Below are 226,953 nucleotides of genomic sequence, written 5' to 3' on the forward strand. Positions count from 1 at the left end.
TCGCGCTCACGGCGGCGGTGTCGGCGTCCGGCATCGCGTACTGGCTCAACCGCGAGGCCGTGCTGACCCGCGCGCAGGACGCGGCGCTCGCCGACTTCGAACGGGAGATGCAGAACCACGCGAGCACGCTGCCGCTGCACCCCAGCGAGGAGCAACTGGCGCTGGCCGCCCGGCAGATGACCGACGACGGCCGCCTCTTCAGCGTGCTGCTGATCGCCGAGGACGCGGATGGCAAGGCCGTACGGGGCAGTTCCGGCACGTCGGCGCTGGACGGCTTCACGCTGCAGGACGTCCCGGCGTCGCTGCGGAAGGCGGTCGACAAGCAGCAGCCGATCACGTCGAACAACAAGGACGCGTACCACCTGTACTGGCAGCGGGTCATCGACGAGGACAAGCCGTACCTGGTCGGCGGCGCGAAGGTGATCGGCGGCGGTCCGACGGGCTACATGCTGAAGTCGCTGGAGCCGGAGGCGAAGGACCTCAACTCCCTGGCCTGGTCGCTGGGCATCGCCACCGGGCTCGCGCTCGTCGGCGCGGCGCTGCTGGCGCAGGCCGCCGCGACGACCGTACTGAAGCCCGTGCACCGGCTCGGCATCGCGGCCCGCCGGCTGGGCGAGGGCAAGCTCGACACCCGGCTACGGGTGTCCGGTACGGACGAGCTGGCCGACCTGTCCCGGACGTTCAACCGCGCCGCGGAGTCCCTGGAGAAGAAGGTCGACGACATGAGCGCCCGCGAGGAGGCGTCCCGGCGCTTCGTCGCCGACATGTCCCACGAGCTCCGTACGCCCCTGACGGCGATCACCGCCGTGACGGAGGTGCTGGAGGACGAGCTGGACGCCGAGGACGGCGGCCTCGAACCCATGATCGAGCAGGCCGTACGGCTCGTCGTGAGCGAGACCCGGCGCCTGAACGACCTGGTCGAGAACCTCATGGAGGTGACCCGCTTCGACGCGGGCACCGCGCGGCTGGTGCTGGACGACGTGGACATCGCCGACCAGATCACCGCGTGCATCGACGCGCGCGCGTGGCTGGACGCGGTGGAGCTGGACGCCGAGCGCGGCATCATGGCCCGCCTCGACCCGCGCCGCCTGGACGTGATCCTGGCCAACCTGATCGGCAACGCCCTCAAGCACGGCGGTTCGCCGGTGCGGGTGGTGGTGCGGGAGGAGGACTCCGCCCTGGTCATCGAGGTGCAGGACAACGGTCCCGGTATCCCCGAGGACGTCCTGCCGCACGTCTTCGACCGCTTCTACAAGGCGAGCGCCTCCCGCCCCCGGTCCGAGGGCAGCGGCCTCGGCCTGTCCATCGCCCTGGAGAACGCCCACATCCACGGCGGCGAGATCACCGCGGCCAACGCGCCGAAGGGCGGCGCGGTCTTCACCCTGCGGCTGCCGCGCGACGCGTCCGCGCTGATAGCCGAGGACACCGAGGGCACCGCGGCCTCCGAGAACACGGACGGGGCGCGGGGCAACGGCACGGAGGGGAACGGCGGATGACCGTACGACGAGGGGGGCGCGCGGCCGTACGGAGCGTACTCGCGGCCGGGGTGCTGGCGGCCGCGCTCGGGGGCTGCGGCATCCGGTCCACCCAGGTGCCCACGGACTTCGGCCCGGCCCCCTCGCGGGTACGGTGCACGCTGTCGTCCACGGACGTCGCCCAGCGGAGCTCGACCGGTGTTCCGGTCCGGGTCTTCCTGCTCTGTTCCAAGCAGCTCGTCTCCGTCGACCGTGCCGTACGCCTCCCCGAGGGCACGTCGGACGTGGAGCGGCGCGTCCTGGTCGCCCAGGGCCTCCTCGGCGAGCTCTCCGAGCCGCCCTCGGAGGCCGAGGACCAGGCCGGGTACGAGACGTCCGTGCCGGCCGGCCTGACGGTGAGCGGCCCCCGGCCGGGCGACCCGGAGGACGCCCTGCGGCTGTCCACGTCGCCCGAGCGGCTGACGCGGTACGCCCTCGCCCAGACCGTCTGCACCTTCGCCGACTCCACGGCGGCCGAGGGCGACGGCTCGGTGGTGCTCGGCGGCCCGGGCACGGACCCGCTCCGGCGGTACGAGTGCACGGCCGAGCTGCGCTCCGACCCGGGCACCCGGAAGCCGCCGTCCACGGAGGTCGAAACTCCCTGAGCCGGACGCGCCGGCTCCGGACGGCCGGGCCGCACCAGGGCCCGACCGGCGGGCGGGCCCCCGCCGTGGCGCATCCGGCATCCTCCCGGCCGTCGTGGCGCACGGGTGCGGAACCGATCGCGCCGGAGGCCGCGTCTAGGGGGGCGTGCAGCGTCAAGGTTGGACCGGCGGCAGCGCCGGTGCCCGCGTCCGTGCGGCAGGAGGTGTTCTCCTCGTCGCCCATCTCGCGCTCGTCGCCTGGATCACGCTGCGTCCGCTGGACGTGCCCTGGGTGAGCGCCGCCAACCTCCGTCCGTTCGCCGGTATCCGGGCCGACCTCGCGCTCGGCTGGCCGGAGGCGGCCCGCCGCATCGGCGAGGGCCTGGCCCTGCTCGCGCCCCTGGGTGTCCTGCTGCCGATGGCCCACGGCAGGCTCACCGTCTCGCCGCTCGCCTCGCTGGCCCGTGCGGTCGCGGCCGGAGCGCTGCTGTCCGTCGTCATCGAGCTGCTGCAGACCGGGGTGCCGGGACAGGTCGTCGACATCGACTCGATCCTGCTCAACACGGTCGGCGTGGCCGTCGCCCATCTCGCGGTCGTCCCCGCCGGCCGGGCCCTGGTGCGCCGCCGGGCCGAGACCCGGCGCCGGGCGGCCCTCCGCAGGGAGGACCCGGCTCAGGGTCGCACCCCGACGATTCCCAGGGTCGGGATAGCTCCGTAGAGTGACGCTTCGTCCGGTTCGTCACCGTAACGTCGGGGGTACCCGAGGACGACGGGCCGCCAACCGGGTGGCCCCGCCTCACGGTTGACGAAGGAGCCACGATGAGCCGCCTTGCCCGCCCCACCGACGGCCGGATGATAGGCGGAGTGTGCGCAGCGCTGGCACGGCGCTTCGGCACCTCCGCGACCACGATGCGCGTGATCTTCCTGCTGTCCTGTCTGCTTCCGGGTCCGCAGTTCCTCCTCTACATAGCCCTGTGGATCCTGCTGCCCGCGGAGGACAAGACCCGCACGGCGTGGTGACCCGCACCGCGACGAACCGGTGACTCCGGCCCACCGCACGACGATGGGGCGCACCCAGGAGGGTGCGCCCCATGCGCGCGTCTGCGTCAGTGGTGCGCGTACGGCGCGTCTGCGCGTACGGGCGGTGTGCGTGCGTACGGCGGGCCGGTTCAGCCGCCGAGCGGCAGGCCGTTGATGCCCAGGCCCTGGATGGGCAGCCCCTGCACCGGCAGGCCGCCGAGCAGCGCGGCAGCCGCCCCGGTGGGACCTTTCCGGAGCGTTTCGGCGACCACGGGCCGCGCGGCCCGCGCCCCCTTGCCGAGCACCTTCTGACCCGTGGCGACCGCGCCGGCGGCGGCACTCGGCAGCGCCTGCGACACGCTCTCCGCAGCACCCGGCAGCGCCTCCGTGACCTTGTCCGTGGTGCTCGGCAGCGCCTGCGAGACGTTGTCCGTCGGCAGCGCCTCCGTCACATCGCCCAGCGTCTGGGCGGTGTCCGGCAGGGCGGCCGGGGCGGCGGCTTCGGCGACACCCGCGCCCGTGGCGGCAATGGCGGCACCGAGGGCGGCGACACCCAGGGTCTTGGCAGCAGACTGCTTCATGGTGAATGCGTCCTTGAATGCGTTACGGGGATGAGCGGTCCAGAAACGTAAACATCAAATTCCCGCCTTCGCAAATTCCGAGAAGCGGCCGAATCCGCATGATCCGACCGCCTCCCGTCTCGCATTTCAGCCGTCACTGACCGCAGACCTGCTGGTAGATGCGGTCTGCCGGAACAGCCATTCGGATTTCAATTCCGCATATCCAGGCTTGATGACGTCATTGATCATCGCCAGACGTTCATCGAAAGGAATGAATGCTGATTTCATCGCATTTACCGAGAACCACTGCATGTCGTCAAGCGTGTAACCGAATGCGCCGACGAGATGCTCGAATTCACGGCTCATGCTGGTTCCGGACATCAGGCGGTTGTCCGTGTTCACCGTCGCGCGGAAGTGGAGCCGGCGCAGCAGCCCGATGGGATGCCCGGCGTACGAGTCCGCGGCCCCGGTCTGGAGGTTGGAGCTGGGGCACAGCTCCAACGGGATCCGCTTGTCGCGGACGTACGAGGCGAGCCGGCCCAGCTTCACGGAGCCGTCGGCGCCGACCTGGATGTCGTCGACGATCCGCACGCCGTGGCCGAGCCGGTCGGCGCCGCACCACTGGAGGGCCTGCCAGATGGACGGGAGCCCGAAGGCCTCACCGGCGTGGATGGTGAAGTGGTTGTTCTCCCGCTTCAGGAACTCGAAGGCGTCCAGGTGCCGGGTGGGCGGGTGGCCGGCCTCGGCGCCCGCGATGTCGAAGCCGACGACGCCCAGGTCGCGGTAGCGGTTGGCGAGTTCGGCGATCTCCAGGGCGCGGGCCGCGTGCCGCATGGCGGTGAGCAGGGCGCCGACCCGGATGCGCCGGCCGTCCTCCCGGGCGCGCCGCTCGCCCTCGCGGAAGCCCTCGTTGACGGCCTCGACGACCTCTTCGAGGCTCAGCCCGCCCTCGAGGTGCTGCTCGGGGGCGTACCGCACCTCGGCGTAGACGACGCCGTCCGCGGCGAGGTCCTCGGCGCACTCGGCGGCGACCCGGACGAGCGCGTCCCGCGTCTGCATCACGCCGACGGTGTGGGAGAAGGTCTCCAGGTACCGCTCCAGCGAGCCGGAGTCGGCGGCGGCCCGGAACCAGGCGCCGAGCCGGCCGGGGTCGGTCTCCGGGAGGGCGGCGTAGCCCGTCTCGCGGGCGAGGTCGACGACCGTGCCGGGGCGCAGCCCGCCGTCGAGGTGGTCGTGCAGCAGAACCTTGGGCGCCCGGCGGATCTGGTCCGAGTTCGGGGTGTTCATGGTCTGGCTCGTCATCTCCGCACTGTACTGCCTACGCGCGTAGACGGACTGTCGGACAAACGGCTCCGATACCCAACGGTGACCGCGCGGACAGGTGGCGTACACCGCCGCTTCTGACACTGTTCTGTCATGGCACAGCAAGCAACGCCGGTCCGCAGCCCACGACTTGGACGGGTAATCGGTCAGGAGCCGCCGACAGTGAGCGGAGTGGTGCTGCTCCTCCCGGCCGGCGACGAGATCTCCGGCCGCAGGCCCTCCCCGATGCTCGCGGCGGCCTCCGTCCGCGCCCTCGGGCGCCGGTTCTCCCGCGCGGGACGCGCCGAGGGCCTGGTCGCGCACGTGGTGCACTACCGCTACCGGGGCTGGAACGGCACCGCCGCGCATCTGGCCCAGGATGCCTCCTGGGCGGCCGACGAGGTCGTACGGCGCTACGGGGACGTCCCGGTGTGTCTGGCCGGCGTGGACATGGGCGGCCGGGCCGCGCTGCGCGCGGGCGGCCACGAGGCCGTCAACTCCGTGCTCGCACTGGCTCCCTGGCTGCCGGAGGACGATGTCGCCGTGCCACCCGAACCGGTGAAGCAGCTGGCCGGCCGGCAGGTCATGATCGTGCACGGCACCAACGACCAGCGCACCGACCCCGAACTGTCGTTCCGGCTCGCGCAGCGCGCGAAGAAGGCCAACCGCGACATCTGCCGCTTCGAGGTCCACTCCGACGGGCACGGGCTGCACCAGCACCGGGACGAGGTGCACGCGCTGGCCGAGGACTTCGTCATGGGAGCGCTGTTCGGGCGCGCCTTCTCCCGGCCGGTGGAGGACGCGCTCGCGGCGCCGCCCCCGCTGGGGCTGAGGATGCCGCTCGCGGCGGGGTTCGGGCGGTCGTTGCGGCACTGAGCGACGCACCCTCCCAGGCCGCGCGCCGGCCCGTACACCGTCACCCCCGCCCCCCGTCACTCCCTCAGCCCGGCAGCAGACGGCCCCTCCGGGACAGCAGGAACTTCTTGAACGCGGCCACCGGAGGGGTGTCCGGGTGGCCGTCCAGCCAGGCGACGCCGATCTCGCGCACCGCGCGCGGGGCGGTGACCGTCAGCTCGACGACACCGGGGCGCGGCACGGCGGGCGGGGGCAGCAGGGCCACGCCGAGACCGGCGGCGACGAGCCCGCGCAACGTCTCGGCCTCCTCGCCCTCGAAGGCGATCCGCGGCCGGAACCCGGCCTCCCGGCACAGGTCGTCGGTGATGCGGCGCATGCCGTAGCCGGGTTCCAGGGTCACGAACATCTCGTCGGCGGCCTCGGCGAGGCGGACCCGCCGGCGGGAGGCGAGACGGTGGTCGGCCGGCACGACGAGGCGCAGCTTCTGCTCGTCGAGGCGGCGGGCCACCAGGTCGGGCGCGTCCGGCACCGGTGAGGTCAGGCAGAGGTCCAGCTCCCCCGCCCGCAGCCGCTCCAGCATCGCCTCGCCGTAGTTCTGGACGAGGCTGAAGCGGACGCGGGGGTGGTCGGCGCGGAAGGCGCGGAGGAGGCCGGGGACCGTCTCGGAGCCCATGGTGTGCAGGAAGCCGAAGGCGACCTTGCCGGTGGCGGGGTCGGCGTCGGCGCGCACCTCGTCGGCGGCACGCCCGATCTCGGCGAGCGCGCGCTCGACCGAGGCCAGGAAGGTACGGCCGGCGGGGGTGAGCGCGACGGTCCGGCCCCGGCGCGCGAACAGGTCGACGCCCAGGTCCTGTTCGAGGCGGACCATGGCCCGTGAGAGCGTGGACTGCGGGACCAGCATCTCCTGCGCGGCCCGGGTGACGTGCTCGGTACGGGCGACCCCGGCGAAGTACGCCAACCGCGGGGCGAGCGTCGCCACAATGTCTTCTGTGTCACCGGACGGTGACAGTTGCGCCTCTGACCTCTGCTGATGCACCACGGGAACGATTATGAGGGTTCCGTGCATTGGACGCATGAGTGCAGGTGTTCCTACCGTCGGGGCATGCCTTCCGCCAGTACCGAGGCGCCCACCACCGTGGGCGCCGACGCAGCCGTTGCCACCACTACTCCTGTCGACACCGACTCGCGCATGGCCCCGGGCGGGCCCGGCTACCGCCGGATGAACGTCGCCCTCTTCCTCGCGGGTGTCGCGACCTTCGCCCTCCTGTACTGCACGCAGGCGCTGCTGCCGCTGGTCTCGGACGACCTCGGGGTGACCGCGAGCGCGGCGAGCTGGACGGTGTCGGCCGCGACGGGCGCGCTGGCGCTGTTCGTGCTGCCGATGAGCGCGCTGTCGGAGCGCTTCGGACGGCGCACGGTCATGACGGCCTCCCTGGCGGTGGCGGTGGGCGTGAGCCTGCTGGTGCCGTTCGCGCCGAACCTGGGCGTACTGGTGTTCCTGCGGGCGGTACAGGGCGCGGCGCTGGCCGGGCTGCCCGCGTCGGCGACCGCCTACCTCGCGGAGGAGGTCCGCCCGAAGGCGCTGATCACGTCGATCGGCCTGTTCGTCGCCGGCAACAGCATCGGCGGCATGAGCGGCCGCGTCATCACCGGCTGGGTCGCGCAGGAGTGGGGCTGGCGGGTCGCCCTCGGGGTGATGGGCGTGGTGGCGGTGGCGTGCGCGGTGGCCTTCCGGCTGCTGCTGCCGGCCCCGAAGCACTTCACTCCCGGCTCGCTGCGGCCACGCGTCCTGGCCCGTACGGTCCGCGGCCACCTCTCGAACCCGCTGCTGCGCCGGCTTTACGCGATCGGCGCGCTGTTCATGATGGTCTTCGGCGGCGTCTACACGGTGATCGGCTACCGCCTGACCGACGCGCCCTTCTCCCTCCCCCAGGGCATCATCGGCTCGATCTTCCTGGTGTACCTCGTGGGCACGTTCTCCGCGTCGGCGGCCGGGAAGCTGGTGGCCCGGCTGGGACGGCGGGGCGCGCTCTATCTGGCGGGCGGCACGACCATGGCCGGGCTGCTGCTGTCGCTGGCCGACGCGCTGGTGCCGGTCCTGCTCGGCCTGGTGCTGATCACGGCGGGCTTCTTCGCCGGGCACGCGGTCGCCTCGTCCTCGGTGAGCCACACGGCCACGGAGGGCCGTGCCCAGGCCTCCGCGCTGTACCAGTCGATGTACTACGTGGGCTCCAGCGCGGGCAGCACGGTCGGCGCGGTGGCGTATCACGCGGGCGGCTGGGCCGGAACGGTCGGGATGGGCCTGCTGGCGGTGGCCGGCGTCGTGACGATCACGGTGGCGGGCACGCGCGCGGCGCGGGCGGAGCGGCGGCTCGTCGCGGCCTGATCCGGCGTACGAGCTCAAGCGGCGGCCCGGCGAGGCGTACGTCTCGCCGGGCCGCCGCATCCCACGCACCACGCGCCCACCGGCTTCCCCGCACGCCTCTGCACGCCTTCACCACCTGGGCGTTCTCCCGCTTCGGGGGCCATTGTCAGTGGGCTGGGGTAGCTTCCGAAGGACCGGCGGGCGAAGGAGCCCGCGACGGCGAGCAGAGCTACCAGGGGTGGGGCGATGGGCAACGGTACGGCGACGGCGGATCTCGACGTGCAGCTGGAGAAGCACCGGGTCGAGCTGACCGGTTACTGCTACCGGATGCTCGGCTCGTCCTTCGAGGCCGAGGACGCGGTGCAGGACACGCTGGTGCGGGCCTGGCGCAGCTACGAGAAGTTCGAGGGCCGCTCCTCGCTCCGCTCGTGGCTGTACCGCATCGCGACGAACGTCTGCCTGGACATGCTGAACGCGGGCAACAAGCGGGCGCGCCCCGTGGACCTCACGGACGCGACGCCGCTCGCGCAGGCGGCCCTGTCCCCCCGCCCGGACCACACCTGGCTGGAGCCGGTGCCGGACGCGCGCGTGCTCCCCTCGGTCAGCGACCCCGCGGAGGCGGCCGTGGCGAAGGAATCGGTACGACTGGCGTTCATGGCGGCCCTGCAGAAGCTGCCGCCCAAGCAGCGGGCCGTGCTCATCCTGCGCGAGGTGCTGGCCTGGAAGGCGAGCGAGGTCGCCGAGCTCCTCGGCACCTCGGTCGCCTCGGTCAACAGCGCTCTCCAGCGGGCCCGGGCGACCCTGGCGGAGTCCCAGGGCCAGGAGGCGGACGGCGATGTCTCCGACGAGCTGGACGAGGAGCAGCGCAAGCTCCTCGACCGCTACGTGGCCGCCTTCGAGGGGTACGACATGCAGGCGCTGACCGCGCTGCTGCACGAGGACGCCATCATGACGATGCCGCCGTTCGACCTGTGGCTGCGCGGCACCGGCGACATCACGGGCTTCATGACGACGATCGGCGCGGCCTGCGCGGGCTCGCGCCTGATGCCGGTCGCGGTGAACGGGCTGCCGGGCTTCGCCCACTACAAGCCGGACCCGGAGCGGGGCGGCTTCACCCCGTGGGCGATCCAGGTGCTGGAGCTCTCAGGGGGGCGGCTCGTCGGCCTCCACTGCTTCCTCGACACCGCCCGGTGGTTCCCGCTCTTCGAGCTGCCCGCCCACCTCGATGTCGAAGGGAAGCCCGACGAGGGCGAGTAGCGCGCTCAGCGCCGGGCCGGGGTTGCGCAGCCGGATGCGGCCCCCGGCCCGGCGGGCGGCGAGCTGGAGCCGGGCGAGCACGTCGACGGCGGCCAGCCCGGGCGGGCCGATCCCGCCGACGTCGCACACGACGACGCCCGCTCCGGTGGCCTCCAGCCGCGTGCGGACGTCGGCGCTCAGCCGGGGCACCTCGTCTCTGGTGAGGGGGCCCGGCAGCACGAGTACGGCGGGGGTCGTCGCTTCCACGTGCGTAATGACCGGGCGGCTGCCGGAAACTCATCGGTAGCCGGTCGTGAGGGGGCACGACCGTCGTGGCCCGCAGCGTGAGATCACATTGACCCCGGCCGATCTTGGCCGGAGGGTTAGCTGTATGCCCCATGTACCAGCCTTGCAGGTGTTCTCTTCAACGGTTCTCGCCGCTGGCCTCCCGACCGTCCGAACCATCCGGGAGGTGCCGTGCAAGGGGTGCTGACGGGCTTCGCGGTCATCGCCGTCGTCATCGGCGTCGGCTACTGGCTCGGCCGGGGCGGCCATCTCGGCGAGCACGGACGCGAGGTGCTGACCCGGCTCGCCTTCCACGTGGCCTCACCGGCACTGCTGTTCACCACGCTCGCGCAGGCCGACCTGTCGGTGGTCTTCTCCAGCCGACTGCTGGTCACGGCGCTCAGCACGGCGGCGGTGATGGGCGCCTTCGTCGCAGTGGGCGTCGTACGCGGCTGGGGCGTGGGCCGGACCACGATCGGCGCGCTGTGCTCGGGTTACGTCAACTCCGGCAACCTCGGCATCCCGATCGCCGTGTACGTGCTGGGCGACGCCTCGCTGGTGGCGCCGGTGCTGCTGTTCCAGCTCGTCCTGCTCGCACCCGTGGCGCTGACGATCCTCGACCTGTCGGGCAACGGCGCGAAGGGCCCGCTGTGGCGGCGGCTGCTCACCCCGCTGCGCAACCCGATAGCCGTCGGCTCGCTGCTGGGGGTGGCGGTGGCGGCGACCGGCCTGCCCGTACCGGACCCGGTGATGGACCCGCTGACGCTGATCGGCAACATGTCCGTCCCGGCGGTGCTGCTGGCCTTCGGCATCTCCCTGGTCGGCAGCACCATGCCCGCGCAGGGAGCGGACCGGTACCCGGTGCTGCTGTCGGTGGCGCTGAAGTCGGTGGGTCAGCCGGTGGTGGCCTGGGCGCTGGCGGCGGGGGTCTTCGGGCTGCGCGGGGCGCAACTGCTCGACGTGGTGGTGACGTCCGCGCTGCCGGCCGCGCAGAACATGTACACGTACGCCAGTCAGTACCGGGTGGCGGAGCGGTTGGCGCGGGACGCGGTGCTGTTGTCGACGGTGGTTTCGGTGCCGGTGCTGGTGGGGGTGGCGGCGTTGTTGGGGTGAGCCGCGCCGCCGTGCTTCAGTCCTCGGGGAACTCGCCGGTGTCGATGTCGAGGTCGAAGGGGGCGGGGAGCCTGAGTTTCTCGCCGAACTTGACGGCGCTCAGGGTGCGGTAGACGTCGCCCCTCGGTTCGCCGTAGAGGGTCGCGGTGGGGCCTCCGGGGGCCCAGCGGTCCACGAGGAGGTAGAGCGGGATGCCCGCGGCGGCGTAGGCGGCGGGCTTGCTAACGCGGTCGTGGCGGACGCTGGACTTCGAGGTGACCTCCACCGCGAGCTCGGCGAGGGGGGCGGGAATGTGGGTGTCCGCCTCCGTGTGCTCGGGCATCGGGGTCACCAGGATGTCCGGGATCAGCATGCCGAGACGGGACGGCACCGAGATCGCCATGGTCTGGAAGACCTTCCAGTCCTGCGGGACCACTGAGTAGAGGCGACGATGGATATGTTCCGCGATGACGTTGTGGCTGACTCCGGGAGCAGGTGACACGGTGATGATCCCCTCGATGATCTCCACCTTGCTGCCCTCGGGCCATTCCATCTCCTCCCAGAACCGGACGAGGTCGTCCCAGCTCTGCTCGGGGTCGTGGCTCACGGTGAGTGCGCTCATGGCGGTCTCCTAACGGTCATCACCGATCCCAGCATGCCGAACGGGACCGGCGGCGGTCCACCGATCCCGTTCACCCGAACGAGGGTTCCCCTGGTCAGGCGCTGATCAGGCGATACGTTCCAGCACCACCGGCGACGCCGTGAAGTCGGTCCCCGGCGCCGCGATGTCGTACGAGCCCTCGACCGCCTGGAGCGCGTACTCGAAGCGCTCCGGGGTGTCCGTGTGGAGGGTCAGCAGGGGCTGGCCCTCGGTCACCGTGTCGCCCGGCTTGGCGTGGAGCTCGACGCCCGCCGCCGCCTGCACGGGGTCCTCCTTGCGGGCGCGGCCGGCGCCCAGGCGCCAGGCGGCGAGACCGATGTCGTAGGCGTCGAGGCGGGTGAGGACGCCGGAGGCGCCCGCCTTCACCACGTGCTGCTCCTTCGACGTGGGCAGCTCCGCGTCCGGGTCGCCGCCCTGGGCCGCGATCATCCGGCGCCAGACGTCCATCGCCGAGCCGTCCGCGAGGGCCTTGGCCGGGTCGGCGTCCTTGATGCCCGCAGCCTCCAGCATTTCGCGGGCCAGCGCGATCGTCAGCTCGACCACGTCCGCCGGACCGCCGCCCGCCAGGACCTCGACCGACTCGCGGACCTCGAGCGCGTTGCCCGCGGTCAGGCCGAGCGGGGTGGACATGTCCGTGAGGAGCGCGACCGTCTTCACGCCGTGGTCCGTGCCGAGGCCGACCATCGTGGAGGCCAGCTCGCGGGCGTCGTCCAGGGTCTTCATGAAGGCACCGGAGCCGACCTTCACGTCCAGGACCAGGGAGCCGGTGCCCTCGGCGATCTTCTTCGACATGATCGAGGAGGCGATCAGCGGGATGGCCTCGACCGTGGCGGTGACGTCGCGGAGTGCGTACAGCTTCTTGTCGGCGGGGGCCAGGCCGTCACCGGCGGCGCAGATCACCGCGCCGACGCCGTCCAGGACGGACAGCATCTCCTCGTTGGAGAGGAGCGCACGCCAGCCGGGGATCGACTCCAGCTTGTCGAGCGTGCCGCCCGTGTGGCCGAGGCCCCGGCCCGAGAGCTGGGGCACGGCGGCACCGCAGGCGGCGACCAGCGGGGCCAGCGGGAGCGTGATCTTGTCGCCGACGCCGCCCGTGGAGTGCTTGTCGGCGGTGGGACGGGAGAGGGACGAGAAGTCCATGCGCTCGCCGGAGGCGATCATCGCCGCCGTCCAGCGGGCGATCTCCTGGCGGTTCATGCCGTTGAGGAGGACGGCCATCGCGAGCGCGGACATCTGCTCGTCGGCGACCTCCCCGCGGGTGTACGCGTCGATGACCCAGTCGATCTGCGCGTCGCTGAGCTCGCCGCGGTCCCGCTTGGTGCGGATGACGGAGATGGCGTCCATGGCCATGTTGAGGGGTTCCTTCCGTGGGGTGCGAAGGGTGCGGCCCCTCCGGGCGGCGCTGAGACAGCTCGGAGGGGCCGCGAGGGAATTACATGGGTTACTGCTCGGGCTTACTGCTTCGTGAGGTGCCCCGGCCCGAAGGCCTGCGGCAGCATCTCCGACAGCGGCAGGATGCCCGCCGGGGTCTCCAGCAGGAGGTCCGGCCCGCCGAACTCGTACAGCAGCTGGCGGCAGCGGCCGCAGGGGACGAGGATCTGGCTCTCGCCGTCGACGCAGGTGAAGTGCGTCAGCCGGCCGCCACCCGTCCGCTGGAGCTCGGAGACCAGTCCGCACTCGGCGCACAGGCCGAGACCGTAGCTGGCGTTCTCCACGTTGCAGCCGGAGACGATCCGGCCGTCGTCGACCAGGGCGGCGACACCGACCGGGTAGCCGGAGTACGGGGCGTACGCCCGGGACATGGCCTCCCTGGCCACCCCACGCAGCTTCTCCCAGTCCACCTCGGCCGGTGCGTCCGTCACTTGCCCTGCCCCTTCCGGTACGGCATGCCGTCCGCCTTCGGCATCCGCAGCCGCTGCGCGGAGAACGCGAGGACGACCAGCGTGATGACGTACGGCGTGGCGGACACGACCTGGTTCGGGACCTCGTTGGTGCCCGCGTACCAGGCGAAGACCAGCACGCCGACGACGAAGGTGATCGCGGCCTGGACGTACTTCTTCCGGATCGCCACCCAGATGGCGCCGATGACCAGCAGGATCGCGCCGAGCAGCAGCAGCGCGTGGACGTTCTCGGAGCCGCCGCGCAGGTTGAGGCTGTCGGTGTAGCCGAACAGGCCGGCGCCGAGGGCGAGGCCGCCCGGCATCCAGTTGCCGAAGATCATCGCGGCGAGACCGATGTAGCCGCGGCCGCTGGTCTGGCCCTCCAGGTAGAAGGGGTTGGCCACGATGGAGAGGAAGACACCGCCGAGGCCGGCCAGACCGCCGGAGATGATCACGGCCAGGTACTTGTACTTGTAGACGTTCACGCCGAGGGACTCGGCCGCGACCGGGTTCTCACCGCAGGAGCGCAGGCGCAGACCGAAGGACGTGCGCCACAGGATCCACCAGGTGGCCGGGATCAGCGCGACGGCGATCAGGGTCAGCCAGGAGACGTCGGTGACCAGGCCGCCGAGCAGGCCCGCGAGGTCCGAGATCAGGAACCAGCCGTGGGCGTTGAGGTCGCTGAGCGCGGACGAGAGCCCGGGGATCGTGAAGTCGCCCAGGGACTCCACCGGCGGGGACTGCTTGGCCGTACCGCCCTCGACGCCCTCGAAGGCGAGCGGGGCGAGGTAGCGGGTGGCGCCGAGGGCGAGGATGTTGATCGCCACACCGGAGACGATGTGGTTCACGTTGAAGGTGACGGTGACGATCGCGTGCAGCAGGCCGCCGATCGCGCCGCCGACGATGCCCAGCAGGACGCCGGTCCACGGACCCCACTGGTAACCGGCCCAGGCGCCGAACCAGGTGCCGAGGATCAGCATGCCCTCGAGGCCGATGTTGACGACGCCCGCGCGCTCGGCCCACAGGCCGCCGAGACCGGCGAGCCCGATCGGGACGGCCAGCTCCAGCGCGGTGGACATCTGGCTGACGTTGGTGATGCCGTCGGCGCCGGTGATCAGGCGGACGAGCGAGACCAGGGCCAGTCCGCCCGCGATGATCAGCAGTGTGGCGGGCAGCGACAGCCGACGGCCGGCGGGCGCCGCGGACGACTCCCGCGTGGGCTGGTTGAGGTCGGTAACCGTGGTCATCGGCCCGCCACCTCCTGCTTCTCGGTCTTGTTGTCGGAGGAGGAGGCGGATGCGCCGAGGACGTGGCCCGCGGCGAGCTCCGCGCCGACCCGGCGCTGCTGGCGGCGCAGACCCCACTCGCGGACGGCCTCGTACGAGACGACGACCGCGAGGACGATCAGGCCCTGCATGATGACCGCGATCTCCTTGTCGTACCCGTGGAAGTCCAGCTCGGGCGAGGCCTTGTCGAGCCAGGCCCACAGCAGGGCCGCGAAGGCGATACCGGTCGGGTTGTTGCGGCCGAGCAGGGCGATGCCGATGCCCAGGAAGCCGATGCCGGTCGGGAAGTTCAGGCTGTACGTGTGGGTGTCGCCGAGCAGGATCGGCAGGCCCGCGAGGCCCGAGATGGCGCCGGAGAGCAGCATGGCGGTGAGCACCATGCGCTTGGGGTCGACACCGCTGGCCGCGGCGGCGGACTCCGAGGCGCCGGAGGCGCGCAGGTCGAAGCCGAAGCGGGTGCGGTTGAGGACGACCCAGTAGCCGATGCCGAGCAGTACGGCGATGATCACGAAGCCGTAGATCTCACCGGCCGCGCCCATGTCGATGCCGGGCAGCCAGCCGGACTCGTGCATCTCGCCGGTGGTGTTGTTGTTGCCGACCTTGACGCCGAAGACGGTGGGCAGCCAGAGGTAGCCGATGACGGCGGTCGCGATCGAGTTGAGCATGATCGTCGCCACGACCTCGCTGACGCCGCGGGTGACCTTCAGGACACCGGCGATGCCCGACCAGAAGGCGCCGGTGAGCAGCGCGGTCAGGAGCAGCAGCGGGATCTGGAGCGGTGCCGGGAGCGCCACGTGGGCGCCGACGATCGCGGCGGCCATGGCGGCGAGCTGGTACTGGCCGTCGACGCCGATGTTGAACAGGTTCATGCGGAAGCCGATGGCCACCGCGAGGGCCGCGATGTAGTACATCGAGGCCTGGTTGATGATCAGGACCTGGATGTCGGAGTACGTGGCCTGCTCGAACATCAGCGTGTACGGCTCGACCGGGTTCTTGCCCGACGCGATCAGCACGATCGAGGTCAGGGCGAAGGCCACGGCGAGCGCGATGACCGGCCCGGCCACCGCGAGGAGCACGCGCTCCTTGTCGAACTTCTTCATCAGCGGGCCTCGTCGTCTTCCGGGGCGTCTGCGTCGGCCTGCGTACCGGCCTCCGCCGGGGCGGCCGGGGTGGTCTTCTCGCCCTTGGCCGGGCTCTCCGGCGTCTTCGGCGTCTCCTCGTGCTCAAGGTGCCCGGTAGCCGCACCGGTCATCGCCGAGCCGAGCTCCTCCGGGGTGATCGTGGCCGGGTCGGCGTCCGCGACCAGCTTGCCGTTGTAGATCACGCGGAGGGTGTCGGAGAGGCCGATCAGCTCGTCCAGGTCGGCGGAGATCAGCAGCACGGCCAGGCCCTCGCGGCGGGCCTCGCGGATCTGGTCCCAGATCTGGGCCTGCGCGCCGACGTCCACACCACGGGTGGGGTGGGCGGCGATGAGGAACCGCGGGTTGTGGCTCATCTCGCGGCCGACGATCAGCTTCTGCTGGTTGCCGCCGGAGAGGGAGGCCGCGGTGACGTCGATGCCGGGGGTGCGGACGTCGTAGTCCTCGACGATGCGCCGCGTGTCCTCCTGGGCCGCCTTCGGATTCAGCCAGACGCCCTTGGCGTTGGGCTTCTCGGTGACGTGGCCGAGGATGCGGTTCTCCCAGAGGGGGGCCTCCAGGAGCAGGCCGTGGCGGTGGCGGTCCTCGGGGATGTAGCCGACGCCCTGCTCGCGGCGCTTGCGGGTGGGCCAGGCGGTGATCTCGTCGTCAGCCAGCGCGATGGTGCCGGAGTCGGCGTGCTTGAGGCCGATGAGCGCGTCGACCAGTTCGGTCTGGCCGTTGCCCTCGACGCCGGCGAGGCCCAGGACCTCGCCCGCGTGGATGGTGAAGCTGATGTCGTCGAGCAGCGCCTTGCCGCCGGTGGTCTCCAGGCGCAGGTCCTTGACGGTGAGGACCGGGCGGTCGGTGACCGTGGACTCGGCGGTCTCCGGGGTCGGCAGCTCGCTGCCCACCATCAGCTCGGCGAGCTGGCGCGGGGTGGTCTCGGAGGGGACGGCCGTGCCGACCGTCGTGCCGCGCCGGATGACCGTGATGTCGTCGGCGACCGACAGCACCTCGCCGAGCTTGTGGGAGATGAAGATGACGGACAGGCCCTCGGACTTCAGCTCGCGCAGGTTCTCGAAGAGGGCGTCGACCTCCTGGGGGACCAGTACGGCCGTGGGCTCGTCGAGGATCAGGGTTCTCGCGCCGCGGTAGAGGACCTTGAGGATCTCCACGCGCTGGCGGGCGGCGACGCCGAGGTCCTCGACCAGGAGGTCGGGGCGCACCCCGAGGCCGTACCGGTCGGAGATCTCCGCGATCTTGCGCCGGGCCTTGCCGCCGATGCCGTACAGCTTCTCGCTGCCGAGCACCACGTTCTCGAGGACCGTGAGGTTGTCGGCGAGCATGAAGTGCTGGTGGACCATGCCGATGCCGCGGGTGATGGCGTCGGCGGGGGACGAGAAGGAGACCTGCTCGCCGTCGATCGTGATGGTGCCCTCGTCCGGCTTCTGCATGCCGTAGAGGATCTTCATCAGCGTCGACTTGCCGGCGCCGTTCTCGCCGACGAGGGCGTGGACGGTGCCCTTGCGGACGGTGAGGTGGATGTCGTGGTTGGCCACGACGCCCGGGAAGCGCTTGGTGATCCCGGCGAGCTCGACGGCGGTCACCTGACCGTCGACCGCCGCGCCGGCCGGAGGGCTGGGAGGGCTGCTGGACGCGTTGATAACGCACTCTCCTGGGGAAAGGGGGTCGTCTACGCGCGTAGCGCCCCTACGGCAAACAAAGCGGGGCGACCCGCCTCCGAGAACGGGGTACAGGAAGCCGGCCTTCCCGTACCCCGTCTTCGTCGAGCGGTCGTAACCCCGTGGTTACTGGCTGCTCGTGCTCCTGCTGTGTCAGCTGCTCTTGACCTTGATCTCGCCGCTGATGATCTTCTCCTTGGCCGTCTCGATGGCCTTCTGGAGCTCGGCATTGCCCTTGAACTCGGGGTTCGAGTCCGCGAGGCCGACCTCACCGCTCTTCAGATCGCCCCTGACGATACCGCCCTCGGGCTTGCCGTCCTCGACCGCCTTCGCGAGGTTGTAGACCGCCTTGGCGACGTCCTTCGTGGCCGAGGTGAGGATGTGGTCCTTGTACGCGGCGAGGGCCTTCTGCTGGTACTGGTCGGAGTCGACGCCGATCGCCCAGACGTCGTTCGCGGCCGCGGCCTCGATCACGCCCTGGCCGGACAGACCGGCGGCGGCGTAGACCACGTCGGCCTTCTTCTCGATCTGGCCCTCGGCGGCGGCCTTGCCCTTGTCGGGGCTGGAGAAGCCGCCCTCCTCCGCGGTCTGGGTCAGGAACTGCGAGATGACCTTGACCTTGGAGTTCGTGTCCTTGACGCCCTGCTCGAAGCCGGCCTTGAACTTGTGGATCAGCGGGTTGTCCACACCGCCCACGAAGCCCACGGTGTTCGTCTTGGTGCTCTTCGCGGCCGCGACACCGGCGAGGTACGAGGCCTCGTGCTCGGCGAAGACCAGGTCCGCGACGTTGTCCGCCTCGACGGTGGCGTCGTCGACGATGCCGAACGTGGTGTCCGGGTACTTCTCCGCGGCCTCCTTGACGGCCGGCGCGTAGGCGTAGCCGACCCCGATGATGGGGTTGTAGCCCTGCTTGGCCAGCGAGACCAGGCGCTGCGTCTTGTCGGCGTCCGTCTCACCGTCGGTGGGCTCGACGTCGGCCGTCTCGTACTTGAACTCGTTCTTCGCCTGCTCCAGGCCCGCGTACGCGGCGTCGTTGAAGGACTGGTCGCCCTTGCCGCCGATGTCGTACGCGATGGCGAGGCCCTTGTTGTCGTCCTTGGACCCCGAGGAGGAGCTCTCGGTGGAGGTGCCGCCGCAGGCCGAGAGGGCGAGGGCGAGGGAAGCGGTCGCTGCGCCCGCGACCGAGAGGCGGGAAAGCCGGCGCATGGTATTGCTCCTGTCGTACAAGCGCCTGGCGGGGATCGGCTGCGGCGCTCTAGGTTCCGCGGCAGATTAACGCGCGTAGACCGACTAGAAAACCCCTTCTGTCCACCTTGTTATGGAGTCGGCGCACCTTGTTATGGAGTTGGTGCAGGCCGTGAGGGCGCCGTCGCCGAGGGCGGTCGTACGGCTCCGGAGGGTGGCGTGGGGCAGTGTGGCGGATGCCCGGTTCCTGACGTCCTGAACCCGTCGGGAACCGGGCGCGGTCACCCGGGGGCGTCGGCTACTCGGTCTTGACCTTGATCGAGCCGTCGATGATGCCCTCCTTGGCCTTCGCCACGGCGTCCGCGAGACCGGCGATCTTCGCGAACTCGGGGTTGCTCTCGGACAGGCCCACGCCGTCGACCTTGAGGTCGAAGGTCTGCGTGCCGGTCAGCGGCTTGCCGTCCTCGACGGACTGGGCGAGCGCGTACACCGAACCGCCGACGTCCTTGAGCGCCGAGGTCAGGATGTAGCCCTTGTACGCGGCCAGGGCCTCCTGCTGGTACTGGTCCGAGTCGACGCCGATGGCCCACTTCTTCTCGGTGGCGGCGGCCTCGATCACGCCCTGACCGGAGAGACCGGCGGCGTGGTAGAGGACGTCGGCCTTCTTCTCGAGCTGGCCCTCGGCGGCGGCCTTGCCCTTGTCGGGGCTGGAGAAGCCGCCCTCCTCTGCGGTCTGCGTCAGATACTGCGACAGGATTTTGACCTTGGGGTTCGTGTCCTCGACGCCCTGCTTGAACCCGGCCTCGAACTTGTTGATCAGCGGAATGTTCACCCCGCCCACGAAGCCCACGGTGTTCGACTTGGTGGCCTTGGCGGCGGCGACGCCGGCGAGGTACGAGGCCTCGTGCTCGGCGAAGACCAGGGAGGCCACGTTGTCGGCCTCGACGACGGAGTCCACGATGCCGAAGGTGGTCTTCGGGTACTTCTTGGCGACCTCCTCCATCGCGGGGCCGTACACGTAGCCGATCCCGACGATGGGGTTGTAGCCCTGCTTGGCCAGGGAGGTCAGGCGCTGCACCTTGTCGGCGTCGGTCTCGCCGTCGGTGGGCTCGATGTCGGCGGTCTCGTAACCGAACTCCTTCTTCGCCTTCTCCAGACCGGCGTACGCGGCGTCGTTGAAGGACTGGTCGCCCTTGCCGCCGATGTCGTACGCGATGGCGAGGCCCATGTCCTTCTTCTCGCCGCCCTCGTCGCTGTTCCCTGCCTCGCTGCTGGTGCCGCCGCAGGCCGTGGCCGCGAGCGCGAGCGACGCGACCCCCACCGCGACGCGAGTCAGTCTCGATATCCGACGCATCGTGAAGTTCCCCATTCTCCAAAGCCCCGCGGTGGGTGCTGAGTTCGGCCCCGCAGTGGGTGCTGAGTTCGGCGCACATTAACGCGCGTAGACATCGCGGGGAATGGGGTTCCGCGGTGCCGTTATCCATTCGTGCCGATGCCCGGTTACGTCCCCGTGAACCACCCTCGCGAAAGGGGCTGGTCCGGGCGGAACAGCCCGTGAGGGCAGTGCCCGCGCGCGTACCCGTACGGGCGGTCCCGTACGGGTACGCGCATCAGGAGGAGCTGCCCGGACCGCCTACGCCGGGCCGGCGTCCATGTCGGCCGCGTCGTCCGTGTCGCCGGTGCCGCCCGCGTCGTCCGTGTAGAGGAGCGCGGCCGCCGTGAAGAGCTCGACGCCGACCGTGATGGCGTACTCGTCCGCGTCGAAGTCGCCCTGGTGCAGGTCGCGGACGCGGCGGTCGCCGGGCCTGCGGACGCCCAGCCGGGCCATGGCGCCCGGGACGTGCTCCAGGTACCAGGAGAAGTCCTCGCCGCCCAGGGACTGCTCGGTGTCCTCGACGGAGTGCGCGCCGCGCCGCGCCGTCATGGCCTCGCGGAGCAGCTCGGTGACGGACGGTTCGTTGACGACCGGCGGGACGCCCCGGATGTAGTTGATCTCGGACTTGGCGCGGTGCAGATCGGCGATCTCGTCGATGGCCGCGTGCACCACGTCGGGCGCCTCGTGCCAGGCTTCGAGGTCGAGGCAGCGCACGGTGCCGGAGAGCTCGGCGTGCTGCGGGATGACGTTCGGGGCGTGCCCCGACTCGATGCGGCCCCAGGTCAGGGAGAGTCCGCTGCGGGCGTCGACACGCCGGGCGACCAGCGCGGGCACGTCGGCGGCGACCCGGGCGACGGCCGTGACGAGGTCGGTGGTCAGATGCGGGCGCGCGGTGTGTCCGCCGGGGCCGTCGAGGGCGACCTCCAGACGGTCGCAGGCCGAGGTGATCGGGCCGGTGCGCAGCCCGATGCGGCCGACCTCGACCCGGGGGTCGCAGTGCACGGCGACGATCCGCCCCACCCCGTCGAGCACCCCCGACTTCAGGGCCTCCGCGGCGCCGCCGGGCAGCACCTCCTCGGCGGGCTGGAAGAGCAGCCGCACGGGACGCGGCAGGCGGCCCTGCCGGTGCAGCTCGGCGAGGACGAGCCCGGCGCCGAGGACGACGGTGGTGTGCACGTCGTGCCCGCAGGCGTGCGCCCGGTCGGGCACCGTGGAACGGTAGGGGCAGTCGGCCTTGGTGTCGGGGATGGGCAGGGCGTCGATGTCGGCCCGCAGGGCCAGCATCGGGCGCAGGCCGTCCCGGTCGCCGATGTCGCAGACGAGACCGGTCCCGCTGTCGAGCACACGCGGTACGAGCCCGGCCTGCTCCAGGCGGGCCTTGATCGCGGCGGTCGTACGGAACTCCTGGTTGCCGAGCTCCGGGTGCATGTGCAGGTCGCGGCGGAAGGCCACAAGTTCCGCGTGGAGCGCTTCCGGCAGGGTGCCGGGGAGCACGGCATCCCCGGGGTGTTCGGCCTCGGACTCTGGGGACATCAGCTGTTTCACCCTCTGAAGAGTAGGGCGATCGGGCGGCCAACCGACCCACGATCAACAAAACTTCAGCCCTCTAGGGGGACGAAATCTGGCCGCGCTACGCATGGGTACCGATCGAGATGGGTACACTCGCCCGGCTCACCGGACGATTGATCTTGTCGACCTCTGGGGCGTGTGCCCACTGCGAGGTCTCTCACACGCGGCCCGCCGGGTTGACCGCGGAGTCCACTGTCGGTGACCGCCCGGGGGTACCCGGGCGAATTCCGTCTTACACGGATACCACGACGGCCGCGCGGGCCCGTCCGGGAACGGCCACTACCGGACGACGGTTCGGAAACAGGCACGTGGGCGCCTCGACGGGGCTCGGCGGATTGTCGCCCCGTGGCCCGCACCGGGCGCCTCGGTCCTCTCCCACCTGCAGCGACACCAGGTGCCGAGCTCCGTCACTCCCGGCCGTCAGGGTGCCGGGAGGTGCAGCCGGTGACACCGCCGGCGGCAAGGTCGTCCCGATTGGACCACCAGGTGGACCACCAGGGGGATCGCCGACGGGGGGCCTCGTCGGCGGCCGGAGTTCGCCCGTGAGCCACATCACTCGGCCGATCGCGGCGGGGGCGATGAGTTCCGTACACCCGTCCGGTCTCATCTCCCGACAGCCCCGACAGCCCGACAGGGCACCGTACGAGCGCACAGGAGAGCACCCGATGACGACGCCCGCCGTGAAGGGTCCCGCCAGCTACTTCCCCTCCATCGAGAAGAAGTACGGTCGCCCGGTCGCGGAGTGGCAGGAGCTGATCCGCTCCTCGCCGCTCGTGAAGCACATGGAGCTCGTGGCCTGGCTCAAGGCCGAGCACGGGCTGGGGCACGGGCACGCCAACGCCCTGGTCGCGCACACGCTGGCGGAGGACAGCGGCAAGTAGCCGCGCGCGGGCCGGGCGGGAGGCACACGACCGAGGCCGGGGCCGTCATGGGTGACGGCCCCGGCCTCTCGCTCCGGGTGCTTCAGCGACCGCCGGCGGTCACGGCAGCGGTGCCGTGCACGCCGGTACTAGCCGGCGTAGGTCTCGAGCTCGGCGACCTTCGGGGTGCCCTTCGCGCTGGTGATCTCGAAGGTGACCTTCTTCAGCGAGGTGCCGGTGAAGGAGATCGGGCCGGCCCCGCTGCCGGAGGCCAGGACGGCACCGGTGTCGCCGTTCAGCACCCGCCAGGACCCGATGGTGCCCTCCGAACCCGCGGCCTCACGGACGTTGATCGCGGACACCTTGGTGGCCGTGCCCCACTTGACCGAGACGGACCCGGTCGCGCCCTGCGGCGACCAGTAGGTGTTCGGCTTGCCGTCCCGCACGTTGCCGTAGCTCGTGCCGTCGGCCCTTCCGGAGCCGTCGGAGCCGGCGCCGATGCTGAGGTTGGTGCCGCCGGGCAGGGTCGGCTCCTGCTCGTCCTCGGTGGGCTCCGGGGCGGGGGTCGTGGACTCGTCCTCGGTGGGCTCCGGCTCCGGGTCGGCCGGGGTCGGGTCCGAGGGAGCCGGGGTCTGCGGCGAGCAGGAGCCGTCCGACACCTTCAGGCCCTTGTTGGCGCCCGCCGTCCGGCTCACGATGGCCGGCACGCAGTCGGCCCCGTCGAGCTCGAACGTGTAGGGGATGCTGACCGTGGTGTTGGACTTCGGGTCGGGCCCGGCGGGCTTGTTGTCCCCGCTCGCCTTCGACCAGGTCACGTTGTCGAAGACATTGCCGCTGACCTGCCAGTAGCCGGCCGTGTCGGTGTAGAAGGTGCCGAGGACGTCCTTGGAGTCCTCGAAGTAGTTGTTGTCCACCTTGGCCTTGGCACCGGCGCGGACGTTGATGCCGGAGCTGTTCAGGCTCACGTAGTGGTTGTTGTACATGTGGGCCGTGCCGCCGCGCAGCAGGGGCGCACGGGAGTCGATGTTCTCGTACAGGTTGTGGTGGAACGTGATGAAGCTGTTCGAGACATCCGTCTCGCTGGAGCCGATGAGGCCGCCGCGGCCGGAGTTGCGCAGGGTGCTGTAGGACAGCGTCACGTACTTGGTGTCGTTCTTCATGTCGAAGAGGCCGTCGTAGCCCTCCGACTCACCGCCCGACGCCTCCAGGGTGGCGTGGTCGACCCAGACGTTGCGGACACCGTCCTCCATGCTGATGGCGTCGCCGCCGTTGGAGAGGGGGGAGCCGGACTTCTTGACGTTCTTGACGGTGACGTTCTGGATGATGATGTTGCTGCTGTTGCGGATGTGAATGCCGAGCTGGTCGAAGGTGGCGCCCTTTCCGACACCGACGATCGAGACGTTGCTGATCTCCTTGAGCTCGATGACGCCGGCGGCGGTGCTGCAGCTGTCCCCGGACACCTTCGCGGTGTTGCCGTGGTTGATGGTGCCCTCGACCTCGATGGTGATCGGGGTGTCACTGGCGGCCCGGTCGCACAGGGCCTGGTGGATCGCGGTGCCCGTCGTGGCGCGCACCGTCTTCCCGCCCTCACCCCCGGTGGTCCCGCCGTTCTGGGTGGCGAAGCCGGTGGCGCTCCCGGTCACCGCTGCCGACGCCTCGCCGGGCATCGACATGTACACACCGGTTCCGGCCGCGACGGCCACCGTGGCCAGCGCCGCCTGGAGCCGCAGCTTGGACTTCCTGTGGGACCTGGGGCGCCGGGTGTTGCTGCTGTGCGTCGTGGTCAACGTGCTCTGCTCTCTCCTGCGTCGGTGACGGTCCCCGACCGCGCTGAAAAGCATCGGGAGGTGGGTGGGGAACTCAGGTGTCGTGGACCGTGATGTGACCTGAAGTCGTCACCGGCGGAGGAGAGGTTGCCGCCCTGGTAAGGATTTCTCCCGGCGGGTTCTCAGCAGGGGCGCAGCGGGCACCCAGCGCGTTCGGGCGACCTCTCAGGAGGTCGTCGCGTGAGGTCCGCCGCCGACAGGGTCAGGCCGTGGTCACCGCCGACAGGCGGTGCACGTCCCGCGCCGTCGTCGTGACGCCGGCCAGAAAGCCCTGGGCCCGAGGTGAAGCGTGCCGGGTGAGCCAGGCCGGGTCTATGTCGCAGACGGCGACCTTGACGTCCGTGCCCGCCAGGGCCAGGGGCAGGGTGTGCACGACCGTGGACGGGAAGCTGAGGATGGTGCGGCCGATGGGGCCGCGGCGGGCGATCAGTTCCAGGGGGAGGTCGGGGCGGACCACCTCCAGACCCGTCTCCTGGGCCAGACGGTGGAGCTTTTCCGAGCTCTCCCGGCGGTGGGCGAAGTACCGGGCGGCACCGTGCGCACGGGCGAGCGCCCGTACCGCCTCCAGGTAGCGGTCACCGTCCACGACCCCGGTCTCGACCAGGGAGGTGCCCACGAGGTCGGCGCCCTTGGTGATGCGCGGGGGGCCGAAGCGGGCGCGGGTCCAGGCGAAGTCGTTCGCGCTGATCGTGACGCCCTCGGGGGTCTCGTCGATCGGCATGGAGGAGAAGACCTCCACGTGCCGGTCCGCGCCGGGGGTGAGGCGGTTGCGGGCGGCGGACGCGACCGGGGCGAAGAGCAGGTCGCGGGGGCCGGGGCGGCCGCCCTTGCGGTGCCAGCGCACGAGGCGTTCACCGCGGGCGAGCTGGGAGACGAACTCCATGGTCGCCGTGCCGTCGTCCACGACCACGAGGTCGGAGGCGCGGGTGATGGTCAGCAGGAGCTGTACGTAGCGGGAGAACGGGTCGCCCATCACCACCCGGTCCGCGGCGCGCAGCAGGGGAGTGAGGCCGGCGACCGTCTGGAACGGGGCCGTCGCGCCGCCCCGTGCCTCCTCCCACCGCACCTCGTATCCCTCGTTCCGCGCCAGCTCCGACATCCGCCGCAGCTGGCCGCGTGTCATGGGGTCGGTGGGCGCCAGGACGACCAGGGTGATGTCGGCGCCGGGGTTTCCGGGGAGACCCTGGTTCCCGGGGAGGCCAGGGCTCCCGGGGAGGCCAGGGTTCCCGGCAGATTCAGGCTTCCCCGGCAGCTCGGCGCCCCCGGCCCCGGCCCCGGAGAGCTCCGCGCCGTCGGTTTCCGACGCGGACCCCGCGCCGTGTCCCGCCGGGTCCTTGGCACCGGAGGCCGCACCGCGACCCGTACCGGCGGCCCCGCCCGGCCCCCCGCCGGAATCCCGGCCAGGATCCGATCCGGGGCCCGCCGCGCCGTCCCCGGTCGCGCCGGAGACACCGGAGGCATGGGCGTAGGCCCACTCCAGGACGTTCAGGAGCTGGACCGGACTCTCGACGAAGGCGAGAGTGCGGGGACGGGGGCAGGGGCCGGAGGTGCCGGCGCGGGGTCTCATCTGCGTACGGCCGTCTCGTCCGTCGTGGCGGGGGGTCAGACCGTGACCGGCTCGCCCGCCGCCGCGGCGATCTCCGCCTCGGCGACGATGCCCTGGACGCGGCGCAGCTTCTTCATCGGGCCGAGCTCGGAGTCATACACCTTCTTGACGCCGTCGCCGAGGGAGGCCTCGATGGTGCGGATGTCACGGACCAGGCGGGCGAGGCCCTGCGGCTCGACGGAGGCGGCCTGGTCGGAGCCCCACATCGCGCGGTCGAGGGTGATGTGGCGCTCGACGAAGGTGGCGCCGAGGGCGACCGCGGCCAGCGTGGTCTGCAGGCCCGTCTCGTGGCCGGAGTAGCCGATCGGGACGTTCGGGTACTCGGCCTGGAGGGTGTTGATCACGCGGAGGTTGAGCTCCTCGGCCTGCGCCGGGTAGGTCGACGTGGCGTGGCACATCAGGATGTTGTCGCTGCCGAGGACCTCGACCGCGTGGCGGATCTGCTTCGGGGTCGACATGCCGGTGGAGAGGATGACCGTGCGGCCGGTGGCGCGCAGGGCGCGCAGCAGCTCGTCGTCCGTGAGGGAGGCGGAGGCCACCTTGTGGGCGGGGACGTCGAACTTCTCCAGGAAGGCGACGGCCTCGGTGTCCCACGGGGAGGCGAACCAGTCGATCCCCTTCTCCTTGCAGTACTCGTCGATCTGGCGGTACTCGTCCTCACCGAACTCCACCCGGTGGCGGTAGTCGATGTAGGTCATGCGGCCCCAGGGGGTGTCGCGCTCGATGTCCCACTGGTCGCGCGGGGTGCAGATCTCCGGGGTGCGCTTCTGGAACTTCACCGCGTCGCAGCCCGCCTCGGCGGCCACGTCGATCAGCTTGAAGGCGTTGTCGAGGTCGCCGTTGTGGTTGATGCCGATCTCGCCGGTGATGTAGACGGGGCGGCCGGGGCCGGCCTCGCGGGTACCGAACGTACGGATGCGGGAGTTGGAAGTCACAGCGCTCATGGCGGCAGATGTCCTTACTGGGGGAGGGAATCGAGAGAGGGGCCGAGGATCCAGCTGGCGATCTCTCGGATCGCGCCGTCGCCACCGGGGACGGTGGTGACCGCGCGTGCGGCGCCGCGCACGACGTCGTGGGCGCTCGCGACCGCCACGGGCCAGCCGACGAGGGCGAAGCACGGGAGGTCATTGACGTCGTTGCCGACGTAGAGCACGCGCTCCGGCGCGATGCCCTGCTCCTCGCACCACTGCTTCAGCGCGAGGTCCTTCCGGTCGATGCCGTGCAGCACGGGAATCTGCAGCTTCCGTGCGCGGGCGGCGACGACCGGGTTCTGCTCCGTGGACAGGATCAGCATCGTCAGGCCGCTCCGGCGGAGGGCCGCGATACCGAGGCCGTCCCCGCGGTGCACGGAGACGAGCTCCCGTCCATCGGAATCGACGAGCACCCGGTCGTCGGTCTGGGTGCCGTCGAAGTCCAGTACGACCGCGTCGATGTCGTCGGCGGTCGGGAGGGCGCCGGGCCTGTCCGCGTCGAACAGCGGCGCGAGGGCCCGGGCGCGGGCGAGGTCGTGCGGGTCGTCGATCTCCAGCACGCGCGCCGGGTCGGTGCGCACCAGTTCGGTGTGGCCGAAGAAGCGGTGCCGGTGCCGGCGGAAACCGGCCGCGTCCATCGCGTAGGCGGCGCCGGTCTCCAGCAGGTCCTGGGGGCGGTCCTGGCGGCGCGGGCGGAAGGACTTGTCGTGGTTGACGCCGTACCCGCCCTCCGTGACCGTCGCTCTGGTGACGGTCACCGCTCCCGCGGCGGCCGCCGTGGCCGCGGCGTCGGCGACCGCCGGATCGTCGGCCGCGTCCCGCCAGATGAAGCCGTGGAAGGGCGCCACGGTCACCGCCGTGTCGGCGCCGTTCTCCACGACGGCGGCCGCGACCCCGTCGATGTCCTCGCCGCGCAGGAACGGGCTGGTGCACTGGACCAGCAGTACGGCGTCGACCGACGCGCCGTGCAGCGCCTCGTGCGCGTCCATGGCGTGCAGCACGGCGGCCTCGGAGGTGGCGGTGTCACCGGCGATGGCGGCGGGCCGCAGCACCACCTCGGCGCCGGCCTGACGGGCGGCGGCCGCGATGGCCTGGTCGTCGGTGGACACGATCACGTCGGTCACCAGCCGGGACGCGCGGCACTCGCGCACGGCGCGCGCCACCAGCGGTACGCCTCCGACGGGCGCCAGGTTTTTCGCGGGCACGCCCTTGGAGCCGCCCCGCGCGGGGATCACCGCGAGCACCCGGGACACCGTGGCGCCCCCGCCCGCTTCCGGGTTGGTCATGGGATCGACTCCTAGCGGCGCAGGTACAGGTACAGGGACAGGGACAGGTGCGGCTGCGGGGGCAGACGCAGATGCTTGACGTGGGACACGGCCGCCGGCGCTCACAGCTCCCCCATGCGCCGGATGACGGGGGCGACCCGCTGCACCCCGTGCCGGTAGGCGCCGCGCGCCGCCCGGCGCACGATCTGCCGGACCGGGCCGGGCTCCTTGTCGGCGGCGGGCGCGCCGGGCAGCGGGCTGCCGTCCGGGCCGAGGTGGTGGCGGGCGAGGATGCCGGGCAGATAGCCGGGGGCGGTCGCGGGTGTGTAGTACGGGGTGAGCGGTGCCAGGCCGCCGGGCTGCGCGAGCAGCTTCGCGATGCGCTCGCGGGCGGCGTCGAAGGCGGTGTCGTACGAGCCGTCCGCGGCGACGCCCTGCCGGGCCACCCACTCCTCGTCGGGCACCGGGCGGTGTCCGGCGTCGAGCCGGTCCCAGGAGGCGAGGCATCCGGAGCCGACGAAGTGGTGGTTGCCGAGCGCCTCACGGATGCCGAGGTCGGTGAGCACCACGGTCGGGATGCGGCGGTGCAGCGACTCCAGGGCGGCCGTGGAGCTGACCGTCACCAGCAGGTCGGTGCGGTCCAGGACCTCGCCCATGTTCCCGTAGGCCAGGCGGAAGTTGGGCGGCAGGTCGTGCTTCTGTGCGAGCTTCTGGTACGGAAGCTCCTCGATGTGCGTGGTGTGCTCGCCGGGCTTGGAGCGCAGCTTCAGCACCACGTCCCGCTCGGGGTGCAGCCGGGCGTGCCGGATCAGCCGGTCCAGCAGGTACGTACGGTCCTTGCGGCTCTCCGGCACGGACGGCTGGGCGGCGAAGACCACCGTGTACGGGTCGTGCTCACCGGTGTAGGCCGCACCGCCCAGGAAGGGCAGCGCCACCTCCGTCACCGAGGAGGCGTCGGCGCCGACGCCCTCGTACACGGCCCGGAAGCGCTCCGCGTCCTGCCGGGAGTTCGCGAGGACGAGGTCCGCGCCGTGCCGCAGCAGCAGACCGTCGGCGAGCTTCTCGTAGACGACACCGACGTAGCCGGTGACGACGACGGGCCGCTTCTCGCGTCCCTCCCAGACCCGCTTCAGGCCGTGCAGCATCGCCTGGACCCCGCCGCCGACCAGGGAGAGCACGACGATGTCGTACGTCTCCTCGGCCATGGCGCGCAGGAACTCGACGGCCGTGACCTCCCGCAGGGAGTCGGCGCGCACCCCCACCTCCCGCAGCTGCCGGGCCGTGGGCGTGGCCCGGCCGCGCAACAGGAATCCGTCCAGGGCGGGGCCGACTTGCGCGCCCTCGCGCGGTCCGGCTTCCATGGACGGGCCCGGGGCGATACGGCCCGCGGTCAGCGCACCCCATTTCCAGCGGGTGTCGGAGTCCGCGAGGACGGCGATACGCGGGGGGTTCGATGTACTTGGTGGCACGGGAAAGACGCTAGGAAGCGATTCCTAGGTGTGGGCCAACCACGACTCAACGAAAAGTTAACAACACCCCACCGAGAGCCGAACTGGCTCGTCAGAGAGCGGGAAGTACACGGGATGCACCATTCCGACACATGGAGTTCACCCGCCGTACGCTCAACGGAAAGTTCCGCTGCCGGGCGGACTCCTAACCTTTCGCAGGTGCCAAAGCTCTCCGTCATCGTGCCGTTCTACAACGTGCAGCAATACGCCCCGGACGCCCTCAGAAGTCTTCGGACGAACGCCGGAAGCGACATCGAGTTCGTATTGGTCGACGACCATTCGAAAGACGAGACGGCCGCCATTGTCGAACGCGGTGCCGAGGAACTCTCCGGTGTCGCCCAGGTGCGATTCATCCGCCACGAGGCGAACGGCGGGCTCGCCACCGCCCGTAACACCGGCCTGGACGCGGCGCGGGGCGAGTATCTGACGTTCCTGGACGGCGACGACTGGCTGGCCCCCGGGTACCTCGCCGAACTGGTGTCGGCCATCGAGGAGCTGGGCTGCGACTTCGTGCGCACCGACCACGTCCGGGCCACCGCGCGCGCCCGGAGCGTGCACCGGGCACCGGTCGGACTGCGCGGTGAGGTCATGGATCCGCGCGAGGCGATCCTGCCCGCCGACCGCACGACCTCGGTGGACTACGCGTACGCCTGGGCCGGCGCCTACCACCGCCGGCTGCTGGACAAAGGCCTGCTGCACTTCACCGACGGGCTGCGGACCGCCGAGGACCGGCCCTGGATCTGGAAGCTGCACCGTGAGGCGGAGTCGTTCGCCGTGGTGAACCTGCTCGGCGTGTTCTACCGGCGCGGGGTCGCATCCTCCCTCACGCAGGTCGGCGACGCCCGTCAACTGCACTTCATCCGCGCCTTCGACCAGGTCGTCGAGGAGACCGCGGCCGACCGGGACGCCGCGACACTGCTGCCGAAGGCGGTGCGCACCTACTGCGCGATCATCGCGCACCACCTCTCGGACGAGAGCAAGTGGGAACCGGCCGTGGCCAAGCAGCTGCGGGTGATGGCTGCGGCGGCGATAAAGCGCATGCCGCAGGACATCCTCGCCGATGTGCTCGACACCATGGACGTGCGGCGCGCCGCCACGCTGCGGCGGCTGCGGCGCCGGATCACCACAGCGAAGGCGGCTGCCTGATGCCCCGTACCACCCAGATCTTCTGTGTCTCCACGCTGTACGGCGCCGCCACCGTGGCCGCCGCGCTCGACTCCGACTGCTTCGCCGAGGCGGACCGCCGGCTGCTGCTGGTGTGCAACAACGCCGCGACCCCGGAGACCACTCCGGCCGTCGACGAGATGCCGGGCTTCGCGCCGCTGCGCGACCACTTCGACGGCGTGCTCTCGTACAACGAGGCCATCAGCCCCTTCCACCCCGGTTCCTGGTCGCCGCGCGCCGACGATCTGCCGCTGTTCGAGCGGTATCTGCGGCGGCTGTGGGGCCTGGGCGACGACCGGGTGACGCTGGTCCTGGAGTCGATCCAGGTCAACCCGTCGCTGGCGCTGGCCCAGGTGTTCACCGGCGCCCCCGTCGACGTCTACGCCGACGGGCTGATGAGCTACGGCCCCACCCGCAGCAAGCTCGACCCGCTGGTCGGCACGCGCGTACGGCGGCTGCTCCACCTGGACCTGGTGCCGGGGCTGAAGCCGATGCTGCTCACCGAGTTCGGCGTACCGGCGCAGCTGGTGCCGGCACAGGCCTTCCTGAAGGTGCTCAGCGGCCTCACCGGCGCGTCCGGTGAGCTGCCGGCGGTGCCGCAGGACGCGGCGCTCCTGCTCGGGCAGTACCTGTCCGCGCTGAACATCCTCTCCCCGGCCGAGGAGGAGGAACTGCACGTCCGGATGGTGCGGGGCGCCGTCGCACGCGGCCATCGCTCCGTCGTGTTCAAGCCGCACCCCACCGCCCCGGCCCGGTACAGCCGCGCCCTGGAGACCGAGGCCGAGAAGCTCGGCGTCGACCTGACCGTCCTCGACTCGCCCCTGCTCGCCGAGGTGCTGTTCGAGAAGGCACCGCCCGCGCTGGTCGTCGGCTGCTTCTCGACCGCGCTGTTCACCGCGTCCGCGTTCTACGGCCTGCCGGTCGCCCGTATCGGCACCGAGGAGCTGCTGGAGCGGCTCACGCCGTACCAGAACAGCAACCGCGTCCCGGTCACCCTCGCCGATGTGCTGCTGCCCGCCCTGGAGGACGGACAGAGCGACGGGCAGAGCGGCGAGGCCCTCCCGGACGGGCTGCTGGGCGAGCTGGTCACGACGGTCGGCTTCACCATGCAGCCGCAGGTCTACCCGAAGCTGCGCCCGGTGGCGGAGCGGTTCCTCGCCGAGCACTTCGGACCCCGTACGCAGCGCTACTTCAAGCGCCGCCGCCTGACCTCCCTGGGTCTGCCCGGCGGTATCCCGCAGCGGCTGGCCTTCCTGCCCCACAACTCCACGGCCCGCCGGATGGTCCGCCGGGCGCGGGCGCTGAAGAAGGCGGTCAAACGCTGAGGGCGGCGGCCGAACACTGACCACGGCGGCCGAACACTGACGACGGTACGACGGTGACGGGTGGGCCACCCGGGAGGGGTTGCGGAACGTGGCCCGCCCCACCGGGCCGACCGGTACCCGAGCCGGAGTGTTCACCCAGCATGCACCGCGCGGCCACCTGCGATCACTCGCGTTGGGGCACATTCGTCCTTCGATCGGAGGACGGTGGACGGCATGACGAACCCCCTGGCGGGACTGTTCAAGGCACGGCAGAGAGAGGCCGCCAGGCAGGACCTGTTCGCCCGGAGCATGCGCCGGTGCGGGGAGTACCTCGCGGCGCACGGCGACCGGCCCACTCCCCGGCAGGCCCGGCTCACGCAGGCGATCGGCGTCCTGGCCACGTCCCTGGATGCGGCCGACGAGGACCCCTTCGACGCCCTGCTCCAGGTCGGTGAGCGCGCCCTGGAGGCCGGCGGGCAGAGCGAACTGGACCTCGCCCTGAGCCTCGCCGAGACGTCGACCGGGATCCGCCGGCAGTCCAAGGGCGCCTGGCGGCTGCGCGGCCTGGCCCTGGACGGGCTCGGCCGCGGCGACGAAGCCCTGGAGTGCTACGAGCGCTACCTGACGCTGTCGCAGGCCGGCGCCGCGGCGCCGAAGGTGGTCCGCAGGACGGACACCCTGCGACGCCGGCGGGCCTGCCTCGACGCGGCCGTCGCGCTCTTCCCCCAGGCCGCCTCCCCGCTGCGCGACCTGCTCGGCCGGCCCACCGAGAGCACGGCGCCGGAGTTCGCCTCCTATGTACGGGCACGGGTGGCCGAGCACGGCCCGGGTGATGCCAGGGTGCGGCGCCTGCTGGAGCTGTACGGCAGCTACCGGAGGCTCGTCGAGCGGGACGCGACGCCCGACGCGCTGATCGGCACGACCGCCCCGATCGGCGTCGGCGGTCTGCGCGGCCTCGTCGCGGGGCGGACGGTGTGCCTGGTGTCGGGTGCCGAGGAGGTCGCCGCGAGCGGGCTGGGCGCCGAGATCGACCGCTATGACCTGGTGGTGCGCTGCGACTCCTTCCGTATCCGCGCGGAGGGCACCGGCGAGCGCACCGACCTGCACGCCGTCTCGCTGCGGGGCGACACCCCGTGGGACGGTCCCGCCTGGACGCGGCCGGCCGGGACCCGGCTCGTGTTCGGCGACCCGGCGGCGGGGTGGCGCCGCGCCCTGCGGGAGCGGCTCGTGCCCGGAGCGCAGAAGCACGTCGGCGACGCCTCCCTCCGCCGGCCCCTGCACGACCCCGCGCTGCTGGGCGAGGGCGGCTGGGAGAAGGGGACCACCACCGCCTTCACCGCCCTCCGGCTGCTGGACTTCCTGGATGTCAGCCCCCGCCTGGACCTCATCGGCTTCGGCCTGCCCGGCCGGCTGAGACCGAGAGAGGCCGAGTGGGTCATGGACCGCGCGACGCACGTCGACGACAGCAAGATGAGGATCGCCCTGCGATGACCCGCTCCTCCGTCTCCTCCGCTCCCTCCGCCTCCTCCGCGGACGACCGCAGAACCGTCACCGGCAAGCGCCGGATCGCCTTCGCCGTCCACACCGACGAAGCCCGTCTGCCGGGTCTGCCCACGCTGCTGCGCAGCCTCGCGCTGACCAACCCCGGCGTGTGCGAGGACTTCGTGGTCCTGCACCCCGGACTGGCCGACTCCGCGTTCGACGCGCTGCGCCGGCTGCACCCGCGCATCGTCACGCGCCGCGCCGACAGCCGCATGGACGTCTTCCGGCTGGAGGGCTACGACACGGTCATCGCCCTCACCCCCGCCATGGTCGTGCTGGGGGACATCGGCGAACTGCTGCGGATGCGCCGCGGTGTGGGCGCGGTCCCCCAGCTGGTGTGCGGCAGCGGGGGTGCGGAGCGGCGCGCCGTCCTGCCGGAGGGTCTGCTCGTCATCCAGCGCGCCGACGCGGACGACGCCGTGACGAAACGGTTCGCCCGTCTCACCGGCGACGACGACCCGGCCCTGGCGCACGACGGCGACCCAGGCGCGGTGCTCGCCGGCGACCCGGGCACGACACCCGCCGACGGCCTGATCCCGGTCGACGCGCGGTACGACTTCCTCACCCGCCGGCTGCACGACGACACGCCGGTCCCCGCCAACGTCGCCGTCCTGCACTTCACCGGCCCCGCCGACGCGCCCGGATACGGCCCGGCGGCCGAGGCGCGGCGCCGCTTCGAGATGAGCGACGAGGACTTCTGGGCCGCCTACTGCGCCCTGCCCGGCGGCAAGCACGCCGACCTCCTGGCGCACTGCGCGCCGCCCCTGCTGGAGAGGCGCCCCTCCCTGGGTCTGGCCCGTACGGTCGCCGACGTGTACCGCAGGCAGGGCCGTTACGACGAGGCCGTCGACGTACTGGCCCCGGTCGTGGCCGACCGGCTGGACGCGCCGCGGTGCCAGGAGACGCTCGGCCTCTGCCTGATGGCACTGTCGCGCTACGACGAGGCCGAGGCGCATCTGCTGCTGGCGGGGGCGTCACCCGACGTCGCGCCCCGCGCCTTCGCCCAGCTCGCCCGTCTGGCCTGGCTGTGCGGACGCGAGGAGGACGCGCACGCGTACGCCCGCGAGGGCCTGGCCGCCGACCCCACCGACGCCGGGTGCCATGCCTGGTACGTCCGCACTCGTCCCAACGGCCCGGACAGCACGAACAGCCCGGCCGACCGGGACGGCCCGAACGGCCCGGACGGCCCGGATACGCGGAAGCCGGCCGCTCCCGCGGAGCAGCTGGCGCACGTGGCCCTGTTCGCGGAGGGCCAGGAGAACGCGGGCGACAAGGTGCTGCCCGAGGCCGTGCGCATGTGCTTCGGCACCGACACCGGTCCGCGCCGCTGGTATCAGCAGCCGGTGCACCGGCTGGTCGACGAGGCGGCGCTGGAGCGGCTGAACGCGCGGCGCGGGGTGATCGTGGGCGGGGGCGGGCTCTTCCTGCCGGACACCTCGCCCAACGGCAACAGCCACTGGCAGTGGAACATCCCGGACGACGTCCTGGCCCGGATCAGCGTGCCCCTGGCGGTGTTCGCCGTCGGCTACAACGTGTTCGACGGACAGCTCTACCGCCGTGAGCGGTTCGCCGGGAGCCTGCGGGCGCTCGTCGAACGGTCGGCGTTCTTCGGGCTCCGCAACCACGGCTCGATCGAGCGGGTCCGCGAGCTGCTCCCCCGTGAACTGCGCGACCGGGTGCGCTACCAGCCGTGCCCGACCACGGTGGCACGGCACCTCGTCCCCGGCTGGACCGACCCGGCCGAGCGGTCCGGCACCGTCCTGGTCAACTGCGCCTACGACCGGGAGGGGCTGCGCTTCGGCCACGACTACGGCCACTTCCTCGCCCAGATGGCCGTCGCGCTGCGGAGGCTGCGGGACCGGGCCGACGTACGGTACGCGGCCCACATGCCCGCCGACGAGAGGTTCGTGCACGACCTGCGCCGGGAGCACGGCCTCACGCTGCCCGTCGAGCAGCTCTACGACATGTCGAACGACGGCATCCGCGACCTGTACCGCCGTGCGCTGCTGGTGATGGGGATGCGCGGGCACGCGGGAATGATCCCCTTCGGCTGCGGGACCCCGATCCTCAGCCTCGTCTCCCATCCGAAGCTCGCCTATTTCCTGTCCGACATCGGCCACCGGGAATGGGGACTGTCCGTGCACGACCGGGACCTGGGCCACCGGCTCGCGGAACGGGCGGCCGCGGTTCTCGACGACCACGCGGCCGCCGTGGCGGACGTGTACGACGCCCAGGATTTCCTGTGGAGGACCACCCGGTCGAACCTCGACGAGCTCGGGATAATCCTCGGCCGGGCATGAGACGTCAGGAATTCACCTTTAGCGCGAACAGAGTTCACCGTTCCGCATCCCGGACGACACCGTTTCTCAAAGGAGACAGCTAGCCTGTTCTAATCTCAACCTCCGATACGTGAGAGGCCCGCGTGCCCAGACTGTCCGTTGTGGTTCCCATGCACAATGTGGGGGCCTTCGCCGAAACCACTCTGCGAAGTCTCGCCAACAACGCGGACCCCGAATTCGAGTTCGTGATCGTCGACGACTGTTCCACGGACTCGACGCCCTGGTCGATCGACCGCTGGGCGGAGAAACTCCCCCGCGCCAAGGTGATCCGGCACGAGCGGAACGTGGGCATCGCACACGCCCGCAACAGCGGTATCGACGCGGCCGAGGGCGACTTCATCACGTTCCTCGACGGCGACGACTGGTACGCCCCGGGGCATCTGGCCGAACTGGTGGCCACCGTGGAGGAGTTGGGCTGCGACTTCGCCCGCAATGACCACGTCCAGGCCACCGGTACCCAGCGGGTGATCCGGCGGCCCGCGGCCCCGGTGCGCAACGCCGTGATGGACCCCCGCGACGGCATAGCGCCCGCCGACATGGAGACGATGGTCGACTACCCCTTCGTCTGGGCCGGGATCTACCGCCGGCACCTGTTCGACGACGGCGGCATGCGCTTCGCGACCGAACTGCGCACGGCCGAGGACCGGTTGTGGATCTGGCGTCTGCATCTGAAGGCCAGGACGTACGCGTCCCTCGATCTGCACGGGGTGTTCTACCGGCGCGGAGTCGCGACCTCGCTCACCCAGATCAAGGACGACCGTCAGCTGGATTTCATTCCGGCGTACGACGCGCTGCTGGAGGACGTACGGAACGACCCGGAGAGTGAACGTTTCCTCATCAAGGCCGTGCGCACCTACTGCGCCATGATCGCCTTCCACATCGGCAAGGCGAACGAGTACGAGCCCGCAGCGGCCCAGCGGCTGCGGCATGAGGCGCGCGCCGCGCTCCACCGCATGCCCCAGCGAGAGCTCGAGACGACCCTCAAGACCATCGACGCGAAGAGGAGCAGGTTGCTCAGCCGCCTGCGCGACGGGCGGAAGGTTGCCTGAGTCCATGCCCCGCAGAACCCAGATATTCCAGGTCTCGACCCTGTACGGAGCGGCCACCGTCGCCGCGGCGCTCGAAGCCGGCCTGTTCGGGCCGCGCCCCGATGCCCGGCGCATCCTGCTGGTCTGCAACAACGCCGCCGTACCGGAGGCCGCGCTGCGCCTGGACGAGATGCACGGTTACGAGCGCATCGCCGGCCGGTTCGACTCGGTGATCAGCTGGAACGAGGAGATACGGCCGTTCCACCCGAGCGTCTGGGGCCCGAGGGGGAACGACACCGCGCTCTGGCAGAAGGCGTTCCGGCTCGCCTGGGGCATCGGCGAACGGGACCTGGTCGACCTGGCCGTCGAGTCGATCCAGGTCAACCCGGGCCGCGCGCTGGCGGCCATCTTCTCCGAGGCCGCCGTCCATGTGTACGCCGACGGACTGATGAGCTACGGCCCGACCCGGGACAGGCTGCCGCAGACCATGGCCAGCCGTATCGCGCGGCTGCTCCACCTCGACCTGATCCCCGGTCTGAAGCCGCTGCTCCTGTCCGAGTACGGCGTCCGGCCCGAGATCGTCCCGGACGAGGCGTTCCGCGAGGTGCTCGACGAGATCTCCCAGGACGCGGCGGACGACCCACGGCTAGCACCCGTCCTGGCGGAGAGGCCGACGGCCGTGCTGCTGGGCCAGTACCTGGCGGCCATCAACATCCTGAGCGAGCGGGAGGAGGAGGACCTCCACGTCCGTATGCTCACCGGGGCCGCGCGCGCCGGTCACCGGTCCGTGGTCTTCAAGCCCCACCCCACGGCCCCCGCCGGCTACTCGGCCGCGCTGAGCAAGGCGGCGGCGGAGGCGGGTGTCCGGCTCACCGTGCTGGACGCGCCCCTGCTGGCCGAGACGCTCTACCGGCACTGCGCCCCGGAACTCGTCGTCGGCTGTTTCTCCACGGCCATGGTGACCGCCTCCGCCTACTACGACGTGCCCGTCGCCCGGGTGGGGACCGGCCTGGTGATGCGGAACCTGAAGCCCTACCCGAACAGCAACCGCATACCGCTGGCGATCGTCGACCACCTGGTGCCCGACCTGGAGCGCGGCCAGCGCCCGGCCCTCGTCGGCGCGGCCCCGGAGTCGCTGTCATCGCTGGTCCGGGCGATCGGTTTCTGCATGCAGCCCACGTCGTACGCGAACCTGCGGGAGTCGACGGTGACCTGGCTGCGGAACCACCTGGCCGACAGCCCCGCCTACTACTTCCCCGAGCTGCGGCTGGCCGAGCTGGACCTGCCCGGCAGCCGCCCGCGGGCACGCGCGGAGTTCAAGGTGCGGCGTGCGCGGCAGGCGGGGCGCGCGGCGGTACGCGCGGCGATACGCCGCGGCACCGGGAAGTGACCCGTCCCGGCTTCTGACACGTGCTGTGGGCAGGGGCCCACTCTTCAACGCCTGCACAACGCCCGCACATCGAGAACCATGGGAGTCCCGCGGTGTCGAACGAAACCGCCGTACGTCTGCCACAGCAGAGAAGCGCCCCCTCCGGGCAGAGCGCCGAACCGCGGGAGCACCGCTTCGACGTCGACCTGATGCGGCTGATCTGTTCCGCCACCGTCATGCTGGGCCATGTGGGCGCCCAGTTCATCGTCTCGACCGGTAACGACCCGGCGAACGGCGCCGGGTCGTACTGGGCCGGGCATGTGGCCGAGGCGCTCAACCCGTTCGCCGTCCCCATGTACTTCGCCATCGCCGGGTGGGCGGTGCTGGTCGGCGCTCCCCCGCGGGACAGCGACCGCATGTGGAAGAGACTCGTCCGCAACACCGTCCCGATGTTCGCGTGGACGGCGATCTACCTGGTCTGGGCCTGGCTGCGGAACCGCAACGACGAGCCCATGACCGAGCTGGCGGTGGACTCCCTCTTCGCCTCGGTACAGCCCGCCTACCACCTGTGGTTCATGTACACCTACATCCCGATCATCGCGCTGCTCGCCTTCGCGATGCTGATCAGGGCGGGACAGCGGCCCTATCGCCTGGGAGCGGTCCTGCTCGGTATCGCGGTCCTGCCGAGTGTGCTGGACACGCTCGCCGAGCTCACGGGCCGGGAAATGCCGTCCGTCGCCTGGGGATTCGGCACCTACTCGCTGGTCTACGCGGTCGGCGGCGCGCTGCTGTTCGCCCTCCCGGCCAGGTCCGGACGGTGGCGCCTGCCGCTGCTCGTCGTGCTGCCGCTCACGATGGCCGGCAGCCTCTGGTACAACACGCAGGTCCACTACGTGATGCCCAACGCGCACCTGTTCGTCGCCCTCATGGCCATCTGCGTACTGCTCCTGATCAGCAGGATCCGCATCCCCGAGAAGCGGCGGCCGCTCCTGAAGAAGCTGGCCGGCGCCGCCCTCGGTGCCTACATGGTGCATGTGCTGTTCGTCGAGGAGATCGTGCGGCCCCTGGTGTCGCCTGACCTGAGCGGACCGGTGGCGGGGCTGCTGCTGGCCGGTCTCCTGGCCGTCGTCCTGACGCTGTCGTTCGCCACCAGCCTGCTGTGGGGGAAGCTGAACCTGCGGCGCCTGCTCGGCTGACCGACCGATCCGGGTGCCTGCGGCACGAGTCCCGCAAGCACCGGCCATATGGATGTCGCCACCTGGCCACTTCGCCCTCATCCCACGCCTCTTTCGTCACAGGAGACACCAGGAGACACCTCCACCCTGTCCGCGAGCCGCACCATTTCGCACCGAACTTCCCGACTTCCCGACTTCCCACGGATTGAGGTCTTCGGTTCCATGACAAGCCGCTCCCTGCTGACCAGTTCGGCCTCCCGGCGCCTGCTGCGCCCGGTCGCCGACCTCATCGACCGCCGCATCGAGCGCCGGATCCGCTCGGCCGCGGCCGAGCACGCCGCGCAGAACGAACGCGTCCGCACCGCGGCCGAGGTGGTGACACAGCAGCAGCTCACCATCGATCTGCTGCTCGGCTCCCGCGCCCGCGGTCTCTCGCGCCTCGTGCACCAGGGCCCCCTCGACCGCCTGCACGCCGAGGTGGCGGAGCTGGCCGGGGACCGTGACGCCGCCCTCCGCAATGTCGCCTCCGCCTACCGGCTGCTCATCGCGCTGGAGTCCCTCGGGGTGGGCCGGATCGCCGGCGGCACCATGAACATCTGCGGCAAGCTGGGGACCATACCGCTGCTCGACCCGCCGAACGACGAGATACTCGAGATCGGCACCCTGTACGGCATGTTCTCCACCGGGCTGATCCGGATGATGGAGCGCGACGGCCGCAGTCCGAGCGTGACGATCGTGGACCCCTTCGCCGGCATCCAGCTCCAGCCCGGGACCGACCGGCGCCCCGACCCCTCCGGCGCCCCCGTCGACGAGCACGCCGTCCGCACCAACCTCACCCTGGCCGGCCCGGCGGGCGCCGCCGCCCGGATCCAGCGGGGATTCTCCGCGGACCCCGACACCCGCGCGGCCGTGTCGGACCGCAGCTACGGCGTGATCGTCATCGACGGCGACCACTCGGCCGAGGGCGTCCTCGCCGACCTCGAGTGGGCCGAGCAGATCGCCGCCCCCGGCGCGGTGATCGTCCTCGACGACTACGGCGACCCCAAGTGGACGGGCGTCAAGGAGGCCGCGGACAAGTACCTGGCGGGCGAGACGCGGTTCACGTACCTCGGGAAGGCCGCGCTCTCGGCGTTCCTGCGGGCGTCCTGAGAAGGATCAGGAGGTCCCGGCACATCGAGGTGAACTCGTGGGGACGAACGCGCAAAGGACCGTTCCTCCGACCGGGAGTCCCCCGGGCCGCCCCATAAAATCGCCGGGGACGCACAGCCGAACCCGCAGCGCACTGCGAGGGGTACCAGCATGACCGAGACGGTCGTGAGCACGTCGACCTCACAGCCCGCCGCGGCTGTCCGCGCCCACGAGCGGAGCCGCACGGTCCCACCCGTGCCGGTGCCCGGGCGCCGGGAGAGCAGGCTCCGGGCGCTGGACGGACTGCGGCTGGTCGCCGCGCTGATGGTGGCGGTGTACCACTACGCCGGCCGCGGCGGTGACGTCGCCGCGGCCTGGGGCACCTCGCCGAAGACGCAGTTCCCCACCCTGCACTCGTTCGCCGCCTACGGCTGTCTCGGTGTCCAGATCTTCTTCGTGATCAGCGGCTTCGTGATCTGTATGAGCGGCTGGGGCCGGCCCCTGAAGTCGTTCTTCGCCTCCCGCGCCGCACGGCTGCTGCCCGCCTACTGGGCGGCGGTCGTCCTCGTGACGGCCGTGTTCGCGCTGCCGGTCGTGGCGTACGACGCGGTCTCCCCCAGCGACGCGCTGGTGAACCTGACGATGCTGCAGCAGCCGCTGGGCGTGGACCGGGTGCTCGGCGTGTGCTGGACGCTGTGGGCGGAGGTCCGCTTCTACGCGCTGTTCGCCCTGTGCGTCGTGCTGCCGGGCGCCACCAGGCGGCGGGTCGTGATGTTCTGCGCGGCCTGGACGCTCGCGGCGGTGATCGCCGAGGCGGCGAACGAGCCGCTGCTCGACCTGGTCCTGATGCCCGAGTACGCGCCCTTCTTCGTCGGCGGCATCGGGATCTACCTCGTCCATCGCGACCGGCGGGACGTGTACGGGTGGGGCATCGTGGCCGTGAGCTGGCTGATCGGGCAGCACTACGCGGTGCGCAACCTGTGGAACGCCGCGGACCCGAACGCCTTCGCCCACCGCACCTCGTTCGGCATCATCCTCGTCGTCACCGTCGGCTTCGCAGCCGTCACCGCGGTCGCGCTGGGCCTGCTGAAGTGGGCCGACTGGCGCTGGCTGACGGCCGCCGGAGCCCTGACGTACCCCTTCTACCTGGTCCACGAGCACCTCGGCTGGGTGGTGATCCACGCCCTGCACATCGGCCTGCGCCTGCCGTCCTCCGTGACCTTCGCCCTGACGCTCGCCTCGATGCTGCTGCTCGCCCGGCTGCTGAACCGCTTCGTGGAGAAGCCGCTGACGCCGCGGCTGCGGGCGGCACTGTCCCGGCCCGGTGGGCGCTGACGGGGAGGCGTCAGGCGACGCCGTACCGGGCCCCGATTCCGGCGATCAGCAGCTCCAGCCCCTCCTCGAACTGCCGGTCGTAGTCCTGGAACATCTCCTCGCCCGCCCGTGCCGCCAGCGGGAAGCCGGCCATCGCCCGGGCGCGTTCCGCCAGGTCGTACCCCTCGCGGCGCTCGCCGGGCAGCGGTTCGACACCCTGCTCCTCGGTGACGAATCCGAGGGTGTAGAGATACGTCGTCGACAGGGCACGGGCCGCCTGGGCGAGGGTGAAGCCGGAGGCCGTGAAGTGGCGCAGGTTCTCCTCCATCTGCTCCGCGTGCTCGATGCCGGTGAAGCGTGAACCGCTGAAGACCCGCGCTCCGTCGCGGTAGCCGAGCAGTGCCGTGCGCAGTCCGCGGCCGGCCGTCAGCAGCCGCTCCTGCCACGTACCGTCCGGGCCGGTCGGCGTCCCGGCGATCATGCGGCGGTACATCTCCGTCGCCATCTCGTCCAGCAGCGCCTGCTTGTCCTTGAAGTGCCAGTACAGGGCGGGTGCCTTCACGTCCAGTTCGCGGGCGATGGCGCGCAGGGTGAGGCCCTCCAGGCCCACCTCGTTCAGCAGCTTCAGAGCGGTGTCCGCGACCCGCTTGCGGTCGAGGGGGGCTCGGCGTTCCGTACTCACGCTTGACAGCTTAACGCCGTTAAGTGAATCCTCGGAAGGGACGGCACTTAACAGCGTTAAGGAAACGGACGGGTGGAGTGATGAGGGTGACGGACGACGTGGACGTCCTGATCGTCGGCGCGGGGCCGACCGGGCTGACGCTCGGCATCGACCTGGCCCGGCGGGGTGTGGACGCGCTGGTCGTGGAGCGGGCCGGCGGGCTGTTCCCCGGCTCGCGCGGCAAGGGGATCCAGCCGCGCACGATGGAGGTCTTCGACGACCTCGGCGTGCTCGGCGCGATCCGCGCGGCCGGCGGCGGCTACCCGGTCGGGATGGTCTGGCGGGACGGCAGGCGGGTGGGCGAGCACCGGATGTTCGACCCGGCCGAGCCGACGGACGACGCACCGTACGACGAGCCGTGGATGGTGCCGCAGTGGCGCACCCAGGAGATCCTCGCGGCCCGGCTGGAGGAACTGGGCGGCCGGGTGGCCTTCGGCCGGGAGGTCGTCGGACTGGAGCAGGACGTCGCGGCCGACGAGGGCGTGACCGTGCGGTTCGCCGACGGCGGCGTGCTGCGCGCCCGGTACGCCGTCGCCGCCGACGGCGGGCGCTCGGCCGTGCGCCGGGCGCTCGGCATCGGTATGACCGGGGAGACCGTCGACCCGTGCCCGACGCTGGTGGCGGACGTCCGCATCACCGGCCTGGACCGCGACAACTGGCACATCTTCCCGCCGCGCGAGCACGGCGGGGACGGTGAGAGCGGCGGGGAGGACCTCATGGCGATCTGCCCGCTCGCGGGCACGGAGGACTTCCAGCTGGTCGCCCGGTTCCCGGAGGGTACGACGCCCGACCTCACCCTCGACGGCGTGCGCAAGCTCGTCGCCGCCCGCTCCCACCTCGCCCCCGAGGACGTCACCGAGGTGCGCTGGGCCTCGGACTTCCGCCCGCGCGCGGCGCTGGCGGACCGCTTCCGGGCGGGCCGGGTGTTCCTCGCCGGGGACGCGGCGCACGTGCACTCGCCGGCGGGCGGGCAGGGCCTCAACACGAGCGTCCAGGACGCCTACAACCTGGGCTGGAAGCTGGGCGCGGTGCTGCGCGACGGGGCACCGGCCGCGCTTCTCGACACCTACGAGGAGGAGCGGCGCCCGATCGCCGCCGCCGTGCTCGGTCTGTCCACGGGCGTTCACCGCGGGGAGGTACGGCGCGGTGGGGCGACGCGCCAGCTGGGGCTCAACTACCGGGACGCGTCGCTCACGGAGGAGACGCGCACCCACCCGGGACCGGTCCGCGCGGGCGACCGCGCGCCCGACGCGACCGTGGACGGCGTCCGGCTCTTCGACGCCTTCCGGGGGCCGCACTGGACGCTGTTGGCGCTGGGCGCGGAGGTGCCGGAGGAGACGGGGGCGGCGGAAGCTGCGGGGGCGGTGCGGGTCGTGCGCGGGCCCGTCCCCGAGGCCTACGGAGCCGGGCTGTTCCTCGTCCGGCCGGACGGGTACGTCGGCTGGGCGGGCGGGTCAGCGGCGGCCGGGCTCGGGTCCGGGCCCGGGGAGTACCTCGCCCGGTTCGGTGCCCGGCAGGGCTAGGAACTCGCCAGCGACAGCTTCACCGCGAAGCCGAGGAAGAGCGCGCCCGCCGCCGAGGTCGCCCCCGCCGACAGCCGCTTCCGGCTGCGGAAGGCGGCGGCGAGCTTGGTGCCGCTGAATATCAGGGCGCTGAGGTAGAGGAAGCTGGCGGCCTGCGCGAAGGCGCCGAGGACGACGAAGGAGAGGGCGGGGTGGGCGTACTCCGGGTCGACGAACTGCACGAAGAAGGCGACGAAGAAGAGGATCGCCTTCGGGTTGAACAGGCTGACGACCAGGGCCCGGCGGTAGAACCGCTCATCGGCGACGGCCGCGCCCGCGCCGCCCGCGCCGTCCTCCACGGACTTCTCCCGCCGGGTCCGCCACATCCCCCACGCGGCCCGCAGCATCCCGACGGCCATCCAGGTCAGGTATCCGGCACCGGCGTACTTGACGATCGCGAACAGCACGGCGTTCGCCTGGAGCAGCGAGGCGACCCCGGCCGCCGACAGCGTCATCAGCACGGCGTCGCCGCAGAACACGCCCGCAGCGGCGGTGTACCCGGCCCGTACGCCGCGACGGGCGGCGACGGAGAGGACGTACAGGGAGTTGGGACCGGGCAGCAGGACGATCAGGGCGAGTCCTGCCAGGTAGGTGGGGAGATCGATGACACCGAACATGGAAGGGAGTGTCGCACGGGGGTACGACACTCCGGGACCGGGTTTCGGGGGGCGAGACGGGCGGGTCGGTCAGTCGTCGCCGTCGAGGAGGGTGTCGACGGGGAGGTGGAGGGGGACGCCGACGGAGTCGGGGACGGGGACGGTCTGGCCTCGCTTGAAACGGACGGGGGCGGGATACTTGCCGTCGACCGGATCCTGGCAGAGAAGCACCTCGTCGTGCCACCGGTCGGCGATGAGGTAGATGGGGACACCGGCCCGGGCGTAGACGTCGACCTTGGTTGCCGTGTCGTTCGTCCAGTTGGTGGAGGTCACCTCCAGGACCAGACGGAAGACATGCGGCGCATAGCAATTCTTCTCGACGAGGGCGTCCTTGAAATCGGCATCCACCAACGAGAAATCCGGTACCGCATAGTCATGCGGTCCGGTCGGCAGCCACAGGCCGATACCCTGCAAGTACTTGAGCCCTGCGCGCCTGGCCCCGGCCCTTGAGCACTCCTCGATGAGCCAGGTCAACGTGTCCTGGTGCGAACCATCCGGCGGCGGTGTCACGACAATGCTCCCGTTGAGGATCTCCACCCGGTGCCCGGGCAGCTCCTCCCAGAGCCGATCGGCAGCATCGGCGAGCGACGACTCGTGCAGCATCACAGCCACGGCACCCTCCTTTCGGGAACACTCTTCATGAGCGTAACCAGGAGAGGGCAGATTCCGCCCTCGATCACTCATTCGAGGTAAACCGCCCCATTCAGAACGCATCGCTGGGCACATAAGTCCCCCAAACCTCCCGCAGCGCGTTGCACACCTCGCCCACCGTCGCCCGTGCCCGCAGCGCGTCCTTCATCGGGTACAGGACGTTGTCCTCCCCCGTGGCGGCCTTCTTCAGCGCGGCCAGGGCCGTGTCGACCGCCTGCTGGTCCCGCTCGGCGCGCAGCTTGGCGAGCCGTTCGGCCTGCTGGGCCTCGATGGCCGGGTCGACGCGGAGCGGCTCGTAGGGCTCCTCCTCGTCGAGCTGGAAGCGGTTGACGCCGACGACCACGCGCTCGCCGGAGTCGGTCTCCTGCGCGATGCGGTACGCGCTGCGCTCGATCTCGCTCTTCTGGAAGCCGTGCTCGATGGCGTTGACCGCGCCGCCCAGGTCCTCGACCTTGCGCATCAGCTCCAGGGTGGCCGCCTCCACGTCGTCGGTCATCTTCTCGATGACGTACGAACCCGCGAAGGGGTCGACCGTGGCCGTCACGTCCGTCTCGTAGGCGAGGACCTGCTGGGTCCGCAGGGCGAGGCGCGCGCTCTTGTCGGTGGGCAGCGCGATGGCCTCGTCGAAGGAGTTGGTGTGCAGGGACTGGGTGCCGCCGAGGACGGCAGCCAGGCCCTGGACGGCGACCCGGACCAGGTTCACCTCGGGCTGCTGGGCCGTCAGCTGCACCCCCGCCGTCTGCGTGTGGAAACGCAGCATCAGCGACTTCGGGTTCTTCGCGCCGAACTCCTCCTTCATCACCCGCGCCCAGATCCGGCGCGCGGCCCGGAACTTGGCGACCTCCTCGAGGATGGTCGTGCGCGCGACGAAGAAGAAGGAGAGGCGCGGGGCGAAGTCGTCCACGTCCATGCCGGCCGCGACCGCCGTGCGCACGTACTCGATGCCGTCCGCGAGCGTGAAGGCGATCTCCTGCGCGGGCGAGGCGCCCGCCTCGGCCATGTGGTAACCGGAGATCGAGATGGTGTTCCACTTCGGGATCTCGGTCTTGCAGTACTTGAAGATGTCGGCGATCAGGCGGAGGGAGGGCTTGGGCGGGAAGATGTACGTCCCGCGCGCGATGTACTCCTTCAGCACGTCGTTCTGGATGGTGCCGGTGAGCTTGTCGGCACTGACGCCCTGTTCCTCGGCGACCAGTTGGTAGAGGAGCAGGAGGAGGGCGGCGGGGGCGTTGATCGTCATCGACGTGGAGACCTTGTCCAGCGGGATGCCGCCGAACAGCACCCGCATGTCGTCGACCGAGTCGATGGCGACGCCCACCTTGCCGACCTCGCCGTGGGCGATCGGCGCGTCGGAGTCGTGGCCCATCTGGGTGGGCAGGTCGAAGGCGACCGACAGGCCCATCGTGCCGTTGGCGATGAGCTGCTTGTAGCGGGCGTTGGACTCCACCGCCGTACCGAAGCCGGCGTACTGGCGCATGGTCCACGGGCGGCCCGTGTACATCGTCGGGTACACGCCCCGGGTGAACGGGTACGCGCCCGGCTCCCCCAGCTGCTGATCCGGGTCCCAGTCCTTGAGGGCGTCCGGTCCGTACACCGGCTCGATGGGCAGTCCGGACTCCGACTCGCGCGCCATGGTGTGTGCCTCCGCGTTGCTTCGTTGCTCACTGGTTACTGGCTGGTACAGACGACCCTCGCGACGGACTGTAGCGGCGGGCGTGCGCCTGGTGGAGGGGGACAGGCTGGGAGCTTGCTCACAGGTCACCCGGCGTTCCGCCGCTTCCCGCCATGTTGCCTGGTTCGCGGCCGGTCGCGCCCGGGGAACATCTCAGATGACACAGCCGGACGCGGGCGGGGCGGGAGGGCCTGGCGGCCGGGACGTGACGCAGGGGACGAGCGTGAGACGACGGGGGCCGGTATGCGTACCACGGGCATGCGGAGATCCGAGGCGGTGCCGGCGGTGGGCGCCCAGGGCAGGACGGCCGTGACGGCCACGGCCGTCCTGGCGGCCGCGACGGCGGTCGTGGCTGTCGGCGGCTGCACGGTCCAGCCGGTCGACGGCAGTGGTGAGCAGCGCGGGCCGGTGCACGTCGAGGTCACGGACAGCCCCGGCGACGGCGGGAAGAGCACGGGGGACGGCGGGAGGAGCACGGGGGACGGCAAGGGCGGCGAAGAGGGCGGGGGCAGCGGTGGGAACGGCGCCGGTGCCACGCCCACCTCGGCCCCCGCGCCCCGCGTCCTGTGGTCCCGGGGCGACAAGGGCCGGGACGTACGCGAACTGCAGTCCCGGCTGCGGCAGATCTCCTGGCTGTTCGAGGGGCCCACCGGGGTGTACGACGGTCCGACCGCCGACGCGGTGAAGGGCTTCCAGGGCAAGCGCGGACTGCCGCGGACCGGCGTGACGGACAGTGCCACCTGGGCGCGGCTGCTGGGGATGACGCGGGAGCCGGGCAAGTGGGAGCTGTACGCGTTCGGCGGGCAGCCGGCCGCGGCGCCCGACGCACGGTGCCTGAAGGGCCGGGTGCTGTGCATCAGCAAGACCAGCCGGACGCTGCGCTGGATGGTCGACGGCAGGACGCTGATGACGGTGGCGGTGCGGTTCGGCTCGCAGTACACACCGACCCGCGAGGGCGTGTTCAGCGTCTACTTCAAGTCCCGCCACCATGTGTCCACGCTCTACGACACGCCCATGCCGTACGCGATGTTCTTCAGCGGCGGCCAAGCGGTCCACTACTCGTCGGACTTCGCGGCCCGCGGCTACTACGGGGCCTCCCACGGCTGCGTCAACGTACGCGACGAGGACCGGATCGCCGAGCTGTTCGCGCAGGTGCGCAATGGGGACAAGGTCGTCGTGTACTGGTGAGTGCGAGGCGCGGGCGGGACCGGGGGAACATGTCCCGCCCGCGCCGAGATGCACCGAGCCGTGGGTACGGGGGGAACCCCGGCTCGTGCGACGGCCGATGACCAGTCGGCTCACTCATTACTGCGTAGCGACGGCAGAAAACGTCACACCTACGCGAGAAAAACTTGGTCGCGCCACAAAACAGCAGGTCAAAGGCGTGCGGCGGAGGGCTCGGACGTCAGCGCCTCCGCTCCCCGGGTCGCGGGGGCGGAGGCGGGGGTCGAGGACAGACGGGTCAGCCGGCCGCCGTCGGAGTGGTGGTCGTTGCCGCCGCCCGGTGCGCCGGGACGCTCGTCGTCGTCCCCGCCTCCGCCCCTGCCCTGGCCGCGGCCGGCGCCGTCCCCGTCGCCCCGGCCCTTGTCGCCCTCGTCGCCCTTGTCTCCGTCGTCTTTGCCTTCGTCGGCCTTGCCGTCCTCGTCGCCCTGGTTTCCTCCGCCCGCGCTCCCGGACCTGCCCTTGCCGCCCTCGTCCCGGCCGCTCTGTGAGCCGCTCCCGTCGGATCCGTCCTGGACGGTGCCCGGAGTCGCGCCGCCGTCCCAGCTCAAGACACGGTCGCAGTACTTCTTCAGCCGGACCTGGCCGGCGCCTCCCGCCGCGCTCTCCAGCCTGCGGGCGCGGCCGGAGTTCAGGGACTTGCCCTCGTAGATGTCGCGGCACGCGGACCGTACCGCGCTCCACCACTTGTCCGAGCGCCCCTGCCCGCCGGATTCCCGGGAGCCCTCCTGCCCGGTGGCGCCCTCGGACGTGTCGTCGGGAGCGCCTTCGCCGGACCGTCCGCCGGCGGAGTTCCCCGGCTCGGGCATGCCGTCCGTGCCGCCCTCGGGCCTGTCCGCTGACGGTGAGATCAGCGGCCGCTCCGGCGGCACGGCGGCCGACACCGACGCGGCCGGCATCGGCCGGTCGTCACGGAACGGAGTCGGCAGCGCCCCGGCCCCGACCGCCACGGCGACCCCGCCGAGCATTCCGGCGGCCAGCCCGGCGGCCACGCCGAGCCGCAGCGGACGGCCCCAGCGGGCCCGCCGCCGGGCGGTCCCGGATCTTTCCAGCCGGACGAGACGGGCGTCGCCGGAGGGCGCCGGCCCCGGCGTACGGGCGTCGGCGGACGACGTGACCGACGCGCCGTCCGCCGTGGCCCGCACCTGACGGAAGGCGGCCAACGCGGCATCCTCGCCCGGGAGTTGGGCATCCGCCTGCGTGGCCCGCGTGCTCAGCGCGGCGAGCGCCTCCGCGAGCCGGTCGGCCGCGGCGCGGGCGTCGGCGTCGACGGCTTCGAGCGGCTCACCGCGCAGCAGACGCTCCGCGGCGTCGTGGTCCAGCCACTTGTAGTGCTCGTCGGCCATCACATGTCCTTCTGCGTCCGCGAACGCAAATGCGTCACACCGGCGGACGTCACCGCGCGTGCACGCGGTTCTCGCTGTGGGGGTACGGCGTCGAGTGCGCCGTCGGTCTCGGGGTCCGCGCCGAGCAGCTCCGCGAGCCGCTTCAGTCCGCGGTGGGCGGCGGTGCGCACGGCACCCGGCCGTTTGCCGAGGACCCGGGCGGCGGTCTTGGCGTCGAGGCCGACCACCACGCGCAGCACGACGGCCTCGGCCTGGTCCTGCGGGAGCCGGGAGATCAGCGACAGGGTCCGGTCCGTGGCGAGCGCCTCCATGGCCTCGCCCGCGGTGTCCGACTCGGCCGCCTGCCCGGTCAGTTCGGTCTCGTCACCGCCGATCGCGGGGCGCCGTCCGCGCATCCGTATGTGGTCGAGGGCGCGGTTGCGGGCGATCCTGGCGGCCCAGCCCCGGAACCGGTCCGCGTCGCCGCTGAACCGCTCCAGGTCCCGGGCTATCTGCAGCCACGCCTCGGAGGCGATGTCCTCGGCGTCCGCGTCGCCGACCAGCGTCCGTACGTATCCGAGCAGTCGTGGGTGCACCGCGCGGTACACAGTCCGGAACGCGGTCTCGTCCCCGTCCTGTGCCGCAAGCACCGCGGCGGTCAGCTCCGCGTCGTCCCCCAGCACCGCGCGCCCCTCTTGCGCCTAAGCCGGCGCCGCTGTCGCGGACCGGATCCTCGCCGTCGTCGTTCTCCGTGGATGGCCGCGGCCTCTGGGCCGCGGGTCGTCGCGGTGGCCCTTCGCCCTCCGCAGTCCGGCGCGAATGGCACGTTACGACCTGAAACCGTTCCTCGTCCATGTTCCCCCGCCCATGTTCGTAGAACATGCAACTAACTCGTGACGCAGGGGGTGTGACAGAAACCGCACCCGCGGCGCTGTAGAGAGTACGGGTCGCCGCGCGGCCCGTGCCGCGCGACGGCCGGGGTCTCTCCTGTGGGGGGTGGCGGCCCCGGCCGTTGCCATCGGCGGGCCGGCCCGGTACCTCGTGCGTACGGGCGTTCCGCGAGCCCACCGGCTCTTCTGCCGCTCCGCGGCCCTCTCATTCCCTTCCGGTCCCGGCCTGTCGGTCAGCGCGGGCGCACACCGCCGGGAGGGCGCCAGTCGTCGCGACGGCGGGTGCGGAGGGCGTGAGCCCCCTGGTCGCGCGCCGTGCGGTAGGCGGCGACGGCCCGCGCCTCGGCCGCGCGGTCGACGGCGTGGGCGCGTACGGCGGTGGTGAGGAGGACATCGAGGGCGTCCGGGAGGCGCTCGGGCGGGACCGGGAGCGCGGGCGGAATCGGGGGCGCGGGCAGAACCGGGAAGCGCCCGGTGCCGTCGGCGTCCTGTCGTGCGTCCATGTTCGTGTCACCTCCGGCAGGCTGTGCTCCGGGCCGCCCGTCCTCGCCGCTCACTCCGGCTCCCCCGGTGCGCCGGTACCGTCGTCCGACACGGCCCTCTCGCCGACGCCGAGTTCACGGGCGAGGCGTCTGAGGCCCCGATGGGCGGCGGTACGGACCGCGCCGGGGCGCTTGCCGAGGACCCGTGCGGCGGCGGGCCCGTCCAGGCCGACCACCACGCGCAGCAGAACGGCCTCGGCCTGGTCGCGCGGCAGCCGGCAGACCAGCTCCAGGGCGTGCGCGGCTGACAGGGGCTCCCTGGTCCGGTCCTGGGTGCTGTCGGTGCCGGGCAGGACCGGGGCGTCGTCCACCTCCCCGGTCACGGCCCGGGGCCGTACCCGCTCCCCGCGCGGACGGTTCAGGGCCCGGCGCCGGGCGATGGTCGCGGTCCAGCCGCGGAAGCCCGCGCCGTCGCCCCTGAACCGCCCGAGGTCCCGGGCGATCTCCAGCCAGGCGTCGGCCGCGACATCCTCCGCGTCGTCCCCGACGAGGCAGCGCAGATACCCCAGCAGTCCGGGCTGCACCATCCGGTACGCCACCGCGAACGCGGCCTCGTCCCCCGCCTGTGCCCGCGCGACGGCCGCACCCAACTCCCCGTCGTACGCCGTCCACGTCCCCACGAGATCATCAGCGCCGGACAGAGCGGAAATGTCACAGCCCGTCAAAAACGGGACGCGGCGTCCCGGCACAGCAGCCGCAGCGACCCCTCGCCCGCGTAGCAGCGCAGTGCCTCCTCCAGGGGGTTCCACAGCCGGCCGTCCGGCGTGCGCACCCAGAGGTCGCCGCCCGCCGAGAGCCACTCGGCGCCCGTCTCCCGGACGAGCACCTCCCCCGCGTACGCGCCGAATCCGCGCAGTACGGTCTCGACGGCCGCGTACGGCGCGCCCTCCCGCCGTATCTCCTCGATCACGCGGTCGACGCGCCAGAGACTGGTCGCCGAGTAGTCGAGCCGGATCCGCGCGCCCTCGCGCAGGGTCGCGACCGCGTCCGCCGCCCATCTCCTGGGCCTGGCCGCGGCCGTCGCCGCGTGCTGCCGGGTGCCGTGCTGCGTAGCCGTCTGCTGTGTGTTCACACTCGGAAGAGCGTCTTCCGCGCGCGCGGTGTCACACGATCTCGCGTGTCGCACGGCTCCGGCACAGAAACGTTTCAGGGCATTCACCCATGCCAGTCCGCATACCCGAGGGGTTCACGTGCGCCCCCGGGCCCGCCGGGACACCACGGCCTGCAGGACGCGCCGCCCTTCGGCCGACACCTCGAGGGCCTGCCGCACCCCGGCCGCGCCGTGTCCGGCGAGCAGTTCCAGGACGGTGACCTGGCGTCTGAGTTCGGCCGTGACCAGCGGCGGCATGCCTTCCGTACGGCCCTCGCGGCAGTCCGTCACGGACGTGTTCCCGTCGTCCGCCACGTCGAGCAGCCGGTGGATGTCCAGCGCGGCGACGGAACAGGTGTCCGCCCACTCCCGCAGCGCACCGGCGGACCGCTCGGCGGGAACGGCGGCGAGCATACGGCGGGCGAGCAGGGCGGCCTCGGCTTCGGCTCCGGGGCCGGAGCGGGGGCCGGATACCGCTTCGGCTCCGGCTCCGGTGGCCGCGTCGCACGCGTGCCCGCGTATCTTGGCGACCCGTTCGCCCCAGCCGTCCCCGTCCTCCGCGAGGCTCGCCCACAGGGGTCTGAGCACCTCGTCGTCGCCTCCGAGCAGCGGCACGCATCGATCCAAACAAGACACTCCGGCCGCGGCCAGCCCGCGCTCGTCGGCCTGTGCGATCAGTTCCACCAGGCTCATCACGCCTCCCTCGAACTCGTCCGACAGGGCGCCTCTGGTGCGCGGAGCCCGTGCTTCCCTTACTGCGCGGCGCGATCCGGGAGTGTCACAGAGGCACCACACCGAGTCGGTCGAGCAACCGGAACAGTAGGTTTTCGGCCAGCGGAGCGGAAGGGTCCGGCTCCGTGGCCAGCACCTCCAGCACCCACTCGGGCGCAACGCTGTGCCCGGCCTCCGCGGCCCATGCGACGGCGCGGCCGGCGGCGTCGCGCGGTTCCAGGAAGTAGTCCTCGACGGTGAGCCCGTCCTCGGTGGCGCCCAGATGCCCGGCCATGGCTCCGCGCGCGAGACACGTGGTCCAGCCGCCGCTCTCGGGGGCGGCGGCCTCCACGACCACGCAGTCGCTGTTCATGACGTAGCCGAAGAGAGCGGGCGCCCCGGTCTCGCGGGCGAGCGCGTTCATGCTGCCGACGTCACCGGAGCCGGCCGGGTCCGGATCGTTCTGGTACTCCCACACCTGCCAGCCGCCGTCCGCCGTGGTGAGCAGTGACATGCCCTCGGCTCCGGCCAGCGTGTCGAGCTCGGCGAGCGGACGCTCGCTCCTGCCGACGACGTAGTACCCCCAGTAGCCCATCCGGTCTCCCCTGCGTGTCGGCACACCCGCGCCGAATACACCACAGCCGTACGGCTGTTCGCCCCCGGAATCGGGCACTCCGTCCGGAGGCGCCCGGTCGGTGGCCGGTCGGCGGGGGACGGACAGCGGAAGACGGGCAACGGAAGACTGTCAGCCCGTGACGGTCGGCCGATGACGGTCGGCCGATGACGGTCGGCCGATGACGGTCGGCCGGTTGCGGTCAGCCGGTGACGGGCGCGGCCGCCATCGGCGCGCCCGGACCGCCGCGCGCCTTCCGGTCCCGCATCCGCGTCAGCGTGAACACGAGGAGCACGGCGAGCAGGGCGAGCGCGGCGGCCGCGAGGGCGTCGAGCACCTCGTACGACAGGACGCCCGGCTCTTCACTCCACCTGATCCGCGACCTCCTTGAACTCCGCCCACGACCGCTCCGGTTCCCCCTCGTGCCACAGCTTCTGCACCAGGGCGCGCAGCGGCAGCCGCACGCCCGCCGCCACCTGCGCCTCGGTCTGGGCGTTCTTGAGGTCGCACCAGACCGCGAAGACCCCGCCGAGGATCTGGCCGTCGTAACGCTCGGGCACGGCGGCCGTGCCGCGCAGCACGCGCGGGGTCCACTGCTCGTAGATGCGCTGTCCGGTGGGGTAGGTGAACTCGTTCGGCTCACCGAGGACGTAGTACAGGAACTCGTCGTTGTAGTTGATCACCTGGCGTCCGGCACTCAGGTACTCCCCCGGCTCCCGGGCACCGATCTCCTTGCCGGTCCAGTAGGCGACCTGGATGTCCTTCGCCGGCTGTACGTCGCTGCCGGCGAAGAAGCCGTCGTTCCAGGCGCGTGGCGTCCGGTCGTGCCCGCGCACCGTCCCGGCCCGGTCGTCCATCCAGCCCGTCGCCAGGTCGGCGACCCCGGCGCCGGATCCGTACCGCTCCCGCGCGGCGGCCGCCAGTTGCGGGTACGACGCCTCAGGGTCCGAGACGGTCAGCGCCTGGTACTCGTCCGCGCCGACGTGCCACCGGTCGCCGGGGAACAGTTCCGCGTACTCGTTCAGCAGATCGTCGACGATGTCGGCCGCGGCGGGCTTGGAGATGTCGACGGCGCCGGTGGTGGCCTTCCCCTGGGCGTTGCGGAGCTGGAGCTCCGGATGGGCGGCGATGACCGCGCCGAGGTGGCCGGGCGAGTCGATCTCGGGGACGACCGTGATGTGGCGCTCGGCGGCCAGATCGACGATGCGCCGTACCTCCGCCTTGGTCAGGTGCTGCTCGGAGACGACCTCGGGGTGGGAGTCCGACTCGATGCGGAAGGCCTGGTCGTCGGAGAAGTGCAGACCGAGCTCGTTGTACTTGAGGTCGCCCAGCTCCCGTATCCGGTCCTCGATCCAGCCCGCCGTGAAGTGCTTGCGCGCGATGTCGAGCATGAACCCGCGCCGGGCCTTCGCCGGCCCGTCCCGTACGACGCCCTCGGGCGCCGTACCGCCGTCGTGCACCGCCTGCTTGAGGGTGCGCGTGCTGTAGAAGACGCCCGTCTCGGACGGCGCCGCTATGCGGACCCTCCCGTTCTGCACGGTCAGCGTGTACTCCTCCGAGCCGGAGCCGCCCTCGCCGTCGAGGGTCAGCTCGACGTCACCGTCCCGGGGAGCCGCGTCCCCGGCGTACGTCAGGCCCAGCTCCCGGGCGGTCAGCCGGCCCTCGTCGGCCAGCTCCTCGTCGTCCGTCACCACGCGGGCGCCGTCGGTGGGGCGCCAGCCGGGGCCGCGGGCGGGCGTGTGCTCACGGACGGCTGGAATCGTACGGGGCTCCTCGGACAGCGGGTACGAGCGCGACGGCGACGGGGACTCCGACGGCCCGGTACCGGTCACCGCCCCGCGCTGCGCGGGGCTCGCCCCGCCGGGCAGGCCCGTCCCGCCGCCCGGCCAGACGGTCACGGCCACCGCGACCGCCCCACCCGCCACGACGACGCCCGCGCCGAGGAGCAACCCCTTCGAGGCCGCGGACGTCTTCCTGCGGGACACCCGGCGCTTCCCCGGGCTCACGACGCTTCTCCACTTCGCATTCGCCGCATGACATCCACCTCCTTCTCGAACCTACGACGCCCAACCGGTCCGGCCGTCCACCAACAGGGGCAAAACTCTGCCGTACGGGTGAATTCCGGGCATCGAACGGACAGTCCTTGACCACGCTCGATAACGTGGCGGCACATTTCACTCACCTTTCTCCGCCACCCCTCACGCACTCCACGACACACCCCACGACACACCCCACCTCTCCTCCCCTCACGTACCGTGCCGCCCCTACCCACCGCCGAGGACCCACGCTGCCGTCGCACCGTCTCCACCACCTCGCCGGCCAGGTCGCCGTACCGGAGCAGACGCACACCGGCCCGGACCCCACCGCCCTGGAGCGGTTCAACGCCGCGCCCGCCCGGACCGCCGAACGCGCCCTCCTCACCTGCTGCCGCAGCCTGCGCTGGGCCCACCGCGTCGCCGCGCACCGGCCCTATCCGGATCTGGGGGCCCTGCTCGCCGCGTCCGACGAGGCGGCGTACGACCTGACGCCCGCCGATCTGGCCGAGGCGCTGGCCGGCGAGTCCCTCACCGCGCTGCCGGAGGACGCGTACTCGGCCGCGCACACCGCGCTGAGCGCGGCGCACGCCGCATACGAAAGCCGTTTCGGACACGTGTTCGTGATCTGTCTGGACGACATCCCGCCCGCGGAGGCCCTCGACCAGGTACTGGCGGGCATCCGATCACGATTGACGAACGATCCCGAGGAGGAACTCCTCCTCACGGCGGACGAGCTGCGCCGTCTGGCGCGGGGGAGGCTGCGACGCCTTGTCCGGGAACCCCTGTTCCCGCCGGCACCGCAGTGCGCTTCTTGACGTCCTGCACGGATACCGCGTCCGGACCCTAATCGGGCATTAGCATGCATTCCATCCCGGACGCCACCCCACGTAGTCCGTCCGTGCCTGTTTGATCACATCGGTAGGCCCACCGTAAGCGTTCCGACAACACGTCGCTACGATGTCGGGGGCCGGTGGACCGTACCCGGCCGGGCCCGTCCGACGCCGAAGCCGGCAGGCCCCAATCCCCGCTCCCGGAAGGTAATTCCGTGCCGGCTGGAACGCTGTACCGCGGCCGGGAAGGAATGTGGTCCTGGGTGGCTCACCGAGTCACCGGCGTCCTCATCTTCTTCTTCCTGTTCGTACACGTGCTGGACACCGCTCTCGTGCGTGTCTCCCCCGAGGCCTACGACACGGTCGTGGCCACGTACAAGACGCCCGTCGTCGCGCTGCTGGAGTACGGCCTCGTGGCCGCCATCCTCTTCCACGCGCTGAACGGCCTGCGCGTCATCGCCGTCGACTTCTGGTCCCAGGGACCGCGCTACCAGAAGCAGATGCTCTGGACCGTCGTCGGCATCTGGCTCGTGCTGATGATCGGGGCGCTGTACCCCGTGCTCGGCCACGCCGTCCGTGAAGTGTTCGGGAGCTGAGGCCGATGTCCACCACTGAGACCACCGCATCCGGCGTCGGCCCCGTCGAGAGCGCGGGCGACCCGCGGCCGTACGGCGTCGACAACCCGGCTCCCGTCATCGAGCCGCCGCGCAAGCGCACCAAGAAGACCCCGAAGTCGACCCGCGGCAACTTCGAGATGGTCGCATGGCTCTTCATGCGCCTGTCCGGCATCGTCCTGGTCGTCCTGGTCATCGGCCACCTGCTGATCCAGCTCGTCCTCGACGGCGGCGTCTCCAAGATCGGCTTCGCGTTCGTCGCGGGCCGCTGGGCGTCCCCGTGGTGGCAGGCCTGGGACCTCGCGATGCTGTGGCTGGCGATGCTGCACGGCGCGAACGGCCTGCGCACGGTCATCAACGACTACGCGGAGCGCGCGAACACCCGGCTGTGGCTGAAGGCCCTGCTCTACACCGCCACGGTGTTCACCATCCTGCTGGGCACGCTGGTGATCTTCACCTTCGACCCGAACATCCGCTAGGCCCCGGGTCACAAGGGACAGAGGTTAATTTCCTGATGAAGATCCACAAGTACGACACCGTCATCGTCGGCGCCGGCGGCGCCGGTATGCGCGCCGCCATCGAGTCGACGAAGCGCAGCCGCACCGCGGTGCTCACCAAGCTGTACCCCACCCGCTCCCACACGGGCGCCGCGCAGGGCGGCATGGCCGCCGCGCTGGCCAACGTGGAGGAGGACAACTGGGAGTGGCACACCTTCGACACGGTCAAGGGCGGTGACTACCTGGTCGACCAGGACGCCGCCGAGATCCTGGCGAAGGAGGCCATCGACTCCGTCCTCGACCTGGAGAAGATGGGCCTGCCGTTCAACCGCACCCCGAACGGCACCATCGACCAGCGCCGCTTCGGCGGTCACAGCCGCAACCACGGCGAGGCCCCGGTCCGCCGCTCCTGCTACGCGGCCGACCGCACCGGTCACATGATCCTCCAGACGCTGTACCAGAACTGCGTCAAGCACGGCGTGGAGTTCTTCAACGAGTTCTACGTCCTGGACCAGCTCATCACCGAGGTCGACGGCGTCAAGAAGTCGGCCGGTGTCGTGGCGTACGAGCTGGCGACCGGCGAGATCCACGTCTTCCAGGCGAAGTCCGTGATCTACGCGTCCGGCGGCACCGGCAAGTTCTTCAAGGTGACGTCGAACGCGCACACGCTGACGGGTGACGGCCAGGCGGCCGTGTACCGCCGGGGCATCCCGCTGGAGGACATGGAGTTCTTCCAGTTCCACCCGACCGGCATCTGGCGCATGGGCATCCTGCTGACGGAGGGCGCCCGCGGTGAGGGCGGCATCCTCCGCAACAAGGACGGCGAGCGCTTCATGGAGAAGTACGCGCCGGTCATGAAGGACCTGGCGTCCCGCGACGTCGTGTCCCGCTCCATCTACACGGAGATCCGTGAGGGCCGTGGCTGCGGCCCCGAGGGCGACCACGTGTACCTGGACCTCACGCACCTCCCGCCGGAGCAGCTGGACGCCAAGCTGCCCGACATCACGGAGTTCGCGCGCACCTACCTGGGCATCGAGCCGTACACGGACCCGATCCCGATCCAGCCCACCGCGCACTACGCCATGGGCGGCATCCCGACGAACGTCGAGGGTGAGGTCCTGGCGGACAACACCACCGTCGTCCCGGGTCTGTACGCGGCCGGCGAGGTCGCCTGCGTGTCCGTGCACGGCGCCAACCGCCTGGGCACGAACTCCCTCCTCGACATCAACGTCTTCGGCCGCCGCGCCGGCATCGCCGCCGCGGAGTACGCCCAGACGGCCGACTTCGTGGAGCTCCCGGAGAACCCGGAGTCCCTCGTCGTCGAGCAGATCGAGCGGCTGCGCGCCTCCACGGGCACCGAGCGCGTGGCCGAGCTGCGCCGCGAGCTGCAGGAGACCATGGACGCCAACGTCATGGTGTTCCGCACCGAGCAGACGATCAAGACGGCCGTCGAGAAGATCGCCGAGCTGCGCGAGCGCTACAAGAACGTGGCGATCCAGGACAAGGGCAAGCGGTTCAACACCGACCTGCTGGAGGCCATCGAGCTGGGCAACCTGCTCGACCTGGCCGAGGTCATGGCGGTCTCCGCACTCGCCCGCAAGGAGTCGCGCGGCGGTCACTACCGCGAGGACTACCCGAACCGCGACGACGTCAACTTCATGCGCCACACCATGGCGTACCGCGAGGTCGGCGCCGACGGCTCCGAGTCCATCCGTCTCGACTACAAGCCGGTCGTCCAGACCCGCTACCAGCCGATGGAGCGTAAGTACTGATGGCAACACCTGTTCTGGACAAGGCCGACGCGAGCGCGTCCGACTCGGCGGCGTCCCCCTACATCACCGTCACGTTCCGCATCCGCCGCTTCAACCCCGAGGTCTCGGCGGAGGCGACCTGGGAAGACTTCCAGCTGGAGATCGACCCGAAGGAACGTGTCCTCGACGGTCTGCACAAGATCAAGTGGGACCACGACGGCACCCTGACGTTCCGCCGTTCCTGCGCCCACGGCATCTGCGGCTCGGACGCCATGCGGATCAACGGCAAGAACCGTCTGGCCTGCAAGACGCTGATCAAGGACATCAACCCCGAGAAGCCCATCACGGTCGAGCCCATCAAGGGCCTCACGGTCCTGAAGGACCTGGTCGTGGACATGGAGCCGTTCTTCCAGGCGTACCGGGACGTGATGCCCTTCCTGATCACGAAGGACACCAACGAGCCGACGCGCGAGCGCCTCCAGTCGGCCGAGGACCGCGAGCGCTTCGACGACACCACGAAGTGCATCCTCTGCGCCGCGTGCACCAGCTCCTGCCCAGTGTTCTGGAACGACGGCCAGTACTTCGGCCCGGCCGCGATCGTGAACGCGCACCGCTTCATCTTCGACAGCCGTGACGAGGCGGGCGAGCAGCGCCTGGAGATCCTCAACGACAAGGACGGCGTGTGGCGCTGCCGCACCACGTTCAACTGCACGGACGCCTGCCCGCGCGGTATCGAGGTCACGAAGGCGATCCAGGAGGTGAAGCGGGCGCTCATCACGCGCCGCTTCTGATCCGGTCCTTCCGGTCTCCGGTACAGGGCGAGGGCCCCGCTCCATGGAGGAGTGGGGCCCTCGCCCTGTGTGCCGTGCGCCGACGCCGTCAGCCGCGCAGGACGCGGCCCTGCTTGTCGGTGCGGTCGTTGCTGGTGAGGAACAGGATGCCGTCGATCAGCGCCCAGATACCGACACCGCCGCAGGTGAGGAGCTGGGCGACACCGACGCCGACGGAGCCGACGTAGAAGCGCCCGATGCCGAGGCTGCCGAGGAAGATCTGCAGAAGACCTGCGACGATCTTCGACTTGTCGGAGTACGGACGCCCCTTCGGGTCGACGCCGTACGGGGCCCCAGGGGTGGGAACGGTCATGAGCGCTGCTCCTGGAAGTCACATGAGGAATTGAGCGGATCGGGGCGTCGGTGCCCCGGTTCGGTCCAGGAGGTGACGGCGCGTCGAAGGCGACACGAAGATGCACACCGACCATGTGTGGCCGTCCCCCCTGTGCGCTGGGAGCTTATGGAGACGGATGAGGCGGTGGGGAGTGTCCGCGGGTGATCGTTCCTGTTCTGTGATGAAACCCGCGTCAACCCGGGCTCCTCAGACGGCGTTACGCACCACGGTCCACGCCACCGCGACGAGCAGGACGGCCGCCTGGGCCCGCCCGCTCAGCCGCGGCCGCCATCGCCGGCCGCGCAGCCCCTCCACGAACCAGCGCCCCAGCAGCGCGAGCGCCCACGGCGAGACCAGCAGCAGGGCCCGGTTGTCCAGCCAGGCCTGGGAGAACTGGCCGTGCATCAGGTCGTACACCATGCGTGTGCCGCCGCAGGCCGGGCAGAGCAGGCCGGTGACGAGCCGGAACGGGCACTGGGGCAGGAGGTGACCGGGCTCGTGCGGATCGGTGCCGTACAGGTAGGCGGAGCCGGCGGCGCCGGCGGCGAGCACCGCTAGGGGTGCCGCCGCCGGGTGCCGCAGCAGGGACGCCGAACGCGACCCGTCAGCCACGCAGGACTCGCCCCTGGGAGTCGGTGGTGTTGTTGCCCGTCAGCAGCAGGACCCCGTCGATCAGTGCCCAGATACCGAGCCCGCCGCAGGTGAACAGCTGGGCCAGACCGAGCCCGACGTTCCCGATGTAGAACCGTCCGACACCGAAGGTGCCCAGGACGAGCTGGAGGACACCCGCGATGATCTTCGACTTGTCGGAGTACGGGCGGCCGAAGGGGTCGTAGCCGTACGGGGCTTGGGGGTCGCCGGTGTAGGTGCCGGGCGGGGGGTAGCCGTAGCCGGGCGGGGGATAGCCGTAACCGGGCGGGGCGTAACCGGCCGGACCCTGCTGGGGGTTCGCGTACGGGTCGCCGGTGCCCGGACCGGCCCCGGTACCGGGGTAGCCGTACGCGGGCGGCGACTGCGGCGGTTGCGGAGCCTGCGCCGACTGCGGCGGCTGGTCCTTGGGCATCTGGGGCGGCTGAGGCGGTTGTTCGGACACGACGGATCCCCCCGGGGTTCAGGCGGCCCGAGTGGGCCGCGAGTACGTCAGACAAAACGAATGCCTGTCATCTTGCAAGAGACCTGCGGCAACAGGGAAACCGGGTCCACCTCCGAGAACTTCCGCATCACGTACAACCTTCGGTCTCCCGTACGTGTCTCCCCTGTGCCTCCGTCCCACGGGCAACGCACCCGGACCGGGACGGGCACCACCAGACCAACGCGGGCCGCCGACCGGCGATCGAGCGTCGTGCCCGCACCCACAGGAGACGCATGTTCACGCGCAGACATCTCCACCTGTCCCTCGCCACGGCCACGGCCGTGGCGCTGACCGGCGGGCTGCTCACCCTCTCGGCGGGTGCCGCGAGCGCCGCCGGCCCGGCCAAGTACGCCGACGACTTCAACGGCGACGGCCGCCGGGACTACGCGGTCACCGGTGACGGCTCGTTCACCGTGACGTACGGGACCGCGAAGGGCCCGGGCACCAAGAGCAAGACCTTCACGCAGCAGAGCGCGGGCGTTCCCGGGACGGCCGGCGACGCGGGCGGGTACGCCGACGGGTTCGGCGAGGACCTCGCGGCCGCCGACCTCAACCGTGACGGTTACGCCGACCTGGCCGTCGCCGACCGCTCCGAGAAGGTGAGCGGCAAGGTCAGCTCGGGCGCGGTCACCATCATGTGGGGGTCGAAGTCGGGCCTCGGCGCCAAGGCCACCCGCCTCTCCGTCAAGGCCGATTCCCACCAGGGCTTCGGCAACGAGCTGGAGACCGGGGACTTCGACGGTAACGGCAAGGCGGACCTGGCGGTCGCCGACGGCTCCGGCACGGTCTACGTCTACCGGGGCGGCTTCTCCTCGTCCGGCACCACGGGCAAGGTCACGAAACACACGCTCGCCCCGAGCGTCAACGAGGTCCTCGAGATCAGCGGACTCGTCGCCGGCAAGGTCACCAAGGACAAGGCCACGGACCTCTACGTCCTGGGCACGGGCTACCGCAAGGGCAAGATGACCCAGGACACCTGGTTCGTACGCGGCGGCTCCGCCATCAAGTTCGGCAAGCTCACGAAGATCAACAACTCGGCCCCCGACTTCGACACGGCGGGCGTGATCGCGGACTTCGACAAGGACGGCTACGGCGACCTGGCCGTCAGCGACACCCCGTACAACAAGGGCGCGGGCTCGGTCGTCGTCGTACGCGGCGGCTCCGCCGGCCCGACGACCACGTACCGCATCACCCAGGCCACCTCGGGCGTGGCGACGGCGGCCACGAAGAACGACACCTTCGGCTGGGACCTGTCCGCGGCCGACACCAACGGCGACGGCTACGCGGACCTGGCGGTCGGCGTGCTGGAGGAGAAGGTCGGCTCGGTCGCGGGCGCCGGCGGGGTCCATGTGCTGCGGGGCGGCAAGAAGGGCCTGACCGGCACCGGATCGCAGTGGTTCACCCGCGCCACGGCCGGCGTCCCGGGCAGCCCTGCGGAGTACGGCATGTTCGGCCACTCGGTCCGTCTGCGCGACCTGGACGGCGACGGCGACAAGGACCTGCTGGTCTCGGACGGTCAGTACGCCGGCGTCCTGCTGCCCGGCGGGGCGAAGGGCATCACGGCCACCGGGGCGAAGGCGTCGACCATGCCGGCGCAGTTCCCGCAGTAGGACACCCGCGGCCCGCGCGGTCACCGCGCCCGGTGCCCCACGGCCGCCCGCCGTCGGTCACCGGGCGCTTCGGCGTCGGCCGGATCGTCAGGGGCGGGCGCGGGCGGACCGGCCGGCGCCGGTCCGCCTCCGCCGCGTACTCGTCGTGCTCCCCGGCGTCCGGCACCTCCGGCGGAACGATCCGCCTTCGGCGTCCCCGGCCGTCGCCGGGCTCGACCGCCTCCTCACCGGACCGGCCGCCGGAAGACCTGGGTGTCCGGGGCGGGCCGGCCGACCGGGTTCGTGACCCGTCGTTTGGGGGCGGCGGCACCGGGCGCGGGGGCATCGGGCCGTGCGCCGTCCGTACGGGGGCGCTGGCGGGCGGGCGGCGGGGAGGACGTGTCCTTCTTCACCGTCGCGTCGGATGTGTCCTCACCGGTCGGGGCCTGCGCGGCGGGCGAGGGACGCATACGGTGGCGCGGTGCCGTTCGCTGGGGCGGGCGGGTGAGCGTGATCTGGCGGACGATCTGCTGGAAGCAGACCAGGGACGCCAGCGCCGGCAGGGCCGCCGCCGCTGTGTCGCTGACCGTCTTGGGGGCCTGGACGATGCACAGGAGCATCGCGATGGACGAGAACAGCAGGACCACGCCCCAGGAGTGCACCGCCCGGCGGCGGTGCAGCGCGGCCCGCAGCACGGACAGCGACGCCACCAGCCACGGTCCGTAGACCAGCAGGGGCCACCAGGACACGATGCCGCCCTCCGTGCGCGACACGGCCGCGAGGCGCAGCGGCTCGTACGCCGCCATCCCGCCGAAGAGGCTGACGGAGGAGGCGATGACCGCGGCCAGGGCGGCGATGAGGAGGCTGGCGACCCGCAGGAAGCCCAGGTCCTTGCGGAGCTTGTGCTTCCGGGGACTCCTCCTCAGCGGCGGCAGCTTCGCCGTGATTTCCTGGACGTTCCCCAGCGGTGTGCCCGGCGCCGGGGAGATGACTGATTCGTCGGGATCGGGCTCGGGCTCGTCGTGCAGGACCGGGACCTGTTGCTCCATCGATTCCTGGAGCATGAACGCCAGCTCTTCAGCCGGGTCCCAACCGGATGGCGGCGGGATCAGAGTTTCCGAGAAGACATCGGCCGGGGCTCGGTGCCGGCCTGTGCCTGCCTCGTTGTACTCGTTGTACGACCCCTCATAATAGGGCGGATAATAGGCGCCCTGTTCCTGGTGCATGGCGAAGTCTGGCTACTTCGCTTGCGTATGATTCAAAGTACCTTGCGGCCTGATCCACCGCCGGGCGAGATTGGTCTCCAACTCGGTCATGACGCCCAGAAAGCGCTGTAGCACAGGCTCGGTCACCTGGAGCGTCACGGGAAGACCGCACCTGGTGAGAGTGCCGTTGGTGGGCGATGAGCAGTGTTCCCGGCCGGGAGTGTAGGTGTAGGGCCCAAGTGTGACCGAATGCCCTACAGGGCTGCTCCCGTGCTCCTGGCCCGGAAGCAGGCCGGAAAACCCTTCCCCATTTTCCTTGGTCATATCTGAATTAACGCCGCCCCACTCCCCCGGATGCGCGGCAAATGGGTGAACGACTTCGTGGATAATTATCTTATGCGGGAGTAAGGCTCAACCGACAGTACCGCTGTAGGAATGGCGGGAATCGGGTTGTAGGAGGAGTGGGGCGCCGGCCGGGCAGCATGGAGGCCGACCGCGTCCCACGCGGTCGGCCTTCCCTCCACGCCCGTCCCGTCAGGCCCCGGGGCGCCGGTCGATCGCCGTCAGATCGATGTCGATGTCGTAGGGCACCGAAACCTTCAGCCGGTCGTGGAAGATTCCGGTGAGGGCGTACGACCTGGTGGCCGGGTCGAGTTCGTAGACGTAGACGACGGGGAGGCCCTTGTCGCCGTCCTGCTCCACTCGCCAGAGGTGCCGCACACCGGCCGCGGCGTACTTGCGGGGCTTGACCTCACGGTCGCGTTCGCGGGAGTCGGCGGAGACCACCTCCACAGCGAGGACGATGTCCTCGGGTTCGTACCAGGTCTGCGCAGGCCCCGTGTTCGCGTCCACGGGAAAAACCAGCACGTCCGGCTCCGGCCTGTTCCTGGAGTCCAGCTTGACCGTCATCTCCCGCATGACGTCGAGGTGGTCCGGCGCCTGTTCCAGCAGGCGGTTCTCCAGCAGGCGCATACAGCGACCGTGAAAGGCGGTCTGCGGACTTATGAAGACAAGACTCCCGTCGATCAGCTCCGTGTGCGGCGGGAGGCCCGGGATCCGGTCGAGGTCGTCCGCGGTCCAGCCCTCGGCGGGCGGGATCGGCCAGCGGTACTCCGGCTCGTCCACCGGCTCCGGGTCGTGCTCGAGTGCGGCGCTCATGAGTGCTCCCATGCGATGGAGTCTCGCCTGTTCCCCCAGCGTACCCAGGGGCGCGGGCGGGAGCGTCAGCTCATCAGGTGAACGCCGTCGACCGCGGACCGCGCGCCCCCACCCCGCCTTGAACGCGTTCAAAAAGAGGAGTACGGTCATCCCGCAACGTTTTGAACGTGTTCAAGAAGGGGTGGGGGCATGGATCTCACGGTCGTCGCGTACGTCATCTATCTGCTGGTCAGCGTGGGGCTGACGGTGTGGGTCGCGCGGACGCTGAGCCGGAACGGGCGGATCTTCCTCGGGGACGTGCTGCACGGCGACGAAAAGCTCGCCGACGCCGTCAACCACCTGCTCGTGGTCGGCTTCTATCTCGTCAACCTCGGGTTCGTGGCTCTGTATCTGAACCAGGACGAGAGGATCACCGACGCGCGCGGTGTGTTCGAGACCGTGTCCACCAAGCTCGGCGTCGTACTGCTCGTGCTGGGCGCGCTGCACCTCGGCAACGTCTTCGTGCTGAACAAGATCCGGCGGCGCGGAATCATGGAGCGGGAGCAGCTGCCGCCCGTCCCGCCGCAGGGCTGGGCCGCCCCCGCGGCCGGGGCGTGAGCACCGATGGCCACCACAGCCGTACACGACCGGGACGCCGCCCGCGTCCCGGTGCGCGGGCTCACCGTGCTGTACGACGCCCAGTGCTCGCTGTGCCGGTTCCTGCGGGAGTGGCTGGAGCGGCAGCGGCAGCTGGTGCCGCTGGAGTTCGTGGCGGCGGGGTCGGAGGAAGCCCGGCGGCGCTTCCCGTCGCTGGACCACCGGGCGACCCTGGACGAGATCACCGTCGTGGGCGACTCCGGGCAGGTGTACCGCTCCTCGGCCGCCTGGATCGTCTGCCTGTGGGCGCTGCGCGAGTACCGGCGCCTCGCCCACCGGCTGAGCACCCCGGCCGGGGCCCGGGTCGCCAGGGGAGTCGTCCTCGCCGCGGCCAAGTGGCGGGAGACCCGGGGCGGAGGTGCGTGGGGCGGGCGGGCCTACCGGACCGGCGACGGGTGGGGGTACGACCCCCAGTACGGCTGGACGTACAGCCCGCCCTCCTGCGACGGCGGCGCCTGCCCCACTGGTTAGGCTCTCTTCCGTGCCCGCCATGAACGACAGTCCCGAAGACGGCCGTACGAGCTCCGACGACAGCGGTACGCCCGTCAGGTCCGCCAAGTCGGAACAGACCCGCGCGCTCATCCTGGAGACGGCCATGCGGCTGTTCCAGGAGCGGGGCTACGACCGGACGACGATGCGGGCCATCGCCCAGGAGGCCGGGGTCTCCGTCGGCAACGCGTACTACTACTTCGCCGGCAAGGAGCATCTGATCCAGGGCTTCTACGACCGGATCGCCGCCGAGCACCAGGTGGCGGTCCGTGAGGTCCTGGACCGGGAGACCGATCTGGAGGCGCGGCTCGCGGGTGTGCTGCGGACCTGGCTGGACATCGCGACGCCGTACCACGAGTTCGCGGTGCAGTTCTTCAAGAACGCCGCCGACCCGGACAGCCCGCTCAGCCCCTTCTCTCCGGAGTCGGAGCACGCGCGCGTGGAGGCCATCAGCGTCCACCGGGAGGTGCTGGCGGGCACGAAGACCAAGGTCCCGGAGGACCTGCGGGACGTGCTGCCCGAGCTGATGTGGCTCGCGCAGATGGGGCTCGTCCTGTACTGGATCTTCGACCGGACCGAGGGCCGCGAGCGCAGCTACCGGCTCGCGGAGCGCGGCGCCCGGATCACCGCGCGGGGTGTCGCCCTGGCCCGCTTCCGGGTACTGCGGCCGCTGGTACGCGAGGTGCACGAGCTGTTCACGGACTTCCTGCCGGGGATGACGAAGGTGCTGCCGGATCCGGGGGGCAACAAGCGGGCCGGGTGATCCACTTTGGGGTGAACGCGGTCGAACGGGACGTTCGGGTCCTGACCTGCCTACGATGATGCTCTCGACAACCAGCCCCCAGGAGGCACGTGATGTCCGCTGCATCCGTCGAGCGACCCCATGGTGACCGTCCTCTGATCGCGGAGGCGAACCGGCTGTGGGACAGCCTCGCCCCGGGCTACCGCGTCGAGATCATCGGAGGCCAGATCCTCGTGACCCCGCCACCGGACGGCCCGCACGCCGTAGCCCTGACCGAACTCATGGTGCCTTTCCTGACCGCCGGGCTCCACGGTACGGAGTCGAAGGTGGTTCAGGGCATCGGCCTCTGGCTGCCCACCGGCACCGAGGACTACGCGATCCCCGACCTCTCCCTGGTCGACGCCGACTACCGGGACCACTCCGTCGAGAACAACTGCTACGACCCCGTCTGCTTCCGCCTGGTGCTGGAGGTCACCTCCAGCAACTACCGGACCGACCTGCGCGACAAGGTGAAGGCCTACGCCGCCGCCAAGATCCCGGTCTATGTGATCGTCGACCGTAAGCACCAGCGCCTGCACGTCCTGACCGATCCCGCCGGGGACGACTACGAGAACCACCGCCCGCACTCCCCCGGCGAGCTCGTCACCCTGCCCCGGGCCGTCGGCGCCGAGGTCACCCTCGACGTCGACGGAATCCTCAAGGCCGGTCAGCAGAAGGACGACTGACAGGACGACTGATGGCGTCCACACGTCCTCACGGCACCGCCCCCACCAACGCCCACACCGTTTTCCCGTGCCGGCCCCGGCTCCACACCCCCCAGGCCGCCGCGATGTTCTCCACCAGGCGCAGTCCGCGCCCGGTCTCCTCCCACTCGCCGGCCTCCCGCATCTTGGGCTCCGTCATCCCCTCGTCGGACACCTCGATGAAGCAGGAGCCGTCGGCGAGCGCGGTCACCGCGATCTCGAACTCCCGCTCCAGCAGCGGCCCGTGGCGGACGACATTGGTCGCCAGCTCGGAGACGAGGAGCACGGTGTCCTCCAACGCCTGATCCTCAGTCCCCAGCCCCCATTCGGCGAGATGGTCCCGCACCCGGCTCCGGGCCAGTCCGACCGACGCCGGATGCCTGGGAAGCCGAAAGGAGTTGCGCCTCAACACATTTGCTCCTCACCCCGCACACACCTCCAACACATGGTGCTGCGCGCGGGGCGGGCGCGGTGTCACTTTCGCGAATGTCAATGCCGCGAGATCACGACAGCCGAAAAGCCCTCACGGCATATCCCGTCGGACTGCCACGGTGGCCGGCCCGCACTCATTCCGCCGCCGGAACGGGACGAGGGGCACGTTCCGGGCCGCGACCCCGCCGAAAGGTGCGGCTGCCGGTCGCCGCACGGGGCTGACCGCCGTCCCGTCGACTGTCCTGAATCAGGCGGTCTACCTCCTCAATGCCATATTCGGACCCCGCGATTCCGTAGGGTCGGCCGGGTCCGCCGCGGGTTCCGGGGGCGGGGGGCCGGTGGTCCGGCCGACGCCGTACGCGTCCCAGCTTCCTCTCCCCGCACGGCTTCCGGAAGGCAGCCGGCCGTGGTGCGCGAGGGTGGCCCGCAGGGGCCGTCCGGCGGGCCGCCACCGCCCGGACGCGGACCCGGCGGCGACCCCGCAATACGCACATGCGAACGTCACATGCCGCTGGGAATTGCCATGGGCCCGCCGTCCGGGAGGACGACGGGGACGACCGGGGAGCGACTGGGGAGCGACTGGGCGAGGTGACTACGCCCGCTTCGACGCGAGCTCCACCACCGTGATGTCGGACGGTGCCCCCACCCGGACCGGGGGTCCCCAGGCGCCGGCGCCGCGGGAGACGTACAGCTGGGTGTCCCCGTAGCGCTCGAGGCCCGCCAGAGTGGGGTTGGCCTGTGCGGCGACGTAGTTCATGGGCCACATCTGGCCGCCGTGGGTGTGGCCGGAGAGCTGGAGGTCGACACCGTGCTCGACGGCCTCGTGGATCTGGACCGGCTGGTGGGCGAGGAGGACGACGGCCCGCGAGGTGTCACGGTCGCCGAGGGCCTTGGCGAAGTCGGGGCCGTGGCCCTCGTCCTCGCCCGCCACGTCGTTGACGCCCGCGAGGTCGAAGGCGGACAGCTCGGTGCGGGCGTTCTCCAGCGGGCGCAGCCCCAGCTCGCGGACCTCGTCGAGCCACTGCTCATGCCCGGAGAAGTACTCGTGGTTGCCGGTGACGAAGTACGCGCCGTGCCGGGCCCGCAGCTGTGCGAGCGGGGCCGCCGCCGGGCCGAGCTCCTCGACGGTGCCGTCCACCAGGTCGCCGACCACCGCGATGAGGTCGGGCCGGGTGCTGTTGACGGTGTCGACGACCTTCTGCGCGAAGCCCCGGCCGAGCAGCGGCCCGAGGTGGATGTCGCTGACGACGGCGATCCTGAACCCGTGGGCGGCGCGCGGCAGTTTGGCCAGCGGGACGGTCACCCGCTTCACCTTGGGGCCGCTGAGGACGCCGTACGTCCCGTAGCCGACCGTTCCGAGCGCGGCGGCGGCCACGGCCCCGCCGACGGCGCGGGAGACGAAGAGACGGCGGGAGGGGGCTGCCGGGGCGGGCGTCCGAGCGGGCTCCGCCGTGGAGTCAGCCGCGGACTCCGGTGCGGGCTTCGCCGCGGACTCCCGAACGGGCGTCGGGACGGCGGAAGCCGCGTCGGCCTCGGAGGCGGTGTCGGAGCGGGCGGGGAGGGCGGACTCTCCGGTCCGGGCCGCGGCCGGTACGGGCTCCGACGCCACCGCCGGCACAGGCTCCGCCGCCTTCACCGGTACGGGTTCCGGTGCGCGCCGGGCCGCCAGGCGGTGCAGGAGCGGCCGTACGGCCTCGCCCACCACCAGCGCCAGCAGCAGGTACAGCGCGAACGCCAGCCACATGTATCCCGGCCAGCCCAGCACTTGCTTGAGCCAGAACGGGGCGCCGGACCGGGAGGCCGCGAACGCCGCGACCATCAGCACCGGCCCGGCGATGAACACGGCCGTGCCCAGACGGCGGGCGAGGCCCGGGCCGCGCGTCGTGTCACGCACCAGGCGGCGCCACGCGTACCAGTGCAGAAACGCGAAGACGGCCGCGACGACCACGGCCACGAGTATGAAGACGATCACCATTCGGCCTGGACCCCCGCTATGTCGTCCGACGCAGTGCGCGCAGTCCGCGCAACCCGATGACCCCGATGACAGTCCCCAATACAAAGGAGACGACGGCGAGGGTCAGATGCACCCAGAAGTACGCCGTCGGATCACCCGCGTCGTCGAACGCGAGACCGCTGCCGTCCCCCCATAGATTTCTGGCGAAAGTGATCCAAATGACCCAGCTCCACACCCCGAAGGCGAGCAGGAACCAGGAGAGGGGGCGGCTGAGCTTCACGGAACGGGACCTCTCTTCATCACGCCGGGCGTCCGCGGCCGGTCGGGCCGACCTGGGGCCCGGGGAGCGTTCCCCGGCGCGGCACGGCACGGGATCAGTATCGCCCGCGGCGCACGGGGTCCGGTGCCCGGGTGGGGAGGGCGGTAGTCCTTCCTGGTGGCGGCCCTGTACTTTCTCGGTCGTGCCCGCCTCCATGATGACCGGCAGACGATCCTCACGGATCGCCTCCGCCGCACTGCTGTCCCTGTCGCTGACCGCCGCCCCGGTGCTGACCGCCGTCCCGGCCCTGGCCTCCGAGGGATCCTCACCCAGCACATCCACGTCCCCGTCCGCCACGCCCCCGGCGCGGATGTCGACGGTCGGCGGCGAGCGGCTCGGCAGGCCCGGTACCCAGGTGGAACTCGGCAGCGACGCCCCCGTGCTGCCCAAGGACATCACCGCCCGCTCCTGGATCGTCGCCGACGCCGAGTCCGGTGAGGTCCTCGCCGCGCACAACGCGCACTGGCGGCTGGCCCCGGCGAGCACCCTGAAGATGCTGTTCGCGGACACGCTGCTGCCGAAGTTCAACAGGGACGAGGAGCACAAGGTCGAGCCCTCCGACCTGGCGGGGATCGGCTCCGGCTCCAGCATGGTCGGCGTCAAGGAGGACGAGACCTACACGGTCCACGACCTGTGGCTCGGTGTCTTCCTTCGCTCCGGCAACGACGCGGTGCATGTGCTGGCCGCGATGAACGGCGGCATAGAACAGACCGTCAAGGACATGAACGAGCACGCCGAGGAGCTCCAGGCCCTCGACACCAACGTGGTCAGCCCGGACGGGTACGACGCGAAGGGGCAGGTGTCGTCGGCGTACGACCTGACCCTCTTCGCCCGTTCCGGCCTGCAGAAGAAGGACTTCCGCGAGTACTGCTCGACCGTGCGGGCGCAGTTCCCGGGCGAGACCGAGAAGAAGAAGGGCAAGACCACCCGGAAGTCCTTCGAGATCCAGAACACCAACCGGCTGCTCACCGGCGACCTGGACGTCGACGCCTACCAGGGCATCGCAGGTGTGAAGAACGGCAACACCACCAACGCGGGGGCCACCTTCACCGGTGTCGCCGAGCGGAACGGCAAGGTGCTGCTCGTGACCGTCATGAACCCGGAGAAGGACGAGCACAACGAGGTCTACAAGGAGACCTCCCGTCTCCTCGACTGGGGCTTCAAGGCCGCGGACAAGGTGGAGCCGGTGGGCGAGCTGGTGCCGCCGAAGGGTGCCGTCATCGAGGCGAGCCCCGGGGCGAGCGCCGCGCCGTCGCCGTCGGTCTCCGGGGCGGACGGCCGGCCCGCGGCGGCCCTCGTGCACGGTGGGTCCAGCGGCATCGGCACCGCGCTGGCCATCGCCGCCGGGGTACTGGTACTGCTGGGAGGCGCGGTCTTCCTGGTACACCGCAGGTGGCCGCTGCCGGAGCTGATGCGACGGCGCCGGTGAGACCTTGATCCACGGGTTCCGGTGCCCCCGGTGGAGCACCGGAACCCGGCCGGCCTCAGCGAGCGCGCTCGGTGTCGGCCGCGCCCGGCTCCCCGGGTCGTTCCAGCCGCTTCCCGGGTTCATCCGGTGCCGTCCTGGGACCTTCCTGTCGCGTCCCGGATCCTTCCGGTGCCGTCCCGTGCGTTTGCTTTTCCGGTGTCTTCCGGAGGGTTTCCGGTACCTCCCGGTGGGCTTCCGGTGACTTCCCCCGCGCTTCCGGTGCCCTGGATCGCTGCGGCTCCCTGGCCGGCTCGGGCCGCGGGCTCTTCCCCAGCAGCCCCGGCTCGTCCGGCTGCTCGGGCTTCTCCTGCCTTTCGCGCTGCTCCTGCCTTTCGCGCTGCTCCAGCCCTTCGGCCCACTTGCTTCCCGTCGCCGTCCAGGACGCGGCGTACAGCAGCAGCTTGCAGGTGAAGTTGATCCACAGGAGCAGGGCGATCGGGACGCCGAACGCGCCGTACATGCTCTTTGACGCGACGCCCTGGATATAGCCGCTGAGCAGCAGTTTCAGCAGCTCGAAGCCGATCGCGCCGACCAGCGCGGCCACGATCAGGCGGCGGCGCGGCGGCTGTACGCCCGGCAGCAGCGTGAGGACGTACAGCAGGAGCAGGAAGTCCGCGAGGACGGCGACCACGAACACGGCGGACCGCAGCAGCACACCGCCCCAGCCGCCCCGTTCGAGGCCCAGCTGGTCGCCGATCCAGCCGACCATCATGGAGCCCACCACGGAGACGATGAAGGTACACAGGACCGCGCCGCCGAGGCCGAGGAGCACGCCCGCGTCCTTGGCCTTGGCCAGAACGGGGTTCTCCTCGGGGTCCGGCTTCTCCCACACGGCCCGCAGACAGCCGCGCATCTCGCCGACCCAGCTGATACCGGTGAACAGCAGCAGCGCGCCCGCGATGATCCCGACCGTGCCGGCGTTGTCGACCAGTCCGCCGATGTCGAGCTGGTCGGAGATGCCGGGGATCTGGTCGGCGATCTTGTCCTCCAGCGTCTGCTGCTGTTTCTCGCTGACGGTCGCCGCGGCCACGGCGGCGGCGAGGGTCAGCAGCGGGAACAGCGCCAGGAAGCTGAGGAAGGTCATCGCGGCGGCCAGCCGCGTCCACTTCACGCGCTCCAGCCGTTCGTACGACCGCCATGCGTGCGTGCGCATCAGGCGTTCCACCACCGGGCCGATCCCGGGCAGCTTCTTCAGCCAGTCCATGATCCGGCTCCGCCCTCCCTCCGGTCTGGGAAAGACCGACGGCCGGGTACCCCTGAACGGCGGGACAGCACCGAGCGCCGCGCCGGTCCCGGAACGTCGTCCGTCTGTCACCACTCTTCTAGGAAGCGGCCGGGACACCACGGCAATTCAGGACGACATGGCGCGGCGGTCACTCGGTCACCGCTGCCGGCCGGGCGGGACCGCCACGGCCTCGGCTCTGCCTTCAGCGCCTGGGCAGGGTGGTGTCCCGGTCGGCCGGGGCACCGGCCTGCGGCGGCACGACCGCTTTCCCGAACAGGAATTTCCGCAGCTTGCGCCACACGCCGTCCGGGCCCTGCTCGTAGAGCGCGAAGCCGGTGCAGGGCCACTCCGCCTCATACCCGGAGAGCTCCTCGTACGCGCGGTCCATCGCCTCGTCGGAGATGCCGTGCGCCACCGTGACGTGCGGGTGGTACGGGAAGGCCAGCTCGCGTGCGACCGGGCCGGAGGCGTCCCGGACCTGCTTCTGGAGCCAGGTGCAGGCCTCGGCCCCCTCGACGACCTGGACGTAGACGACGGGCGACAGCGGGCGGAAGGTGCCCGTGCCGGAGAGCCGCATCGGGAAGGGCCGCCCGGCGGCCGCGACCTCGGCGAGGTGCGCCTCGATCGCGGGCAGCTCCGACGCGTCGACCTCCGTCGGCGGCAGCAGGGTGACGTGCGTGGGGATGCCGGAAGCCGCGGGGTCGCCGAAGCCCGCGCGCCGCTCCTGGAGCAGGCTGCCGTGGGGCTCCGGGACCGCGATCGACACGCCGATCGTTACGGTCCCCACGTCGTCTCCTGTCGTCGTTGTCGTCCGTCGTTGCCGTCTGTCGTTGCCGTCTGTCGTTGTCGTTCTTCTGCCGCGGTCCGCCGGGGGCCGCCCTCCGCCGAGGGCCGCCGTCCGCCGCCGGGCCGGTGCGGAGCGGTGCGGCGGCGGACGGGGGCGGTGACGGTCCGGCTGTCGACTGTACGGCGATGTGGCCCCGTGCCGGGAGGGTTGCCGGCCGGGTCAGTGCTTGGCGGGCAGGAAGCCCACCTTGTCGTACGCCTGGGAGAGGGTCTCCGCGGCGACGGCACGCGCCTTCTCGGCGCCCTTGGCCAGGATCGAGTCGAGCGTCTCCGGGTCGTCCAGGTACTGCTGGGTGCGCTCCCGGAAGGGCGACACGAAGTCGACCATGACCTCGGCGAGGTCCGTCTTCAGCGCACCGTAGCCCTTGCCGGCGTACTTCTGCTCCAGTTCCGGGATTCCCGTACCGGTGAGGGTCGAGTAGATGGTCAGCAGGTTGCTGACGCCCGGCTTCTCGGCCACGTCGTAACGGATGACCGTGTCGGTGTCCGTGACCGCGCTCTTGACCTTCTTCGCGGTGGTCTTCGGCTCGTCGAGGAGGTTGATGAGGCCCTTCGGCGTGGAGGCCGACTTGCTCATCTTGATCGACGGGTCCTGGAGGTCGTAGATCTTCGCCGTCTCCTTGAGGATGTACGGCTTCGGGACCGTGAAGGTCTGGCCGAAACGGCCGTTGAACCGCTCGGCCAGGTCGCGGGTCAGCTCGATGTGCTGGCGCTGGTCCTCGCCGACCGGGACCTCGTGCGCCTGGTACAGCAGGATGTCCGCGACCTGGAGGACCGGGTACGTGAAGAGGCCGACGCTGGCCCGGTCGGCACCCTGCTTGGCGGACTTGTCCTTGAACTGGGTCATGCGGGAGGCCTCACCGAAGCCCGTGAGGCAGTTCATGACCCAGGCCAGCTGCGCGTGCTCCGGGACGTGGCTCTGCACGAAGAGCGTGCAGCGGTCCGGGTCGAGTCCGGCGGCGAGCAGCTGCGCCGCGGCGAGCCGGGTGTTGGCGCGCAGGTCGGCCGGGTCCTGCGGAACGGTGATCGCGTGCAGGTCGACGACCATGTAGAACGCGTCGTGGGACTCCTGCAGAGCCACCCACTGGCGTACGGCGCCGAGGTAGTTGCCGAGGTGGAACGAGCCTGCGGTGGGCTGGATTCCGGAGAGCACGCGGGGTCGGTCTTGGGCCATGTTCACCATTCTCTCAGGTGCGGGGGCGAGTTCCGGTCCCCGGACGGAAACAGAATGCGGTGCGGAACGGCCCGCATGCCGTGGTCCGGGGCCGCGCGGTCGGCCGTTCCGCCGGGGCGGGCGTGGCGGGTGAGACGAGGAACACATCGTGGGCCAGGGCGGTGGAGGAGCACCGTGGCCGGTGCCGTCGGTGTCGACGGCCCACGCTCCGTCGGCGGGCCCCGTCAGCGTGCCCCGCCGGCGGGCGGGAACGGCGAACCGCCCGGCGTTCCACGCGCCGGGCGGTCGGTGACAGCTGATCGGCCAAGGACGGCCGAGGGTGGCCGAGGGCGGCCGCATCTCAGCCGAGGTCGATCTCCGGGTACAGCGGGAAGCCGGTCAGCAGGTCGGCGGCCCGGCGGGACACCTCGTCGGCGACCTTCTCGTCGAGGACGTGCTGGGCCTTGGACGGGGCGCCCTTGGCGGTGGTGCCGGGCTCGGCGGCGGTGAGGACGCGGTCGATCAGGGCCGCGATCTCGTCCATCTCGGCGGCGCCGAGGCCACGGGTGGTGAGCGCGGGGGTGCCGATGCGGATGCCGGAGGTGTACCAGGCGCCGTTGGGGTCGGCGGGGATGGCGTTGCGGTTGGTGACGATGCCCGAGTCGAGCAGCGCGGTCTCGGCCTGGCGGCCGGTGAGGCCGTAGGAGGAGGCGACGTCGATCAGGTTGAGGTGGTTGTCGGTGCCGCCGGTGACGAGGGTGGCGCCGCGGCGGGTCAGGCCCTCGGCGAGGGCGCGGGAGTTGTCGACGACGGCCTGGGCGTAGTCCTGGAACTCGGGGCGGCGGGCCTCGGCGAGGGCGACGGCCTTGGCTGCCATGACGTGCGGGAGCGGGCCGCCGAGGACCATCGGGCAGCCGCGGTCGACCTGGTCCTTGAGGCTGTCGTCGCACAGGACCATGCCGCCGCGCGGGCCGCGCAGCGACTTGTGGGTGGTCGTGGTGACGATCTGGGCGTGCGGGACCGGGTCGTAGTCACCGGTCAGGACCTTGCCCGCGACGAGACCGGCGAAGTGCGCCATGTCCACCATCAGCGTCGCCCCGACCTCGTCGGCGATCTCGCGCATGACGCGGAAGTTCACCAGGCGCGGGTAGGCGGAGTACCCGGCGACGATGATCATCGGCTTGAACTCGCGGGCGGTGGCGCGCAGGGCCTCGTAGTCGAGCAGGCCGGTGGCGGGGTCGGTGCCGTAGGAGCGCTGGTCGAACATCTTGCCGGAGATGTTGGGGCGGAAGCCGTGGGTGAGGTGGCCGCCCGCGTCCAGGGACATGCCGAGCATGCGCTGGTTGCCGAAGGCCTGGCGGAGCTCGGACCAGTCGGCCTCGGAGAGGTCGTTGACGTTGCGGACGCCGGCCTTCTCCAGGGCCGGGGCCTCCACGCGGTCGGCCAGCACGGCCCAGAAGGCGACCAGGTTGGCGTCGATGCCGGAGTGCGGCTGGACGTAGGCGTGCCGGGCGCCGAACAGCTCGCGGGCGTGCTCGGCGGCGAGGGACTCGACGGTGTCCACGTTGCGGCAGCCGGCGTAGAAGCGGCGGCCGACGGTGCCCTCGGCGTACTTGTCGCTGAACCAGTTGCCCATCGCCAGCAGCGTGGCCGGGGAGGCGTAGTTCTCGGACGCGATCAGCTTGAGCATCTCGCGCTGGTCGGCGACCTCCTGGCCGATGGCGTCGGCGACGCGCGGCTCGACGGCGCGGATCACGTCGAGAGCGGCGCGGTAGGCGGTGGAAGCGGTGGAGAGCGGCTCGGCTGGCATGGGGACCTCCGGACGTGGCGTTCAGCGTTCACGGTACGTACGGCCCAGGCGCACGGCACTCGTGCCGGGCGGGACCGCGAGGTCCGCCCGGGGGCCGCTTCCCGATGGTCGGTCCCATCCCAGCGCGCCAGTCACGGCCCGCGATCAGCCTACCGGGCGCCCCGCGGCACCGGGGCGCTCCGTCCACCATGCGGGCGGGCCCGGAGGCACGCCCGGTGCGTCAGAGGATCACGTGCGGCAGGAACCGCGCGTACGAGTCCGTGACCAGCCCCGCCGACTCACGGATGCCGAGGCCCGCCGCCTCGTTCTCCACCACCCAGGCGCCGAGCACGACCCGGTTGCCGTCGAAGGACGGCAGGGGCGCCAGCTCCTGGTAGCAGCACGGCTCGTCCCGTACGACGGAAGCGATGGCGGCATCGGCACCGGCACCGACACCGGCGCCGGCGCCGGAACCGGCCTCGTGCACGGTCACGCCCGCGCCCTCCCGCCCGAGCAGCGGCTTGGCCACGTACCCCGGGCCGGAGGCCAGCTCGCGCGGCCCGTCGAGGTAGGCGGGCAGCAGATTGGGGTGGCCCGGGAAGAGCTCCCAGAGCACGGCCAGCAGGGCCTTGTTGCTGAGCAGCATCTTCCAGGCGGGTTCGATCCACATCGTGGTGCCCGTGCCGCCGCCGTTGTCGAGGGTGGCGAGGACGTGCGGGGCGAAGCGGTCGGTGGTGAGCCACTCCCAGGGGTACAGCTTGAAGATGCTGCGGATGAAGCGCAGCTTCATGTCGACGAAGCGGCGCGACAGGCGGTCCCAGCCGATGTCCTCCATGGAGATCCACTCGGTGTCGAGGCCGGCCTGCTCGGCGGTCTCCTTCAGGTAGGCGACCGTCATCAGGTCCTCGCCGAGCTCGTCGCCCGCGGTGTGGGCGAAGTAGAGCGGGCTGCCCGGCGGGAGCAGGCGGGCCTGCTTCCGCCAGGCGTCGACGAGGCGCTCGTGGAGGGAGTTCCACTGGTCGGCGCCCGGGAAGCGCTCCTCCATCCAGAACCACTGCGGGCTCGCCGCCTCGACCAGCGAGGTCGGCGTGTCCGCGTTGTACTCCAGCATTTTGGCGGGGCCCGTGCCGTCGTACCGCAGGTCGAAGCGGCCGTAGACGGAGGGGAGTTCGGCGCGGCGGCGCCAGGCCTCGGCGACCAGTTCCGCCACGCGCGGGTCGGTGATGCCGAGGTCGGCGAACCGGTTCTGCTCGACGATGTGCGCGGCCGCTGCCAGGCACATCCCGTGCAGTTCCTCGACGACCTCCTCCAGTGCCTCCACCTCGGGCAGCGAGAAGACGTAGTACGCGCTCTCGTCCCAGTACGGGCGCAGCGAGTCGTCCGGGTAGCGGGTCAGGGGGTAGATGAGCCCCTGTTCCTCGACAATCTGCTGCCAGCCGGGGCGGGGTTCCAGGGTGCGGCGTTCCACGGTCGGACGTGCCTTTCGTCTTGCCTCGTACGCCTCGTATGTCTCCTACCGCGTACGCCTCGTGGGTCTTGTGCGCCTCGTACGGCGCGGCCCGTGCGTCTCGTACGGCTCAGCCGCCGCCCGAGCCTCCCGAGCAGCCGAAGCCGTCGCGGTCGACGGCCTCGCTGCGGCTGAAGGTGCCGTAGTCGGCCCAGCCGCCGGTGACGTCGGCGTCGTAGTACCAGGCGGCGTCGATCGTGCCGTCGTCGAGCTCGCTGTAGACGACGGTGCCGTCCTTCTTCTTTTTCTTGCCGTTCTTGTTCTTCTTGACGGAGGACGAAGAGCCGGAACCCGAGGAGCAGTTGCTGTCGGAGATGACCTCGTAGCCGTTGGCGATGTCGTAGCTGTAGCGGTCCACGCAGCGGCGGTCCGGTTCGGAGCTGCAGGAGGTGAGGGCCGCCGCGACGACGCCCATTCCGCCGAGTATCACCGTGCTGGACCGCAGCCGCCTGCGCTGTTCTGCCATGTGCTCTCCCCCGCTGTGCGTATGGGCCGTACGGGTGTGTGCGGTGCCCGTCCGGCGAACGATCGGCGCTCACCTTAGTGACCGTGGCCGGATCTCGCTCCGCCGCCCCCCTGCATGCACACGCCATTGTTACCTGTGCCGGTTCCCGTGTCCCCCGTGGCCGGACGTGCGCGCTGAACGCCAGACCCTAGGGCAACGCCCGGCAGAGCGCCTCCAGCGTGCCCGCCCACGCGTGGTCCGGCGGGGTCCCGTACCCCACGACCAGGGCGTCCCCGGGGCCGGCCGCGGCGGACGGGTGGCGGTAGCGGGACAGGCCGTGCACCGCGAGACCCTGCCAGGCCGCCGCGCGGACCACCGACTCCTCGGTGCCGGGCGGGAGATGGAGCACGGCGTGCAGGCCGGCCGCGATGCCGCCGACCCGTACCTCCGGTGCCCGGGCCGCGAGGGCGGCGACGAGGGCGTCGCGGCGTCGCCGGTAGCGCAGCCGGGCGGCGCGGACATGGCGGTCGTAGGCACCGCAGGCGATGAACTCGGCGAGGGTCAGCTGCTCCAGGACGCCCGTCGACCGGCCGCCGAGCCGCGCGGCCTCCGGGACCAGGTGCGGCGGCAGGACCATCCAGCCCAGGCGCAGCCCGGGTGCCAGGGACTTGCTGGCCGTGCCCAGGTACACCACGTGGTCCGGGTCGAGGCCCTGGAGCGCGCCCACGGGCTGGCGGTCGTAGCGGAACTCGCCGTCGTAGTCGTCCTCCAGGATCAGCCCGCCGGTGCGGCGTGCCCAGTCGACGGCGGCGGCACGGCGCTCGGGGGGCAGGGCGCCGCCGATCGGGAACTGGTGTGAGGGGTTGAGCAGGACGGCTGGTACTGGCGGTACTGGCGGTACTGGCGGTACTGGCGGTGTGCTGTCCCCGTCCTTCAGGTCCTGGAGGCCCTCCGGGACCTCCAGATCCTCCAGGCTCCCCAGGTCTTCCGTGCGGGGGCCGAGCCCGTCGGAGGGCAGTGGCACGGTGCGCAGGCCGGTGCGGGCGAGGAGGTCCCAGTGCACGTCCAGGCCGTACGGCTCCACGGCCAGCGTGCGGTGGCCCCGCGCGTGCAGCAGTTCGCCGAGCAGCTTCAGTCCGTGGGCGAAGCCCGAGCAGACGACGATGTGCTCGGGGTCGGCGCGCACGCCGCGGGCCCGGGCGAGATACCCCGCGAGCGCGGTGCGCAGTTCGGTACGGCCGCGCGGATCGCCGTAGCCGAGGGCGTCGTGCGGGGCGGCGGTGAGGGCGTGGCGGGCGGCTCTGAGCCATTCGGTGCGCGGGAAGGAGCTCAGGTCGGGGGTGCCCGGGATCAGGTCGTACGGGAGCCTGCCGGGTGCGCGGTGCGGGGTGGCCGGCCTGGTGGGCGGCCGGGGCACCGCACGGTCGGCGACCTGGGTGCCGGAGCCCTGGCGGGCGGTGAGCCAGCCCTCGGCGACCAGGTCGGCGTAGGCGTCGGCGACGGTGTTGCGGGCGATGCCCAGGTCGGCGGCGAGCGAGCGGGAGGACGGCAGGCGGGTGCCGGGGGCCAGGCGGCCGGTGCGGACCGCCTCGCGCAGGGCGTCGGTCAGTCCCCGGCGCAGGCCCGGACCGGACGGTTCCAGGTGCAGGTCGATGCCCAAAGTGGCCCGGGGTTTCGGCATGGAAGTGGACCATACTCCTGGGCTGCTCGGCTCCTAGGGTCGAGGGCATGACGACTGAGACGGACACCGGTGCCGGTACCGGTACGACGACCGCGGAGTACGCTCCCGAACCCACCCCGCGCCTGGACTGGGCCGAGCTCGCACCGGACGTCTTCAAGGCCATGATCCGGCTCGACGCGGCGGCCGGCCAGGGTCTCGATCCGCGGCTGCGCGAGCTGGTGAAGATCCGCGCCTCCCAGCTCAACCACTGCGCACTCTGCCTCGACATGCACTCCAAGGACGCGCTCGCGGCGGGCGAGAGCGTCGAGCGGATCGTCCAGCTGAGCGCCTGGGAGGAGTCGCGGCACTTCTACACCGGGAAGGAACTGGCGGCGCTGGAGCTGACCGAGGCGGTCACCGTCCTGACGGACGGATTCGTACCCGACGAGGTGTACGAGAAGGCCGCCGAGCACTTCGGCGAGACCGAGCTGGCGCAGCTGATCGCCGCGATCACGGTGATCAACGCCTGGAACCGGTTCGGCGTGACCTGCCGGCGCACGCCCGGCCACTACCAGCCGGGGCAGCACAAGTGACGGCCCGTACGACCTACATGGACGAGGGGGTCCGCTCCGCGATGCGGGCCCTGAGCGCCGCCGCGAAGAAGGGGTTCGGCGACCCCGCTCTCGCCGAACTGGTGCAGATCCGCGCCTCGCAGCTCAACCACTGCGCGTTCTGCCTGGACATGCACCTCGCGATCGCCCGTGAGCACGGGGTGCCGCAGAAACAGCTGGATCTCCTCGCCGCCTGGGAGGAGGCCGGGGACGTCTTCGACGAGCGAGAGCGGGCGGCGCTGGCGCTGGCGGAGGCGGTGACCGTCCTGACGGAGGGCTTCGTGCCCGACGAGGTGTACGAGAACGCGGCCAAGCACTTCGACGAGGTGCGGCTGGCCCATCTCATCGCGGTCGTCACCGTCATCAACGGCTGGAACCGGCTGATGGTCAGCCGGCGCATCCCGGCGGGGAGCACCGAATGGTGAGCGGGGTCGACAAGGCCGGCGTCTTCCGGGCACTGCACCAGGGGCGGGACCCCGGCGACCCGCTCGTCCTGCCCGGCCCCTGGGACGCCGCCAGTGCCCGGGTGTGCGAGGCGGCCGGGTTCCCGGCGCTCGCGACACCCAGCGCGGGAGTCGCCGCCTCCCTCGGGTACGAGGACGGGGCGACCCCGGCCGAGGAGATGTTCGCGGCCGTCGCGCGGATCGTCCGGGCCGTCGGCGTGCCGGTCTCGGCGGACGTCGAGGGAGGGTACGGGCTGCCGCCGGAGGAACTGGTGGAACGGCTGCTGGAGACGGGTGCCGTGGGCTGCAACCTCGAGGATTCCGACGGGGAGGGGAACCTCAAGGACCCCCAGCGGCACGCCGACCGGCTGGCCGAGGTGCGGGCCGCGGCGGGCGGCCGGCTCTTCGTCAACGCACGGATCGACACGTTCCTGCGCGGCGACGCCGATCCGGAGCGGGCCACGGAACAGGCCGTCGAGCGGGCCGCGCTGTACGTCGCCGCGGGCGCCGACTGCGTGTACCCGATCGGCGCCCCCGCCGACGTACTGCCCCTGCTGCGGTCCGGGATCCAGGGGCCGATCAATGTGCACGGCACGGTCACCGGAGGCGGCCCCTCGCCCGCCGAACTCGGCGCGCTCGGGGCCACCCGGATCACCTTCGGGCCGGGCCTGCAGCGCGCGGCCTCCCGGGCGCTGCGCGGCATCGCGGACGACCTCGCCGCACCCGCGGAGGACGAGCACGTACCGCGCCGTCGACATCCCCAGATCCCTTGACCAAGGTCAAAGGAGTATGGAGCCCAGGGCCGAGCACCTCCCCTCCACGGACGACGTCGCGCGTCTGCGCCGCTTCAACCGCTGCCACACCCGCCGCATCGGCGTCCTCGACGACCACTACCTCGGCCAGGACCGCCCCCTCGGCGAGGCCCGGCTGCTGTTCGAGATCGGGGACGACGGGGCCTCACTGCGCGAGCTGCGCGGCCGGCTCGGCCTGGACGCCGGCTATCTCAGCCGGATGGTGAAGTCGCTGGAGCGGCAGGGCCTCGTACGCGTCAGCGTGCATCCCGGCGACAGCCGGCTGCGGCTCGCCGGGCTCACCCCGGCCGGACACGTCGAGGTGAGGGAACAGAACCACCGGGCCGACGCGCTCGCCGCGGGGCTGCTCGGCGGGCTCACCCCGGCCCAGCGCGCCGAGTTGACCGGCGCGCTGGGGACCGCGCAGCGACTGCTGCGGCTGGCCTCCATCGGCGTCCGGCTCGTCGGCGGCGGGCACCGGGACGCCCGCGCCTGTCTCGACGCGTACGCCGCCGACATCGGCGAACGGTTCCCGGAAGGCTTCGACCGCGCCGCGCTCGTACGGCCCGACGAGGTGTCCGGGAAGGCCGGCGCCTTCCTCGTCGCCTACGAGGACGGGCGGCCCGTCGGGTGCGGGGCGCTGCGGCGGCTCGAACCTCCCGTGGAGCGCGCCCCCGGAACGGCGCCCCGGCTCGGCACCGGGGAGATCCGGCATGTGTGGGTGCACCCGGACGCCCGCCGCCTCGGCCTCGCCCGGCGGCTGCTCGGAGAACTGGAGAACGCGGCTCGCGAGCGCGGGTACGGGGTGGTACGGCTCGACACGCACGCCGTGCTCACGGAGGCCCAGGCCATGTACCGGGCGTGCGGGTACACGGAGATCCCCCGGTACGACGACAACGTGTACGCGGCCCACTGGTTCGAGAAGCGGCTCGTGCCCTGAACCACGCGTCGGGGGCTCGTACCCCGGACTACGACTACGCGACGGGCGGGTGCGCCGCCGCTGCCCTCGTCAGTTCCACGGCGGCCCGCAGACTCAGGTCCGGTTCCGCCTGCCGCAACGCCTTGACCGCGCTCACCGAGTCCAGGGCACCCTGGTAGCCGACCGCGGCCAGCCGCCGGTGCGCCCAGCGGGCACGCACCTCGTCGTCGGGCACGGCCGCCGCCTGCTCGGCCAGGGCGAGAGCGCGTTCCAGGCCGGGCCGTTCCGCGTCGTCCGCCTCCGTGAGGGCCTGGCGTACGGCTGCCACGACGGCGTCGGTGTCCCGCAGGACGAGGACGTTGAGCTGGTTCTTGCTGCTTCCGAACATAAGGCCATCGTGGTGGCCGGGTGCCGTGCCGATCAAGCGAGTTGAGCGGCATCTGAGGCGAGGTTCGAGGCGGTGTCCGAACCGCCAGGGCACACGGCACGGCGGCAGGCCCCGACCCGGCGAACCGGGGCGGGGCCTGCGTACGGATCGGACGGAGCCTGTGTGAACGGACCGGACGGAGCCTGCTTCAGGCCGCCGAACCGTCAGATGTCCGAACCGTCAGGTTGCCGAATCGTCAGGTCGGATCGTCAGATGAGGCCGAGCGCGCGGACCGCCTCGCGCTCCTCCTCCAGCTCCTTGACGGAGGCGTCGATGCGGGCACGCGAGAAGTCGTTGATCTCCAGGCCCTGGACGATCTCGTACTTGCCGTCCTTGACGGTGACCGGGAAGGAGGAGATCAGGCCCTCCGGGACGCCGTACGAGCCGTCGGACGGGATGCCCATGGAGACCCAGTCGCCCTCGGCGGTGCCGTTGGTCCAGGTGTAGACGTGGTCGATGGCGGCGTTGGCGGCGGAGGCGGCCGACGACGCACCACGGGCCTCGATGATCGCGGCACCGCGCTTGGCGACGGTCGGGATGAAGTCCTCGGCGAGCCACTGCTCGTCGTTGACGACCTCGGCGGCGTTCTTGCCGGCGACCGTGGCGTGGAAGATGTCCGGGTACTGGGTGGCGGAGTGGTTGCCCCAGATCGTCAGCTTCTTGATCTCGGAGACCTGGACGCCCGTCTTCTTCGCCAGCTGGGTCAGCGCGCGGTTGTGGTCCAGGCGGGTCATCGCGGTGAAGCGCTCGGCCGGTACGTCCGGCGCGGCGGCCTGGGCGATGAGGGCGTTGGTGTTGGCCGGGTTGCCGACGACGAGGACGCGGATGTCGTCCGCGGCGTGGTCGTTGATGGCCTTGCCCTGCGGCTTGAAGATGCCGCCGTTGGCCTCCAGGAGGTCACCGCGCTCCATGCCCTTGGTACGGGGGCGGGCGCCGACGAGCAGGCCCACGTTCGCACCGTCGAAGGCGACGTTCGGGTCGTCCGTGATGTCGATGCCCTGGAGCAGCGGGAAGGCGCAGTCGTCGAGCTCCATGGCGGTGCCCTCGGCGGCCTTGAGCGCCGGGGTGATCTCCAGCAGGCGCAGCTTGACCGGCACGTCCGCACCGAGCAGCTGGCCGGAGGCGATGCGGAAGAGCAGGGCGTAACCGATCTGGCCGGCCGCGCCGGTGACGGTGACGTTCACGGGAGTGCGGGTCATGGCGTTCTCCGTATGACAGCAGGCGGTGGGGCGTCCCTGCCCCGGGTGCTGGATCCCTGTCGGTCCGGTCGGGGTGGCCGGCACTCTCCGCCGGGGTGATCGATCAACGGTTTGGATGATCGATCTCTTGGCGTCAAGAGAGATCCAGCCGTCAGGCTATCGCGCATCCGGGTTTCCGCACGTCCGGGTCCGTGTGGCCCGGCCCACAACGGCGCTGTCCGTACGGCCCGGGGACCGGGTCCGCCCGGACGCCCGTCCGCACTGACTCCGCTCGCGTTCCACATGCGTTCTGCACCCGTTCCGCACGCACGGTGCTCGGATCTCGTACGGATTCCGCAGGACTCCGCACGGCTTCCGCACGGATTCGGCAGGGCTTCGGCACGGAGCGGCGGCCGCCTGCCCGGGAGAGAAGGGACGAAGACGGCCGCCATTGTGGGGGTACCGGGCCGGGAGGCGATACCTGCCTCCCGGTCGGGCCGGACTCCCGTGGGGGTACGGTCCGTCTGCCCCGGTCCCGGGCGGCCATTCCCCTCGTACGGCGATTACTTTCCGTGGCAGGAGCGCCCCCGTCCGCGTGCGCCCCCGGCTGCCCTTCCCGGCGCCCCGACCGGAGACCGCGCCCCATTCCCCTGCGCTCGCGTCACCTGCGCGGCTGCTCCGCACAGCCCTCTGCTTCTTGCGGCCCTCCACTTGCCGACTGCTGGCTGCCGACCGCTGGCTGCGGGCTACGACTATTTCGTGCAGCCCTCCTGACCCGCCTTCAGAGACGCGCACGCCGTCGCGTCGCCCGCGTCCTTCACGGCGACCATCGGGGTGTACGCGGTGGTGTCCCCGGCCGCCTCTATCGCACCGGTCTGCTCGGCGCCGCCCACGCTCACCCGGACCTCGTCGCCCTGTGCGGCGGCGGTGATGCGGGCCCAGGCGGCGTCACAGGTCCTGCTGTAGCGGACCTCGACGAGGGCCGTGCCGACCTTGACACTGTCGGTGGTCTCCACCAGATCACCGCTGCACCCCATGGCCTCGGCGTCCTTGCCGGTGCACTCCTCACCGCCGCACTTCACGCCGGCCGGCAGATCGGGGTTCGGGCCGTCGCTGGACACGGGCGCGGTCGGCCTGTCGCCGGCGGTGCCTTCCTCGCCGCCCGTGAGGAAGAACGCCGCCGCGATCACGACCAGCGCGCCGCCGACACCGGCGAGGAACATGGTGAGCCGCCGCTTGCTCCGCGCGTCCTCGGATGCGCCACTGCCGCCGGGCCGCGCGTCCTCCGGGGTCCCGGCCGGCCCGAACGCGCCGATGGGCCCTTCGGTGCCGCCGCCCGGTCCGGACGCCGATCGGTGCGCCCCCGCTCCCTGGGCACGGGACGGACCGGTCGGATCGGATGACGAGTGGGCGACGCCCCAACTCCCGCCCCGGGGATGCCCGGCGCCCGCGCCCGCACCCGCACCTGCACCCCCACCGACACCGGTTCCGGCACCCGGTTCGGCTCCCGTGCCCTGCGCGGTACCGCCCCGCCCCGCGTACGAGGACGGCGAGGACGGCGAGGGAGGCGAGGGAGGAGAGAGCGGCGAGGGCGACGGGAACGACGAGTCTCCGTACGGGCGCTGCTCCTCGCCGGGCGGCGGTGCCTGCGACGGGACGGAGGGCGGCACGGTGGGGGCCACGCCCGCCGGACCGGCCACCCCCGGCCTCGCGGCCGTACCGCGCCCCGCCTTGCCGGTCCTGCCCTTGGCGGCGGCGGGAGCGGACGCGGACGGCTGGGACCCCGTCTCACCGAGCGCCGCGCGCGCCTGGGAGATCCGTATGGCCTCCATCGTCATGTCATGACGCATCTCCGAGCGGCTCCAGGCGCGCTCGGCCAGCTCCCACATGGTGGTCAGGTGCACGGGGTTCGTCCCGGTCACCTCGGCCAGCGCCACGATCGCTCCCTTGGGCGCGAGCAGGCGGCCGTTCAGATAACGCTCCCAGGACGTCTTGCTGTAGCCCGTGCGGTCGGCCACCGCGGCGATGCTCAGCCCGCTGCGGTCGACGACTCTGCGCAGCTGTCCGGCGAATTCCCTGACCTGTGGATCGAGTTCATCGGGCAAGGCCCTCCAACGAGGCATTGCTCCCCCTTTCCCCCCCGACCGTGCTTGACCTTTCCCCCGTGTGTCCGGAAGTCCGGAACGTGCGGCCCCGGCACTGAAGTGCCGGAGTCTCGTTCGGACTACCCAGTCGGATGCGCCCGATCAGGATGTCAGTTCCCATGGCGGGGGCGCGCGGGAGCATTCGGGCCGGAGCAGGCGCCGTCGCACACCCCTCGTTCACCGTCCAGTCTCGCATCGGTATCCCGCGCCCCGATGGTTATCCGACGGCTGGGCGGGGCTCGTTGTGGCGAGGCGGGAACACCGTGGCGGAACGGTCACCTCCGTGCCACAGCGGGCTGACAGACGTTGAACAGGCCGTTCTCCGAGGAGGACCGTGGAAGCAACGGCGGCCCGTCCTTGCTCGGGGGAAAGGATGGGCCGCTGTCCTCTGCGCTCTGTGTTCTGTTCTCTACACTCTGTCTGTGCTCCGCGATCTGTGCTAACGGATCGTGTAGTGCAGGATTTGGTCCAGGAACGGGACCTTCAGCCCATGTGGCTGGGCCATCATCGCGAGCAGGACGATGGCGATGCCCAGAACCCCGTACGTGATCATGTCGGTGAACCGGGACCGTACGGCGAGCATGCCCACGTCGGGCAGGGCCCAGCGCAGCACCGCCCCGGTCATCAGCGCCACGCCGATCAGGATCGTCCCGAACCGGAACACGTCCAGAGCGGTCAGCAGCAGCCCGAGCCCGACGCCGGACAGAACGGCGAGAACGGGCCACTGCCGGGCGGGGGCGGGGGCGTCGCCGGAAGCCGCCCTGCCGCCGCCCTCGGGCCGTGCGGTGTCCCGCGTGAACATCGGGAAACGGCGCGTCACACGCCGCGGCTTCCCCTCGGCGTCGGGCGCGCTGATGGCGTCCTGGACGGTCGGCTCACCGCCGGCTTCCTGCCTGGCCGACTCATCTTCGGCGTCCCGTACGGCCGCACCGTCGTCGGCGTCCCGTACGGTCGCGCCGTCGTCGGCGTCCCGAACAGTCGCGCCGTCGTCGGCGTCCCGAACGGCCGCGCCGTCGTCGGCGTCCCGAACGGCCGCGCCGTCGTCGGCGTCCCGAACGGTCGGGCCGTCGTCGGCTTCGCGCGTGGCCGGATCTCGGCCCGCGTCGTGCGCGGCCGGCCCGTCCCCTTCAGCCCGTGGTGCTGCCGCCTCCTCCGAGGGCGCGTCCTCACCTCGTGGCCGTGCGTCCGGAGGCTCGGCGGAGTCCCGCGCACCGGTCCCGCGGGTCGCGCGGGCGGCGGCGTCGTCCTCCGGTCCGGCTCCCGCCTCAGCCGACACTGCGCTCCGCCGCCTCGACCACGTTCACGAGCAGCTGGGCCCGGGTCATCGGGCCGACACCGCCCGGGTTCGGCGAGATCCACCCGGCGACCTCGGCGACGTCCGGGTGGACATCGCCCTGGATCTTCCCCTCGGCGGAGCGCGAGACGCCGACGTCGAGCACGGCGGCGCCCGGCTTCACGTCCTCGGGGCGGATCAGGTGCGCCGAACCGGCGGCGGCGATGATGATGTCGGCCCGCTTCAGGTGCGCCGACAGGTCGCGCGTACCGGTGTGGCACTGGGTCACGGTCGCGTTCTCGCTGCGCCGCGTCAGCAGCAGCGGCATGGGCCGCCCGATCGTGACGCCACGGCCGACGACCACGACCTCGGCGCCCTTGATCTCGACGCCGTAGCGGCGGAGCAGGGTGAGAACGCCGTTGGGGGTGCAGGGCAGCGGGGCCGGCTCGTTGAGGACCAGGCGTCCCAGGTTCATCGGGTGGAGGCCGTCCGCGTCCTTGTCCGGATCCATCAGCTCGAGGATGCGGTTCTCGTCGATGCCCTTGGGGAGCGGCAGTTGGACGATGTACCCCGTGCAGGCGGGGTCCTCGTTGAGCTCGCGGACGACCGCCTCGATCTCCTCCTGGGTGGCGGTCGCGGGCAGTTCGCGCTGAATGGAGGCGATGCCGACCTGCGCGCAGTCGCGGTGCTTGCCCGCGACGTACTTCTGGCTGCCGGGGTCGTCGCCGACCAGGATCGTCCCGAGTCCGGGCGTGACGCCCTTCTCCTTCAGGGCCGCCACGCGGACGGTCAGATCGGACTTGATCGCGGCTGCGGTGGCCTTGCCATCGAGAATCTGGGCGGTCATGGCCCCATCCTCGCGGATGAACCCTTCCCTGTTCCAATTCGGCCGTCGTCACGGCCTCACCAATGCTTCACTTGCACAACAAACGGTCAATCCGACTAGACAAGGATCTGACCTTGCCAGCACGATGAACGGCGCAAAACCGCGGGTAGCGCAGGGGGGCGAACCGCTCGGATCATGAAGTTCCTCCGCTCGAACCGCATCGTCCCCACACCACGACGGAGGAATGTCGCCATGAGCTTCGGCGAACCGAACAACCCCTACAACCAACAGCCTCAGCCTCCGCAGAACCAGCCCGGCTACCCCCCGCAGACGCCTCCGTCCCCGCCCGGGTACGGCTACCCCCAGGGCGCGCCGCAGGAACAGCCCGGGTACGGCTACCCCCAGGGCGCGCCGCAGGAACAGCCCGGATACGGCTACCCGCAGGGCGCGCCGCAGGGCCAGCCCGGGTACGGCTACCCGCAGGCCCCGCCGGTCCCGCAGGGCTACGGTTACGGCGTCGGCATGGCGGAGATGCCCGGCCTGATGAAGACCGCGCGCGTGCTGCTGTTCATCATGGCCGGCTTCCAACTGCTCGCGGGGGTCGTCCTCGGCATCGCGGCCGGTGCCGTCCAGGACGTGTCCAACACGGTGGGCTCGGGTGACGACAGCAGCCTGGCCACCGGTGTCCTCATCGCCATCGCGGTCCTGGTGCTGGCCCTCGGCGCCCTGTCCATCTTCCTCGGCGTCAAGTTCAAGACGGGTGGCAACGGCATCCGCATCACGACGATCGTCTACGCCGCGCTGACGATCCTCGGCGGCGTCTCCAACTTCTTCAGCGGTCAGGGCGGTTCCGCCACCTTCGGCGGCGTCATCTCGCTCGCTTTCGGCGGCATCATCCTCGCCGCGATGGTGAACTCGCAGGCATCGGCCTGGTTCGGCCGCCCGCGTTACTGAGCGGCACACCCACCGCACTCCTCACGTCTCGGCGCGACAGGGCCGTGTCTCCCGTCCGGACGGGAGACACGGCCCTGTCGCGTGCCCGCGAGGGAGCAGCCTGGGTGCTCAGTGGAAGAAGTGCCGCGTCCCCGTGAAGTACATCGTGACGCCGGCCTTCTTCGCGGCCTCGACGACCAGCTCGTCCCGGACCGAACCGCCGGGCTGCACCACGGCCTTGACGCCCGCCTCGGTGAGGACCTCCAGGCCGTCGGGGAACGGGAAGAAGGCGTCGGAGGCGGCGTACGCGCCGCGCGCCCGCTCGGCACCGGCGCGCTCCACCGCGAGCTTCGCGGAGTCGACCCGGTTCACCTGCCCCATGCCGACGCCGACCGAGGCGCCGTCCTTGGCGAGCAGGATGGCGTTGGACTTGACGGCCCGGCAGGCCTTCCAGGCGAACGCGAGCTGCGCGAGCTCGTCCTCGGACAGCGCATCGCCCGTCGCGAGGGTCCAGTTGGCCGGGTCGTCGCCGTCGGCCTGGAGCCGGTCGGTGACCTGGAGCAGCGCGCCGCCGTCGATCGGCTTGACCTCGACCGGGGCGGACGGCGCCTCGGGGGCGCGCAGCACGCGGATGTTCTTCTTCTTGGTGAGGGCTTCGAGCGCGCCGTCCTCGTAGTCCGGCGCGACGATGACCTCGGTGAAGATCTCGGCGACCTGCTCGGCCATCTCCTTGCTGACCGGCCGGTTGACGGCGATCACGCCGCCGAACGCGGACAGCGGGTCGCAGGCGTGCGCCTTGCGGTGCGCCTCGGCGACGTCCGCGCCGACCGCGATGCCGCAGGGGTTGGCGTGCTTGATGATCGCGACGCAGGGCTCGGCCTGGTCGTACGCGGCACGGCGGGCGGCGTCCGTGTCCGTGTAGTTGTTGTACGACATCTCCTTGCCGTGCAGCTGCTCCGCCTCGGCCAGGCCGCCGGCGTGAGAGGTGTAGAGGGCGGCGGGCTGGTGCGGGTTCTCGCCGTAGCGGAGGGTGTGCGCGCGCTCCCAGGTGGCGCCGAGGAAGTCGGGGAACTGCGAGTCGTCCACGGGGGCGTACTCGGAGGCGAACCAGGAGGCGACCGCGACGTCGTACGCGGCGGTGTGCTGGAAGGCCTCGGCGGCGAGCCGCTTGCGGGCGGTCAGGTCGAAGCCGCCGTCCTTTACCGCGGCGAGGACGTCCGCGTACCGGGCGGGGCTGGTGACCACGGCGACGGAGGGGTGGTTCTTGGCGGCGGCGCGGACCATGGACGGGCCGCCGATGTCGATCTGCTCGACGCACTCGTCGGGCGTCGCGCCGGAGGCGACCGTCTCGCGGAACGGGTAGAGGTTGACGACGACCAGGTCGAACGGCTCCACGCCGAGCTCGGCGAGCTGCCGCTGGTGGTCCTCCAGGCGCAGGTCGGCGAGGATGCCGGCGTGCACCTTCGGGTGCAGGGTCTTGACCCGGCCGTCCAGGCACTCGGGGAAGCCGGTGAGCTCCTCGACCTTGGTGACGGGGACGCCGGCGGCGGCGATACGGGAGGCGGTGGACCCGGTGGAGACGAGGTCGACACCGGCCTCGTGGAGCCCCTGGGCGAGCTCCTCCAGTCCGGTCTTGTCGTAGACGCTGACGAGCGCCCGGCGAATCGGCCGCTTGTTGCTCTCGGCGGTCACTGGATAACTACCTTTCGTCCCTCAATGCGATAGCCGTTGCGGGCGAGGCGCCCCACGACATCGACGAGCAGCCTTCGCTCGACTTCCTTGATGCGCTCGTGCAGCGCGCTCTCGTCGTCCTCGTCCCGGATCTCCACCACGCCCTGCGCGATGATCGGCCCGGTGTCGACGCCGTCGTCGACGAAGTGGACGGTGCATCCGGTGACCCTGGCGCCGTACGCGAGCGCGTCCCGCACGCCGTGGGCTCCCGGGAAACTGGGCAGCAGGGCGGGGTGCGTGTTGACGAACCGCCCCCCGAACCGCGCCAGGAACTCCTTCCCCACGATCTTCATGAACCCGGCGGAGACCACGAGGTCCGGCTCGTACGCGGCGACGGCCTCGGCGAGCGCCGCGTCCCACTCCTCGCGGGTGGCGTGGTCCTTGACCCGGCAGACGAAGGCCGGCAGTCCGGCCCGCTCGGCGCGGGCGAGTCCCTCGATCCCGCCGCGGTCAGCGCCGACGGCCACGATCTCGGCGCCGTAGGCCCCGGGACCCGTCTCGGCGATGGCGTCGATCAGCGCCTGCAGGTTCGTACCGGATCCGGAGACCAGGACGACAAGGCGTTTGGCCGCGGACTCGACCACGGGTCCGGCCACGGACTCGGCCACGGGCTCGGCCACGAAGGGGCCCTTTCTCGGGGAGCTTGTGTATTCGTACGAACGCTTCGCGCCCCGGGATACGGGGAAGTCTACGAAGCGGCCGACCGTCAGCAACGATACCGGCACACCACAGAACCCCCACGGGACGGGGGCGTGGCCGGAAGGTAGCGTCTGGGGAGCATCCGCCGGGGCATGCGGCTCGACACGGGGAACGCCTCCCTCGCGTGGGACGTTGACCAGGACGGGTACGCATGTCCGTCGACACCGATCCCGCATACCGACCAGTCACCCATACCGATCCCGCTCCGCTGACTCCGCTCCCACTGACCTCGCTCGCTGACTTCGCTCCCACTGACTCCGCTCCCACTGACTCCGCTCATCGATCCGCATACCGATCCCAAGGGGAAGACGCACACCTGATGCCGGACCGCAGCCTCCGACTCCCTCCGCTCCTGCTGCGTGAGCGGCACTCCTCCGCCCAGAGTTCCGGATCACGCTCGGGCGAGGAGGTGCCCACGTCGCCGCCGCAGGGGGGCCAGGACGTGTCCGGAACCGGGCAGGACACCGGCGGCGGGTCCCGGGCCTCCTCCGACGACAACCCGTTCGCACCGCCGCCCGAGGGCACGCCGGACCGGCCGTGGCAGCCGCGCCGGCCCGCGGGCGGGCAGGGCGCGGGCGGCGAGGGCGGTGAGGGCGACCGTTCGCCGTGGGGCAGCCAGTGGAGCGACCGGCAGCCCGGCCGTGCCACGGGTGGCGGGTTCGGTGAACGGCCTCGCCCCTCCGGTGGACAGGGCGGGCAGGGCGGCCCCGAGGGCGGGCCGGGTGCCGGTATGCGCTGGGACCCGACGGACCCGGCCCAGCGGCGCGCGCGGTTCGCGCTGCTCGCCGGCATGTGGGCGTTCTTCTTCGCCCTCTTCGCCTGGCCGTACGTGGCGCTGCTGCTCGGCGCGCTCGCCCTCCACTGGGGCATCAGCTCCCTGCGTGCCAAGTCCCGCCGCTCCGCGGACCCCGACGTCCCCGCTCAGCCGGATCCGAGCGCCCGCCCCCAGACGACGGCGGCGATCAGCGGCCTGGTCCTGGCGTCCCTCTCCCTCGCCATGGTCGCCGCGACGTTCACCGCGCAGCTGGTCTACCGCGACTACTACGTCTGCACGAGGGACGCGCTGACCGCGGCGGCGAACGAGTCCTGCGAGAAGCATCTGCCCGAGGAACTGCGGGGCATCCTGAGCACGCGCTGACGTCCGGCGCGGTCTCGTCCGAGCGGCCGCGGTCGGTCCCGCGCGGTCCGCGGCCCGTCGGCTACCTGCGGTCGGGTGGCTGCGGGCCGGGGACCGGGTCCGGGCCGGTGGTGTGGTGCTCCGGCTGGGGGGTCGCCGCCTTCTGGAGGGCTGCGTCCACGAGGCCCACGGCATCCACAGCACCCACGGCGTCCACCGGAAGGAAGTCGTACGGCTCCAGCACGGCCTCCTGTGGAGTGGTTGAGGCGGCTGGGGCTGCGGTGCCTGGGGGTGCTGGTGCTGGGGTGGCTGAAGTCGCTGGAGTGCCTGGACCGCCGGTGCTCTCCGGCGCGGACCCGGGGCCAGGTGCCGTCTTCCGCCGCACGGACCACGAACCCAGCGAGAAGCCTCGGCGGCGGAGTCGCGGGCGGCCTCCCCGCGCAGTCGTCCGCCCCCACCCGAACCCTTTCGTCACGACGGCGCCCGCCTGCGCCGTACGCCTTCGGGCCGGTGCCCTCCCCCGTCGCTCCCGCGCCCGCCACGCCCGTACCCCCAGCGCCACCGGTACCCCCGTCAGCGTCGTCCAGGCCACCGCCGCGGCTCCCGTCTGCCACCACACCGGCCCCACATGGGTGAGTGTGGCGACACCCAGGCCGCCGCCGGACAGCGCGGCGAGCCCGGCCACGGTGAGTCCGCACAGTACGGACGCGAGAACCGTCGTGGCGAGGGTCCGGGGGACGGACCACGCCGCGCCCCGGCCCCCGCGAGCCGCGGCCGCGGCAGCAGCGGCGGCCGCGGTGAACCAGCCCACCGTCGCCCCAGCGGCCAGCGGCACCGCGCCCACCGCCCACAGCAGCGGCGTCCCGTACACGCTCGTGCCCGCGTCCGGCACGGCCGACAGGAGCGGGAAGGGCAGCAGCGGGGAGTCGGGCGGCGCCGGAGAGAGCGGCGCCGCCATCCGGCCCGCACCCAGCGCGAACCCGGGCCCGAGCCCGTACGAGGCCGCCCACACCACCGCATTCGGCACCAGGGCCACGCACAGCAGCAGTACGGCGAACCGGCCCGACCACACCTCCGTGAGCCGGAGGAAGGACGTCCGGCCCGTGTCACCGTGCAGTACCAGGGACAGTGCCAGGAGGAGGGCGCCCCCGCCGGCCAGTACGGCCGTACCCGCGCCCGCGGCCCGCCCGGCCACCGCCAGTCGCTCCCGGGCCGCCGGGCCGGGCCAGCCGCCGGACCGCCCCCCGGAGCGCCCGCCACGCCATGCCGGCAGTGGGCCGCGCGGGCGCCCGTACGCCGTCCACACACCCGCGCCCGCCGCGCCCGCCGCCAGCAGCGGTACGCACACCACGGCCCATGGCCAGGACGGGCGCGGCTCGCCGCCCAAGGCATACAGCGCGACCGCTCCGCCGACGGCCACGTACGCCGTCACCACACCCGCCCACGCCGTGCGCGGCGAGTCCGTGGAGTCGTCCACCGCGTCACGTGCCGCCCGGTGCACGAGCCACGCCGGAAGGGCGAGCAGCAGGAGCGGGGTGACGCCGACGGGGGCGGGGATGCCGGAGAGCGTGTCAGCGCGGACGAGTTCGACGCCGTGGGCGAGCAGCCACAGCGCCGCCGCGACATGCAGCACTCCGCCCGGCCCGCTGTCCGGGTACGGCGAGGTGATCCACAACAGCGTCACCAGCACGGCGAACGAGCCGAGCCCGACCACCGCCGCGACGGCTCCGCCCAGCAGGCCCGCGGCCAGTCCGGACGGCTGTCCGGGCAACCTGCCGGCTGACGGTACCCAGGCCGGCAGGGAACGCGGCGACCGGCGACGGGGGGACGGCGGGAGAGCCGGGGGAGCCGGGGGAGCCGGGGAAAGGTTGGAACCGGCCGACGCTGTGAAGCCCGTGAAGTCTGTGGAGTTCGTGGAATTCGTGGAGCCTGTCGAGCCTGTCGAGCCTGTGGAGTCCGTCGCGTGCGTCACGACGGCCATGCTGCCAACGACACGCGCTTTCCGGGTGTAGCGCCGTAATCATGGATGTGTCGCTCAAAATGCGTTTATGTGGTTTTTCGTACGCAAGGGAGCGAAGGCGACGAGCGGTCCGGCGGCCCTCGGCCAGGGCCCGCCTCCGCCGACGCCCGCCCAGGCGTTCGACGCCCTGTACGCGCTCAGCTCCCCCGCCCTCGTACGGCAGGCCCTCCTGCTCACCGGCCGGCCGCGGCTGGCCCGCGCGTCCGTGGAACGCGCCTTCCAGCTCGCCTGGCAGCGCTGGCCGGAGGTGGCCGTCGACCGGGACCCGACGGGGTGGGTGCGGGCCGCGGCACACGAGTACGCGCTCTCCCCATGGCACCGGTTGCGCCCCTGCGGGAAGCCCTCGGCCGGCCTGCCCTGCCAGGCCCTGCTCGACGTACTGCTGGAGCTCCCGCCCCCGTACCGGCGCACCCTGCTCCTGCACGACGGTCTCGGGCTCCGGCTGCCCGAGACGGCCGCCGAGACCGAGGCGAGCACGCCCGCGGCGGCGGGCCGGCTGCTGCACGCCCGGGAGGCCGTCGCCGCGCGTCTGCCGGAGCTGGCGGACACGGAGCAGCTGCGGCGCCGGCTGCGTGAGGCGGTGGGCGAGGAGTACGAGGCGGTGGCCGAAGGGCGCGAGGCAGCTGGCGAGGGACTCGGACCGACGGGCGAGAGACTCGGGCCCGCGGGCGAAGGGCTCGGGCCCGCGGGCGAAGGGCTCGGGCCCGCGGGCGAAGGGCTCGGGGCAGCGGGCGAAGGGCTCGGGGCGAACGGGCACACGGTCCGGGCGGACCTCGTCCGGGCCGGCAGCGAACGCCGGGCCCGGCTCTGGGTCCAGGCGGCCGCCGCCTTCACGGCCCTGCTGATCGCCACGACCGCGCTGACCCTGCGGACCGCGCCCGACCGCTACGAGGCGCCGGTCTCCCCGGGCGAGACGGTCGAGGGGGTACCGCCTCGGGTGGCACCAGGGCCCCTGTCCCACGCGCAGCTGGAGCTGCGCGAGAAGCTGCGTCTGGAGACGGCCCGGGGTCCCCATCGCCTGGTGCCGCAGGGACGCTGAACGCGGGCGGGCCCGCACCCTTGTCGAGGGTGCGGGCCCGTCGCCGTACGGTCAGCGCGGCTGCCGGACGGTCAGCCGTTGAGGATCTCGCGCGCCAGCTTGGCCGTCTCGGTCGGGGTCTTGCCGACCTTGACGCCCGCGGCCTCGAGGGCCTCCTTCTTGGCCTGGGCCGTGCCGGAGGAGCCGGAGACGATGGCGCCGGCGTGGCCCATGGTCTTGCCCTCGGGCGCGGTGAAGCCCGCGACGTAGCCGACGACCGGCTTGGTCACGTTGTCCTTGATGAAGGCCGCGGCCCGCTCCTCGGCGTCGCCGCCGATCTCGCCGATCATGACGATCAGGTCGGTCTCGGGGTCGTCCTGGAAGGCGGCCAGGGCGTCGATGTGCGTGGTGCCGATGATCGGGTCGCCACCGATGCCGACGGCGGTGGAGAAGCCGATGTCGCGCAGCTCGTACATCATCTGGTACGTCAGCGTGCCGGACTTCGAGACCAGGCCGATGCGGCCCGGCTTGGTGATGTCGCCCGGGATGATGCCGACGTTGGACTGGCCCGGGGTGATGATGCCGGGGCAGTTCGGGCCGATGATGCGGGTCTTGTTGCCCTTCGCACCGGCGTACGCCCAGAAGGCGGCCGTGTCGTGCACGGCGATGCCCTCGGTGATCACGACGGCCAGCGGGATCTCGGCGTCGATGGCCTCGACGACCGCGTCCTTGGTGAACTTCTCCGGCACGAAGATGACGGAGACGTTGGCGCCGGTCTGCTCGATGGCCTCCTTGACGGTCCCGAAGACGGGTACCTCGGTGCCGTCGAAGTCCACGGTCTGCCCCGCCTTGCGCGGGTTCACGCCGCCCACGACGTTGGTGCCGTCGCCGAGCATGAGCTTGGTGTGCTTCATGCCGGTGGCGCCGGTCATGCCCTGGACGATGACCTTGCTGTCCTTGTTGAGCCAGATAGCCATGGTGTGTTGGTGTCCTCGTCCTGAGTGCTTACTTGGCGGCGTGGGCCAGCTCGGCGGCCTTGTCGGCCGCGCCGTCCATGGTGTCGACGCGCTGGACCAGCGGGTGGTTGGCGTCGGTGAGGATCTTGCGGCCCAGCTCGGCGTTGTTGCCGTCGAGGCGGACGACGAGCGGCTTCTCGACCTTCTCGCCGCGGTCCTCGAGGAGCTTCAGGGCCTGCACGATGCCGTTGGCGACCTCGTCGCAGGCGGTGATGCCGCCGAAGACGTTGACGAACACGGAGCGGACGTCCGGGTCGCCGAGGATGATCTCCAGGCCGTTCGCCATGACCTGGGCGGAGGCGCCACCGCCGATGTCCAGGAAGTTGGCGGGCTTGACGTTGCCGTGCGCCTCACCGGCGTACGCGACGACGTCCAGGGTGCTCATGACGAGACCCGCGCCGTTGCCGATGATGCCGACCTCGCCGTCGAGCTTGACGTAGTTGAGGCCCTTCTCCTTGGCGGCCGCCTCGAGCGGGTTGGCGGCGGCCTTGTCGTGGAGCTCCTCGAAGTCGGGGTGACGGAACTCGGCGTTGTCGTCCAGCGACACCTTGCCGTCGAGGGCGATGACGTCACCGGAGGCGACCTTGGCCAGCGGGTTGACCTCGACCAGGAGGGCGTCCTCCTTGATGAAGGTGTCCCACAGCTTGACCAGCACGTTCACGACCTGGTCGGCGACCTCGGCCGGGAACTTCGCGGCCTCGACGATCTCGCGGGCCTTCTCCTCGGTCACGCCCTCGATGGCGTCGATCGGGGTCTTGGCGACGGCCTCGGGGCGGGTGGCCGCCACCTCCTCGATCTCCATGCCGCCCTCGACGGAGGCGATGGAGAGGAAGGTGCGGTTGGCACGGTCGAGGAGGAAGGAGACGTAGTACTCCTCGACGATCTCCGGCGCGGTCTCGGCGATCATCACCTTGTGGACCGTGTGGCCCTTGATGTCCATGCCGAGGATGTCCGTCGCGCGGGCGACGGCCTCGTCCGGGGTGGCGGCGAGCTTCACGCCGCCGGCCTTGCCACGACCACCGACCTTCACCTGCGCCTTGACGACGGACTTGCCGCCCAGACGCTCGGTGATCTCGCGCGCCGCCTCAGGCGTGTCGATGACTTCACCGGCCAGCACCGGTACATCGTGCTTGGCGAAGAGGTCCCTCGCCTGGTACTCGAACAGGTCCACGCGCTTCCGTCCCTATCAGTGATCTCGCGGTTCGTTGGATGCGTGGGCGTGCCGCGAAGGGCAACGTGACGTCCGCTCTGTCACAAGGGGTGCGCACACGGTGTCCGAGCGCGCGGCATGTCCGTCTCGCAGGTTATCGCCGCTGACGGAGGGTCTCTAAATCACAGATCACACCTGAGCGGTGATACCCGTCACATGATGCCCGCCCGGACAGCGCGGGCATGAAACCTCACCGAGCTGGGGCGGGACCGGTGAGGGGCCTGGGGGCCGCCCAGCCACCGACCGCCGGCACCCCGGCACCCCGGCACCCCGGCACCCCGGCACCCCGGCACCCCGGCACCCCGGCACCCCGGCACCCCGGCAGCGAAGTCTCCGGTCTCACGGTCCCCCTCTGGTCCCCCTCCGGTCCTCCGATCGCCCGGTCCCGGGGCGGGGTCCCTCACCCCGGAGTGGCGAAAGCCCCCATCCCTCCCCGGGCGGGCAAGGGCCGCCACCCCGCTCCGGGCCTCAGCCCGAGTCCCAGCTGCCGCTGCCGCGCCATTGCCATTGCCACTGCCACAGCCAGTACCGCGCCACTGCCGCTTCCGCTTCCGCTTCCGCTACCGCAAGGTCGGCCCAGCGCCTCACGGCACCCGGCACCCCAGCATCACGCCGTCTCCGGTATCGGAAGCGGGCGCTTCTCGATGGCCGCGGCCATGACCTCGGGGAAGAGGTCGGGCGTGCAGGCGAACGCCGGTGCGCCCAGGGCCGCGAGCGCCGCCGCGTGCTCCCGGTCGTAGGCGGGCGCGCCCTCGTCGGAGAGCGCGAGCAGCGTCACGAACTGCACTCCCGCCGCCTGCATCGCCGCCACCCGCTTCAGCATCTCGTTACGTATCCCGCCCTCGTACAGGTCGCTGATCAGCACCACCACCGTCTCCGCGGGCCGGGTGATCTGGGACTGGCAGTACGCCAGTGCCCGGTTGATGTCCGTGCCGCCGCCGAGCTGGGTACCGAAGAGGACGTCGACCGGATCGTCCAGCTGGTCCGTCAGGTCGACGACAGTCGTGTCGAAGACGACGAGCCGCGTGCTGATGGACCGCATCGAGGCGAGCACGGCGCCGAAGACCGACGCGTAGACGACGGACGCCGCCATCGACCCGGACTGGTCGATGCAGAGGATGACCTCCTTCTTCACGGACTGCGAGGCGCGCCCGTACCCGATGAGCCGCTCGGGGACCACCGTCCGGTACTCCGGCAGGTAGTTCTTGAGGTTGGCCGCGATCGTGCGGTTCCAGTCGATGTCGTGGTGGCGGGGCCGGTTGACGCGGGCGCTGCGGTCGAGGGCGCCGGTGAGGGTGGCCCGGGTACGGGTGGCGAGCCGCTTCTCCAGGTCCTCCACGACCTTCCGCACGACGGCCCGCGCGGTCTCCTTGGTCGTCTCCGGCATCGCCTTGTTCAGGGAGAGCAGGGTGCCGACCAGGTGGACATCGGCCTCCATGGCCTCCAGCATCTCCGGCTCCAGCAGCAGCGTGGACAGGCCGAGCCGGTCGATGGCGTCACGCTGCATGACCTGCACGACGGAGGACGGGAAGTACGTCCGGATGTCCCCCAGCCAGCGCGCGACCGACGGCGCCGACGCCCCGAGCCCCGCCGAGCGTTCCCGCCCCGTCTGCTGCCTGTCCCCCTTGCCGTAGAGCGCGGCGAGCGCCCCGTCCATGGCGGCGTCCCGCCCGGAGAGCGCGCACCCCGTGCCGTCGGCCGCGTCGCCACCGAGTACGAGCCGCCAGCGCCGCAGCCTCTCGTCGACAGCGGACGGGTCGTCCATCCCCTGCGGTCGGCTCGCCGCTCCTGCAGTCGATCGGCTCACCGCTCCTGTCGTCGTGCTCATCCGCCCACCCCCACAAGACCGCCGCCGTCCTTCATCTCCTTCAGCTCCTCGATGCCCTCGACGCCCTCGTCCTCGTCCAGGCCGAGCAGCAGGCGCAGTACCGGCAGTACGGCGTCCGCCCGCTCGAGGTCGGGCTCATCGGCGAAGCCGGGGGCCCCGGACCCGGTGGCCGTCGTGCTGCCGCGCGCCCCGGGCCCGCGCCGCACCAGTTCGCCGAGCGTTCTGCGCACTCCGGGCTCGTACGCCGAGAACGTCCGCCGCAGCAGGGGCAGGACGTCGGTGAACGCCTCCCCCGGCACTCCGGTCAGCCACGCGTCCACCAGCGCGAGCAGCCGCTCGTCGTGCACGAGCAGCATGCCGCCGCCGGCTCCTCCCCCGACGAACCCCTCGATCCACGCGGCCGCGTCGGTCGGCGGAGTCCCCGGCGACAGCACCAGCCCCATGAGCCGAGCCGTTTCGTCCCCCGCCAGCTCCCCGTCGTCCAGCAGCAGTCGTACCGCCCTGCCGCGGATGACACCCGGAACGGTGTCCCGTTGCGAGAGCACTCGGAGAACGGAGTGCCAGCGGGCTCGCAGATCGCCATGGGCCGCCGACACGGCTTCGCCCAGCAGGCCCACCGCTCCGTGGACGGCGTCCACCTGGCGTCTCATCTCTGCCGCGGCGTCCGCGTCGAGCGCGGCGCAGGCGGGCGGAAGACCGACGAAGACCCGCTCGGCGAGACCCGCCGCGACCTCCGCCAGTGCCCGGGTGTCCGTGGCCCGGACATCGCCGTAGCGCAGGGAGCGCACCAGCGCGGGAAGCGCCTGTGCGAGGTGCCCCACGTCCGCGTCCAGTGCCGCACGGTCCGCGAGCACGCGCATCACCGCGGGCAGGGCGTCCGGCAGTTCGGCCAGGAGACAGCTCTCGGCGAGTCCCGTGACGTCCGCGAGCGACTGCGCGGCCACGGCGTCCGCCTCGGCCTTCGCGGTCGCCGCCGACAGCACGGTCGTCCCCCACACGCCTGCCTCGGCGACCCGCACGGACAGCTCCGGTTCCCAGCGCAGCCGCCAGGTCTCCCGGAAGGTGCCCGTGCTGCCGCGGGAGACCGCGGACTCGCCCCACGCGACACCGAGCAGCCGCAGCCGGTGCAGAAGGCGGCTGCGCTCGGCGTCGTTCTCCTTGCGCAGGTCGAGCTCCAGCTCCTTCTCCAGCGCCTCGGGCTTGAGGCGCAGCCGGCGCTGGAGCCGCGCCAGGTCGCGCTGCAACGGCACCGCCGGCGCCGACGCTGGCACCTCGCCCAGCACATCGCCCACGACGAGCCGGTCGTGCACGAGGGCCAGCGGCACGTCCGAGCCCTCGCACATGACCGCCCGTACGGCATCGGTGGTCTCCGTGAGTCCCGGCAAGGGGCGTCCCCGCATCGCCGCCAGAGTCTCGGCGAGCCGCACCGCCTCGATGACGTGCGCGGAGGAGACGATCCGGTCCTCCTGCCGCAGCAGTCCGGCCACCTTGGTCATCCACCGCTCGACCGGACGGTCCGGCACGCCGAAGAGGTGCCCGTACCAGCCCGGCGAGTCGATACCCGCCCCATAGCCGCTGGCCCGGGCCAGCCTGCGGTGCGTCCACGGCACCCAGGTCATGTCGGCCTTCACCTTCGGCAGCCCCTTCAGCAGCGCCCGGTCGGCGGCGACGGTGTGCCTCTCCCTCAGTGCGGGCACGTGCCACGCCCCGCACACCACGGCCACCTCGTCCCCGAACTCCTTCCGCGCGGAACGCACCTGGAGCCGCATGTACGCCTCCCGTACCAGATCACGGTCGTGTCCGCCGGTGCCGTACGTCTCCCGCAGCGCCTCCATGGCCTCCCCGAGGGCCAGGAACGGTGCGAACACGTGCTCGTCCGTCGCCCGGTGCTCGACCACGTCCTCCCACCACCGTTCGGGATCGTCGTAGCCGGCGGCTTCGGCGAGCGCCGCGAGGGGATCCACACGCACGGCCTCGCCGGTCTCCGGCGGCTGAGCACCCGGATCGGAGGTGAGCGCCGGGCCCGCCCCGCCGGGAGGGCCGGACGCTCCGGCCGGTCCGGAAGAGGAGGACATGTCCCCTGCGCCGGCCGGCCCGGTCGGCGCGGCCCCCTCCTTCTCCTTCTCCTCCTCCTTCCCCCACGCCAGAGTGTGCGTCGCCGGGAGGTCGATGAAGCGGGCCGGTACTCCGTGCTCCAGGGCCCAGCGGATCGCCACCCATTCCGGGGAGAACTCGGCGAGCGGCCAGAACGCCGAGCAACCGGGCTCGTCCACCGCGTGGGCGAGAAGGGCGACCGGTGGCCGCATGTCCTCCTCGGCGGCTAGCGGAACCAGTCCGTCCGCCTCCGGTGGCCCTTCGATCAGGACGACCCGGGGGCGCGCCTCGTCCAGCGCGGCCCGCACCGCCCGTGCCGATCCCGGGCCATGGTGCCGTACGCCGAGCAGCAGCGGCCCGTCGTCGTACGCCCGCGCGCGCGATCCTGTCCCGTCGTTACCAGTCATGCGCTGACCTCCCGGCACGCCCGGTAGAAGTCCGTCCACCCGTCGCGTTCGCGGACCACGGCCTCCAGGTACTCCTGCCAGATCACCCGGTCGGCCGCCGGGTCGCGGACGACGGCACCGAGGATGCCGGCGGCCACGTCCGAGGCGCGCAGCACGCCGTCGCCGAAGTGGGCGGCCAGGGCCAGGCCGCTGGTGACGACGGAGATCGCCTCGGCGGTGGACAGCGTGCCGCTGGGCGACTTGATCTTCGTACGGCCGTCGGTCGTCACCCCGTCGCGCAGCTCGCGGAAGACCGTCACCACACGGCGGATCTCGTCGATGCCGTCGGGTGCCGTGGGCAGGTCGAGGGAGCGGCCGATCTGGTCGACGCGGCGCGAGACGATGTCGACCTCGGCGTCGGCGCTCTCCGGCAGCGGCAGCACCACGGTGTTGAAGCGGCGGCGCAGGGCGCTCGACAGGTCGTTCACCCCGCGGTCGCGGTCGTTCGCCGTGGCGATGAGGTTGAAGCCGCGGACGGCCTGCACCTCCTGCCCCAGTTCCGGTATCGGCAGGGTTTTCTCGGACAGGATGGTGATCAGTGTGTCCTGCACGTCCGCCGGGATCCGGGTCAGCTCCTCCACGCGGGCCGTCATGCCCTCGGCCATGGCCCGCATGACCGGGCTCGGGACGAGCGCGTCGCGGCTGGGGCCGTGGGCGAGCAGCTGCGCGTAGTTCCAGCCGTAGCGGATCGCCTCCTCCGGTGTGCCCGCCGTGCCCTGCACGAGCAGTGTCGAGTCGCCGCTGACCGCCGCGGCCAAGTGCTCGGAGACCCAGGTCTTGGCGGTGCCGGGCACGCCGAGCAGGAGCAGGGCGCGGTCGGTGGCGAGGGTGGTGACGGCGACCTCGACGATGCGGCGCGGGCCCACGTACTTCGGGGTGATCACCGTGCCGTCGGGCAGCGTGCCGCCGAGGAGGTACGTGGCCACGGCCCATGGCGAGAGCTTCCAGCGGGCCGGGCGGGGACGGTCGTCCTGCGCGGCCAGCGCGGCGAGTTCGGCGGCGAAGGCGTGCTCGGCGTGCGGGCGCAGCGCCTCGGGCTCCGCTCGTTCCGCGGGCGCGGGCCCGCTCGTGTGTGCGTCCGGGCCCGCGGACGCGTTCGCGGACGCGGACTGGTTGTGGCTGTCGTCGGCGGTCGTCGGGTGCACGGAAACAGGCATGACTGAGTCCCCCTCCAGCTCGGCCGGGTCCGGCCGTCTCGGATCTGGTGTCCACCGTGCACCACGCCACTGACAATGCGTTCTGAGCTGCGGAAACGCCCACGCCGAGGCCGATTGTCAGTGGTGGGTCCTACCGTCGGAGACATGACTCAGCAGGGGGTGCGCTGGACGGCTGAGCAGGTGCTGGCATTGGCGCCTGACGCAGCGTCGCGCAAAGCGGGAAGCAAACTCGGCGCGGCTGGGCCGTGGTCGGATGCGGGGAGTTCTGACGAGGGGACGGTGTGGGGACTGTGCAAGGGCAGTGGCAGCAAGCCGTATCAGACAGTCATCGACGTCGCGGACTCCACCGGGCCCGCGTACAAATGCAGTTGTCCGAGCCGCAAGTTCCCGTGCAAACACGCGCTGGGGCTGCTGTTGCTCTGGGCGGGCGGCGACACCGCGGTGCCGCATGCGCAGGCGCCGGACTGGGCGGAGCAGTGGCTGGCCGGGCGGAGACGGCGCGCCGAGGCCCGGAGGACGACGACGGACGCGGCATCTGGGGCTGCTCCGGCTGACCCGGAGGCGGCACGCCGCAGGGCGGAGCGACGCGCCGAACGGATCACCGCGGGGGCGGCCGAGCTGGAGCAGCGGCTGGCCGACCTGCTGCGGAACGGTCTGGCGGGGGCCGAACAGGCCGGGTACGGACTGTGGGACGAGACGGCGGCCCGCATGGTCGACGCTCAGGCGCCGGGTCTCGCCGCGCGCGTGCGGGAGTTGGGGGCCATACCGGGCTCGGGTGCCGGCTGGCCGGTGCGGCTGCTGGAGGAGTGCGCGCTGCTGCATCTGCTGGACCAGGGCTGGCTGCGGCGTGAGCGCCTGCCGGACGGTCTCGCGGCGACGGTCCGTTCCCGGGTCGGGATGCCGGGCTCGCCGGACGGCCCGCCGGTCCGGGACCGCTGGCTGGCCCTCGCCCAGTACGACACGGCGGACTCCCGGCTCACGACACGACGCATCTGGCTGTACGGCGCCGAGTCGGGCCGTACGGTGCTGCTTCTCTCCTACGGTGCGGCCGGCCGGGCTCCCGAGCTGGCGTTGCCGGTGGGCCTCGCCTTCGATGCGGAGGTGTCGGCGTACCCCGGCTCGGGGCAGCTGCGGGGTGCCCTGGGAGAGCGGCTCTCACCGCCCGAGCCCGCGGCGACACGGCCGCCGGGGGTGACCCCGGCGCAGGCCGCGGTCCGTTACGGCGAGGCCCTGCGCGAGGACCCGTGGCTGGACTCCGTCCCGGTCACCCTGGCCCGGGTGGTCCCGGTCCCGGACGGCGACTCCTGGCAACTGGCGGACGCGGATGGCGATCTGGCGCTGCCTCTCACGGCCTCGGCCCGCTCCCGTCCGGGGCTGTGGCGCCTGGTCGCTCTCTCCGGCGGCGCACCCGTCACCGTCTTCGGAGAGTGCGGCCACCAGGGCTTCACTCCACTGACGGCCTGGCCGGAGAGAGAAGGGGAGGCGGTGGGGCTGTGCTGAGACACGGTCTCGTCCGGAGACGCACGAGCGGCTGACACAAGGGGGCCGGGGCCGGGCCGGGATCGACGCCGGCTCCCACGGCGACGGCTCCGCCCCGCTCCGCCCCGTCACAGCGGCGCCACCGGCGTCCCCACGGTCGACGGCATCGCTCTTCCGCGACCGGCCCAGCTGGCCACCGACATACGGAACGGAAGGACTCTCATGAACGGCACCACGACGTTCCCTGACGCACACGACGGAAGTCCTTGGGAGGAGCTCGTCACCGTGGCGCTGCTGGGGACGGACCGGCGTCCGGTTCCGCGGCTCGCGGCCGGGCAGGAGGCACCCGTGGCGCTGCTGGACGCGGCGGCCGTGGAAACCGTGCGGCGCCGGGCCGGTCTGCGGCCCGCACAGGCGGCGCCGCGGCCGGCGCCCGCCGCTGAGGACACCCGTCCACCGCTGCCTCGCGCCGCCGCGCGCAGGCTGGCGATGCTCCTGGCCGACCGGCCGGGTACGGGCGGCGGGCGCAGAGGCACGGCCCCCGATCTCATGGAACTGCTGCCGCAATGGCTGGCCATGGCCAACGCGCACGGTTTCGCAGCACCGCCCGAAGCCTTGCCCGCGTTGCTGGACGCGGCACGGGGCCGTACGGACCTGCGGCCGGCGGCCCTGACCTTCGCGGGACCGCGTGCGCTGTGGCTGGCCCGGCTGAACCCTGACTGGCGCTTCGCGCTGCGAGCCGCTCCGGGCGGGGGCACCGAGGCTCCGGACCACCAGGACACCGAGCGCGTCCGGCGACTGTGGCAGGAGGGTCTCTTCGCCGAACGCGTCGCTCTCCTGTCGGCGATCCGGGCACGGGAACCGGCGGCTGCACGGGAGTTGCTCGACACCACGTGGACCACTGAGCGGGCCGAGGACCGGCTGATGTTCCTCGACTCGCTGCGCAGCGGGCTCGGAGCCGCGGACGAGCCGTTCCTGGAACGGGCGTTGACGGACCGCAGCCGGAACGTACGCGCCACCGCGGCGGAGTTGCTGTCCGCGCTGCCCGGCTCAGCGCTGGCCGCGCGGATGGCCGACCGTGCCGCGTCGTGTGTCGCGCTCGACCACACACGTGCCGTTCCCGCGATCGTGGTCGAGCCACCGCACGAGTGCGACGCCGACATGGAGCGCGACGGGGTGGTGGCCAAGGCGCCGTCGGGGCGCGGCGAACGATCTTGGTGGCTCGGCCAGTTGGTGGAGGCGGCACCGCTCGGGTCGTGGTCGCGACGGTTCGGCGGACGTACGCCGGAGGAGATCGTGGCGTTGCCCGTGGCGGACGACTGGCAGGGAGAACTGCACGCCGCGTGGTGCCGGGCGGCGGTACGCCAGCGGGACGGCGGCTGGTCCAGAGCCCTGCTGGGAGTGCCCTCACTGCCGGAGGCCGCCGGGCCCGGGGCCGTGTCACTGGCCGAGCGGGCCAAGCTCCTGGCGACCCTGGGCGCGCACGAGCGGGCCGAGTGGGTGGCGGGGTTCATCGCGACGCACGGTCTGTCGGAGGCGTTCCAGTTGCTCGGCGTCTGCGCGGTGCCGTGGTCACCCGCCCTGGGACGCGCGGTGGTGGACGCACTCAACATCGCCCGCGACGCGGGCAGTTATCCCTGGAGTTTCAGCGGGGTGATGGGACTCGCCGAGCGGTGCCTGGACCCCTCGGAAGCCGAACGGCTGAACGCGCTCACGGCCACACCGGAGGAGGCGGAGGACGCGTCCCCGGGTTCAGGAGGGTACTGGGCGGAGGCGTTCCAGCGACTCGTCACCACGTTGCGCCTGCGCGCCGCCATGCGCGAGGAGCTGGCCTCGCCATGAGCTGGCGACACGCGCCGTACCGACGGCTGCCGGAAGCACTGTCACCGCGTGTCACCGGCGGCTCGGGCCCCTGCACCCGCGCCGCCGGACACCGACGTACCGAACCACCGGCGGCTCACCGCGCCGGGGCGGCTGTGCCTCCAGGGAACCAGCGGCTACGCGCCCGCGGGCTGGTGGACGTTCGCCCGCACCCAGTCCACGATCGACGCGGTCGTGGCACCGGGAGTGAAGATCTCGGCGACACCCTTCTCCTTGAGAGGCGGGATGTCGGCCTCGGGGATGATGCCGCCGCCGAAGACCTTGATGTCCTCGGCGTCCCGCTCCTTGAGGAGATCGATGACGGCCGCGAAGAGCGTGTTGTGGGCGCCGGACAGGATGGAGAGACCGATCGCGTCGGCGTCCTCCTGGATCGCGGTGTCGACGATCTGCTCCGGCGTCTGGTGGAGGCCGGTGTAGATGACCTCCATACCGGCGTCACGCAGCGCACGTGCGATCACCTTGGCCCCGCGATCATGACCGTCGAGCCCCGGCTTGGCCACCACCACGCGGATCGGACCGGCTGCCACACCCATCACTGCCTCCATGAAACGACTGCACCGGCCCGTACCGGCGCCCACCGCACCGGATGCGTCGCGGGCACGGGCTCCCCGTACCGCACGGCCGAGGAAGTGAACGAACGTTATCGCCAGCATCCCGTAACCGGCAGTTTCACGGCGGAGAGCGAGGGGGAAATCACACGTGGGACACGTTCGCCGCGTACCGTTCCGAGTTCCCGCGGCACACGCGTCGCGGCAGTCGACGGCATACGTGCCGCACGGGCCCGCGACTCGGGCGCCACGACCGGAGGGTGCGCACGGAGAGCCGCCACGAGGTGGCCGCACCACCGCACCGCCGGCGGGAGGCGCCAGTGGTGGTGCACTTCGGCGATGGCACGAGCACGAAAGCGGGGACCCACTTTCGCCCGGTGGCGGGGCAGGCCTTTGCCGTGAGAACGGCGAGGCGCCGCATCGCCGACGGGGCAAGGGCCGTCGTCGCGTCACCGACGCACCACGCGTCGCACACGCCGCACTCGCACCGTCGCCCACCTCCGACACGGTTCACCACGAGTGCACACGGGGGACAGAGGAGTCCTCCCGCGTGCCGACGGGAGGTCGGCCATGAAGGTCACCCGGGCAGTGATGCCCTTTCTGCCGCTCAGTCAGCACCGCTTACCCGGCTTCCCCGGCCTTCCCCAGTTCCCCGGCAGACTCGCGGGTCTCTCGGTGGCCCTGCTGAAGGCGACCGCGCTGGAGTTCGCGATCCTCGCGGGCCATCTGCTCCTGTATCCGTCCGGGATCACCCAGGAGCGCCGGCCGGTCCCCACGCCCCTCCCGTCCGGCACCGCTCCGCTGCCGACCGAGGCCAAGCCCCCGGTCGTCCTGCTCCACGGCTTCATAGACAACCGCTCCGTCTTCGTCCTGCTGCGCCGTTCCCTGGCACAGCACGGCCGCCGCCAGATCGAGTCGCTCAACTACTCCCCTCTCACCTGTGACATCCGTACCGCCGCGGAGCTGCTCGGCCGGCACATAGCGGACATCTGCGAGCGTACGGGCCACGAGCGGGTGGACATCGTGGGACACAGCCTGGGCGGTCTGATAGCGCGGTACTACGTGCAGCGGCTCGGCGGCGACCTGCACGTCCGGACACTCGTCACGCTCGGCACCCCGCACGGGGGTACCCGTGTGGCCCCCCTGGCGAACGCCCACCCGATCGTCCGGCAGATGCGGCCGGGCTCCGCCGTGCTGGAGGAACTGCGGGAGCCGGCCCCCGGCTGCCGTACGCACTTCGTGGCCTTCTGGAGCGACCTGGACCATCTGATGGACCCCCTGGAGACCGCGTCCATCGGCCACCCGGATCTGATGGTGCAGAACGTCCGGGTGAGCGGCATCGGGCATCTCGCCCTGCCCGTCCACCCCGCCGTGGCCACCGGTGTACGGCAGGCACTCGACCTCGACCAGGCGTCCGGCGCATCGGCCGACGGGGCCGCCCGGAAGACGGGAACCGGCACGGAAGGCCTGACCGTGGCGTGATCGCCGCAGGCCGGCGGGGCCCGAGCCGCTCCGGTGGCACCACGGTCGGCCCGCCCGGGCAGCCGACCGCTCGGGCAACGCCGAGGTCGGCGTTCGAGGGACCCGCGAGCTCGCTCCCTCTCAGCCTCCTGACAGTCGACTCACAGCAACAAGTTTTCGAACGTGCGTCGAACGCAAGGCCAAAGCTGTGTACGCAGAGCACCGAAAGACGCTCGAATGCCCGTTTCCTGGAGGCACGAAACCCGTTGAAGATTGTCGCGCCCGCATACCGCCGGGTACAGTCGCCGCACTGCTCTGCCAGCCCCTGTTGTCGAGGCGAAAGAGAAGTTGGTGAACGACCGTCACCCGTCGGGGACAGCGACAACCCCGGCTCCGGCTTCCGATGCGGCCTCGGCGCCCTACGCGTCGTACGGCCATCAGGAAGCCTCGTACGGCGAGTTCACCACGTACGGTGGCTATAACGCCACGGATTACGACACCGGCCACCACGCGACGGCCACCACACCGGGCGCCTTCGAAGCCGGGACGTTCGAGACCGGGACGTTCGACACCGCGGCCTACGGAACCGACCCCCTCTTCGGCACCATGCCGGGCAGCGGCGCGACGGGTTCGTACGACGCCTCGCAGTGGTCGACCGGAAGCCACCAGACGCTGAGCCACGATCCGTACGCCGTTCCGCACCAGACCGGATACGACACGGGCAGCTACGACAGCACCGGCTGGACCACCGGTTACGAGCACCTCGGTGAGATTCCCGCACAGACACCGGGCCCCGAGGCGACCGGGCAGTGGAACACGCAAGGCTGGTTGCAGGCCGACCAGCTCGGCCAGGCGGGCGAGCTGGGACAGCCCGGCCAGACCCAGCAGTGGGCGGGCGCACACCTCTTCGACACGGGCGCGTACGACGCGACCCAGTGGAACAGCGACGGCACACACGCCTCCGGACCCTACGAACACCCCTCCGCCGAGACGCTTCCGCCGGACCACTCCTCTCCCGACACCGTCGATCAGCAGGCCACCGCGACCTTCGAGCCGGTCGGCCCCTACGGTCACGGGCAACCGGATGCCCCGGAGGGTGACTTCGACGGGGCGGACGGCTTCGACACGCCCGCCGACGGCTTCCCCGTACCGCCGGAGGACGAGGCGGACATCGAGCCGGCCTCGGTCGCCGACTCCGGCCGGGCGGCGACCCGGGCCGCCGGGCGCTCGCGCCGTCGTGGCCCGGCGCGGCGTTCCGCTCCGGCGAAGCGTTCCGCCTTGCTGACCGTCGCCGTGCCGTCGGCCTGCGTCATGGGTGTCGCGGGGATCGCCGCCGCCTCCGTGGGCGTGGGCGGTGACGACGGCAAGGAGACGACGGCCACCGCCTCGGACGCGACCGCGGTGAAGCCGTCCACCGTCAACAACAAGCTCGACACCCAGTTGGAGAGCCTCTCCGCCGGGGCCGACGACTTCGCCGACCGGGCGAGCCGTACCCAGGAACGCATCGATCTCAAGGCCCAGCAGGAGGCCGAGCAGAAGCGCGCGGCGGAGGAGGCGGCCCGCAAGGAGCGGCTGCGCCCGAAGTTCGCACTGCCGGTCTCGCAGCACGGCCTCAGCGCGTACTACGGACAGTCCGGCATCAACTGGATGTCCCTGCACACCGGCATCGACTTCCCGGTGTCGTACGGGACGCCGGTCATGGCGGCGACCGACGGAACCGTACGCACGCAGTGGAACAGCGCGTACGGCAACATGGTGATCGTCACCGCCAAGGACGGCACGGAGACGTGGTACTGCCACCTGTCCACGTACAAGGTCGCCTCGGGGACGGCGGTGAAGGCGGGCGACGCGATCGCCTACTCCGGCAATTCGGGCAACTCGACCGGTCCCCATCTGCACTTCGAGGTGCGGCCCGGAGGCGGCTCGGCGATAGACCCGCTGGCCTGGTTCCGCAGCCATGGACTCGACCCGTCGTGACGCGTGAGGCGTGACGCGTGAGGCGTGAAGCGTGACGCCTAAGCCGTAGGGGGAGGCCAGGGCCCGTTGAGCGGGTCCCGGCCTCCCCCTACGGTCTTGTCGCCCCGTACGGACACTCCGTCCCTAGAGCTTCTCCACCGGCGCGTACCGCAGCAGCAGGCGCTTCGGCTTGGTGTCCCCGAAGTCGATCGTCGCTTCGGCGTTCGCCCCCGTGCCCTTGACCCCGACGACGGTGCCGAGGCCGAACTGGTCGTGGGTCACCCGGTCACCGACCGACAGGGCCACCACCGGCTTCTCGGTGGCCCGGCGCGTCGCGAAACCGGACGCGCCCGACGCCGACGAGCGGGAACGGGACGACGACAGGGACGCCGCGATGCCCGACACCGGTCCGGCGGCGGGGCCGGTCCCGCCCGTGCGCTTCCATTCCAGGTGCGCCGCCGGGATCTCCTCCAGGAAACGGGACGGCGGGTTGTACGAGGGCTGGCCCCAGGCGCTGCGCAGAGTCGAGCGGGTCAGGTAGAGCCGCTCCCGCGCGCGTGTGATGCCCACGTACGCGAGCCGGCGCTCCTCCTCCAGTTCCTTGGTCTGGCCGAGGGCGCGCATGTGCGGGAAGACGCCGTCCTCCATGCCGGTGAGGAAGACGACCGGGAACTCCAGGCCCTTGGCGGTGTGCAGGGTCATCAGTGTGATGACGCCCGAGCCGTCCTCGTCCTCGTCGGGGATCTGGTCGGAGTCGGCGACCAGCGCGACCTGCTCCAGGAAGTCGGCCAGCGACACCGGCGCCCCTTCCTGCCCGCCGGACTCCCCGCGCTCCTGCTCGAACTCCAGTGCCACGGCGGCGAGCTCCTGGAGGTTCTCGATACGGGTCTCGTCCTGCGGGTCGGTCGACGCCTGCAGCTCGGCCAGGTAACCGGTCCGTTCGAGGATGGCTTCGAGGACGGTCGCCGGGCCCGCGCCGGACTCGACGATCGTGCGCAGCTCCTCCATCAGCGTGTTGAACCGCTTGACGGCGTTCGTGGAGCGCGCGGCCATGCCGTAGGCCTCGTCCACACGCCGCAGCGCCTGCGGGAAGCTGATCTTCTCGCGCTGGGCGAGGGCGTCGATCATGGCCTCGGCCCGCTCGCCGATGCCGCGCTTGGGGACGTTCAGGATGCGGCGCAGGGGGACCGAGTCCTCCGGGTTGGCCAGGACCCGCAGGTAGGCGAGGACGTCCCGGACCTCCTTGCGCTCGTAGAAGCGGACGCCGCCTACGACCTTGTAGGGCAGACCGACGCGGATGAAGATCTCTTCGAAGACACGGGACTGGGCGTTCGTACGGTAGAAGACCGCCACGTCGCCGGCCTTGGCCTCGCCCGCGTCCGTCAGGCGGTCTATCTCGTCGGCGACGAACTGCGCCTCGTCGTGCTCCGTGTCGGCGACGTAGCCGGTGATCCGGGCGCCCTCGCCGGCGTTGGTCCACAGGTTCTTGGGGCGGCGGGACTCGTTGCGCTCGATGACCGCGTTGGCCGCGGAGAGGATCGTCTGGGTGGAGCGGTAGTTCTGCTCCAGCAGGATCGTCGTCGCGTTCGGGTAGTCCTCCTCGAACTGGAGGATGTTGCGGATGGTGGCACCGCGGAAGGCGTAGATCGACTGGTCCGCGTCGCCCACGACGCACAGCTCGGCGGGCTCCTGCCCCGGACCGTCCTGCTCGCTCCCGCCGGCGGGACCGACCAGCTCGCGCACGAGGGCGTACTGCGCGTGGTTCGTGTCCTGGTACTCGTCCACGAGGACGTGGCGGAAGCGGCGGCGGTAGTGCTCGGCGACGTCCGGGAAGGCGCGCAGCAGATTGACCGTCGTCATGATCAGGTCGTCGAAGTCGAGCGCGTTGGCCTCGCGCAGGCGCGACTGGTAGAGCGCGTACGCCTGGGCGAGGGTCTTCTCGAAGCCGTCGGCGGCCTGGGCGGCGAAGTCCTCCTCGTCGATCAGCTCGTTCTTCAGGTTGGAGATCTTGGCGCTGAAGGACTTCGGCGGGAAGCGCTTGGGGTCGAGGTCCAGGTCACGGCAGACCAGGGCCATCAGCCGCTTGCTGTCGGCGGCGTCGTAGATCGAGAACGACGACGTGAAGCCGAGCTTCTTGCTCTCGCGCCGCAGAATCCGTACGCACGCGCTGTGGAAGGTCATCACCCACATCGCGCTCGCCCGCGGGCCGACGAGCTGCTCGACGCGCTCCTTCATCTCGCCCGCGGCCTTGTTGGTGAACGTGATCGCGAGGATCTGGCCGGGGTGGGCGCCCCGCGCGGACAGCAGGTGTGCGATGCGGTGCGTGAGGACGCGGGTCTTGCCGGAGCCGGCACCCGCCACGATGAGCAGGGGGGAGCCGGAGTGGACGACCGCCGCGCGCTGGTTGTCGTTCAGCCCCTCCAGCAGGGCCGCCGGGTCGATGGCGGGCCGGGGGGCGCCGTCGCGGTAGTACGGGTCCCGGTCCGGCGGCACGTCGAACTTCCCGCCGAACAGATCGTCCGGAACCGGCTCCGGTACGTGATCGTCCTCGGGGGGCGGCGGGAGCTCCTCCTCAGAGGCCCGCGGGGCCTGGAGGTCCGCCAGGAAGCTGTCGTCAAAGAGGCTGCTCATCGCTCTACGAGTCTAGGCTGCCCCACCGACAATGAGGGCCGACCCGGGAAACCGGGGGCACGGACCGCTTTCTTGATCTTGTGATACGAGGACCACGCCGACGCCGGACGCGAGGCCGCCCCTGAGGTCACGAAAATGTATCGGACATATCGAACAGCAATCTTCACAGGAGCCACACGCCTTGGCTAGCGTGCTGAACGGCCGCCCGACCCAACCGGCGAACACGCCGGGCCGGGCAGCCTCCGCCGAGTCCGGCGTGCCCTCGTGGAGGCCGGAGCCGGGGACCCGCCGGCCTTGGGGTGAAGCGGTCCGGCTGCCGTCACTGCCGTACACGGCACGGACCGTAGGGCACACAGGGCACACCTTCCGCATCCAGCGCCCGAACTCTTCCCCAGAGCCTGAAGGGCCCGGGAGGGGCCCCACCGCTGACCCGGTAGGCGGACGACGGAAGGAGTCGCCTCCCCATGGCGCCGCACCGAAAGCCGCGTCCTGCCCGGACGCGCACAGGCATACGGACCCCCGCCCTCGCGACGGCGGCCCTGACCTCTGTGGCCCTGCTCTCCCAGACGGCGAACGCCGCACCGTCGGCCGACGACCGGCCGAGCCTCGAAGAGGTCGAGAAGAAGGTCGGCGACCTCTACCGCCAGGCCGAGTCGGCGACCGAGAAATACAACGCGGCCAAGGAGAAGACGGCCGGCCAGAAGGAACGTGTCGACGCCCTCCTCGACGACATCGCCGAGCGCACGGAGAAGCTCAACGAGGCACGGGAGCAGCTGGGCTCCTTCGCGGCCGCCCAGTACCGCACGGGCTCGGCCGGCCTGGGCGCTGCCTCCCTGCTGCTGGCCGACGACCCGCAGGACTACTTCGACCAGCAGCAGCTGACGGACCGCCTCACCGCCCGCCAGAAGAGCGTGGTCGACGACTACATCGACCAGCAGGCCGAGACGGCGCAGAAGCGCCAGGAGGCCACCGCGACCCTCGAGACGCTCACAGAGTCGCAGGACACGCTGAAGTCGTCCAAGGCGAAAGTGCAGGCCAAGCTCACGGAGGCGCGCGAGCTGCTGTCGCAGCTGACCGCCGAGGAGAAGGCCCGGCTGGCCGCGATCGAGAAGGAGAAGCGGGAGGCAGCCGAGCGCGAGGCGGCGGAGCTGGCCCGCCGGCAGGCCGCCGCGGCCGAGCAGGAGACCGCTCCGGACGGGACCGCGTCGCAGGGAACCGCCACAGGCAGCGCCCCGGACTCCGGCTCCGGCGCCACCACCACTGCCGAGGACTCCTCCTACACGGCCAAGGCCGCCAAGGCCCTGGCCTTCGCCCGCACCCAGATCGGCAAGCCGTACGTGTGGGGCGCGACCGGACCCGGCTCCTACGACTGCTCAGGTCTCACCCAGGCCGCCTGGAAGGCCGCGGGCGTCGACCTCCCGCGGACGACGTACGACCAGGTCGAGGCGGGGACGACGGTCTCCCTCGCCGACATCCGACCTGGCGACCTGGTGTTCTTCTACGACGACATCACCCATGTCGGCCTCTACATCGGCAACGGCATGATGATCCACGCGCCCAAGCCGGGAACGTACGTCCGCGAGGAGTCGATCTTCTACGACGGGGAGTCGTCGATCCACAGCGTGGTGCGCCCGGCATGACCCGATGCGGGCCGTGTTCCGGCCCGCCCGCCCGCCCGGGACCTGTGCGGCCGGTTCAGCCCCGACGGCCGCCCGCTCAGGTCCAGAGGACCGCGATGAAGATGTTCGCCGTGGTGAGGGCGCCCACCAGCCCGAACAGTCCCTTGTCGACCTTCTCCTCGTCGCGCTTCACGTACACGAGCCCGAGAATCACGACCAGCAGGGCCAGCTTCACACCGATCTTGATGTTGTTGACGCTCTGGTCGTCGGCCTGGTTGAGGCCGACCAGGACGACGCCGGTGACGAGCATCGTCAGTGCGCCGTGCAGCATCCCGGGGACGAAACGGGCCGTGCCCTGGCCCATCGCCTTCATCTGGGTGAGAAAACCGCCGAGGAGGGCGGCGATACCGACGATGTGCAGGGCGACGAAGAGATGGATGAGTACGTCCATGGGGCCGGAGCCTAACCCTGCTCCCGTCCACCACCGGACACCGGCCCCGCGACTGTCCTTACGTGCACGTCCATGCCCCCATAGCACCCCGCGCGCCTTCAGCGGCCCGAACCGGTGCTTCGGTCAGCGGGCTGCGTGAAGTCGGTGACGTCAGGCCGGGAACGCGGTCATGTGTCGCCATTCGCAGTCGGAGCGCGCCATTTCCGCACATGGCGTTACCAGGTCGTCACGGACAGGTTTAACGTCCTTCACCAGGTGACCGGCTCCTCACCGCCGCCCGGGCCAGGGGTGGCCGTCGGACACCACCGCCGAGAAGGTCCGGCGGCGGCTCGCTCCCCCTGTGCAAGCCGCCGCCGGACGCGTGAACCGCCACCGCTCTCGTACGGCGGTGCGGCCGTGAGAAAGGACATGGCGTCCGGTGGCAGCGCATCGCAGACCGAGAAAGCGCCCACTCAGCGGTACCGCGATCCGCACCGCCGCCACCGTCGCCCTGACGGGCACGGCGGGCGCGACCGGCTTCGACGGCACCGGACACGCCGACCCGCAGCTCGCATCGGCGCAGGTGAGGGCCGAGGTCAGTAAGTTGTACCGGGAGGCGGAGGCCGCCACCGAGAAGTACAACGGGGCCCAGGAGACGACCGACAAGGCGCAGGAACGGCTGGACGGCCTTCAGGACGAGGCAGCGCGGCGGACCGGACGTCTCAGCTCCGCCCGGGAGAAGCTGGGGACCCTGGCCGCGGCGCAGTACCGCGGTGGTGCGGGCATCGATCCGGCGTGGCAGCTCGCTCTGTCCGGGGATCCGGACCGGTACCTGGCGGGTGCGGCCTTCGCCGAGCGGCTGAGCACGCGACAGGCGTCGGACGTGTCCTACGTACGACAACAGCTGCGGGAACTCGAGCAGCTCCGGAGCGCCGCGCACCTCGAGCTCGCCACCCTCAGATCCCGGCAGGCGGAGCTGAAGCGCCACAAAAGAACGATCACCGGCAAGCTCGACGAGGCACGGCGGCTGCTGGCGAGACTGTCGGAGGACGAACGGGCGCGCTCGGCCGCGACGGCAAGCGTGGAGGACGCGGCACGGCCCTCGGTCCTCCCCTCGTCCTCCTCACCGCGGCCGCAGGTGCCGGGGACCGTGTCGGCGGCGTCCTCCGCGGCGCAGGCCCCCAACCGCCGAGCGGCGGCCGCCGTCACGTACGCGTACAGCAAGCTCGGCAGGCCGTATGTGTGGGGCGCGACCGGACCCGACGCCTTCGACTGCTCGGGGCTGATCCAGGCGGCCTACCGCTCGGCGGGTGTCTCCCTCCCCAGGACGACATATGCGCAGATCGACGCGGGCCATCGCGTCGCACGATCCCGGCTGCTCCCGGGTGACCTGGTGTTCTTCTACTCCGGTATCAGTCATGTCGGCCTCTATGTGGGCAACGGCCGGATGATCCACGCTCCCCACCCGTCGGCGCCGGTACGCGTCGCTCCCCTCGACGAGATGCCGTTCGTGGGAGCCGTACGGGTGGTGTGAGAACTTCCGGAGCACCTCCTCGGCCTGCGGAACAGTGGTCGTTCCCTCATTGGCCCGATTGCCAAGTCCCTGATTGGACCTGTTGACCCGGCCGCTCCCGAACAAGGCTCGCCCGCATGAACACACCCGCCTCAGCCGACGCCACGCCCTACGTCCACGGATACTCCGCCCACGAGAGCCGCCGCCTCGCCGATCAGGCCGACACCCTCGCTGCCCTGCTGCACTCCGGGACGGTGTACCCCGTGGGCAGCAAGGTTCTGGAAGTCGGCTGCGGAGTCGGCGCCCAGACGGTGCACCTGGTGTCGGCAAGCCCCGGAGCACGGTTCACGGCGGTCGACGTCTCGCCGGACTCGCTCGCCCAGGCCTGTTCCCGGGTGACGTCCCACGCCCCCGAAGCCCAGATCAGCTGGGTCCAGGCAGATCTGTTCGAGCTTCCTTTCCCGGACGCCGAGTTCGATCATGTATTCGTCTGCTTCGTACTGGAACACCTCTCCGCCCCACGTCAGGCGCTCACCGCCCTGCGCCGCGTCCTGCGCCCGGGCGGCACCCTCACGGTCATCGAGGGCGACCACGCCTCGGCGTTCTTCCACCCCGCCAGCGCCTATGCCCACGCCGCGATCGACTGTCAGATTCAGCTCCAGTCCGCCGCGGGCGGCAATGCCCGGATCGGCCGTGCACTCCACCCCCTCCTCACCTCCGCCGGTTACGAGGACGTCATCGTCCGCCCCCGTACCGTCTACGCCGACCGCTCCCGGCCCGCCCTCGTGAACGGCTTCACCCGCAACACCTTCATCGCCATGATCGAATCCATCCGGGAACCGGCCCTGTCCGCCGGCCTGATGACACCGCCGGACTGGGACCGCGGCCTCGCCGACCTGCACCGCACGGCGACGGACGACGGCACCTTCCACTACACGTTCTTCAAGGGCGTGGCCGTGAATCCCGCGTAGGCGCGCCATCAGGTGCGCCACCCCGTTCGCGCGCCGGGCGGGCTCTCGACACGTCAGTCCCCCGCCCGGCAGCCCGGCCGGCGCTCCCTCTCGCTCACACCAGACGTCGCGCCGTGGCCCACCGCGTCAGCTCATGCCGGTTGGACAGCTGGAGCTTCCGGAGGACCGCCGAGACATGCGACTCGACCGTCTTGACGGAGATGTACAGCTGCTTGGCGATCTCCTTGTAGGCGTAACCGCGGGCGATGAGGCGCAGGACCTCACGTTCACGCTGGGTCAGGCGGTCCAGGTCCTCGTCGACGGGAGGGGCGTCCGTGGAGGCGAAGGCGTCGAGGACGAAGCCGGCCAGCCTCGGCGAGAACACGGCGTCCCCTTCCTGGACGCGGAAGATGGAGTCCACGAGGTCCGAGCCGGTGATCGTTTTCGTGACGTATCCCCGCGCTCCGCCTCGGATGACCCCGATGACGTCCTCGGCCGCGTCCGATACGGACAGGGCGAGGAAACGGACCGGCTGCTCGGGGTCGCCCATCAACGCCGCGCAACGACGCAGCACTTCGACCCCTCCGCCGCCCGGGAGGTGCACGTCGAGCAGCACCACCTCGGGACGGGAAGCAGTGATCACGGAGACCGCCTGGTCGACGTCGGCCGCCTCCCCGACCACCTCGACGCCCGTGCGTTCCGTCTGGCCGATCTCCGCCTGCACGCCTGTACGGAACATACGGTGGTCGTCGACCAGCACGACCCGCACATGCCGCCCGGCTGTGGCCCCGCTCGCTTCCGCGCCCCCGCCGGTGCCCGAACCATCCGGCACGGCCGATCCGCTCGCCCCGTACACGTCGCTCATGACGTCGTCTCCGCCCTCTCCATCTCCAGTTCGACCTCGGTGCCGCCACCAGGTACGGCGCGGAGCCGTGCCGTACCCCCGTTGCGCTCCATGCGGCCGATGATCGATTCTCTGACGCCCATCCGGTCGGCGGGTATCGCATCGAGGTCGAACCCGGGTCCGCGGTCGCGGACGGACACGAACACGGTCCTTCCCTCGACCTCGGCGAAGACCTGCACGGCACCGCCCTCGCCACCGTACTTGGCCGCGTTCACCATCGCCTCGCGCGCGGCTTGCATCTGCGCGCCCAGACGTTCGTCGAGAGGGCAGTCGCCGACGACCACGACCTCGATGGGCACTCCGTGCTTGTCCTCCACCTCGGCGGCGTTTCGCTTCACGGCCTCGGCGAGCGTGCCGGGTTCCTCGTCCTCGTCCTTGCCGGTGCCTTCGGGCTTGTAGAGCCAGTTGCGCAGGTCACGCTCCTGGGCGCGGGCGAGACGGCGTACCTCGCCCGCGTTCTCGGCGTTGCGCTGTATCAGCGTCAGGGTGTGCAGCACGGAATCGTGAACGTGGGCGGCGACCTCGGCCCGCTCCTGGGCCCGGATACGCATGAGGCGCTCCTCGGAGAGATCCTGCGTCATACGGACCAGGTAGGGGCCGGCGAGCAGGGCTATGCCGACGAGGACGGCGAGCGCCGCCTGCAGCACCGAACCGAGGTGGGCGGCGGAGCCCTGCAGCACGAACATGCCGGAGACGCCCGCGGTGACGAGCAGGACACCGCCGACGGAACGGAGCAGGGTGAGCGTCCGCCGGCGACGGCCGACCTCGGCCCAGCGGGCCCGTCGCGCATTGTCGGCCTGGCGCCAGACCAGGGCGACACCGGCGGCGACCAGCACGGCCGGCCACAGATAGACCTTGGCTCCGCCGCCGAGGTTCACGTTGCCGACGAAGACCATGGCCACGACGACCATCAGGAGCAGGGCGACTATCTGGCCCCTGTCCGGCTTGCGGGCCACGAGTCTGCGGCGGCCGTCCGGCGAGGTCTCGGTGGAGAGTGCCGGTGGGCGCTGGTTGTCGACGCCGCCCACACCGAGCGGGACGAAGAACCAGAACGCCGCGTACAGCAGTGCGCCGAGACCGTCCGCGAGGAACAGCCCGGCGAACACGAAGCGCAGCCACACCACGGGCAGCCCGAGGTGCCCTGCGAGCCCTCGCGCCACGCCTCCGAGCCAGCGTCCGTCGCTGCTGCGGTAGAGCTTGCGCGGGGGCCGCGGGCTGTCGACTGGCATCGCTGCGGCTTCCGGCATGCCATTGATGTTCACACGCCCGGCGGACGGGGGCATCAGGGTAGGTCCCCGAGACGCCCCTGATCTCCGCCGAGATCGCGGTCGAACGCATCCCCGGGTCAATATCAGGGTCGGGCCAGGGTCATTCCGACTGCCGCCGGGCGGTGGCGGCGGCGACGATGGAAACATGACAGATCAGCAGCACGCGGCAGCGGAGCCGGGACCCGATCCGGGCCCGGGCGGCCGGCGGCCCACCACCGGGCCGCAGGACGCCGCGCCCTCGCCGGGCAAGGACGGCGGCACGGCTTCGCCGGGCACGGGCCAGGAGCCACCGCGCGCACACGGGAGCGCTCACGCGCAGGCGGGCGCGAACGCGCACGCGGGCATGGGCACGGGCGCGCCCGCGGATCAATCGACGACGGGCGACCCCGGCGGTGCAGCTGGAGAGTCCGTCCCGCCCCCCGCCAAGTTCCGGCGCGACCGGCAGCACAAGATGCTGGCCGGGGTGTGTTCCGGACTGGCGCGGCAGTGCGACATGGACCCCGTGATCTTCCGGATCGTGCTCGCGGTGCTCTCCCTGACCGGCGGCCTCGGTCTCATCTTCTACGGCTTCGTCTGGCTGTTCGTGCCGCGCGAGGACGAGGAGGAGAACGAGATACGCAAGCTGCTGACCGGCCGCGTCGACGGCCAGGCCCTCGCGGCCGTGCTGTTCGCGCTGGTCGGCTGCGGCGTGTTCCTCACCATGCTGGGCAACAGCGGGGTGCTGACCTTCGCCGTGGTCCTCGCCCTGCTCCTCGCAGGGGCCGGGTACTGGTCGCAGCAGCGCGGCGCCCCCGTCCCGGACCCGCTCGCCGCGCACGCCGTCGCCGACGCTCCCCCGGAAGCGCAGGCGCCGCCCGTGCCGGCGTCCTACCCGTCCTGGTGGCGGGACCCGATCGTCAAGGACGGCACCCACGTGGGCGGCACGGGCTACCTGTGGGGACCCGGGACGGCCCGGGAGCGCGACCTCGCGGCGGCGATCAACATCGCTCGTGGCACACCGCCCCACCGGGACACACACACCGTCCGCAAGCCGAAGCCTCGGGGCCCCCGCCGGACAGGCGGCTTGATATTCCTGCTCGCGCTGCTCGCCGGTGGCCTGGGCACCAGCGCCACGTGGGACGACCGAGCGCTGAACACCAGCCTGCAGACCGGTCTGGCCTGCGCGCTCGCCGTGTTCGGACTGGGCATCGCGATCAGCGCGTTCCTGGGGCGTACCGGCATGGGGTCCATCTTCCTGGCGGTGGTTACGGCGGGACTGCTGGCGGGCTCGGCGGCGCTGCCGGCGAACATCGACACACACTGGATACGCACGACCTGGGCGCCCACCGCCATGGCGGACGTCAAGCCACGGTACGACCTGGGCACCGGCGTGGGCACGCTTGACCTGACGCGACTGGACGTGCCGAAGGACCGGACGCTGGCGACCGGAGCGGAAGTGGGCGTGGGCAAGGTCAAAGTCGTGGTCCCGCCGGATGTCACCGTGCGCCTGACCATCGAGGTGGGCATCGGCGACATCCAGTTGCCGGGGGACGGCAAGGAGGACGTGGACGTGGCACCGGACAAGCGGAGGGAGCTGACGCTGTCTCCCACCGACGACGCTCAGGGCGACAAATCCGGCGGCACGCTCGACGTCGCCCTCGAGGTCGGTGTGGGACAGGCGGAGGTCACTCGTGCTGCGTCATGACGTCCAGCCCGGCAAGCTCGTCGCCGGCTTCTTTCTGCTCCTCACAGCAGTGATCTACGCCGGTGACGCGGGCGACGCCTGGGACACTCCCTGGTTCGTGGCCATCCCGGTGATCATCGTGGGCCTGTTCCTCGCGGGAGTGACCGCGTTCCTGACCCAGGCGATACGCCACCGCCGGACATCACCGGCACAGGGAGCGAAGGCTCCGCGGGCCACACGGACATCGAACGCCGAGACGCCGGACCGGAGCGAGTGACGCCTGCCGCCGGATGACGCCTCGCGATCACGCTCCTGCTCAGTGACTGGCCTGCCGGGGGCGGCACACCAGGCACACCGAGTGTGTGCCGCCTGGTCGGCGTCGAGGGCGAATCAGCGGTAGTCGTCAGCCCGCTGCCCGCGTCGTGCGCGAATGGCCGCGTCGACCGAGAAGACGGAGGCGCCGGCGAGCATGAGCGGGGTCCAGGCCATGAGGTAGGGGAGGTCGTTGCCGTAGTAGTAGGGGTCGGAGGCCCAGCTGACCGTCAGCCACAGGCTGAGGGAGATCAGGGCCCCGCCGAACGCTGCGAGACGGGTGAGGAGTCCTAGGAAGGCACCGATACCCACGGCGAGCTCGCCGATGGCGATGACGTAGCCGAAGCCGACAGGGTTCTCGAGGGCTAGATCGACGAGCTGGGGGATCGCTGCGGAGTCGCGCACCGAGCGCATCGTGTCGCCGATCGATCCCGCACCGGACTCGGACATGAACGCACTGTCGGTCAGTTTGTCCAGGCCGGCGTAGATGAACGTGACGCCGAGGAAGATCCGCAGAGGCAGCAGGGCACAGCGAGTGGCGGTGTCGCGCCAGTCGCGGCCACCACCGGGAAAGGGAGTCTGCGTGTCCGTACGGATACCGTGCGTCATGACTCTTCGCCGCCTTCCGCCGCCGTGCCATTGCCCCCTCAACTGACCATACGTACGAAAGGGGGGTGCCGCTCAATAACGCGGTGGCGGTTACTCGGGTGCGGTGTCGGCCTCTGACTCGGCACCGGTTTCGGACTCGGTGTCGGCTGCTTCGGCGCCGGTCGGGCAGGGCCCGCCCATCGTGTCGGTTCGTCGTGTCGGTTCGTCGTGTCAGTCCGTCGTGTCAGTTCGTCGCGTCAGTCCGTCGCGTCAGTCCGTCGCCTCGAGCGCGCACCGGCCGGTAGGCATTCCGGCGGTCGTGTCAGTCCGTCACGTCGATCACGCACCGGTTGGTCTCCACTCCGGCGGCCGTGACGACCTGGACCTCCACCCGGCCGGGCTCCACGTCGGCGGGGACCGGCACTGTCAGTACGGCGTCCGTGGGGTTGCTGAAGCCTCCGGCGACGGGGACGAGCGGCACGTGCACATGGACGGCTCCGATGCGGACCACCATGCGGGACAGCCGGTCCGCGGTGTGGGCCCCCGGCGGTACGAAACCCGCGCCGCGGATCTCGATGTCGTCGCCGGTGCGGATGGGCGCGTCGAGGTCGCCGGCCTCCCGTGCCCGGACCACGGAGAGGATCACGGGCCGACCACCCTCCGCGTACTTGCCGGAGAAGTACGTGGCCGCGGCGACCAGTACGAGGAGGGCCAGTCCCCAGGGGAGGTCGGGAAGCCGGCCCGGGTGGCGGGCCAGTCGTACGAGAGCGAACAGGAGGGCGACAGTGTTCACGACGATGTACTGGATGTCGGTGAAGCTGCCGCGGCCCGAGTCGTCGGTGAGCAGGTCGGCGGCGCGGGGCCGGTCCGCGCGCACCTTCTGCAGGCGCTGGCCGAGGACGCGCAGGCCGACCACGCGCCGTACCAGTACGGCGATCCCGCACGTCACCGCAAGGACGGTGACCACTCCGGCACCGCGGGCGAGGTCGAGGCCGGCGATCAGCGCGTCGCGGCGGCCGTGCTCCGAGGCGGCGGCCAGTTGCCCGGCCAGCACCAGAACCGAGTACACGGCGAGAAGCACCCAGCCCGCCGCCACCGCGCGGGAGGTGGACAGCCGGTTGTCCTCGCCGATCACTGGCGCCAGTGCGCCTCCTCGGGCGCGGTGCAGGTATCCGGCGCCCGTCAGTGCCGCGCCCACCACCAGTGCGGCCAGCAGGCCGGCCGTCCGCGCGGCGCTCCAGCCCGCGCCGATCGCGGTGAACGCCTGGACGAGGAGCAAGGCCAGGACGGCACCCCAGACCACGATCGCCGTATGCAGCCACAGACGTCCGAGCCAGGCCTCGCCCTCCACGCGACCGCGCTCGGCGACGAGGGCGGCGGACTGGGTGAGTTCGTCGGAGACCCACTGGCGGGACGCGGCCGGGGAATGCGCGACCGCCGCGGGCAGTCCCTTGCCGGAAGCGAACTCCTCACGCTGGTGCAGGAACTCGGCGACTGCGCGCCGATGTCCCTCGCGCGCCCCGTGCGGGCAGTCCCCGCACGCACAGCCGCCCTCATGGGCGCCCGCGCCCCGTCTCGCCTCCTGTACCGCCACGCCCGAGCCGCCTTCCCGCGCCGCTTCACCCGTCTCCGCCGACCGGCACTGGGCCGTCGGCACCGGACCGCCACCGACCCCGTCCGTCGGCGACAGACCATCGGCATCCGCCCGCGGTTCCCGCCCGCTGGGAGGTGCCGGTGCCCGTTCTGCCGCTCCGTACATCTGCGCTCTGCGACAGTCGTACAACTACCGTGCGATGACAGCGAATTGTGCCGTACGGAACATGCTCGTCGTCCGGCAGGTCTGGTCAGCGGGGGGTGAACCGTGGAGAAGGGTGTTGACCAGCGCGTCCGGAGGCGTCCGGAGGCGTCCGGCAGGGCGGCGGTACTACGCGGTCGCGATCAGTGATCCATACCTCCCGCCGTCTTCGCTTCCCCTCTCGCCGCCTTCGCCTCCCCTCTCGCCGTCATCGCTTCCCCTCTCGCTGTCTCCACATCTCCTCTCCCCGTCTTCGCTTCCCCTCTCCCCGTGAAGCGCCCGGCTGCGAGAATTTCCGTATGGCCGAGATCATCCAGCGCGACGGGACCTGGGCCTTCGACGGCACCACGGTCCGGATCACGCCGGGACTCCACCGCTCCGTGCCACTGTTCCGGCAGACGTACGGAGAGATCACCGTGCCTCTGGAAGCGGTGTCGGGCGTCGTCTTCGAACCCGAGCGCAAACGCGGTCGCCTGCGGCTGCGGCTGCGCGAAGGCTGCGATCCGCTGCTGCAGGCGACCGGAGGACGGCTGCCCGACTCCGCCGATCCCTACCGGCTCATCGTCGACGTCGACCGCTCGGGCGTCGCCGAGTACGTGGCGGAGGAGATACGCCGCGCCCTGCTCCTCGAACAGGTCCCGAAGGAGCCCGCCAAGGCCTATCTCCTGTCCGGTCCGCCGGTGCCCGTGTCGGTGCGGTCCAGCGACGGCACGGTCTCCTTCGACGGTACGCACGTCCGGATCGACTGGAGCGACACGTCCGACCGGGTCAAGCGGGCCACGGGTCCGCGGATCATCGCGATCGGCGATCTGGTGCAGGTGGAGTGGCTGCCCAACTCTGGTTACGAGGACGGGTTCATGCGTTTCGTGACCCGTGAGACGGCGTTCTCCAAACTGCCGCCAGAGAAGGATCCGTACGCCCTCGACCTGTGGGGCAGCGCCCGACGCGACCTGCTCACGGCCCTCGTCGCGACGGCGGTGACCGCGCGGCTCCCCCACCCCTCCACGCGGGCGATCGACTACGTGGACCGGCCCCGGATCGGCCCGGCCCCTTCACCGCCGTCCGACGACCACGACGTACTGCTGCGCCGATTACGGGAGTTGGGGGAGCTGCACCGTGACGGGGTGCTCACGGACGAGGAGTTCGCGCTCACGAAGGCGGCGGTGCTCAGGAGGTTCTGACCTCGGACCGATCACTATCGCTCGCAGTCGCTCACGGCTCACTCACAGCCGCTCATGGCTCGCTCACAGCCGCTCATGGGGCGTCGACCTCACGGGCGGAGGGCCCGCCGACCGGCCTCTAGCTCAGCAGATCCGGCTCGCTCCTGCTGATGTCCTGCCACAGAGGCTGGTAGCTGATCCATGCCACCAGGTCTCCGCCCAGTTGCTCGCGCGTGGCGACCGCCTGCCGGTGGCCGATCAGCACCGGCCGTCCTGCGGCGCGGGCGGTGAGCTGGACCTGCGCCGACCGCTCCATCGTCAGGAACCACCACGCTGCCGCATCCACCGAGTCCCCCACGGTCAGCAGCCCGTGGTTGCGCAGGACCAGCGCCTTGCGGCTGCCGAGCGCGGTGGCGACCCGGCGGCCCTCCTCGGCGTCCACGGTGACACCGGTGTACGAGTCGTACAGCGCCATGTCCTCGTAGAAGGCGCAGCTCTCCTGGGTGATCGGGTCCAGGAGGTCACCGAGGGCGGAGAGCGCGCGTCCGTGCACCGAGTGGCAGTGGGCGACGGCGACGACGTCCGGGCGGGCCGCGTGCACCTGGGCGTGCATGGTGAACGCCGTCTGGTTCACGTGGTAGCGGCCCTCGACGACCTGTCCCTCGGAGTTCGCCATCACCAGGTCGCTCACTGTGACGTGCCGGAACGACATCCCGAACGGATTGACCCAGAAACAGTCGCTGAACTCGGGGTCTCGCGCCGTGATGTGCCCGGAGACCCCGTCCTCGAAGCCGAGCCGCCCGAAGATCCGCAGTGCTCCGGCCAGCCGTTCCTTGCGGTGTCGCCGCTCGTCGTCCAGCGTCTCGTGCTTGGGCGGCATGGCGAACCGCAGTTGGTCGGTGGGGCGGGGCAGGGGCGGTGTGGGCCTGTGCATGAGTCCTCCAGCAGTGGTTCCGCAGGTACGGAAGCGGAAGCGGCAGCGGAAGCGGAAGTTGAGGCCGGTCGCCGGTCTCCGCGCGCGGGGTACGGGTCCGCCGGGCGAAGACAATACGGATCCGTTACGGGAGTCATGCGAGCACGACATCCTGACGGGCAGGCCATGGACATGGCCACGGGCATGGGGATGGACATGGCCACGGGCATGGGGATGGACATGGGGTTGGGCGGAGGCATGGGCACGGACATGGATATGGATATGGACACGAACGCCCGCCGGTCGGCCACCGGCTTCCCGTAGGTCACCGTGTCCGTATACCCGACAGCAGGTGTCCGGTATCGGTGTCAGGCTCGACTTCATGAAAAGCACGAACGCGCATACGCATGTGACCACAGGCATCAACTGGTCCGCCTTCGCGACCGTCGAGCCCGGCCTCGCCAGGACCGTCGAGGAGCGCTTCACCGCGTTCACCCATCACATCCTCGCCACCCTCCGCAAGGACGGCTCGCCGCGCACGTCCGGGCTGGAGGTCCGTTTCCTCGGCGGCGAGCTGTGGCTCGGCATGATGCCGGGCTCGCTCAAGGCGCTCGACCTGCGCCGCGATCCGCGTTTCGCACTGCAGGCGAATCCGGGCTCCGACACGGACCTGGCCGGCGGGGACGTACGGATCGGCGGACGGGCGATCGAGGTCCGTGACGCGGAGACCGTGAAACGGTACGTCGACGAAGTGCGCCCGCCCGACCCGTCGTCGTTCCACCTTTTCCGCACGGAACTGACGGAAGTCGTACGGACATATGTGGAGGACGACACCTACCTGGCCGTACAGGTGTGGAAGCCGGGAGGGCCCGTACGCACCGTCCGGCGCCAGTGACCGACATGGCGAAGGCGCCGCCCCTCATCGAGGGACGGCGCCTTTCACACACGGACCGGGATCACTCCCACTCGATGGTGCCCGGCGGCTTCGACGTCACATCGAGGACGACGCGGTTGACGTCGCGCACCTCGTTCGTGATGCGGGTCGAGATCTTCGCGAGCACGTCGTACGGGAGACGCGACCAGTCGGCGGTCATCGCGTCCTCGGAGGAGACGGGCCGCAGGACGATCGGGTGGCCGTACGTCCGGCCGTCGCCCTGGACGCCGACGCTGCGCACGTCCGCGAGGAGGACCACCGGGCACTGCCAGATGTCGCGGTCGAGGCCGGCCGCCGTCAGCTCCTCACGGGCGATGGCGTCGGCCTCGCGGAGCAGGTCGAGCCGCTCCTTGGTGACCTCGCCGACGATACGGATGCCGAGGCCGGGACCCGGGAAGGGCTGACGCTGGACGATCTCGTCCGGCAGGCCGAGCTCCTGGCCGACCATCCGGACCTCGTCCTTGAACAGCTTGCGGAGCGGCTCGATGAGCTTGAACTCCAGGTCTTCGGGAAGGCCGCCGACGTTGTGGTGCGACTTGATGTTGGCCGTGCCGGTGCCGCCGCCGGACTCGACGACGTCCGGGTAGAGGGTGCCCTGCACGAGGAACTCCACCGGCTGGTCGCCCGGCGCCTCGGCCACGATCTCGGCCTGGGCCTGCTCGAAGACCCGGATGAACTCGCGGCCGATGATTTTCCGCTTCTCCTCCGGGTCGGTGACCCCGGCGAGGGCGGTGAGGAAGCGCTCCTGCGCGTCGACGACCTTGAGCTGGACGCCGGTGGCGGCCACGAAGTCCTTCTCGACCTGCTCGGTCTCGCCCTTGCGCATCAGGCCGTGGTCGACGTACACGCAGGTCAGCTGGGAGCCGATGGCCTTCTGGACGAGGGCGGCGGCGACCGCGGAGTCCACGCCGCCGGAGAGGCCGCAGATCGCGCGCTTGTTGCCGACCATCGCGCGGATGGCCTCGACCTGCTCCTCGATCACGTTGCCGGTGGTCCAATCCGGGCTCAGGCCCGCGCCCCGGTACAGGAAGTGCTCGAGCACCTGCTGTCCGTGGGTGGAGTGCATGACCTCCGGGTGGTACTGGACGCCGTACAGCTTCTTCTCGTCGTTCTCGAAGGCGGCGACCGGGACGACGTCGGTGGAGGCCGTCACGGTGAAGCCCTCGGGGGCCGCGCTGCACGCGTCACCGTGGGACATCCACACCGACTGCTCGTCCGGGGTGCCCTCGAAGAGGGTGGAGCCGGACTTGGTGACCTGCAGGGGCGTACGGCCGTATTCACGCGCGCCCGTGTTGTCGACCGTGCCGCCCAGGGTCTCGGCCATCAGCTGGAAGCCGTAGCACATGCCGAAGACGGGGACGCCCGACTCGAAGAGCTCGCGGTCGAGGCGCGGGGCGCCCTCCGCGTAGACCGACGAGGGACCGCCGGAGAGGATTATCGCCGCCGGGTTCTTGGCGAGCATCTCCTGCACCGGCATGGTGCTCGGCACGATCTCGCTGTAGACCCGGGCCTCGCGGACGCGACGGGCGATGAGCTGGGCGTACTGCGCGCCGAAGTCGACGACCAGGACGGTGTCGGACTGCGCGGCAGCGGGAGTCGCTGATGACACGGGTTGCCTTCCGGCGGGTTGGCGGGGGTACGTGCTGTCGAGTCTACCGGGGGCCGTGCGCGAGTCGTCTGCGGCGCCGCAAGACACCCGTGCCGCGGAGCTCCGCCCATGCCACACCCGCCGGGGCCGCCACGCCTCCGCCCGTCATCCCAGCAGGGGCCGCCACGCCTCCGCCCGTCGTCTCAGCATCCGAGCCCGCTTGGTCCGGGAGCGCCCGCGCAGGCATACTGCTCTCATGTTCACGCTCGCGACCTTCGTCTTTACCTATGGCAACCGGCCCACCGGCTGCCATGGTCGTGCTGCTTGAGCAACTGACAAGCGACTTCCCAGGCGCCCCGGGCCGACAAGGCCCGGGGCGCCTGAGCGTTTGCGGGCTTCGTCACACCGGGGCAGCACCCGTCCGAGTCACGGACACGGACACGGACACGGACACAGAGGAGCCCTCGACATGACCGCCACCACCGCCACCACCGACACCACCGACACCGCCGACACCGCCGACACCGCCGACACCCTCGACACGACCATCGCTGCCACCACGGACGCCACCGTTACCGCCACCGCCACCGCCACCACGGTCCCCCTCGGCAGCAAAGCCACCACGGACAGGACCGGTGCCCGCACCGAACAGGCCGCCGGTGTGATCTCGGACGCCCGTGAACGCATCGACGCACTGGACGACCGCATCATCGGACTGGTCCAGGAGCGCATGGCCGTGTCCGCCGTCATCCAGGAGTCCCGTATCGCCTCCGGTGGCCGACGCGTGAACCTCTCCCGTGAGATGGAGATCCTCGCCCACTACCGGGACGCCCTCGGCAAGCCCGGCACGTCCCTGGCCATGACGCTGCTGGAGCTCTGCCGGGGCCGCATCTGACTTCTCCGGTACGCGGGTCTGCACACGCAAGCCCTGTGCACGCACGTCCGCACTTCCTCTCACCCGTACGGCGCGTGACCGCCCCGCGAAGCCCTTCGTTGGTCCCGGTGTCCGTGTCAGCCAGACGTGGACCCGGAAGAACCACGCGTGGCTCCGCTGGAGCGATGAGGCGTACGGATCGTGCCGTGCGCCGTGGGACCTCGCTCCAGGGTCGTGACCGGACGGCAGGGGACAGCAGCCCGGTCACCCAGAGAACGGTCGGCTTCGGGGACGCCCGGAGCCGACCGGCGGAAACTGTTCAAGGGTGGTCGAAACGGTTGCGGAGGCCGCGACCCATCCAGCACGATGCAAGGACAGCCCGCGCCTCGAACAACTGCATTGAGTGCCTCGATTGCCACAGGTCGATACCAGGTGTGCGCCCCCCGTGAGCCGGGGCGCCGACCGGCGGACGGACGACGGACGGCCGGCGGACGGACGACGGACGGCCGGCGGACGGACGACGGACGGCCGGCGGACGGACGACGGACGACCGGGCGTACCGAGCAAGCGGCGCAACCCCCCGGCGCCGCTCCCGAGCACCGGCGCTGCCCTGACGTCGGTGCTGACGCAGAAGAGCCCCGCGGGACCGATCCCGCGGGGCTCTTCTCCGTGCATACGTCACCCGGCGCCGCGCGGCGTGGGCACGGGCCGTCCACGCGTGTCGTCGGCGTATGTGTCCCGACTCAGACTCCGGACTTCTTCCGGACCTTCTCCAGCTTCGCCAGCTGCGCCTTGATCACCTCGGCCGGCACCTCGACCTCATCCCCGCCGAGGGCCTTCATCGCGTAGAAGGCCGCGAGCGTCGAGTCGCTGCGGACGATGGTGAAGGTCATCGTCAGAGTGGTGTCCTCGATCGTGCCCTTCAGCCGGTAGGAGACCGCCTCGTCGCCGTACTCGGGGATGGGCAGGGCCTCGACACCGCTGTACCTATAGTCGGTGTGCTTGTACGCGGTGCACTTGTCCGACGCCGTGCGCAGGTCGGCGATCACCTTCTCGGCGTCGCTGCGCTCGTGGGCGAGCAGGGCGAGCGAGGTGACGGTCGCATCGAGACCGCTCTCGGCCGCGAGGGTGCGTCCGGTCCGGGACTCCGCGCCCGGGGTGGAGGTGAAGAAGAACATGTCCGCGATCGGCTGGCAGGCGGCCGGCTCGGCGGGCACGGACCCGGCAGGCATGTCCGCCTCGGACGTCTTGGTGACCTTGTAGTCCGGGACGTCACCGCTCGCGAGGGCGGCCTCGTCCAGCTGGGCCGCGGTCAGTGGGGCCTGCGGGGCCTTGTCCTTCGCCTTGCCGAGGCCCGGAGCGGCCGACGCGGACGTCTTCCCGCCCGCCTTCTCCTCCCCGGCGCCGCCACCGCCGCCACCACCACCGCACGCCGCGGTGCATGCCAGCGCCGCCGCCGAGAGGGCCATGGCTGCCCGCGACATGTTCGACTTCACGTCCACCTAGCTCTCTACGCTTCGCGCGTTCCTGGCATCTCGCGTGTTTCGCGCGTTGCACACGTTTCACACGTTTCACGTGTTGCACGCGTCAAGACACGCCTCACGGGACTCTGACAGGCACCAGTTCATCAACGACCGGGCAGCGAACGGCAGTCGTCGACATCCGCATGTGATCCACCCCACATAAGTTCCCTGTGAAAACGGGCACAACCGTTCGCGAACCTCGCCGGTCACACCTGCGGAAACAACAGCCACGTCCGCACCTCACGGCACGTGGATCGACCGACTCGACCTGGATGAGGTCCTGATGAAGCTTCGCCGCGCTCTGGCCACCGCGGGCGCCACGGCCGTACTCGGGCCGCTCGCCCCGGTGTCCGCTCCGGCTGCCTTCGCCGACAGGACCGTGCCGGGCGGGGTGGAAGTCCGCCGCCGCAAGGGTACGGAGGACACCACCGCGTAACGGCGGCCGCGCCGACGGGCGACGGACCGTCCGGCGGTCCACCGCCCGGCCGTCACACGGCCACCCACAAGCTGCGACAGGCGTAACGCCTCGCGCAAGAAGAAGGACCCGCACTCGGAGGGGGGTGCGGGTCCTTCTTCATACCGTCACCGCCTCGTCCTCCGTCTCGTCCTCCGCCTCGTCCTCCGCCTCGTCCTCCGCCTCTCCCCTGCCGTCACTTCTTCGGCGGCACCACCGGCACTTCCAGGAACGGCAGCCGCAGTCCGCCGAACGCGTCCGCCGGGACCGCCGGGTTCCGGGGCTCCACCGGCTTCAGCCGCTCGTACGCGGCACCCTGCGCCGGACGCGGGTCCGCCTCACCCTTGTTGGGCCAGAACGACATCGCGCGCTCGGCCTGCGCGGTGATCGTGAGCGAGGGGTTGACGCCGAGGTTCGCCGAGACCGCGGAGCCGTCGACGACGGAGATGCCCGGATGGCCGTACAGCCGGTGGTACGGGTCGATCACGCCCTCCTCGCGGGAGGCACCGATCGGGCAGCCGCCCAGAAAGTGGGCGGTGAGCGGGGTGCCCATCAGCTCGCCGACGTTGCTGCCCGGGAAGCCGTTGATCTCGTCGGCGAGGACGGACGCGGCCTCGGTGGCGGCCTTGATCTGCTTGGGGTTGGGCGCGCCATGCCCCTGACGGGCGGTCAGCAGCCCTTTCCCCGGACCCTTTTGCTTCAGATGGGTCGTCAGGGAGTTGTCCAGGGACTGCATCACCAGGCCGATGATGGAGCGCTCCGACCAGCGGCGGTTGGAGAGCGAGCGGACCATGAGCCACGGGTGGCGTGCCGCGTTCCCGAGCCAGGCGAGGGCGCGGGAGGAGCCCTCCGCGTACGGGACCTGAAGGATCGACAGGCCGCCCATGGCATTGGAGCCCCTGCCGTAGCGGACGGGTTCGATGTGGGTGTTGCCGTCGGGGTGGATCGAGGAGGTGATGGCCACACCCCGCGTGAAGTCGGCCTTGGGCTCGCCGTGCGCCTTGCGGTACCGGCGGTCGTCGGTCTGCGCGCCCACCAGGGCCTCGGAGTTCGTGCGGGTCAGCATGCCCAGCCGGCCGGACAGGTGGGGCAGCTGGCCACCCTCCTTCATCCGGTGCAACAGCGTCTGGGTGCCGTATGTGCCGGCCGCGATGACGACGCGGCGCGCCCGGAAGATCCGTCCCTCGGGCTCAGTGGATCCCGCGGATCCCGCGGATCCCTTCGGTCGTGTTCGCCCCTTGCGTCTGGCGTCGGTCGGGAGCGTGGTGACGGCGTATCCGCCGCGGGAGTCGTCCGTGACCGAGACGACCGTCGTCATCGGATGGACGACCGCGCCCGCCTTCTCGGCGAGGTACAGATAGTTCTCGTTGAGGGTGTTCTTCGCGCCGTGGCGGCAGCCCGTCATGCACTCGCCGCACTCGGAGCAGGCCCGCCGGGCGGGGCCCGCGCCGCCGAAGTACGGGTCAGGGACCTCCTCGCCCGGCTTGGCCGTCACTGTCCCGTCGCCGTCCTCCCCGTCACCGAAGAAGACGCCGACGGGCGCCAGATGGAACGTGTCGCCGCAGCCCATCCGCTCGGCGGCCGCCTTGAGGTGGACGTCCGACGGGGTCGTCGTCGGGTTGATGCGTACGCCGAGCATGCGCCGGGCCTGGTCGTAGTACGGCCGGAGCTCCTCCTGCCAGTCGGTGATGTCCTTCCACTGCGGGTCCTCGAAGAAGGCCCTCGGCGGTACGTAGAGGGTGTTGGCGTAGTTCAGGGAGCCGCCGCCGACGCCGGCGCCCGCCAGCACCATGACGTTGCCCAGCAGGTGGATGCGCTGGATGCCGTACATGCCGAGCCGGGGTGCCCAGAGGTAGTTCCTCAGGTCCCAGGAGTTCTTCGGCAGCGACTGGCGGGTGAAGCGGCGGCCCGCCTCCAGCACGCCCACGCGGTAGCCCTTCTCGGTCAGGCGCAGGGCGGTGACGGAGCCGCCGAAGCCGGAGCCGACGACGATGACGTCGTAGTCGTACGCCTCGTCGTCGGAGTCGTACGCCTGCTTGCGGGCAGCGTCGTCCAGGGACATGTGCTCTCCTCGTTGAGAACTGCCGGAGTCGGCGGGGTCGGCGGGAGTCGGCAGGAGTCGGCGGGGGCAGGATTCGGCAGGGGCGGGGACGGGGCTGGCACGGCCCACGGAGCGGGCCGGGTGCCGCGCTCAGCGCAGCCGGAAGGCCTTCATCAACCTCAGGCTGCGGCTCATGAACGCCGCGTACTTCTCGTCGTCCATGCCGAGCGAGGGCGCCATCGGCAGCAGCCGCTGGTGGGCGACGGTCTGGGCCTCGGTGTACTTGAGGATGCCCTCGGAGCCGTGGCGGCGGCCGAGGCCGGAGTCCTTCATGCCGCCCATGGGCGACTGGACGCTGCCGTACGCGGCGGCGTAACCCTCGTTGACGTTGACCGTGCCGGTGCGCAGCCGGGCGGCGACCGCGCGGCCCCGGCGCCCGTCCTTCGTCCACACCGACGCGTTCAGTCCGTACGGGGTGGCGTTGGCGAGCAGGATCGCCTCGTCCTCGTCCTTGACGCGGTAGACGGACACGACCGGACCAAACGTTTCCTCATTGCACACGGCCATGGGGGCCTCCACGCCGTCGAGGATGGTCGGCTCGTAGAAGTACGGGCCGATGTCCGGGCGGGCGACCCCGCCGGCGACGATCTTCGCGCCCTTGGCGACAGCCTCCTCCACGTGCCGCTTGACGGCCTCCAGCTGCCGCTCGCCGGCCAGCGAGCCCATGTCGGCCCCGTACGCGAGGGCGGTACCCAGCCGCATCGCGCGCGTGCGGGCCGCGAACCGCTCCAGGAAGGCGTCGGCGACCGACTCGTGCACGTACAGCCGTTCGATGGAGATGCAGAGCTGGCCGGCGGACGAGAAGCAGGCGCGGACCGCGCCCGCGGCCGCCTTGTCGAGGTCGGCGTCGTCCAGGACCAGCATGGCGTTCTTGCCGCCGAGTTCGAGGGAGACGCCGACGAGCCGGGCCGCGGCGCTCTGCGCGACCTCGCGGCCGGTGCGCGTGGAGCCGGTGAAGGAGACGTAGTCGCCGCGCCGGACGACCTCGGGACCGACCACCGGTCCCGCGCCGATGACGACCTGGAACGCCTCGGCGGGCAGCCCGGCCTCGATGAGCAGGTCACGGGCCCACAGCGCGGTGAGCGCGCTCTCCGTGTCGGGCTTCATCACCACCGCGTTGCCCGCGACGAAGGCGGGCAGCGCGTCGCCGACGGACAGCTCCAGAGGGTAGTTCCAGGGGACGATCTGGCCGACGACACCGCGCGGGTGGCGCAGTTCGGTGACGCGCGTGAGCGTGGGTATGGCGCCGGTGTGCCGCTTGGGCCTCAGATACGCGGCCGCCCCGCGCCCGTAGTGCCGCGCCGCCACGGCGACGGCCTGCACCTCCTCGTGGGCGTGCAGTCGCGCCTTGCCGGTCTCCAGCTGGATCAGGTCCAGCACCTCGGCCTGGCGTTCGAGCAGCAGGTCGTGGAAGCGGAGCAGGACGGCCGCGCGCTGCCGTACGGGCACCTGGGCCCAGACGACCTGTGCGGCGCGCGCCTGCTCGAACGCCTTGTGCACGTCCTCGGGCGTCGCCTCGGGCAGGTCGGCCAGCTTCTCTCCGGTGAACGGCGTGTGGACGGCCGTACTGCCGGAGCCCGCCACTCCCTTGGTGAGCTGGGCGACCAGTTCCGGGGTGACCACGTCCGCGGCCGTGCGGACGCCCTCCGGGGTGGGGGCAACGGGGTTGAGACCGGGGGTGCCAGTCGCACCGGTCATGCCCGTACTGGCCTTCTCAGGAGCCTGCGCGTCGGTCATGAGGCGCAGGGTATGCCTGCGCGAAGGCTTTGGGTACCCGTCGGTAACAGGGTTTCACCGTGCATACACACCGCGCCAGTGATCGGTGGCAACGAATGCGCTGATCAGGGCCTTGTGCCACATCGTGGTCACGTCGTGAGGATCTCCAGCCGCTCCCGGGCTCCCTTGAAGACAGCGGTGCCCCTCTTCTCGTCCGGCGTTCCCTTCGGCATGTCCACGCGCAGTTCGTACATCCGGCCGTCGTCGACGAGGACGAACAGCTCCATCGTCCTGATACGCCTTCCCTCCGTCTCGTACGTGGTGTCGGCGAGCACCGCCTCGTACCCGTGGAAGCTGGTCGACGTGTACAGCGTCTTGGACTCTCCGTACCCGGCCCAGGTCTCGGCCGCCTCCTCCGCCTGCCCCCTCGGTGAGAGCGGCGCCAGGTCCCACTGGGTCAGACGTACCTCGATGACCCCGTCGTTGTCGTACAGCGCCATCCTGGGCTGGTCGTTCGGCCCGCCCTGCTCGTGGAAGCGCAGGTACTGCCGGGGCAGGGAGAGTACGGCTTTCAGATCCTTCTCCTGGTGGGCGACCCAGCTGCCGGAGGGGTAGGGGGAGTCGGAGGAGTGGGAAGTGGCCGGAGGGTCGGAGACCTCAGGGGAATCGGAGGAGCCGGGAGACGAAGGGCTGGATCCGGAGGGCTCGTTCGCGGAACCGGCGGTCACGGATCCGCTGTCGTGGCCGTCGTCAGTGAGGGAGGTGCCGATCCAGACCCCGCCGACCAGGAGAGCTGCGCCGAGGAGTGTGGTGGTGAGGAGGCGGGCGGGTATGCGGGAATGCTTGGCGGGTGAGGACGCCGTGAGTGACTCGGGGGCCCGCTGGGACGGAGGCGCGGACGCGGCGCCGTCCGGCTCCGGCTCCGGCTCCGGATCCTGCTCCGGCTCCGGCTTCAGCTCCGGCTCCGGCTTCAGCTCCGGTTTTTCCCGCGGTACGTCGCCGCCCAGATCCTCCCGCAGCACATCACCGCCCGGCTCGGCCTGCCGTACGTCGCCTCGTACGTCATCTCGTACGTCACCTCGTACGTCGCCTCGTGCGCCGCCGCCCGGTTCCTCCGTCTCGTCGGCGGAGCCGGTGGCGCCGCGGAGACGCACCGTACCGACGTCGTCGGCGAACTCCCGCAGCCCGGAGGCGTCCTGCGGAGGAACCGGCGATCCCTTCTCCGGTACGGGCCAGCCCTCCGCCACGGCCTCCAGTACGGTCGCGACCTCCTCCGCACCGGGCCGGTCCTCCGGGGCCTTGGCGAGCAGCCGAACGATCAGCGGGCCGAGCGGTCCGGCCTGCCGGGGCTCCGGCGGCTCGACGGAGAGGATCGCGGCGAGGGTGGACTCCAGAGTCGTCCGCCGGAACGGGGACCAGCCCTCGACAGCCGCGTACAGCAGGACTCCCAGCGACCACAGGTCGGAGGCCGGACCGGTGCCGCGCCCGGACATCCGCTCCGGCGCGACGAACTCCAGCGAGCCGATGAACTCGCCGCTCACGGTCAGGGACTCCTCTCCCTGGATGTGGGCGATGCCGAAGTCGGTGAGGACGACGCGGTCGTGGCGGCCGATGAGCACGTTGGCCGGTTTCACGTCACGGTGCACGATGCCCACGTCGTGAGCGGCTTTGAGGGCCCCCACGACGGCCAGGCCGATACGGGCGGTCTCGGCGGGCCCGAGGGCACCGCGCTGGAGGACTTCGTGGAGGGACTCGCCCCGGATCAGCTCCATGACGATCCACGGCAGCCCGTCCTCCACGACCACGTCGTGGATGGACACGGCGGCGGGGTGGTCGACACGGGCGGCGGCCCTGGCCTCGCGGTGCAGCCGGTGGGCGGCGCGCCGGCGGCCGGCGTCGCCGGGGTTCTCCGGGTCCCCGGGCAGGCGGGGCTGCTTGACCGCGACCTCACGCTCGACGAGTTCGTCGACGGCACGCCACACGGTGCCCATGCCTCCGGAACCGATGCGCTCGGTGAGGCGGTAGCGGCCGCCGAGCAGGCGCCCTCCTGGTACCCCGTTGCCCGCCTCTTCGCTCATGTCCCATCAGTACCGCGCAGGGCGGGAGCTTGTCGACGGCGCTCCGCCTCAGTCCCGCGGATCTCGGCAGCTGGCCCTGCTGTCCCTGCTGTCCCTGCTGCCTATGCTTCCTTACTGACCCGCGGGCCCTGGCGGCTCTTGGGCAGGGCCGTGCGTCCGACGGCCGCCGCGAGCTTGCGCAGCCGTCGCCAGTCCAGGGGCGGTGTGGGGTCCGGGACGCCGGGCCGGTCGGCGGGCACCCGCACCCGCAGGGCGCGCGGCGCGATCCGGCACCGTACGGGCGTCGGCAGGCACAGCGCCTCTCCGTCGATCCCCACGTCGATCTCGGACCGGTCGGCCTCGACGATCACCTCCTGGGCGGTCAGGACGGTGACACCGGGGGCGTTGGGTCCGAGCAGCAGGGCGGCGGCCTCGGCGGCGTTCCCCACCTTGATGCCGAGCACTCCCAGCCAACCGGAGTCCAGCCGCTCGCGCCGCCCGAGGCCGAGCAGGTCGTCGCTGCGGTAGGGGTTGTTGGAGACGAGCACGGCCTGGGGCGCCTCGACGACGGTCTTCTCGGCGTACGCGACCAGCGTCGGCCCGCGCTGGTGGGTGAGCAGGTCGGGCAGCAGCTCCAGTGCCGTACGCACCTTGTCGCCCCGGTACTCCGGGCTCTGCACGACTGCGGCGTAGGCGCCGAAGGAGGCGTTGTTGACGAAGGGGTACGGTGCGCCGGCCCCGGGACTCTCGGCGAACCCGAGGTCGACGCGGAGTTCGACGCCCGCGGCGGTGAGCGCGTCGAGGCAGGCGGCGGGGTCGTCGCGGTCGAGCCCGAGATCCATGGCGAAGTGGTTGCGGGTACCGGCGGAGATCACGAGGAAGGGGAGGTCGTGCTCGGCGGCGACGGCGGCGACCAACGCCTGCGTACCGTCCCCACCGGCGACACCGAGCAGGTCGGCGCCGCCCCGGACCGCGTCCTGGGCGAGCGCGACGACGTCCTCGTCCCCGTCCGTCCGGTCCGGGTCGAGCAGATGGACACGCGCGCCCAGTCGCTCGGCCTTCTCCTTCAGCCCGAACCGTTCCACCTTGCCGTCACCGGACCGCGGATTCATGATCAGGAACGGCCGTTCCGGGACGGGCGCACGATACTCACGCACGCGCACCTGATGGGACCTCGTGCTGCTCAGCGCGAACTTGCCCGCCCACACCGCCAGCGCCCACAGCGCCAGGGACACGACGACGATCCACAGCAGGTTGGCGGCGGCGAACAGCACCGCGACGACGACGGGCGCGGCGACCGCGAGCAGGACGGCGGCGCCCCGGGCCGCTCCCTTACGGGTCAGCGCCCACCAGAGCCCGGCGAGGGCGAGCCCCACGCCCAGCAGACCGCCGGCGAGCAACAGCACACTCGCGGCCCTGGCGACGGCCACGGGCAGCAGCACGGCCAGGGCCGCGGCGCCCAACGCGACACGGGCCGCCCAGCGCTGCCGCGCGTGAGCCCGTCCGTCGAAATCGATGCCCACCCCACTCATCCCCCCATCCCCCATCCCCCCATTCCACCCATCCCCCCACTGCGCCCATCCCCCATTCCGCCCGCCCCGCCCGCCCCGCCCGCCCCTGTCGCCGATCATGCGCTCGACAATGAAAAGGGTAGAGCGGAGAAGCGGTCAGACGTGCGGAACGATCAACTCCAGAGCCCATCCCCTCCCGCGCACAGCATCGAACGCCAGGCGCTGCCGCAGCGTGGACAGTCACCGCCGTACACCGCGATCATTCAGGATCCTCACTCACCCGACCGGCCGACCCACGGCCGAAAGAGTGAAGAAGCGTGTCCCCCGGAAAGCGTGACCGTCGGCACCGTGCCCGGGACCTTCCGGGACCTCGCACTGTTGGAGAGAGCGGGCACGGCCGGCCGGGCCGTCGCCCCGGATCGACGTCCGAGCGTGCCGTAAGCCGTGAACCGCGTCCCGTGAGCCGTGAGCAACGTGCCGTGAACCGCGCGCCGTAAGCCGCCGTGACGTCCCGAGAGTGGAGTCCACGCGCGTCATGAGGATCAGCTTTCTGCTGCACAACGCCTATGCCATCGGCGGCACGGTCCGCTCGACCCTCAATCTGGCCGGAGCGCTGGCCGCCCGCCATGAGGTCGAGGTCGTGTCGGTGTTCCGCACCGCGGACAAGCCGCTGCTCGGCGTGAGCGGGAAGGTCCGGTTACAGCCTCTCGTCGACGAGCGTCCCGAAGCGCCCTCGTACGAGGGCGCGCACGAACTCATGGCCCGGCCCTCCGACGTCGTACCACCGACGGAAGTGCTAGCCCACCGCTACACCGCGCTCACCGACCAGCGCCTGTGCGCCTTCCTCGACACCACGGACGCCGATGTCGTCGTCGCGACGCGGCCCGCGCTCGTGGTGCTGCTCGCGGAGCACGGATCACGCCGCTATCTGCGGATCGGGCAGGAGCACCTGTCGTACGACCACCACGTGTCCGGTGTCCGCACGGCGCAGAACCAGGCGATCCGTCACCTGGACGGCTTCGTGACCGTCTCCGCGCGCGACGCCGCCGACCACCGTCGGCATCTGCCCGGGGTCGGAACACGGATCACCGGCATCGCGAACACCGCGCCCGAACCGCAGGCCGAGCCCTCCGACCTGCGGGTGCCGTTGGTGGTCGCCGCCGGGCGGCTCGTCCGTGTCAAGCGCTACGACCTGCTCATCGAGGCCTTCGCCAAGATCGCGGCCGTACACCCGGAGTGGCGGCTGCGCATCTACGGTCAGGGCCCCGAGCGGGCGAACCTCCGTGCCGCCGTCGACGCGCTCGGCCTGAACGACCACGTGTTCCTCATGGGGCCGCACGCCGTCATCGAGACCGAGTGGGCCAAGGCGTCCGTCGCGGCGGTGAGCTCCGAGTGGGAGTCGTTCGGGATGACGATCCTGGAGGCCATGCACGCCGGTGCACCCGTGGTCGCCGCCGACTGCCCGCACGGACCGGGCGAGATCATCACCGACGGGCACGACGGGCTGCTCGTGCCACCGGGTGACGCGGACGCGCTCGCCGGTGGGCTGCTGCGGCTGATCGAGGACCCGGGCCTGCGGGACCGCCTCGGCGCCGCAGGCCGTGCGGCCGTGCAGCGGTACGCCCCTCGGGTGATCGCCCGCGAGTACGAGCAACTCTTCGCCGAGCTGCGGGAGGCGCGCACTCCGGTCGCGGTGCGGGTCATGCGCCGGGCGCGCCGCGCGGTGCGCGATCTGCTGCCTCGTACGCCCGCTCCCTCACAGGCGCATCACTCCGGCCCCGCATCGCGCCCGGACACCAAACCCCGTCCGCTGCGGCCGCAGGGGGGCTGCCGGGTCGACACGGAGGGGCGCGTACGGGTCTGGGTGCGCGCCTCGGGGCTGTGCGGTCCATCCGGTTCACCAGGCTCGTCCGGCCTCTCCAGCTCAGCCGACTCGTCAGGTGCATCCGGCCTATCAAGCGCATTCAGACCATCAAGTACATCCGGCCCGTCAGGTGCATCCGGTCCATCAGGTGCATCCAGTCCATCAGGTCCGCCCGGGGAAGGGTTCGCGCTCGTGCTGCGGCATCGGCACGGTGACGCGGAGTTCCGGGTGCCGCTGGAGCCGCCGACCGAGGCGAAGGGGGCCTGGACCGCCACCTTGGCCCGTGACCGGCTCGAACTGGCCGAAGGGCGCTGGGACCTTCATGTCCAGCGGCCGTCGGACGGGGTACGGCGACGCCTCGACGCACTGCTCGTCGAACAGCGCGGTCTGCTGCACGCGGCACCCGCGCCCGAGGAGTCCGTCGCCTGGTGGATCCCGTACCGGACCAAGGGCGGCCACCTCGCGCTGCGTACCTTCCGGCGCACCGCGCACGGCGAGGTCACCGGACTGTCCGCCGGCGACGGGTCGCTGGCCGTGGAAGGTGTCGTCCACGGGGAAGCTCCGCTGGGCGCGGGGGCCGCTCTGGTGGGCATCGCGCGTGGCGAGGAGACCGAGGACCTCGAGACGCCCGTGACGACGGTGCAGGGGCGGCGCTTCCGGGTCCGGCTCACTTCGCTGCCCGGGCCCGTCGGCACCGGTGACGATCAGGAGGAGGGCGCTGGTTCCGGCGAGGAGGGGGTCTGGGACCTGTTCCTGCGTCCCGCTGAGGACGCGGCTCCCGTTCGGCTCGGGCGACTGCTCGACGACGTCGTGGATCGCAAGAAGACCACCAAGTACCCGGCCGTCGCCCTGACCCCTGCGGAGGGTGTCACGGTGCGGGCCCGGTTCTTCTTCACCGTCAGCAATGACCTGGCGGTCAGGTTGTGTTGAGGTCCTCGCCCGGCGCCCCACGCACCGACGTCCCGTGCTTCCGCTCGCACTCGCGACGCCGGTGCGTGCGGTGCCCTCAGAGCCTGTGGATCTTCAGGTTCTCGACGACGGTCTTCGCGATCTCCCGGCCCTCTTCGGTGAAGTGGCCCTTGCCCGGGTAGTCGATCCAGACGCGGTACAGGTCGCCGTTGTCCGCCTTGTAGTAGAACAGCCGGGCCTCCCGCACCCGGGGGTTCGACGTGTCGGCGGTCGTGTAGACGACCGTGTTCTCGGCGGCCTCGCGTTCCTTGTAGGCGGTCTCTTTCGGGTCGCCCTTCGGTGCGGGTGTGTCGGCGATGTTCCAGCTGTACTCGCCGTCCCTCATCGTCGTCCAGTGCTCGTAGGCCTGGAGCGGCGCGGAGGCCGGGAGTTCGTTCTCCTTGTCGTCGGACTTCGGGCTGAGGTCCAGACTGATCGACATCATGCCGCTCGGGTCGGAGAAGGTGACGTCGGTGCCGTCCCAGTCGTCGCCGGGCTCGTTCTTCACGAATCCGGCGGGCACGCCCATGCTCGCGCCGATCCTCGAACCGAGATCGTGGTTCTTCCAGCCCTCCGGCAGCGGGCCCGCGAACGGTTCCGCGATCACCAGGTACGCCGCCACCGCCGCCGCGACGACCGCCGTGCCCAGGGCGAGCAGCGTCTTGCGGCCGATCCGCAGGCCCCCGTCACCGTCATCGCTGCCAGGAGGAGCGATCCGGATGACCTCGGTGGGCACCGGCGGCTTCGCCACCTCCTCCAGGAGGGCACGCACCTGGGCGGCGGACGGGCGGCGCGACGGGTCCTTGTCCAGCAGGCCGTGGATCACCTCGGCCAGCCGGCCCTTCGCCGCAGCGGGCGCGGCCGGTGTGGCGTTGAGGACGGCCTGAAGGGTCGCCGGAGTGGTGCTGCGGCGGAAGGGCGAGACGCCCTCCGTGGCCGCGTAGAGCACGACACCGAGCGACCAGAGGTCGGACGCCGGGCCCGGACGCTGGCCGAGGACGCGTTCCGGCGCGATGTACTCGGGGGAGCCGACGAAACCGCCGGTGTCCGTCAGATTCGTCTCGCCCTCGATCTGCGCGATGCCGAAGTCGGTGAGGACGACCCGGTCGTGGCGGCCGAGCAGTACGTTGTCCGGCTTGACGTCACGGTGCAGGATGCCCGCCGCGTGGGCGGCCTCCAGGGCGCCGAGGACCTCCAGGCCGACTCTCGCCGCTTCGCGTGCCCCGAGAGTGCCCTCCTGGAGGACGTCCCCCAGCGAACGGCCCCGCACCAGCTCCATCACGATCCACGGTCTGCCCTCCACGACCGCCACGTCGTGGACGTTCACGACCGCCGGGTGGTCGAGCCGGGCCGCGGCACGTGCCTCGCGACGCATGCGCTCGAAGACGTTGCCTCGTTCGCGGTCGGGAAGGTGATCGGGGACGCGGGGCTCTTTGACGGCGACCTCGCGGTCCACCGTCTCGTCCTTGGCCCGCCACACCGTGCCCATCCCGCCGTGCCCGAGCTTCGCCAGCAACCGGTAACGGCTTGCGATCAACCGACCGGCACCGGGTTCCTGCGCGGGCGGGTTCGTCACCTGGGCGGGCGTCCGCTGTGCGGCCTCGGTGGGCGCCGGCTGCGCGGGCACCTCCGGCTCCTGGGGCCGGGCGTACGGGTTCCCCGGGTACGGCACACCCGGCCGTGGCGGTTGCAGACCGAAACTTGTCGGCTCGTCCGCCCCACGAGGGGCGCCCCCGTCGCTGCTCATGGGGTCATCTCTATCGTGGCGGGCGTCCCACTTCCACCCTCGTCCCCTTCCAGTCACAGACCCGTGACGCGGAGCGTCACTTATCTCCCTTTTATGAGCGATGCCAGTGGGGGATATCGCCGCGAAACGTTTCCTCGGACGTGGTTCCCGTGAAGGAGATCGTGGACGGCTGCCCGAAGGACTGCGTGGGGGACTGCGCGGGGGACTGCGTCGGGGAGTTCGCGGGCGATCTCGGGGACGACTCCCTGGGCGAGTCGGTGGTCGACTCCGTAGGCGACGTAGGCGACGTAGGCGACGTAGGCGAGGTCGTGAGCGAGTTCGTGGACGACTCCGCAGGAGAAGGCTCGCTGGGGGACGAGGTCACCCCCGTAGGCGTACGCGGCTCGGAAGTCGACGGCGGCCCCCCACCGTGCCCCCCTTCCCGCATCAGCAGCGCGGCCGCCGACACACCCGCACCGGCCATCGCGGCCACCAGCGCCGCAGCGATCAACGCGCCCTTCCAGGAAGTACGCCCCGATGGCTCGGTTCCTCTCCGGCCGGGCAACCCGGCCCCGAGCCCGAACAGCCCGCCACCGGCCCCCACCTGGCCCGCGCCACCCGGGGCTGCCGGGGTCGCCGAGGCCGCCGAGGCCGCCGAGGCCGCCGAGGTCGCCGAGGTCGCCGAGGTCGCCGAGGTCGCCGAGGTCGCCGGGGCTGCCGGCCCCCGCACACCACCGGAAGCAGTCCCGGGCGCACCCGGGGAAACACCCTCGGCTGCCGCCCCGGCACTCCCGGCACCCCCGGTATCCCCGGCATCCCCGACATCCCCGGCGCCCCCGCCGACATCCCACGGCCCGCCTCCGTCGCCGCCGAGCGACCCCTGGGACGGCCCCGGGGACGGCCCCGAGGGCGGCTCCGCAGGCGGGGCGGGCCTAGGATCCCGGAACAGGAAGGCCGGCCTCGGTATCTGCCGCCGCACCGGCAGGTGTCCCGGCGACACCTGCGGCATCCGCCCCGTCTCCCGGTACGCCCGCAGCAAGCGCTCCGCCTCCACCGCGTCCAGCCGCAGCTCCGGATTCCGCTCCAGCAGGCCGAGTACGACGGAAAGCAGCGGAGCGGCCTGCGCGGGCGGGCGTATCTCGTCGACCACGACCGCGTGCAGGATTCCGCCCAGCGAGTCACGCCGGAACGGCGACTCACCGCTCAGCGCCGCGCACAGCAGCGCGCCCAGCGACCACAGGTCGGACTCCGGCCCCGTACGCGCCCCCGACATCCGCTCGGGCGCCGTGTACTCGGGCGAGCCGACGAACGACCCGCTCTCGGTGAGCGTCGTCGCGCCCGGGAGCTGCGCGATGCCGAAGTCGGTGAGGACGACCCGGTCGGTGCCCTCCTCCAGCAGGACGTTCGCGGGTTTGAGGTCGCGGTGCAGCACGCCGGAGTCGTGCGCCTTCCGCAGCGCGCCCAGCAGGTCGATGCCGATCCGGGCGGCCTCACGCGCGTCCACCGGCCCGTGCACGGTGATCCGGTCCTCCAGCGAGCCGCCGTCGATCAGCTCCATCACGATGTACGGCTGCGCGTCCTCCTCGACGACGTCATGCACGACGACGATGTTCGGGTGGCTGAGCTGCGCCACCGCACGGGCCTCACGCAGGGTGCGCTCGCGCTGCCGCCGCGACTCCGCACCGGACAGCGACGGATCGATGACGATTTCCTTGACCGCCACCTGTCGGCCGAGGAGCTGGTCGGTCGCCCGCCAGACGACACCCATGCCACCCCGGCCGAGTCTGCCCTCCAGGCGGTAACGGCCAGCTATGACGCGGAAGTTGGCCCCCTCGGTCCCCATACGCCTCATCATGCCGCACCGGACGGAGTCCCTCCGGGGTGCCGTACCCGCGCGTGGCCGGTAAGCGCCGTACAGACGCACGCGGGGGGCGTACGCTTTCGGTCCGCCATCGAGCCTCTCGCGCCCCTTGCTCCCCGAAGGCGGACGTGCGGAAGGGCGACCGACCGTCAAGCGTTGAAGTGGTGCGCACGCCGGGAGCCCGCACAGCCGTACCCGCCGTCCCTCGCGTCACCACACCGTCGTCGCGCCCGCCACTCCACCTGTCCCCCGCCCGTCGACCGACCAGCAGTGCGGCACGGCGCCCGCACTGCCCCGTCCGCGGTGTACCGGCCCTCGACCGGCCCGGCCACGGGAATCGCGCACGCTGCTCGGTCCCGCCGGGACGGACTCCCCCGATCGTCCGGCGCCGCCGCAGGGAAGGCCGAATCCTTGCAGAGACGGCACCGGACCCGCGCGGAAACCGCGCCGGACCCGCGCGGAGACGGCACCGGACCCGCGCAGAGACAGTCATCGGGCCCGCCCCCGCAGGGAGGGCACCGGCCCCGCGCTCAGTCCGTCACCTGATACGTCCCCTGCGCCTGCTCGTACAGCCGTGTCACCTCGTCGCGCTCGGCCTCCGGGCCGCGTACCTGCACGACGTGGTACCGGCCGTCGACAAGAATCGCCAGGTTCCGCACGAACATCTCGCGTCCGTCGGCGTCCTGCCAGGTGAACTGCCCCTCGGCCATGCTGCGTCCGCCCACTTCGATCAGCCGCATCCCGCTGGACGTGGCCCACGTCGAATCGCGGAACGGCTGCAGCTCGCGCTCGTCCTCCCGCTGGTACGCCAGCGGATCGCTGCCGAAGGTCTCCGCGCTGTCCCGCCCGGGTACGACGATGAGCTCGAAGCGGCCCTGCGAGTAGACCACCTGACCGCGCCCGTTACGGGCCGTACGGTCCCAGCCGTTGGCCACGGCGATCCGGAACCCCTCGGGGTCGTCGCGCAGGGTGAACCCCTGGACGATCTTCGGTTCATTGCCCTGCGGCCTGGTGGAGGCGGACGTCTCCGACGGCTCCGTGTCGTCCTCCTCCTGCGCGGACTGCTCCGGCCGCGCCGCGCCGCTGTCCTCGGGGGCGGGGCCGGGGCCGGCATTCCCGGAGGCACCGGTCCGGTCGGTGTCCGTGCCGCTGCTCCCGTCCGTCCCGGCCTTCGGCATGAACATCACGGCGTACGTGATCGCCGCGACCAGCGCGAGCAGGACCAGCAGAAGCAGATTGCGCCCGAGAGTGCGGGGCCCGGACCGCTGGGACGGACCGACAGACGTGACCGGCTCGGACCACTTGGGTGCCCTGGACGCCCCGGACGACCGGGACGACACGGACGGCATGGACGCCACGGACGACGGCATGGACGACTTCCGCGCCTTCGGTGCCCTGGACGGCTTCGACGCCTTGGACAGCTTGGACGGCCCGGACGGCTCGACGGGTTCGGTCGCCGCCCGCTCCTGGCTCGCTCGCTTGTGACGGCCGTGCGGGTGGGCGGCGGTCATCCGGTTGCGGCGGCGCCTGCGGACGAGCTCGCCCCGACGCCGCTTGATCGGCAGCCGCCTCGGGTCCGCCGGGGGGGCCGCCACCACATGCATCCCGGCCTCGGGTTCCGGCGCCGACCGTACGAGCGAACGCAGCCAGCCGCGCAGTTCCTCGATGTCCGGCCGATCGGTGGGGTCCTGGCGCAGCAACGACTCGACCACCGGCCGCAGCGGTCCGCACTCCTCCGCGTACGCGGGCGGCTCCGAGCACACCATCTGCACCAGCTCGGCGGTGTTCTCCTCCGGGTAGGGCGCGTGTCCCTGCACGGCCCGGAACAACAGCGCCCCGAGCGCCCACAGGTCCGTCGCGGGGCCGATCGGCGCGGCCAGCTGCCAGTTCTCGTGCACGGGGCCGGCCTGTTCCGGTGCCCAGCGCTCCGTCACAGGTCCGACGACCGCCATCCGCGCCTGCCGGGCACGCTCGGCGGCCAGTGCTGTGGTGGGTCCGCGGTGCGCGGCGCCGCCGCCGACCAACTGGTCCCAGCTGCTGGCGGCGGGTGCGGCCGCGGGCACGGCCGATGGAGCGGCACTGCCGGATGCGCCCGTGGCGTGCGCCCCGGGGAGCGCGGGCCGAGCGGAACCGCCACCACTGCCACCGGCACTGCCACCGCCGCTGACGCTGCCACCACCACGGTGACTGCCACTGCCCTGCGGCCCGGTCACGGGTGCGGGCACTCCCGGGCGGGGCGTCGCTCCGTGCCACGGGTTGGACCGTCCAACGCCATACGGATCGGCGATCTGCCCGGGCGGCGTGGACGCCGGCTGCGCGCCGGAGCCCGGCGTCGCTCCGGTTCCGCCCGGGGTCGGGCCGGGCACGCCCGGGGTCGTACCGGGAGCCGCACCGGAAACTTCACCAGGCGTCATACCGGACGTCATACCGGGCGTCATACCAGGTGGGCTCCCCGGCACCGGCCGCTGTCCGGGCAGTGGCGTGCCCTGGCGGTCCCCCTGCCCCTCGTTCACCCGGGCCGCGGCGCGCGCGCCGGCCCGGTAGGCCGCGATCGCTCCGGCCCGCGCGGCCCGTACGTCACCGCCGGTGTCGAGGATGCGCTGCCCGGTCGACGGGTCCCTGCCCGGTCCCGCGTCCCCGGCCCTCGCCTCGATGGCGGCACGCCGGGCGGCCTCGGGGTCGGCTGCACCGGCTTCGGCCGCCCCGCTCCGGGACGTAGGGAGCTCAAGCCCACGGGAGCCCACGGACCCGTAGCCGCCGTCAGGTCCCCGGCCGCGTCCGCGATCGAGTGCGCGGTCGAGTCCGTGGTCAGTCCCTCGGTCGGATCCGCGGTCAAGCCCTCGGTCGGATCCGCGGTCAGGTCCCCGGCCGAATCCGGGATCAGGCCGCTGGTCGAATCCGGGCTCAGATCGCTGGTCGAATCCGCCGTCGGGCCCCGCGCCCCCTCCGGGCGCGTCCGGTCCGTCCTCGTCCTGCGGGTCCCGCGCCGGCACGGGGTCGTACCCGCACAGCGCCTCCTCCGCCGCGCCGGACGCCAGGCCCGTGAGCACCACGCGTCCGTCGTCGCAGACGAGGACCGTGCGGGAGGTGACGTTCCGGTGCACCCAGCCGTGGGCGTGCAGGGCGCGCAGCGCGGTGAGGACGTCGGCGGCGATCTCGGCCGCCCGGTACGGCGTCAGCGGCTCCTCGGCGAGCAGCGCCGCGAGCGGCCGGGCGGACACCAGTTCGCTGACGATCCACAGCGACCCGCCTTCTGCGAACACGTCGAAGACCTGGTCCAGCCGCGGGTGGTCGGGGATCTGCGCGGCGGCCTGCGCTGCCTCGATCGCGCGCCGTACGGCCGGGTCCACGGGCCGGCGCGTGGTCCGCGCCGTACTCCGGCGTGCCCCGCCGTCCCGGGCGACGTACCCCTCCGGGAGCCCGTCGGCGTCCAGCACCTCCGCCTCGACGACCTCGGGCAACGGAACCTGCCGTACCAGGACTTCCTGCCCGCTGTAGGTGTCGAAGGCCCGGCTCTCGGCGAGTTCGTACTCGTCCGACGGCGGCAGCGGAAGGCGGTAGCGGTCGGCGAGTACCCGTCCCGCGTAGTCGTCCACGATGCCACCCCCGGCCGCCCGGTCGCTCAAATCCGTTCGCTCTGCGTACCGTTCCGATCTCTATACGTACGGTCCGCGACGACTCACGATACGTGCCTAAGACAACGCGCAGTGAGGAGATGCGAGATTCGCCCCGTTACGAAAAGGCTTCGGACATCCTTCGGGCCCCCGATCAGGGCCCCGATAGGGACATCAGGACCTGACCTACGACGGCCGGCCTCAGGACTTCGGGGTGAACGTCTTCGTGAACGTCCGCCAGGTGTCCTTGCGCAGCTCGCCGTCCCACTTGGCGTCCTTCGCCGTGTACATCAGCGCGTGACCGAGCCCCGAGTTCACGACGAACCCGCGGTCGATGACCCGGTACTTGGTGCCGCCGTCCACGTAGGTGAACTCCCAGTCGGCCGTGTTCCAGCCGCGGTAGTCCACCGCCTCTATTCGGACCCGCTGGTACTTGGGGCGCACCATGTACCGTTCCTGGTTCTTCCAGTCCGCCACCGGATCGTCCTTGGGCGTGGACGTCCACCCGATGAGCAGCTTCTGCCCGTCGGGGCCCGTGAACCGGTCACCCGCCGCACTCGTCGACCGGTACGCCCATCCCGCGGGCAGCCCGATCGAGTAGCCCTGCGAGCTCTTGTACGTGGACTCCGCGATGCCGTCGGCCCCGGCGTCCGAACCGTCGCCGTCGCTGTCGCCGCCGTTGCCGTTGCCGTCACTCGCTGCGTCGTCCGAGCCCTCCGAACCGTCCGACGCACCGGCGCCGTCCGCCGCTTCGGAGGCGTTGTTCGCGGAGTCGTCCGAAGCGGAGGCCGACTCCGTCCGATCGCTGTCCGTACGGGCGTCCGAGCCCTCGTCCTCGTCACTGCTGCCGGTCACGGCAGGGGACGCGGCCGACTTGGTGTCGCCGTTCTTGCCGCCCGAGCCGCTGTCGTCGTCACCGCCGCCGAGCGTCAGCGCGAGCACCGTACCGAGCACGGCCAGTACGACGACCACCGCGACGACGATCAGCGTCCGCCGCGGCACCACATCGGTGATCGGCGCTCTGGGCACGGGACGCGGCGGCAGGTCCGGGGGCGGCACCTGCGGCCACCCCGACGACGTCCGCCCCGCGGACCCCGTCCCGCCGGCCTTTCCTCCGACGGCTCCCGCCCCGGACGACGCGGAAGAGATCGAGGAGGAAGCCGAGGAAGAGGCCGAGGACGACGAAGAGGAAGAAGACGGGGAAAGCGAGGAAGGCGGAGGAGAAGAAGGAGAGGACGGAGAGGACGGAGAGGACAGGGAAGGTGAAGCAGACGGAGCTGTCTTCGCGGCCTCCCCGCCCTTCGCGGCCCCTCTGCTCTGCGCGGCCGTCTTGCCCTTCACGGCCTCTTGGCCGCCACTCCGGGTCCCCGTGGCACCCGCCGCCGCGGCCGTACCGGCCCCCGCCGCGGCCTTGCGCACGGAACGCAGCGCTCCGCGCCAGCCTTCAGCCGACTCGCCCGACTTCGCCCCGGAAGCGTCCGCTCCCTCTTTACCCGCTCTGTCCTTGCTCGGTCTGTCCTTGCTCGCTCTGTCCTTGGCTCTCTGCTCGGGCACCGGCGGCAGCGCCACGACCCGCGTCGCGTCCGCCGGCTCGGCCTCCTCGGGATCCGACGCGTGGATCACCTCGTTGAGCAGCGCCCGGGCTCCCGCGTCGTCCAGCCGCTGGGCCGGGTCCTTGGCGAGCAGCCCGTGTATCACCTTCTTCAGCGGGCCCGCGTTGGCCGGCTCATCGACCGGCTCGGTCATCACCGCGGTCAGGGTGGCGATGGCCGACCCCTTGTCGTACGGCGGAACGCCCTCGACCGCCGCGTACAGCAGACCACCGAGCGACCACAGGTCTGCCGCAGGACCGGGCTTGTGACCACGCGCCCGCTCCGGCGAGATGTACGAAGGGGCGCCCACGAGCATGCCGGTCGACGTGATGGAGGGGTCGCCCTCCACCTGGGCGATACCGAAGTCGGTGAGCACCACCCGGCCGTCGTCGGAGATCAGCACGTTCGACGGCTTCACGTCACGGTGCAGGATGCCCTCACGGTGCGCGGAGCGCAGCACATCAAGGATCGCGAGGCCGACCTCGGCGGCGCGCCTCGGTTCGAGGGTGCCGTCCTGCCGTATGACTTCGGCGAGCGACTTGCCCTCGATCAGCTCCATCACGATCCACGGCCGGTCGTCCTCGTCGACCACGTCGAAGACGGTCACCGCCCCGTTGTTGCGGATCCGGGCGATCGCCTTGGCCTCCCGCAACGTGCGCGTGATCAGCCGCCGCTTCTCGTCCTCGTCGATGCTCGACGGGAACCGCAGCTCCTTGACGGCCACCGTACGGCCCAGCGTCTCGTCCTCAGCCCGCCACACGGTACCCATGCCGCCCCGGCCGAGAACTCCTCCCAGCCGGTACCGGCCGGCGAGGAGACGTGTGTTCTCGTCCTGACGGGATGCCCCGCCCCGCTCCGCCTCCGACATGCGTCCCCTCATGCAACCCGCCCTGACAGAGCCTTCATTGTCCCTCACGCGACAACTGCTTCACGCCCAGGGTGTCTCTTCCTCAACCACCCCCGTGGCCACGCCCCGCCGACGGGCGCCGACCGCGCCACCGCCCCTTCCCACCTTGCAGGAGGGCGCGCGTTCCGGCCACGGCGCCCTGAAGTGAAACACCAGCTCCACACCGGCCGGAACTCATAAGGAGGCGCACTCTCGGGCCCGACGCGCCCTGGAGTCGCCGGACAGCCCGCTCCGCCCGAGGCCCGGTCAAGCACCGCGGCACGGCGTGCGTTTCGGCCACGACCTCCCCGGGCCAGTACCCGGAAAGCCCCTAGTGATCTGTGGTAATCCCTGATTCCTCCTGTATGACAGGCCGCGCGGAGTAAGGGGAGGAAAGGACTGCGATGCCATCCCGCAGAGCGCTACTGGCCGTACCCGTGTCCCTGGCCGTACTCCTCGGCCCCGGTCTCGCCCCGATCGTCACCCAGGCCGGAGTAACCCCTGCCCCAAACACCCGACGCACCCCCGTGCCCGCCCCCGGCTCCGTCCTTCCCCTCATGGTCAGTCGCGGCAAAGCCCCCGCAGCGGCGCTGCTCTCCCTCGAGAAGGCCGGGATGCGCTTCGCCCACGCCGAGTCCCCCAGCCACCACCACGCCGTGAGCCTCCGCACCATCGGTCCCCACACCACCAGGCCGCGCACCACCAGGCCGCGCACGGCCATCCACCGCACAGCCAAAGGCATCCGTCTCACCGACCACTTCCGCGCCGGCAGCATCACCAAGACCTTCATCGCCACAGTGGTGCTGCAACTAGCCGCGGAACGGCGGCTGTCCCTGTCGGACACCGTCGAGGACTATCTGCCCGGCCTGGTGCGAGGCTCGGGGAACGACGGTCGCTCCATCACCCTGCGCGCCCTGCTCACCCACACCAGCGGTCTGGCCGACTTCACCGTCGACACACGAGGCGAAGTCGCCGTGACACCACGTCAGGCTCTGCTCATGGCACTCACCCACCCTCCGGCCGCCGCCGGCCGCTTCTCCTACTCGAACACCAACTACGTGATCCTGGGCATGGTCATCCGTCAGGTGACCGGCCACCCGTACGCCACCGAGGCCGAGCGCCGCATCATCACCCCCCTCCGTCTGACGGGCTCGTCCTTCCCGGGAGCACGTACCTCACTGCCGGCGCCGCACGGTCACGCCTACTCCGCCGACGGCTCCGACGTCACCGATCTCGACCCGCGCGTGGCCGGAGCGGCGGGCGAGCTCGTCACCACGCTCACCGACCTGGTCCGCTTCTACGCGGCCCTGTTGCGCGGCGACCTGCTCCCGCCCGGCCGACTGCACGAGATGCTCGACACCCGGACCGCACAGGGCTGGTACGGCATGGGTGTCTATCCCGAGAAGCTGTCGTGCGGCACCACTGTGTGGGGACACGACGGCCGTATCTCCGGCAGCTACGTGCGCACCGCAGCCACCGTCGACGGCCGCCGTGTCCTCACCTTCCGCGTGAACACGGACACGCTGGCAGATCCCGGCCTCGAACCCGCCCTGCTCACCGCCGAGTTCTGCCCTCGTTCCTCGTCCCGTTCGTCTGCCCGCTCGTCGTCCCACGCCTCGCCCCGCATCCCGTAGAACGGACGGGTCTCGAGCAGAGATCCAGGACCGCCACGCCCGTTCGGGTGAACCGCAACGGCCGACGGCCTCCTGAGGCAACGGACCGGACGGACCGCAACGCACCAACGGACCACACGGACCGCAACACACCGCGACAGCCCGCAAGAGACCGCAACAGCCCACACCGAAGAACCTCAGCGCGGCACGATCTCCGGCGCCCCCAGCCGCGCCGCGTCCGCCGTCAGGTCGTCCGGCTGGCGCTGGGACTCCCGCTCGGCCTCCACCCGCTTCTCGTAGTGCTGAACTTCGCGCTCGATGTGGTCCTGGTCCCAGCCGAGCACGGGAGCCATCAGCTCGGCCGCTTCCCGGGCGCTCCTCGTACCCCGGTCGAACGTCTCGATCGAGATCCGCGTCCGCCGCGTCAGCACGTCGTCCAGGTGCCGTGCCCCCTCGTGCGAGGCCGCGTACACGATCTCGGCCCGCAGATAGTCGTCGGCCGCCCGCAGGGGCTCCCCCAGGGAAGGGTCGTCCGCGATGAGCGCGAGCACCTCCTCGGCCATCGAGCCGTACCGGTTGAGCAGGTGCTCCACGCGCACCACGTGGAGCCCGGTCCGCGCCGCTGTCCGCGCCCGGGCGTTCCACAGCGCCCGGTAGCCCTCCGCACCGAGCAGCGGAACGTCCTCGGTGACGCATTCGGCGACCCGCAGATCAAGTCCGTGCACCGCCTCGTCCACCGCGTCCTTGGCCATCACCCGGTACGTCGTGTACTTGCCGCCGGCGACGACCACGAGCCCCGGTACGGCATGGGCCACGACGTGCTCGCGCGACAGCTTGCTGGTGGCGTCCGACTCCCCGGCGAGCAGCGGGCGCAGTCCGGCGTACACGCCCTCGACGTCGTCCCGGGTGAGCGGCACCGCCAGCACGGAGTTCACGTGCTCCAGCAGGTAGTCGATGTCCGCGCTGGAGGCGGCCGGGTGCGCCTTGTCGAGGTCCCAGTCGGTGTCCGTGGTGCCGACGATCCAGTGCCGTCCCCACGGGATGACGAACAGCACCGACTTCTCGGTCCGCAGGATCAGACCGGTCGACGAGTGGATGCGGTCCTTCGGCACCACCAGGTGGATGCCCTTGGAGGCCCGTACGTGGAACTGCCCCCGCTCGCCCACCATGGCCTGGGTGTCGTCCGTCCACACACCGGTGGCGTTGACGAGCTGCTTGGCGCGGATCTCGTACTCGCCGCCCGCCTCGACGTCCCGCACCCTGGCGCCGACGACACGCTCGCCCTCGCGCAGGAAGCCGGTCACCCGCGCGCGGTTGGCGACCTTCGCCCCGTACGACGCCGCCGTACGCACCAGCGTGGCCACATAGCGGGCGTCGTCCATCTGTGCGTCGTAGTACTGCAGTGCTCCGACCAGCGCGTCCTTCTTCAGGCAAGGGGCCACGCGCAGGGCGTGGCGGCGCGTCAGGTGGCGGTGGACGGGGAGTCCGCGGCCGTGTCCACGGGCCATCGACATCGTGTCGTAGAGCGCCACGCCCGAACCCGCGTAGAGCCGCTCCCAGCCCTTGTGCTGCAGCGGGTACAGGAACGGCACGGGCTTGACCAGGTGGGGCGCCAGCCTCTCCAGCAGCAGTCCGCGTTCCTTCAGCGCCTCGCGGACGAGTCCGAAGTCGAGCATCTCCAGATAGCGCAGACCGCCGTGGATCAGCTTGCTGGACCTGCTGGACGTACCGGACGCCCAGTCGCGGGCCTCGACCAGCCCAGTGGACAGGCCGCGGGTCACGGCGTCGAGCGCGGTGCCCGCGCCGACCACCCCGCCGCCCACGACCAGCAGGTCCAACTCGCGCTCGGCCATTCCCGCCAGTGACTCGGCGCGCTGCGCCGGTCCCAGTGCCGCTGTCCTCACCGCTGCCTCCCGCTGTCTGTCGCGCCGGCCTCACCCGTCGGGCAGGGCCCTGCTCACATCCCCCATGCCCAGAATTCTGACCGCCTTGCCGCACTCCGGCCACCACCCGCCTCCCGACCTGTGGACAACCGGCGGGGACGCGCGAAGAAAGACACTCCACCAATCCCGCAAATCGGTCATATTTACTCCTAGTCTGACATTGCGCTCGCTCATCCTGTCCACAGGGCTTGCGCGCCTGTCCCACTTCGGCTATTGGGAAGGACGGCCCACGCCATGCCCGCAGATCTCGCCGTCATCGGACTCGGCCCGCTCGGCCTGCCGCTGGCGCAGGCCGCCGTCGCCGCCGGCATTCCGACCCTCGGGTACCGGAGCCCCTCCGGGGCCGGTCCGGAGAGCGGCGGCTGCCTCACCGCCCCCGAACTCCGCCGTATGCTCGCCGATGGCTTCCGGCCCACCAACAGCCCGGCCGAGCTCGGGCGCGTCCGTACGGCGGTGATCTGCGTACCGACCCCTTCCGGGGCGGACGGCAGGTTCGATCTCACCCATGTGGCCGCCGCCGCTCGGACGCTCGCCGCCCGGCTGCGCCCGCACACCACGGTGATCCTGGAGTCGTCCGTGCACCCGGGGACCACGGAGGAGTTCCTGCTCCCGCTCCTGGAGGAGGGCTCCGGACTGCGCGCGGGCCGCGACTTCCACCTCGCGTACTCGCCCGGCCGCACCGACCCCGGCAACCGCGACCACTCCCCCGCCAACACCCCCCAGGTCATCGGCGGCCTCACTCCCGCCTGCACCGAGTCGGCGGCCGCCTTCTACGGCCGGCTCACCGACAAGGTGGTACGCGCGCGGGGACCCCGCGAGGCGGAGACGGTGCAGCTCCTGGAGACCAACTACCGGCTCGTGAACATCGCGCTCGTCAACGAGATGGCCGTCCTCTGCCACGACCTGGGCATCGACCTGTGGGACGTGATCCGCTGCGCGGAGACCAAGCCGTTCGGCTTCCAGGCCTTCCGCCCGGGCCCCGGCGTCGGCGGCCACGGCGTCCCCCAGGACCTGGCCGGACAGGCCCCGCGTTCCCTGCGGCTGGTCGAACTGGCCCGGCAGGTGAACGACCACATGCCCCCGTACGTGGTCCAGCGCGCGGCCACCCTGCTCAACGAGCACGGCAAGTCCGCCCGCGGCGCGCGCGTCCTCCTCCTCGGCGTCACCTACAAGCCCGACGTCGCCGACCAGCAGGGTTCTCCCGCGCGCGAGATCGCGCGGCGCCTGATGGAGCTCGGCGCCGCCGTCAGCTTCCACGACCCGTACGTCGGGTCCTGGAGCGTCCTCGACCGCCCCGTCCCCCGCGCCGACCTCCTCTACGAGGCCGTCGCCGACGCCGACCTGACACTCCTGCTCCAGCACCACCGCACGTACGACCTGCAGGGGCTGTCCGCGAAGGCGCAGCTCTTGCTGGACACGCGCGGGGCGACTCCGACCGGGGCAGCGCATCGGTTGTGAAGGGGGCGCGTGAGGTGACCGGGCATCCGGGGCTGGTGGCTCACGACATCCCGTGCCGGTACCGTAGACGCAGGTGGAGCCCACCGCAGCGGCTACTGCGGCAGGCTCCTGACGGATCACGGGTGTCCGCCCCTATTCTTCCTAGGGGCGGCCGCTCACCGTCCGTGAAGCCACAAGATCCACCTCCTCCGGCACTTCACCATCCGAAGACGGATTCGGTCCCAGCGGGTGGGCTTGCGGTGACGTCCCATGGGCGCCGGTCACGAGCGCTACCGCCTCGCCCCGGCCGTTCCCCCGCGCATCCGTCCCCGAGACAACCGCGCGCCTCTCCACCGCACAGAGCGCCCCCGCCAGGCCCTTCCGACGCACAACGGGCACGCGATGGGCACGCGAAAGGGGCCCGGTCGCCCACAGGCAACCGAGCCCCTCTCCGCTCAGGACGCTCGCGCCGAGCGCGGCGTCACCTCACCGCCGGTGCTGCGAGTCCGCCACCGTCACCTCGACCCGCTGGAACTCCTTGAGTTCGCTGTAGCCGGTGGTGGCCATGGCACGGCGGAGGGCACCGAAGAAGTTCATGGAGCCGTCCGGGGTGTGCGACGGGCCGGTGAGGACCTCCTCGATGGTGCCGACCGTGCCCAGGTCGACCTTCTTGCCGCGCGGCAGCTCCTCGTTGACGGCCTCCATGCCCCAGTGGTGGCCCCGGCCGGGCGCGTCGGTCGCGCGCGCGAGCGGGGAGCCCATCATCACGGAGTCGGCACCGCAGGCGATCGCCTTGGGCAGGTCGCCGGACCAGCCGACCCCGCCGTCGGCGATGACGTGCACATACCGGCCACCGGACTCGTCCATGTAGTCCCGGCGGGCCGCGGCGACGTCCGCCACCGCCGTCGCCATGGGCACCTGGATGCCGAGGACGTTGCGCGTGGTGTGCGCGGCGCCGCCGCCGAAGCCGACGAGGACACCGGCCGCGCCCGTGCGCATCAGGTGCAGGGCCGCCGTGTACGTGGCGCAACCGCCGACGATCACCGGCACGTCGAGCTCGTAGATGAACTGCTTCAGGTTCAGCGGCTCGGCGGCACCGGACACGTGCTCGGCCGACACGGTCGTACCGCGGATCACGAAGATGTCCACGCCCGCGTCCACGACGGCCTTGGAGAACTGGGCGGTGCGCTGCGGGGAGAGCGCGGCGGCGGTGACCACACCCGAGTCGCGCACCTCCTTGATGCGCTGGCCGATCAGCTCCTCCTTGATGGGAGCCGCGTAGATCTCCTGGAGGCGGCGGGTCGCGGTCTCCGCGGGCAGCCCGGCGATCTCGTCGAGCAGCGGCTGCGGGTCCTCGTACCGCGTCCACAGGCCCTCGAGGTTCAGGACGCCGAGGCCGCCCAGCTCGCCGATGCGGATGGCCGTGGCCGGGGAGACGACCGAGTCCATGGGGGCGGCCAGGAAGGGCAGCTCAAAGCGGTAGGCGTCGATCTGCCAGGCGATCGAGACCTCCTTCGGGTCCCGGGTACGGCGGCTCGGTACGACGGCGATGTCGTCGAAGGCGTACGCCCGGCGGCCGCGCTTGCCCCGCCCGATCTCGATCTCACTCACGTGTGTGGCCTTTCCCTCTGCGTTTCAGCGCCTTCCAGTATCCCCGACCCCATCACAAAGGCGGTCCCGGAGCCTCCGGGACCGCCTCTGTGCGTGCTCCACGCGCGCGTACGGCTCGTCTGCTGCTCGGCAGCCGTCCGCCGCGACGTGCTACTTGCGGCTGTAGTTCGGCGCCTCGACCGTCATCTGGATGTCGTGCGGGTGGCTCTCCTTGAGGCCCGCGGAGGTGATCCGGACGAAACGGCCGTTGGCCTGGAGCTCCGGCACCGTCTTGCCGCCGACGTAGAACATCGACTGGCGCAGACCGCCCACCAGCTGGTGGACGACCGATGACAGCGGGCCGCGGTAGGGCACCTGGCCCTCGATGCCCTCGGGGACCAGCTGCTCGTCGGAGGCGACGCCCTCCTGGAAGTAACGGTCCTTGGAGAACGACTTGCGGTCGCCGCGGGACTGCATGGCCCCGAGGGAACCCATGCCGCGGTACGACTTGAACTGCTTGCCGTTGATGAACAGCAGCTCGCCCGGGGACTCCTCGCAGCCCGCGAGGAGCGAGCCCAGCATCACCGTGTCGGCGCCCGCGACCAGGGCCTTCGCGATGTCGCCCGAGTACTGCAGACCGCCGTCGCCGATGACCGGGATACCGGCCTCCTTGGCGGCGAGCGACGCCTCGTAGATCGCCGTCACCTGCGGCACGCCGATGCCGGCGACGACACGGGTCGTACAGATGGAACCGGGTCCGACACCGACCTTGATGCCGTCCACGCCGGCGTCGATGAGGGACTGGGCGCCGTCACGGGTGGCGATGTTGCCGCCGATGACGTCGACGCCCGAGGAGTTCGACTTGATCTTGGCGACCATGTCGCCGACCAGCCGGGAGTGGCCGTGCGCGGTGTCGACGACGATGAAGTCCACGCCCGCCTCGATGAGGGCCTGGGCACGCTCGAAGGCGTCCCCGGCCACGCCGACGGCGGCGCCGACGAGGAGCCGGCCCTCGGCGTCCTTGGCGGCGTTCGGGTACTGCTCGGCCTTCACGAAGTCCTTGACCGTGATCAGGCCCTTGAGCACGCCCTCGTCGTCGACCAGCGGAAGCTTCTCGATCTTGTGGCGGCGCAGCAGCTCCATCGCGTCGGTACCGGAGATGCCCACCTTGCCGGTGACCAGCGGCATCGGCGTCATGACCTCGCTCACGCGGCGCGTGCGGTCGGTCTCGAAGGCCATGTCACGGTTGGTGACGATGCCGAGCAGCTTGCCGGAGCCGTCGGTGACCGGGACGCCGCTGATGCGGAACTTGGCGCAGAGCGCGTCGGCCTCGGCGAGCGTGGCGTCCGGGTGGATGGTGATCGGGTTCGCCACCATGCCGGACTCGGAGCGCTTCACCAGGTCGACCTGGTTGGCCTGGTCCTCGATGGAGAGGTTGCGGTGCAGCACGCCGACGCCGCCCTGGCGGGCCATCGCGATCGCCATGCGGGACTCGGTGACCTTGTCCATCGCGGCGGACAGCAGCGGGATGTTCACCCGGACGTTCTTGGAGACGTACGAGGCGGTGTCGATCTCGTCGGGCGCCATGTCGGACGCGCCCGGCAGCAGCAGCACGTCGTCGTAGGTCAGCCCGAGTGTCGCGAATTTTCCGGGCACTCCGTCGACGTTTGCAGTCATGACACCTTCCCCAGATGGCCTTGATCGGTGCGGACGTCCATGCTAACGGGAACTGCGGCTCCGGCATTCCGCTATGGGATGTGACGCCCGGCTTTGTAGGTTCGTACAAGAACGCGCGGGTCGTCCGTTCCTCGTGCCCACCCGGGGCGCTTCCGTGCGCCCGCCTCCAGGGAGGCGGGCGCGGCGGGCGCCGGCTACTGCTCGGCCAGCGCCCGCAGCCGGCTGAGCGCCCGGTGCTGCGCCACCCGTACTGCACCCGGCGACATGCCCAGCATCTGGCCGGTCTCCTCGGCCGTGAGACCCACCGCGATGCGCAGCAGCAGCAGCTCCCGCTGGTTCTCGGGGAGGTTGGCCAGGAGTTTCTTGGCCCATTCGGCGTCGCTGCTGAGCAGGGCCCGTTCCTCCGGGCCGAGCGAGTCGTCCGGCCGCTCGGGCATCTCGTCCGAGGGGACGGCCGTCGAGCCGGGGTGCCGCATCGCGGCGCGCTGGAGGTCGGCGACCTTGTGGGCGGCGATGGCGAACACGAACGCCTCGAAGGGCCGCCCGGTGTCCTTGTAGCGCGGGAGCGCGAGAAGCACCGCGACGCAGACCTCCTGCGCCAGGTCCTCCACGAAGTGCCGCGCGTCACCCGGGAGCCGCGACAACCGGGTGCGGCAGTAGCGCAGGGCGAGAGGATGGACGCGGGCGAGCAGGTCGTGCGTGGCCTGCTCGTCTCCGTCGACGGCGCGATGGACGAGCGCACCGATCACCGTCGTCTCGTCGTCGCGCATCGGTCCATGGTGCCCTGACGTCTTCCGCTCCGTGGCACCGCGCCCGTAGTTGTGCACCGAAGCGTTATGAGCAGGTGCGCCGGAACTCATCTCCTGCGCCCTCCCCTTCCGCTCGACCGACTCGTCCCCGAGGAACTCCACACCTCAAGGATGCGGCATCCGCGGCGAAACGAGCAGCGGGCACCCGGCGGGCCGCTTTGCCAGCCCCACCTTCCCTGCGGTAGGTGCCCCGGTCATGGCCCTGATCAGCAACCCCGCCCGCCCGGCGGCAGGCGGGGATTCCCGTTCCCCCGCTACGGCCCACTTAGCGGACCAGGCCCCAACGGAAGCCGAGCGCCACGGCGTGCGCCCGGTCGGAGGCACCGAGTTTCTTGAACAGCCGACGGGCGTGGGTCTTGACGGTGTCCTCGGAGAGGAACAGCTCGCGGCCGATCTCGGCGTTCGACCGGCCGTGACTCATGCCTTCGAGCACCTGGATCTCACGCGCGGTGAGCGTCGGGGCGGCGCCCATCTCGGCGGAACGCAGCCGGCGCGGGGCCAGTCGCCATGTGGGGTCGGCGAGCGCCTGCGTGACCGTGGCCCGCAGCTCCGCGCGTGAGGCGTCCTTGTGCAGATAGCCGCGGGCACCGGCGGCGACCGCGAGCGCCACGCCGTCCAGGTCCTCGGCGACGGTGAGCATGATGATGCGCGCACCGGGGTCGGCGGACAGCAGCCGCCGCACGGTCTCGACGCCGCCCAGGCCGGGCATGCGTACGTCCATCAAGATCAGGTCCGAGCGGTCGGCACCCCAGCGGCGGAGGACTTCCTCGCCGTTGGCCGCCGTCGTCACGCGCTCGACGCCGGGCACGGTGGCCACCGCGCGACGGAGCGCCTCTCGGGCAAGCGGGGAGTCGTCGCAGACGAGGACGGATGTCATGGCCGCCCTCCGCAGCTGATGCGCGTCACCTTGAGCCTCCAGGCTGGTACGAATCGTCACCGGTGCGGTCGACACTCGCGAGCGGACTGAGACGCCTGCCCGAGCGCTTGTTCCTTCAACCGCCTCCGCCTTCTCAACGACGGTCACTCGAAAGAGTTACGGGGCGGTGAGCCATGTTCGGCACTCTACGTGAGGGGGCGGACACGGTGCAGACATGCGCAACGGACCCTCAACGTTTCATCACAACCTATGCCCCATTCAGCCCTTTTTCTTCTCATTAGCTGGTGTCTGGCACTAGATTTGCAATGAGTCATATTTTCATCTCCTTAGATCGTAGAAGTACGGTCATGGGCGCTTCTCCGCCCAGAACGGCAACAAGGGGACACGAAATGGCAGATTTCTCCCGCCTTCCCGGACCCAATGCGGATCTATGGGACTGGCAGCTCCTCGCGGCCTGCCGCGGGGTCGACAGTTCGCTCTTCTTCCACCCGGAAGGTGAGCGCGGTGCGGCACGGAGCGCTCGTGAGAACTCGGCCAAGGAGGTCTGCATGAGGTGCCCGGTCCGCGCGGAGTGCGCTGCCCACGCCCTGGCGGTGCGGGAGCCTTACGGCGTGTGGGGCGGACTGACGGAGGACGAGCGCGAAGAGCTCATGGGGCGGGCACGCAACCGGCTGGTGTCGGCGTCGCCCACAGGAAGCGGGCCCGCTTCGAACACTTGAAGGAACGTTTCTCCGGTTGCCGGGCCACTACCTCCCGGCCGCTCTTGACAGTCGTCGGCCCCACCGGTCGGCAGAGCACGGGCTACCGCGCGCCCGCCCTCGCGAGCTCGTCGAGGGTTGCCGCCACCGCGGGGACACGCGCGAGGTCCGGCAGGGTGAGCGCGACGATCTCCCGCCGTACGGCGGGTTCCAGCGTGACCGTCCGCACGCCCTTGGGGCGCACGGACTCGACGGCCAGTTCCGGCAGGACCGCCACGCCCAGTCCTGCGCCGACCAGACCGGCCACCGCCGGATAGTCGTCGGTCGCAAAGTCGATCCGCGGCGTGAAGCCGGCGCCCTCGCAGATCTCGACCAGCTGTCCGCGGCATCGGGGGCAGCCCGCGATCCACGGCTCCCCGGCGAGGTCCCCGATGGCCACGGATGCCGTACGGGCCAGCCGGTGCCCTTCGGGTACGAGGCCGACGAGCCGGTCGGCCAGCAGGGGCCGTACGACCAGGTCGCCCCACTCGTCCGCACCCTCCGCACCGGCGTACCGGAAGGCGAGCGCGACGTCGCAGTCGCCCGCGCGCAGCATCTCGACGGACTTCGGCGGTTCGGCCTCCTCCAGGGAGACACGCGTGCCCGGATGCGCGGCGCGAAGGGCGGCCAGCGCGGTGGGGACCAGCGTGGAACTGCCGCTGGGGAAGGAGACGAGCCGGACGCGCCCCGCGCGCAGCCCGGCGATGGCGGCGACCTCCTCCTCGGCCGCGGTGAGCCCGGCGAGGATGCCGGCCGCGTGCCGGGCGAGGGCCTCGCCCGCCTGGGTCAGGCGCATCTCACGGCCGCTGCGGACCAGCAGCGGCGTGCCGACCGAGGCTTCGAGGGCCTTCATCTGCTGGCTGACGGCAGGCTGGGTGCAGCCCAGCTCGCGCCCCGCCGCCGAGAAGGAGCCGGTGGCGGCCACGGCGCGCAGAACACGAAGATGTCGGGCCTCGATCACACCTCAAGCATAAGGGAGCCTTGGGCTTCCGCCCTGATATCCCATCGACACTTTGACTTCGATCATTTAATGTTCGGACGTGAAGCTTCTGTCACTGAACGTGGGACGGCCGAAGACCGTCGACTACACATCCCAGTCGCAGGGATTGACCGGCATCGACAAACAGCCGGTCGAGGGGCCGCTGTACGTGGCCGCGCCCGGCCCGAAGGGCGTCGGCGGGAGCGGGGTCGCCGGGGACGCGGTCTGCGACACACGTCACCACGGCGGAAACGACCAGGCGGTGTACGCGGTCGCCCGGGAGGACCTGGACGAGTGGGAGCACGTGCTCGGCCGGTCCCTGCCCAACGGCGTGTTCGGGGAGAACCTCACCACCCGGGGCCTCGACGTCTCCGGTGCCCTGATCGGTGAGCGCTGGCGGATCGGCGCCGACGTGATCCTGGAGGTCACGAGCGGCCGTATTCCCTGCCGCACCTTCCAGGGACATCTGGGCGAAGCGGGCTGGGTCAAGCGCTTCACGCACCGGGCGGCGCCCGGCGCGTACCTGAGGGTCGTCGTGCCCGGCGAGGTGCGGGCGGGGGATCCCATCGAGATCGTCCACCAGCCGGACCACACCGTGACGGTGGCCCTGCAGTTCCGTGCCACCACCGCGGAACGGGAGCTGCTGCCGCGGGTGCTGGCGGCGGGGGACACGCTGCATCCCGAGATCCGGGCGGAGGCGGAGAAGTACGTGGCGCGGCACAGCTCCTAGGGGTGAACCCGAAGAAGGTGCTTGGGGCCGGACCGGGGGCGGGTCAGGGAAGATCCCGGATGTTCCGGGGCCGGCGGGACGGGACGCTCGACGCATGTCTCGTCACGGGTTTCGTCTCAAGCGTGTCCTCATCGTGCTCGGCTCGGTCGTCACCGTCGCCGCGCTGGCCGTCGGCGGCCTGTTCACCTGGCTGTGGACCGGCTCCCAGGTCAGCACGGTCGGCGAGGAGCGGTTCGGCAACCGACTCGCGATACCGCCGCTGGCGAAGTCGTCCGTCGACGAGGACGGCACGCGCGTCTTCGACTTACGCATGCGGGCGGGCGAGACGGAGTTCGAGCCGGGGCGACGGACACCGACCTACGGGTTCAACGGCTCCTACCTCGGCCCGACGCTGCGTGCCGAACGCGGGGAGAAGGTCCGCGTCCGTATAGAGAACGGGCTCGGCGAAGCCTCCAGCGTGCACTGGCACGGCATGCACCTGCCCGCGCGGATGGACGGCGGGCTGCACCAGTCGATCGCGCCCGGCGCCACCTGGAGCCCGCACTGGACGGTGGACCAGCCCGCCGCGACGCTCTGGTACCACCCGCACCCGCACGGCGTGACCGAGCAGCATGTACGCAAGGGCCTGGCCGGCCTGTTCCTGCTCGGCGACGAGAGGACGGACCGGCTCGCCCTGCCGAAGAAGTACGGCGTCGACGACCTCCCCGTCATCGTCCAGGACGTCCGCTTCGACGATGGGGAACTCGACGGCGGCCGCAACATCATGCAGAGCGTGGGCTTCCTGGGCGACCGCACCATGGTCAACGGCACGCTCAGCCCGTACCAGGAGGTCGGCGACGAGCTGATACGGCTGCGCCTGCTCAACGCCTCCACGGCCCGCACGTACGCCTTCGGGTTCCCGGACGGGCGCTCGTTCTCGCTGGTGGCCACGGACGGCGGGCTGCTGGAGCGCCCGGCCGCCATGGAGCGCGTCCAGCTCTCGCCCGGGGAGCGGGCCGAGATCGTGGTGCGTATGCGGGCCGGTGAGCGGGTGGTGCTGCGGAGCTTCCCGCAGGACAACTACGGGGACGTCTGGCAGCGGCGGTTCGCCGGGGGCGACGACTCCTTCGACGTACTGGAACTGCGGGCGGCCGGGCGGCTGCGGACGTCACCCGCGCTGCCCGCCGCGCTGGGGGAGCCGGAGACCCCGGACGGCACCGACGCCGTCCGCGGCAGGTACTTCGATCTGAAACGGAGTGGGATCAACGGCCGCGCGATGGACATGGGCCGGATCGACGAGACGGTGACGCGTGGGACGACGGAGGTGTGGACGGTCCGCAACGCCGACGGCATGCCGCACAACTTCCACGTGCACGACGTGCAGTTCCGGGTGATGGAGGTGAACGGCTCGGCGCCGCCGCCCGCGCTGCGCGGTCCGAAGGACACGGTGTTCCTGCCGAACGGCACGACGATGAAGCTGGCGCTGCGCTTCGACGGCCCGGCGGATCCGGACACGCCGTACATGTACCACTGTCATCTCCTGTACCACGAGGACGAGGGAATGATGGGCCAGTTCGCGGTGGTGGAGAAGGGAGAGCGGGCGGGCACGCCGACGGGACACGCGGACGACCACGGTGCGGGACACGGGAAGGACAGGTGAAGGCCGGTTCGAGGAGCGGACCAGCTCAGTCCGGGTCACTAATCTTGCGTCATGACAACGGCTCTCATCACGGGATCGACCTCGGGCATCGGTGCCGCCTTCGCACGGCGGCTGGCGGCCGACGGCCACAGCCTCGTCCTGGTGGCGCGCGACACCAAGCGACTGCGGGACCAGGCCACGGAGTTGCACGACCGGCACGGCATCGAGGCGGAGGTGCTGTCGGCCGACCTGGCGACGGACGACGGCATCGAGGCGGTGGAGCGGCGCCTGGCCGACCGGAAGAGTCCGGTCGACCTGCTGATCAACAACGCCGGTTTCGGCAACAAGGGCCGTTACCTCGAGGTCTCCATGGCCGATGAGCTGACGATGCTCAAGGTGCACTGCGAGGCGGTGCTCCGGCTGACCTCGGCGGCGGTCGAGGGGATGCGGGAGCGGGGCCGGGGCGGTGTGGTCAACGTGGCGTCGGTGGCCGCCTTCGTGCCACGCGGCACGTACGGGGCGTCCAAGGCGTGGGTCGTGCAGTTCACGCAGGGCGCGGCGCGGGACCTGGCCGGGAGCGGGGTGCGGTTGATGGCGCTGGCGCCCGGCTTCGTGCGCACCGAGTTCCACCAGCGGGCCGGCATGGGCACGGACAACATCCCGAACTGGATGTGGCTGGACGCCGACAAGGTGGTCACGGAGGCGCTCCACGACCTGGCGCGGGGGAAGTCGCTGTCCATCCCGGATCCGCGGTACAAGGTGCTGATGGGGGCGACGAAGCTGGTGCCCCGGTCGCTGCTGGGCGGGATCACGTCGAGGACGGGACGGAAGTACGGGCCGCGGTAGGCAGCGAGCAGCGCGGCCGGGCAGCGAGCAGGACAAGCGGGCGACAAGCAACACGACTGGCCGGTGAGCGGCACAGCCGGGCGGTAAGCAGTAGCGCCGGGCAGCGCGAAGGCCCGGCGCCCTTGCGGGGAGCCGGGCCTTCGTTCATGCCCTGTCTGCGTACGTCAGTGCGCGTGGCCGTGGCCGTGACCGGCGGCGGCCGGCTCTTCCTCTTCCTTCTTCTCGACGACCAGGGTCTCGGTCGTGAGGAGGAGGGAGGCGATGGAGGCGGCGTTCTCCAGGGCGGAGCGGGTGACCTTCACCGGGTCGATGACGCCGGCCTTGACCAGGTCGCCGTACTCGCCGGTGGCGGCGTTGTAGCCGTTGCCCTTCTCCAGCTCCGCCACCTTGGAGACGATGACGTAGCCCTCGAGGCCGGCGTTCTCGGCGATCCAGCGCAGCGGCTCGACGGCAGCCTTGCGGACCACGGTGACACCGGTGGCCTCGTCGCCGGTCTTGTCGAGGTTGCCCTCGAGGACCTTGACGGCGTGGACCAGCGCGGAGCCACCACCGGAGACGATGCCCTCCTCGACCGCGGCGCGGGTCGCGGAGATGGCGTCCTCCAGGCGGTGCTTCTTCTCCTTCAGCTCCACCTCGGTGGCGGCGCCGACCTTGATCACGCACACGCCGCCGGCCAGCTTCGCGAGGCGCTCCTGGAGCTTCTCGCGGTCCCAGTCGGAGTCCGTGGCCTCGATCTCGGCCTTGATCTGGGCGACGCGGGCCTCCACGTCGTCCTTCTTGCCGGCGCCGTCGACGATGGTGGTGTCGTCCTTGGTGACGGTGACGCGGCGGGCGGAGCCGAGGACGTCCAGGCCGACCTGGTCGAGCTTGAGGCCGACCTCCTCGGAGACGACCGTGGCGCCGGTGAGGACCGCCATGTCCTGCAGCATCGCCTTGCGGCGGTCGCCGAAGCCGGGGGCCTTCACGGCGGTGGCGTTGAAGGTGCCGCGGATCTTGTTCACGACGAGGGTCGACAGGGCCTCGCCCTCGACGTCCTCGGCGATGATCAGCAGCGGCTTGGAGGCGTTGGCCTGGATGACCTTCTCCAGCAGCGGCAGCAGGTCCGCGATGGCGGAGATCTTGCCCTGGTGGATGAGGATGTACGGGTCCTCGAGGACGGCCTCCATGCGCTCCTGGTCCGTCACGAAGTACGGCGACAGGTAACCCTTGTCGAAGGCCATGCCCTCGGTGAAGTCCAGCTCCAGACCGAAGGTGTTGGACTCCTCGACGGTGATGACACCGTCCTTGCCGACCTTGTCCATCGCCTCGGCGATGAGCTCGCCGACCTGCTGGTCCTGGGCGGACAGCGCGGCGACGGCGGCGATGTCGGACTTCTCGTCGATCGGGCGGGCCGAGGCGAGCAGGTCCTCGGAGACCGCGGCGACGGCGGCGTCGATGCCCTTCTTGAGGAGGGCCGGGGAGGCGCCGGCGGCGACGTTCTTCAGGCCCTCGCGGACCAGCGCCTGGGCCAGGACGGTGGCGGTGGTGGTGCCGTCACCCGCGATGTCGTTGGTCTTGGTCGCCACCTCCTTCACCAGCTGGGCGCCGAGGTTCTCGTACGGGTCCTCGATCTCGACCTCACGGGCGATGGTGACGCCGTCGTTGGTGATGGTCGGGGCGCCGAACTTCTTGTCGATGACGACGTTGCGGCCCTTGGGGCCGATGGTCACCTTGACGGTGTCGGCGAGCTTGTTGACGCCGCGCTCGAGGGCGCGACGGGCGTCCTCGTCGAACTTCAGGATCTTCGCCATGGGAGCGTGAGCCCTCTCGGAAATCTAGGGAGGAACTGACTGCGCCCCGGGCGCCCGGCTTCTTAGGGGTCGCAGGGGGCCAGGGGCGCAGTCGCTGAGCTAAAAGTGCGTCGAGTGAAGTCGACCTGTCTGCCGTCGACTTACTCTCGTCGACTTACTTCTCGATGATCGCGAGCACGTCGCGGGCCGAGAGGACGAGGTACTCCTCGCCGGAGTACTTCACCTCGGTGCCGCCGTACTTGCTGTAGAGCACCACGTCGCCGACGGTCACGTCGAGCGGCAGGCGCTCGCCGTTCTCGAAACGGCCCGGGCCCACGGCGAGGACGACGCCCTCCTGGGGCTTCTCCTTCGCGGTGTCCGGGATGACCAGGCCAGAGGCCGTGGTCTGCTCGGCGTCCAGCGGCTGGACCACGATGCGGTCCTCGAGCGGCTTGATGGCAACCTTGGAGCTGGCGGTCGTCACGATCCGACCTCCCCCTTCGGAGATCTCACGGGGTTAACTGTCTGAGGTGGCGACCAGGTCGATCCGTCGTCGCGGGTGCCGGACCTGCCCGTCGCGTTGTTGGCACTCTCCAGGGGGGAGTGCCAGAGCCGAGACTATGACCGCGGTTAGCACTCGGTCAAGCGGAGTGCCAATCGCCTGTGGCGCGGCGCCGGGATCCGGGTGGCCAGGTGGGCGGCGGGTACCGGACGGAGCGGCCGGGCCACGGACCCCGTGGGAGGCCGGCCGGACCACGCGCCGGACGGGGCTCCTCGGGCCGCCGGGCGGACCCGGCACACCCGGCCGAGCCGGGCGGCAGGGGCAGGGGAAGCGCCCGGCGATACGCGGAAGAGGAGTACCCAGAAGGGGAGCACGCAGAGGGAAGCGCCCGGGGTGCGCCGGAGGAAAGCGGTGGGCGGGCCGGGGCCCGGGGTCAGAGGTAGTCCTCCAGGCGGCCGACCGTGAGGCCCTGTCCCTGGATCCGGCGGAGCAGACGTGTCGTCATCCGCGCGAGGGACGATGCGCCGCCCGGCGCCTCCAGGGCCCTGAAGTCGGCCATCACGATCACGATGTCCCCGGGGCGGAGACGGTTCGGTCCGGTCGTGTACCGCAGACCGTCGGCCTGCATCGAGGCCCGCCCCAGGACGACGGCGGAGATGCCGCACTCGGCGGCGGCGTGGAGCGTGGCCGTGTCGTACGTGCCGTACGGCGGCCTGAGGAGCCGGGGCCGGATCCCGAAGCGCTTGTTCAGCTTCTCCTGCTGCCCGCAGATCTCGGCGCGCTGACCGGCGTACGGCAGCCCGCGCAGCGAGCGGTGGTCGAGGGTGTGGTTCTGCAGGCCGGCGCCGACCCCGCGCAGCCGCGCGAAGTGGCCGTACCCAGGGCCGGCGACGCTGTCGGTGAGGAACATCGTGACCGGGAGGCGCAGTTCGCGGACCAGGTCGACGAACCGCGGGTCCCGTTCGGCGCCGTCGTCGAAGGTCAGGAAGACGACCTCGTCCTTCGTCGGGATGTGGTCGACGACCGGGGGCAGCCCCGGCGCCGCGCCCGGGGCGGCGGGCGGCCGGTCGGGTGTCCTCGGACGCGGGGCGAGCGGCGCGGTGAGCCCCCAGCGGCGGTACACCGGCTCACCGGATCCGTGCGCACGCTCGCGGTTCCCGCGCGTCTTCGCACGCCTGCCGGTCCCGGACCCCTCCTCACGCGCTCCGGTCTCAGGTCCGTCCTCGCGGCCGCCGGCTCCGGACGGGCGCGCGGTTCCGTCTGCGGCGCCGGTTCCCTCTCCGGCACCCGTCCCGGCTCCGGCCCCGGTCCCGGTCCCGGGTGTGCCCCCGCTCTCCGCCGCCGTCCCGCCCTCCCGGCCGGCGGTGTCCCCCGGCCGGCCGCACCCGGTGAGCCCCGCCGGCCCGGCGAGGAGTGCGGCGGCGAGCGCGCCCGCGCACAGGACGCGCCGCCTCACAGATAGTCCTCGAGGCGAGCCACCGCGTACCCCTTGTCCGTCACCAGCTTCAGGAAGCGGCGGACCATGTCGGGCATCGTGCCGTTCCAGTCGTCCTTGCCCCGGAAGTGGGTGAGGACGATGTCGCCGGGGTGGATGTCGCGGTCCCACTCGCGGTACTCCCAGCGGTCGGCGAAGACCTCCGCGTTCCACAGCGGCACGGCCTTGATGCCGCAGGCCTTGGCCGCGCGCAGGGTGTCGCGGTCGTAGTCGCCGTACGGCGGCCGGAAGAGCACGGGCCGCTTGCCGTACCGCTTCTCGATGACGTTCTGCATTCCGCAGATCTCGCGCTTCTGCGCCTTGTACGACAGATCGGGCAGGAAGCGGTGGCGGAGCGTGTGGTTGTTCAGGGTGACGCCGCTGTCCTGCATGCGCCCGAAGTAGCCGTAGTCGTCCTTCACGAGGTAGTTGCTGAGGAAGGCGCTGTACGGGACGTTCAGCTCGCTCATCATCCGCAGGAACGCCGGGTCCTTCTCGGCGCCGTCGTCCACGGTGAGGAAGACGACCCGCTGCCGGGTGGGGACGGTGGTGAAGACGGGCGGGAGGCGGCGCGTCCGGTGCCCGTCGACCTCGAATCCCTCACGGGTCTCGAGCGTCGGCTTGCGCGCCGGGGGCGCGGGCGGCGTCAGGGGCACCTCGGCGAGTCCCCAGCGCTTGGCGGCGGCGACCCGGGCGGCGTGTGAGCGACCCAGTTCGGAGGCGTACCGGTCGAGGGCGCGGGCCGGAGGCGCGCTGAGGACGCGCTCCTGGCCGTGCGCGGGCCGCGCCGCCCGGTCACCCTTCCCGTGCGGCGTCCCGCCGCCGCACCCGGCGCACGCGAGGGCGGCGACGGCGAGCAGGGCCGCTCCGCCCCGTGCCGACAACCGCGCCGACGTCCGCACTGGCGCTCGCAGTGACGTCTGCATGGACGCCCCCGACAGCGCCCCCGACAGCGCCCGCGCCTGCGCGCGCGCCGACACGCCCGTCCGTACCCGCGCCCACTCCGCCCACTCCATCCGCTTCACCCACTTCGCCCCCTTGGCCCACTTCGCACTCTTTTGATTGTTTTGTCGTATGAGCTGCATGGTGCCGCATCCTCGCAGTCCCCGACCCGCCGCCCGGCCCGACACCGCCGCCGAACGCGCACCGTCCACCGACTGGCCCACAATGTCCCGGTGAACGACCTCGCCTCGCCGGCTCCTCTCACCCCTCTCGCCGCCCTCGCCGCCCTCCTCGCCCCCGAGGGCCGCGCCCTCCTGGACGAGGTCCGCGGCACCCGGCCCGACCAGGAGCTCTCCGTCGCGACCCGGCTGCGCCGCGACCACCCGGCCGACCTGGTCTCGGCGGCGCTCGCCCAGGCGCGGCTACGGCAGCGGGCGGCGGCGAAGTTCGGGGCGGTGGACGCCGAGCGGATGTTTTTCACACCCAACGGCGTCGAGCAGTCGACGCGGACCACGGTGGCGACGTACCGGGCGGAGCGTTTCCGCGCTCTCGGGGTGACCTCGGTGGCCGACCTGTGCTGCGGGATCGGCGGGGACGCGATCGCACTGGCCCGCGCCGGGATCAGGGTGCTGGCCGTGGACCGGGACCCGCTGACGGCGGCGGTGGCCCGCGCGAACGCGGCGGCGCTCGGCCTGTCGGAGCTGGTCGAGGTACGGGAGGCGGACGTCACCGGCATCGACACGGCCCCGTACGACGCGGTCTTCGTGGACCCCGCCCGGCGCGGCGGCCGAGGCCGGATCTTCGACCCCGAGGCGTACTCTCCCCCGCTCTCCTGGGCCGTCGAGGCGGCCCGCAGCGCTCCCCGCGCGGCGCTCAAGATCGCCCCCGGCATCCCCCACGAGACGGTCCCCGCGGAGGCCGAGGCCGAGTGGATCTCGGACGGCGGGGACGTCAAGGAGGCGGTGCTGTGGTTCGGCACGGAGCCGGGCGGAAGTGCCGCACGGGTGCGGGCGACCCTGCTCCCCGGCCCGCGCACGCTCGCCGGCCGCGGGCTGCCCGACCCGGAGGTACGTCCCGTGGGGGACTACCTGTACGAGCCCGACGGGGCCGTCATCCGCGCGCATCTCGTGGCCGAGGTCGCCGAGGAGGTCGGCGGCGGGCTGATCGACGAGACGATCGCGTACATCACCGCCGACGAGCTGCGGCCGACGGAGTACGCCACCGCCTACCGCATCACCGACCAGCTGCCCTTCAACGTCAAGAAGCTGAAGGCGCTGCTGCGCGAGCGGGCGGTCGGCGTGCTGACGGTGAAGAAGCGGGGTTCCGCTGTGGAGCCGGAGGAACTGCGCCGCAAGGTGAAGCCGCAGGGGCCGAACGCGGCGACGGTGTTCCTGACGCGGGTGGCGGGGGCGCCGACGATGCTGGTCGGGCACCCGGCGGAACCGGTGCGTCCGGTCTGAGGGCCCGACCCGAGCCGTTCCCTGCGGTCCCGCCCGTCAGCCCGCGTCGGCCGCCCGCCCCAGCAGCAACGCCCGCTCCCGTTCGTTGCCCGCCAGTTCCGCCGCCCGTTCGAACTCCGCCCTCGCCTCCTGCGTACGCCCGAGGCGGACGAGGATGTCCCCGCGAACACTCGGCAGCAAGTGGTAGCCGCGGAGAGCGGGTTCGGCGGCGAGGCCGTCGACGATCTCCAGGGCCGGGCCGGGGCCCTCGGCCATCGATACGGCGACCGCGCGGTTCAACTCGACGACGGGGGACGGGGAGCGGGCGGCGAGCAGCCCGTACAGGGCGGCGATCCGCGGCCAGTCGGTCTCCTCGTACGTGTACGCCTGGGCGTGGCAGGCGGCGATGGCGGCCTGGAGGACGTACGGGCCGGGGGCGCCCGGCGCGGCGGCGTGCGCCCGGGCGAGGGCGTCGAAACCGCGGGCGATCAGCAGGCGGTTCCAGCGGCGGCGGTTCTGGTCCTCGAGGAGGACCGCCTCGCCGGACGGGCCGGTGCGGGCGGCCGTACGCGACGCCTGGAGCTCCAGCAGGGCCTGGAGCCCGTGCACTTCGGGCTCCTTGGGCATGAGCTGGGCGAGCACGCGCGCGAGCCGGAGGGCGTCCTCGCACAGGCCGGGCCGCAGCCAGTCGTCGCCGGCGGTGGCCGCGTACCCCTCGTTGAAGATCAGGTAGATGACCTCCAGCACGGAGCCGAGCCGGGCCGCGCGCTCCGGGCCGTAGGGCACCTCGAAGGCGACGCCCTTCGCCGCCAGGGTGCGTTTGGCGCGCACGATGCGCTGCGCGACGGTCGCCTCCGGCACGAGGAACGCACGGGCGATCTCGGGCGTGGTCAGCCCGCCGAGGAGGCGGAGGGTGAGCGCGATGCGGGCCTCGGCGGACAGGACCGGGTGGCAGGCGGTGAAGACGAGCCGCAGCAGGTCGTCGTCGATGTCGTCCGGATCGGCGGGCGTGTCGAGGTGGTGCGCGCCGGCGGCGGAGAGGTCCCGCCCGACCTCCTCCAGCTTGCGCGCGTACGTCTCCCGCCGCCGTACGAGGTCGACGGCGCGGTTCCTGGCGGCGGCCGTCAGCCAGGCGCCCGGATTGTTCGGCACGCCGTCCCGCGGCCACTGCTCCAGGGCCGCGACCAGGGCGTCCTGGGCCAGTTCCTCCGCGATGCCGACGTCCCGCACGACGCGGGCGACGGCGGCGATGATCCGGGGGGACTCGATGCGGAAGACGGTCTCGAGGGTGGCGGCCGCTTCGGTGTCACGGGCGGTGTCGTCCGGTCCGGTGGTGGGCTGTGCTGTCACAGCCCACCATCCGACACCCGTACAGGCGTACGGGCAAGGCTCGGCCTCAGCCCTCGTTGATCTCCCGCACCTCGCAGGTGAGGGTCCAGCCCACGTGCGCCTGCACGAAGCGCTTCGCCCACACCACGGCCTCGGCCATGTCCTTGCACTGCATCAGCGCGTACCCGCCCACGAGCTCCTTCGACTCGGTGAACGGCCCGTCCGTGACGGACACGGCACCGGCCTCCAGCCGCACCTTCTTGCCCTGCGCGGACGGCAGCAGCCCGGCGGTGTCGAGCAGCACCCCCGCCTTGGTGATCTCCTCCAGCAGCTCGCCCATCCGGTGCTGGACCTCGGGGCTGACACCCTCGGCGGGGATGTTGTTCTCGTCGTACTGCACCAGCGACAGGTAGCGGGGCATGGTGACTCCTCGGTGTGCGGCGGGGCCGTTCCCCGCCTCTCACCCTTGGCGTCGAACGGCGAACCCCCGGATCGACACGCTCCCTGATTTTTCCCGGAGAAATTCTTCTCGACCGGAGATCCGCGGGAGCTCTCTACCTCAGCGACTCCCACAGCTCCGTCGCCTCCGGCTCGTCCGCCACCACCCGGTTCGGGTCCGAGGGGGCCGTGACCACCGGCATCGTCACCGTCTCCACCCGGTCCGAGGTGAGGTCGGCGAGGCTGCGGCCCAGACTCACCAGTTCGGTCAGGGAGTCCAGTTCCGTGTCCGTCGTCAGACCGGCCGTGACCGCGTCGGCGACCTCGTAGAGATTCGTGGGGCTGGTGAGGAGGTTCGTGGACGCGATCTGGTCCAGGAGGGCCTTCACCAGCTGCTGTTGCAGGGTTATACGGCCCAGGTCGCTGCCGTCGCCTATGCCGTGGCGGGTGCGGGCCAGGGCGAGGGCCTGTTCGCCGTCGAGGTGGTGGGTGCCGGCCGCCAGCTCCAGGTGGCTGTCCTCGTCGTCGATGTCCTCGTCCGTGGTGACCGTGACCCCGCCCAGCGCGTCCACCAGGTTCGCGAATCCCGAGAAGTCGATCTCCAGATAGTGGTCCATGCGGACGCCGGTGAGGGACTCGGCCGTCTTCACCGCGCAGACCGGGCCGCCCACCGCGTACGCGCTGTTGAACATCGCCCGGTACGCCACCTCCGTCGACCCGCCCGAGGACAGCGGGCAGGACGGCCGGGTGACCAGGGTGTCGCGCGGGATGCTCACGACCGTCGCCGTCGTCCGGCCCTCGTCGAGGTGGACCACCATCGCCGTGTCGGAGCGGGCGCCGCCGGAGTCGTCGCCGCCGCCGAGCTCCGCGTTCTCCTCGCCGCTGCGCGAGTCGGAGCCGAGGACCAGGATGTTCAGGGCACCGCTCGGTACGGGGACGGGCGAGGCGGAGGTGGAGGGAGACACCGCCGGGGTCGACACGGACTTCGGCGGGCGGTCGTCGCCCAGCGCGCTGTTGATGTCGACGCTGGTGATGTTGTCGCTGAGGTGCCAGTACACCCAGCCCGCCGCCCCCGCGCCGAGCACGAGCAGACCGGCGAGCGTGAGACCGGCGGTCTTCAGCCACTTCGGCCGCCGGTCCCCGCGTCTGCCCGCGGGCTCGTCTTCTCCGGTCAGGTCGGTCGCACGTTCGGTCGCACGTTCGCTCACAGGCAGGAACGTAAGTCCGGATTGTTACGGGTGAAAACCTTCCGGAGACGATTCTTCGCGGAATTTCATGGTTTCCGGGCGGAGCCCGGGTCCGGGTGACCGACCGTCACGCCAGCGTCACCGCCGGCACCGGATTGCTGCCGCTCCAGCTCGCGTTGAAGCCGAACGTCACCGAACCGCCCTCCGGCACGCTTCCGTTGTACGAGGCGTTGGAGCAGCTCACCTGTGTACCGGTCTGGGTGCAGTTCGCGTTCCAGGACTGGGTGATCCGCTGGTCCGCGCCGTACGTCCAGTTCACCTTCCACGACGACAGGGACGCCCCGGAGCAGGAGATCCTCACCTGGCCCGTGAAGCCGGTGTTCCACTGGCTGGTGACGCTGTACGTCGCCGAGCACGCGTCCGTCGGCGGCGGCGTGGTCGTCGTGCCGCCGAGCGCGGTCACGATGCCGCCGTACGCCGGTTTCGGCGCGTAGTTCTCGTCGTACGGCGTGGCCGCCCCGTACCCGTCGAAGACGTCCGGGATCCAGGAGTCGGAGTCCGTGAAGCCCCACACGGTGACCCCGGTGCACCGGCTCACCGCCACGCACGCGGCCACCACCGCCTTGTACTCCTCGGCCTGCTGCGTCAGTTCGGCCGAGGTGGCGGGGAGCTGCATCCGGATGTCGAGCTCGGTGATCGCCACGTCCACGCCGAGGTCGGCGAAGCGCTGGATGTTCTGCTGCAGGGTGGCGGGGACCTGGCCGAGGATCAGGTGCGCCTGGAGGCCCACGCCGTCGATCGGGACGCCGCGCTCCTTGAGCGACTTGACCAGGTTGTAGAGCGCCGTGCTCTTCGCGTTGACGCCCTCGACGTTGTAGTCGTTGATGTACAGCTTGGCGTCCGGGTCGGCCGCGCGCGCCGCGGTCAGGGCCTGGGCGATGTAGTCCTGGCCGAGGGTGTTGTAGAAGAGGGACTGCCGGTAGGTGCCGTCCTCGTTGAACGGCTCGTTCACCACGTCCCAGGCGGCCAGCCGGCCCTTGTAGCGGCCGACCTCGGTGGCGATGTGGTCGTCCAGCACCTGGCTCAGCTCGTCGGCGGTCCAGGTGCCGTTCGCCAGCCAGCCCGGGTTCTGGCTGTGCCAGACGAGGGTGTGGCCGCGCACCTGCTGGCCGTGCGCCTCGGCGAACTCGACGATCCGGTCGGCCTCGGCCCAGTTGTACGTGCCGCGGGAGGGCTCGACCGACTCCCACTTCATGGCGTTGCCGGGGGTGAGCGAGTTGAACTCGGCTCCGGCGATGTCCCCGTACGTGCCGGTGAGCTTGGAGCCGGTGACAGCGGTGCCGATGACCTTGCCCTTGGCGTCGGCGAGGTCGCGCAGCGGGGCGTCGGCCGCGTGGGCCGCCGTGGCCCCCGCCAGCAGGGCGCCGACGGCCGAGGCGCCGGTGAGCAGCGCGGCCAGCCGGGCCCGTAAGGAGGATCGGGCCGGTGGGGACGACGAGGATCCGGAGCTCAGGGACGATCTGGAGGTTCTCATGGGGGTGCCTCCGCGGGATCGAAGCGGTGGGGAATCGAAAGTTTCGATTGGTCGACCGATTGACTCCGCAGGAGTGTGCAGAAGCCCGCACCACCCGTCAATCCCGCGGCACAGCCGTTCCGCTCCGCGTCCCCGTCAGCCCCGCGGCGCCGCCGTACTGCTCCGCACCTCCAGACTCGTCGCCAGCTCGACCCGCGTCGCCGTCGACGTCTGCTCCTCGCGCCCCAGGTCCAGCACCAGCCGTGCCGCGGCCTCGGCCATCTCCATCAGCGGCTGCCGTACGGTCGTCAGCGGCGGCCCCACCCAGCGGGCCACCGGCAGATCGTCGAACCCGACCACACTCAGGTCCTCCGGCACCCGCAGCCCCAGCTCGCGCGCGGCCTCGTACAGGCCGAGCGCCTGGAGGTCGTTGCCCGCGAAGACGGCCGTGGGGCGGTCGGGGCGGCGGAGGAGCTCCAGGCCCAGGCGGTAGCCGGCCTCGTGGTGGAAGTCGCCGGCCTTGATCAGCTCGGGGTCGACCGGGAGTCCGGCCGTCTCCAGGGCGGCACGGTAGCCGTCCACCCGCGCGCGGCTGCACATCATCCGTGAGGGGCCGCTGATGGCGCCGATGCGCCGGTGGCCCAGTTCGATCAGGTGCCGGGTGGCGGCCAGTCCGCCCTGCCAGTTGGTGGCGCCGATGGAGGGCACGTCGTCGCCGGGGTCGCCCGCCGGGTCCATCACCACGAAGGGGATCGACCTGCTGGTGAGCAGCGCCCGCTGGGAGGCGTCCAGGTCGGACAGGACGAGGACCACGCCGTGCGGGCGGCGGGCGGCCACCTGGTCGGCCCAGGTGCGGCCGGGGGTCAGCCGGCCCGCGCTCTCCGAGAGCACCACGCTCAGGCCGGCCTCGCGGGCGACCGTCTCGACGCCCCGGATGACCTCCATCGCCCAGGCGCTCTCCAGCTCGTGGAATACCAGGTCGATCAGGGGTGAGCGGGTCGCCTCGGCGCGGCGGCGGCGGTAGCCGTACTCGCGCAGCAGTGCCTCGACGCGGGTGCGGGTGGCCGGGGCGACATCCGCGCGGCCGTTGAGCACCTTCGAAACAGTCGGAGCCGACACCCCGGCCTCGCGGGCGATCTCGGCGAGCGTCGCCGTCTGCGTGGTGGACTGCGCGGTCTGTGCTCTTGCCTGGGTTCCGGCGGGCTTCGGCTGCTTCATGAGGGGGATCGTATCCTCGCATGTATCTCTGCACGACCCCTTGACTGACCCCCTTCAGCGCCTTACGTTCCCGGAACATTCGAATTTTCATCCGAAACATTCGTCGAACCATTCCCAGAACATTCGCTCACCGCAGGCGCGAAAGGTACTGTCATGGAGTCGAACAGAGGGCTGTCCAACGGCGGACGGCCCGTGGAGAGCCGGACCGTCAGCAGGCGCTGGGTACTCGGCGCCGGAGCCGCCACATTGCTCACCACCGGTCTCACCGCCTGCGGCTCCGGCAGCGGCGGCTCGGGCGGCGGCAAGGGAGAGCTCACCGCGTTCGTATACGGGGACAACTCGGTGAAGATCCAAGAGGCGTCCGTGGACCGGTTCAACAAGTCGGCCGCGGCGAAGAAGACCGGCGGCAAAATCAAGCTGCAGCGGATCCCGGGCTCCGACTACTCCCCGAAGCTGCGTACGGCCATGGGCTCGCCCAGCGCCCCCGACGTCTTCTTCAACTGGGGCGGCGGCTCCATCAAGCCGTACGAGGAGGCCGGCAAGCTCATCGACCTCACCGACGTCATCGAGAACGACCCGGTGCTCAGAGACGGCTTCATCCCCTCGGTGCTCTCGTCCGGCGACCTCAAGGGCCGTCACTACGGCGTCCCCATGCGCGGCATGCAGCCGGTGATCCTCTTCTACAACAAGTCCGTCTTCGCCGAGCAGAAGCTGCAGCCGCCCACCACCTGGGACCAGCTGCTCGACAACAACGCCAAGCTGAAGAAGGCGGGCATCACCCCGTTCGCGCTCGGCGGCGCCGACCTCTGGCCCGAGCTGATGTGGCTGGAGTACCTGGTCGACCGCATCGGCGGCCCCGAGGTCTTCCGACGCATCAAGGACGGTGACGCCGAGGGCTGGGGCGACCCGGCCATGGTCAAGGCGGCCGAGATGGTGAAGGAGCTGGTCGACGACGGCGCCTTCGGCTCCAACTTCACCTCGGTGGCGTACACCAACGACAGCGCCCCCGCGGTCTTCGCCAAGGGCAGGGCGGCCATGCACCTGATGGGCTCGTGGGAGTACTCGACCCAGCTCGGCAAGTTCCCGGAGTTCGCCCGCAAGGACCTGGGCTGGGTGGCCTTCCCCGCGATCGAGGGCGGCACCGGCGACGTCCGCAACGTGGTCGGCAACCCCACCAACTACTGGTCGATCAACGCCCGGACCAAGAACAAGGACGCGGCCATCGCCTTCCTCAAGGACTGTGCCTCCGAGGAGTACGCGCAGGCCCTGGTCGACAACGGCGACGTGCCGACCACCTCCAACGCGGCCAAGCTCCTGGACTCGGCGCCGAACCCGGAGTACGCGAAGTTCCAGTACGACCTGGTCGCGAAGGCCCCCGACTTCACGCTCTCCTGGGACCAGGCGCTCGGCGACGAGCTCGGCACCAAGATGCACACGGAGATCGGCAAGCTCTTCGCGGGGAAGTCGAGCCCGAGCCAGTTCGTGGCGGCGTGCAAGGGGCTGAAGTGAGCGTCACGGTCGACAAGCGGCCACCCGGGCGGCCCCAGGCCGCCCGGCCCGCGAAAGGCGCGCGTGCGGGCCGGCCGCACGCCGCCTGGGCGCTGCCCGGCGTCCTGTTCTTCGCCTTCTTCGCCATCGTCCCGATGGCCCTGGCCCTCTATCTGTCCTTCACCGAGTGGGACGGCCTCAGCGACCCGAAACCGGTGGGCCTCGCCAACTGGCAGAAGCTGCTGGACGACCCGCGGCTGACCCAGTCCCTGTGGCTGACCGTCCTGCTGACGGTGTGCAGCTGGGCGTTCCAGACGGTGGTGGCGCTGCTGCTCGGGGTGTGGGCGGCGGGCCCCCAGCGCAACCGTGCCGTCCTCTCCGCGATCTTCTTCGTGCCGCTGGTGCTGTCCTCCGCCGCGATCGCGCTGCTCTTCTACGCGCTCCTTGACCCGAACTTCGGCGTCATCCGCACCGGCATCCTCGGCTCGTCCAGCGGGGCGTTCCTCGCGATCGTGTTCGTCGGCGGGTGGCAGTTCATCCCGCTGCACACACTGATCTACCAGGGCGGTGCCCGGCAGATCCCGGCGGTCCTGTACCAGGCGGCGACCGTCGACGGCGCGGGCCGCTACCGCCAGTTCTTCTCGATCACGCTGCCCCAGCTGCGCCACACCATGACGACGTCGAGCGTGATGATGATCGCCGGCTCGCTCACGTACTTCGAGACCGTGCTGCTCCTGACCAGGGGCGGCCCGGGCACCGACACCGCGATCCTGCCGTACCTGATGTACGAGGCGGGCTTCGAGTCGTACGACTTCGGCTACGCGAGCGCCATCGCCTCGTTCCTCGTCATCGCCGCCACCGGGCTGTCCCTGCTGCTGGTCCGGCTGACCGGTTTCGGCGGCATGCGCAGCACCCGAGAAGGGATGTGACGGAGTGTCACACACCACGCTGCCGCGTCCCGCGAAGACCGCCGAGTCCGCCGGACCCCCGCGGGAGACGCCCCGCCGCAGGCACTGGTCCCGGCGCCCCAACCCGGTGGCCGGCCTCGGTGCCACGCTGTGGCTGCTGGTCGTCCTGATCCCGATCTACGCGATGCTGTCGGCCTCGCTCACCCCCCAGGAACAGGCGCTCACCGAGAACCCGCTGAGACCGCCCACGAACCCCACCCTCGACAACTACAACACCGTCCTCGACAGCGGATTCGGCCACCTCCTCGCCAACACGGTGATCACGGCGGTGGCGGTCGTCGGCATCGTGCTCGTGCTGTCGGTGCCCCTCGCGTACGTCGCCGTGCGTACCCGTTCGCGCTGGTCGGGAGCCGCGTTCCGGCTGTTCCTGCTGGGCGTCGCGATCCCGGCGCAGGCGGTCGTGGTCCCGCTCTACCTGCTGATCTCCAAGCTCGGCCTGTACGACACGCTGCCCGCCGTCATCCTGCCGACGGCGGCCTTCGCGATGCCGGTCTCGGTGCTGATCCTGACCGGCACGCTGCGCGACATCTCGGAGGAGCTGTACGAGGCGATGGCGCTGGACGGCGCCTCACCGCTGCGGATGCTGCTCCAGCTCACGGTCCCGCTCGCCAAGGGCGGCATCAGCACGGTCGTGATCTACTCCGCCCTCCAGGCGTGGAACGGCTTCCTCTTCCCGCTGATCTTCACGCAGTCGGACGGCCCGCGCGTGCTCACCCTCGGGCTCTTCAACTACGTGAGCCAGTTCGGCGTGAACATCCCCGCGCTGCTCGCCTCCGTCGTCCTCTCCGGCATCCCGATCTTCGTCGTCTATCTGCTGGCCCGCCGCGCGCTCGTGAGCGGCCTGATGGGCGTGGGCGGCAAGTGAGACCGGTGCCTCGCCCGCCGGCGGCTCCCTCCTCCCGACAGCACCGACAGCACTGACAGCGACAACAGCACCGACACTCCGACAGCCTCGACAGGAGTTCCATGACCACCGCCCCCTGGCGTGACCCCGCCCTGCCCGCCGCCGCCCGGGTCGACGACCTCCTCTCCCGGATGACCCTGGAAGAGAAGACCGCCCAGCTGTACGGCGTGTGGGTGGGCGCCGACACGGACGGCGACGGAGTCGCCCCGCACCAGCACGACATGACCGCGGACTACGACTGGGACGAGCTGATCACCCGCGGTCTCGGCCAGCTCACCCGGTCCTTCGGCACGGCCCCCGTGGACCCGGCGCTGGGCGCGCAGGCACTGGCCCGCGCCCAGCGCCGGATCGCCGAGGCGAGCCGTTTCGGCATCCCGGCCGTCGCCCACGAGGAGTGCCTGGCCGGCTTCACGGCCTGGGGCGCGACCGCCTACCCGGTGCCGCTGGCCTGGGGCGCCACCTTCGACCCTGGCCTGGTGGAGGAGATGGCGGCGCACATCGGCCGCGACCTGGCCTCGGCCGGCGTCCACCAGGGCCTGGCCCCGGTCCTGGACGTGGTGCGGGACCTGCGCTGGGGCCGGGTGGAGGAGACCATCGGCGAGGACCCGTACCTGGTCGGCACCATCGGCGCCGCGTACGTACGGGGCCTGGAGTCGGCGGGGATCGTGGCCACGCTGAAGCACTTCGCCGGGTACGCGTCCTCGGCGGGCGCCCGCAATCTCGCGCCCGTGCGGGCCGGGGTGCGGGAGTTCGCGGACGTGACGCTGCCGCCGTTCGAGATGGCGCTGCGGGAGGGCGGCGCCCGCTCGGTGATGGCGGCCTACAACGAGATCGACGGCCTCCCGGCGTCGGCGGACCCCGGCCTCCTGACCCGGCTGCTGCGCGACGAGTGGGGCTTCACGGGCACGGTGGTGGCCGACTACTTCGGCATCGGCTTCCTGGAGACCCTGCACAAGGTGGCCGGCACCCCGGCGGAGGCGGCCCACACGGCGCTGGCGGCGGGCATCGACGTGGAGCTGCCGACGCTGCGCTGCTACGGGGACGCGCTGGTGGAAGCGGTCCGGGCAGGCGCGGTCGACGAGTCCCTGGTGGACCGCGCGGCGCGCCGGGTGCTGCTCCAGAAGTGCGAGCTGGGCCTGCTGGACGAGGACTGGGACCCGACGCCCCGGGAGGCGATCGACCTGGACTCGGCGGCCAACCGCGCCCTCGCCCGCCGCCTGGCCGAGGAGTCCGTCGTCCTGCTCGCCAACCCGGACGGGCTGCTGCCACTGGCCCCGGACACCCGTGTCGCGGTGGTGGGCCCGCGCGCGGACGACCCGATGGCCATGCTCGGCTGCTACTCGTTCCCGTCCCACGTGGGCGTCCAGCACCCCGACAAGCCGGTGGGCATCGAGATCCCCACCGTCCTGGAGGCCCTGCGCACCGAACTCCCCGACGCCAAGGTCACGTACACCCAGGGCTGCGACACCTCCGACCCGGACACCTCCGGTTTCGCGGAGGCCGTGGCGCGGGCCGCCGAGGCGGACGTGTGCCTGGCCGTGCTCGGCGACCGGGCGGGACTGTTCGGCCGGGGCACCTCGGGCGAGGGCTGCGACGTGGCCGACCTGAACCTGCCCGGCGCGCAGGGCGAGCTGCTGGACGCGCTGATCGCGACCGGGGTGCCCGTGGTGCTGGTGCTGCTGACCGGCCGCCCGTACGCGCTCGGCCGCTGGGACGGGAAGGTCGCCGCGACCGTCCAGGCGTTCTTCCCGGGCGAGGAGGGCGGCCCGGCGGTGGCGGGCGTCCTGTCCGGCCGGGTCAGCCCGTCGGGCCGGCTCCCGGTGAGCGTGCCCCGCTCCCCCGGCGGCCAGCCGTGGACGTACCTCCAGCCGCCGCTGGGCCTCGCGGGCGAGGTCAGCAGTCTCGACCCGACCCCGCTGTACCCCTTCGGCCACGGCCGGTCGTACACCGAGTTCGCCTGGAGCGGTATCTCGGCCCCGGACGCGGAGATTCCCACGGACGGGTCGTACGCCATGGAGGTCACCGTCACCAACACGGGTGACCGGGCGGGCGCCGAGGTCGTGCAGCTCTACCTCCACGACCCGGTCGCCCAGGTCACGCGCCCCGACATCCGCCTGATCGGCTACCAGCGGGTGGAGCTCGCCCCGGGCGAGTCACGCCGGATCACCTTCGGCTTCCACGCCGACCTGTCCGCGTTCACCGGCCGCGCGGGGAGCCGGATCGTGGAGCCGGGCGCGCTGGAACTGCGGCTGGCCGCCTCCGCCACGGACGTACGGCACACCGCGCGGCTGACGCTGACGGGACCCGAGCGGGTGCTGGGGCAGGACCGGCGGCTGCGCTGCGAGACGGAGGTGACCGCGGTGGAGTGAGGCCTCCGGGGCCCCAGCCCGGCGCCCGGGCCTCAGCCCAGCGCCCGGTCGAGGTTGAACGCCGCGCTGATCAGCCCCAGATGGGTGAAGGCCTGCGGGAAGTTGCCCTGCTGCTCGCCCGTGCGGCTGATCTCCTCGGCGTACAGGCCGAGGTGGTTGGCGTAGGTGAGCATCTTCTCGAAGGCCAGCCGCGCCTCGTCGATCCGCCCGGCCCGGGTCAGCGCCTCGACGCACCAGAAGGAACAGATCGAGAAGGTGCCCTCGGCGCCGCGCAGGCCGTCGGGGCTGGCCTGCGGGTCGTAGCGGTAGACCAGCGAGTCGGAGACCAGGTCCTCGGTGAGCGCGTCCAGGGTGGACAGCCACTTGGGGTCGGTCGGCGAGATGAACTTGGCCAGCGGCATCATCAGGACGGCGGCGTCGAGGACGTCGCCGTCCTCGTACTGCGCGAAGGCCCGGCGGCCGGCGGACCAGCCGCGGGTCATGATCCGCCGGTAGATCGTGTCGCGGGCCTCCTGCCAGCGGTGCAGCTCGGCGGGCAGGCCGCGCCGGAGCGCCATCCGGACGGCGCGCTCGACGGCGACCCAGCACATCAGCCGGGAGTACAGGAAGTTCCTGCGGCCGCCGCGGGTCTCCCAGACACCCTCGTCGGGCTGGTCCCAGTTGTCGCACACCCAGTTCACCAGGGCGCAGACGTCGTCCCACTGGTCGCTGGAGATCGGCTGGGCCCATTTGTCGTAGAGGTAGATCGAGTCGATCAGGGCGCCGTAGATGTCCAGCTGGAGCTGGCCGGCGGCGGCGTTGCCGACCCGGACGGGGGCCGAGCCGCGGTGGCCCTCCAGGTGCGGGAGCTCGCGTTCGGGCAGGTCGGTGCGGCCGTCGATGCCGTACATGATCTGGAGCGGACCGGACGGGCTCGCGCCGTCACCGGGACCTTCCTCCCCCGGGCTGATGTACCGGGTGAGGAACCGCATGAAGGCCGCGGCCTCGCCGGTGAAGCCCAGCCGCAGCAGCGCGTACACGCAGAAGGCGGCGTCCCGGACCCACACGTACCGGTAGTCCCAGTTCCGCTCGCCGCCGAGCCGCTCGGGCAGGCTGGTGGTGGGCGCGGCCACGATGGCGCCGGTCGGGGCGTACGTGAGCAGCTTCAGCGTGAGCGCGGAGCGGTGCACCATCTCGCGCCACCGCCCCCGGTAGCGGGACTGCGACAGCCAGCGCCGCCAGTACGCGACCGTCGCCGCGAACTCCCGCTCGGCCTCGGCGACGGCGCAGCCGCGCGGCGGTACGGCATCACCCACCTGGTCGAGCGCGAACACCGCGGTCTCGCCCTCGGAGAGCTTGAACTCGGCCCGGGCGTCGCCGTCGGCGCACTCCAGCGGCACCGTGGAGGTCAGGGCGAGCGACTGCGTCCCGGAGTCGAAGACCACCAGGCCGTCCTCCGTCCCCGTCCGCAGGGTGTGCGGGTCGGCCCCGTAGTTGAACCGGGGAGCCACCCGCGTCCGGAACGGGACGGTGCCGCGCACGCACAGCACGCGCCGGATCAGCCGGTGCCGACGGCTCTCGGCGGCGCCGTCGGCCACCTCGTCGCCGTCCGCCACGTCGTCGTAGACCGGCATGAAGTCCTGCACCTCCCCCGCGCCGTCCTCGGTGAAGAACCGGGTGATCAGCACATTGGTGTCGGGGAAGTAGAACTGCTTGGTCCGCGCGGGGACGGCCGCCGCCAGTTCGAAGCAGCCGCCGCGCTCCGCGTCCAGCAGCGAGGCGAAGACGCTCGGCGCGTCGAAGGCGGGGCAGCAGTACCAGTCGATGGTGCCGTCGCTGCCCACGAGGGCCACGGTCCGCAGATCGCCGATCAGCCCGTGCTCGGCGATGGGCAGGTACTCGGTCGACGCCGCCATCGCAGCCCTCCTCGGTGAGACCCGGCTCGCGGCTGGCGTCTTCCAGGCTACGACCGCGGCCCCGCGGCTTCAGCCGGCCGACATCAGCCGGCCGACACGTCCACCGACTCGAACCGCCACCGGTGCACGGCCCGGGTCACCATCTCCCCGCCCGGCTCGGGGAGTTCGGGCAGGTCGGCATCCGGTTCCGCGTCCCACCAGGTGAGAACCAGCACCCGGTCCTGCGGCGCCCGGAAGGTCTCGCGGCGCAGCGGCCGCGACGGCAGTTCCTGTGCCCGGGCCCAGGCGAGGAGCTCCTCCCCCCGCCCCGGCACGGCCCGGGCCTCCCACATCAGGGTGACGGTCACGAGTACAGGTTCTCCTTGCTGACCTCGTGCACGTGGTCGTGGTGGTGACCGGGGACGTGCGGGTCGGTCACCGGCAGGGAGGAGTCCGCCGAGAGGTCCCAGTCGGAGGCGGCGCGGTTACGGGCGACCATCTCGGCGCCCAGCGCGGCGACCATGGCGCCGTTGTCCGTGCACAGCTTCGGCCGGGGCACCCGCAGCCGGATACCGGCCGCCTCACAGCGCTCCTGGGCGAGGGCGCGCAGCCGGGAGTTGGCCGCGACACCGCCGCCGATCATCAGATGGTCGACGCCCTGGTCCTTGCAGGCCCGTACGGCCTTGCGGGTCAGCACGTCCACCACGGCCTCCTGGAAGGACGCCGACACGTCGCGCACCGGCACCTCCTCGCCCGCCGCGCGCTTGGCCTCGATCCAGCGGGCCACGGCGGTCTTCAGGCCGGAGAAGGAGAAGTCGTACGCCGGGTCGCGCGGCCCGGTGAGCCCGCGCGGGAACGCGATGGCGTCCGGGTCGCCCTCGCGCGCGTACCGGTCGATGACCGGGCCGCCGGGGAAGCCGAGGTTCAGCACACGGGCGATCTTGTCGAAGGCCTCGCCGGCCGCGTCGTCGATGGTCGCGCCCAGGGGCTTCACGTCGGAGGTGATGTCCGTGGACAGCAGCAGGGAGGAGTGACCGCCGCTGACCAGCAACGCCATCGTCGGCTCGGGCAGCGGGCCGTGCTCCAGCTGGTCCACGCAGATGTGGGAGGCCAGGTGGTTGACGCCGTACAGCGGCTTGCCGAGGGCGTACGCGTACGCCTTGGCGGCCGAGACTCCGACGAGCAGCGCGCCCGCGAGGCCGGGGCCCGCGGTGACCGCGATGCCGTCCAGGTCCTTGGCGCTGACGCCCGCGTCCTTCAGGGCGCGCTGGATGGTGGGCACCATCGCCTCCAGGTGCGCGCGGGACGCGACCTCGGGGACGACGCCGCCGAAGCGCGCGTGCTCGTCGACGCTGGACGCGACCGCGTCCGCGAGGAGGGTGGTGCCGCGGACGATACCGACGCCGGTCTCGTCGCAGGAGGTCTCGATGCCGAGGACGAGCGGCTCGTCCCGTGAGTCAGCCATTGATCTCGGTTCCTTGTACGCCGTTCACGGAGGTTGCAGGGTCGGTCAGCCGCATCACCAGGGCGTCCACGTTCCCCGGCTGGTAGTACCCGCGTCTGAAGCCGATCGGTTCGAAGCCGAAGCGCTCGTACAGCTTCTGGGCCCGGGTGTTGTCGACCCGGCACTCGAGCATCACTTCGGCGCATTCGAAGGCGGTGGCCGCCCGGAGCAGTTCGGTCAGCAGCCGCCCGCCGAGGCCGGTGCCCCAGTGGTCGCGGGCGACGGCGATCGTCTGGACGTCGGCCAGGTCACCGGAGGCGGCGAGCCCCGCGTACCCGACCAGCCGGGTGCCCGCCCCGGCCCCCTCCTCCGCCGCTTCCTCGGCCACGACGTACCGCCGGGTCGCCCCGGGTCCGCGCGCGTGGGCCAGCTCCGACCAGAACATCCCCCGCGACCAGGCGTCCTCGGGGAAGAGGTCCTTCTCCAGCTCCAGTACGGGATCGATGTCCCACCAGCGCATCTCGCGCAGCGCGGCGGTCATGGCTCCGGTCGCGGTCACTTGGGGGTGACCACCTTGTAGTTCTTCGGGACCTGCGCGTCGGGGCGGCGCAGGTACAGGGGCCGGGGCGCGGGCAGTTCCTCGCCCGCGGCCAGCTTCTCGGCCGCCAGGGAGGCGAGCGCGGACGCCGACACGTGCTCCGGCTCGTGGGCCCGGGGGAAGGTGTCCGGGTAGAGCAGCGCGCCCGCGCCGACGGCGGGCAGTCCGGCGACCTCGTCCGCGATGTCCGCGGGCCGGTCGACGGCGGGTTCGGTCACCCGGGTACGGGAGTCCGCGTACCGCGCCCAGTACACCTCCTTGCGGCGGGCGTCCGTGGCCACGACGAACGGCGCGTCGAAGTCGGAGGCGTAGGCGAGGGCGTCCAGCGTGCACAGGCCGTGGACGGGGACCCCGAGGGCGAGGCCGAAGGTGTCGGCGGTCATCAGGCCGACGCGCAGCCCGGTGTACGGGCCGGGCCCGATGCCGACGACAATGCCGGTGACGGCGTCGAGGCGGGTACCCGCCTCGGCCAGGACCCGGTCGACGGCGGGCAGCAGCAGCTCCCCGTGCCGGCGCGCGTCCACCTGGCTCGACGAGGCGACGACGGCCGTCCCGTCGTGCAGGGCGGCGGTGACGGCGGGAGTGGCGGTATCCAGAGCGAGCAAGAGCACGCAAACAGCCTACGGCGCCCGAGCCGGACAGGCTGCCGCCCCGGCCTTCCCCCCGGCTGCTGCTACCGTCACAGCCAGACGTACGCACGAGCGACGACGATGACGGACGCACGTTCGAAGGGTGGGCGCAGAAGGTGGCCAGTAGCAGCTCGGGATTCGTGGCCGGGCTCACCGCGGCGGCCATCGCCGCAGTCGGTTTCCTCGCCTACCAGGCGTCGGCGAACGTGCCGGACGACCTGGGCCGGCCGGCCGCCTCGGCCTCGAAGTCACCGGCGGCCACGACGCCGTCGGCACCCGTGAAGAAGGAGGACCCGACAGCCCTGCCCGCAGACTCGGGCCTCGGCGAGCGGGTCGTGTACTCGCTGGGCAAGGACCGCGTCTGGCTGGTCGGCGCGGACGGCAGGGTCCGGCGCTCCTTCACGGTCACGCCCAGCACCGTCCACCCGGCCGCGGGCACCTACCAGGTGACGTCCCGCACGAACGCGGTCGTCGGATCCGACGGCACCCCGATCGAGCACGTCGTCCGGTTCACGACCGTCGACGGCGTCCCGATCGGCTTCAGCGCGGCGGTCGACGGCTCCATGCCCTCGCCGGACCCGACCAGCAAGACGGGCGGCATCCGCGAGTCCCGCGAGGACGGCCAGGCGATGTGGGACTTCGCGACGATCGGCTGCACGGTCGTCGTCGTGGAGTGAGGCTTCGGCCCCACCGGACCGCCGAGGCGTCGGCCCCGCCGAACCACTGAGGCACCGGCCCTACGGAGCTACGCGGCCTCGGGCTGCCGCCGCGCTTCGGCGGCCGGGACGCGGGGCGGGGTGGAGACCGCGCTGGCGGCGACGCACGAGGCCAGCAGGTCCCGCATCGACACCCCGGCCACACCGGACGTCTTCACCGGCTCGGCCGGCGGTACCGCGCGCGCGGGTGCCTCGGCGCGTTCTGAAGCCTGCATGGACGCCTCCTGGAGCTGCGGGGGCGGACGAAGTTAGGTGAACCTAACCACGGACTGGTTACCATGTGACCACGCCGGGGACGCCGAACGCAACATGTTGCCGACAACCTGTCGGTTCGTCGACGTGAAAAACGCGGTCGGGCCCGGGGTGCGGTGACACCCCGGGCCCGACCGCGTCACAGGGCCGTGCCGGTACCGGCAGCCCGGCAGGAAGTCCGTTCAGGCCGACAGCGCGCCCAGGTCCGCCGTCGCCCAGCGGTCGCCCACACCCGTCAGGGTGACGTGCCGCACCTCGTCCGCCGTGTCGCCCACCGCCCGGTGGATGAGCAGGTGGAGGCGGTCCTCGGTCAGTTCCTCGACCTTGCCCTCGCCCCACTCCACGACGATCACCGAGTCCGCCAGGGACACGTCGAGGTCCAGGTCCTCCATCTCGTCGAGCCCGCCGCCCAGGCGGTACGCGTCCACGTGGACCAGCGGCGGCCCGTCCCCCAAGGAGGGGTGCACGCGCGCGATGACGAACGTCGGGGAGGTGACCGCGCCCCGTACGCCCAGCCCCTCGCCGAGCCCCCGGGTCAGCGTCGTCTTGCCCGCGCCGAGTTCCCCGGTGAGCATCACGAGGTCGCCCGCGCGCAGCAGCCCGGCGAGGCGGCGGCCCAGCTCCCGCATCTCGTCCGGGGAGTCGACGGTCAGCTCCACGGTGACACCCGGCACGGGAACCTCAGCTGATGTGTGCGCTGCTGCTGGTGTTTCCATGGCAGACCACCGTAGTACCTCCGCGACTCAGCCCTGGCCGACCGCACTGCGCGCTCTGTCCCGCGCGCGCGTGAGGAGGTCGGCGAAGCGGTCGGTGACGACCTCGGGATGTTCCAGCATCACCAGGTGCCCGGCGTCGGGCACGAGCACCAGCTCCGCGTCCGGCAGCAGATCGGCGATCGCCTCGCTGTGTTCGCTCGGGGTGACCAGGTCGTCGACCCCGGCCAGCACCAGCACCGGCAGTCCGGCGAAGTGCGCCAGCGCCTCCGTCTTGTCGTGGTCGTTGAACGCCGGGTAGAACTCGGCGACCACGTCGATCGGCGTGCCCTCGATCATCCGCTCGGCGAAGCGCGTGACCGCCACGTCCACGTCCCGCGACGCGAACGAGTACCGCTTGATGATCCCCGCGAACAGGTCGGCCGTGGCCCGGCGCCCCCGCTCCACCAGCTCGGCCCGCTGCCCGAGCGCTTTGAGCACTCCGGGCAGAACGCGCCGTACGGCGTTGACGCCCGCGACCGGCAGCCCGAAGTTGACCTCGCCGAGCCGCCCCGACGACGTGCCCACGAGGGCGACGCCCGCGACCCGCTCACGTATCAGCTCGGGGAACTGGGCGGCCAGCGCCATCACCGTCATCCCGCCCATGGAGTGCCCGGCGAGCACGATCGGCCCCCGGGGCGCGGCCGCGTCGATGACCGCCTTCAGATCGCGCCCGAGCTGGTCTATGGAGACCGGCGTCCCGTCCTCCGCCTGGGCCGCGCCGCGCCCCGAGCGCCCGTGGCTGCGCTGGTCCCAGTGCACGGTCCGGACGACGCCGCGCAGCGCGGCCCGCTGGAAGTGCCAGGAGTCCTGGTTGAGGCAGTAGCCGTGGCTGAAGACGACGGTGACCGGGGCCGGGGTCCTGCGCCCGAAGAGGCGGCGCCTGCGGGCTCCGAGGCCGGCGGCCGGCTCCACCTCGTCCACCTCGTAGTACAGCTCGGTGCCGTCGTCGGCGCGGGCCTTGCCCGGCGTGCCGCGCAGGGCCCCGTACGGGCCGGCCGAGTCGAGCGCGAGGCGCGCCTTGCGGCGCATGCCGCGTCCCACGGTGAGCCGCTCGATCGCGACTCCGGCGGCGGCGCCCGCGGCGACGACGCCTATCGCCACGCCCGCGAGGCCCGCCCCTCTGCGCCAGGTCCCGGTGACGGAGGCGGTCGCGGCCGCGTTCGCCGCGGCCGCCACCGCCTCCGCGCTGCTCTCGGTCACGTCCCGCTCCCGTCCACCGGGGCCCGGTGATCTGTCCGGCCCGCCGGAGAGTCTCGTGTCGTCCTCTGGTCGTCGTGGTGGTGCTGCGCTCGCGGTCCGCATACGTAGGGGGTCACCCGTCCGGTACGGGTCAAGGTGACCGTTCGTCCGCGCTTCACACAGCGGCGGCGTCGTCCGGATGGTCGCCGTTGTCCACATAGACGCGCGGAACGCGGGTTCCGATGCGCGTGACGACCTCGTACGCGATGGTGCCCGCCGCCTGCGCCCAGTCCTCGGCGGTCGGCTCGCCCGCGTCACCCGGCCCGAAGAGGACGGCGCGGGTGCCGACGGGCGGCTCGTCGCCGCCCAGGTCGACCACGAACTGGTCCATCGCGATCCGCCCCGCGACCGTGCGCCACTTGCCGCCGACCAGCACCGGCCCGGTGCCGGAGGCATGGCGCGGGATGCCGTCCGCGTACCCGACGGGCACGAGGCCGAGGGTGGTGGCTCCCGCGGTGGTGTAGTGGTGCCCGTAGCTGACGCCGTGGCCCGCCGGAACGTGCTTGACCAGGGCGAGCGAGGCGCTGAGCGTCATCACCGGCCGCAGCCCGAAGTCCGCCGGGGTGCCGAGCTCGGGGCTGGGCGAGATGCCGTACAGCGAGATTCCGGTGCGTACGAGGTCGAAGTGGGCCTCGGGGACGGTGAGGGTGGCGGGCGAGTTGGCGATGTGCCGTACCTCGGGGCGGGCGCCCTGCTGCTCGGCATGGGCGATCATCTCGCGGAAGCGGGTGAGCTGGGCCGCGATGGAGGGGTGGCCCGGCTCGTCGGCGCACGCGAAGTGCGACCAGATGCCGGTGACCGTGAGCAGCCCCTCGGCCTCGGCGCGCAGGGCGGCGGCGACGAGCTCCGGCCAGTCGTGGGGCTGGCAGCCGGAGCGGCCGAGTCCCGTGTCGGCCTTGAGGTGCACGCGCGCGCGGGCCCCCGCCCGGGCCGCCGCCTCGGTGACCTCCCGCAGCGCCCACAGCCCGCTGACCGAGACGTCGACATCGGCCTCCACGGCCTCCTGCCAGGGCCCGCCCGGGGTCCACAACCAGCACATGACACGGCCCGGCAGCCCGGCCGCACGCAGGGCCAGCGCCTCCTCGGGCGTGGCCGTGCCCAGCCAGGTGGCCCCTGCCGCCACGGCCGCGCGGGCGCACGGCACCGCCCCGTGGCCGTACGCGTCCGACTTGACGACGGCCATGAGCTGCGCGCCCGGCGCGTACGCACGCAGGGTGCGCACGTTGGCCCGCAGCGCGGCGAGGTCGATCTCGGCGCGGGCCCGCAGCGGCGCGGTCGGCGGATTCGATGTCCCAGTCATAACGCCCCCCAGTGTCGCAGAGGGGTCCGACAGCCCCTCAGGTGCCGGGCTCCCCGCACGCTTCGGAGAGCCCCCGCCGAGCCGTATCCGGTCACCCCGCGCGCGTGGGCGTACGTCCCCCGCACCGCGTCACCCGATGTGAGGGCTCGGCCCATGCCGCGCGCCGACCGGATACGGACGCTCCACGGCGGCTGCGAACATACCGTCACGCAGAACGGGCAAACCAGTATGAACGACCACTGCCCGGCGGGCCGAAGGGGTTGGTATGTGCGGAATCGTGGGATACGTGGGCGCACAGTCCGCACTGGACGTGGTCCTCGCCGGCCTGAAGCGCCTGGAGTACCGGGGATACGACTCGGCGGGTGTCGCGGTGCTGGCCGACGGGGGCCTCGCCACCGCCAAGAAGGCCGGGAAACTGGTCAACCTGGACAAGGAGCTGAGCGCCCGCCCGCTGCCGGCCGGCGGCACGGGCATCGGCCACACCCGCTGGGCCACCCACGGCGGCCCCACCGACGTCAACGCCCACCCGCATCTCGACGGCGCGGGCCGCGTGGCCGTCGTCCACAACGGCATCATCGAGAACTTCGCCGCGCTCCGGGCCGAACTGGCCGAACGCGGCCACGAACTGGTCTCGGAGACCGACACCGAGGTGGTGGCGCACCTGCTCGCCGAGTCGTTCTCCTCCTGCGCGGACCTCGCGGAGGCGATGCGGCTGGTGTGCCGCCGTCTGGAGGGCGCCTTCACCCTCGTCGCGGTGCACGCGGACGAGCCGGACGTGGTGGTCGGGGCGCGGCGGAACTCCCCGCTCGTGGTGGGCGTCGGCGAGGGCGAGGCGTTCCTCGCCTCGGACGTCGCCGCGTTCATCGCCCACACGCGCGCGGCGGTCGAACTGGGCCAGGACCAGGTGGTGGAGCTGCGCCGGGACAGGATCACGGTCACCGGCTTCGACGGCCGGCCCGCCGACGGCGACGTACGCGCGTACCACGTGGACTGGGACGCGTCGGCGGCCGAGAAGGACGGTCACGACTACTTCATGCTCAAGGAGATCGCCGAGCAGCCCAAGGCGGTCGCCGACACGCTGCTGGGCCGCATCGACGCGGCCGGTTCCCTGCGGCTGGACGAGGTCCGGATCAGCGCCTCGGAGCTGCGCGAGATGGACAAGGTGGTCATCGTCGCGTGCGGTACGGCGTTCCACGCGGGCCTCATCGCCAAGTACGCCATCGAGCACTGGACCCGCGTCCCGTGCGAGGTCGAACTGGCGAGCGAGTTCCGCTACCGGGACCCGATCCTCGATCCCCGGACGCTCGTCGTCGCGATCTCCCAGTCCGGCGAGACCATGGACACGCTGATGGCCCTGCGGCACGCGCGCGAGCAGGGTGCCAAGGTACTGGCGATCTGCAACACCAACGGCTCGACGATCCCGCGCGAGTCGGACGCCGTGCTGTACACGCACGCGGGGCCCGAGGTCGCCGTCGCCTCCACCAAGGCGTTCCTCACCCAGCTGGTCGCCTGCTACCTGGTGGCCCTCTACCTGGGCCAGGTGCGCGGCACCCAGTGGGGCGACGAGATCCAGGCGGTCGTCCGGGACCTCTCCCGGATCGCGGGCGCCGTCGAGCGGGTGCTGCACACGATGCAGCCGGTACGGCAGCTTGCGCGCACGCTCGCACAGAAGGACACGGTGCTGTTCCTCGGCCGGCACGTGGGCTATCCGGTGGCGCTGGAGGGCGCCCTGAAGCTCAAGGAGCTGGCCTACATGCACGCCGAGGGCTTCGCGGCGGGCGAGCTGAAGCACGGCCCGATCGCACTGATCGAGGAGGACCTGCCGGTGGTCGTGGTCGTCCCGTCCCCGCGCGGCCGCTCGGTGCTCCACGACAAGATCGTGTCCAACATCCAGGAGATCCGCGCGCGGGGTGCCCGCACGATCGTCATCGCGGAGGAGGGGGACGAGGCGGTCGCCCCGTACGCCGACCACCTGATCCGCGTCCCGGTGACACCGACGCTGCTCCAGCCCCTGGTGGCCACGGTGCCGTTGCAGGTGTTCGCCTGCGAGCTGGCGACGGCCCGGGGGAACGAGGTGGACCAGCCCCGGAACCTGGCTAAGTCGGTGACGGTGGAGTGACGACGGGATGACCATCGAAGGTCTTTGAACGTCACCACATCACGGTCGGATACCGACCGATAATTCATTGATCAACTGTGAAGCAGCTGTGATTAATGTACGAGTAAACGACCGCGGAATCACCGCGGTTGAGGAGAGAAAGAATCACAGCCTTGCGCTCCACCGCCGTTCGCCGGGTCGGCCTCGCCGCCTCCGCCGCCACCCTCGCCCTCCTCGCCACCGCCTGCGGCGGCTCCGACGACGGCGACAAGGGGACCGACGCCAAGGACTCGACGGCCTCCGCGTCCGCCTCCGCCGCGCCCGCCGCCAAGGCGCTGACCGCCGCCGAGCTGGAGAAGGCCGCGCTGGCCCAGGCGGACGTCGACAACGGCGAGGTCGACACCAAGATCTCCGGCAGCGCGGACGACGTCACGAAGGACAAGGTCAAGTCGGAGGACGCGGCCTGCGCGCCGCTCGCCCTCGCCCAGTCCGGCGCCGCGCAGGGCGACCCGGCGGCGACGGTGAAGCGGATGTGGACGGAGAAGGGTGAGGAGATCTCCGACGACGAGGCCATGACCGAGGAGGCCATGCTCGCCTCCCTCGACGTGGAGATGGTCTTCGTGACGCTCGCCTCCTACGAGGAGGGCGGCGCCGAGAAGGTCGTCAAGGACACCGAGGCGGCTGTGCAGAAGTGTGCCGGCGGCTTCACCTACACCGCGGCCGGCGAGAAGGCCGAGACCGTGAAGGTGACCGGGACCGAGGCGCCCAAGGGCGCCGACGAGGCCGTCGCGATGAACATGTCCGTCACCGCCGACAGCGAGGAGATGCCCTTCAAGATCGTGGTGGCCCGCAAGGGCTCCACCATCGTCTCCGTCGGCGCCATGAACCTGGCCTCCGCGGTCACCGGCAAGGACTTCGAGTTCCCGACGCAGATCCTGGACACCCAGCTCAAGAAGCTCGGCTGACCTGGCCGCTCTTCAGGGCGTCGATGAAGGTGCCGAAGGCTCCGGCCGGGAAGGTGAGGGGGGTCCTGGCCGGGGTCTTGGAGTCGCGGACGGCTATGTGAGTGTGTCGATGGGACACCTCGACGCAGGCGTTGCCGTCGCCGCTGCCGGAGTAGGAGGACTTCCGCCAGCTATCGGTGAAGCTCACGGATGTGCCTCCGCAGCGTGCTTGATCGCGTCGACGAAGGCTGAGAAGGCTCCGGCCGGGACACGAACGGTGGCCCTGGCCGGGGTCTTGGAGTCGCGGATGGCTATGTGGGTGTGGAGATGGGCGACCTCGACACAGGCATTGCCCTGACCGCCTCCGGAGAACGATGACTTCGTCCAGGTGTCTGGGTTGATCATGCCCTCACAACTCCTTCGCCAGCTCGTGGATGAAGTCACGCGAGCGCTCGGCTCCGAGTGACGCCTTCCTCACCTTACGGAAGAGCGTTCGGAAGTGACCGAGTTGGGCCTCAGCCTCGACGAAGAAGATGCCATGCGGCCCGTCGCGTACGACGGTATCCAGCTTAGGGACAGGACCGCCCGCGTACACCATTGCGGTTCCGGCTCCGCCGAAGCCGTCCAAATCGAAGGGGATGACGCGCACAGTGATGTGGGCGGCCTCGGAGAGCTCCAGGATACGAGCGAGCTGGACACGTACTGCAGCACGGTCACCGACCCTGATACGCAGTGCCGCCTCGTGGACCACTGCTTCATAAGGGACGGCGTCGGGGCGCTCGAAGATGGTCTTCCGCATCATTCGGTGCGCGACCCACTGCTCCACTTCGGTTGCCGGGAACTGTGGATTCACGTAGGTGAAAAGCCCGCGCGCGTAGTCCTCAGTCTGGAGGAGGCCCGGAACGTGCAAGAAGTCGACATCCCATCGATAAGTGGCGTGGTGCTCCAGTTCGGCGAGGTCCAGGAATTCCGCGGGTAGCGAGCCCCGGTACCGCTCCCACCAGCCGCGTGTCCGATCGGTGGCCATCGCGACCAGCGCTCCGATGAACCTCTCGTCTGCGCACGCGTAGTGGGCCGCGAGACGGCGCAGCCGCTCCTCGCTCACACCGGTGCGTCCCGACTCGATGTGACTGATCTGGACGTGGCTCACCCCGAGCAGCGCCGCCGCCTCTCGGGCTGCGAGCCCTGCCGCGTCGCGAAGTCTGCGCAGCTCGACCGCCAGGCGCATCTGCCGTGCCGTGGGTTCGGGCCTGAGAACCATCGCTTGTCCCTCGGTTCAACGCGCCCGCGAGCGCAACTCGTTCGGGGGGAGATAACTGGACCGGCTTGTCCCAGATGACATGTTAGCCCTACGTTCGGTGACGCGACGCACACTCTGCGGCACGCCGGGACCCCGGAAGCGCACCACTCCGTCCTGCCATGACGGCTGCGGCAATGCCACCGCCCGCCGACACCGCGCGACTCTCCAACCCCTCCGCCCCTGACAGGAGTTACGCATGCCCGACGACGATTCCTGGGAGTACACCCTCCACATCCCGCACGACCCCCGAGCCGTCACCGTCAGCCGCCGCACCCTCCGCCTGATCCTCACCCTCCACGGCCTGCCCCACCTGACCGACGTCGCCGAACTCCTGGCCACCGAGCTGGTCTCCAACGCCGTACGCCACACCAAGGGTCCCGCCGCCCTGCGGGTGCGCTGGTCGGCGGGTGTCCTGCGCATCGGGGCGTGGGACGCGGATCCCCGGCCGCCGGAGCCGTCGCCACCGCCGGACCGGGCCGTCGAGCTGGAGGACGGCCGCGGCCTGGCGCTCGTCCGGGCGTGCGCCGACCTGTGGGGATGGCAGCCGCTGGCCAGGGAGGGCAACCGGGGCAAGTACGTGTGGTGCGAGCTGACGGGAGCGGCGTGATCGTTTCTTCGCCCCTCGAACGGGTGATGAGCCCTCGATCGCCGGTACGACCGCCCCCGCACTCCCACAAGGTTGCGCACATGGTCACATCCACCCACGAGACCTCTCATCGGATCTTCCAGGATCACCCAGAGGTCCTCGCTCCGGTCTTCGAGGCGCTGGGGCTTCCGCCGCCCCTGAAGGCGATCGTCGAAGCCATCACCCCCGACGCGACCGAGATCAGACCGCTGGAACGCCGCGTCGACACGGTGCTGAAGGTGGAGCCGTCGGAGGGCGACGGCTTCCTGCTGGCCATCGAGGCCCAGACCAGGCGCGCTCCGGACAAGGGCGCCACCTGGGCGTACTACGTGAGCTACCTGTGCGCCAAGTTCGACCTGCCCGTGCTGCTCGTCGCCGTCTGCCGCAACCGGCCCACCGCCACCTGGGCAGCCGGACCCTTCGAATGCCGTGTCGGGCCCTGGGCGACGCAGGTCACCCGCCCCTTCGTGCTGGGGCCGGACACCGTCCCGAGGATCACCGACGAGTCAGAGGTGGCGCGGCAACCAGCACTGGCGACGCTCAGCGCCGTCGTACACAGCGAGAGCCAGGACATCGCCGCCATACTGGAATTGCTCGCCCGCGGGATGCGGACATTCGACAAGGCCACAGCCAAGTACTGGTCGGAATGGGTAGAGATCGGCCTGGAGGACACTCCAGCCCGCGAGACATGGAGAGAGCTGGAGAAGATGGTCATCACTTACTTCCCGGGCAAGGGCACTGTCTTCGAAGAGGCGTACTACGACGGCAAGGCCAAGGGCGAGGCCAAGGGCGAGGCCAAGGGCGTCCTGCGCATCCTGGAACTGCGCGGCCTCCCCGTCTCCGACGACGTACGCGAGCGCATCACCACCTGCACCGACCTCGCCCGCATGGACGACTGGCTCGACCGGGCCGGGACGGTCGAGCGCGCGGAGGACCTGTTCGACGAGGAGGAGCCGGAGCAGCCCGGCCGGGAGTGACGGACAGGACGATCACCTCACTCTGACCACCCAGCCCCATAGGCTGCCCGCATGAGCATCATCGGGGTCGGAATCGACGTCGCCGAGATCGAACGCTTCGGCGCGTCACTGGAGCGCACACCCTCGCTGGCACAGCGGCTGTTCCTGGAGAGCGAACTGCTGCTGCCCAGCGGGGAACGCCGCGGCACCGCCTCCCTCGCGGCCCGCTTCGCCGCGAAGGAGGCCCTCGCCAAGGCCCTCGGCGCCCCGGCGGGCCTGCACTGGACGGACGCCGAGGTGTACGTCGAGGACAGCGGGCAGCCGCGCCTGCGGGTGACCGGGACGGTGGCCGCCCGCGCCGCGGAACTCGGCGTGCAGTCCTGGCACGTGTCGCTGAGTCACGACGCGGGCGTGGCGTCGGCGGTCGTGATCGCCGAGGGCTAGCCGGCGGAGAGACGCACGTCCCACTCACCCATGTCACATCGTGCCGAGCCGGTCCGTCAGTGGTGTGTAGCCACCGCCAACGGCAGAGGAGCCCACGATGGAAGCCCGCCTGAACCTCTTCGGCAACCCGCTCGCGGACAAGGTCGTCAAGCACTTCGCCTCGGCGGGGAAGGCGCTCGAGAACTCCGCGCTGCCCGCCGCGACGGCGCAACTGGTGGTGCTCCGCGCCAGCCAGATCAACGGTTGCGGGGCCTGCGTCGACATGCACACCAAGGACGCCGCCGCGGCCGGGGAGACCTCGCTCCGCCTCAACCTGGTCGCGGCCTGGCGCGAGGCCACGGTCTTCACCGACGCCGAGCGCGCCGCCCTGGAGCTGGTGGAGCAGGGCACCCGGATCGCCGACGCGGCTGGCGGCGTCACGGACGAGGCCTGGGCGAACGCCGCCAAGCACTACGACGAGGAACAGCTCACCGCACTGGTCTCCGTCATCGCCGTCATCAACGCCTTCAACCGCCTCAACGTCATCACCCGGCAGCCCGCCGGCGACTACCAGCCCGGCCAGTTCGGGTGACCGAGAGCGACAGGCCCGGGGCCCGGGGCCGTCCCGTTCCGGCGGCGGCCACGGCCCCGGGCCCGGAGCACCCGGCTCAGTCCCGCTCCTCGTCCCCGACCGCGGCCTCGTACGCGAGGAGCGTGTCGACGAACATGCGCCGCTGATCCGGTGTCAGCGGCGCCAGCGCCTTGCGCCAGGCAGCCGCGCCCGGGGCGAGCCAGGCGGTGATCGCGGGCTGTTGGTCGGCTGTGATCGCGACGATCCGCCGGCGCCGGTCCGCCTCGTCCTCGCGCCGCTCCAGGATTCCCTGCCGGCTCAGGTCGCCGACCAGCAGGCTCGCCGTCGTCGGGGCGATGCCGAGTCGCCCGGCCAGCTCGTTCACCGTCATCGGCCCGTCGAAGAGCAGATAGGAGAGCAGGGAGAGATGGCGCGGAGCCAGTGAGAAGGAGCTCAGCGCCTCGGGCAGCGGAATCTTCTTCACCCGGCTCACCATCCGGGGCATGAGCAGCAGCAACGCCCTGACGGAGTCATCGACCCCGCCCCGCCCGTCGTCGCTGTCCCGCCCGGTGGCGCGCTCCCTGGACGTCGGCATGGCGTCGCACCCCCCTTTACCTTTGACCACAAAGGTGTTTTGCTGACAAAGCCTTGCTGCATCCGCATGGTACCGACCGGTGTGAACGGAGATTCCCATGCCTCACTTCAGCGTGCACATCCGAGAAGAGTCCCTCGACGGGACGGTCGAACCACAGCTCATCAAAGCCCTGACCGACGCGGTCGGCGCTGTCTACGGCGCGGACTTCCGCCGCCTCGTCGGAGTGGACCTGATCGGCGTCCCACAGCGCCGCCGGGGCATCGGCGGCGTACCGACCGGGAACACCGCGCCCCTCGTCACCCTCAGCATGCGAGAAGCCGCCTATCACGTTCCAGAGGTTCCCGATGCTCCCGCCCGCCTCGTCACCGCCATCACCGACGCGGTGACAGGCGTACTCGGCGAAGACGTCCGCGAACAGGTCATCGTGACGATCGCCGGTGTCCCGGAAGGCCGTACGGGAGTCGCCGGCGCGGTGGCCTGAGCCGTCACCTGCTCCTTGACCGTGGTGTCACCGGGCTGCCGTACGCCGTCGCCGACCGGCGGGCCGGCCGCCCCGGCCGCCCCGGCAGCGCCCCCGCCCCCGGTACGGGACACTCGACGGCATGCGTACTGCCTACAGCGTGGACACGGTAAGGACAGCCGAACGTGAGCTGATGGCACGGCTGCCGGAGGGGGCGCTGATGCAGCGCGCCGCCGCCGGGCTCGCCGCCGCCTGCGCGGATCTGCTCGGCCGGGTGTACGGCAGCCGGATCGTGCTGCTCGTCGGCAGCGGCGACAACGGAGGCGACGCTCTGTACGCCGGGGCCCGCCTGGCCCGGCGCGGCGCGGGCGTCGCGGCCGTCCTGCTCAGCCCCGACCGCGCGCACCCCGGCGGGCTCGCGGCGCTGCGCCGGGCCGGCGGCACGGTCGCCCGGCCCGGCACCGTCGAACAGCTGATCGACCGGGCCGGCCTCGTCGTCGACGGCATCGTGGGCATCGGCGGCAAGGGCGGCCTGCGCCCCGACGCCGCGGCCCTCGCCGAGCTCGCCGCCCGGTCCCGCGCGGCCGTGGTCGCCGTGGACCTCCCCAGCGGCATCGAGCCCGACACCGGCGAGGTGCGCGGCCCGGCCGTCCGCGCCGATCTGACCGTCACGTTCGGCACGCACAAGCCGGGCCTGCTCATCGATCCGGGGCGCGAGTACGCCGGTTCCGTACGCCTCGTCGACATCGGGCTCGCCCTGCCCGCCGAACCCGCCCTCGAAGCCCCGCAGCACGCCGACGTGGCCGCGCTGCTGCCCCGGCCGGCAGCCGAGAGCGACAAGTACCGCCGGGGTGTCGTGGGCATCGCCGCCGGGTCCGCCCGCTACCCCGGAGCGGCCGTCCTCGCCGTGTGGGGTGCGCTGCGCGGCGGCGCCGGAGCAGTGCGCTATGTGGGCCCGGCCGGGAACGCGGTGATCGCCCGCTTCCCGGAGACCCTGGTGTCGGACCAGGGCCCGAAACGGGCGGGCCGGGTCCAGGCCTGGGTCGTGGGCCCGGGCGCCGGGGACGACGCGGAACCCGTGGCCGAGGTCCTCGCCACCGACGTGCCCGTGCTCCTCGACGCGGACGGTCTGCGCCTCGCCGACCGGGACGCCGTACGCGCCCGTACCGCCCCCACGCTGATGACCCCGCACGCGGGCGAGGCCGCCGCGCTGCTCGGCACGGCGCGCGAGGAGGTGGAGGGCGCGCGGCTGTCGGCGGTGCGCGAACTCGCACGGCGCTATCGGGCGACCGTGCTCCTCAAGGGCTCCACCACGCTGATCGCCGATCCCGGCCGCGGCACGGTCCGCGTCAACCCGACCGGTACGCCCTGGCTGGCCACGGCGGGCAGCGGCGACGTCCTGTCCGGCCTCGCCGGTTCGCTGCTGGCCTCCGGGCTGACCGCCCAGGACGCCGCGAGCGCGGCCGCGTACGTCCACGGCCTCGCGGGCCGGTACGCCGCGGACGGCGCTCCGGCGGGCGCCCACGACGTGGCGGAGGCGATCCCGTCGGCCTGGCGCGACATCACGAGCTGACCGGACCGGCCGCCCTCCGCGTCACGAGCCGATCGAACCGGCCGCCCACAGCGTCAGGAGCCGACCGGCGGCCCTCCCGCGGAGGAGCGTGCCGCTCAGTAGCCCCGCTCGATCCGCTCCTGGGCCTCCCGCACCATCTCGAGGTACTCGATCTCCTCGCAGCGCGGCTTGCTGCCCATCCGGTAGAAGTCGAGGGAGTCGTCGAGGTGCTCGCCGAAGTCCTCGTCCGGCAGGTCCATCGCCAGCTCGCTGTGCACGCGCCCGGCCAGATCGTCCGATCTGGCGGGACGGTCCGCTACGCGCGTTGACATGCGGCGTACGGCATCACGAATACGTACGGACACGGCCACCCCAAACCCCCGAAACCCCCCGGCGACCCGGAAGAAGGCTCACTTCCGGCTCTCCGGACCGTATACCTGTTCGCCTCAAAGGTCCATACATTTCTCACAGGACGAACACAGTCACACACGCCCCGTCCCGCGTGATGGATCCCACCCGGTCACCGCGTTCAGATGCCCGTAACAATGGACTGTGATCTCACCGGTCTCCTCGTTGCCGCGGAGCGCCCACCGGCCCAGGCCGGAGGCGACTCCCTACGTCGACCTCACCCGTGCCGAGTGGAGCGCCCTGCGCGACAAGACGCCCCTCCCCCTCACCGCGGAGGAGGTGGAGAAACTGCGCGGCCTGGGCGACGTCATCGACCTCGACGAGGTACGGGACATCTACCTGCCGCTCTCGCGTCTGCTGAATCTGTACGTGGGCGCCACGGACGGCCTCAGGGGCGCCCTGAACACCTTCCTCGGCGAGCAGGGCTCCCAGTCCGGCACCCCGTTCGTCATAGGCGTCGCCGGCTCGGTCGCGGTCGGCAAGTCCACGGTCGCCCGCCTGCTCCAGGCCCTCCTCGCCCGCTGGCCCGAGCACCCGCGCGTGGAGCTCGTCACCACGGACGGCTTCCTGCTGCCGATGAAGGAGCTGAAGGAGCGCGGCCTGATGACGCGGAAGGGGTTCCCCGAGTCGTACGACCGCCGTGCGCTGACCCGTTTCGTCGCCGACATCAAGGCGGGCAAGGCCGAGGTGACGGCGCCCGTCTACTCCCATCTGATCTACGACATCGTCCCCGGTCAGAAGCTCACGGTGCGCCGCCCCGACATCCTCATCGTCGAGGGCCTGAACGTCCTCCAGCCCGCCCTGCCCGGCAAGGACGGCCGAACCCGGGTCGGTCTCGCCGACTACTTCGACTTCAGCCTGTACGTCGATGCCCGCACCGAGGACATCGAGCAGTGGTACCTCAACCGCTTCCGCAAGCTGCGCGAGACCGCCTTCCAGAACCCGTCGTCCTACTTCCGCAAGTACACCCAGGTCTCGGAGGAGGAGGCCCTCGACTACGCCCGGACGACCTGGCGGACCATCAACCGGCCGAACCTGACCGAGAACGTGGCCCCGACCCGCGGCCGCGCGACCCTGGTCCTGCGCAAGGGCCCCGACCACAAGGTGCAGCGGCTGAGCCTGCGCAAACTCTGACCCGTCCGCGTCATCCCCCGCCGCTACCCTGCGGGCATGCTGCATCTGCGTCTGATCACGCCGTCCGGGAGGACCGACGACGTGGTCCACCTGATCGAGAAGACGGTCGGCACCACCCATCTCGTGGTCCTGCCGGGCGCCGCCCGCGACCCCGTCGGGGACGTCGTGATGTGCGACGTGGCCCGCGAGGCGGGCGACGAGCTCCTCGCCACGCTGAAGGAGCTGGGGGTCGACCGGTCCGGGTCCATCGCCGTCGAGGACATCGACCTGTCACTGTCCGAGCGCGCCGAGAAGGCCGAGGCGGACGCCCCCGGCGAGAGCGCGGACGCGGTGCTGTGGGAGCACCTGGCGGAGGAGACGCACGAGGAGTCGACGCTCTCGGTCACGTACCTCGCGTTCATCACGCTGGCCACCATGATCGCGGCCTGCGGTGTGGTGCTCGACAACGCGATCCTGATCGTGGGCGCGATGGCGGTGGGCCCCGAGTTCGGCCCGCTCGCGGGGATCTCCACCGCCGTGGTGCGGCGGGCACCCCGTCTGGCGCTGCGTTCGCTGGTCGCGCTGCTGGCGGGCTTCGCGGTGGCCATGGCGCTGACGGTCGGGTTCAGCCTCTTCATGGACGCGCTCGGGCTGTTCTCAGCGGAGAAGCTGCACGGCGACCGGCCGAACACCGGCTTCGTGTACGCCCCCGACGCGTTCTCCTTCGTCGTGGCGGTGCTCGCGGGCGTGGCCGGCACCCTGTCGCTGACCTCCGCGAAGTCGGGCGCCCTGATCGGCGTCGCCATCTCGGTGACGACGGTCCCGGCCGCCGCCAACGCGGCCGTCGCCCTCAGCTACGGCGACACCGCCCAGACCTGGGGCTCCACCGAGCAGCTCCTGCTGAACCTGCTGGGCATCATCGTGGCCGGCACGCTCACACTGCTGGCCCAGAAGTGGTTCTGGGCCAGACAGCGCGCACGTACGGCCGCGGCCTCACGGAGCGCGTCGTAAGCGACCCGCGCCCCGCACAGGGGTCACCCGAGCGCGGACTTCACCACGTCCGCGAGCCTCGACGCCACGGACCGCGCCTGCTCCAGATCGGCGGCCTCGACCATGACCCGGACCAGCGGCTCGGTCCCGGAGGGCCGCAGCAGCACCCGTCCGGTGGTGCCGAGCTCCCGCTCGGCCTCGGCCACGGCCGTGGACAGCTCCGCGGACGTACCGACCCTCGACCTGTCGACGTCGGGCACGTTGATCAGCACCTGCGGCAGCCGCTCCATGACCGACGCGAGGTCCTTCAGGCTGCGGCCGGTCTGGGCGACCCGCGCGGCCAGCATCAGACCGGTGAGCGTGCCGTCGCCGGTGGTGGCGTGGTCGAGGATGATCACGTGCCCGGACTGCTCGCCGCCGAGGGCGTAGCCGTGCTCCTTCATCTCCTCCAGCACGTACCGGTCGCCGACCGCGGTGGAGACGACGGCGATGCCCTCCCGCTCCATGGCGAGCTTGAAGCCCAGGTTGGACATGACGGTCGCGACAACGGTGTCCGAGCGCAGCGCGCCCCGCTCCCGCATGGCCAGCGCCAGCACGGCGAGGATCTGGTCGCCGTCGACCTCGGTGCCCTCGTGGTCCACGGCGAGGCAGCGGTCGGCGTCACCGTCGTGCGCGATGCCGAGGTCCGCGCCGTGCTCGACCACGGCGGCGCGCAGCTTGTCCAGGTGGGTGGAGCCGCAGCCGTCGTTGATGTTGAGCCCGTCGGGCTCGGCGCCGATGGTGACGACCTCGGCGCCCGCGCGCGTGAACGCCTCGGGCGAGACCCGGGCGGCCGCGCCGTGCGCCTCGTCGAGGACGACCTTCAGCCCGTCGAGGCGGTGCGGGAGCACGCCGGTCAGGTGCTCGACGTACCGGTCGAAGCCCTCGCCGTACGCCGTGACGCGCCCGACGCCCGCACCGGTGGGCCGGTCCCAGGGCGCCCCGGTGCGGTGCTCCTCGTACACGGCCTCGATCCGGTGCTCAAGCTCGTCGGCGAGCTTGTGGCCACCGCGGGCGAAGAACTTGATGCCGTTGTCCGGCATGGCGTTGTGGCTGGCCGAGAGCATCACGCCGAGGTCGGCGCCGAGCGCGCCGGTGAGGTACGCGACCGCGGGGGTGGGCAGCACTCCGACGGTCAGCACGTCCACGCCCGCGCTGGCGAGGCCCGCCACCACGGCGGCCTCCAGGAACTCCCCGGACGCGCGCGGATCCCGTCCGACCACCGCCACCGGCTTGTGGCCCTCGAACGTACCCGCCTCGGCGAGCACGTGCGCCGCCGCCACGGAGAGGCCGAGAGCCATCTCGGCCGTCAGATCCGCGTTGGCGACACCGCGCACGCCGTCCGTGCCGAAGAGTCGTCCCACTGTGGTGTCCTCCGAACTTGCTGAAGAGTGTGCGGCTCATGCCCGAGTGTCAGGCGCCGCCGAAGCCACGTATACGCCACGGGCCTGTTTCCAGCCTGTCGGACTCAGTTCACCCGCTTGTGGTTGCACGGCTGATTCATATTGCCCTCAAGGCCACCGGCGCATAAGCCCGGGGTAGGAAAACGCCCCCCGTAAACGAACCGCCCCGGCGGCACGGGAGTGCCGCCGGGGCGATACATGCTGCGCGCGGCGCAGCGAGCGCGATTAGCGCTTGCTGTACTGCGGAGCCTTGCGGGCCTTCTTGAGACCGGCCTTCTTGCGCTCGACCGCACGGTCGTCGCGGCGGAGGAAGCCGGCCTTCTTGAGCGGGCCGCGGTTGTTGTCGACGTCGGCCTCGTTCAGGGCGCGGGCGACGCCCAGACGGAGGGCACCGGCCTGGCCGGAGACGCCGCCACCCGCGATACGGGCGATGACGTCGTAGCGGCCCTCGAGCTCGAGCACCTTGAAGGGCTCGTTGACCTCCTGCTGGTGCACCTTGTTCGGGAAGTAGTCCTCGAGGGTGCGGCCGTTGATCTTCCACTTGCCGGTGCCCGGAACGATCCGGACACGGGCGATGGCGTTCTTGCGACGGCCCAGGCCGGCGGCCGGCTGCGGCTCGCCGAAGCGGGAGGCGAGGGACTCGGAGGTGTACTCGCCCTCGAGCGGCACCTCGGTCTCGGTGGTGTAGCTGTCGATGTCGACGGTCTCGTCGATCGGCTGCTCAGCGGTGGTCTCGGCCACGATTCTCCTCAGATCTCTTTCAGCTTTTGGGGGTGGCCGGACTTACTGCGCGACCTGGGTGATCTCGAACGGCACCGGCTGCTGGGCAGCGTGCGGGTGCTGGTCGCCCGAGTAGACCTTCAGCTTGGAGAGCATCTGACGGCCGAGGCTGTTCTTGGGAAGCATGCCCTTGACGGCCTTCTCGACCGCCTTCTCCGGGTTCTTCGCCAGCAGCTCGTCGTAGCGGACGGAGCGCAGACCACCCGGGTAACCGGAGTGGCGGTACGCCATCTTCTGGGTCCGCTTGTTGCCGGACAGGTGCACCTTGTCGGCGTTGATGATGATGACGAAGTCACCAGCGTCGACGTGCGGCGCGTAGATGGGCTTGTGCTTGCCACGCAGCAGGGTGGCGGCAGTGGTGGCCAGACGGCCCAGGACGACGTCCTGAGCGTCGATGACGTGCCACTGACGCGTCACATCGCCGGGCTTGGGGCTGTACGTACGCACGGTTCGTAGCCTTCGCTTCTTCAGTGAGGTTCCAGACAAAGGTCACCGAAGACGATCACGACAGCCCTGACCCCACAACGGTGACGCAAACCGTGTGCGGGTCGCTGGTCATCGGCCCGGTGGACCGGTGTAAGGGCCCCTCACGTGAGAATGAGCAAGCCAATACACACAACGAACATGCAGGATAGCCGTCCCGCCCCGGACGGGTCAAAACGGTGCCCCACCCACCGATCCACACAGGCCACCCGGCCCGCCACCGCGAACCCGGACGCGCCGGCCCGGCAGAAGACGGCCGGGCCGCCCGTACATGTCTCCCTTGCCCGTACACATGCCACCCTTGCCGCACTCGCTCAGGTAACGGCAGCGCCTCAAGTGCCGCACAGGGCCGGGCGGCGGCTCCGCCCCCGTCTAAAATGCGCCCCATGAGTTTTGGGCAAGGGGGGGAGCCCCGATGGGACCCGTGGACACCGGGTTCCCAGCAGCCGCAGTGGTCCGAGCAGAGCAACGACACCCCTGACTGGGCGGCGCTCGCCGAGGCGTCCGAGGCCCGCAACAAACGCCGCCGGCTGTGGATGATCGGCGGCGGCGCCCTCGCCACGCTCGCGGTCGGCGCCATCGTCGCCGTGGCCGTGGTCAGCGCGAACGGCGACGCCGAGGCCTCGGACAACACCTCCGGCGGCCAACCGGCCACCGCGGACATCCCGAGCGCGAGCGACGAGCCCGCACCGTCCTTCGCCCCGACCTCGGCCCCGCCCCCGCTGGACCCGAAGGACTTCATCGCCAGCGCGAAGAAGGACACCGCGCCGATCAGCGCCGAGACCCTGTTCCCGGGCACGCGGCTGACCGCGGGCGGCACGGTCTACCAGAAGGGCGCCACGGCCTCCACGACCGACTGCGCCTCCGCCGTCCAGGGCTCCCTCGACCAGGTCCTGGCCACCAACGACTGCACCCGTGTGATGCGGGTCACGTACAGCAAGGACGGCGTCGCGGTCACGGTCGGCGTCGCGCTGTTCGACACGGAGGCCCAGGCCACCAAGGTCAAGCAGACCGCCGACAAGAAGAGCATCGTCACCTCGCTGCCCGGCGACGGCGTCCCAGCGTTCTGCCGTACGGCGATCTGCCGCTCGACGACGAACTCCTACGGTCGCTACGCGTACTTCACGATCGCCGGCTTCACCGACGGCAAGGACGTGACGGAGCAGGACACCGCGGTCTTCGCCGCCGGTGACAACCTGGAGGAGTTCACCTTCCAGCGGATCCGCGAACGCGGCGAGGCACAGGCGTCGGCCGCGGCCGACCAGTAGCGGACGGGCCGGACCGCTCGCCCTGGGCCGTCTCCTAGCAGCATCCGGCCGCGGCGGCCCCCGGCAGACTCCGCCGGTTCCGCGCCTCCTTGTTCCGCGCGGCCAGCAGCTCGTCGGCGGGGTACCCGACCTCCTCCAGCGTCAGCCCGTGCGGCCGTACGACGTGGACGGCGGAGTCCCGTACCCCGGCGGCCAGCACCTTGCCCGGCCAGTCGGGCGGCCGGTGGCCGTCGCCGACGAACAGCAGCGCCCCGATCAGCGAGCGCACCATGTTGTGACAGAAGGCGTCGGCCCGCACGGTCGCGGTGATGATCCCGTCGGCCCCCCGCACCAGGCTGAGCTCCTGGAGCGTACGGATGGTCGTGGCGCCCTCGCGCCGCTTGCAGTAGGCGGCGAAATCGTGCTCCCCGAGCAGCGCCCGGGCCGCCTCGTTCATGGCGTCCACGTCGAGCGGCCAGTCGTGCCAGAGGACGTGGTTCCGCAGCAGCGGGTCGACGCCGCCCGGGTTGTCGGTGACCCGGTAGGCGTAGCGCCGCCAGATCGCCGAGAACCGCGCGTTGAAGCCCGCGGGCGCCTCGGTGAGCGACCAGACCCGCACATCCTTGGGCAGCCGCCCGGCGAGCCGCTTGAGCAGCTTCTCCTCGTGCTCCGCCCACAGCTCCCCGGGCAGGTCCACATGGGCCACCTGCCCGCGCGCGTGCACCCCGGCATCGGTCCGCCCGGCCACGGTGAGCTCGTACGTCGTGTCCCTCGTCCGCGTCACGGTCCGCAGGGCGTCCTCGATCTCCCCCTGTACGGTCCGCCGCCCTCCGGCCTGCTTCGCCCAGCCGGAGAACTGGGTCCCGTCGTACGACAGGTCCAGCCGCACCCGTACGAACCCGGGCTCTACCTCGTCACTCACACACAGATCCTCTCAAGTACGCAGAGTACGCAGGGACGCGAAAGCGGGCCCGCCCCGGAGGACGGACCCGCTGTTCGACGTCAGGCAGAGCCTCAGGCGTCCTTCGACTCCTCGGCCGGAGCCTCGGTGGCCTCGGCCTCGGTGGCCTCCTCCGCCTTGGTCTCCTCGGCCTTGGCTGCCTCGGACTCCTTGACCGCACGCTTGGTGGCGGCCTCGGCCTCGCCGGTGGCCTGCTGCGCGACCGTCAGCGCCTCGACCAGCTCGATGACGGCCATGGGCGCGTTGTCGCCACGGCGGTTACCGATCTTGGTGATGCGGGTGTAGCCACCCGGACGGTTCTCGTACCGCGGGCCGATCTCGGTGAAGAGCGTGTGGACGACGCTCTTGTCCGTGATGACCTGGAGCACCTGACGGCGGTTGTGAAGGTCGCCCTTCTTCGCCTTGGTGACCAGACGCTCGGCGTACGGCCGCAGACGGCGGGCCTTCGCCTCGGTGGTCGTGATCTTGCCGTGCTCGAACAGCGCCTTCGCGAGGTTCGCGAGGAGCAGCTTCTCGTGCGCGGCGCTGCCACCCAGACGGGCACCCTTGGTGGGCTTCGGCATGGTGTTTCTCCTAGGTGTCTGCCCCGGCCGTATCAGGTACCGGAGTCAGTATCCGAGCAGGCGGTCGCCTGTCGGAGATCCGGAGGCAGCCCCGCAGGGGCGCCTCCGGAAGGGGCGCGGGACGGTGTCGATATGCGACTCCGTCGCGTGGGCGCGACCAAGTGCAGCGCTCCCGCACCCAGGTACGGACCGTCAGTCCCGAGCTGTCAGTACTGCTCGGTCTCGACGAACCCGGCGTCCGCGTCGTCGTCCGCGCCGAAGGCGTCGGCCGCAGCGGTCGGGTCGAATCCGGGCGGGCTGTCCTTCAGGGCCAGGCCCATGCCGGCCAGCTTCGCCTTGACCTCGTCGATCGACTTCGCACCGAAGTTGCGGATGTCGAGCAGGTCGGCCTCGGAACGCGCCACGAGCTCACCCACGGAGTGGATGCCCTCGCGCTTGAGGCAGTTGTACGACCGAACGGTGAGCTCCAGCTCCTCGATCGGCAGCGCCAGGTCGGCGGCCAGGGCGGCGTCCGTCGGGGACGGACCCATGTCGATGCCCTCGGCGTCGATGTTCAGCTCGCGGGCGAGACCGAACAGCTCGACCAGCGTCTTACCGGCGGAGGCCATGGCGTCACGCGGACGCATCGCCTGCTTGGTCTCGACGTCGACGATCAGCTTGTCGAAGTCGGTGCGCTGCTCGACACGCGTGGCCTCGACCTTGTACGTGACCTTGAGCACCGGCGAGTAGATGGAGTCGACCGGGATACGGCCGATCTCCTGGCCCACCTGCTTGTTCTGCACGGCGGAGACGTAGCCGCGACCGCGCTCGACGGTCAGCTCCATCTCCAGCTTGCCCTTGCCGTTGAGCGTGGCGAGGACGAGGTCGGGGTTGTGGACCTCGACACCGGCCGGGGGCGCGATGTCGGCGGCGGTGACCAGACCCGGGCCCTGCTTGCGCAGGTACATCACGACCGGCTCGTCGTGCTCCGAGGAGACGACCAGCTGCTTGATGTTGAGGATCAGGTCGGTGACGTCCTCCTTGACGCCCGGCACGGTGGTGAACTCGTGCAGGACACCGTCGATCCGGATCGAGGTGACGGCGGCACCCGGGATCGAGGAGAGGAGCGTACGGCGGAGGGAGTTGCCGAGGGTGTAGCCGAAGCCCGGCTCCAGCGGCTCGATCACGAACCGGGAGCGGAACTCGTCGACGACCTCTTCGGTCAACGAGGGACGCTGAGCGATCAGCATGTGTGGATCAATTCCTTCAGTCGTGGGCGCCCGCTATATGACGCCCGACAGATCCGCACCGCGGAACGGTGCGGGTACTGCAAGGGTACGGGCGATACGGCCCCATAGCAGGAGCCGTACCGCCCGAAAACCTTCAGCCCTGGGGGCCGTACGTCAGACGCGACGACGCTTCGGCGGACGGCAGCCGTTGTGCGGGGTCGGGGTGACGTCCTGGATGGAGCCGACCTCGAGACCGGTCGCCTGCAGCGAACGGATGGCCGTCTCGCGGCCCGAGCCCGGGCCCTTCACGAAGACGTCGACCTTGCGCATGCCGTGCTCCTGCGCGCGGCGGGCGGCCGACTCGGCGGCCATCTGCGCGGCGAAGGGGGTGGACTTGCGCGAGCCCTTGAAGCCGACGTGGCCGGCGGAGGCCCAGGAGATCACGTTGCCGGACGGGTCCGTGATCGAGACGATCGTGTTGTTGAACGTGCTCTTGATGTGCGCGTGGCCGTGAGCGACGTTCTTCTTTTCCTTGCGGCGCACCTTCTTGGCAGCGCCCTGACGACCCTTGGGGGGCATCTCTTATCTCCTACGGGAGGTGGTCGGTCCTACAGCGAAGACCGTGGACAGGTGTCCGCTGCGGACTACTTCTTGCCCGGCTTCTTCTTGCCGGCGATGGCGCGACGCGGGCCCTTGCGGGTACGGGCGTTCGTGCTGGTGCGCTGACCCCGGACGGGCAGACCGCGGCGGTGACGGAGACCCTGGTAGCAACCGATCTCCACCTTGCGGCGGATGTCGGCCTGGATCTCACGACGGAGGTCACCCTCGGTCTTGATGTTGTTGTCCACGTACTCGCGGATCGCGACGAGCTGCTCCTCGGAGAGGTCGCGAACGCGGGTGTTGGGGTCGATGCCGGTCTCGGCCAGCGTCTGCTGCGAAAGGGTCCGGCCGATGCCGAACACGTAGGTGAGGGCGACTTCCACGCGCTTGTCGCGCGGGATGTCAACACCGGAAACGCGTGCCATTCAATGGCTCCAGTTGATCTTCGGAGGTCTTCCGCAGTACCGGTTCCCAGCCGCCGTACGAGGTACGAACTGGGTCCCCGGCCTCCGACCGGGGGTGTCGGACCGCTCTGCGGCGGCCCGGTCCTGCGTATGAACATATTCAGCTTGCGTCGCGCGCGATCTGCGGATGCAGAGGTGCGGTCGTGCGTCAGCCCTGGCGCTGCTTGTGGCGCGGGTTGTCGCAGATGACCATGACCCGGCCGTGACGGCGGATCACCCTGCACTTGTCGCAGATCTTCTTGACGCTCGGCTTGACCTTCATGGGGTGAGGTTCTCCGGGTCAGTTGCCGGCGGTCCCGCACGGGGCGGGACGTGGGCAAGATCTACTTGTAGCGGTAGACGATCCGGCCACGCGTCAGGTCGTACGGAGACAGCTCCACCACGACCCGGTCGTCAGGGAGGATGCGGATGTAGTGCATGCGCATCTTGCCGCTGATGTGTGCCAGGACCTGGTGGCCGTTCTGGAGCTCGACCTTGAACATGGCGTTCGGCAGAGACTCGACGACAGTGCCCTCGATCTCGATGGCACCTTGCTTCTTGGCCACGCTTCGCCCTTCGGAATCGACTACCTTGATCGACCCCTGCACTTTCCCTTACGGGCGCATGCGGACATGCGGGTGCACAAGAGCCGACGAGTCAGTCTACGTCAGCGCACCCAAAAACACGAATCGGGAAAGACTGCCCAGGGAGCGAGATCCTTAAGCGGCCGCTCGGGCAGCATCACCGGACAAGATCATAAAGCGGCCGCCCCGACAGGAGCGGCCGCTGCCCTGGGTCCTTACGCCAGCGGATCCGGCGCCGCCGTGATCCCGTACTCCGCCAGCTTCGCCCTGCCGCCGTCCGGCGCCGTCAGCACCAGCGGACCCTCCTCCGTCAGCGCCACCGAGTGCTCCCAGTGCGAGGACCACGTACCGTCCGTCGTGATGACGGTCCAGTCGTCCTGTTTCGCACGCCGCTCTCGCGGGATCGGCGCCGGGGCGCCTCACAAGCTTCGAGCGGCTGCGCCGGCCTCCGACCGGCGGTCGTGGCGCGGGCCGCCGTCAGGCCAGCGGATCCGGCGCCGCCGTGATCCCGTACTCCGCCAGCTTCGCCCTGCCGCCGTCCGGCGCCGTCAGCACCAGCGGGCCCTCCTCCGTCAGCGCCACCGAGTGCTCCCAGTGCGAGGACCACGTACCGTCCGTCGTGATGACGGTCCAGTCGTCCTCCAGCACCTCGGTCTTCGGGGTGCCGAGGGAGACCATGGGCTCGATCGCGAGGCAGAAGCCGGGGACCAGCTTGGGGCCCTTGCCGCGCCGGCGCTCGACGTAGTTCAGCAGGTGCGGGTCCATGTGCATCTCGGTGCCGATGCCGTGGCCGCCGTAGTCCTGGACGATGCCGTACTTGCCGCCGCCCGGCTTCGGCTGGCGGCGGATGTACGTCTCGATGGCACGGGAGATGTCGACGAGCCGGTTGCCCTGCTTCATCGCCGCGATGCCCGCCCACATCGACTCCTCGGTGACCCGGGAGAGCTCGATCAGCTCCGGAGCGTGGCCGGAGCCCACGAAGGCCGTGTAGGCCGCGTCGCCGTGCCAGCCGTCGACGATCGCTCCGCAGTCGATGGAGATGATGTCGCCGTCCTTGAGAACGGTCTTGTCGTCCGGGATGCCGTGCACGACGACCTCGTTCACCGAGGTGCAGATCGTCGCGGGGAAGCCGCCGTACCCGAGGAAGTTCGACTTGGCGCCGTGCTCCGCGAGCACCTTGCGGGCCACCTCGTCGAGGTCCTTGGTCGTGGCACCCGGGACCGCCGCCTCACGGGTTGCCGCGTGGATGGCGGCGACGACCAGCCCCGCCTCGCGCATCTTCGCGATCTGCTCGGGGGTCTTGATCTGCACCATGGCGGCAACGGCCTTTCTGGACCGGGGAGTGTACGGACACCATCAACGATAAGGGCGCGGGTACCCCGGCCCCGGACCCGCCCACACGTCGGCCGCGGCCCCAACACGGGGACCGCGGCCGGAACGGCACTGCTTACTTGTCGTCGCTCTTGGCCTTGAGCGCTTCCATCGCGCGCTGCGTGACCTCGTCCACCGCGCCCAGAGCCGAGATCGTCACGACCAGGTCCTGGCCCTTGTAGTAGTCGATGATCGGCTCGGTCTGCGTGTGGTAGACGTCCAGCCGCTTACGGACGGTCTCCTCGGCGTCGTCGTCGCGCTGGTACAGCTCGCCGCCGCACTCGTCGCAGACGCCCTCCTGCTTCGGCGCCTTGTACGAGACGTGGTAGACGTGCGACGAGTCGTTGCGGCAGATACGGCGGCCCGCGATCCGCTTGACGACCTCCTCGTCGGGAACCTCGAGGTCCAGCACGGCGTCCAGCTTCAGGCCCTCGGTCTTCAGCGTCTCGTCCAGCGCCTCGGCCTGCGATACGTTCCGCGGGAACCCATCGAGCAGGAAGCCGTTCTGCGCGTCCGGCTGCTCCATCCGGTCCTTGGCCATCGCGATGGTGACCTCGTCCGGAACCAGGTTGCCCGCGTCCATGTAGGACTTGGCAAGCTTGCCCAGCTCCGTCTGCCGGCTGATGTTGGCACGGAAGAGGTCGCCCGTGGAGATGTGCGGGATCGACAGATTCTTGGCAAGGAACGCGGCCTGAGTTCCCTTGCCGGCGCCCGGCGGCCCGACGAGGACGATTCGCATCAGCGGAGGAACCCTTCGTAATTGCGCTGCTGGAGCTGGCTCTCGATCTGCTTCACCGTCTCCAGGCCCACACCCACGATGATCAGGATGCTGGTCCCGCCGAACGGGAAGTTCTGGTTTGCCCCGAAACCAGCCAACGCCATTGTCGGCACGAGAGCGATCAGACCCAAGTACAGCGAGCCCGGCCAGGTGATCCGGTTGAGCACGTACGAAAGGTACTCAGCGGTCGGTCGGCCAGCCCGGATGCCCGGGATGAAGCCACCATACTTCTTCATGTTGTCCGCGACTTCCTCGGGGTTAAACGAGATGGCCACGTAGAAGAACGCGAAGAAGACAATGAGGAAGAAGTAGATGGTGATGTGGATGGGCGCCGCGGTGTCCGCCAGGTTCCGCTGGATCCAAGCCGCCCAGCCGGCCGTGGAGTTCGAGAACTGCACGATCAGAGCCGGAATGTAGAGCAGCGACGACGCGAAGATGACGGGGATCACACCCGCCTGGTTCACCTTCAGCGGGATGTACGTCGACGTACCGCCGTAGGACCGGCGGCCGATCATGCGCTTCGCGTACTGCACCGGGATGCGCCGCTGGGCCTGCTCGACGAAGACCACGAGCGCGACCATGACCAGGCCGACCGCGATCACGGTGCCGAACTCGATCCAGCCGCCCGCGAGGTCGCCCTGCTTCTTGATGGCCCACAGGGAGGACGGGAAGGTGGCGGCGATCGAGATGAACATCAGGATCGACATGCCGTTGCCGATGCCGCGGTCGGTGATCAGCTCACCGAGCCACATGACGAGGGCCGTACCGGCGGTCATCGTGATGACCATCGTGATCGTGACGAAGATCGACCGGTCCGGGACGATGGAGCTCGCCACGGGGCAGCCGGAGAAGAGCGAGCCGCTGCGGGCGGTGGCCACGAGACCGGTGCCCTGGAGGATCGCCAGCGCGACCGTCAGGTACCGCGTGTACTGCGTGATCTTCGCCGTGCCCGACTGGCCCTCCTTCTTGAGGGCTTCGAGGCGGGGAATTACCACGGTCAGCAACTGCAGAATGATGCTCGCCGTGATGTACGGCATGATGCCCAGCGCGAAGATCGTGATCTGCAGCAGCGCGCCACCACTGAACATGTTGACAAGACCGAACAGGCCCTGGTTGGCATTCGCCTGTTCGATACAGAACTGGACGTTCTTGTAGTCGACGCCGGGGATCGGGATGTGCGTACCGATCCGGTAGATCACGATGATACCGAGCGTGAAGAGCAGCTTCTTGCGCAGGTCGGGCGTCTTGAACGCCCGGGCGAACGCGGTGAGCACGGTGCCTCCTGCGACCCCTCGCATGCACTACGCGCGAGGCATTGGTCTCGATAGTCCGAATTTTTAGTATTTCCGCTGGCAGTCCAGAAGCAGCCAGTCGCGCGCTACCTTACCTGGCCGCGGCCGTCACAATCCTGCACCCATTCCACTCCCCTTCCGGTCCGTGCGCTCCAGGACCGACAGTCGCTACGTGACATGCGACACAGCAACCGTCCAGTCATTGATCACTACGTATCCTCCTAGGGCCCTTGGGCATGGACACGCCCAGAAATAACCCAAAAGGGGGCACAATGAGCAGCATTGCAAAAAGGCGCATCCTGACTGCGCTTGCCCTTCCCCTCACCGCGACCGCCGCAGTCGCAATCGCAGCTACCCCTGCCGCCGCAGCCGAGATTCGTGCGAGCGTCTACACCACGGACGACAATCCCGGCGGCATGGGCAACTGGAACGGTGACAAGAGCTCGAGCAGCTCCACCGAGGTCTGGAATGCATGCGACCACCAGTCAGATGGCCTGCGCGCCGTCACCACCCTCAGCTACAACGGCAGCTCCTGGGAAGTTCACGACGCAGATGGCGCCAATGGCGTGTGCAAGCTGAGGGACGACATCAACATCCCTGAAGGCGCCACGGTCTCGATAAAGATCTGCCTGCAGGACGGAGCCAACGGCACTCCGAGGTTCTGCCGTTCCACCAGCGGCAAGGCCTGAGGCAGCAGCGCAGCCGTAGCGCATCACATATAGAGAAACCAAGAGGCGGGTCGGAACGTACAGTTCCGACCCGCCTCTCGCTAGTCAGCTCAGACGAGCTCGGTGACGCTACCGCCGGCGGCGGTGATCTTCTCCTTGGCGGAGCCGGAGACGGCGTCGACCGTCACCTGCAGCGCCACGGAGACCTCGCCCTGGCCCAGGACCTTGACGAGGCTGTTCTTGCGAACGGCGCCCTTGGCGACCAGGTCCGCGACCGTGACCTCGCCACCCTCGGGGTAGAGGGCCGCGAGCTTGTCCAGGTTGACGACCTGGTACTCGGTCTTGAACGGGTTCTTGAAGCCCTTCAGCTTCGGGAGACGCATGTGGAGCGGCATCTGGCCACCCTCGAAGCTCTCCGGAACCTGGTAGCGGGCCTTGGTGCCCTTGGTACCACGACCGGCCGTCTTACCCTTCGACGCCTCACCACGACCGACACGGGTCTTGGCGGTCTTGGCGCCCGGGGCGGGACGGAGGTTGTGGATCTTCAGCGGGTTCTGCTCCGCCATGATCAGTCGACCTCCTCGACCGTCACGAGGTGGCGGACGGTGTGCACCATGCCGCGGAACTCGGGGCGGTCCTCCTTGACGACCACGGTGTTGATCCCCTTGAGACCAAGCGACCGCAGAGTGTCACGGTGGTTCTGCTTGCTGCCGATGTAGGACTTGACCTGCGTAATCTTGAGCTGCGCCATGATTACGCACCCGCCCCGGCACGCGCACGCAGCAGGGCCGCGGGGGCGACGTCCTCGAGCGGCAGACCACGGCGGGCCGCGATCTCCTCGGGACGCTGCAGACCCTTCAGGGCCTCCACGGTGGCGTGCACGATGTTGATGGCGTTGTCGGAGCCGAGCGACTTCGACAGCACGTCGTGGATACCGGCGCACTCGAGCACGGCGCGCACCGGACCACCGGCGATAACACCGGTACCCGGGGACGCGGGCTTGAGCAGCACGACGCCGGCAGCCTTCTCACCCTGGATGGGGTGGGGGATGGTGCCCTGGATACGGGGGACCTTGAAGAAGTGCTTCTTGGCCTCCTCGACACCCTTGGCGATGGCGGCCGGCACCTCCTTGGCCTTGCCGTAACCGACACCCACGGTGCCGTCACCGTCGCCCACCACGACCAGCGCGGTGAAGCTGAAGCGACGACCACCCTTCACAACCTTGGCGACGCGGTTGATCGCGACGACGCGCTCGACGTACGCGGTCTTCTCGGCGGCAGCAGCGCCGCCGTCACGGCCCTTCCGGTCCCGCCGCTCGCCGCCACCGGCACCGCCACCGCGGCGCTGGGGTCCAGCCATTGGATTTACCTCTCTCTTTCCGCTAGCTACGCAGCGAGCTCAGAACTTGAGCCCGGCCTCGCGGGCGGCGTCGGCGAGGGCCGCGATGCGACCCGCGTACCGGTTACCACCACGGTCGAACACGACAGCGTCGACGCCGGCGGCCTTGGCACGCTCGGCAACCAGGGCGCCGACCTGCTTGGCCTGCGCCGACTTGTCGCCCTCGCCACCGCGGACGGACGTGTCCAGGGTGGACGCGGACGCCAGCGTGTGACCCTTGAGGTCGTCGATGACCTGGGCCACGATGTGGCGGTTCGAGCGCGTCACGACCAGGCGCGGACGCTCGGCCGTACCCGAGACCTTCTTGCGGATCCGGATGTGGCGGCGCTTGATGGCGGCGCGCTTGTAGGCGTCGCCCTTGGCGATCTTCTGCCCGTATGCCATGGCTTACTTACCCGCCTTTCCGACCTTGCGGCGGATGACTTCGCCCTCGTACTTGACACCCTTGGCCTTGTACGGGTCGGGCTTGCGCAGCTTGCGGATGTTGGCCGCGACCTCGCCCACCTTCTGCTTGTCGATGCCCTCGACCGAGAAGCGGGTCGGGGACTCCACCTTGAAGGTGATGCCCTCGGGCGCCTCGATGGTGATCGGGTGGCTGTAACCGAGCGCGAACTCGAGGTTCGAGCCCTTGGCGGTCACGCGGTAACCGACACCGCTGATCTCGAGCTTCTTCACGTAACCCTGGGTCACGCCGGTGATCATGTTCGCCACCAGCGTGCGGGACAGGCCGTGCAGGGCCTTGTTCTGACGCTCGTCGTTCGGGCGGGTGACGTTCAGCACGCCGTCCTCGCCCTTAGCGATCTCGATCGGCGCCGCGATGGTGTGGGCGAGGGAGCCCTTGGGGCCCTTCACCTGCACCGTGCGGCCGTCGATGGTGACGTCCACGCCGGCGGGAACCGCGATGGGGAGCTTGCCGATGCGCGACATAGCTGTTTCCTCCGTTCCCTTCTGCTACCAGACGTAGGCGAGGACTTCCCCACCCACGCCCTTCTTGCCGGCCTGCTTGTCGGTGAGGAGCCCGTGGGACGTGGAGATGATCGCCACGCCGAGGCCGCCGAGCACCTTCGGCAGGTTGGTGGACTTCGCGTAGACCCGGAGACCGGGCTTGGAGATCCGCTTGATGCCCGCGATGGAGCGCTCACGGTTCGGGCCGAACTTCAGCTCGAGGACGAGGTTCTTGCCGACCTCGGCGTCCTCGACCTTCCAGCCCGTGATGAAGCCCTCCTGCTGGAGGATCTCCGCGATGTGCGACTTGATCTTCGAGTGCGGCATCGCCACGGAGTCGTGGTACGCCGAGTTCGCGTTCCGCAGACGCGTAAGCATGTCTGCGATCGGATCAGTCATGGTCATGAATTGGCCTTCGGCCTCTCTCGCCGGGGTTTCCTGGTGCGCCATCCCTCTCCCCGATCCGAGACGGGGCGGGTGCGGCGCGGTGGACCTACGGCGTAGTAAGTCGTACGGGCGCGACAGGCGCCCAACCCCACAAGCCTAAGGCATGTGAGCTGGGCGTCCTGCCGACCCAGATGCTTACCGAGAGCCTTGGGAATCCCGAATAGGGGGGATTACCAGGAGCTCTTGGTCACGCCCGGCAGCTCGCCGCGGTGAGCCATCTCACGAAGGCACACACGGCACAGGCCGAACTTGCGGTACACGGAGTGCGGACGGCCACACCGCTGGCAGCGGGTGTACGCGCGCACGGCGAACTTCGGCTTACGGGCAGCCTTCGCGATCAGAGCCTTCTTCGCCATCTCGCTCACGCCTCCTTGAAGGGGAAGCCGAGGTGACGGAGGAGCGCGCGGCCCTCTTCGTCGTTGGTCGCCGTGGTCACCACGGTGATGTCCATACCCCGGACGCGGTCGATCTTGTCCTGGTCGATCTCGTGGAACATGACCTGCTCGGTGAGACCGAAGGTGTAGTTGCCACGGCCGTCGAACTGCTTGGGGGACAGACCACGGAAGTCGCGGATGCGCGGCAGCGCGAGCGACAGGGTGCGGTCCAGGAACTCCCACATGCGGTCGCCACGGAGCGTGACGTGGGCACCGATCGGCTGACCCTCACGCAGCTTGAACTGCGCGATGGACTTCCGGGCCTTGGTCACGGCCGGCTTCTGGCCGGTGATCGTGGTGAGGTCGCGGATGGCGCCCTCGATCAGCTTGGAGTCGCGGGCGGCGTCGCCCACACCCATGTTGACCACGATCTTCACGAGGCCGGGGGTCTGCATGACGTTCTCGTACTTGAACTCGTCCTGCAGCTTGCCCGCGATCTCCTCGCGGTACTTCGTCTTCAGACGCGGAGTGGTGGTGGTAGCCATCAGATGTCCTCACCCGTCCGCTTGGCAACGCGGATCTTGTTGCCGTTGTCGTCGAAGCGGTAACCGACGCGGGTCACGACCTTCTGGCCGTCCTTCTCCACGACGAGCTGAACGTTGCTCACGTGAATCGGGGCCTCGGTCGTCACGATGCCGCCGGCCTGGGAACCGCTGGCGGTCGGGCCGGCCTTGGTGTGCTTCTTGACCCGGTTGACACCCTCGACCAGGACACGGTCCTCGCGGGGGAAGGCCGCGATGACCTTGCCCTGCTTGCCCTTGTCCTTACCGGTGATGACCTGGACCAGGTCGCCCTTCTTGATCTTCATGCTTACAGCACCTCCGGCGCGAGCGAGATGATCTTCATGAACTTCTTCTCGCGCAGCTCACGGCCGACCGGGCCGAAGATACGGGTGCCGCGAGGGTCGCCGTCGTTCTTCAGAATGACGGCGGCGTTCTCGTCGAAGCGGATGTACGAGCCGTCCGGACGGCGGCGCTCCTTGACGGTGCGAACGATGACCGCCTTGACGACGTCACCCTTCTTCACGTTGCCACCGGGGATCGCGTCCTTGACGGTGGCGACGATGACGTCACCGATGCCCGCGTAGCGGCGACCGGAACCACCGAGCACACGGATGCAAAGGATCTCCTTCGCACCAGTGTTGTCGGCGACGCGCAGTCGCGACTCCTGCTGGATCACGTCTATCTCCTGATCGTCTGCCGGTTCCCTCCGGGGGTTCTACGTCCGGAGAGCCTGGCGGAACTGTCCTGCGGGGGTGCCCGCAGGAATTACTTTGGCCTCTCGTGGGCGAACACCCGGCCGGGGGGCTTTGCGGCCCCCCGGCGGGGTCAGCGGGGGCGGACCCCCGCTTTGATTACTTCGCCTTCTCGAGGATCTCGACGACGCGCCAGCGCTTCGTCGCGGACAGCGGCCGGGTCTCCATGAGGAGGACGCGGTCGCCGACACCCGCGGCGTTCTGCTCGTCGTGGGCCTTGAGCTTGTTCGTACGGCGGATGACCTTGCCGTACAGGGCGTGCTTCACGCGGTCCTCGACGGCGACGACGACGGTCTTGTCCATCTTGTCGCTGACGACGAGACCCTCGCGGGTCTTGCGGAAGCCGCGCGCCTCAGTGTTCTCAGTCACGTTGTTCTCGCTCATCAGGCGTTCTCCACCGTCTCGATGCCCAGCTCACGCTCGCGCATCAGGGTGTAGATCCGCGCGATGTCCTTGCGGACCGCCTTCAGACGGCCATGGTTCTCGAGCTGACCGGTCGCCGCCTGGAAGCGGAGGTTGAACAGCTCTTCCTTGGCCTCGCGGAGCTTCGCGAGAAGCTCCTCGTTGCCCAGCTCGCGCAGCTCGGACGCCTTGGTACCGGCCGACATCACGCTTCACCTGCCTCGCGCTTGACGATCCGGCACTTCATCGGCAGCTTGTGGGCGGCACGAGTCAGCGCCTCACGGGCGATCTTCTCGTTCGGGTAGGACAGCTCGAACATCACCCGACCGGGCTTGACGTTCGCGATCCACCACTCCGGGGAACCCTTACCGGAACCCATGCGGGTCTCGGCGGGCTTCTTGGTCAGCGGGCGGTCCGGGTAGATGTTGATCCAGACCTTGCCGCCACGCTTGATGTGACGGGTCATGGCGATACGAGCCGCTTCGATCTGGCGGTTCGTGACGTACGCCGGGGTCAGCGCCTGGATGCCGTACTCGCCGAACGCAACCTGCGTTCCACCCTTGGACATACCGTTGCGCTTCGGGTGGTGCTGCTTGCGGTGCTTGACCCTACGGGGGATCAGCATTTCGGTCAGGCCTCCGTTCCGGTGCTCTCAGCCGGAGCGGCAGCGGCGGGCGCCTCGGCCTTGGGGGCCTCGGCGGCCGGAGCCTGCTGCTGCTGCGGCTTGCGCCCGCGACGCTCGCCACCGCGGCCACCACGGGCCGGGCGGTCGGCGCCACCACGGGCCGGGCGGTTGCCGGCACGGGCGGCGGCGTTCTCGGCGCGGACCTCGGCGATGTTCTTGACGTCGCCCTTGTAGATCCAGACCTTCACACCGATGCGGCCGAAGGTCGTCTTGGCCTCGAAGAAGCCGTAGTCCACGTTCGCGCGGAGGGTGTGCAGGGGCACACGGCCCTCGCGGTAGAACTCCGAGCGGGACATCTCGGCGCCACCGAGGCGGCCACCGCACTGGATCTTGATGCCCTTGGCGCCGGCCTTCATGGCGGACTGCATGCTCTTGCGCATGGCCCGACGGAAGGAGACGCGGGAGGAGAGCTGCTCGGCAACGGCCTGGGCAACCAGCTGAGCGTCCGTCTCGGGGTTCTTGACCTCGAGGATGTTCAGCTGGACCTGCTTGCCCGTGAGCTTCTCGAGGTCGCCGCGGATGCGGTCGGCCTCGGCGCCACGGCGGCCGATGACGATGCCCGGACGCGCGGTGTGGATGTCCACGCGGACACGGTCACGGGTGCGCTCGATCTCGACCTTGGAGATGCCGGCGCGCTCCATGCCGGACGTCATCATCCGACGGATGGCGACGTCTTCCTTGACGTAGTCCTTGTACAGCTTGTCGGCGTACCAACGCGACTTGAAGTCGGTCGTGACACCGAGCCGGAACCCATGCGGGTTTACCTTCTGGCCCATTACCGGGTTCCTTCCTTGCTGCTGACGACCACGGTGATGTGGCTGGTCCGCTTGCGGATCCGGTAGGCACGGCCCTGGGCACGCGGCCGGAACCGCTTCAGGGTCGGGCCCTCGTCGACGTAGGCCTCGGAGACGAAGAGGCTGTCGACATCGGTGTGGTCGTAGTTGTGCGCGGCGTTGGCGATGGCGCTGTCCAGCACCTTGCCGACCGGCACGCTCGCGGCCTGCGGGGCGAAACGCAGGACCGCCTGAGCCTCCGTGGCATCCATGCCACGGATGAGGTCCACCACGCGGCGGGCCTTCATGGGCGTGACGCGGATGTACCGCGCCTGGGCCCTGGCTTCCATGGTTGTCCCTTCAGTGTTTGTCATGGTCATTCACACCCCGCTGACTAGCGGCGCTTCGACTTCCGGTCTTCCTTGACGTGACCCCGGAAGGTGCGCGTCGGCGAGAACTCGCCGAGCTTGTGGCCGACCATCGACTCGGTGACAAACACCGGGATGTGGGTCTTGCCGTTGTGCACCGCGATCGTGTGGCCGAGCATGGCCGGGACGATCATCGAGCGGCGGGACCAGGTCTTGATGACGTTCTTGGTGCCGGCTTCGTTCTGGACATCCACCTTCTTCATCAGGTGGTCGTCGACGAAGGGCCCCTTCTTGAGACTGCGCGGCATCTAAACCCGCTCCTAGCGCTTCTTGTTCGTCTTGCGGCGGCGGACGATGTACTTGTTCGAAGCCTTCTTCGGCGAACGAGTACGACCCTCCTTCTGACCCCAGGGGCTGACCGGGTGGCGACCACCCGAGGTCTTGCCCTCACCACCACCGTGGGGGTGGTCAACCGGGTTCATCGCCACACCGCGAACGGTCGGGCGGACGCCCAGCCAGCGCTTGCGGCCGGCCTTGCCCCAGTTGATGTTGCTCTGCTCGGCGTTGCCGACCTCGCCGACGGTGGCGCGGCAGCGCACGTCGACCAGGCGGATCTCACCGGACGGCATGCGGAGGTGGGCGTAGGCGCCCTCCTTCGCGAGCAGCTGCACGGAGGCACCGGCGGAACGGGCGAACTTGGCGCCACCGCCCGGACGGAGCTCGATCGCGTGCAGCGTCGTACCGACCGGGATGTTGCGGAGGGCCAGGTTGTTGCCCGGCTTGATGTCGGCCCCGGGGCCGTTCTCGATGCGGTCGCCCTGGCTCAGGCCACGCGGCGCGAGGATGTAGCGCTTCTCGCCGTCCGCGTAGTGGAGCAGCGCGATGCGCGCGGTCCGGTTGGGGTCGTACTCGATGTGCGCGACCTTCGCCGGCACGCCGTCCTTGTCGTGACGACGGAAGTCGATCACACGGTAGGCGCGCTTGTGGCCACCGCCCTGGTGGCGGACGGTCACACGACCCGAGTTGTTACGGCCACCCTTGCTGTGCAGGGGGCGGACCAGCGACTTCTCCGGCGTGGACCGCGTGACCTCGACGAAGTCGGCGACGCTGGAACCACGACGGCCCGGCGTAGTCGGCTTGTACTTGCGGATTCCCATTTCTCAGTCCTCGTCCGATATTCGGACGATCCGGACCTCCGTCAGGAGGTCGGACCGCCGAAGATGTCGATACGGTCGCCCTCGGCGAGGGTCACGATCGCGCGCTTGCTGTCGGCACGCTTGCCGAAGCCCGTGCGGGTCCGCTTGCGCTTGCCCTGGCGGTTGATCGTGTTGACCCCGGTGACCTTGACCTGGAAGACCGCCTGGACGGCCTCCTTGAT

Annotated in this window: 213 protein-coding genes, 2 pseudogenes and 1 riboswitch (2 of these 216 cut by a window edge); of the genes and pseudogenes, 77 read left to right on the forward strand and 138 right to left on the reverse strand. The window is 71.1% G+C overall.

Annotated features, from left to right (window positions below):
• The 4 genes from IE242_RS03770 to IE242_RS03785 all read left to right on the forward strand — a co-directional run.
• A protein-coding gene (locus IE242_RS03770) for an ATP-binding protein (protein ID WP_189855218.1) crosses the window boundary here: on the forward strand, positions 1-1,496 show its 3' portion. It extends 160 nt beyond the left edge of the window; 1,496 of the gene's 1,656 nt are visible here — the last part of the coding sequence; its start codon lies off the left edge, out of view; it ends in the stop codon at positions 1,494-1,496.
• The gene (locus IE242_RS03775; RefSeq protein ID WP_189855220.1) at positions 1,493-2,119 is read left to right on the forward strand and encodes a hypothetical protein; all 627 of its coding nucleotides are present in this window, start codon (positions 1,493-1,495) and stop codon (positions 2,117-2,119) included. The genes IE242_RS03770 and IE242_RS03775 overlap by 4 nt, the downstream gene beginning before the upstream one ends.
• 145 nt (positions 2,120-2,264) lie before the next feature.
• Complete coding sequence (locus IE242_RS03780) at positions 2,265-2,816, forward strand: VanZ family protein (protein ID WP_189855222.1); 552 nt, start codon at positions 2,265-2,267, stop codon at positions 2,814-2,816.
• Between the two features lie 101 nt (positions 2,817-2,917).
• Positions 2,918-3,118 (forward strand): PspC domain-containing protein, encoded by a 201-nt coding sequence (locus IE242_RS03785; protein WP_189855224.1) that lies wholly within the window; start codon positions 2,918-2,920, stop codon positions 3,116-3,118.
• Positions 3,119-3,267: 149 nt separating this feature from the next.
• On the opposite strand, the gene IE242_RS03790 is transcribed toward IE242_RS03785, so the two are convergent.
• Positions 3,268-3,699 carry an ATP-binding protein gene (locus tag IE242_RS03790; RefSeq protein WP_189855226.1) on the reverse strand — a complete coding sequence of 144 codons (432 nt, stop codon included), beginning with the start codon at positions 3,697-3,699 and terminating at the stop codon, positions 3,268-3,270.
• A gap of 126 nt (positions 3,700-3,825) precedes the next feature.
• Entirely contained in the window at positions 3,826-4,980 is a 1,155-nt protein-coding gene (locus tag IE242_RS03795; RefSeq protein ID WP_189855228.1) for an adenosine deaminase, read from the reverse strand.
• Between the two features lie 114 nt (positions 4,981-5,094).
• Here IE242_RS03795 and IE242_RS03800 point away from each other — a divergent pair, with 114 nt between their 5' ends.
• Positions 5,095-5,856, forward strand: coding sequence for a prolyl oligopeptidase family serine peptidase (locus IE242_RS03800; protein ID WP_189855230.1), 762 nt, complete (start codon positions 5,095-5,097; stop codon positions 5,854-5,856).
• Between the two features lie 64 nt (positions 5,857-5,920).
• On the opposite strand, the gene IE242_RS03805 is transcribed toward IE242_RS03800, so the two are convergent.
• Complete coding sequence (locus tag IE242_RS03805) at positions 5,921-6,874, reverse strand: LysR family transcriptional regulator (protein ID WP_189855232.1); 954 nt, start codon at positions 6,872-6,874, stop codon at positions 5,921-5,923.
• A 63-nt stretch (positions 6,875-6,937) separates the two neighbouring features.
• On the opposite strand from IE242_RS03805, the gene IE242_RS03810 reads away from it, so the two are divergent.
• Together IE242_RS03810 and IE242_RS03815 are read left to right on the forward strand one after the other, a co-directional pair.
• Complete coding sequence (locus IE242_RS03810) at positions 6,938-8,221, forward strand: MFS transporter (protein WP_189855234.1); 1,284 nt, start codon at positions 6,938-6,940, stop codon at positions 8,219-8,221.
• 225 nt (positions 8,222-8,446) lie between these two features.
• Positions 8,447-9,457: a sigma-70 family RNA polymerase sigma factor gene (locus IE242_RS03815; RefSeq protein ID WP_189855236.1), complete on the forward strand. Its 1,011-nt coding sequence runs from the start codon at positions 8,447-8,449 to the stop codon at positions 9,455-9,457.
• Here the strand turns inward: IE242_RS03815 and IE242_RS03820 are convergent.
• On the reverse strand, positions 9,344-9,703 hold the full coding sequence (locus tag IE242_RS03820; protein WP_189855238.1) for an STAS domain-containing protein: 360 nt from the start codon (positions 9,701-9,703) through the stop codon (positions 9,344-9,346). The two genes, IE242_RS03815 and IE242_RS03820, sit on opposite strands and share 114 nt — an antisense overlap.
• A 210-nt stretch (positions 9,704-9,913) precedes the next feature.
• Between IE242_RS03820 and IE242_RS03825 the strand changes: the two genes are divergently transcribed.
• Positions 9,914-10,834 (forward strand): AEC family transporter, encoded by a 921-nt coding sequence (locus tag IE242_RS03825; protein ID WP_189855240.1) that lies wholly within the window; start codon positions 9,914-9,916, stop codon positions 10,832-10,834.
• A gap of 16 nt (positions 10,835-10,850) precedes the next feature.
• On the opposite strand, the gene IE242_RS03830 is transcribed toward IE242_RS03825, so the two are convergent.
• The 9 genes from IE242_RS03830 to IE242_RS03870 form a co-directional block, all read right to left on the reverse strand.
• Entirely contained in the window at positions 10,851-11,435 is a 585-nt protein-coding gene (locus IE242_RS03830; RefSeq protein ID WP_189855242.1) for a Uma2 family endonuclease, read from the reverse strand.
• Positions 11,436-11,540: 105 nt separating this feature from the next.
• A complete protein-coding gene (locus IE242_RS03835; protein WP_189855244.1) occupies positions 11,541-12,824 on the reverse strand; it encodes a thymidine phosphorylase in 1,284 nt (427 codons plus the stop codon).
• A gap of 104 nt (positions 12,825-12,928) precedes the next feature.
• A complete protein-coding gene (locus IE242_RS03840; protein ID WP_189855246.1) occupies positions 12,929-13,336 on the reverse strand; it encodes a cytidine deaminase in 408 nt (135 codons plus the stop codon).
• Positions 13,333-14,601, reverse strand: a complete 1,269-nt coding sequence (locus IE242_RS03845; protein WP_189855248.1) for an ABC transporter permease — start codon at positions 14,599-14,601, stop codon at positions 13,333-13,335. Before IE242_RS03845 ends, IE242_RS03840 begins: the two co-directional genes overlap by 4 nt.
• Positions 14,598-15,740 (reverse strand): ABC transporter permease, encoded by a 1,143-nt coding sequence (locus IE242_RS03850; protein ID WP_189855250.1) that lies wholly within the window; start codon positions 15,738-15,740, stop codon positions 14,598-14,600. The genes IE242_RS03845 and IE242_RS03850 overlap by 4 nt, the downstream gene beginning before the upstream one ends.
• Positions 15,740-17,368 (reverse strand): ABC transporter ATP-binding protein, encoded by a 1,629-nt coding sequence (locus IE242_RS03855; RefSeq protein WP_189855252.1) that lies wholly within the window; start codon positions 17,366-17,368, stop codon positions 15,740-15,742. Before IE242_RS03855 ends, IE242_RS03850 begins: the two co-directional genes overlap by 1 nt.
• 228 nt (positions 17,369-17,596) lie before the next feature.
• Entirely contained in the window at positions 17,597-18,649 is a 1,053-nt protein-coding gene (locus IE242_RS03860; protein ID WP_189855254.1) for a BMP family lipoprotein, read from the reverse strand.
• A 277-nt stretch (positions 18,650-18,926) separates the two neighbouring features.
• Positions 18,927-19,982: a BMP family lipoprotein gene (locus IE242_RS03865; RefSeq protein ID WP_189855256.1), complete on the reverse strand. Its 1,056-nt coding sequence runs from the start codon at positions 19,980-19,982 to the stop codon at positions 18,927-18,929.
• A 279-nt stretch (positions 19,983-20,261) separates the two neighbouring features.
• Positions 20,262-21,536 (reverse strand): amidohydrolase, encoded by a 1,275-nt coding sequence (locus IE242_RS03870; protein WP_189855258.1) that lies wholly within the window; start codon positions 21,534-21,536, stop codon positions 20,262-20,264.
• 701 nt (positions 21,537-22,237) lie between these two features.
• Here IE242_RS03870 and IE242_RS03875 point away from each other — a divergent pair.
• On the forward strand, positions 22,238-22,453 hold the full coding sequence (locus tag IE242_RS03875) for a DUF4287 domain-containing protein (protein WP_189855260.1): 216 nt from the start codon (positions 22,238-22,240) through the stop codon (positions 22,451-22,453).
• 128 nt (positions 22,454-22,581) lie between these two features.
• On the opposite strand, the gene IE242_RS03880 is transcribed toward IE242_RS03875, so the two are convergent.
• The 5 genes from IE242_RS03880 to IE242_RS03900 all read right to left on the reverse strand — a co-directional run bounded on the left by IE242_RS03880 (position 22,582) and on the right by IE242_RS03900 (position 29,569).
• The gene (locus IE242_RS03880; RefSeq protein WP_373299469.1) at positions 22,582-24,105 is read right to left on the reverse strand and encodes a pectate lyase family protein; all 1,524 of its coding nucleotides are present in this window, start codon (positions 24,103-24,105) and stop codon (positions 22,582-22,584) included.
• Between the two features lie 355 nt (positions 24,106-24,460).
• The gene (locus IE242_RS03885; RefSeq protein WP_189855264.1) at positions 24,461-25,825 is read right to left on the reverse strand and encodes a collagen-like triple helix repeat-containing protein; all 1,365 of its coding nucleotides are present in this window, start codon (positions 25,823-25,825) and stop codon (positions 24,461-24,463) included.
• Positions 25,826-25,860: 35 nt separating this feature from the next.
• Positions 25,861-26,799, reverse strand: a complete 939-nt coding sequence (locus IE242_RS03890) for an N-acetylneuraminate synthase family protein (RefSeq protein WP_189856378.1) — start codon at positions 26,797-26,799, stop codon at positions 25,861-25,863.
• A 23-nt stretch (positions 26,800-26,822) separates the two neighbouring features.
• A complete protein-coding gene (locus IE242_RS03895) occupies positions 26,823-28,121 on the reverse strand; it encodes an N-acylneuraminate cytidylyltransferase (protein WP_189855266.1) in 1,299 nt (432 codons plus the stop codon).
• A gap of 101 nt (positions 28,122-28,222) precedes the next feature.
• Positions 28,223-29,569: a DUF6716 putative glycosyltransferase gene (locus IE242_RS03900; RefSeq protein ID WP_189855268.1), complete on the reverse strand. Its 1,347-nt coding sequence runs from the start codon at positions 29,567-29,569 to the stop codon at positions 28,223-28,225.
• Between the two features lie 198 nt (positions 29,570-29,767).
• On the opposite strand from IE242_RS03900, the gene IE242_RS03905 reads away from it, so the two are divergent.
• The 9 genes from IE242_RS03905 to IE242_RS03945 all read left to right on the forward strand — a co-directional run bounded on the left by IE242_RS03905 (position 29,768) and on the right by IE242_RS03945 (position 41,992).
• A complete protein-coding gene (locus tag IE242_RS03905; RefSeq protein WP_189855270.1) occupies positions 29,768-30,754 on the forward strand; it encodes a glycosyltransferase family 2 protein in 987 nt (328 codons plus the stop codon).
• Positions 30,754-32,097, forward strand: coding sequence for an alpha-2,8-polysialyltransferase family protein (locus IE242_RS03910; protein WP_189855272.1), 1,344 nt, complete (start codon positions 30,754-30,756; stop codon positions 32,095-32,097). Before IE242_RS03905 ends, IE242_RS03910 begins: the two co-directional genes overlap by 1 nt.
• 213 nt (positions 32,098-32,310) lie before the next feature.
• A complete protein-coding gene (locus tag IE242_RS03915) occupies positions 32,311-33,567 on the forward strand; it encodes a tetratricopeptide repeat protein (RefSeq protein ID WP_189855275.1) in 1,257 nt (418 codons plus the stop codon).
• Positions 33,564-35,918: a polysaccharide pyruvyl transferase family protein gene (locus tag IE242_RS03920; RefSeq protein ID WP_189855277.1), complete on the forward strand. Its 2,355-nt coding sequence runs from the start codon at positions 33,564-33,566 to the stop codon at positions 35,916-35,918. The genes IE242_RS03915 and IE242_RS03920 overlap by 4 nt, the downstream gene beginning before the upstream one ends.
• Positions 35,919-36,040: 122 nt before the next feature.
• Positions 36,041-37,006, forward strand: coding sequence for a glycosyltransferase family 2 protein (locus IE242_RS03925; RefSeq protein WP_189855279.1), 966 nt, complete (start codon positions 36,041-36,043; stop codon positions 37,004-37,006).
• 4 nt (positions 37,007-37,010) lie between these two features.
• Positions 37,011-38,375, forward strand: coding sequence for a polysialyltransferase family glycosyltransferase (locus IE242_RS03930; protein ID WP_189855281.1), 1,365 nt, complete (start codon positions 37,011-37,013; stop codon positions 38,373-38,375).
• 92 nt (positions 38,376-38,467) lie between these two features.
• Positions 38,468-39,550 (forward strand): acyltransferase, encoded by a 1,083-nt coding sequence (locus tag IE242_RS03935; protein WP_189855283.1) that lies wholly within the window; start codon positions 38,468-38,470, stop codon positions 39,548-39,550.
• A gap of 201 nt (positions 39,551-39,751) precedes the next feature.
• Entirely contained in the window at positions 39,752-40,678 is a 927-nt protein-coding gene (locus IE242_RS03940) for a class I SAM-dependent methyltransferase (protein ID WP_189855285.1), read from the forward strand.
• Between the two features lie 150 nt (positions 40,679-40,828).
• A complete protein-coding gene (locus tag IE242_RS03945) occupies positions 40,829-41,992 on the forward strand; it encodes an acyltransferase family protein (RefSeq protein WP_189855287.1) in 1,164 nt (387 codons plus the stop codon).
• Between the two features lie 10 nt (positions 41,993-42,002).
• Here IE242_RS03945 and IE242_RS03950 read toward each other — a convergent pair whose 3' ends face one another.
• Positions 42,003-42,653, reverse strand: coding sequence for a TetR/AcrR family transcriptional regulator C-terminal domain-containing protein (locus IE242_RS03950; protein ID WP_189855289.1), 651 nt, complete (start codon positions 42,651-42,653; stop codon positions 42,003-42,005).
• Between the two features lie 86 nt (positions 42,654-42,739).
• On the opposite strand from IE242_RS03950, the gene IE242_RS03955 reads away from it, so the two are divergent.
• Positions 42,740-44,215, forward strand: a complete 1,476-nt coding sequence (locus tag IE242_RS03955) for an FAD-dependent oxidoreductase (protein WP_229858129.1) — start codon at positions 42,740-42,742, stop codon at positions 44,213-44,215.
• On the opposite strand, the gene leuE is transcribed toward IE242_RS03955, so the two are convergent.
• From leuE to IE242_RS03970, 3 genes are all read right to left on the reverse strand, one after another.
• On the reverse strand, positions 44,212-44,871 hold the full coding sequence (leuE, locus tag IE242_RS03960) for a leucine efflux protein LeuE (protein ID WP_189855293.1): 660 nt from the start codon (positions 44,869-44,871) through the stop codon (positions 44,212-44,214). The two genes, IE242_RS03955 and leuE, sit on opposite strands and share 4 nt — an antisense overlap.
• A 69-nt stretch (positions 44,872-44,940) precedes the next feature.
• Entirely contained in the window at positions 44,941-45,513 is a 573-nt protein-coding gene (locus IE242_RS03965; RefSeq protein WP_373299470.1) for a Uma2 family endonuclease, read from the reverse strand.
• 100 nt (positions 45,514-45,613) lie between these two features.
• Positions 45,614-47,194: an acyl-CoA mutase large subunit family protein gene (locus IE242_RS03970; RefSeq protein WP_189855297.1), complete on the reverse strand. Its 1,581-nt coding sequence runs from the start codon at positions 47,192-47,194 to the stop codon at positions 45,614-45,616.
• Between the two features lie 282 nt (positions 47,195-47,476).
• On the opposite strand from IE242_RS03970, the gene IE242_RS03975 reads away from it, so the two are divergent.
• Positions 47,477-48,421 carry a L,D-transpeptidase family protein gene (locus tag IE242_RS03975; protein WP_373299443.1) on the forward strand — a complete coding sequence of 315 codons (945 nt, stop codon included), beginning with the start codon at positions 47,477-47,479 and terminating at the stop codon, positions 48,419-48,421.
• A 188-nt stretch (positions 48,422-48,609) separates the two neighbouring features.
• On the opposite strand, the gene IE242_RS03980 is transcribed toward IE242_RS03975, so the two are convergent.
• The 9 genes from IE242_RS03980 to IE242_RS04015 all read right to left on the reverse strand — a co-directional run bounded on the left by IE242_RS03980 (position 48,610) and on the right by IE242_RS04015 (position 55,631).
• Positions 48,610-49,800: a hypothetical protein gene (locus tag IE242_RS03980; protein WP_189855299.1), complete on the reverse strand. Its 1,191-nt coding sequence runs from the start codon at positions 49,798-49,800 to the stop codon at positions 48,610-48,612.
• Entirely contained in the window at positions 49,800-50,462 is a 663-nt protein-coding gene (locus IE242_RS03985) for an RNA polymerase sigma factor (protein WP_189855301.1), read from the reverse strand. The genes IE242_RS03980 and IE242_RS03985 overlap by 1 nt, the downstream gene beginning before the upstream one ends.
• A gap of 440 nt (positions 50,463-50,902) precedes the next feature.
• Entirely contained in the window at positions 50,903-51,172 is a 270-nt protein-coding gene (locus tag IE242_RS03990; RefSeq protein WP_229858135.1) for a hypothetical protein, read from the reverse strand.
• Positions 51,173-51,222: 50 nt separating this feature from the next.
• On the reverse strand, positions 51,223-51,831 hold the full coding sequence (locus IE242_RS03995; protein ID WP_189855303.1) for an RNA polymerase sigma factor: 609 nt from the start codon (positions 51,829-51,831) through the stop codon (positions 51,223-51,225).
• A 41-nt stretch (positions 51,832-51,872) separates the two neighbouring features.
• A complete protein-coding gene (locus IE242_RS04000) occupies positions 51,873-52,283 on the reverse strand; it encodes a hypothetical protein (RefSeq protein ID WP_189855304.1) in 411 nt (136 codons plus the stop codon).
• A 114-nt stretch (positions 52,284-52,397) separates the two neighbouring features.
• A complete protein-coding gene (locus IE242_RS04005) occupies positions 52,398-52,994 on the reverse strand; it encodes a hypothetical protein (RefSeq protein WP_189855306.1) in 597 nt (198 codons plus the stop codon).
• Between the two features lie 85 nt (positions 52,995-53,079).
• Complete coding sequence (locus IE242_RS04010) at positions 53,080-53,607, reverse strand: hypothetical protein (RefSeq protein ID WP_189855308.1); 528 nt, start codon at positions 53,605-53,607, stop codon at positions 53,080-53,082.
• Between the two features lie 220 nt (positions 53,608-53,827).
• Positions 53,828-53,962: a hypothetical protein gene (locus IE242_RS38520; protein ID WP_268249422.1), complete on the reverse strand. Its 135-nt coding sequence runs from the start codon at positions 53,960-53,962 to the stop codon at positions 53,828-53,830.
• A gap of 25 nt (positions 53,963-53,987) precedes the next feature.
• A complete protein-coding gene (locus tag IE242_RS04015; RefSeq protein WP_373299444.1) occupies positions 53,988-55,631 on the reverse strand; it encodes a beta-N-acetylhexosaminidase in 1,644 nt (547 codons plus the stop codon).
• A 281-nt stretch (positions 55,632-55,912) separates the two neighbouring features.
• On the opposite strand from IE242_RS04015, the gene IE242_RS04020 reads away from it, so the two are divergent.
• From IE242_RS04020 to IE242_RS04040, 5 genes are all read left to right on the forward strand, one after another.
• A complete protein-coding gene (locus tag IE242_RS04020) occupies positions 55,913-56,476 on the forward strand; it encodes a 2-oxo-4-hydroxy-4-carboxy-5-ureidoimidazoline decarboxylase (RefSeq protein ID WP_189856386.1) in 564 nt (187 codons plus the stop codon).
• Between the two features lie 230 nt (positions 56,477-56,706).
• Positions 56,707-57,087 carry a succinate dehydrogenase, cytochrome b556 subunit gene (sdhC, locus tag IE242_RS04025; protein WP_078493524.1) on the forward strand — a complete coding sequence of 127 codons (381 nt, stop codon included), beginning with the start codon at positions 56,707-56,709 and terminating at the stop codon, positions 57,085-57,087.
• Positions 57,088-57,092: 5 nt separating this feature from the next.
• Positions 57,093-57,584, forward strand: coding sequence for a succinate dehydrogenase hydrophobic membrane anchor subunit (locus IE242_RS04030; RefSeq protein WP_189855310.1), 492 nt, complete (start codon positions 57,093-57,095; stop codon positions 57,582-57,584).
• A 35-nt stretch (positions 57,585-57,619) separates the two neighbouring features.
• A complete protein-coding gene (sdhA, locus tag IE242_RS04035) occupies positions 57,620-59,374 on the forward strand; it encodes a succinate dehydrogenase flavoprotein subunit (protein ID WP_189855312.1) in 1,755 nt (584 codons plus the stop codon).
• Entirely contained in the window at positions 59,374-60,144 is a 771-nt protein-coding gene (locus IE242_RS04040) for a succinate dehydrogenase iron-sulfur subunit (protein ID WP_189855314.1), read from the forward strand. The genes sdhA and IE242_RS04040 overlap by 1 nt, the downstream gene beginning before the upstream one ends.
• 88 nt (positions 60,145-60,232) lie before the next feature.
• Here the strand turns inward: IE242_RS04040 and IE242_RS04045 are convergent, their stop codons facing one another.
• The 3 genes from IE242_RS04045 to IE242_RS04055 all read right to left on the reverse strand — a co-directional run bounded on the left by IE242_RS04045 (position 60,233) and on the right by IE242_RS04055 (position 61,610).
• The gene (locus IE242_RS04045) at positions 60,233-60,496 is read right to left on the reverse strand and encodes a TM2 domain-containing protein (RefSeq protein ID WP_189855316.1); all 264 of its coding nucleotides are present in this window, start codon (positions 60,494-60,496) and stop codon (positions 60,233-60,235) included.
• Between the two features lie 228 nt (positions 60,497-60,724).
• The gene (locus tag IE242_RS04050; RefSeq protein ID WP_189855318.1) at positions 60,725-61,129 is read right to left on the reverse strand and encodes a DUF2752 domain-containing protein; all 405 of its coding nucleotides are present in this window, start codon (positions 61,127-61,129) and stop codon (positions 60,725-60,727) included.
• The gene (locus IE242_RS04055) at positions 61,122-61,610 is read right to left on the reverse strand and encodes a TM2 domain-containing protein (protein WP_373299445.1); all 489 of its coding nucleotides are present in this window, start codon (positions 61,608-61,610) and stop codon (positions 61,122-61,124) included. Before IE242_RS04055 ends, IE242_RS04050 begins: the two co-directional genes overlap by 8 nt.
• Before the next feature lie 272 nt (positions 61,611-61,882).
• Here IE242_RS04055 and IE242_RS04060 point away from each other — a divergent pair, with 272 nt between their 5' ends.
• Entirely contained in the window at positions 61,883-63,259 is a 1,377-nt protein-coding gene (locus IE242_RS04060; RefSeq protein WP_189855320.1) for an FG-GAP and VCBS repeat-containing protein, read from the forward strand.
• A gap of 224 nt (positions 63,260-63,483) precedes the next feature.
• On the opposite strand, the gene IE242_RS04065 is transcribed toward IE242_RS04060, so the two are convergent.
• Both IE242_RS04065 and IE242_RS04070 read right to left on the reverse strand, forming a co-directional pair.
• A complete protein-coding gene (locus IE242_RS04065) occupies positions 63,484-64,464 on the reverse strand; it encodes a hypothetical protein (protein ID WP_229858138.1) in 981 nt (326 codons plus the stop codon).
• Between the two features lie 513 nt (positions 64,465-64,977).
• Positions 64,978-65,601, reverse strand: a complete 624-nt coding sequence (locus tag IE242_RS04070) for a Uma2 family endonuclease (RefSeq protein WP_189855322.1) — start codon at positions 65,599-65,601, stop codon at positions 64,978-64,980.
• A 189-nt stretch (positions 65,602-65,790) separates the two neighbouring features.
• Here IE242_RS04070 and IE242_RS04075 point away from each other — a divergent pair, with 189 nt between their 5' ends.
• The 4 genes from IE242_RS04075 to IE242_RS04090 all read left to right on the forward strand — a co-directional run bounded on the left by IE242_RS04075 (position 65,791) and on the right by IE242_RS04090 (position 68,193).
• On the forward strand, positions 65,791-66,198 hold the full coding sequence (locus IE242_RS04075) for a hypothetical protein (RefSeq protein WP_189855324.1): 408 nt from the start codon (positions 65,791-65,793) through the stop codon (positions 66,196-66,198).
• A 6-nt stretch (positions 66,199-66,204) separates the two neighbouring features.
• Positions 66,205-66,708: a thiol-disulfide oxidoreductase DCC family protein gene (locus IE242_RS04080; RefSeq protein ID WP_189855326.1), complete on the forward strand. Its 504-nt coding sequence runs from the start codon at positions 66,205-66,207 to the stop codon at positions 66,706-66,708.
• Positions 66,709-66,718: 10 nt separating this feature from the next.
• Positions 66,719-67,489 carry a TetR/AcrR family transcriptional regulator gene (locus tag IE242_RS04085; protein ID WP_189855328.1) on the forward strand — a complete coding sequence of 257 codons (771 nt, stop codon included), beginning with the start codon at positions 66,719-66,721 and terminating at the stop codon, positions 67,487-67,489.
• A gap of 92 nt (positions 67,490-67,581) precedes the next feature.
• Positions 67,582-68,193, forward strand: a complete 612-nt coding sequence (locus IE242_RS04090; RefSeq protein WP_189855329.1) for a Uma2 family endonuclease — start codon at positions 67,582-67,584, stop codon at positions 68,191-68,193.
• A 28-nt stretch (positions 68,194-68,221) separates the two neighbouring features.
• Here the strand turns inward: IE242_RS04090 and IE242_RS04095 are convergent, their stop codons facing one another.
• The 3 genes from IE242_RS04095 to IE242_RS37350 form a co-directional block, all read right to left on the reverse strand.
• Positions 68,222-68,623, reverse strand: a complete 402-nt coding sequence (locus tag IE242_RS04095; RefSeq protein ID WP_189855331.1) for an ATP-binding protein — start codon at positions 68,621-68,623, stop codon at positions 68,222-68,224.
• 612 nt (positions 68,624-69,235) lie between these two features.
• Positions 69,236-70,618 (reverse strand): metallophosphoesterase, encoded by a 1,383-nt coding sequence (locus tag IE242_RS04100; protein WP_189855333.1) that lies wholly within the window; start codon positions 70,616-70,618, stop codon positions 69,236-69,238.
• Between the two features lie 16 nt (positions 70,619-70,634).
• On the reverse strand, positions 70,635-70,877 hold the full coding sequence (locus IE242_RS37350; protein WP_229858143.1) for an SCO4848 family membrane protein: 243 nt from the start codon (positions 70,875-70,877) through the stop codon (positions 70,635-70,637).
• 181 nt (positions 70,878-71,058) lie between these two features.
• Between IE242_RS37350 and IE242_RS04105 the strand changes: the two genes are divergently transcribed.
• Complete coding sequence (locus IE242_RS04105; protein ID WP_271208564.1) at positions 71,059-72,345, forward strand: D-alanyl-D-alanine carboxypeptidase family protein; 1,287 nt, start codon at positions 71,059-71,061, stop codon at positions 72,343-72,345.
• Positions 72,346-72,736: 391 nt separating this feature from the next.
• Here IE242_RS04105 and IE242_RS04110 read toward each other — a convergent pair.
• The 7 genes and pseudogenes from IE242_RS04110 to pdxR all read right to left on the reverse strand — a co-directional run.
• A pseudogene (locus IE242_RS04110) lies at positions 72,737-73,588 on the reverse strand (YihY/virulence factor BrkB family protein); the annotation flags it as partial.
• Positions 73,589-73,811: 223 nt separating this feature from the next.
• Positions 73,812-74,396 (reverse strand): 2'-5' RNA ligase family protein, encoded by a 585-nt coding sequence (locus IE242_RS04115; RefSeq protein WP_189855337.1) that lies wholly within the window; start codon positions 74,394-74,396, stop codon positions 73,812-73,814.
• Between the two features lie 219 nt (positions 74,397-74,615).
• A complete protein-coding gene (gene trpS / locus IE242_RS04120) occupies positions 74,616-75,629 on the reverse strand; it encodes a tryptophan--tRNA ligase (RefSeq protein WP_189855339.1) in 1,014 nt (337 codons plus the stop codon).
• 340 nt (positions 75,630-75,969) lie between these two features.
• Positions 75,970-77,418, reverse strand: coding sequence for a glycine hydroxymethyltransferase (locus IE242_RS04125; RefSeq protein ID WP_189855341.1), 1,449 nt, complete (start codon positions 77,416-77,418; stop codon positions 75,970-75,972).
• Positions 77,419-77,453: 35 nt separating this feature from the next.
• A riboswitch (ZMP/ZTP riboswitch) is annotated at positions 77,454-77,563 on the reverse strand.
• 75 nt (positions 77,564-77,638) lie between these two features.
• Positions 77,639-78,865, reverse strand: a complete 1,227-nt coding sequence (locus tag IE242_RS04130; RefSeq protein WP_189855343.1) for a glutathionylspermidine synthase family protein — start codon at positions 78,863-78,865, stop codon at positions 77,639-77,641.
• A 109-nt stretch (positions 78,866-78,974) separates the two neighbouring features.
• On the reverse strand, positions 78,975-79,370 hold the full coding sequence (locus IE242_RS04135; RefSeq protein WP_189855345.1) for a hypothetical protein: 396 nt from the start codon (positions 79,368-79,370) through the stop codon (positions 78,975-78,977).
• 187 nt (positions 79,371-79,557) lie between these two features.
• Positions 79,558-81,030, reverse strand: coding sequence for a MocR-like pyridoxine biosynthesis transcription factor PdxR (gene pdxR / locus IE242_RS04140; RefSeq protein WP_189855346.1), 1,473 nt, complete (start codon positions 81,028-81,030; stop codon positions 79,558-79,560).
• Positions 81,031-81,077: 47 nt separating this feature from the next.
• Between pdxR and IE242_RS04145 the strand changes: the two genes are divergently transcribed.
• Genes IE242_RS04145 through IE242_RS04160 form a run of 4 tightly spaced genes read left to right on the forward strand, consistent with a single transcriptional unit; the run spans position 81,078 to position 83,794 of the window.
• Positions 81,078-81,602 carry a carboxymuconolactone decarboxylase family protein gene (locus tag IE242_RS04145; protein ID WP_189855347.1) on the forward strand — a complete coding sequence of 175 codons (525 nt, stop codon included), beginning with the start codon at positions 81,078-81,080 and terminating at the stop codon, positions 81,600-81,602.
• Complete coding sequence (locus IE242_RS04150; RefSeq protein WP_189855349.1) at positions 81,599-82,045, forward strand: carboxymuconolactone decarboxylase family protein; 447 nt, start codon at positions 81,599-81,601, stop codon at positions 82,043-82,045. Before IE242_RS04145 ends, IE242_RS04150 begins: the two co-directional genes overlap by 4 nt.
• Positions 82,039-82,836, forward strand: coding sequence for an isocitrate lyase/PEP mutase family protein (locus IE242_RS04155; protein WP_189855351.1), 798 nt, complete (start codon positions 82,039-82,041; stop codon positions 82,834-82,836). The genes IE242_RS04150 and IE242_RS04155 overlap by 7 nt, the downstream gene beginning before the upstream one ends.
• 16 nt (positions 82,837-82,852) lie before the next feature.
• Entirely contained in the window at positions 82,853-83,794 is a 942-nt protein-coding gene (locus tag IE242_RS04160; protein WP_189855353.1) for a bifunctional helix-turn-helix transcriptional regulator/GNAT family N-acetyltransferase, read from the forward strand.
• A gap of 34 nt (positions 83,795-83,828) precedes the next feature.
• On the opposite strand, the gene IE242_RS04165 is transcribed toward IE242_RS04160, so the two are convergent.
• The 5 genes from IE242_RS04165 to IE242_RS04185 all read right to left on the reverse strand — a co-directional run bounded on the left by IE242_RS04165 (position 83,829) and on the right by IE242_RS04185 (position 89,642).
• The gene (locus IE242_RS04165) at positions 83,829-84,161 is read right to left on the reverse strand and encodes a hypothetical protein (protein ID WP_189855355.1); all 333 of its coding nucleotides are present in this window, start codon (positions 84,159-84,161) and stop codon (positions 83,829-83,831) included.
• 248 nt (positions 84,162-84,409) lie between these two features.
• A complete protein-coding gene (locus IE242_RS04170; protein WP_189855357.1) occupies positions 84,410-85,399 on the reverse strand; it encodes a malate dehydrogenase in 990 nt (329 codons plus the stop codon).
• A gap of 731 nt (positions 85,400-86,130) precedes the next feature.
• Positions 86,131-87,501 carry a helix-turn-helix domain-containing protein gene (locus IE242_RS04175; RefSeq protein ID WP_189855359.1) on the reverse strand — a complete coding sequence of 457 codons (1,371 nt, stop codon included), beginning with the start codon at positions 87,499-87,501 and terminating at the stop codon, positions 86,131-86,133.
• A gap of 460 nt (positions 87,502-87,961) precedes the next feature.
• Positions 87,962-88,378, reverse strand: coding sequence for a DUF3017 domain-containing protein (locus IE242_RS04180; protein ID WP_189856390.1), 417 nt, complete (start codon positions 88,376-88,378; stop codon positions 87,962-87,964).
• A gap of 409 nt (positions 88,379-88,787) precedes the next feature.
• Positions 88,788-89,642, reverse strand: coding sequence for a bifunctional methylenetetrahydrofolate dehydrogenase/methenyltetrahydrofolate cyclohydrolase (locus tag IE242_RS04185; RefSeq protein WP_189855361.1), 855 nt, complete (start codon positions 89,640-89,642; stop codon positions 88,788-88,790).
• A 231-nt stretch (positions 89,643-89,873) separates the two neighbouring features.
• Between IE242_RS04185 and IE242_RS04190 the strand changes: the two genes are divergently transcribed.
• Complete coding sequence (locus IE242_RS04190; RefSeq protein ID WP_189855363.1) at positions 89,874-90,575, forward strand: hypothetical protein; 702 nt, start codon at positions 89,874-89,876, stop codon at positions 90,573-90,575.
• Between the two features lie 108 nt (positions 90,576-90,683).
• On the opposite strand, the gene purH is transcribed toward IE242_RS04190, so the two are convergent.
• Both purH and purN read right to left on the reverse strand, forming a co-directional pair.
• Positions 90,684-92,246, reverse strand: coding sequence for a bifunctional phosphoribosylaminoimidazolecarboxamide formyltransferase/IMP cyclohydrolase (purH, locus tag IE242_RS04195; RefSeq protein WP_189855365.1), 1,563 nt, complete (start codon positions 92,244-92,246; stop codon positions 90,684-90,686).
• Positions 92,243-92,905: a phosphoribosylglycinamide formyltransferase gene (gene purN, locus IE242_RS04200; protein WP_229858150.1), complete on the reverse strand. Its 663-nt coding sequence runs from the start codon at positions 92,903-92,905 to the stop codon at positions 92,243-92,245. Before purN ends, purH begins: the two co-directional genes overlap by 4 nt.
• A 398-nt stretch (positions 92,906-93,303) precedes the next feature.
• Here purN and IE242_RS04205 point away from each other — a divergent pair, with 398 nt between their 5' ends.
• Positions 93,304-94,122: a hypothetical protein gene (locus IE242_RS04205; RefSeq protein WP_189855367.1), complete on the forward strand. Its 819-nt coding sequence runs from the start codon at positions 93,304-93,306 to the stop codon at positions 94,120-94,122.
• Between the two features lie 61 nt (positions 94,123-94,183).
• Here IE242_RS04205 and IE242_RS04210 read toward each other — a convergent pair whose 3' ends face one another.
• Positions 94,184-95,872 carry a cell division protein PerM gene (locus IE242_RS04210; protein ID WP_189855370.1) on the reverse strand — a complete coding sequence of 563 codons (1,689 nt, stop codon included), beginning with the start codon at positions 95,870-95,872 and terminating at the stop codon, positions 94,184-94,186.
• 277 nt (positions 95,873-96,149) lie between these two features.
• Here IE242_RS04210 and IE242_RS04215 point away from each other — a divergent pair, with 277 nt between their 5' ends.
• Positions 96,150-97,160 carry a sigma factor-like helix-turn-helix DNA-binding protein gene (locus tag IE242_RS04215; protein ID WP_229858153.1) on the forward strand — a complete coding sequence of 337 codons (1,011 nt, stop codon included), beginning with the start codon at positions 96,150-96,152 and terminating at the stop codon, positions 97,158-97,160.
• Positions 97,161-97,231: 71 nt separating this feature from the next.
• Here IE242_RS04215 and sucD read toward each other — a convergent pair whose 3' ends face one another.
• The 5 genes from sucD to IE242_RS04240 all read right to left on the reverse strand — a co-directional run bounded on the left by sucD (position 97,232) and on the right by IE242_RS04240 (position 104,890).
• Positions 97,232-98,116: a succinate--CoA ligase subunit alpha gene (sucD, locus tag IE242_RS04220; RefSeq protein ID WP_189855372.1), complete on the reverse strand. Its 885-nt coding sequence runs from the start codon at positions 98,114-98,116 to the stop codon at positions 97,232-97,234.
• 28 nt (positions 98,117-98,144) lie between these two features.
• Positions 98,145-99,326, reverse strand: a complete 1,182-nt coding sequence (sucC, locus tag IE242_RS04225) for an ADP-forming succinate--CoA ligase subunit beta (RefSeq protein ID WP_030571521.1) — start codon at positions 99,324-99,326, stop codon at positions 98,145-98,147.
• Positions 99,327-99,972: 646 nt separating this feature from the next.
• Entirely contained in the window at positions 99,973-101,130 is a 1,158-nt protein-coding gene (locus IE242_RS04230) for a VWA domain-containing protein (protein WP_189856396.1), read from the reverse strand.
• Between the two features lie 59 nt (positions 101,131-101,189).
• Complete coding sequence (locus tag IE242_RS04235; protein WP_189855374.1) at positions 101,190-103,694, reverse strand: DUF5682 family protein; 2,505 nt, start codon at positions 103,692-103,694, stop codon at positions 101,190-101,192.
• The gene (locus IE242_RS04240) at positions 103,691-104,890 is read right to left on the reverse strand and encodes an ATP-binding protein (protein WP_189855376.1); all 1,200 of its coding nucleotides are present in this window, start codon (positions 104,888-104,890) and stop codon (positions 103,691-103,693) included. The genes IE242_RS04235 and IE242_RS04240 overlap by 4 nt, the downstream gene beginning before the upstream one ends.
• Before the next feature lie 144 nt (positions 104,891-105,034).
• Between IE242_RS04240 and IE242_RS04245 the strand changes: the two genes are divergently transcribed.
• Together IE242_RS04245 and IE242_RS04250 are read left to right on the forward strand one after the other, a co-directional pair.
• Positions 105,035-106,390 (forward strand): SWIM zinc finger family protein, encoded by a 1,356-nt coding sequence (locus IE242_RS04245; RefSeq protein ID WP_189855378.1) that lies wholly within the window; start codon positions 105,035-105,037, stop codon positions 106,388-106,390.
• A gap of 201 nt (positions 106,391-106,591) precedes the next feature.
• Positions 106,592-108,211 (forward strand): DUF5691 domain-containing protein, encoded by a 1,620-nt coding sequence (locus tag IE242_RS04250; protein WP_189855380.1) that lies wholly within the window; start codon positions 106,592-106,594, stop codon positions 108,209-108,211.
• Between the two features lie 155 nt (positions 108,212-108,366).
• On the opposite strand, the gene icmB is transcribed toward IE242_RS04250, so the two are convergent.
• Positions 108,367-108,783: a coenzyme B12-dependent isobutyryl CoA mutase small subunit gene (gene icmB / locus IE242_RS04255; RefSeq protein WP_189855382.1), complete on the reverse strand. Its 417-nt coding sequence runs from the start codon at positions 108,781-108,783 to the stop codon at positions 108,367-108,369.
• Positions 108,784-109,368: 585 nt separating this feature from the next.
• On the opposite strand from icmB, the gene IE242_RS04260 reads away from it, so the two are divergent.
• Together IE242_RS04260 and IE242_RS04265 are read left to right on the forward strand one after the other, a co-directional pair.
• Positions 109,369-110,280, forward strand: coding sequence for an esterase/lipase family protein (locus IE242_RS04260; RefSeq protein WP_189855384.1), 912 nt, complete (start codon positions 109,369-109,371; stop codon positions 110,278-110,280).
• A gap of 330 nt (positions 110,281-110,610) precedes the next feature.
• The gene (locus IE242_RS04265) at positions 110,611-112,236 is read left to right on the forward strand and encodes a M23 family metallopeptidase (RefSeq protein ID WP_189855386.1); all 1,626 of its coding nucleotides are present in this window, start codon (positions 110,611-110,613) and stop codon (positions 112,234-112,236) included.
• Positions 112,237-112,359: 123 nt separating this feature from the next.
• On the opposite strand, the gene pcrA is transcribed toward IE242_RS04265, so the two are convergent.
• The gene (pcrA, locus tag IE242_RS04270) at positions 112,360-114,846 is read right to left on the reverse strand and encodes a DNA helicase PcrA (protein WP_189855388.1); all 2,487 of its coding nucleotides are present in this window, start codon (positions 114,844-114,846) and stop codon (positions 112,360-112,362) included.
• A gap of 464 nt (positions 114,847-115,310) precedes the next feature.
• Between pcrA and IE242_RS04275 the strand changes: the two genes are divergently transcribed.
• Entirely contained in the window at positions 115,311-116,486 is a 1,176-nt protein-coding gene (locus tag IE242_RS04275; protein ID WP_189855390.1) for a C40 family peptidase, read from the forward strand.
• 76 nt (positions 116,487-116,562) lie between these two features.
• Here the strand turns inward: IE242_RS04275 and IE242_RS04280 are convergent, their stop codons facing one another.
• Positions 116,563-116,916, reverse strand: a complete 354-nt coding sequence (locus IE242_RS04280; RefSeq protein WP_189855392.1) for a hypothetical protein — start codon at positions 116,914-116,916, stop codon at positions 116,563-116,565.
• Between the two features lie 418 nt (positions 116,917-117,334).
• Here IE242_RS04280 and IE242_RS04285 point away from each other — a divergent pair, with 418 nt between their 5' ends.
• Entirely contained in the window at positions 117,335-118,429 is a 1,095-nt protein-coding gene (locus IE242_RS04285) for a C40 family peptidase (protein WP_189855394.1), read from the forward strand.
• Between the two features lie 116 nt (positions 118,430-118,545).
• Entirely contained in the window at positions 118,546-119,379 is an 834-nt protein-coding gene (locus IE242_RS04290) for an L-histidine N(alpha)-methyltransferase (RefSeq protein WP_189855396.1), read from the forward strand.
• A 94-nt stretch (positions 119,380-119,473) separates the two neighbouring features.
• On the opposite strand, the gene IE242_RS04295 is transcribed toward IE242_RS04290, so the two are convergent.
• Positions 119,474-120,223: a LuxR C-terminal-related transcriptional regulator gene (locus IE242_RS04295; RefSeq protein WP_189855398.1), complete on the reverse strand. Its 750-nt coding sequence runs from the start codon at positions 120,221-120,223 to the stop codon at positions 119,474-119,476.
• Positions 120,220-121,509, reverse strand: a complete 1,290-nt coding sequence (locus tag IE242_RS04300; protein WP_373299446.1) for a PspC domain-containing protein — start codon at positions 121,507-121,509, stop codon at positions 120,220-120,222. Before IE242_RS04300 ends, IE242_RS04295 begins: the two co-directional genes overlap by 4 nt.
• 166 nt (positions 121,510-121,675) lie before the next feature.
• On the opposite strand from IE242_RS04300, the gene IE242_RS04305 reads away from it, so the two are divergent.
• Positions 121,676-123,214 (forward strand): PspC domain-containing protein, encoded by a 1,539-nt coding sequence (locus tag IE242_RS04305; protein WP_189855402.1) that lies wholly within the window; start codon positions 121,676-121,678, stop codon positions 123,212-123,214.
• Complete coding sequence (locus IE242_RS04310) at positions 123,201-123,470, forward strand: hypothetical protein (protein ID WP_189855404.1); 270 nt, start codon at positions 123,201-123,203, stop codon at positions 123,468-123,470. Before IE242_RS04305 ends, IE242_RS04310 begins: the two co-directional genes overlap by 14 nt.
• 113 nt (positions 123,471-123,583) lie before the next feature.
• On the opposite strand, the gene IE242_RS04315 is transcribed toward IE242_RS04310, so the two are convergent.
• Entirely contained in the window at positions 123,584-124,114 is a 531-nt protein-coding gene (locus IE242_RS04315; protein WP_189855406.1) for a DoxX family protein, read from the reverse strand.
• Between the two features lie 301 nt (positions 124,115-124,415).
• Positions 124,416-125,687 (reverse strand): hypothetical protein, encoded by a 1,272-nt coding sequence (locus tag IE242_RS04320; protein ID WP_189855408.1) that lies wholly within the window; start codon positions 125,685-125,687, stop codon positions 124,416-124,418.
• 500 nt (positions 125,688-126,187) lie between these two features.
• Between IE242_RS04320 and IE242_RS04325 the strand changes: the two genes are divergently transcribed.
• The gene (locus IE242_RS04325; protein WP_189855410.1) at positions 126,188-127,069 is read left to right on the forward strand and encodes a DUF4429 domain-containing protein; all 882 of its coding nucleotides are present in this window, start codon (positions 126,188-126,190) and stop codon (positions 127,067-127,069) included.
• A 118-nt stretch (positions 127,070-127,187) separates the two neighbouring features.
• Here the strand turns inward: IE242_RS04325 and IE242_RS04330 are convergent, their stop codons facing one another.
• Positions 127,188-127,982 (reverse strand): class II aldolase/adducin family protein, encoded by a 795-nt coding sequence (locus IE242_RS04330; RefSeq protein ID WP_189855412.1) that lies wholly within the window; start codon positions 127,980-127,982, stop codon positions 127,188-127,190.
• Positions 127,983-128,147: 165 nt separating this feature from the next.
• Between IE242_RS04330 and IE242_RS04335 the strand changes: the two genes are divergently transcribed.
• Together IE242_RS04335 and IE242_RS04340 are read left to right on the forward strand one after the other, a co-directional pair.
• On the forward strand, positions 128,148-128,285 hold the full coding sequence (locus IE242_RS04335) for a hypothetical protein (RefSeq protein ID WP_189855414.1): 138 nt from the start codon (positions 128,148-128,150) through the stop codon (positions 128,283-128,285).
• A gap of 58 nt (positions 128,286-128,343) precedes the next feature.
• Positions 128,344-128,856 (forward strand): pyridoxamine 5'-phosphate oxidase family protein, encoded by a 513-nt coding sequence (locus IE242_RS04340; protein ID WP_189855416.1) that lies wholly within the window; start codon positions 128,344-128,346, stop codon positions 128,854-128,856.
• A gap of 61 nt (positions 128,857-128,917) precedes the next feature.
• On the opposite strand, the gene guaA is transcribed toward IE242_RS04340, so the two are convergent.
• On the reverse strand, positions 128,918-130,504 hold the full coding sequence (gene guaA / locus IE242_RS04345) for a glutamine-hydrolyzing GMP synthase (protein ID WP_189855418.1): 1,587 nt from the start codon (positions 130,502-130,504) through the stop codon (positions 128,918-128,920).
• 526 nt (positions 130,505-131,030) lie between these two features.
• Here guaA and IE242_RS04350 point away from each other — a divergent pair.
• The gene (locus IE242_RS04350) at positions 131,031-131,378 is read left to right on the forward strand and encodes a chorismate mutase (protein WP_308436754.1); all 348 of its coding nucleotides are present in this window, start codon (positions 131,031-131,033) and stop codon (positions 131,376-131,378) included.
• 722 nt (positions 131,379-132,100) lie between these two features.
• Here the strand turns inward: IE242_RS04350 and IE242_RS04355 are convergent.
• A complete protein-coding gene (locus tag IE242_RS04355; RefSeq protein WP_189855422.1) occupies positions 132,101-132,841 on the reverse strand; it encodes a hypothetical protein in 741 nt (246 codons plus the stop codon).
• Between the two features lie 322 nt (positions 132,842-133,163).
• On the opposite strand from IE242_RS04355, the gene IE242_RS04360 reads away from it, so the two are divergent.
• On the forward strand, positions 133,164-133,316 hold the full coding sequence (locus tag IE242_RS04360) for a hypothetical protein (RefSeq protein ID WP_189856512.1): 153 nt from the start codon (positions 133,164-133,166) through the stop codon (positions 133,314-133,316).
• A 214-nt stretch (positions 133,317-133,530) separates the two neighbouring features.
• On the opposite strand, the gene IE242_RS04365 is transcribed toward IE242_RS04360, so the two are convergent.
• The 4 genes from IE242_RS04365 to IE242_RS04380 all read right to left on the reverse strand — a co-directional run bounded on the left by IE242_RS04365 (position 133,531) and on the right by IE242_RS04380 (position 140,731).
• Positions 133,531-135,396, reverse strand: a complete 1,866-nt coding sequence (locus IE242_RS04365) for a GMC family oxidoreductase (protein ID WP_189855424.1) — start codon at positions 135,394-135,396, stop codon at positions 133,531-133,533.
• Positions 135,397-135,525: 129 nt separating this feature from the next.
• Complete coding sequence (locus IE242_RS04370) at positions 135,526-137,172, reverse strand: succinic semialdehyde dehydrogenase (protein WP_189855426.1); 1,647 nt, start codon at positions 137,170-137,172, stop codon at positions 135,526-135,528.
• A gap of 128 nt (positions 137,173-137,300) precedes the next feature.
• Entirely contained in the window at positions 137,301-139,229 is a 1,929-nt protein-coding gene (locus tag IE242_RS04375) for a serine/threonine-protein kinase (RefSeq protein ID WP_189855428.1), read from the reverse strand.
• 101 nt (positions 139,230-139,330) lie between these two features.
• Positions 139,331-140,731, reverse strand: a complete 1,401-nt coding sequence (locus IE242_RS04380; protein WP_189856398.1) for a diacylglycerol/lipid kinase family protein — start codon at positions 140,729-140,731, stop codon at positions 139,331-139,333.
• Positions 140,732-141,254: 523 nt separating this feature from the next.
• Here IE242_RS04380 and IE242_RS04385 point away from each other — a divergent pair.
• Complete coding sequence (locus IE242_RS04385) at positions 141,255-143,513, forward strand: glycosyltransferase family 4 protein (protein WP_189855430.1); 2,259 nt, start codon at positions 141,255-141,257, stop codon at positions 143,511-143,513.
• 76 nt (positions 143,514-143,589) lie between these two features.
• Here the strand turns inward: IE242_RS04385 and IE242_RS04390 are convergent, their stop codons facing one another.
• The 4 genes from IE242_RS04390 to IE242_RS04405 form a co-directional block, all read right to left on the reverse strand.
• On the reverse strand, positions 143,590-145,278 hold the full coding sequence (locus IE242_RS04390; RefSeq protein WP_189855432.1) for a serine/threonine-protein kinase: 1,689 nt from the start codon (positions 145,276-145,278) through the stop codon (positions 143,590-143,592).
• A 91-nt stretch (positions 145,279-145,369) separates the two neighbouring features.
• Entirely contained in the window at positions 145,370-147,100 is a 1,731-nt protein-coding gene (locus IE242_RS37355) for a serine/threonine-protein kinase (protein ID WP_229858155.1), read from the reverse strand.
• Positions 147,101-147,648: 548 nt separating this feature from the next.
• Positions 147,649-150,714: a serine/threonine kinase C-terminal domain-containing protein gene (locus IE242_RS04400; protein WP_189855433.1), complete on the reverse strand. Its 3,066-nt coding sequence runs from the start codon at positions 150,712-150,714 to the stop codon at positions 147,649-147,651.
• A gap of 219 nt (positions 150,715-150,933) precedes the next feature.
• The gene (locus tag IE242_RS04405; RefSeq protein ID WP_189855435.1) at positions 150,934-153,192 is read right to left on the reverse strand and encodes a serine/threonine-protein kinase; all 2,259 of its coding nucleotides are present in this window, start codon (positions 153,190-153,192) and stop codon (positions 150,934-150,936) included.
• Positions 153,193-153,614: 422 nt separating this feature from the next.
• Here IE242_RS04405 and IE242_RS04410 point away from each other — a divergent pair, with 422 nt between their 5' ends.
• Entirely contained in the window at positions 153,615-154,844 is a 1,230-nt protein-coding gene (locus IE242_RS04410; RefSeq protein ID WP_189855437.1) for a serine hydrolase domain-containing protein, read from the forward strand.
• Positions 154,845-155,020: 176 nt separating this feature from the next.
• Here IE242_RS04410 and IE242_RS04415 read toward each other — a convergent pair whose 3' ends face one another.
• Positions 155,021-156,727 (reverse strand): glycerol-3-phosphate dehydrogenase/oxidase, encoded by a 1,707-nt coding sequence (locus tag IE242_RS04415; RefSeq protein WP_189855439.1) that lies wholly within the window; start codon positions 156,725-156,727, stop codon positions 155,021-155,023.
• A 273-nt stretch (positions 156,728-157,000) separates the two neighbouring features.
• Here IE242_RS04415 and IE242_RS04420 point away from each other — a divergent pair, with 273 nt between their 5' ends.
• Positions 157,001-158,224: a nucleotide sugar dehydrogenase gene (locus tag IE242_RS04420; RefSeq protein WP_189855441.1), complete on the forward strand. Its 1,224-nt coding sequence runs from the start codon at positions 157,001-157,003 to the stop codon at positions 158,222-158,224.
• 465 nt (positions 158,225-158,689) lie between these two features.
• Here IE242_RS04420 and IE242_RS04425 read toward each other — a convergent pair whose 3' ends face one another.
• The 4 genes from IE242_RS04425 to IE242_RS04440 form a co-directional block, all read right to left on the reverse strand.
• A complete protein-coding gene (locus IE242_RS04425) occupies positions 158,690-159,814 on the reverse strand; it encodes a GuaB3 family IMP dehydrogenase-related protein (RefSeq protein ID WP_030571409.1) in 1,125 nt (374 codons plus the stop codon).
• Positions 159,815-159,964: 150 nt separating this feature from the next.
• Entirely contained in the window at positions 159,965-161,470 is a 1,506-nt protein-coding gene (gene guaB, locus IE242_RS04430; protein ID WP_189855443.1) for an IMP dehydrogenase, read from the reverse strand.
• A 194-nt stretch (positions 161,471-161,664) separates the two neighbouring features.
• Positions 161,665-162,240, reverse strand: a complete 576-nt coding sequence (locus tag IE242_RS04435; protein ID WP_030571403.1) for a sigma-70 family RNA polymerase sigma factor — start codon at positions 162,238-162,240, stop codon at positions 161,665-161,667.
• A 304-nt stretch (positions 162,241-162,544) separates the two neighbouring features.
• Complete coding sequence (locus IE242_RS04440) at positions 162,545-163,156, reverse strand: response regulator transcription factor (protein WP_003948568.1); 612 nt, start codon at positions 163,154-163,156, stop codon at positions 162,545-162,547.
• A 389-nt stretch (positions 163,157-163,545) separates the two neighbouring features.
• Here IE242_RS04440 and IE242_RS04445 point away from each other — a divergent pair, with 389 nt between their 5' ends.
• On the forward strand, positions 163,546-163,875 hold the full coding sequence (locus IE242_RS04445) for a WhiB family transcriptional regulator (protein ID WP_189855445.1): 330 nt from the start codon (positions 163,546-163,548) through the stop codon (positions 163,873-163,875).
• Positions 163,876-163,957: 82 nt separating this feature from the next.
• On the opposite strand, the gene IE242_RS04450 is transcribed toward IE242_RS04445, so the two are convergent.
• The gene (locus IE242_RS04450) at positions 163,958-164,854 is read right to left on the reverse strand and encodes a LysR family transcriptional regulator (RefSeq protein WP_189855447.1); all 897 of its coding nucleotides are present in this window, start codon (positions 164,852-164,854) and stop codon (positions 163,958-163,960) included.
• Between the two features lie 79 nt (positions 164,855-164,933).
• On the opposite strand from IE242_RS04450, the gene IE242_RS04455 reads away from it, so the two are divergent.
• The 3 genes from IE242_RS04455 to IE242_RS04465 all read left to right on the forward strand — a co-directional run bounded on the left by IE242_RS04455 (position 164,934) and on the right by IE242_RS04465 (position 168,066).
• Entirely contained in the window at positions 164,934-165,602 is a 669-nt protein-coding gene (locus IE242_RS04455) for an MOSC domain-containing protein (protein ID WP_189855449.1), read from the forward strand.
• Positions 165,603-165,696: 94 nt separating this feature from the next.
• Positions 165,697-167,241 carry a multicopper oxidase family protein gene (locus IE242_RS04460; protein ID WP_189855452.1) on the forward strand — a complete coding sequence of 515 codons (1,545 nt, stop codon included), beginning with the start codon at positions 165,697-165,699 and terminating at the stop codon, positions 167,239-167,241.
• 51 nt (positions 167,242-167,292) lie between these two features.
• Positions 167,293-168,066 (forward strand): SDR family NAD(P)-dependent oxidoreductase, encoded by a 774-nt coding sequence (locus tag IE242_RS04465; RefSeq protein ID WP_189855454.1) that lies wholly within the window; start codon positions 167,293-167,295, stop codon positions 168,064-168,066.
• A gap of 164 nt (positions 168,067-168,230) precedes the next feature.
• Here the strand turns inward: IE242_RS04465 and groL are convergent, their stop codons facing one another.
• The 4 genes from groL to IE242_RS04485 form a co-directional block, all read right to left on the reverse strand.
• Positions 168,231-169,856 carry a chaperonin GroEL gene (gene groL / locus IE242_RS04470; protein ID WP_189855456.1) on the reverse strand — a complete coding sequence of 542 codons (1,626 nt, stop codon included), beginning with the start codon at positions 169,854-169,856 and terminating at the stop codon, positions 168,231-168,233.
• A 154-nt stretch (positions 169,857-170,010) separates the two neighbouring features.
• Positions 170,011-170,319: a co-chaperone GroES gene (gene groES / locus IE242_RS04475; protein ID WP_189214834.1), complete on the reverse strand. Its 309-nt coding sequence runs from the start codon at positions 170,317-170,319 to the stop codon at positions 170,011-170,013.
• 451 nt (positions 170,320-170,770) lie between these two features.
• Complete coding sequence (locus IE242_RS04480) at positions 170,771-171,793, reverse strand: polysaccharide deacetylase family protein (protein WP_229858157.1); 1,023 nt, start codon at positions 171,791-171,793, stop codon at positions 170,771-170,773.
• Entirely contained in the window at positions 171,790-172,737 is a 948-nt protein-coding gene (locus tag IE242_RS04485) for a polysaccharide deacetylase family protein (protein WP_189856402.1), read from the reverse strand. Before IE242_RS04485 ends, IE242_RS04480 begins: the two co-directional genes overlap by 4 nt.
• A gap of 249 nt (positions 172,738-172,986) precedes the next feature.
• Between IE242_RS04485 and IE242_RS04490 the strand changes: the two genes are divergently transcribed.
• On the forward strand, positions 172,987-174,213 hold the full coding sequence (locus tag IE242_RS04490) for a class I SAM-dependent methyltransferase (RefSeq protein WP_229858160.1): 1,227 nt from the start codon (positions 172,987-172,989) through the stop codon (positions 174,211-174,213).
• Positions 174,214-174,249: 36 nt separating this feature from the next.
• Here the strand turns inward: IE242_RS04490 and IE242_RS04495 are convergent, their stop codons facing one another.
• The 5 genes from IE242_RS04495 to IE242_RS04515 all read right to left on the reverse strand — a co-directional run bounded on the left by IE242_RS04495 (position 174,250) and on the right by IE242_RS04515 (position 179,877).
• Complete coding sequence (locus tag IE242_RS04495; RefSeq protein ID WP_189855459.1) at positions 174,250-175,542, reverse strand: RNA polymerase sigma factor; 1,293 nt, start codon at positions 175,540-175,542, stop codon at positions 174,250-174,252.
• A 46-nt stretch (positions 175,543-175,588) separates the two neighbouring features.
• Positions 175,589-175,942 (reverse strand): YciI family protein, encoded by a 354-nt coding sequence (locus IE242_RS04500; RefSeq protein ID WP_189855461.1) that lies wholly within the window; start codon positions 175,940-175,942, stop codon positions 175,589-175,591.
• A gap of 133 nt (positions 175,943-176,075) precedes the next feature.
• The gene (locus IE242_RS04505) at positions 176,076-177,134 is read right to left on the reverse strand and encodes an LCP family protein (RefSeq protein WP_189856404.1); all 1,059 of its coding nucleotides are present in this window, start codon (positions 177,132-177,134) and stop codon (positions 176,076-176,078) included.
• 139 nt (positions 177,135-177,273) lie between these two features.
• The gene (locus IE242_RS04510; protein ID WP_189855463.1) at positions 177,274-178,680 is read right to left on the reverse strand and encodes a glycoside hydrolase family 10 protein; all 1,407 of its coding nucleotides are present in this window, start codon (positions 178,678-178,680) and stop codon (positions 177,274-177,276) included.
• 135 nt (positions 178,681-178,815) lie between these two features.
• Positions 178,816-179,877 carry a LacI family DNA-binding transcriptional regulator gene (locus IE242_RS04515; RefSeq protein WP_189855465.1) on the reverse strand — a complete coding sequence of 354 codons (1,062 nt, stop codon included), beginning with the start codon at positions 179,875-179,877 and terminating at the stop codon, positions 178,816-178,818.
• A gap of 153 nt (positions 179,878-180,030) precedes the next feature.
• Between IE242_RS04515 and IE242_RS04520 the strand changes: the two genes are divergently transcribed.
• From IE242_RS04520 to IE242_RS04535, 4 genes are all read left to right on the forward strand, one after another.
• The gene (locus tag IE242_RS04520; protein ID WP_189855467.1) at positions 180,031-181,386 is read left to right on the forward strand and encodes an ABC transporter substrate-binding protein; all 1,356 of its coding nucleotides are present in this window, start codon (positions 180,031-180,033) and stop codon (positions 181,384-181,386) included.
• Positions 181,383-182,294 (forward strand): carbohydrate ABC transporter permease, encoded by a 912-nt coding sequence (locus IE242_RS04525; protein WP_189855469.1) that lies wholly within the window; start codon positions 181,383-181,385, stop codon positions 182,292-182,294. The genes IE242_RS04520 and IE242_RS04525 overlap by 4 nt, the downstream gene beginning before the upstream one ends.
• 4 nt (positions 182,295-182,298) lie before the next feature.
• Entirely contained in the window at positions 182,299-183,198 is a 900-nt protein-coding gene (locus IE242_RS04530) for a carbohydrate ABC transporter permease (RefSeq protein ID WP_373299447.1), read from the forward strand.
• Positions 183,199-183,299: 101 nt separating this feature from the next.
• A complete protein-coding gene (locus IE242_RS04535) occupies positions 183,300-185,606 on the forward strand; it encodes a beta-xylosidase/alpha-l-arabinosidase (protein WP_189855470.1) in 2,307 nt (768 codons plus the stop codon).
• 32 nt (positions 185,607-185,638) lie between these two features.
• On the opposite strand, the gene IE242_RS04540 is transcribed toward IE242_RS04535, so the two are convergent.
• From IE242_RS04540 to tsaB, 5 genes are all read right to left on the reverse strand, one after another.
• Positions 185,639-187,501, reverse strand: a complete 1,863-nt coding sequence (locus IE242_RS04540; protein WP_189855472.1) for a glycoside hydrolase family 15 protein — start codon at positions 187,499-187,501, stop codon at positions 185,639-185,641.
• A gap of 83 nt (positions 187,502-187,584) precedes the next feature.
• Positions 187,585-187,848 carry a hypothetical protein gene (locus IE242_RS04545; RefSeq protein WP_189855474.1) on the reverse strand — a complete coding sequence of 88 codons (264 nt, stop codon included), beginning with the start codon at positions 187,846-187,848 and terminating at the stop codon, positions 187,585-187,587.
• A complete protein-coding gene (tsaD, locus tag IE242_RS04550; RefSeq protein WP_189855476.1) occupies positions 187,845-188,945 on the reverse strand; it encodes a tRNA (adenosine(37)-N6)-threonylcarbamoyltransferase complex transferase subunit TsaD in 1,101 nt (366 codons plus the stop codon). The genes IE242_RS04545 and tsaD overlap by 4 nt, the downstream gene beginning before the upstream one ends.
• Positions 188,938-189,465: a ribosomal protein S18-alanine N-acetyltransferase gene (rimI, locus tag IE242_RS04555; protein WP_189856408.1), complete on the reverse strand. Its 528-nt coding sequence runs from the start codon at positions 189,463-189,465 to the stop codon at positions 188,938-188,940. The genes tsaD and rimI overlap by 8 nt, the downstream gene beginning before the upstream one ends.
• A gap of 14 nt (positions 189,466-189,479) precedes the next feature.
• A complete protein-coding gene (tsaB, locus tag IE242_RS04560) occupies positions 189,480-190,133 on the reverse strand; it encodes a tRNA (adenosine(37)-N6)-threonylcarbamoyltransferase complex dimerization subunit type 1 TsaB (protein ID WP_189855478.1) in 654 nt (217 codons plus the stop codon).
• A gap of 134 nt (positions 190,134-190,267) precedes the next feature.
• Here tsaB and IE242_RS04565 point away from each other — a divergent pair, with 134 nt between their 5' ends.
• On the forward strand, positions 190,268-190,828 hold the full coding sequence (locus tag IE242_RS04565) for a hypothetical protein (protein ID WP_189855480.1): 561 nt from the start codon (positions 190,268-190,270) through the stop codon (positions 190,826-190,828).
• A gap of 68 nt (positions 190,829-190,896) precedes the next feature.
• Here IE242_RS04565 and IE242_RS04570 read toward each other — a convergent pair whose 3' ends face one another.
• From IE242_RS04570 to alr, 4 genes are all read right to left on the reverse strand, one after another.
• Positions 190,897-191,082, reverse strand: coding sequence for a hypothetical protein (locus IE242_RS04570; protein ID WP_189855483.1), 186 nt, complete (start codon positions 191,080-191,082; stop codon positions 190,897-190,899).
• A 219-nt stretch (positions 191,083-191,301) separates the two neighbouring features.
• Positions 191,302-191,835, reverse strand: coding sequence for a tRNA (adenosine(37)-N6)-threonylcarbamoyltransferase complex ATPase subunit type 1 TsaE (tsaE, locus tag IE242_RS04575; protein ID WP_189855485.1), 534 nt, complete (start codon positions 191,833-191,835; stop codon positions 191,302-191,304).
• 27 nt (positions 191,836-191,862) lie between these two features.
• Positions 191,863-193,074: an alpha/beta fold hydrolase gene (locus IE242_RS04580; RefSeq protein ID WP_189855487.1), complete on the reverse strand. Its 1,212-nt coding sequence runs from the start codon at positions 193,072-193,074 to the stop codon at positions 191,863-191,865.
• Between the two features lie 154 nt (positions 193,075-193,228).
• Positions 193,229-194,413 (reverse strand): alanine racemase, encoded by a 1,185-nt coding sequence (gene alr, locus IE242_RS04585; protein ID WP_189855489.1) that lies wholly within the window; start codon positions 194,411-194,413, stop codon positions 193,229-193,231.
• A gap of 265 nt (positions 194,414-194,678) precedes the next feature.
• Here alr and glmS point away from each other — a divergent pair, with 265 nt between their 5' ends.
• Entirely contained in the window at positions 194,679-196,532 is a 1,854-nt protein-coding gene (glmS, locus tag IE242_RS04590) for a glutamine--fructose-6-phosphate transaminase (isomerizing) (RefSeq protein WP_189855491.1), read from the forward strand.
• A gap of 152 nt (positions 196,533-196,684) precedes the next feature.
• Entirely contained in the window at positions 196,685-197,476 is a 792-nt protein-coding gene (locus tag IE242_RS04595) for a sensor domain-containing protein (RefSeq protein ID WP_189855494.1), read from the forward strand.
• Here the strand turns inward: IE242_RS04595 and IE242_RS04600 are convergent.
• From IE242_RS04600 to IE242_RS04610, 3 genes are read right to left on the reverse strand one after another with little or no spacing between them, the layout of a single operon-like run.
• A complete protein-coding gene (locus tag IE242_RS04600) occupies positions 197,460-197,663 on the reverse strand; it encodes a DUF397 domain-containing protein (RefSeq protein WP_189855496.1) in 204 nt (67 codons plus the stop codon). The genes IE242_RS04595 and IE242_RS04600 overlap by 17 nt on opposite strands.
• The gene (locus IE242_RS04605; RefSeq protein WP_189855498.1) at positions 197,660-197,860 is read right to left on the reverse strand and encodes a DUF397 domain-containing protein; all 201 of its coding nucleotides are present in this window, start codon (positions 197,858-197,860) and stop codon (positions 197,660-197,662) included. Before IE242_RS04605 ends, IE242_RS04600 begins: the two co-directional genes overlap by 4 nt.
• Before the next feature lie 4 nt (positions 197,861-197,864).
• Entirely contained in the window at positions 197,865-198,716 is an 852-nt protein-coding gene (locus IE242_RS04610) for a helix-turn-helix domain-containing protein (protein ID WP_189855500.1), read from the reverse strand.
• Positions 198,717-198,951: 235 nt separating this feature from the next.
• Between IE242_RS04610 and IE242_RS04615 the strand changes: the two genes are divergently transcribed.
• From IE242_RS04615 to IE242_RS04630, 4 genes are all read left to right on the forward strand, one after another.
• Positions 198,952-199,362, forward strand: coding sequence for an ATP-binding protein (locus tag IE242_RS04615; protein ID WP_189855502.1), 411 nt, complete (start codon positions 198,952-198,954; stop codon positions 199,360-199,362).
• 80 nt (positions 199,363-199,442) lie between these two features.
• Positions 199,443-200,357, forward strand: coding sequence for a hypothetical protein (locus tag IE242_RS04620; protein ID WP_189855504.1), 915 nt, complete (start codon positions 199,443-199,445; stop codon positions 200,355-200,357).
• 51 nt (positions 200,358-200,408) lie between these two features.
• Positions 200,409-200,780, forward strand: coding sequence for a holo-ACP synthase (locus tag IE242_RS04625; RefSeq protein ID WP_189855506.1), 372 nt, complete (start codon positions 200,409-200,411; stop codon positions 200,778-200,780).
• Positions 200,781-200,877: 97 nt separating this feature from the next.
• On the forward strand, positions 200,878-201,351 hold the full coding sequence (locus IE242_RS04630) for a carboxymuconolactone decarboxylase family protein (protein WP_189855508.1): 474 nt from the start codon (positions 200,878-200,880) through the stop codon (positions 201,349-201,351).
• 76 nt (positions 201,352-201,427) lie between these two features.
• On the opposite strand, the gene IE242_RS04635 is transcribed toward IE242_RS04630, so the two are convergent.
• Entirely contained in the window at positions 201,428-201,925 is a 498-nt protein-coding gene (locus IE242_RS04635) for a MarR family winged helix-turn-helix transcriptional regulator (RefSeq protein WP_189855509.1), read from the reverse strand.
• A gap of 97 nt (positions 201,926-202,022) precedes the next feature.
• Between IE242_RS04635 and IE242_RS04640 the strand changes: the two genes are divergently transcribed.
• Positions 202,023-202,406: a hypothetical protein gene (locus tag IE242_RS04640; RefSeq protein ID WP_189855510.1), complete on the forward strand. Its 384-nt coding sequence runs from the start codon at positions 202,023-202,025 to the stop codon at positions 202,404-202,406.
• A gap of 121 nt (positions 202,407-202,527) precedes the next feature.
• Positions 202,528-203,958, forward strand: coding sequence for an NAD(P)H-hydrate dehydratase (locus IE242_RS04645; protein ID WP_189855511.1), 1,431 nt, complete (start codon positions 202,528-202,530; stop codon positions 203,956-203,958).
• Between the two features lie 95 nt (positions 203,959-204,053).
• Here IE242_RS04645 and IE242_RS04650 read toward each other — a convergent pair whose 3' ends face one another.
• Entirely contained in the window at positions 204,054-204,269 is a 216-nt protein-coding gene (locus IE242_RS04650) for a hypothetical protein (protein ID WP_189855512.1), read from the reverse strand.
• A 220-nt stretch (positions 204,270-204,489) separates the two neighbouring features.
• On the opposite strand from IE242_RS04650, the gene coaA reads away from it, so the two are divergent.
• Both coaA and IE242_RS04660 read left to right on the forward strand, forming a co-directional pair.
• Positions 204,490-205,479, forward strand: coding sequence for a type I pantothenate kinase (gene coaA / locus IE242_RS04655; protein ID WP_189855513.1), 990 nt, complete (start codon positions 204,490-204,492; stop codon positions 205,477-205,479).
• 36 nt (positions 205,480-205,515) lie between these two features.
• Positions 205,516-206,469 (forward strand): DUF389 domain-containing protein, encoded by a 954-nt coding sequence (locus IE242_RS04660; RefSeq protein WP_189855514.1) that lies wholly within the window; start codon positions 205,516-205,518, stop codon positions 206,467-206,469.
• 23 nt (positions 206,470-206,492) lie between these two features.
• Here the strand turns inward: IE242_RS04660 and glmM are convergent, their stop codons facing one another.
• The 3 genes from glmM to rplM form a co-directional block, all read right to left on the reverse strand.
• Positions 206,493-207,851 (reverse strand): phosphoglucosamine mutase, encoded by a 1,359-nt coding sequence (glmM, locus tag IE242_RS04665; protein WP_189855515.1) that lies wholly within the window; start codon positions 207,849-207,851, stop codon positions 206,493-206,495.
• A 264-nt stretch (positions 207,852-208,115) separates the two neighbouring features.
• Positions 208,116-208,631: a 30S ribosomal protein S9 gene (gene rpsI, locus IE242_RS04670; protein WP_189855517.1), complete on the reverse strand. Its 516-nt coding sequence runs from the start codon at positions 208,629-208,631 to the stop codon at positions 208,116-208,118.
• A 42-nt stretch (positions 208,632-208,673) separates the two neighbouring features.
• Positions 208,674-209,117 carry a 50S ribosomal protein L13 gene (rplM, locus tag IE242_RS04675; protein WP_134040861.1) on the reverse strand — a complete coding sequence of 148 codons (444 nt, stop codon included), beginning with the start codon at positions 209,115-209,117 and terminating at the stop codon, positions 208,674-208,676.
• Positions 209,118-209,539: 422 nt separating this feature from the next.
• Between rplM and IE242_RS04680 the strand changes: the two genes are divergently transcribed.
• Positions 209,540-210,421, forward strand: coding sequence for a hypothetical protein (locus IE242_RS04680; RefSeq protein ID WP_189855519.1), 882 nt, complete (start codon positions 209,540-209,542; stop codon positions 210,419-210,421).
• Between the two features lie 34 nt (positions 210,422-210,455).
• On the opposite strand, the gene truA is transcribed toward IE242_RS04680, so the two are convergent.
• The 11 genes and pseudogenes from truA to secY all read right to left on the reverse strand — a co-directional run bounded on the left by truA (position 210,456) and on the right by secY (position 218,182).
• A complete protein-coding gene (gene truA / locus IE242_RS04685) occupies positions 210,456-211,322 on the reverse strand; it encodes a tRNA pseudouridine(38-40) synthase TruA (protein ID WP_189855521.1) in 867 nt (288 codons plus the stop codon).
• Between the two features lie 92 nt (positions 211,323-211,414).
• Positions 211,415-211,924, reverse strand: coding sequence for a 50S ribosomal protein L17 (gene rplQ / locus IE242_RS04690; RefSeq protein WP_189855523.1), 510 nt, complete (start codon positions 211,922-211,924; stop codon positions 211,415-211,417).
• A gap of 206 nt (positions 211,925-212,130) precedes the next feature.
• Positions 212,131-213,153, reverse strand: a complete 1,023-nt coding sequence (locus IE242_RS04695) for a DNA-directed RNA polymerase subunit alpha (RefSeq protein WP_003966937.1) — start codon at positions 213,151-213,153, stop codon at positions 212,131-212,133.
• A gap of 153 nt (positions 213,154-213,306) precedes the next feature.
• On the reverse strand, positions 213,307-213,711 hold the full coding sequence (gene rpsK / locus IE242_RS04700; protein ID WP_003956432.1) for a 30S ribosomal protein S11: 405 nt from the start codon (positions 213,709-213,711) through the stop codon (positions 213,307-213,309).
• A 65-nt stretch (positions 213,712-213,776) separates the two neighbouring features.
• Positions 213,777-214,157, reverse strand: coding sequence for a 30S ribosomal protein S13 (rpsM, locus tag IE242_RS04705; RefSeq protein ID WP_030571236.1), 381 nt, complete (start codon positions 214,155-214,157; stop codon positions 213,777-213,779).
• A gap of 187 nt (positions 214,158-214,344) precedes the next feature.
• Positions 214,345-214,458 carry a 50S ribosomal protein L36 gene (rpmJ, locus tag IE242_RS04710; protein WP_003974245.1) on the reverse strand — a complete coding sequence of 38 codons (114 nt, stop codon included), beginning with the start codon at positions 214,456-214,458 and terminating at the stop codon, positions 214,345-214,347.
• Positions 214,459-214,519: 61 nt separating this feature from the next.
• Positions 214,520-214,741 (reverse strand): translation initiation factor IF-1, encoded by a 222-nt coding sequence (gene infA, locus IE242_RS04715; RefSeq protein WP_003948620.1) that lies wholly within the window; start codon positions 214,739-214,741, stop codon positions 214,520-214,522.
• Between the two features lie 233 nt (positions 214,742-214,974).
• Positions 214,975-215,136: pseudogene (locus IE242_RS04720) on the reverse strand (type I methionyl aminopeptidase); the annotation flags it as partial.
• 100 nt (positions 215,137-215,236) lie between these two features.
• Entirely contained in the window at positions 215,237-216,073 is an 837-nt protein-coding gene (gene map, locus IE242_RS04725) for a type I methionyl aminopeptidase (RefSeq protein WP_189855525.1), read from the reverse strand.
• Between the two features lie 133 nt (positions 216,074-216,206).
• Entirely contained in the window at positions 216,207-216,869 is a 663-nt protein-coding gene (locus tag IE242_RS04730) for an adenylate kinase (RefSeq protein WP_189855527.1), read from the reverse strand.
• Positions 216,869-218,182, reverse strand: coding sequence for a preprotein translocase subunit SecY (gene secY / locus IE242_RS04735; protein ID WP_189855529.1), 1,314 nt, complete (start codon positions 218,180-218,182; stop codon positions 216,869-216,871). Before secY ends, IE242_RS04730 begins: the two co-directional genes overlap by 1 nt.
• Positions 218,183-218,472: 290 nt before the next feature.
• On the opposite strand from secY, the gene IE242_RS04740 reads away from it, so the two are divergent.
• A complete protein-coding gene (locus IE242_RS04740; protein WP_189855531.1) occupies positions 218,473-218,889 on the forward strand; it encodes a hypothetical protein in 417 nt (138 codons plus the stop codon).
• Between the two features lie 89 nt (positions 218,890-218,978).
• Here IE242_RS04740 and rplO read toward each other — a convergent pair whose 3' ends face one another.
• The 18 genes from rplO to rplW all read right to left on the reverse strand — a co-directional run.
• The gene (gene rplO / locus IE242_RS04745) at positions 218,979-219,434 is read right to left on the reverse strand and encodes a 50S ribosomal protein L15 (RefSeq protein WP_189855533.1); all 456 of its coding nucleotides are present in this window, start codon (positions 219,432-219,434) and stop codon (positions 218,979-218,981) included.
• A gap of 2 nt (positions 219,435-219,436) precedes the next feature.
• Positions 219,437-219,619, reverse strand: coding sequence for a 50S ribosomal protein L30 (rpmD, locus tag IE242_RS04750; protein WP_003998814.1), 183 nt, complete (start codon positions 219,617-219,619; stop codon positions 219,437-219,439).
• Positions 219,620-219,621: 2 nt separating this feature from the next.
• Entirely contained in the window at positions 219,622-220,227 is a 606-nt protein-coding gene (gene rpsE / locus IE242_RS04755) for a 30S ribosomal protein S5 (RefSeq protein WP_009190144.1), read from the reverse strand.
• 39 nt (positions 220,228-220,266) lie between these two features.
• On the reverse strand, positions 220,267-220,650 hold the full coding sequence (gene rplR / locus IE242_RS04760; RefSeq protein ID WP_189855535.1) for a 50S ribosomal protein L18: 384 nt from the start codon (positions 220,648-220,650) through the stop codon (positions 220,267-220,269).
• Between the two features lie 3 nt (positions 220,651-220,653).
• A complete protein-coding gene (rplF, locus tag IE242_RS04765) occupies positions 220,654-221,193 on the reverse strand; it encodes a 50S ribosomal protein L6 (RefSeq protein WP_030571223.1) in 540 nt (179 codons plus the stop codon).
• 24 nt (positions 221,194-221,217) lie between these two features.
• Positions 221,218-221,616 carry a 30S ribosomal protein S8 gene (rpsH, locus tag IE242_RS04770; protein ID WP_004984520.1) on the reverse strand — a complete coding sequence of 133 codons (399 nt, stop codon included), beginning with the start codon at positions 221,614-221,616 and terminating at the stop codon, positions 221,218-221,220.
• 212 nt (positions 221,617-221,828) lie between these two features.
• On the reverse strand, positions 221,829-222,014 hold the full coding sequence (locus IE242_RS04775) for a type Z 30S ribosomal protein S14 (protein WP_004571834.1): 186 nt from the start codon (positions 222,012-222,014) through the stop codon (positions 221,829-221,831).
• A 5-nt stretch (positions 222,015-222,019) separates the two neighbouring features.
• Positions 222,020-222,577, reverse strand: coding sequence for a 50S ribosomal protein L5 (gene rplE / locus IE242_RS04780; RefSeq protein ID WP_189855537.1), 558 nt, complete (start codon positions 222,575-222,577; stop codon positions 222,020-222,022).
• Positions 222,577-222,900, reverse strand: coding sequence for a 50S ribosomal protein L24 (gene rplX, locus IE242_RS04785; protein ID WP_030571217.1), 324 nt, complete (start codon positions 222,898-222,900; stop codon positions 222,577-222,579). The genes rplE and rplX overlap by 1 nt, the downstream gene beginning before the upstream one ends.
• Before the next feature lie 2 nt (positions 222,901-222,902).
• On the reverse strand, positions 222,903-223,271 hold the full coding sequence (gene rplN / locus IE242_RS04790; protein ID WP_003998823.1) for a 50S ribosomal protein L14: 369 nt from the start codon (positions 223,269-223,271) through the stop codon (positions 222,903-222,905).
• A 175-nt stretch (positions 223,272-223,446) separates the two neighbouring features.
• Positions 223,447-223,731 (reverse strand): 30S ribosomal protein S17, encoded by a 285-nt coding sequence (rpsQ, locus tag IE242_RS04795; protein WP_004984524.1) that lies wholly within the window; start codon positions 223,729-223,731, stop codon positions 223,447-223,449.
• Positions 223,731-223,955: a 50S ribosomal protein L29 gene (rpmC, locus tag IE242_RS04800; protein ID WP_007494763.1), complete on the reverse strand. Its 225-nt coding sequence runs from the start codon at positions 223,953-223,955 to the stop codon at positions 223,731-223,733. Before rpmC ends, rpsQ begins: the two co-directional genes overlap by 1 nt.
• A complete protein-coding gene (gene rplP, locus IE242_RS04805) occupies positions 223,955-224,374 on the reverse strand; it encodes a 50S ribosomal protein L16 (RefSeq protein WP_009190136.1) in 420 nt (139 codons plus the stop codon). The genes rpmC and rplP overlap by 1 nt, the downstream gene beginning before the upstream one ends.
• A gap of 5 nt (positions 224,375-224,379) precedes the next feature.
• Entirely contained in the window at positions 224,380-225,210 is an 831-nt protein-coding gene (rpsC, locus tag IE242_RS04810; RefSeq protein ID WP_028420771.1) for a 30S ribosomal protein S3, read from the reverse strand.
• Complete coding sequence (gene rplV, locus IE242_RS04815; protein WP_030778516.1) at positions 225,210-225,557, reverse strand: 50S ribosomal protein L22; 348 nt, start codon at positions 225,555-225,557, stop codon at positions 225,210-225,212. Before rplV ends, rpsC begins: the two co-directional genes overlap by 1 nt.
• Before the next feature lie 44 nt (positions 225,558-225,601).
• Complete coding sequence (rpsS, locus tag IE242_RS04820) at positions 225,602-225,883, reverse strand: 30S ribosomal protein S19 (RefSeq protein WP_086726223.1); 282 nt, start codon at positions 225,881-225,883, stop codon at positions 225,602-225,604.
• A 12-nt stretch (positions 225,884-225,895) separates the two neighbouring features.
• On the reverse strand, positions 225,896-226,732 hold the full coding sequence (gene rplB / locus IE242_RS04825) for a 50S ribosomal protein L2 (RefSeq protein WP_030571206.1): 837 nt from the start codon (positions 226,730-226,732) through the stop codon (positions 225,896-225,898).
• Positions 226,733-226,773: 41 nt separating this feature from the next.
• A protein-coding gene (rplW, locus tag IE242_RS04830; protein WP_189855539.1) for a 50S ribosomal protein L23 crosses the window boundary here: on the reverse strand, positions 226,774-226,953 show its 3' end. The gene runs 240 nt beyond the window's last position; the window shows 180 of its 420 coding nt (coding positions 241-420); its start codon lies off the right edge, out of view; its stop codon occupies positions 226,774-226,776.

Source organism: Streptomyces poonensis (genome assembly GCF_014650915.1).
Taxonomy (GTDB): Bacteria; Actinomycetota; Actinomycetes; order Streptomycetales; family Streptomycetaceae; genus Streptomyces; species Streptomyces poonensis.

What these genes read in the sequence shown, in the direction of transcription:
- IE242_RS03775 (WP_189855220.1), top strand. Translation starts at nt 1,493, where the DNA reads ATGACCGTACGACGAGGGGGGCGCGCGGCCGTACGGAGCGTACTCGCG.
- IE242_RS03785 (WP_189855224.1), top strand. Translation starts at nt 2,918, where the DNA reads ATGAGCCGCCTTGCCCGCCCCACCGACGGCCGGATGATAGGCGGAGTG.
- IE242_RS03790 (WP_189855226.1), bottom strand. Translation starts at nt 3,699, where the DNA reads ATGAAGCAGTCTGCTGCCAAGACCCTGGGTGTCGCCGCCCTCGGTGCC.
- IE242_RS03795 (WP_189855228.1), bottom strand. Translation starts at nt 4,980, where the DNA reads ATGACGAGCCAGACCATGAACACCCCGAACTCGGACCAGATCCGCCGG.
- IE242_RS03800 (WP_189855230.1), top strand. Translation starts at nt 5,095, where the DNA reads ATGGCACAGCAAGCAACGCCGGTCCGCAGCCCACGACTTGGACGGGTA.
- IE242_RS03810 (WP_189855234.1), top strand. Translation starts at nt 6,938, where the DNA reads ATGCCTTCCGCCAGTACCGAGGCGCCCACCACCGTGGGCGCCGACGCA.
- IE242_RS03815 (WP_189855236.1), top strand. Translation starts at nt 8,447, where the DNA reads ATGGGCAACGGTACGGCGACGGCGGATCTCGACGTGCAGCTGGAGAAG.
- IE242_RS03830 (WP_189855242.1), bottom strand. Translation starts at nt 11,435, where the DNA reads ATGAGCGCACTCACCGTGAGCCACGACCCCGAGCAGAGCTGGGACGAC.
- IE242_RS03835 (WP_189855244.1), bottom strand. Translation starts at nt 12,824, where the DNA reads ATGGCCATGGACGCCATCTCCGTCATCCGCACCAAGCGGGACCGCGGC.
- IE242_RS03845 (WP_189855248.1), bottom strand. Translation starts at nt 14,601, where the DNA reads ATGACCACGGTTACCGACCTCAACCAGCCCACGCGGGAGTCGTCCGCG.
- IE242_RS03850 (WP_189855250.1), bottom strand. Translation starts at nt 15,740, where the DNA reads ATGAAGAAGTTCGACAAGGAGCGCGTGCTCCTCGCGGTGGCCGGGCCG.
- IE242_RS03860 (WP_189855254.1), bottom strand. Translation starts at nt 18,649, where the DNA reads ATGCGCCGGCTTTCCCGCCTCTCGGTCGCGGGCGCAGCGACCGCTTCC.
- IE242_RS03865 (WP_189855256.1), bottom strand. Translation starts at nt 19,982, where the DNA reads ATGCGTCGGATATCGAGACTGACTCGCGTCGCGGTGGGGGTCGCGTCG.
- IE242_RS03870 (WP_189855258.1), bottom strand. Translation starts at nt 21,536, where the DNA reads ATGTCCCCAGAGTCCGAGGCCGAACACCCCGGGGATGCCGTGCTCCCC.
- IE242_RS03875 (WP_189855260.1), top strand. Translation starts at nt 22,238, where the DNA reads ATGACGACGCCCGCCGTGAAGGGTCCCGCCAGCTACTTCCCCTCCATC.
- IE242_RS03880 (WP_373299469.1), bottom strand. Translation starts at nt 24,105, where the DNA reads ATGTCGATGCCCGGCGAGGCGTCGGCAGCGGTGACCGGGAGCGCCACC.
- IE242_RS03885 (WP_189855264.1), bottom strand. Translation starts at nt 25,825, where the DNA reads ATGAGACCCCGCGCCGGCACCTCCGGCCCCTGCCCCCGTCCCCGCACT.
- IE242_RS03895 (WP_189855266.1), bottom strand. Translation starts at nt 28,121, where the DNA reads ATGACCAACCCGGAAGCGGGCGGGGGCGCCACGGTGTCCCGGGTGCTC.
- IE242_RS03910 (WP_189855272.1), top strand. Translation starts at nt 30,754, where the DNA reads ATGCCCCGTACCACCCAGATCTTCTGTGTCTCCACGCTGTACGGCGCC.
- IE242_RS03915 (WP_189855275.1), top strand. Translation starts at nt 32,311, where the DNA reads ATGACGAACCCCCTGGCGGGACTGTTCAAGGCACGGCAGAGAGAGGCC.
- IE242_RS03920 (WP_189855277.1), top strand. Translation starts at nt 33,564, where the DNA reads ATGACCCGCTCCTCCGTCTCCTCCGCTCCCTCCGCCTCCTCCGCGGAC.
- IE242_RS03930 (WP_189855281.1), top strand. Translation starts at nt 37,011, where the DNA reads ATGCCCCGCAGAACCCAGATATTCCAGGTCTCGACCCTGTACGGAGCG.
- IE242_RS03940 (WP_189855285.1), top strand. Translation starts at nt 39,752, where the DNA reads ATGACAAGCCGCTCCCTGCTGACCAGTTCGGCCTCCCGGCGCCTGCTG.
- IE242_RS03945 (WP_189855287.1), top strand. Translation starts at nt 40,829, where the DNA reads ATGACCGAGACGGTCGTGAGCACGTCGACCTCACAGCCCGCCGCGGCT.
- leuE (WP_189855293.1), bottom strand. Translation starts at nt 44,871, where the DNA reads ATGTTCGGTGTCATCGATCTCCCCACCTACCTGGCAGGACTCGCCCTG.
- IE242_RS03965 (WP_373299470.1), bottom strand. Translation starts at nt 45,513, where the DNA reads ATGCTGCACGAGTCGTCGCTCGCCGATGCTGCCGATCGGCTCTGGGAG.
- IE242_RS03970 (WP_189855297.1), bottom strand. Translation starts at nt 47,194, where the DNA reads ATGGCGCGCGAGTCGGAGTCCGGACTGCCCATCGAGCCGGTGTACGGA.
- IE242_RS03975 (WP_373299443.1), top strand. Translation starts at nt 47,477, where the DNA reads ATGCGTACCACGGGCATGCGGAGATCCGAGGCGGTGCCGGCGGTGGGC.
- IE242_RS03980 (WP_189855299.1), bottom strand. Translation starts at nt 49,800, where the DNA reads ATGGCCGACGAGCACTACAAGTGGCTGGACCACGACGCCGCGGAGCGT.
- IE242_RS03990 (WP_229858135.1), bottom strand. Translation starts at nt 51,172, where the DNA reads ATGGACGCACGACAGGACGCCGACGGCACCGGGCGCTTCCCGGTTCTG.
- IE242_RS04005 (WP_189855306.1), bottom strand. Translation starts at nt 52,994, where the DNA reads ATGAGCCTGGTGGAACTGATCGCACAGGCCGACGAGCGCGGGCTGGCC.
- IE242_RS04010 (WP_189855308.1), bottom strand. Translation starts at nt 53,607, where the DNA reads ATGGGCTACTGGGGGTACTACGTCGTCGGCAGGAGCGAGCGTCCGCTC.
- IE242_RS04030 (WP_189855310.1), top strand. Translation starts at nt 57,093, where the DNA reads ATGTCCACCACTGAGACCACCGCATCCGGCGTCGGCCCCGTCGAGAGC.
- sdhA (WP_189855312.1), top strand. Translation starts at nt 57,620, where the DNA reads ATGAAGATCCACAAGTACGACACCGTCATCGTCGGCGCCGGCGGCGCC.
- IE242_RS04040 (WP_189855314.1), top strand. Translation starts at nt 59,374, where the DNA reads ATGGCAACACCTGTTCTGGACAAGGCCGACGCGAGCGCGTCCGACTCG.
- IE242_RS04045 (WP_189855316.1), bottom strand. Translation starts at nt 60,496, where the DNA reads ATGACCGTTCCCACCCCTGGGGCCCCGTACGGCGTCGACCCGAAGGGG.
- IE242_RS04060 (WP_189855320.1), top strand. Translation starts at nt 61,883, where the DNA reads ATGTTCACGCGCAGACATCTCCACCTGTCCCTCGCCACGGCCACGGCC.
- IE242_RS04065 (WP_229858138.1), bottom strand. Translation starts at nt 64,464, where the DNA reads ATGCACCAGGAACAGGGCGCCTATTATCCGCCCTATTATGAGGGGTCG.
- IE242_RS04070 (WP_189855322.1), bottom strand. Translation starts at nt 65,601, where the DNA reads ATGAGCGCCGCACTCGAGCACGACCCGGAGCCGGTGGACGAGCCGGAG.
- IE242_RS04075 (WP_189855324.1), top strand. Translation starts at nt 65,791, where the DNA reads ATGGATCTCACGGTCGTCGCGTACGTCATCTATCTGCTGGTCAGCGTG.
- IE242_RS04080 (WP_189855326.1), top strand. Translation starts at nt 66,205, where the DNA reads ATGGCCACCACAGCCGTACACGACCGGGACGCCGCCCGCGTCCCGGTG.
- IE242_RS04090 (WP_189855329.1), top strand. Translation starts at nt 67,582, where the DNA reads ATGTCCGCTGCATCCGTCGAGCGACCCCATGGTGACCGTCCTCTGATC.
- IE242_RS04100 (WP_189855333.1), bottom strand. Translation starts at nt 70,618, where the DNA reads ATGGTGATCGTCTTCATACTCGTGGCCGTGGTCGTCGCGGCCGTCTTC.
- trpS (WP_189855339.1), bottom strand. Translation starts at nt 75,629, where the DNA reads ATGGCCCAAGACCGACCCCGCGTGCTCTCCGGAATCCAGCCCACCGCA.
- IE242_RS04125 (WP_189855341.1), bottom strand. Translation starts at nt 77,418, where the DNA reads ATGCCAGCCGAGCCGCTCTCCACCGCTTCCACCGCCTACCGCGCCGCT.
- IE242_RS04135 (WP_189855345.1), bottom strand. Translation starts at nt 79,370, where the DNA reads ATGGCAGAACAGCGCAGGCGGCTGCGGTCCAGCACGGTGATACTCGGC.
- pdxR (WP_189855346.1), bottom strand. Translation starts at nt 81,030, where the DNA reads ATGCCGAAACCCCGGGCCACTTTGGGCATCGACCTGCACCTGGAACCG.
- IE242_RS04145 (WP_189855347.1), top strand. Translation starts at nt 81,078, where the DNA reads ATGACGACTGAGACGGACACCGGTGCCGGTACCGGTACGACGACCGCG.
- IE242_RS04155 (WP_189855351.1), top strand. Translation starts at nt 82,039, where the DNA reads ATGGTGAGCGGGGTCGACAAGGCCGGCGTCTTCCGGGCACTGCACCAG.
- IE242_RS04160 (WP_189855353.1), top strand. Translation starts at nt 82,853, where the DNA reads ATGGAGCCCAGGGCCGAGCACCTCCCCTCCACGGACGACGTCGCGCGT.
- IE242_RS04165 (WP_189855355.1), bottom strand. Translation starts at nt 84,161, where the DNA reads ATGTTCGGAAGCAGCAAGAACCAGCTCAACGTCCTCGTCCTGCGGGAC.
- IE242_RS04170 (WP_189855357.1), bottom strand. Translation starts at nt 85,399, where the DNA reads ATGACCCGCACTCCCGTGAACGTCACCGTCACCGGCGCGGCCGGCCAG.
- IE242_RS04175 (WP_189855359.1), bottom strand. Translation starts at nt 87,501, where the DNA reads ATGCCTCGTTGGAGGGCCTTGCCCGATGAACTCGATCCACAGGTCAGG.
- IE242_RS04185 (WP_189855361.1), bottom strand. Translation starts at nt 89,642, where the DNA reads ATGACCGCCCAGATTCTCGATGGCAAGGCCACCGCAGCCGCGATCAAG.
- IE242_RS04190 (WP_189855363.1), top strand. Translation starts at nt 89,874, where the DNA reads ATGAGCTTCGGCGAACCGAACAACCCCTACAACCAACAGCCTCAGCCT.
- IE242_RS04205 (WP_189855367.1), top strand. Translation starts at nt 93,304, where the DNA reads ATGCCGGACCGCAGCCTCCGACTCCCTCCGCTCCTGCTGCGTGAGCGG.
- IE242_RS04215 (WP_229858153.1), top strand. Translation starts at nt 96,150, where the DNA reads ATGTGGTTTTTCGTACGCAAGGGAGCGAAGGCGACGAGCGGTCCGGCG.
- sucD (WP_189855372.1), bottom strand. Translation starts at nt 98,116, where the DNA reads ATGGCTATCTGGCTCAACAAGGACAGCAAGGTCATCGTCCAGGGCATG.
- IE242_RS04230 (WP_189856396.1), bottom strand. Translation starts at nt 101,130, where the DNA reads ATGGACGACCCGTCCGCTGTCGACGAGAGGCTGCGGCGCTGGCGGCTC.
- IE242_RS04235 (WP_189855374.1), bottom strand. Translation starts at nt 103,694, where the DNA reads ATGACTGGTAACGACGGGACAGGATCGCGCGCGCGGGCGTACGACGAC.
- IE242_RS04240 (WP_189855376.1), bottom strand. Translation starts at nt 104,890, where the DNA reads ATGCCTGTTTCCGTGCACCCGACGACCGCCGACGACAGCCACAACCAG.
- IE242_RS04245 (WP_189855378.1), top strand. Translation starts at nt 105,035, where the DNA reads ATGACTCAGCAGGGGGTGCGCTGGACGGCTGAGCAGGTGCTGGCATTG.
- IE242_RS04250 (WP_189855380.1), top strand. Translation starts at nt 106,592, where the DNA reads ATGAACGGCACCACGACGTTCCCTGACGCACACGACGGAAGTCCTTGG.
- icmB (WP_189855382.1), bottom strand. Translation starts at nt 108,783, where the DNA reads ATGGGTGTGGCAGCCGGTCCGATCCGCGTGGTGGTGGCCAAGCCGGGG.
- IE242_RS04260 (WP_189855384.1), top strand. Translation starts at nt 109,369, where the DNA reads ATGAAGGTCACCCGGGCAGTGATGCCCTTTCTGCCGCTCAGTCAGCAC.
- pcrA (WP_189855388.1), bottom strand. Translation starts at nt 114,846, where the DNA reads ATGAGCAGCCTCTTTGACGACAGCTTCCTGGCGGACCTCCAGGCCCCG.
- IE242_RS04275 (WP_189855390.1), top strand. Translation starts at nt 115,311, where the DNA reads ATGGCGCCGCACCGAAAGCCGCGTCCTGCCCGGACGCGCACAGGCATA.
- IE242_RS04280 (WP_189855392.1), bottom strand. Translation starts at nt 116,916, where the DNA reads ATGGACGTACTCATCCATCTCTTCGTCGCCCTGCACATCGTCGGTATC.
- IE242_RS04290 (WP_189855396.1), top strand. Translation starts at nt 118,546, where the DNA reads ATGAACACACCCGCCTCAGCCGACGCCACGCCCTACGTCCACGGATAC.
- IE242_RS04295 (WP_189855398.1), bottom strand. Translation starts at nt 120,223, where the DNA reads ATGAGCGACGTGTACGGGGCGAGCGGATCGGCCGTGCCGGATGGTTCG.
- IE242_RS04300 (WP_373299446.1), bottom strand. Translation starts at nt 121,509, where the DNA reads ATGCCGGAAGCCGCAGCGATGCCAGTCGACAGCCCGCGGCCCCCGCGC.
- IE242_RS04305 (WP_189855402.1), top strand. Translation starts at nt 121,676, where the DNA reads ATGACAGATCAGCAGCACGCGGCAGCGGAGCCGGGACCCGATCCGGGC.
- IE242_RS04315 (WP_189855406.1), bottom strand. Translation starts at nt 124,114, where the DNA reads ATGACGCACGGTATCCGTACGGACACGCAGACTCCCTTTCCCGGTGGT.
- IE242_RS04325 (WP_189855410.1), top strand. Translation starts at nt 126,188, where the DNA reads ATGGCCGAGATCATCCAGCGCGACGGGACCTGGGCCTTCGACGGCACC.
- IE242_RS04330 (WP_189855412.1), bottom strand. Translation starts at nt 127,982, where the DNA reads ATGCACAGGCCCACACCGCCCCTGCCCCGCCCCACCGACCAACTGCGG.
- IE242_RS04335 (WP_189855414.1), top strand. Translation starts at nt 128,148, where the DNA reads ATGGACATGGCCACGGGCATGGGGATGGACATGGCCACGGGCATGGGG.
- IE242_RS04340 (WP_189855416.1), top strand. Translation starts at nt 128,344, where the DNA reads ATGAAAAGCACGAACGCGCATACGCATGTGACCACAGGCATCAACTGG.
- IE242_RS04355 (WP_189855422.1), bottom strand. Translation starts at nt 132,841, where the DNA reads ATGTCGCGGGCAGCCATGGCCCTCTCGGCGGCGGCGCTGGCATGCACC.
- IE242_RS04360 (WP_189856512.1), top strand. Translation starts at nt 133,164, where the DNA reads ATGAAGCTTCGCCGCGCTCTGGCCACCGCGGGCGCCACGGCCGTACTC.
- IE242_RS04365 (WP_189855424.1), bottom strand. Translation starts at nt 135,396, where the DNA reads ATGTCCCTGGACGACGCTGCCCGCAAGCAGGCGTACGACTCCGACGAC.
- IE242_RS04370 (WP_189855426.1), bottom strand. Translation starts at nt 137,172, where the DNA reads ATGACCGACGCGCAGGCTCCTGAGAAGGCCAGTACGGGCATGACCGGT.
- IE242_RS04375 (WP_189855428.1), bottom strand. Translation starts at nt 139,229, where the DNA reads ATGAGCGAAGAGGCGGGCAACGGGGTACCAGGAGGGCGCCTGCTCGGC.
- IE242_RS04385 (WP_189855430.1), top strand. Translation starts at nt 141,255, where the DNA reads ATGAGGATCAGCTTTCTGCTGCACAACGCCTATGCCATCGGCGGCACG.
- IE242_RS04390 (WP_189855432.1), bottom strand. Translation starts at nt 145,278, where the DNA reads ATGAGCAGCGACGGGGGCGCCCCTCGTGGGGCGGACGAGCCGACAAGT.
- IE242_RS37355 (WP_229858155.1), bottom strand. Translation starts at nt 147,100, where the DNA reads ATGGGGACCGAGGGGGCCAACTTCCGCGTCATAGCTGGCCGTTACCGC.
- IE242_RS04405 (WP_189855435.1), bottom strand. Translation starts at nt 153,192, where the DNA reads ATGTCGGAGGCGGAGCGGGGCGGGGCATCCCGTCAGGACGAGAACACA.
- IE242_RS04410 (WP_189855437.1), top strand. Translation starts at nt 153,615, where the DNA reads ATGCCATCCCGCAGAGCGCTACTGGCCGTACCCGTGTCCCTGGCCGTA.
- IE242_RS04420 (WP_189855441.1), top strand. Translation starts at nt 157,001, where the DNA reads ATGCCCGCAGATCTCGCCGTCATCGGACTCGGCCCGCTCGGCCTGCCG.
- guaB (WP_189855443.1), bottom strand. Translation starts at nt 161,470, where the DNA reads ATGACTGCAAACGTCGACGGAGTGCCCGGAAAATTCGCGACACTCGGG.
- IE242_RS04435 (WP_030571403.1), bottom strand. Translation starts at nt 162,240, where the DNA reads ATGCGCGACGACGAGACGACGGTGATCGGTGCGCTCGTCCATCGCGCC.
- IE242_RS04440 (WP_003948568.1), bottom strand. Translation starts at nt 163,156, where the DNA reads ATGACATCCGTCCTCGTCTGCGACGACTCCCCGCTTGCCCGAGAGGCG.
- IE242_RS04445 (WP_189855445.1), top strand. Translation starts at nt 163,546, where the DNA reads ATGGCAGATTTCTCCCGCCTTCCCGGACCCAATGCGGATCTATGGGAC.
- IE242_RS04460 (WP_189855452.1), top strand. Translation starts at nt 165,697, where the DNA reads ATGTCTCGTCACGGGTTTCGTCTCAAGCGTGTCCTCATCGTGCTCGGC.
- IE242_RS04465 (WP_189855454.1), top strand. Translation starts at nt 167,293, where the DNA reads ATGACAACGGCTCTCATCACGGGATCGACCTCGGGCATCGGTGCCGCC.
- groL (WP_189855456.1), bottom strand. Translation starts at nt 169,856, where the DNA reads ATGGCGAAGATCCTGAAGTTCGACGAGGACGCCCGTCGCGCCCTCGAG.
- IE242_RS04485 (WP_189856402.1), bottom strand. Translation starts at nt 172,737, where the DNA reads ATGCAGACGTCACTGCGAGCGCCAGTGCGGACGTCGGCGCGGTTGTCG.
- IE242_RS04500 (WP_189855461.1), bottom strand. Translation starts at nt 175,942, where the DNA reads ATGCCCCGCTACCTGTCGCTGGTGCAGTACGACGAGAACAACATCCCC.
- IE242_RS04510 (WP_189855463.1), bottom strand. Translation starts at nt 178,680, where the DNA reads ATGAGAACCTCCAGATCGTCCCTGAGCTCCGGATCCTCGTCGTCCCCA.
- IE242_RS04515 (WP_189855465.1), bottom strand. Translation starts at nt 179,877, where the DNA reads ATGAAGCAGCCGAAGCCCGCCGGAACCCAGGCAAGAGCACAGACCGCG.
- IE242_RS04520 (WP_189855467.1), top strand. Translation starts at nt 180,031, where the DNA reads ATGGAGTCGAACAGAGGGCTGTCCAACGGCGGACGGCCCGTGGAGAGC.
- IE242_RS04535 (WP_189855470.1), top strand. Translation starts at nt 183,300, where the DNA reads ATGACCACCGCCCCCTGGCGTGACCCCGCCCTGCCCGCCGCCGCCCGG.
- IE242_RS04540 (WP_189855472.1), bottom strand. Translation starts at nt 187,501, where the DNA reads ATGGCGGCGTCGACCGAGTACCTGCCCATCGCCGAGCACGGGCTGATC.
- tsaD (WP_189855476.1), bottom strand. Translation starts at nt 188,945, where the DNA reads ATGGCTGACTCACGGGACGAGCCGCTCGTCCTCGGCATCGAGACCTCC.
- rimI (WP_189856408.1), bottom strand. Translation starts at nt 189,465, where the DNA reads ATGACCGCCGCGCTGCGCGAGATGCGCTGGTGGGACATCGATCCCGTA.
- IE242_RS04570 (WP_189855483.1), bottom strand. Translation starts at nt 191,082, where the DNA reads ATGCAGGCTTCAGAACGCGCCGAGGCACCCGCGCGCGCGGTACCGCCG.
- tsaE (WP_189855485.1), bottom strand. Translation starts at nt 191,835, where the DNA reads ATGGAAACACCAGCAGCAGCGCACACATCAGCTGAGGTTCCCGTGCCG.
- alr (WP_189855489.1), bottom strand. Translation starts at nt 194,413, where the DNA reads ATGACTGGGACATCGAATCCGCCGACCGCGCCGCTGCGGGCCCGCGCC.
- glmS (WP_189855491.1), top strand. Translation starts at nt 194,679, where the DNA reads ATGTGCGGAATCGTGGGATACGTGGGCGCACAGTCCGCACTGGACGTG.
- IE242_RS04605 (WP_189855498.1), bottom strand. Translation starts at nt 197,860, where the DNA reads ATGATCAACCCAGACACCTGGACGAAGTCATCGTTCTCCGGAGGCGGT.
- IE242_RS04610 (WP_189855500.1), bottom strand. Translation starts at nt 198,716, where the DNA reads ATGGTTCTCAGGCCCGAACCCACGGCACGGCAGATGCGCCTGGCGGTC.
- IE242_RS04615 (WP_189855502.1), top strand. Translation starts at nt 198,952, where the DNA reads ATGCCCGACGACGATTCCTGGGAGTACACCCTCCACATCCCGCACGAC.
- IE242_RS04620 (WP_189855504.1), top strand. Translation starts at nt 199,443, where the DNA reads ATGGTCACATCCACCCACGAGACCTCTCATCGGATCTTCCAGGATCAC.
- IE242_RS04625 (WP_189855506.1), top strand. Translation starts at nt 200,409, where the DNA reads ATGAGCATCATCGGGGTCGGAATCGACGTCGCCGAGATCGAACGCTTC.
- IE242_RS04630 (WP_189855508.1), top strand. Translation starts at nt 200,878, where the DNA reads ATGGAAGCCCGCCTGAACCTCTTCGGCAACCCGCTCGCGGACAAGGTC.
- IE242_RS04635 (WP_189855509.1), bottom strand. Translation starts at nt 201,925, where the DNA reads ATGCCGACGTCCAGGGAGCGCGCCACCGGGCGGGACAGCGACGACGGG.
- IE242_RS04640 (WP_189855510.1), top strand. Translation starts at nt 202,023, where the DNA reads ATGCCTCACTTCAGCGTGCACATCCGAGAAGAGTCCCTCGACGGGACG.
- IE242_RS04645 (WP_189855511.1), top strand. Translation starts at nt 202,528, where the DNA reads ATGCGTACTGCCTACAGCGTGGACACGGTAAGGACAGCCGAACGTGAG.
- IE242_RS04650 (WP_189855512.1), bottom strand. Translation starts at nt 204,269, where the DNA reads ATGTCAACGCGCGTAGCGGACCGTCCCGCCAGATCGGACGATCTGGCC.
- IE242_RS04660 (WP_189855514.1), top strand. Translation starts at nt 205,516, where the DNA reads ATGCTGCATCTGCGTCTGATCACGCCGTCCGGGAGGACCGACGACGTG.
- IE242_RS04680 (WP_189855519.1), top strand. Translation starts at nt 209,540, where the DNA reads ATGAGTTTTGGGCAAGGGGGGGAGCCCCGATGGGACCCGTGGACACCG.
- rplQ (WP_189855523.1), bottom strand. Translation starts at nt 211,924, where the DNA reads ATGCCGAAGCCCACCAAGGGTGCCCGTCTGGGTGGCAGCGCCGCGCAC.
- IE242_RS04695 (WP_003966937.1), bottom strand. Translation starts at nt 213,153, where the DNA reads ATGCTGATCGCTCAGCGTCCCTCGTTGACCGAAGAGGTCGTCGACGAG.
- rpsK (WP_003956432.1), bottom strand. Translation starts at nt 213,711, where the DNA reads ATGCCCCCCAAGGGTCGTCAGGGCGCTGCCAAGAAGGTGCGCCGCAAG.
- rpsM (WP_030571236.1), bottom strand. Translation starts at nt 214,157, where the DNA reads ATGGCACGCGTTTCCGGTGTTGACATCCCGCGCGACAAGCGCGTGGAA.
- rpmJ (WP_003974245.1), bottom strand. Translation starts at nt 214,458, where the DNA reads ATGAAGGTCAAGCCGAGCGTCAAGAAGATCTGCGACAAGTGCAGGGTG.
- map (WP_189855525.1), bottom strand. Translation starts at nt 216,073, where the DNA reads ATGGTGCAGATCAAGACCCCCGAGCAGATCGCGAAGATGCGCGAGGCG.
- IE242_RS04730 (WP_189855527.1), bottom strand. Translation starts at nt 216,869, where the DNA reads ATGCGAATCGTCCTCGTCGGGCCGCCGGGCGCCGGCAAGGGAACTCAG.
- IE242_RS04740 (WP_189855531.1), top strand. Translation starts at nt 218,473, where the DNA reads ATGAGCAGCATTGCAAAAAGGCGCATCCTGACTGCGCTTGCCCTTCCC.
- rplO (WP_189855533.1), bottom strand. Translation starts at nt 219,434, where the DNA reads ATGGCGGAGCAGAACCCGCTGAAGATCCACAACCTCCGTCCCGCCCCG.
- rpmD (WP_003998814.1), bottom strand. Translation starts at nt 219,619, where the DNA reads ATGGCGCAGCTCAAGATTACGCAGGTCAAGTCCTACATCGGCAGCAAG.
- rpsE (WP_009190144.1), bottom strand. Translation starts at nt 220,227, where the DNA reads ATGGCTGGACCCCAGCGCCGCGGTGGCGGTGCCGGTGGCGGCGAGCGG.
- rplR (WP_189855535.1), bottom strand. Translation starts at nt 220,650, where the DNA reads ATGGCATACGGGCAGAAGATCGCCAAGGGCGACGCCTACAAGCGCGCC.
- rplF (WP_030571223.1), bottom strand. Translation starts at nt 221,193, where the DNA reads ATGTCGCGCATCGGCAAGCTCCCCATCGCGGTTCCCGCCGGCGTGGAC.
- rpsH (WP_004984520.1), bottom strand. Translation starts at nt 221,616, where the DNA reads ATGACCATGACTGATCCGATCGCAGACATGCTTACGCGTCTGCGGAAC.
- IE242_RS04775 (WP_004571834.1), bottom strand. Translation starts at nt 222,014, where the DNA reads ATGGCGAAGAAGGCTCTGATCGCGAAGGCTGCCCGTAAGCCGAAGTTC.
- rplE (WP_189855537.1), bottom strand. Translation starts at nt 222,577, where the DNA reads ATGGCTACCACCACCACTCCGCGTCTGAAGACGAAGTACCGCGAGGAG.
- rplX (WP_030571217.1), bottom strand. Translation starts at nt 222,900, where the DNA reads ATGAAGATCAAGAAGGGCGACCTGGTCCAGGTCATCACCGGTAAGGAC.
- rpsQ (WP_004984524.1), bottom strand. Translation starts at nt 223,731, where the DNA reads ATGAGCGAGAACAACGTGACTGAGAACACTGAGGCGCGCGGCTTCCGC.
- rpmC (WP_007494763.1), bottom strand. Translation starts at nt 223,955, where the DNA reads ATGTCGGCCGGTACCAAGGCGTCCGAGCTGCGCGAGCTGGGCAACGAG.
- rplP (WP_009190136.1), bottom strand. Translation starts at nt 224,374, where the DNA reads ATGCTGATCCCCCGTAGGGTCAAGCACCGCAAGCAGCACCACCCGAAG.
- rpsC (WP_028420771.1), bottom strand. Translation starts at nt 225,210, where the DNA reads ATGGGCCAGAAGGTAAACCCGCATGGGTTCCGGCTCGGTGTCACGACC.
- rplV (WP_030778516.1), bottom strand. Translation starts at nt 225,557, where the DNA reads ATGGAAGCCAGGGCCCAGGCGCGGTACATCCGCGTCACGCCCATGAAG.
- rpsS (WP_086726223.1), bottom strand. Translation starts at nt 225,883, where the DNA reads ATGCCGCGCAGTCTCAAGAAGGGGCCCTTCGTCGACGACCACCTGATG.
- rplB (WP_030571206.1), bottom strand. Translation starts at nt 226,732, where the DNA reads ATGGGAATCCGCAAGTACAAGCCGACTACGCCGGGCCGTCGTGGTTCC.